Below are 228062 nucleotides of genomic sequence, written 5' to 3'. Positions count from 1 at the left end.
GCACCATGGACACGGGAGCCTTCACCTGTATGAACCCCGGTGTGGACCGTACGCCCGCGGTCTGGGCGCAACGGGTCCGCGACGCCTACCCCGGGTACACCGGGCCGTGGCCGCGGGTGGCCGTCTGGCACGGCGACAACGACCCGACGGTCGTCCCGAAGAACGCCGACGAGCTGCGGGACCAGTGGACCGCTGTGCACGGGGTGGACCAGAGCCCGGACCGTACGTCCACGATCGGGACCGGCCAGACGCGCCGCGAGCAGTATCTGGCGGGCGATGGCAGAGTCGTTGTCGAGGTCGACCGGGTGCCCGCGATCGGCCACGGAACTCCGGTCGACCCGGGCAGCGGGCCCCAGCAGTGCGGCCGGACGGGCACCGCGAACTTCATCGACTCCATCTGCTCCGGCTACTGGATCACCGAATTCTTCGGCCTGGACGGCTCCGCGCCCACTCCCGGCGGTCTGCCCGCCCCGGCCGGGCTCGCCGCCACGAGTGCCACGGACACCTCAATCACCTTGAACTGGAACGCAGTTGAGGGAGCGGCGAGCTACGCGGTGTACCGGGACGGGGCGCGTATCGCCACTCCGTCGGCCGCGCCCTTCACGGACACGGGGCTGAACCCGGGGACAGGGCACGACTACAGCGTCGCCGCACGCGACGCGGCCGGCGCCGAAGGCATCCGGTCCGGCCCGCTCACGGCCACGACCACCGGCGGCGCGGCGGCCTGCTGGACCACCGACAACTACCACCAGGTGCAGGCAGGCAGGGCCACCACCGACGGCAGCTACGCATACGCCAAGGGCTCCCAGCAGAACATGGGCCGCTACAACACCTTTGTCACCCACACCCTCAAGGAATCCCCTGCCGGCCACTACGTCGTCGCCGACGGCAACTGCCCCTGACGCGGCCCGACGGGTCGGTCGCGCTCGCCGCCCGCGCATGGACCGTCCAGGGCGGAAGGACGTCTCGGGCCGCTTCGGACTGACAGCGCACTTCTGCGTCGGCCACCCTCGCCGTGCCCGGAAGCGGGTGGACATGCGCCGTGCCGGACGGTGGGACGGGGCGTCGTCGTCCAGTCACCTCCCGCCCCCGATTCTCAGTCCGCCGGCGGACCGTCCGTCGTGTCCAGAGCCGGCCTGTGGCCGGGCCAGGCGTTGAGGGCGGTCGCCAGCTGGGCGCGCGAGCGGACGTCCAGCTTCTGGTAGATGCGGGTGAGCCGCGCCTCGACCGTCTTCACACTGAGGTACAGCTTCGCCGCCGCCTCCTGGTTGCTGGCCCCCTGGCGTACCAGCAGCGCTAGCCGCAGCTCCGCCTCCGTGAGGGAGGACAGGGCGCCGCCGCGGGCCGGGTCGGGTTCGGTCGTACGGGACGGGGGTTCCGTCACCAGCGCCAGCCAGGGGAGCGCCCCCGCCCGTTCGAAGTCCGTGGCCGCGGCCTGCAGCGCCTGCTGCGCGGCCGACCGTCTGCGGCGCCGTCGCTCGACCCGGGCGAGCGCGATCAGCGCCCGCCCGCGCTCCAGCGGCAGACCGGCCACCGCGAAGCGATCGGCGGTCCGCGTCAGCAGCTCCGCCGCCTCGTCGGACTTCCCGCCGGCCGCCAGATACAGCGCGTACGCCCGGTCGCAGCCGAGCAGGACCGTTGCCCGGCCCAGACGTTCCGCGACCGGACGCACGTCGGCGAGCAGGGCCGCGGCCTCCTCCGGTGCGTCGTTCGCCAGCAGCGCCTCCGCCAACTCCTCGTGCCAGCGCAGCATCGACGGGTCGACGGTCGACTGGGCGTGTTCGCCGGCCTGCACCCGGCGCAGGGTCTCCAGGGCGTTCGCGACATCCCCGGCGATGAGCTGGACCCGGCCCAGGGCGTACAGGCTGCGGGTGAGAAAGACATGATCGCCCTCCTCCTCGGAGGCCTGGGCGCTGCGCCGGGCGTAGCTCGCGGCGCGGGCGAAGCTGCCGCCCGCGGTCTCGGCGAGGGCCAGCGCGTACCAGGCGGGCCCGGGCGAGAGGCCGGCCTCCAGGGTGAGGGCGAGCGACCGCCCGGCGTGCGCGAGCGCGGCCGCGCTCTGACCCTGCCGGGCCTCGATCTCCGCGAGAGTCCGGAACAGCTCGATGGCATCCTCGACCGGACCACGGCGCTCGACCAGCGGCAGCAGCGCGTTCAGCTGGTCACGTGCGTCGGTGAGACGGTCGTCGAACAGGGCATGACGGATCGTCAGGATCTGGGCCGCGTTGCGGATACCGGGCGGGCGCTCGAACACCTCGAGGGCCCGCGCCTCCGCGAGCACCCGCTCCGCGTCCGGCGAGCCGAGTACCCGGTCCATGCGCGCCTGCACGGTCAGCGCCCGCGCCGCCGTCTTCCGGTCGCCCACCGAACCGGCGAGCGCGGCGGACTCGACGGCGGCGGCCCGGGACCGTACGGGATCGCCGTCGGCCAGCACGTACTTCACCGCCAGCCGGAGCTGGACGGCCGCCCGCAGTGCCGTATCGCCTTCGGAGTCCTCCATGGCGTGTACATAGATCTCGTCGAGGCCGCTCAGTCCCTGCCCGGCCGTGTCCAGTACCGCGAGCCGCGCTCGGACCCGGTCGGCGGGCGCGGCGTCGCGGGCGAGGAGGTCGGTCGCGGCCCGCATCGCAAGGTCCGCGCGGGCTGCGCGGGCCGCTTCCTCGGCGGCCTCGACGAGCCGGGCGAGTCGCTGCCCGCTCTGCTGGACGGGCGTGGACTCGGCGGCGAGCAGGGCGAGTTCGGCGGCCAGCGCGCTGTTCCCGCGGCGGCGTGCGGTGTCGGCCGCCGCCGCGACCTCCGCTGCCAGCTGCTCGTCGGGGACGTCCGTGGCCAGCGCCCGGTGCCGTACCGCCTCGACGGGGTCGTCGACGACCTGCGCGAGAGCCGCGTGACCGTCGCTGCGCTCGGTCCAGCAGGCGTCGTGCACCAGAGTCGAGGGCAGCACCCCGGCCGTGAAGGCGACCGTGCCGTCCTCCTTGAGGGAGATCAGATTCGCGCGCTCGGCGGCGGCGAGGTCGGCCTCGGCGGTGGGGCGGCCCGCGCGGCGGATCAGCGACGCTGTCGGGCGCAGTGCCAGCGCGGCCAGCAGGAGTGTGCCGCGGACGGTGGGGGAGGCGGCGCCGAGGAGTTGCCGGGCGAGATCGCGGGCGCGCCCGGACAGGGACAGCGCCTCGGCGTGGTGCACAGGCGTCCGCGCATCGGCCAGCGACCGGCCGACCGCGAGCGCGAGACGCGGATTGCCGCCGCTGGCCTTGTGGATGCGGCCGGCCATCCGGGACGGCAGGCGGTGGTGGATGAGGAGTTCGGCGATCTCGTCGGCGTGCAGCGGCGGTACGAACAGGACGTCGGCCTCGGACGGCACCCAGAGGGGCTCCGGGCCCGGTGGGCCCGTTCCTGGTCCCTCGGGGCCGTACGCCGCCGGGGTCTCGACTGCGATGACCCGCAGCGCCGAGGGAGCCAGATGCAGGGCGAAACGCAGCAGGTCCGCGCTGTCGGCGTCGATGCGCTGGACGCCGTCGACGACGAGCAGGACGGGGCCTTGCACGGCGAGGGTCCGCAGGGTCTGAGCGAGGGCCAGCCGCAGGGCGATGGGGTCCCAGCCCTCGTCGGGGACGGGTGCTTCGCGGCACAGCATGGCGACGGCGGTCCGCTGCGGACCGGGCAGGCCCTCGAGAATGTCGTACGCGCCGGGGCTTCGGGGCGGGCCGGTGTTGGCCCGGGCCGTGGGCCAGGACACGCTCGCCGAGATGGACGCGACGAGGGCGGCGGCGACCGCGCCGGGTATGTCCCGGTCGGCGGGCAGCGTGGGGACCCACAGCACGGCCTCGCCGCGGGACTCGGCGCGCGCGGCGGCGGCCAGGGCGACCTCTGTCTTGCCGACCCCGGCAGGGCCGGTGAGCAGGGCGCGGCCGCGGGTGTGCAGCACCCGTTCGAGCCGTGCGAGGAGCTCCTCCCGGCCGACGGGCGCAGGGCGGTACGCCGTCGTCGTCACGTATCCACCACCCCCGTTCTGACCTGCGCGGGTCTCTGCCCGTGAGAGCAGAGAATACGAAGCAGGCCGCAGCAGTCCAGGCCTTGCGTCCGGCATTCGGACATGCATGGACGGACAGGCGGCGGGGCGCGCCCGCGGCGAGATGCCGCGAACGCGCCCCTGACCAGCCATGTTGCAGTTGTGGCGGGTGGTTTTAGAAGGTGAGACTCCAGGAGTCGATGTAGCCGGTGTCACCCGCTGCCACGTCGCGCACCTGCAGCTTCCAGGTGCCGTTGGCGACCTCGCTCGACGCGTCGACGGTGTACGTCGCCAGGACGTTGTCGGCGCTGTCGGAGGACGAGGAGGCCTTCAGATTGCGCACCGTGCCGTCCGGGGCGATCAGGTCGATGACCAGGTCGCCGCGCCAGGTGTGCTTGATGTCCACGCCGACCTTGAGGGCGGCGGGGGCGTTGCCGGTACGGCCGGTGACGGCGATCGACGAGGTGACGGTCGCGAGGTCGCCGATCGTCACGTCCGCCGTGCTGCTGAACGTCGTGCCGCCGGGGGTGCCGGTGACGGCGTTCACGGTCTTCGTGGCGTCGGCGATGCCGGTGCCGCAGCCGCCGCTGCACGTTCCCGGAAGCGGCCTGGCGTTGCTCTTGATCGCGGCCTCGATCTCGGCCGGGGTCAGAGTGCTCTTGGCCGACTTCAGCAGGGCGGCGAGCCCGGCGATGTGCGGGGCGGCCATCGAAGTGCCCTGGTAGGGCTTGTAGTTCTCCGTCGACTGGGTGGTGGCGCCGGAGTTCAGCGTGGAGAGGATGCCGTTCTCGGGGGTGGTGACGGTGCCGGGGGTGTCGGTGGCGCGGCGGGTCTCGCCGCCGGGCGCGGAGACGTCGATGATGCTGCCGAAGTTGGAGTAGAACGAACGGTTGCCCTCACGGCTGGTGGACGCCACGTTGATGACGCCCGAGCAGTTGGCGGGGGTGAATCCGGAAGCGTTGGCGTTGCTGTTGCCGGCCGCGACGACGACGGTCGTGCCGCGCGACACCGCGCCGTTGATCGCGTTCTGGTAGACGCTGGGGCAGGTCGAGCTGGCGCCGCCGAGGCTCATGTTGATGACCTTGGCCGGGTTCGCGTTCGCCGGGATGCCCGGGACGGTGCCGCCGGACGCCCAGGTGATGGCGTCGGCGATGTCCGACGAGGAGCCGCCGCACTTGCCGAGCACGCGGACCGGCTGGATCTTCGCGTTGTACGCGATACCCGCAACGCCCTTGCTGTTGTTGGCCGTTGCCCCGATCGTGCCCGCGACATGCGTGCCGTGCCAGGAGGAGTTGCCCGCCGTGGAACCGGCGCCGCACTCGCCGGCGGTGGCGTTCCAGTCGCCCTCGTCCTTGGCGTCGCTGTCCCGGCCGTTGCCGTCACGGGCGTCCGCGGAGGCCGAGATGAAGTCGTAGCCGGATACGACATTGGCCGCCACGTCCGAGTGGGCCGCGTAGCCGGTGTCGATGACGGCGACCGTGACACCGCTGCCGGTGGTCTTGTCCCAGGCGCCGGGCACGTTCATGCCGCCGGTCGCCTCGAACAGGTCCCACTGCTTTGTGTACTCGGTGTCGTTCGGGGTGACCGCCATCGCGTAGGCACGGATGTCGGGCTCGACGGACGCGACCGACGCGTCGGCGCGGAAGGCGTCCATGACCTCGGTGAGGTCCTTCTTGGACGCCTCGCCGCCCAGGTCGACCAGAGCCGCGCCGCCGGCCAGGCGGCGCTCGAACGACAGGCTCTCGCCGGTCTCGGTGCCCTTGGCCGTTGCGTCGCCCGCGGCGGCCGCGTTGGACTTGGCCTCTGTCGCCTTGGACTTGTAGGTGACGATGACCTTCTCGACCGGTGCGGTGGGCAGCGCGGCCATGGACTGCGAAGCGGGAGCGGGCTTCGGCGAGGGTTGCTGCGGGGCTGCGGCGAGTGCCACGGAGGACGTAGCGGCGACGGCGGCGATGACGGCGCTCGCGGCCGCGACGGATATGAGTCTCCGTCTGGAACCGTTCAAGGTGTTCCCTTTCAATGACGGTGCGGAGCGCGGCGGGCGGCGCGGGAACCGCGGTTCGCTGTGGGGGTGCGATCCGGGGTCCCCTGGGCCGGGTCGCCCGCGCGCCGCCGCCGACGCGACGGCCCCTGGTCAAGGGCCGCCACCGACGGAGCCCATGATTTACATGCACCTGACATTGAAGAGTCAGAGGATGAGATCTGCCGGTCCGGCAGACAGTAGGGAACGCCGAGATGAACCCGATACGGGGAAAACCCTTGTCACCCCCGTGCGGGCTCCCTGGGGGCGTCGGGGGAGCGCGAGGAGCGGGTGGCGGTGCGGGGCGGGCGAGCTGACGGTCCGTCGGGCCATGTCGGGCGATACCGCCACACTTCGCGCTCCCGGTGCGCGGCGGCACCGCCCGGGCGCGGCCCGGGCGGGGTGTCGCGTCGCCCGGAACGGCGGATGTCAGTGGGCGCTGGCATGCTGAATTCGACCGACCCCATCCACCATCCACCGCGTACCTGCGGGAGGAGAACTGCGATGCTGACGACCACCTACGTCCAGGGCGCGCCGAACTGGCTCGACCTGGGAAGCCCCGACATCGAAGCGGCCGCCGCCTTCTACGGAGCCGTGTTCGGCTGGGAGCTCCAGAGCATGGGGCCCGAAGCCGGCGGGTACGGCTTCTTCCAACTGGACGGAAAGACCGTCGCCGCGGTCGGCCCGCTCACCGAGGAGGGCGCGACCTCCTCGTGGACGCCCTACTTCCAGACTGCCGACGCCGACGCCACGACCAAGGCCGTCGAGCAGGCGGGCGGCACCGTTCGCGTCCCGCCGGACGACGTTTTCACGGCAGGCCGGCTGGCGGCGTACACCGACCCGACCGGCGCCCAGTTCGCGGTCTGGCAGCCCGGCGACAACAAGGGCCTGGACGTGGTCACCGATGTGAACACGTTGAGCTGGACCGAGCTGTACACCACGGACGCGGCCGCAGCGAAGGACTTCTACCGCTCCGTGTTCTCCTGGGACTACGAGGACATGCCGTTCCCCGGCGTCACCTACAGCGTCGTCTCCCCGGCGGGCGGCGGCCAGGAGGCCACGCAGGGCGGCATCATGCAGCTTCAGAAGGAGAACCTGGACGCGGGCTCGGGCTCGGAGTGGCATCCGTACTTCGAAGTGGCCGACGTCGACGCCACCTTCGCCAAGGCCGCCGAGCGGGGCGCCACGACGCTCATCCCGCCGATGGACGCGGAGGGCGTGGGCCGCATTGCCATGTTCATGGACCCATCCGGTGCGCAGGTGGCCATCATTCGCGGCAGCGACCGCTGAGGCGTCCTGCTCGATTCGCTGGCTCACTCACGCCACGTCAGGGAGTCGTCGTGAAAGCCCTCGTCGCCACCGGCTACATGCCGCTCGACCAGATCGCCATTGCCGAGGTCCCCACACCCGCCCCGGGACCGGGTCAGGTGCTGATCAAGGTCGAGGCCGCGGCACTCAACCCGCTCGATCTGGCGCTGATCACCGGCGCGGTGAAGGACATGTACCCCGCCGACCACCCATTGGTGGTCGGTATGGACGCGGCAGGCACCGTGGCCGGGGTGGGGGAGGGTGTTTCGGCGCACGCTTCCCGTTCGAGACGCCGTGCAGGCAGTCGTCGACTTCGCGGGGAAGCACATCCGGGGCAAGGTCGTCATCACCACGTCATGAAGTGGCGCATCGATATGAAACACGAATCGATGCGCGCGGGCAGGGCAGGCAACTCTCCCTGGTTCGCTCCACCCCGACGTACGAAATTCGCGAAGAGCCCCTGCCTGATGTCCCGGCAGGGGCTCTTCGCGCGCCGCTGCGTGGCGTCAGGCGACGATTCCCTTGCCCTCGGCCAGCGGCCACTCGCGGTGCAGGGCACCCAAGGGAATGCGGTGCTCGAAGACGGGCGTGCCGAAGATGGACAGCTGCAACTGGAGCCACCCCGTCAGATCCACCCCGCCGTACACCTTCCAGGCCCCCACGAGGGAGCCGGGAGTGGCCGCGGCACTGGCTTCGCCTCGCAGGTACGGGGCGAGATCCGCTGTGACGCCGACCGCGCCGTACAGCCCGACCGTGGCCTCGGCACCGAGCGCGGCCTTCACCGAGCCGGCCGCAGTCACCTTCGCCCGTACCGGGGTGCTGGTGATGTCGGACGTGCTGACCGGCTTCCAGCCGCCCGCCTTCGAGTAGCTGCCGCCGATCCGGAAGCCGCCCTTGAGGTCCTGCTTGACGTCGACGCTGACAGAGCCGTCCGCGGCCACCTGGACATAGGCCGTGAGGTCGAGGTTCACCACGACCGGTACCGGCCCGACCTGGATCACGGGATCCGCGTGCAGCTTGGCGAAGGGAATCCGCACCGGCTTGCCACCGGCGACCGCCCTGCCCTTCAGTGCCCACTGCGACGTCCAGTCACCGGTGAGGCCGAGGAACGCGGAGTCCGGCGTCAGCGCGGAGGAACCGTCGTACGAGAACTCGACCTCGGGGGCCAGCTGCACAAAGCCCGCGACCGACACCGCCCCGGACACGGGAGCGCCCTCGGTGACAGGGAGCGGGACCGACGCCCCGACATCGATCCGCAGGCTCCCCAGGGGCACCTTCGCGCCCTGCGGGCCCACATGTACGTTCCCGGCCTTGGCCCAGGAGACCTTCACGCCCTGGACCAGCGGCTCGACGTCGACGGCCGCCGGATCGACCGGTACGGTCCCGTCGGCCTTGTCGTCACCGAGCAGCGCGCCGAGCGTCGTCGGCTCGGTCCTGACCTCGGTGCCCTTCTCGGTCTTCCCGGCCACGTCGGTGACCTCGGCGAGCAGGCCCTCGGGGGCCCCGGGCGCCGGCCCGCTGGCGATGACGTCGCCGACGGCGGGGGCGGGGGCGGGCGCCGAAGTCGCCTTCCCCGTACTGGATATGACGGCCCGTCGGGTACTGCGGTCGTAGGAGGCGACCTTGAGCGGCGACTTCGTCGCCTTCCCGTCGCTGCCCGCACGGGCGACGCCGGTGGGTTCCCCGTCGGGCACCCCGGTCACGGGTAGCTGCCGCGAGGGGCCGGGGTCGGGGGTCACGATGCTGCTGGGACGCTGCCCGTCGGCGCCGGCCGCAGCCGGGGACGTTGCCCCGGTCTCGGCCGAACAGCCGCTGGTGAACAGGGTAACGGTGGCCAGTGCCGCTAACAGGGCATGTCTGGCAGGGAGCTTACGCACGTGGGAATCCTCGGAGCGTGTGTTGGGGGATACGCGCAACAGGAAGGGACTCGCGAATACCAGCGAGTAACAACCGGCCTGACGATCCCACACACACCGCGGCCATCGCGGAGATTCACAGGAACCCTGCGAATGGCATACGTCACATCGCGCCCCGCCACGTATGCGCGGCCCCAGCCGCCCGCGCGAAGGACCGGGCTGCCGGTCCCCAGCCTGGGAGCGATCCCAACCGGCCCTCTGAGCCTCGACGTTCGTCCTCGATCACCTGCGGGGGCCGTTGGCGGGGCCATCGAGGAATAGCCCGGCAGCCCCTGGACGGCTCACCTCCCGGGCGGCACCGAGCTCTCGATGCGGGCGAGTTGAGCGGTGAGGCTGTTCAGCCAGTGTTCGAGGTCGATCAGCGCGGGCAGGGGAGAGTGGCCTCGTACCTCGGTGGGCGAACGATACGCGGGAACAGCCGGCGGCTGCGGTGGTGGTCCCTCCCCGGCGCAGATTGCGGCGACCCGGTCGGTGGCCAGGACGAGATGGCCTGCTGTTGTACGGGCCAAGGCGGTGGCTTCCGGGGTGACGGTTCTCTCGGGCAGGTCGAAGCGAGGCAGCCAGTGGGCGCCGAGCAGGATGTGATTCGCCGTGATGAGCACGGCGTGCCAGTCCATGGACACCTCCGGCCGGTCGCCCGGTTCGCTCCGGTACTGGAGATACGCAGCCTCGGCGAGGCGCAGTCGGTGCAGCACGGGGCGCGTGGGCGGCAGGGGCGCTGTTCCCGGCGGGGTGGCCAGGAGCACTTCGACGGTCCCGGTGATCAGGGGTCCGCAGGAGCGCAGCAGAGCGGCCATAGTTCTTCGTACCTCGCGCCGGGCACCGGCCGGCCAGGCGAGCAGTCCGCACAGCAGACCGATCGCGCTGCCCGTGGCGACGTCCACGATCCTGTCCTCGGCGAGTTGCCAGGAGGCGGGGGCGATCTGGGCGAACGCGGCCGACACCACCAGCGTGAACAGGGCCTGTGCCCAGGCGATCCCGAGCAGCGGTCCGAGTGCGAACGCGGCCAGCATGGCGGGCACGAGCACCGCCGCGTACGCGTCGGTGTGCCGCCCGACGACGAGCAGCAGGGTGCCGGTCGCGAGCGCGCCGGCGAGAGTGCCGGCCAGCGCCGAACGCACGGCTGTCCATGTCCCCCCGGCGGTGGTGCGGCCGAGGGTGAGCACGGCGAGAAGTACCCAGAAGCCGTGGGACAGATCGAGTGAACCGGCGACCAGACGGGCGGCACCGAGCCCGAGGGCGGTCCGGACGGCGTTCTGGAACAGGACCGAACGCAGCGTCATATGGCCGGTGAGGCGGCGCCACCACAGCAGGTAGGTGGGTGTGTCCGCGTACCAGAAGAGTTCTCGCGGCGGGATCGGCGGTCTGCGCCTGCCGTCCAGGCCGACTCGTACGGCGGTCTGAAGGATCCGGGCCGATTCGGTCAGTGCCAGGACCGAGGACTGGCGGCGCAGTACCGGTGCGGGCGGTACGGACTGCGGCGGTCCGGTCGCCTGCGTGATGCGCAGTCCCTGGAAGTCGCGCATCGCTGCGTCCAGGACAGGCGGACCGGAGCGCGGGGGCGGCCGGCCGGTGCGCAGGGCTGTCGCTGTGGCCTCGCAGAGTGCCGCGACGCGGCCGAGGAGATCGGCGGACGCGGCGTCCGCGTCCGTCTCCGCGCCGGCGTCGGCTTTCGTGCCTTGACCGGTCGCGCCGGCGTCGGCTTTCGTGCCTTGACCGGTCGCGTCGGCGTTCGCGCCCCGGCCGCTCGTGGCGGTGGCGACGACGGAGACGGTCGGTGGGGTGTGACGCAGGTGCGCCAGTTGGTCCAGCAGTCTGCGTGCGGCGGCGCCGGCTTGGGCCAGGGCGCGGTCGGCGCGACCGGCCCCGGCGGGTCGTTCGGCGGGCGGAAGACGGGAGAGGCGCAGCTGCCGGCCGGTCTCCCGCAGCCGGTCCGCCGAGTCGTCGGCGCCCTCGGCGGACAGGTCGCCGGACGCCGCCGCAGCGGCGGCCCGGCCCGCGATCGTCACGGCGTCCGCCAGGCTCTGCCGGTAGGTGGCCGTCGGGGGCGTGGGCAGCAGGTAGACCTCGCAGGCGGCGAGGAGGAGCACGCCCAGGGTGAGGCCGGCCAGCCGTGCCCCGAGGGTGTCCGGCGCGTAGGGCGGGAAGCAGGCCAGGATGTAGAAGAGCTGAAGCCCGGGTGCGGCTCCGGCGGGGCGGGGTCCCGCGACCGCCGCGAAGGTGAGGGCGAAACCGACGACCAGCATCCCGAGGACGGCCGCCCATGTGTGTACGGCCAGCACCGTCCCCAGAGTGATCAGCACCAGGCCCCCGGGCAGGGCGCGCAGGATCACTGCGGCCCGCTGCCGGCCGGATCCGGGGATCGGGGAAAGGATCCCGAGTGCCACTGGCCCGAACAGGGCGTACAGCGCCGTTTCCGGCCGGTCCACGCCGTACACGAACAGATAGAACCCGGCGCAGGAGGCGGTGGTGACCCGGATCGCGCGGTGCACGATCGCCGTGCGTTGAGGCGTGCGTTGAGGCGTGCGCTGACGCGCGCGCTGTGGCGTGCGTGAAGCGAGGTGGCGGCGCGGGCGGTGCGGTGTGGCGCGGTGGCGGGTCACGACCGGTCTCCGCGGGTCCTGGCGACGTTCTCCGCGAGCGGCCAGGGCGCATGCATGGACAGCGGCGGCACCTTGCCGTGGACGACGAGCCGGTGGCGCACGGCCATGACGACGACGGACGCCGGCAGGATCACCGCCGCCGTGCCGGCGAGGGCGATGCCCGTCCGCGCGGCCGCCGGCGACTCTGCGCGCATGGGCACGTTCCTCTCGGACCTCTCGGACGACCGCAGCCGTGAGTGGGTCGGGCGGGCACCCTTGTCCCATTGTCGGTGCGCCCTCGCCGGTGCGCAGCCCGGCCGGTCCGGCTCGCGCGGGAGGACGGGCCGGGGCCACCATGGCAGCAGGTGCACGTGCCCCCGACCGGTGCGGAACATGGGAGGTCACATGTCGGAAGGCTTCGCCGCCCGCGACGACAACGCCCAACCGCTGTTCGCACGGCCCGCCTCCCGACCGAACCTCGACGACCACTGAGTGCCGGAGGCCGACCACGGTGCACACCCTGCTGCCGGTCCTCTTCGCGCTCTGCGCGGCGCTGAGCAACGCCGTCGCCACGGTGCTGCAGCGGCAGGCGGCCCTGAGCGTGCCGCGCTCCGACGGCTTCCGCGCGGGGCTGATGCTCGATCTGCTGCGGCGCCCCGTCTGGCTGGCCGGAATCCTCGCCGTCATCGCCGCCGCCGTCTGCCAGGCGGTGGCCCTGGCGACCGGACCGCTGACGGTTGTTCAGCCCCTCTTCGTACTCGAACTGCCGCTCACCCTGATCGTCGCCTCACTGCTGCTGCACCGGCACCTGTCCCGCGGCGGCTGGGTGGCCGTAGCCGGTGTGGTGGCGGGTCTCGGCGTCGCCCTGGCCGCCGCGTCACCCACGGGCAACCGCACGCACGTATCGCTGGAGCGCTGGATCCCCGCGCTGGCGGTGTGCATGGGAGCGGTGGCCGTGCTCGCCCTGGCGGCACTCAGACGCCCCGAGGGCCGGGCGCGGGCGGCGTGTCTCGGCGCGGCCACCGCCATCAGTTACGCGGTGACCGCGGCGCTGATGAAGGCGGCGATGCACATCCTGGACGACCAGGGGGTCGTGGCGTTCTTCACCGCCTGGCAGACGTACGCCTTCGCGGCGGTCGGCGCGGGCGCGCTGTTCCTGCTGGAGAACGCGATGCAGGCCGGCCCCCTGGTCGCTTCCCAGCCGGCGATCACCCTCGGCGACGCGACGGTGAGCCTGGCCCTCGGTATCGCGGTCTACGAGGAACACGTCCGCTCCGGCTGGTGGCTGGTGCCGCAACTGCTCGGCGCCGCCATGATCGCCGCGGGTGTCCTCGCGCTGTCCCGGATCCCGCTCACGCGGTCACTGGTCGCGCCCGACGAGCCGCTGCGAAGTGCCGACACGCCCTGAAGGGGCGATGAGTCCACCAGCTGTTCGACGACTTCCCGTTCGATGACTTCACGGAGTACCGGGGGACGCGGGTGCGGTGAGCGCGGCGAAGTCCACGAGGTCGGCGATGACGCGCTCCGGCTGCTCCCAGTGAACGACGTGACCCGCGCCTTCGTACGTGACGAGGCGCGCACCGTGGATGGCGTCGAGGATGGCCTGCTGATCGCTGCGCGGCAGGAAGTCGTCCTGGTCGCCCCAGATGACGAGGGTCGGCACCAGGATGCCCGCGAGGGTGGCGGGCAGATCGGCTTCGAGCAGTCCGCGCAGGGTCTCCCTCCAGACGTGGGCGGGGACTTTGAGGCTTTCGTCGATCATCGTCTCGATGAGGCCTCGGGCGACCGGGCGGGCCACCATACCGGTCATGAGGTCCTCGACGAACTCGCGGGGGACGGGATCGGAGAGGCCCTGGACGGTCTCCCAGATCCTGGTCACCGCGGGCTTGTCCGCGAGCGTGGCGGGGACGCCGATCAGTACCAGCCCCGAGATGCGATCGGGGTGGCTGCCGGCGACGATCCGGGCGGGCACGCCGCCGCTGGAGGTTCCGACCAGCAGGGCGCGTTCGAGCCCGACGGTGTCGAGGAAGGCCACGAGATCGGCGGCGAAGTCCTCGGGCCGGTAACCGTCGGGAGGGCGGTCGGCGTCACCGTGGCCGCGTTGGGTGGGCGCGTAGCCGTGCAGGGACACCGGGAGACGCCTCAGCAGGTGTTCGAAGGTCCACCATGAGTCGGCGATCGCGTGTACGAAGACGACCGGCGTGCCACCGGGGTAGCCGGCCTCGGCGTACGGGAGGGTGAGCCCTTCCCGCAGAGGCGCGGTCTTGAGGGAGATCGTGGTCATCTCGGCCTGCCTCGCTCCGCCCGGCCGTCCACACCGACCCTATTCGGCAATCTCTGTCCGTTCCCACCATTCGTAGACGGGCAGCCGTCCCTCGGGGCTGTCCTGGTGCCGCGACGTGACCTTGAAGTGCTCGTACCCGCCGCGGTGCGGAATCTTCAGCTCTTGTCCGGGAGGGGTGATGGGGACGATCCGCTCGGGCAGATCATCCGGCCCACCCTCAAGGACTGCTTTGCTCGACATAGGGCCAGTCTTCCTACCCGCGCGGGCACTCGCACCTCGGCGCCGACGCGGCGACACGGCGACGTGGCGACCACCGGACCGTCGGAAGGGCGGGGCGGGTCCGTGCCGCCTGCGGTTATGTAACGGCTGCTACATTTATCATTGTGACAGAACGCGGAACGGATCGCAGGGTGCGATGGCTCCTGCTGCTGATCAGACTTCCCGCGGAGCCGTCCCGGCACCGCGTCGCCGTCTGGCGGGAGTTGCGCAAGGCCGGCGCGCTCTCGCTGGGCCAGGGCGTCTGGGCCGTACCGGATGTACCGGCCTTCGCCGACGGGGTGGACAGGGCGATCGCGCTGACTCGGCGAGCGGAGGGCGAGGCCATCGCGCTGGAGGCGGCCGGACGCGATGCCCAGGACGCGGCCCGCTTCCAGGCGTTGTTCACTGCCGCGCGCTCGGCGGACTGGGCGGAGTTCCTGGCCGACTGCGGCAAGTTCGAGCAGGAGATCGCCAAGGAGATCCGCATCGCCAAACTCACTCTGGCCGAACTGGAGGAAGAGGAGCAGAGCTTGGAGCGGCTGCGGCGCTGGCATCGCGATCTGACCGCACGTGATGTGTTCGGAGCCCCGGAAGCCGCGGAGTCCGGCGATCGCCTCAAGCAGTGCGCCGCGGTCTGTGAGGACTACGCCGAGCGCGTCTTCCGTGCGCTGCACGACGCGGGCGGGCCGGATACGCCATGAACGGGAACTCGATATCAAAGACGGCCCCCGCGCGGGTCATGTGGCCGCTGTACGCAGCCGGATTCACGACCGCCTTCGGCGCCCACGGCATCGCGGCCAGCCTCGGCGGATTCTCCGACGACGCGGTGACCTCACTTCTTGTACTCGGCGGCCTGCTCGCCCTGTACGACGGCGCCGAGGTGCTCCTCAAGCCCGTCTTCGGCTCGCTCGCCGACCGGATCGGCGGCAAGCCCGTTCTGCTCGGCGGGCTGATCGCCTTCGCCGCCGCCTCCACGCTCTACGCCATTGCCGACAGCCCCGGCCGGCTGTGGGCGGCCCGTCTCGGCCAGGGCGTCGCGGCCTCCGCCTTCTCCCCGTCGGCGTCCGCGCTCGTCGCTCGGCTCAACCCGGCCGCCAAGCACGGGCGGGCGTTCGGCAGTTACGGCTTCTACAAGTCCATCGGCTACACCCTCGGCCCGCTCCTCGGCGGTGTGCTGGTGTGGGCGGGCGGACTGCGGCTGCTGTTCGCCGTGATGGCCGTGCTCGGCGCGGCCGTCGCCCTGTGGGCCATGCTCGCCGTGCCGCACGTACCGCCGCTGCCCCGCAAGCGGCAGACCGTTGCCGACCTCGCGCGCCGGCTGACCGACCGCGCTTTCCTCGCCCCGACGGCCGCACTCGCCGGCGCGACCGCCGCGCTCTCCGTCGGCGTCGGCTTCCTGCCCGTCTCCGGCGCGGCGGCCGGGCTCGGCACCGTGGCCACGGGAGCCGCAGTCTCCGTGCTCGCCGCGAGCGCCGCCGTCGTGCAGCCCCGGGCAGGGCGGGCGCTGGACGAGGGGCGCCTGGCCACGCGGACGGGGCTCGGCGCCGGCCTGCTGATCACCGCGGCGGGACTTGCGGCCGCGATGCTGCCCGGCCTTGCCGGAGTGCTGATCGCGGCCGCGCTGATCGGCATCGGCACGGGCCTGATCACCCCGCTCGGCTTCGCCGCCCTGGCGGAGTCCACCCCCGAGGAACGGCTCGGCCAGACCATGGGCTCCGCCGAACTCGGCCGCGAACTCGGCGACGCCGGCGGTCCCTTGCTCGTGGCGGCTGTCGCCTCGGTCGCCAGTCTCACCTACGGTTACGCAGCCCTCGCAGCGTTGCTGTCCATCGCCCCGTTGCTCGTACTCACCGGGCAGCGCCGCACGGCGCCGGCTCGCGAATAGCCGCGGCTGTGCGGCAACTCTGTCCGCGCTTTGAGCCGTCACCTGTGACCGGTGTCCTGGGCACGGCGGAGTTCGCTCTGGCGCAAGCAGAGTGCGGGCGCGAAGGGGCAGATGTGGTTCCACCAGGCCACACCCATCCCGCCCCCGAGGGCGTGCGGGACGACCTCTAACGTGTGCCGCTCGATCGGCGCGGTTGGTTGCGTGTGCCGTGCAGGGCGAACGCCGTGTTCACCAGGGCCACATGGCTGAAGGCCTGCGGAGTATTGCCGAGCTGGCGGCGTGCGACCGGGTCCCACTCCTCCGCGAGCAGGCCGACGTCGTTGCGTACGGCCAGCACGCGTTCGAAGACCGCGCGGGCCTCGTCCTGACGGCCGGTCATGGCGAGCGCGTCGGCGTACCACAACGAGCAGGCGAGGAAGGTTCCTTCCCCGCAGCTCATGCCGTCCACCTGGTCCTGGCCGCCGTCGTCCACGGAGTAGCGCCGCAGGAATCCGTGGTGGTCGAGCCTGCGTACAGCCTCCACTGTGCCCAGCACCCGGCGGTCGTCCGGGGGGAGGAAGCCGAGCCTCGGGAGCAGCAGTGCCGAGGCGTCGATGCGGCGGGACCCGTAGGACTGGACGAAGTATCCCAGCTCGTCGTCCCAGCCTTGGCGGCACACCTCGTCGCGGATCTCCCGTCGCATCGCCCGCCAGCGCTCTGTGGAGTTCCGCTGTCCCGCCACCCGGGCCAGCCGCAGTGCGCGGTCGGCGGCGACCCAGGACATGATCTTGGAGTGGACGAAGTGCCGCCGGGGGCCTCTGACTTCCCAGAATCCCGCGTCCGGTTCCTCCCAGTGCTTTTCGAGGTACTGCATGAACGAGGCCATGAGACTCCACACATGGCGGTCGATCGGAACCCCGGCCCGCACGGCCGAGTACACGGTGTTCAGGACTTCGCCGTAGACGTCGAGTTGCAGCTGGTCGACGGCCGCGTTGCCGAAGCGGACCGGCTGGGAGCCCTCGTAGCCGGGCAGCCACCAGGCGGGTGTCTCGACCAGTCGGCGCTGTCCGGCCACGCCGTACAGCGGCTGGAGATCGGAGGGTTCACCTGCCACGGCTCGCACCAGCCAGTCCTTCCAGGCCACCGCCTCCTCGCGATATCCGCTGCGCAACAGGCAGGAGAGTGTGAACGTGGAATCGCGCAGCCAGCAGAACCGGTAGTCCCAATTGCGGTCTCCGCCAATGTATTCCGGCAGTGAGGTGGTGGCCGCGGCGACAATTCCGCCCGTCGGCGCGTAGGTCAGTGCCTTGAGGGTGATCAGGGAACGCATGACGACATCCCGCCAAGGCCCTTCGTACCGGCACTTCGCCGTCCATCTCCGCCAGAATTCCAGCGTTTTCTCCATTGCTGCTTCGGTGTCGACGTCCGGCATGGCAGCCACATGCGAGGGGCTCCAGCCGAGGACGAAGGCGATGCGCTGTCCCGCGGAGACCGAGAAGTCGAGGGTCGTGCAGGTCTTGCTGTCGGACATCCTCACGCCGCGGTCGCAGCGGAGGAAGGCGGAGTCGGGTCCCGCGACCGCCGACACCGTGCTGCTGTCCATGGCTCGGGTCCACGGCACGATACGGCCGTTGTCGAAGCGCAACTTCAACTCGCCCCGCATGTGGACCTGTCCGGACAGACCTTCCACGATCCGTACGATCTGCGGGACCTCCCCGCGGGGCGGCATGAAGTCGATGAGCTTCACAGCGCCGCCGACGGTCTCCCACACCGATTCCAGCACCAGCGTGTCACCGCGGTAGGAGCGCCGGTTGCAGGGACGCCGGTCGGCCGGCGAGATCCACCACTGACCGTTGTCCTCGCTGCCGAGGAGGGAAGCGAAACAGGCGGGGGAATCGAAGCGCGGCATGCACAACCAGTCGATGGCCCCGTCCCGGCCGACGAGAGCCGCCGCCTCAAGGTCTCCGATGATGGCATAGTCTTCGATTCGCCCCGCCATGAAGGGAATTGTATTCCTGTAGAGCGCGAAAGGCGCGCCCGGAGAATAGATTCCCGGAGTTCGCCATATGCTTCCAGCGGGCGGCAGGCCGGAAAATGCGGGGGAACGTGGAACGGGCTTGACCCTGTGCCGTTGAGCGCCGCATCATGAAGGTATATCTGGCATCGCCGGAGGCGACGACATTGATCGCTCACCCGCTGCGCCGGGCCACGGACCCCCGACCGGAACCTGCACCTGCGACGGCTCCGCGCCGACCCGCTGTGAGTCTGGTGATCCCCGTCCTGGACGGTACGTGCGACATCACGTGGCTTCTGGGGCAAGTGCCGGACTGTGTGGAGGAAGTGATCCTCGTCGGCGACGTGCGGGGGCACTCTCCGGACGGCCCGGTTTCTCGTGGCGGGCCCTGTCTGCGCACGGTCGAGCAGCGGACCGAGGGTGCGGGGAACGTGTTCCACGCGGGCCTGCTGGCCGCGTGCGGCGAACATGTCGTACTGATCGACTCCAACGGCAGCATGTCGCCGGGGGAGATCCCCCGCTACCTGCACTACCTCGAGAACGGATACGACTTCGTCAAGGGCTCGCGCTTCATCGCCGGCGGCGGCAGCGTCGGCTACCCCTTGCTGCGCCGGGTGGGGCAGCGCGTCCTGCTGCGCGTGGCCCGGCGGTTGTACGGGCAGCAGCTGACCGATGTCTGGTACGGCTTCTGCGCGTTCCGGCGGGAGTTCCTGAGGCTGCTGGATCTCCGGGGCGACGGGGTGGAGCTGGGTGCCGAGATCGTGGCCCATGCCCTGCACTACGGGCTCCGAATCGCCGAGGTTCCCAGTCTGGAGTTGCCGCGCCGGGACGGTGCGTCGAATCTGCGCACGGTTCACGACGGTGCGCGGATCCTGAGGACCCTGCTCGACGAGCGCCCGCGTACCGCGCTGGTGCGACTCGTCCCGGCACCTCGGTTCCGTCGCGTTTCTGCCCGGCACACTGCCCGGTCCACACCGGAATCGAAAGCGACGAACAGTTAGATCCCAGATTGACCATGTATAAATCATGTGCTAATGCTGTAAACTTAGGCATTCATGGCCATGCAGGTACCAGTCGTCCGGAAGAGGCCCTCGTGTCCTCCCTCCAGGTAAGCCGGTCTCCGGCGCCCACCGTTTCTCACCCGCTGCGGCGGGTGAGCGACTGGCCTGCGGCAGGTTCGCGGCACTGCTCCCTCGGAGCGCCCGACCGGCGAGGTGCCCATCCCTCCCGCCGCGCGTCCGACCGTCTCGCAATCTCCAGCGCCGTGCCCCGTGCCGTGGTGCGCAGGCCCTGTGCCGCCCCCCGGCGCAGGCGGGCCCGGGCGGCTTCCTCGCCCGGCACCGGCAGCCGGCGTACAAACGATTCGGACGGCAGTTCCGCCCATTCCCATAGCCCCGACGGGCCGCACCGGAGTCTGACTCCGGACGTCACAGCGGCCCGTCCGTGGTGTGCCCTGCCACGGTCGCGCGGGTGCATGATCCAAGGAGGCGACTCCTGATGGTGTCCGTGCTGCCTGCCCGCCCCCGCTGGGGCACTCCTCACGCGCCACACCTTCCAAGGATCGCCGGCGGTCCCGGCGAGGAGATCCCTGCCTCGCTCATCCGCCCGCCGGTGGACCTCGAGTTGATTGTTCCGGCATTCAACGAGGAGCGCCGCCTCCCGGGAACGATCGCATGCACCATCGACTACCTCTCGGGTCGGCCGTGGACGTCGGCCGTCGTCGTGGTCGACAACGACAGCGCGGACTGCACACTCGAAGCGCTGGGGGCCTTCGGCGACGCCCCGGTCTCGACTTACGTGATCGGCTGCAGCAGCCACGGAAGGGGGGCCGCGGTACGTCGCGGGATCGCGACCTCCGCCGCCCGCTTCGTCGGCTTCGCCGACGCCGACAACGCAACCCCCATCGGCACGCTCGACATGGTCATGGCGCTGCTGAGCGAGGCGTACGGCGCCGTCATCGCCTCCCGGCGTGCTCCCGGTGCGCATTACGAGATCGAGCAGTCGGCCCTGCGCAGGGGCGGCGGGTGGATGTTCCGGCGGCCGGCGCAACTGACCTTGCCGGACATCGCCGATACGCAATGCGGATTCAAGTTCTTCGACGGCCCGCTCGTCCGTGCGATCGTCAGCAGCTGCCGCATCGACGGTTTCGCCTTCGACGTCGAGCTCCTCGCCCGTCTCTCGCGGGAGGGGCGGGCCATCATCGAGGTACCGGTCGCCTGGTCCGACGTGCCGGGGTCGACCTTCTCGGCCCGCACGGACGGTCTGCGATCCATGGCCGACCTCCTCCGTATCGCCCTCTCGCGGTGACTGCCATGACCGCACTCGACCAACTCGCCGGAGCAGATGTCCTGTTCCCCAACTGGCGCGACCCCTCGCATCCGCAGGCCGGCGGTGCCGAAGCGTACTGCTACGAGATCGCCGGGCGGCCGGCCGCGGTCGTCGTCGAAGAGGTGCGGCGCATCCGCCGTCGTCGCCGTTCTCGCCGCCGCCCCAGCGATCTCACGGTCGACTCGTCCGCCTACCGGGGACGCCATCCGAGGGAGGAGGCATCCGCGTCATGTCCGCCGATCAACTGACCGCCGCGATCAGGGACGGAGTCCCTCTGCTCGTGCTGTCGCCGCATCTCGACGACGCCGTGCTGTCCTGCGGCGCCCTGCTGACACACGCACGCTCCCGGGTGTCCATGACCGTCGCGACCGTGTTCACCGAGGCGGGCCCCCGGCCGTACACCCTCTCGGCCCGCCGCTCACTGCGGCTGGCCGGGGTGAAGGACGCGGAGGAGCTGTACGCCTCCAGGCGGGCCGAGGACCGGGAGGTCCTCGAAGGGATGGGCATCGTCTGGCGCCATCTCGGACTGCCGGAGGGGCTGTTCCGCCGGAAGCCCGGGCGCATGCCGGACGGTTCCCGGCGGGCGCACAGCGTGCTGCCCGAGGCGGCGTACGTCTACCCGACGTACCGCCTCCACATCGCCTCGGGCCGGATCTCCCGTTACGACAGCGCCGCACTGGCGCACATCGCGGCCGCCCTGGACGACCTTGTGCCGCCAGGGCCGCGGCTGTTGCTCGCGCCGCTCGCCGTGGGCGGACACGTCGACCATCTGCTGGTCCGCACGGCCGCGGAGCTCAGCAACCGCGGCTTCGGTTACTACAGCGACTTCCCGTACAATCAGCGCCATTCCCTCGACGCCGGATTCTCGCGGCGCAATGCGCTGGTCACGGAGACATGGCACAGCGACATCGCCGACAAGGCTGCCCTGATCCACGGGTACCGCACGCAGGCCCCGCTGCTCTTCCCGGACGGCCGCATTCCCCTCGTGCCCGAGGTCTATCTCCTGCCCGGCCGGCCGGCGCTCGTGGCCCGTGCCGATGTCAGGCCACCGCGGGGAGGCCCGCCATGGCCGTGACGACAGCAACCCGGGTGGCGGCGGCCGCACGCAGCATCCGCCGGCCGCTGCCGAGCGCCGCGGCCCCCTCTGCGCAGACCGGACCCGGCCATGGCGACTAGTGGGCACCCGCCGCGCGTACTTCTCCTCACCAGCGGCCCCGTGGACGGGCAGCAAGGAGCGGACATTCAGCTGGCCGCGGCGGTCGCGTACGCGATTCCGGACGTGGAGTTCACCTGGTTCAGACGGTGGCCCAGCCGGGGTGGGCCACCCCCGGTCGCCAGGGGCCGTCCCGTTCCCGTCGTCTCCTTGGACGGTATCCCCCACGTCCAGCAGCGGCTCCAAGTGGCCACTGCCAGTGCGGTGCTGGCCCACCGGGTCGACCTCGTGCACGCCGTGATGACGATCGCCGACGGATATCCGGCCTTCTCCCGGCTCTGGCCAAGGCTGGTGGGCCGGCGGCCGGTCCTGCACACCGTCCCCGGTGTCAGGGATCCGAGCCTGTTGCGGCGGGCCCGCCCGCTGGGCCGCACGGTGGCGCTCTCGGCGTCGACCGCCAAGGAGCTGAGCGCCGCGGGGTTCGGCCAAGTCCTGGTCATCCCGCCTCTGGTCAGGCTCGACCAGTGGCCGATGCGGCCGCGCCCGGTCGGAGAGATACCGATGGTGCTGGTCACCGCCCACCACGACCCAGGGGGTGGCGCGTCCGAGGCCATCGCTGCCGCAGCGGTTGCCGCGCGTGCGGGGGCGCGCTTCCGCCTGGTGCTGGCCATGCGCGGCAGGCCCCGCCAGAACCTGCGCGCACTCGAGGACGGGCTGCGCGCGCACGCGGAGCGGGAGGGGCTGTGCGACGTGGACGTGCGAGGTTACGTCGAGGACATGAGCGCACTGCTGGCCGAATCCGATGTGCTGCTCTTCGTCCCACAACTGCTCGACGTCAGGGCAGACGTCCCGCTCACGGTTCTTCAATCGCTGGCCACCGGGCGCCCGGTCATTGTGAGCGACCAGGCCCAGTTCGCCGCACTCGGGGACACCGTGCTGCGAGCTCCCATCGGGGACTTCCGGCGCACCGGGCACCTGCTCCGGCAGCTTCTCGACCGGCCGCAGTGGTGGGAGATCCTCGCCAAACGGGGCAGGGCCACAGTGGAGGAGCGCTTCGGTCCCGAGCCGTTCAGGGCGCACTACACCAACCTGTACCGGGAGCTGTTGGCATGAGAAACGGCCGGCGTCTCTCGTTGCTCGGCGCGGCTCTCTCCGACACCGTCAACCGCTGGATCGACCGGTACAGATCACTCGGCTACGACGGCCGCCCGCCCAGTGCGGGCGGTGCCCCCGGCCCCTGCGCGTTCTGTTTCAGGGAGAATCGCTCGGCGAGGCCGGTGATGGTCGCGTTGAGCTGTTCGATCTCCTCGTCGGTGTTGCGGGCGGTGACCTGGATACGGAACCCGACCTGGTCGCGCGGCACCAGGGGGTAGGCGGCGAGCGTGACGTAGATGCCCTCGTTCCACAGGAATTCGCCGACCGCGTCGAGGTCCGAGCTCTCGGCGAGCGGAATCTCGATGATGGGCAGCCCATCGGTGTTCGGCGTGGCGATGCCCAGGCCGCGTACATGCTCCAGAACCTGGGCTGTCTTGCGGTGCAGGTCTGCGCGGATGGCGTCGCCGCGGCGGTCGTTGACGGCCAGACCCGCGAGTGCGGTCGCGAGCGATGCCGTGGGGGAGGGCCCGGAGTACAGATACGGGGCCGCCGCGATCTTGAGGTGTGCCTTGATGTCGGGCGGCGCGGTGAGGAAGGCCAGCAGCGACGAGTACGCCTGGGAGAATCCGGCGACCAGCACGATTCCCTCGTAGGACTCGTCGAGGTGGCGAACGATGCCATTGCCGCGCATCCCGTACGGGGAGGACTCGGCGGTGCTGCGTTCACCGATGACCCCGAACCCGTGCGCGTCGTCCACGTAGAGCAGTGCGTCCCTCGCCCGGCAGATGTGGGCCAGCTCCCGCAGGTCGGGGAGGTTTCCGGTCATGCTGTTCACACCGTCCAGGCACACCAGCCGGGAGGCGCCCGGCGGGGCGGAGTCGAGCAGGTGGGCGAGTTCCTCGGGCTGTTCGGCGTGGAAGCGCGAGACGCTCGCGCCCTGTCCGCGGGCCACGACGCATCCGTCGTACACCGTGCGGTGGGAGCGCGCCTCGACGAAGATCTGCCCGCCGCCGGCGAGCAACGGGATCACGGAGGAGTGGATCAAGGTGATGGTGGGCAGCAGAAGAGAGTCCGGAGCACCGAGCAGATCGGTGAGCCGCTCCTCGATCTCCGGGTAGAGGCGGGGATTGCCGATGAGCCGGGACCAGCTGGGGTGGGTGCCCCAGCGGCGGACCTGTGGTCCGATGGCGTCCATGATCTCCGGGTCGAGGTCGAGGCCCAGGTAGTTGCACGAGGCGAAATCGATGAGCCACTGGTCGCCGCTGCGGATGCGCCGGCCGTCCACTTCGTCGATGACGGCGTCGCACATCCGGCTCGTCTTCTGCAGTCGCTCCAGGTCGCTCCGGCGCTGCGCCTGGCGGAGGCCTCTTGAGAACGGGGGCCGACTGCTGTCGTGCCGCTTCGCCACGGGCGAGGACTGCCATTCGTGACAGGCGACGAGGAACCGCTGCGCCTCGGCGGCCGTCATCGGCCGCGCGAAGAGGAAGCCCTGCCCGAACCGGCAGCCCATGGCGGCGAGCAGATCGCGCTGCCCCTCGTTCTCGATGCCTTCGGCGATGACCTGCAGTCCGAGGACGTCTGCGATGCGTACGATCCCCTCGACAAGGGCCACCTGCTGACCGTCGGTGACGATGTCGTCGATGAACGACTTGTCGACCTTGAGCACGTCGATGGGGAACTCCCGCAGGTAGCTGAGCGAGGAGAACCCGGTGCCGAAGTCGTCGATGGCGATGGACACTCCGAGGTCCTTCAGCGTCCTCATGGCGGTACGGATCTGCTCGTCGCGGCGGATCAGAACCGATTCGGTGAGCTCCAGCACGAGTGAGCCGGGGGCGAGACCGGAGGTGTCGAGGACTTTGCGCACCTCGTCCACGAAGCCGGGGTCGACGAACTGACGGGCCGACACATTGACATTGAGGTACAGCGGATTCGTCCGGGGCCGGGCGCGCTGCCAGCCGGCGATCTCGGTCGCGGCGTGCTGGAGCACCCAGGCGCCGAGCGGCCCGATGTGCCCGGTCTCCTCGGCGAGGGAGATGAACTGGTCGGGCGGCACGAAGCCGCGCCGGCGGTGCGGCCAGCGGATCAGCGCCTCGAATCCGGCGACGGCACCACCGACTCCACCGTCGACGATCTCCACGATCGGCTGGTAGCGGAGGGCGAAGGCCTCCTCGTTGATGGCGCTCTCGAGGCTGGCCTGCAGCTCGTGGCGCGCGACCATTCCGGCGTGCAGGTCGGGCCGGAAGGGCCGCCACTGTCGTTTGCCCGCGATCTTCGCGGCGTACAGAGCCAGGTCGGCGTGGCCGAGCAGTTCCTCGGCCTCGTCGCTGTCCCGTGCGGTGGCGACCCCGACACAGGCGGAGATGCTTGTCGAACCACTGTCGAGCCGGTAGGGCCGGCCGAGAGCCTGGACGACCTGTGCCGCGAGTGTCTCCGCGTCTTCCGGCTCCTTTGCGCCCTCCATCAGGACTGCGAACTCGTCACCACCCAGGCGGGCCGCTGTGTCGCTCAGCCGCAGCGCACCGGTGAGCCGTCGTGCGACGGCGACGAGGAGTTCGTCACCGACCGAATGCCCCATCATGTCGTTGACGATCTTGAAGTCGTCGAGGTCGACGAAGAGCACACAGGTGAGGGTGGAGTCACGACGCCCGCGCAGCAGGGCGCGTTCGATGCGCTCCAGCAGAAGCACGCGGTTGGGCAGTCCGGTCAGCGAATCGTGGAAGGCCCGATGGGTGAGCTCGCGCTCCAGTTGGCGTTGCGCGGTCACATCACGGAGGGTCAGGACGAGCCCCTGCACCGTCTGTTCGTGGCGGAGATTTCTGCACCGGACCTCCACTTCGAGACTGCCTGCCCCCCGGCCGGCCACCCGCCAGTTGTCGTGGATGTCGGGGGTGTCCTCGGCCCGTGCCCGTGAGATGGTGCGCAGTGCTCGATCGCGGTCCTGTGCTCCGACGAGGCCGGTGACCGGTGTGCCGCTCAGCAGCGTTCCGCCGAACATGCCGTCCGCGGAAGGGCTCGCGTAGCGGACCGTATTGTCGTCGTCCAGGATGAGGATCACGTCCGACGTGTTGTGCACGAGCGTGCGGAAGTAGGCCTCGCTTCTTTGGCGGTTGATCTCCTCGCTGAGTCCGACGCGCTCCAGCGCGAGCGCGGTCTGGGAGGCGAGCGACTCGATGGAGCCCTTCAGGCCCGCCAGTTCCTTCTCGGGGCCCGCCAGCAGCAGTGCGCCGATGAGAGGTTTCAACGAGTGCGGCGCCTCGAGGACGAGGGGACACACCAGGGCGCTGGGCAGCGGGTACAGGGCGTCGGCGACCCCTGAGCCGAGGTCGTCGACGCTGACCAGCCGGGTACCGCTGGAGAGCAGTTCCGGCACGCCGCTCTCCGGTGTGCCTGCGCCGAGCTGCCAGTGCCAGTCCTGTCCGGGGGTGCTTACGGGGTGCAGGGACTGCCTCGCGTCGACGACCAGGAGCACGGCCTCGTGGTGTGCGGGCGGGTCGAAGAGGGTGGCTGTAGCCGCCCGTACGGAGCTGGCGACTTCCTCGTGGTTGACCGCGGCCACGAGCGACGCGGCGGCCACCCGCAGGCTTCTCTCGCGTGTCACGGCATTGCGGTGTTCGTCCACCAGACCCCACAGCCGGGCCAGCACCAGCAGGAACATGACCGCGGAGAACACCGCGGTGATCCCGATGTCCTGGGCGTTGCCGTTGAGGGACTGCGACAGCAGCATGGCCGGCGCGACGAGCGAGGCGCCGACGAGGACGATGAGTCTGCGTTGGGCAATGCCGGGAGGCTGCTGGCGTGTTCGCTCCGTGAGCCGCACCATCGACGGGTGCAGTGCGGCGAGGCCCCAGGCGGTGAAGAAGACCACCCAGCCCAGGTCCATGTACGTGCCGACCTGCCAGGTGCCGTTGAGGTGGAGGAGTCCGTAGAGCACGTCGGACACCAGGATGCCGATCGTGCCGAGTGTGAGCAGCCGGACGAGCATGGCCAGGATCAGGACGTCACCCAGCGGATAGGCCATGGAGATCGCCTTCTCCACCCAGGTCAGACCTTCGGACTGCGTCAGCGGGTTGATCAGGTGCACCCAGGAGAGCAGGGCGAGGCCGCAGGTGAGGAGCAGGGCGTCGAGGAGGCTCGCCAGGTCGCGGGCTTCGGAGCGGTAGCGGATGAAGCCGAGGATCCCGGCCGCGAAGAGGGGATAGGTGGCCAGGTGGAAGACGTCTGCCAGGGAGGGGAACGGGTTTTCCTGGCTGAAGGCCGATTCGAGGATGTTGTAGGTGGTGTCCCCGGCGGTGAAGGTGAGGATCGCGGCGGCGAGCAGCAGCCAGGGCCAGCGCCGGGCCGGGCGGTGTATGCGGACCCCGAGGAGAACCGCGGCGACTCCGCCGAGCCCGATCACGGCCCAGGAGACGGTGTGCCAGGACGGCACGGTGAGGTAGATGACGGCGGGGGGAATCACGCAGAGGACGTACACGGCCATCAGCCGGTGCACGGAGGTCAGGTACCCCGGCCCCCCGGAGGGCCCCGACGGTTTCAGCGGCAGGTGCAGGCTCGCGAACCGGGACAACGTTTCACGCTGCGGGATGCTGTCCACGGTGACCTGCCAGTGGTCGCTCGCAGCCGTGAGTTGCTGGCCCGTTCATACGCGCTTCCCGTAACTCCGGGGTGGTCCCCGGATATCCCCGGAGTGGTCCCCGGAGGCTCAAGCGATCGGCATATCCGGATAGTGCGTTTTTTGCACTGTGTTTACACTTTCCCCCTGGGTGTCCATGGGGTCAAGCGGGGAGCGGACCGGCCTCTCGTGGCCGGGTCACGTGTCCGACCACCCGTACGGTGGCGCCATGTGCCCGATCCCCGATCCGGCGCCCACAGCCTCCAGGTCATGGTCGGCCACCCTCATCAGCTGCCCGGCGATGTCTCTCATGGCCCGGCTCGCCGCGAGTTCGTCGCCGATTGCCGGGACGTCCACGTCCTCCGGGTTGCAGCGGGCCACCCCTTGGCCGGTGAGCGTCGCGGTGCCGGTGTCCAGCACCGCCTGGGCCCTCGTCGTGCCCTCCTCCTCGGACAGGAAGAGACGGACCTTCCACTCCAGTGTGCGAGTCATCGCGCACCTCCTCGCCCGCGGCCGTACTGCGCCGCCGCAGCACGCTCCTTCTCCCAGCATCCACCCACCCGGGCCCGGTCGCGTGCCGGCCGCACACCCAACCTGGAGGGTGGCCATCCGGGGGATCTCCCGGATCCGACACGACGCGTCGCGCCGGGAGCCGCGGCCAGGCGGTTACGTTCGCCGGAACGAAGGCGTTACGCGGGGTGACCAGGCGCCCGGTGACCGCCGGTCCGGGAGGTGAACGGTGGGGCGCACGAACGGACAGGCCCGCCCGGCACGGGCGCGCGGCAAGGCATCGCCGCGATCCGCCGGTCGTGGCGCCGCGCGGCGGCTGCGGCTCCTCACCGTGCTGCCGCTACTGGCCGGACTGCTCGCCTCCTGCGACTCAGGTGAATCCGGCCCCGTCCGCCTGAACTGGTACAACTTCCCCGACGACTCAGGGGCCCTGGCCGGCGCGGCGGACAACTGCAGCCGCGCCTCGGGCGGGCGGTACCGCATCGAGTACAACAAGCTCCCGCGCGGTGCGGACGGCCAGCGTCAGCAGCTCGTCCGCCGCCTCGCCGCGGAGGACAACACCATGGACATCCTGGGTCTCGATGTCACCTGGGCCCCGGAGTTCGCCGAGGCCAAGTGGATCCTGCCGTGGACGGGCAGCAATCGCCGCAACGCCACGGTGGGCACCCTCGAGGTGCCGCTGCAAACGGCGACGTGGAAGGGCCGGTTGTACGCCGTCCCGTACAACACCAACACCCAGTTGCTGTGGTACCGAAGCGACCTCGTGCCGAAGCCCCCCACGACCTGGGCCGAGATGCTGACCATGGCACGCGACCTCGCCGAGCAGGGCAAGCCGCACTACGTCGAGATCCAGGGCGCCCAGTACGAGGGGCTTACGGTCTGGTTCAACACGCTCGTCGCGAGCGCGGGCGGCTCCATCCTCAACGCCACGGCCACGGCACCCTCGCTGGGCCCACCCGCGGTCCGGGCGGCCACGATCATGCGCAACCTGGCCACCTCACCCGCCGCTGACCCCTCCCTGTCCAACCAGATGGAGGACCAGAACCGGCTGGCCATGGAGTCGGGAAACGCTGCCTTCGAGCTGAACTACCCGTTCGTCTATCCGTCGATGAAGGCGAACAAGCCCGATCTGTTCAAGAGCTTCAAGTGGGCGCCGTACCCCGGAGTTGACCCCGGCAGGCCCTCGAAGCCCACCATCGGCGGCATCGACCTGGCCATCGGCGCCTACTCGCGCCACCCGGACCTCGCATTCGAGGCCGCCCTGTGCCTGCGCAACCGCCAGAACCAGATGGCCGCCGCGCTCGAAGGCGGACTGCCGCCCACCCTGCGCGCGCTCTATTCCGACCAGGCACTGGTCAAGAGCTACCCGTTCGCCGCGGATGTCCTCTCGGCACTGGAGAACGCGAGCGTCCGCCCCCAGACCCCCGCCTACCAGAACGTGTCCATCGCGATCTCGCACACGCTCTCCCCGCCCTCGGCGATCCAGCCCCGGAGCGACATCGAGAACATCGGCAGCCAGATCGAGGACGCCCTCGAGTCCAAGGGGCTGATCCCGTGAACACCCCTACCCCCGCCACATCAACGGCCCCGGCCCCCGGCGGGACCGAGGCACTGTCCGAGGGCGCACGGCAGGAGCGACGGCTGGGCTGGCTGCTGTGTGCGCCCGCGGTGGTCGTCATGCTGGCCGTCACGGCCTATCCCATCGGCTACGCGATCTATCTGTCCCTGCAGCGCTACGACCTGCGTTTCCCGGGCCAGGCGAAGTTCGTGGGCTTCAGCAACTACGGGGCTGTACTCTCCTCCGATTTCTGGTGGGAGGCGTTCTGGGTCACGCTGTTCATCACCGCCGTCTCCGTGGCCGTCGAGCTCGTCCTCGGGTTCACGCTGGCGCTGGTCATGCACCGCGCCATCTTCGGCCGGGGGGTCGTGCGTACCGCCATCCTGATCCCCTACGGCATCGTCACTGTGGTCGCCGCCTACTCCTGGCAGTACGCCTGGACTCCGGACACCGGCTATCTCGCCGCACTGCTGCCGTCCGGTGATGCCCCGCTGACCGAGCAGTGGCCCGCCATCGGGCTGATCATCCTCGCCGAGGTGTGGAAGACCACCCCGTTCATGGCGCTCCTCCTGCTGGCCGGACTCGCCCTGGTGCCCGAGGAGACGTTGCGCGCCGCCATGGTCGACGGTGCGTCCGCCTGGCAGCGCTTCGCTCTGGTCACGGTGCCGCTGATGAAGCCGGCCATCCTGGTGGCCCTGCTGTTCCGCACGTTGGACGCCTTCCGGATCTTCGACAACATCTACATCCTGACCTCCGGCGCTCATGGCACGGGCTCGGTGTCGATCCTCGGTTACGACAACCTGTTCACCGCGCTCAACCTCGGCATCGGATCGGCAATCTCCGTGCTCATCTTCATCTGCGTGGGCGTGATCGCCTTCGCCTTCATCAAACTCTTCGGGGCTGCCGCTCCCGGCGCAGAGGAGACGGGACGCTGATGGCCAGCGCAGGCAAGAGGCACATCACCGGCTGGGCCATCGCCAACACCGTGGTGATCGCTTATGCCCTGTTCCCGGTCTGGTGGATCGCGGCCCTGTCGTTCAAAGAGCCGAGCACCCTCACCGACGGGAACTTCATCCCGGAGAAGTGGACGCTGGACAACTACCGCGGCATCTTCGACACCTCGGAGTTCACACGTGCCCTGATCAACTCGATCGGTATCGCTCTGATCGCCACAGTGATCGCCGTTGTGCTGGGCACCATGGCCGCCTATGCCGTGGCGAGGCTGCGCTTCCCCGGCAAGAAGCTGTTGATCGGCATGTCCCTGTTGATCGCGATGTTCCCGCCGATCTCCCTGGTGTCCCCGCTGTTCAACATCGAGCGCATCCTGGGGATCTTCGACACCTGGCCGGGGCTGATCATCCCGTACATGACCTTCTCCCTCCCGCTCGCGATCTACACCCTCTCGGCGTTCTTCAGGGAGATCCCGTGGGATCTGGAGAAGGCGGCCAAGGTCGACGGGGCCACGCCCGCCCAGGCCTTCCGGCTGGTGATCGCGCCGCTGGCAGCGCCGGGTGTGTTCACCACCGCGATTCTCGTCTTCATCTTCTGCTGGAACGACTTCCTGTTCGCGATCTCCCTCACCTCGACGACAGCGGCCCGCACCGTCCCGGCGGCGATCGCCTTCTTCACCGGGAGCAGCCAGTTCCAGCAGCCCACAGGTTCGATCGCCGCCGCCGCGGTGGTCATCACCATTCCGATCATCGTCTTCGTGCTGCTGTTCCAGCGGCGCATCGTCGCCGGACTGACGTCCGGGGCCGTCAAGGGCTGACCGGCAGCAGCCGACCGTCAGGACAAGGAGCACCGACCGTGGCCGAGATTGTTCTCGAGGGCATCACCAAGAGGTATCCCGACGGCGCCCTGGCCGTACGGGACGTCAACCTCACCGTGGGCGACGGGGAGTTCGTCATCCTGGTCGGGCCCTCCGGCTGCGGCAAGTCCACGACGCTCAACATGATCGCCGGGCTTGAGGACATCACCGACGGCACCCTTCGCATCGGCGACCAGGTCGTCAATGAGAAGGCGCCCAAGGACCGCGACATCGCGATGGTCTTCCAGAGTTACGCGCTCTATCCGCACATGACCGTGCGCGAGAACATGGGCTTCGCCCTTCGCCTGGCCAAGGTTGACAAGGCCACCGTCAAGAGCAAGGTGGAGGAGGCCGCCCGCATCCTCGCCCTGACGGATCATCTGGACCGTAAGCCGGCGAATCTCTCGGGTGGACAGCGTCAGCGCGTCGCCATGGGCCGCGCCATCGTCCGCAATCCCAAGGCCTTCCTGATGGACGAGCCGCTGTCCAACCTCGACGCCAAGCTCCGGGTGCAGATGCGGACGCAGATCTCCCGCTTGCAGCAGAGCCTGGGCACCACCACGGTTTACGTGACCCACGACCAGACCGAGGCGATGACGCTGGGGGACCGCGTGGTCGTCATGCGCAGCGGTGTCGTCCAGCAGGTCGGCACTCCGCAGCATCTCTACGACGCGCCACGCAACCTGTTCGTCGCCGGGTTCATCGGCTCGCCCGCCATGAACTTCCTCCATGCCACCTTGGAGGAGAACGCCCTGCGCACCATCGTCGGCGATATTCCCCTGGCCGCCGACGTACGTCGGACTCTGGAACGCCAGAACGCGCCCCGGGACGTCATCGTGGGTCTGCGGCCCGAAGCCTTCGAGGACGCCGCACTGGTCGATCCGGCCCGGGCGGGGACGGGGACCACCTTCACCGCCACCGTGGACGTGGTGGAGTCCCTGGGTTCGGACGTTTACGCCTACTTCGCCGAGGAGGACTGGCAGCCGACCTCCACCTCGGAACTGGAGGAGCTGGCCGCCGATTCCGGCATCGCTGAGACTGGGGGCAGTGGCCACCAGGTCGTCACGCGTCTCAGTACCGGGACGCAGGTCCGCGAAGGCAGCCGGGCCGAACTGTGGGTGGACACCTCGAGGATCCACGTCTTCGACCCGCGCAACGGTGCGAACCTCACCCACCAGGAGAACAACGGCGGGTGAGCCGCGGTTCCCGGTGCCGCTGCTCTCAGGCTGCCTTCGCGGGAAGGCGCAGAGTCGCCCAGACGGTCTTTCCCTGCGGCGGCGTGAGGGACCAGTGCAGGCTGTCGCTCAGGGCGCTGACGAGGTTGAGACCTCGTCCGCCGGAATCTGAGTCGTCGGGGTTGCGCTGACAGGGCGGGGTGGAGCTCGGGTCGGAGACAGCGCAGACCAGATCACCGGGGCGCAGGAAGATCCCGAGCCAGAGAGGGTATTCGGACGCGTCGGGGGCCGGTTCCAGCGCGTGCCGGACGGCGTTGGTGACGAGCTCGCTGACGACCAGGGTGGCGTCGGGGACGAGGAGTTGCAGCGCCCATCCGTTGAGGGTGACCTCGACGAAGCGTCGTGCCTGCGGAGCGTTCTGCAGCTGACCGTCCAGACCGCAGGCGGCGAATCCGGACGTGTTGATGCCCTGGTCCAGGCCCCGCTCTCGCTCCCGCTCACTCGAACGAGTTAATCGGAAGAGCGGTTCGGCGCCGGGTTCGCCGACATGGAGCCGGGATCCCTGCCTGGTGCTTGTGCTCAATGAGGCTGACAAGTGGGTGGTCACTGGTCGTGTCCCCCTGGGGGCTTCGGTCGTCAGTGATGCGGCAGCAGCCGTGGGACGAGTATGGTCACCCTCGGCCGAGAGTACAATTGCATCTGGGATTGCAGTCGTTGGAGTCGGACGTCAGTGAACGTACGTACGTCGAGGGGCTGTTGCAGTGGATCATTTCTTCAACGGTATGAAGGCCGGCGCATTGAGCCCGGTGACGTGGACCAAGAGCAGTCACAGCAACGCGACGGGGAACTGCGTGGAGGTGGCGGCGCTGCCGGGCGATCGGGTCGCGATTCGCAATTCCCGTGACCCGCACGGTCCGGCTCTCATCTATACGCGCGAGGAGGTTGCGGCGTTCGTCGCGGGCGCCCGGAGCGGTGACTTCGACTTCATGATTGGCTGAAAAGGGTCGCAGGAAGGACGCGTTCGGCATCGCCTGGTGGTGAGTGCTGGATACTGGCGTCTTCCCAGAGTCCGCAGGAGCGAGCGATGGCCGCAGCCGATCCGAACCCCTCGTTGTTCGTACGGCCGCTGGGTGCGGTGGAGAAGAATCCCACCGCACTGAAACTGATCCTGGGCGGCAAACTGCGCGAGCTCCGCTCCGTCGCTGGGCTCGACCCCGCGGACGTCGACGTCCGGCTGGGTTTCTCGCGGTCGAAAACAAGCCGAATCGAGCTGGGCAGGAACGGCTGCAAGGCGGCAGATGCTCTGGCTCTTCTCGCTCTGTACGAAGTGACCGGCGAGGAGCGCATTGCGGAGTTCCTGCGACTCGCCCAGCAGTCGCGGCAGGCGGACTGGTGGCGCTCCTACAGTGACGTCCTGTCCGACTTCTTCACCCCGCTCGTCGCTCTCGAAGGAGCCGCTGAGCGCATCCGCACCTACGAGCCGTTCTATGTGCCGGGCCTGCTGCAGACCTCCGCCTATACCCGTGCGGTGATCAAGGCCGGGCCCGGCCACCTCCTGACGCACGAGGCCGAGCGGCGGGTCCGACTGCGCCAGGAGCGACAGCGGCAGCTCGACCAGCCGGATGCCCCGCACCTGTGGGCGGTGCTCGACGAATCCGTCCTGATGCGCGCCGTCGGTGGCCCGGAGGTGATGCGCGCACAGCTCGAGCATCTCGTGGAAATGATGCGGCGCTCCCGAGTCACGGTGCAGATCGCCCCGCTGGACGTGACAGCCGCGATCGGAGTCGGCACCGGGGTGACCTATCTGCGTTTCGCCTTGAGCGACTTGAAGGACGCCGTGTACATCGAGCACCTCACGGACTCGACCTTCAACCAACGCCCCCAGGTCGTCGAGCAGTACCGGGACATGCTCGACCGCCTCGGCGCATGCGCCCTCACGCCCGCTCAGTCGCTCGAGGCGCTGCGCGAGCGGATCGACAAACTCTGAGACAGCGTCCGAATCAGTAACGGCCCAGACGGCGCGCCCAGTTGGGGCACTCCTCCTGGGCCGTCCAAGTCAGGACAGCTGGTCGGCTACCGGAGCCGGCCGACGCCGCCCCACTCGAGCCACTCGTCGGTTTCCTGCTCGGGAGCCAGATCAGTGTCGGGCCGCCAGGTGGAAACCTCGACCAGGCCCGGCTCGAGAATCTCCAGGCCATTGAAGTACTGCACGACTTCCTGTTCCTCGCGCACCCGTCCCCAGTTGCCGCCGGTCGCCTCAGCCATGAAGTCGGTGACGAACTTCCGGATCTCCGGACGGTCGCTGACGAGCTGGCACACGACCAGGAAGCTACCCGGTGCCAGACGCTCCGCGACGCTCCGTACGAGGCCGGCCGGATCGGACTCGTCCGGGATGCAGTGCATCACCGACACGAACAGTGCCGCGACCGGTTGACTGAAATCAATCAGTCGTGTTGTCTCCGCGTGACCAAAGATCTCGTCGGTGTCCCGCATATCGGCCTGGATGACCGCGGTACGGTCGTTCTCCTCCAGCATCGCCCGACCGTGCGCCAGCACGATGGGGTCGTTGTCGACGTAGACCACCCGTGAGGCGGGATCAACGGCCTGGGCGACCTGGTGGACATTGTCCCGGGTGGGAAGACCTGACCCGTGGTCGATGAACTGGCGCACTCCGTACTCGGCCGCCAGCATCCGCACCACGCGCTGAAGGAACCGGCGGTTGTTGACAGCCAGCGTCTTGGTGCTGGGAACCTGCTTCAGCAGTTCCTCGCAGGCCTCGCGATCCGACTGGTAGTTGTCGTCGCCCCCCAGAAAGTAGTCGTACATCCGCGCCACGCTCGGCACGGTCGTGTCGATGGCGCTCGGGCGCAACGACTCCCCTTGCATCCAGTCCTCACCCGCGTATGTCGAAATCAGGTCCTGTGAGACGACCATGCTAGGGATGGCCAGGACGGCGGCATAGGCCACGCATGGGAGGAACGGGGGCGCACGATGCATTTTCAGCCACGCTCGGCGTCCCGCTCACCCGCGTCGACCGGCCGCTCCGCGCCGAAACGGCAACGGAGTTGAGTCGCCGTCGGACCGTCAGTGCGTGGACGTGGGCTGGACCTGAGTCGCCCTGCCTCCGCCGGCAGCCACCTTCAGCTCCTCCTCGGTCAGGGGCGGTTTCGTCAGGGGCTTCCGGCCCGGACCGCGCAGGGCTGCCACGATGATGTCCGGCTGCAGCCACGAGGTGACGGGCTCGGACATGGTGATGACGCCGAGGAAGGCCCGGGTGGCCCGGGCGCGGCCGGTTGCCGTACGGACAAGGCGGTTGACATAGGCGTTCGCGAGGGCGGTGCCCGGTCTCGGCTGCCTGCCCACGGCGTCCGGGTAGAGGATGTCCTGGGAGGTCGCCAGTTCCCATGCGAGGCCGGCGGGACGGGCGATGGCCCGCTGGATACGACGCGAGAGCCCCCGTACACCGAGCGCGTTCCGGCGCAGGGCGTTCCGCAGTGCAACGAGGCCTTGCGCTGCCACGGTCATCCCCTGACCGTAGAGCGGGTTGTACGTGGCCACAGAGTCGCCGACCACGATGAAGCCGTCCGGCCATGCGGAGGCCTTCTCGAAGTAGTGGCGGCGGTTGACGGTGCTGCGGGACAGGGTGACCTCGTCCGAGAGGGGAGTGGTCATCGCGATCAGCTCGCCGACGACCGGGTGCCTGAGGGAGCGGGCGAAGGCCTCGAACTGGTCCGGATCACGGGAGGGCTCACCTCCTCGCGTACCCGAGAGCGTCACCAGCCAGCGTCCTGACTCGACGGGCACGATCGTCGCTGTCCGACCCGGCACCGGGTCGCCGGGGTTGGACTGAACGTTGACGATGGGAAACGTCTCGCTGCCCTCGGGCGCCTGGTAGACGCGGCTGGCATACACCAGGCCGGAGTCGACTTCCGCCTCCTCGATGTCGCCCACGCCCAGTTCCCGCAGCCATTGCGTGGCTCGGGAACCGCGGCCGCTCGCGTCGAGGACGAGGTCGGCGCCGACGGTGAGTTCGCCCCCGTCGGGAGTACGCACGCGCACGCCCGTCACCCGGCTCTCATCGCCCTCCAACGCGTGCATTTCGTAACCCTGGAGCAAGGAGACGCCCGGGAGTTCGAGGACGTGCTCGCGTACGACCCAGTCCAGCAGATCGCGCGTACAGGCGATCATGTACTGCATCTCCGGCCAACGCGGAAGCCAGCCCTGAGCCGTCATCGACACCAGGCCCGTCGGCAGCGGGATGCGCCGGGCTCCTGCCGCCAGCCAGCGGTCGGTGATGCCGGGTATCAGCTCCTCGAATGCGCGGGCGCCGCCGGACCACAGCACATGCACATGCCGCGCCTGGGGAAGCGACTTGCGTGGCTCGGGCCCCTCGGGCAGTGCATCGCGCTCAATGACCGTGACCTCGTCGGTGAAGTCGGCCAGGACCGCCGCCGCGAGCATGCCGGCCATACCGCCGCCGATGACCACGGCACGGCGAGGCTTGGAGGAGGGGGCGGTCTGGGTGGGGCGCGTCATCGAGTACTGCTCTCTGAGTAGGTGGCCGCTTCCTTGCGTGCAGCGGCGACGAAGGGGGAATGGAGGGCGCGTGAAAGCTGCACGAGCCGCCCGCGTCCTGGGCCGAGTGCCGCTGTCAGCGCGACTGCTCCGGCCGGGACGCGGCTTTCGGCCTGCGGGTCCGGCTCCGGCGTCCTGGTGCTCGCTTCCACGGCGGCAACCACCATGGCTGCCGCCCCCACGACTTCCGCGTCCTGGGGCGACGCGTGGCTGTCGATCGCTGCGTCGTGCGCGCGTTGCCGGACACAGTCGTCGAGGTGCGGCTGGAGTTTGAGCAGTTCATCGTGGATGACGGTCTCCCGCACAGTCAGACGCATGTCGGGAGCGGCCCACCAGGGGATCTGCGGCAGCGGGGCGTGGTCTCCCGGGGTGGCTCGCAGCTGCCGCCACAACGGGCCGAGACGCAGATAGGTGATCCAGGCGTGACAGACATCGCTGATCTGCGGGCCCAGGAGCGGCAGCAGGAAGCCGACGGTCACGATCAGGCCGCCGGCGGCGACGATGGGCGGTGCCAGTGTCGTGCTGAGGGCGTCCCAGTCTCTGCCCGTCCACCGGGCGACGACCGCGGTCAGTTTGGCGAGGCCGAAGAGCAGGTTGAGCACGAATCCGATCACGAGCACGACCAGGCCCACGCGAAGCCAGTCCCCGACGGCACGAGCCCAGCGCACGCACAGGGCCGTTGTGACGACGGCGGAGACCATGTGCGCCACGAGATAGGTGACGATCATCTCCCGGATGAACGGCGTGGTGGCGTAGTAGGTGTCCAGGTCACGGAGCCGCTCGACCGGTGCGTCCCCCAGTGCGAAGAAAACGGGCAAGGCGATGATGGCCGCGGTGTAGCCGGCGATCCACCTCCGCGAACTGCGCCGGACCGTTTCGTCGGGACCGCCCCGCCAGTTGACGATGAGCACAAGGCAGGCACAGCTGAAAGCGCACATGACGCAGTAGACCAGCGGACCTGAGAAGTTCGGGATTCCCGTGAGGTCGTTGACCGCCTCGATGGTGGGCGGAGCTGCGAAGAAGAAGCAGATAGCCGCGGCAAAGACCAGGAAACAGACCGAACGCACCAGGGGACTTCGCCAACCGCGCCTCAGCGCGGGCAGTTTGGCAACGAAAGCGATGCCGAGTGCGACGGCGGGAAAGTAGTAGTCAGAGTTTCGCACGGGTCAGCCCTGGCGATGCCCGAGCGAGGTCTGGATCCGCTTGGCCAGCCCACTGCGGGGTGCCGCGCTCTCCGTCCCCTCCACCCATGTGCGGAGATGAGCTCCCAGCTCCATGCCGAAGAACTCGGCGTCGGATTCCTCCGTCTGCCGGAAGTCCGTGCGTGCGGCCGCGTTCTGCAGGGCGGAGTTCATGTCAGCGCCATCCTCGAGGAGACTGGCGGCCACGGCTGAACCAGTCTCGTGCTGTCCGCAGTGACCGGCGATCATGTGCCACACCTCATGGCCGAAGATGACCAACTGGTGCCAGGGGCTCGTCCTTGCCTGGATGCAGATGATGTCCCGGTCGGTCATGTCCAGGTACAGGCCGCTGGCCGTCCCTGGCGGGAAGTCCACCAGGTGGTACGCCACCGGCCTGCCGCGACGCTTGCTCAGGTGCTCACAGAGAGCTTGGAACACCTCGTCGGGCCTGGACGGACCGGCCAGCTCGAGAGCACCCGCCAGTTCGTAACGGAGCTCGCGCATGGTGCCCCTTGTGCTCACTTCACTCCCCAGGCTGCCGGGCTGTCAGGACGGTACTGATGGTCTCATCGGACCATGTCCCACTCTAGGCACTGCGGTACGGATCGGCTCCGGAGTGTCAGAGCCTGATGGGGGGCGAATCGCGCACAACCGGCCAAGATCGGAACGCGCCTGACCCCGCGACACATATTCGGCCTCCGTCTGCCTTCGAACGGGCGGAGGCGGTGGGGGACGCTTCCGGCCGGCTGCTCCGCGGGCCGGAGGGCATCGATTCACAGCTCGTCTCGCGGGCTGGTTCCCCGTTGACACTCTCCGTGTTCGGACGCTAACTTCTCGCGTCGTCGCCACACCAGGAGCACGAGGCTCCTCGGGACTTGCGACGCCGAAGGACGCTCTCCAGTTGACGACAGCGACCGAAATCGAGATTCAGTCCTGCACACCGGTTGCGAAAGCGGCCGAAGTCTTCGAGATCCGGCCCTACACCCCCCATTGCCAGGTGATCTGTGCTGAGGGTGACCATGCCGTGATCGGTGTTTCGCCGGGCAACAGCTACTTTTCAGCCCGGCGCATCACCGATCTCGCCCAGTGGGGCATCGACCACTTCAACCAAGTCGACTTCGTCTATACCGACCTCCACGTAGCCGAAATGTACGAGACGCTCGGCTACACCCCCGATGACGCCCGCCGCAAGGCTGTCAAGAATCTGCGCGGTGTGCGGGCCAAGGTGACCAGCGCGGTCGAGACCGCCGGTCCCACGGGCGGGAGGCTCAGAGCCCATGCCATGTCGGATTTCGTGGGCAATCCGGCCTACCGGAAGATCCATGACCACATCTGGACCCTTCTGGACACGGATGCGGAGTTCCGCCAGACCTGCGACACGCTCGTGGACTCCTTCCTCTCCTCCAAGGTCCTGGACGGGAAGGCCGGCACCGACCGGCAGCGCGAGGTGTGCCTGAAGTACATCTGCGCGGAGGCCCCGTTGTTCCTGGACACCCCCGCCATCCTGGGAGTTCCTTCCTCCCTCAACTGCTACCACCAGCTCCTGCCGATGGCCGAGATGCTCTACGCGCGCGGGTCAGGACTGCGCGCCTCCCGCAACCAGGGCCATGCCATGGTCACCCCCGCAGAAGGAGACTCCGATGCCCGCTGAGACGCTGCCCGACCGGCCCGCAGGGGCGCTCCTCGACTTCCCGTTCTCCTGGCGGGGCGACGAACTGCCGCACGAGATAGAGGAGTTGCGCAACGAGCCCGTCAAGCGGGTCCGTACGATCGCCGGCGACGAGGCGTGGCTGGTGTCCTCCTATCCGCTGTGCAAACAGGTCCTTGAGGACAGGCGGTTCAGTCTGAAGGACACGTCGGCGCCGGGTGTGCCGAGGCAGTACGCGCTGACGATCCCGCCGGAGGTCGTCAACAACATGGGCAACATCACGGGGGCGGGGCTTCGCAAGGCGGTGCTCAGGGCGCTCAATCCGAAGGCTGACGGCCTGGTGGAGTGGATGCGGTCGTACGCGTCCGGTCTGGTCGACGCCCTGATGGACCAGGGGGCGCCGGCGGATCTGAGGGCGCACTTCTCCAACCCGTATGCGGAGGCACTGCACTGCCGGATGCTCGGCATCCCGCTGGAGGACGCTCCCCGCCTGGCCGCGAGTCTGGACATCGCGTTCATGAACTCCGCCTGCCCGGTCACCGGCGCGAAGCTGAACTGGGACCGCGACATGGCGTACATGGTGGAGCGACTGGACGACCCGTCCACCACCGGGCTGATGGCCGAAATCGCGGCGCTGCGTCAGGACGAGGAGTACGCCCATCTCACGGACGAGATGCTCGCCACGGTCGGCGTGACGATGTTCGGCGCGGGGGTGATCTCGACCTCGGCGTTCCTGACGATGGCCGTCTTCTCTCTCCTCCAGCACCCTGAGGTGGCGGCAGAACTGCGCGAGGACCCCGGCAAGATCCCCGCGGCGGTCGATGAGCTGCTGAGGATCAACCTGTCGATCGGTGACGGCCTGCCGCGACTTGCCCTCGAAGACGTCACGCTCGGGGACGTAGAGGTCAGGAAGGGCGAACTGGTCCTGGTCCTCGTCGAGGGCGCCAATTTCGACCCCGAGGTGTTCGCCGATCCGCACCGGATGGACGTCGGCCGTGAGAACAGCACGGCGCATCTGTCCTTCGGGGGCGGTCAGCACTACTGCCCCGCCACCATGCTGGGCAAGAAGCACACGGAGATCGCCCTGGAGACGCTGCTCGAGCGGATGCCGGACCTGCAACTCGCGGTCCCCGTCGAACAGCTGGTATGGCGGACCGGGTTCATGAAGCGGATGCCCGAGAGGCTCCCCGTCATGTGGTAGCCGCCTGATGCGAAGCGCCTCGCCCTTCCCCCGGAGGAAGGGAAGGGCGAGGCGATCTTCGTGCCTGCGGGCTAGGCCCATCGCATGCTGATGGCGGACAGCTGTTCCGCGCGTTCTGGTGGCAGTTTCGCGGCTCTGCTGCGGGCGTTGGCGACCCAGGCACCCAGCTTGTACTCAATACCGCCGACGGCCTCGATGTGTTTGCGCGGGACGTGCAGGTGGCCCTCCCGCTCGAAGTACTGTTTGGCTGCGGCAAGGTTCGCCGCCCACTTGTCGCCGTGGCTGCGCTTCGGTTTGGGTGTGTCGTCTTCGGTCGCGGGTTCGATGCCGAGGACCTGCTCGAGCATCCATTGCTGTGCGGCTGTGAGCTGATCCCATCCGACGCGTTGCGCCTGAACCCACTGCCCCAAGTCCTCGCCCTGGATGACGACGTCGCCCGGGGCCAGCGGCAGTGTTCCGCCGGCCTCGGTGTGTTGTCGGGTGAGGCGGAAGCGGCGTTGCCAGGCGACTGGCCAGGCCGGGCACCAGGACGGGTCGATGTCCTCCAGCGCCCGGTGCCGTTCTTGTGACAGTTCCCCGGCCGATGACGGGACGGGCAGTCCCTCGGCGCGCCGCTGCTCGTTCTCCCTCGCCCGGCGTGCGGCGGCTCGCTGGTTCTTGAGCCAGACGCCGACCGGCGCCCCGTTCCATGTGGCCTCGACGGGTGCCAGGAGGTGGCCGTGTTCGGCGGCCCAGCCGCGCGCTGCGGCGAGGCCTTCGTCGAACGCGACGTCGAAGTGCGACCAGATCATGCCGAGGGCGTCGAGCTGCCCGACGCGGTCCTCGTCCAGCCGCCCCTGTCCGTACATACGTCGGGCGTCGGCGATCCATTGCCCGAGCGGGAACCCGGCGAGCGGGGCCGGCCACCCGTGCGTGTCCTCGGGGGCTTTGAAACCGAACGGTACTTTCAGATGGCGGTGGTGGCGTACGTAGACGAGGGCGGTCTCCATCCCGCGCCGCCAGTGCTCCTTCTCCGGGTTGAGGACACGCAGTTCGATGAACGCCGCGAGGTGCGCCGGATCGCGGGGCGTGGAGAACTTCAGCAGGCTTCGGGCGGCCGCGCTGACACCCTCGGGCGCCTCGCCCTCCTTCTCGCCGGCGGTCTTGGCGACGGGCTGGTACCCGCTCGGGGCCTGCGGCTCTGCCAGCGTCTCCACGACCCGGGCATCGTGTGCGCGAAGGGCCTCCAGCAGTTTGGCCAGTGCCCCGTAGGACTTCGACGTGAGCATGGTGTCGGGCGTCTCGCCCGGTGCGAGCAGCACCGGCACCACGAGGGAGGCCACCTTCCCCTCGCCGGGCTTCATCCGCAGCGCCCGGCCCACGGCCTGGACCAGGTCGGGCATAGAGCCGCGCAGGTCCGCCCAGAACACAGAGTCGCAGTTGGCGGTGTCGACGCCTTCGCCCAGCACCTTCACGGAGCTGAGGAACGCCTTCTCCACCACGGTCCCGTCCGCGGCGATCCCTGAAGCGAACTCGGCCAGCACGTCCCGCCGGTGGAGCGGCCTGTGCTCGCCGTACAGCCAGTTGGCCCAGATCGTGCGCGGGTACAGCTCCGGATCGTCTGCCCACAGCTGCGCCGTGATGCCGGGGAGGCCTGCTGCGAAGGCCTCGGCTTCTTTGGTGAGGTGGTGGAAGACGAGGGTGCGTTTCAGGTTCTCCTCCGACGCTGCTTTCACCAGGGCGGTCTGGAGGGCGGCGAGCCGGGCGCCGCGTACGGCGTCGGAGCGCCCGTCCGTGCCCAGGAGCACCGCGGCCTGGAAGGCGGTGTCGGTGACGTCGACACAGACGACCTGGTACGGGGCGACGATGCCGCGGTCGATCGCGTCCGACAGACTCAGGCGGTAACAGACGCTCCCGAAAGCCCCGTTGGGGTCGTCCTCCATCGAGGCGACCAGTTCACCCGGCCCGCGGCTGCCGGCCTCGCCCTGCCCCTCGTTCTCCTCCCCGGCCTGCCACAGGCGCGGAGTCGCGGTCATGTAGAGGCGCCGAGCCGACGGGATCCGCTGGTTGTCATGGACGATCGCCCACGGCTTCCCGATCCGGCCCGAGGTGCGGTGTGCCTCGTCCACCACGATCAGGTCCCAGCCGCGCAGGCCGGCCTGGTGCGCACGCTCCAGCGTGCCGAGCCCGAGTGAGGCGTAGGTGGCGAACACCGTCACCCGCTCTAGGCCCCGGCACCACTCCACCAGCTCGTCCACGTCCGTGGTGCTGGCGAAACCCACCTCGTCCCCGCGCAGCGAGGACACCCCGAGCACCGGACCCGTACGGCCTCCCTCGCGCCACGCCTTGACGCTCTGGGCGAGCAGGTCCAGCGAGGGCACGAGGACCAGCACACGACCCGCGCGGAGCTTCTCCGAGCCCTGCGCGGCCACGAAGGTTTTCCCGGACCCGGTTGCCATGATGACTTGAGCGCGGAGCCCCTCTGCAGGCATCCGGGTGGATGCCGGCCTCTCGAGCGCCCGGACGACGGCGTCGACGGCTTCGATCTGGTGGGGGCGTAGTTTCACGCGCTTGGTTTCCTCGGTTGCTGGGTTCGGTTTCCGCCGGTCTGCCCCGTCATGTTGGGTCATAGGCGAGCTTCGCGAGCCGGCGAGCCTGCTTCAGGCTTGCTTCGTCGACGATGCTGATGTTGACGCGATACGCGTGGTGGCCCGACCGCAGGGGCGGGCGTGCGAGGCGCCCAGGTCGTTCAGCTCGGCCTCGGTGAGCTGAAGACGCAGATTGACCAGGCCGGTCTCGGCGTGCACGTAGGCGAAGCCGCCCATCTGGGAGCCCTGCCGGCGCAGACGCAGGTAGCTGCCGTAGTCCAGACCATCCCCCAGCTTCTGCCTACCAGGACCTGCTTGCAAGCTACTCGTGCTTCTTACGGCCGTCTATCGCGGTCCGAGGCTACCGGGCACGGGATGTCTTCCCAGGTGCGGCACCCAGGCCGGCGCAGCCTTCCCGAGGGCCCGCGCGTAGCCGAATCCGCTCAGGCGGTGCACGCGCCCCGCCCTCCGGCAGTACAACTGCGGAGCGTCGGAAGCCTGCGTACGGGCGGGGTTCAGCCTCCGGTGTCCGCGCATTCGCTGTTGTCGCCGCCACTGCGGCACCCCACTTCGCCGGTGAACACGGGTGCGGGTTGGTTGAGCTTGTCCTCATGCTGCTGGACCGCCATCCCGCCGAAAAGCCCCGCCGCCACGATGGCGGCTATGAAGCACTGGGTCCACACCGTCACCACAGCACCGGACCGGGACGCGATCGCGGACGCCACCACCGCCACGGCACCGACCCCACCGGCGGCGACCAGGTAGCCCGACAACGGGTCGGCTTTCACTGTCCTGCCCGGGTCGAGATTGAACCCCGACAACACCCAGAGGCCGAAGATCAGCAGCAAGGCAAGGGCTTCGAGGAACAGCAGCCCCAGGGCAGCCCCCACGTCGGCGCCCCGACCAGTGTGAGGCGTTACGGAGGCGTCGAACGCCACGGGCGCGGGGGGAAGGTCCATATCCACAAGCCTGGCTCCCGGATCAGGGCCGACACATGAGTACGGGTACTCAGTGGCCCGGCCCGCCTCGCGCGGGCAGCCGGTCGACACGGCGTCGGCTCGAACAGTCGGTCGTCCTCGCTCAGCGTCAAGGGACCGGGCTCGCGTTTCATAGCGAGGGATTCTCCCTCGACCGAGCAGTCTGTGGAACGCGGCTCGCGTCAAGCCGCGTCCCGGTGCCGGAGGTCCGGCGCCGGGACGCGATGGTGCTCAGCTCAACTGCTCAACAGGTACTGACCGGCGTCAGCCGCCCAGCCCGTCGGCGGCTTGCTTGATGTCCGCCGCGAAGGTGCTCACCTCGGTGTAGACACCGGGCTTGCCCGGGCGCGCGCATCCCTCGCCCCAGCTGACGATGCCGACCTGGATCCAGCCATCCGCGTCGTCCTTACGGAACATGGGTCCGCCGGAGTCGCCCTGACAGGTGTCGACGCCGCCGGTGTCCAGGATCCCTGCGCAGAGCTCTTCGCCGGCGGTCAGCTGGTCGCCGTACGCCGTCTGGCAGGTGGCGTCGTCGATGTACGGGACCTTGGCCTTGAGGAGATAGCGCTGCTGGTCGCCGCCTTCCTTGTCCGCGCCCCAGCCGGCGATGTCGAAGTCGCCGGTGTTGAACTTGTCGTCCGCGGCGATCGGCAGGGTCGGCAGATCGATCGGCTTCTCGAGCTTGATCAGCGCCCAGTCCTTGCCCTTGCCGTTGTAGCCGGGCGCCTGGAGGACCTCGGTGGACTTCACGCTGATCGCGTTGGGGTCCTCCAGGTCGACGACGCCGGCCGTCGCGGTGATGCCGGTGTTCGGGCCGCTGGCGTCGACGCAGTGAGCGGCGGTCAGAACGATGTCCTTGGCGTACAGTGCGCCGCCACAGCCCATGGACAGGCGGACCATGAACGGGAATTCACCCTGATCGGCCTTGGTCCCGCCGACAACCTTCGTGCCTACGTCACCGCGTGGGGTCGGTGCGGAGGCGGCGTTGGCCGCGCCGGGCTGGAGGCTGAAGGCAGCGAGGGCGACGGCACCGATCGCGGTGGTCGTCCTGAGGTGCTTCAGGTAGCTCTTCAACGGACTTCCTTTCGTGGGGGGTACGCCTCAATGACGGGCTCATACCAACCCCGGGAATCGGAAGCCACCACCGAATGAAGTGCGTTGGAAAACGGCAGCACGCCGCAAGGCGTCCGAACCCAGTGGGGGATGAGTCCGCAAAGCGCCCTGCGATTATGTGGAACGGGCGACCGGAGTGACAAGGGTGCCCAATCCTTCAACTCCCGCTCGGACTATGGCCTGTTGGGTCCATATCGGCCGATCTCAACCCCTAATGCCGTGGGCTGTTACACGAGTGATACGAAATCTCCGGAGAGCTGTGTGGTTGGCACAGTTCTGGCTGAAAGCAGGGGTGAGAGTGCGGTAATCCAGCCGGTTGGCGACAACGGACAGGTCTGGTGCCCGTCCCCGGCCTCCGGTCCGCTGGACTGAACCCTCCAGGCTGATCACCTGCACGATCTGTGACCGGTCCATGCGGCGTAGAGGCAGCAACTGAATCCCAAGGCGCGGGTTGTTCGGTGCCTTATGGGGCGTCCCCTTGTAGCGCGTAGCGCAGTTGAAGCAGTTTGCGGCGGCGGGCCTGTGCGCGTAGGAGGAGCAGCCCTGCGGTGGCAACGAGAAATGCGCCGGCCAAGCCTGTGCCGAGTGCCATTGCCGTACTGCTGCGCGCGACTGCCGGTGCAACCCCGGCAGCTAGGAAGCTAAGCACGACCGACTCGTCGATATCGTCCGGACCATGAGGAAGCTTCACCCTCAAGTAGCCGAAGAACTGCTTTCGGCTGAGGGCTGACGGAGCTGTCACGTAGTCCCCTTGGGTACGTCACCCGACAAGCGGCAGACCGGCCGGCTCGCCCACGGATCGCCCGCGCAAGGGACCTGCTGGAATATCAAGCGCCAAGAGCCGTCAGAGGTCACCGGTGACCGGGGCCAGCCATCGGCTGATCCGGTCGGGGTCGGTGCAGGCATTCCAGACGTCGTCGATCGAGGCGTCACAACTGCGGCGCAGCAGGAGCGACCGCCCCTCGCCCGTGGCGACGGGATGGTTGCCGACCTCCCGGTGGGCGGCGTTGATCTGGTCGACGAAGTCGATCACGCGTCCTCCTCGCACTTCGTGTGTGGCTTGCTGCCCCCCGGCGACCTCGGGTCGTCCTTTTCGCGGCGTTCGCGCCCGCCGCGCGCGAGTTCGGTATCCAGGGCGTCCAGGCGCTGGTTCCAGAACCGGCGGAAGTGCTCCAGCCAGACGTCGACCTCCTGCAGGGGCCCCGGATCGACTGCGTACAGGCGCCTGGTGCCCTCCGGTCGGACGGTCGCGAACCCGGACTCCCGCAGTACTCGGAGGTGCTGCGACACCGCCGGCTGCGAGATCCCGAACTCCTCGTGGATGACCCCACTGACCGCGCCGGCCGTCTGCTCGCCGTCGGCGAGCAGCTCCAGTATCCGGCGACGGACTGGATCACCAAGAACGTCGAATGCGTGCACAACCCGAGAATCTCATCCGTGGCTTATATAAGTCAAGCGTGAAGTTCTCGGCGTCAGGACCCGTCCCGCTCGCACCTCATACGCCGGGCGTTATGAACACATCTCAACAGGGTTCCGTCCACGTGAGCGCGGGGCCCCTGAGCTGCGGGAAGAGCGTGGCTCGAGACTTCAGAACGTGATAGCTGACCAAGCCCCTGCATGTTCCTGCTGCGGAACACCCACGCGGCCATACAGGGCGGCGTCGAGCACTCATGAAGCCCCGCCTACGCCTGTCTCCAGGCGTCGGTGGCACATCCGACCTCGAAGTGCCACCAGCCCTCCTCTTGGCCGTGGGCCAGAAGCTTCTTGATCTGGCCCAGGTCCGCCTCGGCAGGCACGTTGAAGGCGACCAACGGAAACTCGTCACTGAACACCTCGCCGCCCAAGCCGAACGGTGCCAGGTGCGCGTGCACAGCCTGAGCACTCCGTCCCAGGGGGCCGCTGGGCACCGGCAGGACTCGGACAGCGCAGTTCTCGGATGCCGAGACCCGTTCCTTGGCCCAGTGGAGGCCGTCATCATCGGTGGCAAAGCGCACGACGTCGCCTTCGGCGACCCCGTTCTGCAAGAAGGGGACGTTCTCCACGCGGGCGGTGTCGTCGCCGAGGCGTGTCGCCCACAGGCCCTCGGTGTCCTGCGGAAGCCAGCCTTCTCTCGGCATGAAACGGAACCAGATCTTGATGCGCTGATCCCCGGCTGTGCCTGGCTCTGGCGACACTGTCGACGTCATGTCGAACATGATCGCGCATCTGGTCCTGTGATCGGAACCGCCGGGCCGCAGGGCCCCTTGGTGGCGAGTTGTGAGTCCCATGTGCGGCCGGTTGGCGGGGGAGTCAGCCGGCCGCACAGGGTGCTGAGCGTTGATCGCCGTCGTGAGGCTCAGGTGCTCAGAAGCTGCGTGCGCAACTGTGAGATCAGGGTTTCGTCGACGCCGAGGTGCTCAACGGCGTAGTCGTGCACGGAGCCGTAAGTGGCAGTGAGGTCGGACATGAACAGTCGCATGACCTCTTCCGGCGCTCGTCCGTAGCCGGGCCACGTCATAGTCCGACCGGGGTTGGCCGCTGTCCAGTCGGCGATCAGACGCTCGGTGGCCAGTTCGGTGAGAGCGAAGTCCGCGACGATGTCGTCCTCGGCCACGCCCAGGAGCGCGAGGACCAGGCCGGCCAGCAGGCCGGTACGGTCCTTGCCCGATGCGCAGTGGAAGACCTGTGGGGCATTGCCGGATGCGATGACCTTAAGGGCCTGCAGGAGTTCCTCGGCTCCATCGAGGGCGACCTCCGCGTACCGGTCGGCGAGGAAGCGCCAGGGGTCCAGGTCAGGGTCGATCTCCGCCTGGTCGTAGGGCCGGTGTTCCACGCTGAGGTTGATGTACTCGAGTCCCTCGCTGTCGGGCACGCGGCCTTTCGCCTCTATCTCCCACGGATAGCGCAGGTCGATCACCGCGCCCACTTTGAGGGCGAGGAACTGGTCCCAGTCGGCTCCCTGGAGCTTGGAGAGCGAGTCGGATCGGTAGAGGCGGCCCCATTGCACGGTGCGGCCATCCTGGGTGCGGTAGCCGCCCAAGTCCCGGAAGTTGTGGAGGCGTTCGAACTCGATATGTCTTCTCACGCGCGACACTCTATGACCGCACCAGCCCCAGGAGTCACGGAGTATCCAGCCGCCGTGTTGACCGGCAGCCCGCCGACCTGCAGCTGGTCGGGGTCCCCACGCATCGGGGAAGGGTGACCCCCTGGGCGCCCCAGGGCCTCTCGTTCGGATCGTGCCGGGCTCGCGTGCCCTGGCACGCACGCTCGCCTCGTTGTCGTCGGTCGGCATGGCTCCGCCGCATTGCGATCGCACGCACCGCAGTGACATCAGCCGCTCCGCGGCGGGCCGCCCTGATCCAAACGAAAGGCCCTAGCGGGTCAGGCCGGCGACGATGGTGGTGAGAGTGCGCTCCACGACCGCGTCGCGCTGGTCGGCGGGGAGGTGGGCGAGCGGGCCGTCGAGGATGAGCAGGGAGAGGCCGTGGACGGCCGACCAGGCGGCGACCTCGGCCGCAGGCCGGTTCTCCGGCCTCATCCGGCCTGCGGCTACGAGCGTGTCGAGCGTGTCCGAGAGCTGCACGAACGCCGCGAACTCGGGCCTGTCCTCGGGGGCATCGAGGCCGGTAAAGCCGCTGCCCTCCGCCAAGGGCGTGCGGCAGAAGGCGGTGCGGTAGAGCCCCGGGTGCTCGATCGCGAACCGGACGTACCCACGCCCGATCGCCTCGGTCCTGCGAACGGCCTCCTCACCCGGGTCGTCGAGCCCGGGCAGTACGCGCACGGCCTCGGTCATCGAGTCGGCGAGCGCCTGCTGGCCGCGGATCTTCACGGCCTCGAGGAGATCTCCCTGGCCGGTGAAGTGGCGGTACGCGGCGGTGGGCGACACGCCGACGCTGCGGGCCGCCTCACGCAGGACGACACGCTCGGGGCCGCCTTCGACCGCGAGTCCGACGGCGGCCTCGATCAGCGCGTTGCGGAGGTCGCCGTGGTGGTAGCGGGACTTGCCGCCCGTGATCGATTCCATGACCCCATCCTGCCTCATGTTGACGTCGTTAACATTGTGTGTCACCGTCGATATTAACGGCGTAAACATCCGGAGGCGATGACCGTGTTCGATCGAATTGCCGAGCTGGCCCTCCACCGAGGCCGGCTCGTACTGACACTCACCGTGGTGGCCGTGGTTGCCATGGGAGCCATCGGCTTCGGAGCGTTCGGCAAGCTCCTGGGCGGCGGCTTCGAAGATCCGAGCGCGCCCTCGGCCCGCGCCCAGGAGCTCATCGACGAGAAGTTCGGCGGCGAGAGCAACCTGGTCCTGCTGGTCCGGGCCGACGACGGCGCCGGCATCGGCTCGCCCGCCGCCGAGCACGCAGGCCGCGCACTCACCTCGGAGCTCAAGGGCGAGCCCACCGTGGCGAACGTGATCTCGTACTGGGACAGCGGCACCTCCGCGCTGACCTCCCGGGACGGGAAAGAGGCGCTGGTGCTGGCTCACGTCAACGGCGACGACACCGAGCAGGGCGACAACGCCTCGGCGATCATTGATGAGTACACCGGCGACCGGAACGGGCTGACCGTGCAGGCCGGCGGAGCCGCCGCGGTCGGCGACGAAGTGCCCACCCAGGTCGCCAAGGACCTCGCGGTGGCCGAGATGATCGCCGTGCCACTGATCCTCATCCTGCTCGTGATCGCCTTCGGCAGCATCGTTGCGGCACTGCTGCCCCTGGTCATCGGGCTGATCGCGATCGTCGGCACCTTCGCCGAGCTCTATGTGCTCGGCAGCCTCACCAGCGTGTCGGTGTTCTCGATCAACCTCACCACCGCCCTCGGCCTGGGCCTCGGCATCGACTACGCACTGCTCATGATCAGCCGGTTCCGCGAGCACCTCGCGGAGGGCGCCGACGTCCCCGAAGCGCTCCGGCACACGGTACGGACTGCCGGGCGGACCATCACCTTCTCCGCGGCGACCGTCGCAGCCGCACTCGCCGCGCTGCTGGTCTTCCCGCAGTTCTTCCTGCGCTCCTTCGCCTACGCGGGCATCGGCGTGGTGGCCATCGCCGCCGTCAGCGCCCTGCTCGTCGTCCCGGCGCTGCTCGCCGTGCTGGGTCACCGGGTCAACAACGGCCGGCTGCCCTGGGCGAAGACCGTGCGGAGCGCCGACGCGCCCCTTTGGGGCCGGCTGGCCCGCACGGTCATGCGCAGGCCCGCCCTGACCGCACTGCCGGTCCTCGGGATACTGCTCCTCGCCGCGAGTCCGCTGCTCGGAGTCATCTTCGGCACGCCGGACGAGCGGGTGCTGCCAGAGAGCGCCCAGAGCCGGCAGGTCGCCACCGCGGTGCAGCGCGACTTCACCGGCAGCGACGAGTCGGCGGTGCAGATCGTCACGACCGGGCCCGTGGCCCCGGCCGAGCTGCGCTCGTACGCGACCGACATCTCGCGGCTCGACGGCGCGGTGCGGGTCGAGACCTCCGCCGGCACCTTCAGCGACGGCCGGTCCGCTCCGCCCGGGCCCGCGAACGCCGCGCTGGGCCGGCCCGACGCCCAGCGGATCACCGTCGTCACCGACCTCACCCCCAAGTCGGGCGAGGCGCAGGACCTGGTCAAGGACGTACGAGCGGTGGATCCGCCCGCCGGGACCCAGGCGCTGGTCGGCGGCACCGACGCGCGGCTCGTCGACTCCAAGGACTCGATCGCCGACCGGCTCCCGGCCGCCATCGGTCTCGTCGCGGGCAGTACGTTCGTGATCCTCTTCCTGTTCACCGGCAGCGTGGTCCAGCCACTGCGGGCGCTGGTCCTCAACGCCATCAGCCTCACCGCGGCAATCGGCGTCATGGTGTGGATCTTCCAGGACGGCCACTTGGCCTCCCTGCTCGGCTTCACACCACAGCCGATGGACACCTCGATGACGGTGCTCATGTTCTGCATCGCCTTCGGCCTGTCCATGGACTACGAGGTCTTCGTGACGAGCCGGATCAAGGAGCTGCACGACGCGGGCGCCGACACGGAGACCGCCGTCACCAGCGGGCTCTCGCACACCGGGCGGATCGTGACCATGGCAGCCGGGCTGCTCGCGGTGAGCTTCTTCGCCTTCGGCACGGCCCATGTCAGCTTCATCCAGATGTTCGGGCTCGGCAGCGGTCTGGCGATCCTGATCGACGCGGTGGCCGTACGCGGGGTGCTCGTGCCGGCGGCCATGCGGCTGCTGGGGCGTACGGCCTGGTACGCGCCGAGGCCGCTGCGCGCTGTGCACGGGCGGCTGGGCCTCACCGACGGCGCGCCCACTGAGGAGGAGCGGACGCCCGCGAAGGTCTGAACTGGGGCCTCTCGTTCGGATCGTGCCGGGCTCGAGGGATCTGGTACGCACGCTCGCCCCGTCATCGGAGGAGGGAGGCATGGTTCCGCCATGCCTCCCTCCTCCGATGACGGGGCAGGATCGAAGGCGTGTTCCTCGGTCAGCCGGCCACGGCCGTCCCCAACTGCTGCCGGTGCGCCCGGGCTGTGGCCATCAGCCCGTCGAGTGCGTCCCTGGTCCGCACGAGGTCGGCGATGTGCGTGGAGAGCCGGTCGCGCTCCTGCGCCATCCGCTCCAGCGCGGAGTCGGAGTTCTCCGCGCTCGGCGCGTCGACGCAGGGCAGCAGCTCGCTGATGGTGCGGCTGGACAGGCCTGCGGCGTACAGCCGCTGGATGAAGGCGACCCGCTCGACCTCGCCGTCCGTGTAGTGCCGCTGCCCGCTGGGGCTGCGGGTGCTGGTGAGGAGGCCCTGCTCCTCGTAGTAGCGCACGGACCGGACGCTGACTCCGGCCCGTGACGCGAGCTCCCCGATCCGCACGATGACCTCCCGGCTATGTCCCGCGTCACAACAGCTTGCCTCTGACGTCAGTGTGAGGTTTTAGCGTAGCTGACGTGCCCGAGGCGCGGGCATTGCGGATCGCGAAGGAGTCCTGACATGACGACCCTTTTCACCAGCTACCGGCTCGGCGGCCTGACGCTGCCCAACCGGGTGGTCATGGCCCCGATGACCCGAGTCCGGGCCGCCGCCGGCGGTCTGGCGACGCCGTCGATGGCGGCCTACTACGCTCAGCGGGCCACGGCCGGGCTGATCGTGAGCGAGGGGGTGCAGCCGAGCGCGATCGGGCAGTCCAACCCGGGTACGCCGGGACTGCACACCGACGAGCAGGTCGAGGCGTGGCGTCCTGTGACCGATGCCGTCCACGTCAACGGTGGACGGATCTTCGCCCAGATCATGCACGGCGGCCGGGTCTCGCATTCCGACACCACCGGCCTGCAACCGGTCGGGCCCTCGGCCGTCCCCGCCGTCGGCGACGTGTTCACCCCGACCGGGCTCCAGCCCGCTCCGACGCCGCGCGCGTTGGACACCGCCGAAGTGCCCGAGCACGCACTGTCCTACGCCCGGGCCGCCCGCCGCGCCGTCGACGCGGGGTTCGACGGCGTGGAACTGCACGGCGCCAACGGCTACCTGATCTCGCAGTTCCTCTCGTCCAACGCCAACCTGCGCACGGACCGCTACGGAGGCCCGATCGCCAACCGGATCAGGTTCGCCGTCGAAGCGGTCGCCGCCACCGTCGAGGCCGTCGGCGGGGCCAGGACCGGCATCCGCCTCTCACCGGGCGCAACGTTCTGGGGAGTCGAGGACTCCGACGTCCGCGAGCTCTACACCGCGCTGCTGACCGAACTGGCCCCACTCGGGCCGGCCTACGTGCACCTCGAAGCCACCGCCGACGAAGAGGTACTGGTCGCCCTGCGCCGGGCGTGGCCGGGCACCCTCGTCATGAACCCGACGCTTCCGATGGGCCCGAAGCAGACCGGCCGGGACGACGCCGACCACTGGCTCGGCCTGGGCGCCGACCTCATCAGCTTCGGCCGCGCCTTCATCGCCAACCCCGACCTGGTCGAACGGTTGCGGGGCGCGCTTCCGATCGCCCCCGCCGATGAGGCCACGCACTACCAGGGCGGTGACGCGGGCTACCTGACCTACTCGGCCCACCAGTACTCGGCCTGACTCCGATCCGCGGGGGCGGGCCGACGGGCGGTCGGAACCGGCTCGGGCAGTGGTGCTCAGCCGGAACCGCCCGCCCGGCGGGGTCCGGTTCGGGTGACGGCACACTCGCCGTGAAGGTCAGCCTCCGACCGAACGCGGCGTACGGTGATGCCGCTCGCGTGTCCGTCCGCGGCGTCGACAAAAGGAGTCCGCCGAGCATGTCGCAACCAACTCCGGCCGACGTGGGCAACGCCCCTGTCGTTGTGAGCAATACCGTCGGCTCCTTCGCCTGGGGCGTTCTCCATGACCGGCACCCTGCGCTGGTCGAACGCGTACGCCGGGCGACCCCCTATCCCGCGGAACAGCAGCACGCTCTGCACGCCCTGCTGCGCGAGACCGCCGAGGGAGGTGTCATCGAGGCGCTCGACGACACCGAACCGGATGCAGCTGAATGGCGGCGGTGGGCCGGGGGCCACATCGGGTGTCGCTGGGCAGACGTGCCGTTCCTCTGGGCGGAGAGCTACTTCTACCGGAAGCTGCTGGCCGCGCTGGGCTACTTCGCTCCAGGACCGTGGCGGGGCATCGACCCGTTCGCACCCTTCAAACGCGCCGAACTCATGGGCGCGACCGTCGATTCCGAGCTCGCCGCCCTCGACGGGATTCCCCGCCTGCCGGCAGCGCAGCAGGACACCACCCTGCTGCACGCGTCACTGTGGGGGAACAGAGCCGACCTTGGCTTCCGGCTGTCGGCCGGCGAGTCCGGTCTGGGCGAGCGTGTGACAGGGCTCGTCGTGGACGACACGACGGCGCTCTGGGACCTGCTGGCAGGCCAACGGCCCGGAAAGGTGTGCCTGGTCGCCGACAACGCCGGGCCGGAGTTGCTGCCCGATCTGGTTCTCGCCGACCATCTGCTCACCACGGATCGCGCCTCGTGCGTGAGCCTGCACATCAAGCCGTATCCGTACTACATCTCCGACGCCACCACGACTGACGTGCTCGACTGTCTGACACGCATGGCCGCGGCCTCCGGACGGGCATCGGAGATCGGTGGGCGGCTGCGGCAGGCGGTGACCGGCGGACGTCTCCTCCTGCGCGCCTATCCGTTCGCGTGCGCCCCACTGCCGTACCTGGACATGCCGGTCGGGCTCCGGGAGGACTTCGCCTCCGCCACCTTGACCGTCATGAAGGGCGACCTGAACTACCGCCGGCTCGTCGGTGACCGCCACTGGCCCGCCACCACCGCCTTCTCGAAGGTCACCGAGTACTTTCCCGGCCCGGTCGCCGCGCTGCGGACATTGAAGTCCGATGTCATCACCGGTCTCGCACCGCATACGCAGGCGGAGCTGGAAGCGACAGGCAGCGCCTGGCGGACCAGCGGTACGCACGCGCTGGTCCAGGTCAGGACGTGAGCCTGCGCCACGCATAGTGCGAACACGGTTCGTACGGGAGTCGATGACGCGCCTGGGAACGGCGCAGGCGCCCTGCAGCGCGGCTGGAAGCCGTCCTCCTGCGGTGTGCCCCGGCATGGCGGCGGTGAGCGCCGAGCCATGGTTCGGTGTATCCAGGACTAATGAGTCCTGGACGACTCCGTGGGAGTAATCGCTGGTCATGGGAGCCGGGTCACGCGCTCGTCGCCGTACCCCTCGCAATGATCGCGATCGTCACGGTGGTCGACATCCTGGCTCCTCCCGAGGTCCACCTCGGCCCCTTCCTGGTCGCCGCTCCGGCCGTCACAGCTTCGTTCGCCGGGCCTCGAACCACCGCATTCGTCGGAGCGGTCGCCGTCCTGGCCCAGATGGTGGTTGCGATGGCGCGCACCAGCCTCACCGACCTGAACCACACCTTCCAGATCATCGCGCTGATCCTGATCTCGGTATTCGTGACATTCTTCGCCCACCTGCGAGAAGAGCACGAAAAGCAACTCACCCAGCTCCGCTCGGTGGCCCAGGCCGCACAGCAGGTGGTGCTACGGCCACTGCCGCAGCGGGTCGGCCCGCTGCGTGTGGCGTCCGTCTATATTGCCGCCGAAGCCGAGGCACAGATCGGCGGCGACCTGTATGCCGCCGCCCGCACGGCCCATGGGACCCGGTTCATCGTCGGGGACGTTCGGGGCAAGGGGCTGGAGGCGATCGGGGACGCCGCTCTCCTCCTCGGCGCCTTCCGAGCCGCTGCCCACCGGCAGACCGACCTGCCGGCGCTGGTGGCCTATCTGGAGGGAACGGTCTCGTCGAACCTGGACGACCCTGGAGCTGATGCTGACGACACCGAGAATCACGGCGAGGCATTCATCACCGCGGCCGTCCTCGACGTTCCGGACGACGAGCCGGTCCTTCATGTGATCAACTGCGGGCATCCGCCGCCCCTGCTGCTACGCGGCGGCCAGGTCATCGCGCTGGAAGTGCGCCGCCCGGCTCCACCTCTGGGCCTCATCGAACTCGTGGACACCGACTTCGCCGCGGAGACGTTCGCCTTCGCGGCAGGCGACATCATCCTGCTCTACACGGACGGAGTCATCGAGGCCCGGGACCGGTCCGGCGCCTTCTACCCCCTTGTGGAACGGGTGGCTCCTTGGTCCGGTGAACATCCTCAAGCTTTTCTGAACCACCTGTGCAAAGACCTTCTGAGTCATGCCGGGGGGAGGCTGGGCGACGATGCTGCCATGGTGGCGATTGAGCGTCTGCCGCGCGTCAGGGATCGTGAGGTCGGCCGGGGAGACCGTTCGCCGAGCTGAGATTGCCGGCGTCGCGACCGGCCTCATGGCAGGGCTGCCGTGAGTTCCGGGAGGTAATCGGCCAGGAAGCCCAGGTCGGTGGCGCGCTTGAAGTTCGGGTGGCTGCGGTACTCGTGCAGACGGACCAGTGCCTTGCGGCCGAAGTAGCCACCGCCGTCGGCCACCGTTGCCCCCGTGGGCCGGGTGCGCTCGCCGGTCCAGTCGGGGTCGGCCACGGCGAGGGGCAGGCAGCGCTCGAAGAGATGGTGGCAGGTTTGCAGGCCGCGGCGCAGCACCACGTGGTAGGGATCGTTCGGGCCGATCGGATAGGACTCCACGGCCAGGGTCCGGCCCGTGTCGATGCCCTCGTCCACCTGGTGGAGTGTCGCGGCGAACTCCGGCTCGCCGCGCAGGATCGCGTACACCAGGGCCACCTCGGGCAGTCCCCGATAGGCAGGCAGAGGGCCATGGTGGACGTTCAGGATGCGCAGCCCGGTGGAGAGGACCGGAGCGCGAAAGATCATCCGGTTGTTGACCGACCAGACGAGGCCGTCCGTGCCGGCGCCGGCCAGTTCGGCAGCGACCGTGTTGACGTCCGCGACGGCCAGAAAGGGCACGTCGGGCCGAGCCGTCCGCGGGGCGGCAGGGCCGCAGACCAGGTCCACGGCCAGGCCGCTGTCCAGCGTGTGCTGTACGGCGCGCCAGAGCAGCGCGCCCTCACCGACGAAGATCACGACGTCCTCCGCAGCGCGTCGACGGTCTCGACGACCCGGCCGAGCGTCAGGTTGTCGCTCAGGGACCCGAGCCGGGCCAAGAACTGCCTCTCCATGGCCTGTCCCAGCAGTTCGTCTCCGAGCGCGGCCAGCATCTCCAGGACGGCGAGTGAGTCGCCGCCCAGTGCGTGGAAGTCGGAGGAGTCGTCGAGGCGAGTGGCGTCGCAGTGCAGGACGCGGGACCAGATCCCGGCGGTCACTGCGGCGGTGTCGGGGCCGAGCCTGGGCTGCGAATCAGTGGGCGCTCCCGGGACGGCTGGCTTCCCGTGCTCTTCGGCTGCCTCGTCGAAAGGGTTCGGCAGCGCGTTCCGGTCGGTCTTGCCGCTTGCCGTCTCGGGTAGCGCGGGCAATGCACACACCACTGAGGGCACCAGATGGGACGGCAGCGAACGTTCCAACTCCGCCCGTAAGGCTGTCTCGTCGAGGACCGCCGCACCCTCGGCAGGAACCACGTAGGCGCACAGCGCCTGCGGGCCGGCGTGATGCCGGCGGCGGGCGACCACGGCGGCCTGTGCGATGTCCGGCAGTGCGGTGAGCGCCGCCTCGATCTCGCCCGGCTCGACCCGGTGGCCGCGGATCTTGACCTGCGCGTCGATCCGGCCCGCGTATTCGAGCTGCCCGTCCGGCAGCCGTTGCACCAGGTCTCCGGTCCGGTAGGCGCGCCGCCCGTCAGGGAAGTGGACGAAGCGGTCGGCCGTCAGGTCGGGACGGCCGAGATAGCCGCGGGCCAGCTGAACACCGGTTACATACAGCTCGCCCAACTCGCCGTCACGGACTTCGTGCCGCTGCTCGTCCAGGACGGCCACAGAGGTGCGGTGCACCGGCACTCCGATCGGCATCGACGCGCGTGAGGCGTCGTCGCCGACGACTGCGACGGTACAGGCCACCGTCGCCTCGGTGGGGCCGTAGATATTGACGATCAGACAGTCGGGCCCGAACGACGCGCGGGCCCACTGGCTGCTGGCCGTGGTGAGGTTCTCGCCGCCGAGATGGAGCGCCCGGATACCTGCTGGGCGCAGGCCGAGCCGTGCGGCGAGCTCGAGGTGGGTCGGGGTCAGCGCCAGGGTGTTGGCTTGCCGCCCCGAGAACATCTCACGGAGTTTGATGTGGTCGAGTTCGCCGGGCACGGGTACGACGGCGCCACCGTGCAGTAGCGGCGGGAAGATCTGCATCATCGACAGGTCGAAGCCGGGCGAGAAGGAGTACGCGGCCCGGGTCTGCTCGTCGCACCGTAGGAACGGGGCTATCCAGCCCACCACGTTGACCAGGCTCCGGTGCTCGATCTGCACGCCCTTGGGCTTGCCGGTGGAACCCGAGGTGTAGATGACATACGCCAGATCGTCCGGCCCGGGGGCGGCAGCGGCGAGGGTCGCGTGGGCGTGCTCGTCGACGGTCCAGTCCCCCCTTGCGACGTCATCGAGGAGGATCGTCGTGCAGTCGGCCCCCTCCGCCTTGACACAAGAGGCCGTCTCCGTGAGACAGAAGCGGACTTGTGCGTCGTGCAGCAGCTCCTTGACCCGCTGCGCCGGATTCCGGTCGTCCATCGGCAAGAACGCGGCGCCCGCCTTGAGGACACCCAGGACCCCCGCCAGGCCGAGCGCGGAGCGGTCGGCAAGCACACCGACCACCTCGCCGCGCCTGACCCCTCGGGCCAGCAGCACGGCCGCGACGGAGTCCGAGCGGCGGTCCAGATCCCCGTACGACCACGGGGGACTGTCGCCGATCACGGCGGGTGCGTCCGGCCGCTCGGCGGCCTGCGCCCGGAACAACTGCACCACTGTGGTGTCGAGCGGCGGAAGTCCGTCAGGTCCGGGTGCGAGCAGCCGGTCGGCTGCGCCGGGCACCCGAGGCGGTGTCACCCGCGGCGCGCCCGGCACCGGTACGGCGGTGCCAAGCGCGGTCTCGATCCGGTCCAGCAGCAGCTCGCAGCGCTCGCCGACGTCCGCGGCGCCGCGGGCGGAGATCACCAGTTCGGTGTGCTCGGGCAGTTCCAGCAGGACGATGCTGACGGGAACCAGGGGTGCATGCACCGGCAGGGCGTACACGGTTGCCGCCGTGAACTCCCCGGTGCTGAAGTCCTCGAGCGCCAGTCGGCCGGCGTTGGACACGATTGCCGACGCCAGGTAGCGGTGCCGTGCGTACGTGGCGGCGCGCGAAGCGCCGACCAGCGCGGCCGTTGCGGGCAGCGGTAGCCGGGCCAGCGCCGCCTCCGCCCCGGCCGCCAATTCCTGCCGTACGGAAAGGGCGTTGAGCAGCCGCCGGTGCACCTCGTCCGTGCCCTGGCCGGCCGGCACGTCGAGGAACACCGGCAGCGCCAGGTTGGCCGTGGACGACACCGTGGGTGCGTGACGCCGCAGATCGACCGGGACCATGATCCGGGCCGGGGAAACACCCACGGCCCCGGCGACCGCCGCCGCCACCTTCGCGGCCAGCGCAGCGTGCCGGCCCGGAACCGTACGCCGCCGCCACAGCGAGCCGCTGCCCGCCCGGCCGGCCAACGGTGAGCGCTGGTCGAGCCCGAGGCGGGGCCGCTGCCCGGTTCGGCCGAGCCCGTCCAGCAACTGGTAGTCGGCCAGGGAATCGGCGGCGCCGTGCAGCGGTTCACCCCGCAGAGCGCGGAAGACCTCGGCCGCCCAGATCGCCGTGCCCTTGAGGTCCATCACTGCGTGGGAGGCGCGGAACACCACGGTGCTGGGTTCGCCGGTCAGGAGCAGCACCTCGGTGCCGGAGCGGCCTTCCGCCTCGGGCAGCGGGCCCGTGAGCTCCGGCAGGCCGGTGAGTGTACTGCGGTCGAAGGCCGCTCCATCGGCGACCACGACCCGGGCCGGACGTCCACTGTCGATCCACATCCGGCCGCGACGTACCAGCCGCGAGCCCGGGCAGGACGCCGAGGCCTGCGCCACGGCCCGGCTCAGGGCCAGGGCGTCGATCGGCCCGGTGCCCTCGACCACCAGGTGGAGCACCATCAGCTCACCCAGGCGGGCGGCGGCCAGATAAGACCACTCGGTGGGGGAGACGGGCCGGCGGAAAGCGGTACGCCCCACAGGACGGGGCCCAGGACCGAAGCCCGTGGCGGCACGCTGCGCAGTCATGGCTACCGCACCTTCCGGATGAACTCGTTGACGCCGCCGATGCTGTCGATCCAGGCCTCCAGCCGGCCCATCCCGGCTTCGTGGTCCACCCGCGGCGCTGTCAGATCCCGTCGCGCCGCCGAGGTGTCGTACGTCGCCGAACGGGTCAGCAGGGCCAGCGAGTACCGGGAGAGCGGGGGCGAGGAGTGTTTGGCCGGCCACGGCAGTTTCCAGACCATGTCCGCCGTGAAGGCGATTGCGCGCAGCACGCTGTGGGAGACGCGCTTGGTCGGAGGACTGCCGCCGAACCGTTCGGCGAGGCCGGCGAGCGTGCTCCAGATCTCCACCGGCTGCTGGTCGGCGATGAAGTACGCCCTGCCGCCGACACCGTCGGCACGCGCCGCCCGCACGCACGCATCGGCGGCGTTCTCGCAGTAGCACAGCGACGCGTACACGCGCCTGCCCCCGGAGAGGTCGGGCAGACTGCCCGTCATCATCTTCGCGAGCAGCCGCGGCATGAAACCGGAGTGGTCGCGCGGGCCCCAGACGGCGCGCGGGCGCAGCGCGACAGTGGTGAAGTCCGCACGGTCCGCGGCCAGCACCAGGCGCTCCGCGGCGGCCTTGGTCTCCGAGTAGAGATTGAGGTGGCGTGCGGGGAAGGGCTCGCTCTCGTCGATGTCGAGCCGGTCGCCGCCGCGGATGCCCATCAGCGCGCTGGGGCTGCTGATGAAGACGAAGCGTCGTGCGCCCGCTTCCTGGGCCGCCGACATGAGGCGCTCCGTGCCCGAGACGTTCTCGTCCTGGAACTGGGCGCGGGTACCCCTGTCGGTGACCCGGGCCGCGCTGTGGTGCACCGCGTCGATCCCGTCCATGGCCCGACGTAGTGAGGCGGCGTCGCGCAGGTCGCCGTACGCGAACTCGATGCCTGCAACGGTGCGCAGATGGCTCAGGTCGCTGTCTTTGCGTACCAGCACCCGCACTTCGTCACCGGCGCGCGCACAGGCGTCGACGATGTGGCTTCCGAGGAACCCGGAGGCGCCTGTCACCAGTACCTTCATGCCGCAGCGCCCTTCATCTTGCGGCTGCGGGGACGCCACCATGTGGCTCCGTACAGCATCGTGAGCGTGGCGCTCGCCCATGGCTTTCGCCCGGTGGCGAGTTCCTGCTCCGCGCGCAGCGCGGACGGTATCTGGACCGCGTGGACGACGACGCTCAGGAAGGCGTCGAGCCACCACAGAGCGGTCAGCGCCACATGATCCCAAGGCAGCAGCGGCCAGGCCGCCAGATAGGCCCACCCGAGCAGCGGGACGGTGCGCAGCGCGCGGTCGGCCGCCGTTGGGCGGCGGCTTCCGGTGAGCTGGTCTTCGGCCCATCCGGCCAGCAGCTCCCGGCGGATCTTGGCGTTGTGGCGGATGTCCACAGGGAACGCGGGATGCGGCAGGAAGTCCGCGATCGCCTTGGTCATCGGGTTGTTCGCGCCCAGTTCGCGCAACTCGCCCTCGATCCGGGGCCACTGCTTGCGTTCGGTGTCCGGTGCCAGCTCCACGCACAGCACCGGCTGCTGCTCGGCGTGCGGGCCGAAGCCCACCAGCGCCGTGCGCTGCACCTGCGGATGGGTGTTGAAGACGCTCTCGCAGCGCACCGTGTGCAGGTCGCCGCCGCTTGCGCGGACCCGGTGGCTCTTGCGCCCGCAGAACCAGATCCGTCCCTCACCATCGATCCATCCCACGTCACCGGTGCGGTGCCAACGACGCCCGCCGTCCTGGATCTTGTGCTCGGCGTCGGCCTGGAGCGTTTGGAAGTAGCGTGGGCTGACCGCCTCACCGCTGACCACAATCTCGCCCACCTCACCGGGAGCCACCGGCAGTTGGGGCGTCCACCGGGGGACCGGCCGGTCGCTGACTTCGATGGTGCGGACCGACATGCCGGGTGCGGGGCGGCCCACACAGACACCCAGGCCCTCAGCCGGGCCGGCAGCCGGGCCGGCCAGGGCTTCTCTGCTCTCCACCAGTGCCATCGGCAGCGCTTCGGTCGATCCGTAGGTGCTGAACACACGTGCCTCGTTGGGGAGTACGGCGCGCAGCGCGCCCATCAGCTCAGGGCTCACCGGTGCGCCACCGGAGACGATGAGACGCAGCGACGGTACCTGGGCATTCGTCTCTGCCAGATGAGCCGCGAGCGGACCCAGCAGCGCGGGGGAGGCGAACATGGCGTTCACGGAGAAGCGTTGGATCGCGTCGGTCAGTAGCGCCGGGTCGGCGGTGCCGACGCGGCCCATGTTCATCTTCGGCACCACCGCCGTGCGGCCCGCCGCGAGGTCGAACACGCCCATCAGGGGCAGAGTGACCAGGGTGCTTGCCATGTCGGCGGTGAAGTGGCCCTCCTCGACGCCGTACGCCATGCCCCGCAGCATGCCGACGGTGATCTCGACCGGCTTGGCCGGGCCGGTACTGCCGGTGGTGTAGCCGATCAGCGCGAGGTCGTCGGGCCCGGACTCCAGCGGGGGCAGCTGCGGCAGGCCCGCACCGAAGGAGGTCAGCTCCTCAAGTCCGGTGCCGCTTGGGCCGCCCACCCGGATCAGGCTCTGCACTCCGGCGAAGGCACGCGGGCGAAGCCGCCGCAGGATGTGTGCGGACGGTACGCCGATGAATGCCTGGACACCCACGCGATGGATGCAGTCCAGCATGCGGCTCAGCCCCATGCCGGGATCGACCACCACCGGAACCGCTCCGACGTGCATCAGGGCGAAGACCAGCGTCAGCAGGTCGACGCCCGGAGTCACCAGCAGCGCTGTACGGGTACCGCGGCGGATGCCGTGCTCTTCCAGCGCGGCGGCGCAGGCGGTGACCCGGGCGGCGAGCTCGGCATAGCCGACCGAGGCGTAGGCCGGTCGACCTGCCGCCATCCGGTCGCCGTCCGGGTGGATGACGGCCGCTTTGTCGGGTGTACGGACGGCGTGCCAGGCAAGTAGTTCGGCCAGGAACGCGTCCTGGCGCAGTGCGGTTGCGGTGCCGGGCATCAGCACGCGGCTCCTTCGCTGTCGTCGGCCAGGCGGTAGAGGGAGGCTGCCGAACTCAGCCCGGCGCCGACGGCGAGGAAGAGGATCCGGTCGAAGCCGGTGAGCCTGCCCGCGTCTTGTGCCTGTCGGAAGCCGTAGGCGAGTGCGGAGGTGTGCGGGTCGCCCTGGACCCCTTCGACGGTGACTGCGGCATCGGATGCCACGCCCAGGCGTTTGGCGAGCTGGGCGGGGAAGTCGGGTGCCGGCTGGGAGGTGATCAGCAGTGTGCGGTCGAGGAAGGCTGCCGCTCCTTCGGTGTCGGTGCCGTCCTCGGCCGCGAGGCAGCCGCGTACCGATTCGACGGCCAGATCGAGCATTCGCTCCAGGACGCCGCCGTCGCAGTCGACGACGACAGTGTTACGGCCCTCGGAGCCGGCCTCGTCCAGCGGCAGGTACCCGTTGACGCCGTGCGTCCCCGGCGCCGACCGGTGGTACACCCGGCCGAAGCCGCGGGCGTCGTCGGTGCGTTCCAGCAGCAGCGCCGCGCCGGTGCTCGCGTACGGGAACCCGGCAGTGCCCGCCTTCGACGGGTCCATCGAGGGGTGCGTGTCGGCGGAGACCACCAATACCCGGCGGGCACTGCCGGTTGCCAGCAGGGCACCGGCCGCCTGGACGGCGTTGAGCACGCCGCAGGCGCCGTTCATGAGGTCGAACGAGAACGCGGCCCGCCGGTCGGGGTCGTGCAGATACTCCAGGTTGATACCGATGCGCTTTTGGATGAGTGCGGCGACGGACGGCTCGGAGATGTTGGAGTCGCGGTAGACGCCGACGTTGATCAGGACGTCGACGTCAGCGGCGGTGAGCCCGGCTTGTGCCAGGCAGACGCTGCCGGCCGATGCCGCGTACCCGATCGCGCTGCCTGACTCGTCGGCGGGGCTGAGGGCGGTGGAGGTGATGACGGTGGCCATGGTCATACCTCCAGGGAGGAGACGGTCGCGGACAGGAAACCGGTCACCACACCCGATGCGGCGGGCACCAGGAGGATCTTGGACCCCTTGGGTATGCGGCGTTCCGCGAGTGCCTGATGCAGTACCAAGTAGTGAGAGGTGGTGGCGGTGTTGGCGAACTTCTCGACGATCGAGAGTGACTGAGGCATCGGTGTCTCGAAGATGTTCTCGCCCACGTGGTTCATGAAGTCGATGAACCGGCTGCCGACCTGGTGCTGGACGACGAAGTCGTACCCCTCGTCGGCGAATTGGCGACCGTCTTCGGCCAGCTTGTCGCGGTGGAAGGTCGGCCACAGCGAGAGCCTGTCCTGGGCGTGCATCTCTGTGTTGTTCGTGTACATGGCCAGATCGCCGGTGTCGTCGCTGGGCATGCCCAGGCACAGGTGCGAGTACTCCGAGCAGGTCATCAGCTCGATGTCGTGGATCGCGTCCGCTTCGTCGGTGGCGCGATCGACCATCACGGCGACGGCCGAGTCGCCCACGGAGAGGGACGCGAACTGCGGGTCCCGGCTGTTCTCCATCTCGCGTGCGGCGGTGAAGGCGATCGGGGTGATGTGCTCGCCACTGAGGACCAAGCCGTTGCGCACCTCACCGGAGCGGATCATCCGGTCCAGCAGATAGACGCCGGTCATCATGCCCGCGCAGGCGTTGGAGACATCGAAGTGAAGGGCGGAGAGCGCGCCGATCTCCTTGGCGATGCGGTGGGCGAACGACGGCTCGAACTGGTGGCGTCGCCCGTCCGTGGTGCGGCTGATGGAGCAGGAGATCACGACGTCGATCTCGTCCGGCGCGTAGCGCGAGCGATCCAGGCACTCGCGGGCCGCCGAGACTGCCATCGTGAGGCAGTCCTCGGGGATGTCGGCAGTGTCGTCCGCGACGCGGCGCTCGGCCATTCCGGTAATCTTGAAGAGGTCGAATTCCGGAGCTTTCTCCATGTGAGTGAGGAGTTCCGGAGTACTCATAACAGCCGAGGGGAGATACGCCCCTATGGACTCTAATCGACTCTTATTCATAAACCCCTCCTGGTGTTTCCTTGTCCACGCGACGCACTGACGGGGGAAACCTAAGTGGATTCTGGTTTCACCGCCGAGTCGAACTGGTTCGTGGTTCGTGAAATCCCGACTTCGGCGCGCCGCACGATGACGTTAGCGCACTGTTCCGGGGGGTCTGGCGCCACGAGCCTGTGATGATCACCACTCGGCGGTTATGGAGCATTGCCGAGCGTGATGGCCAAAAACCGGTGGCCGGTATTGCGACAGGGTGTCAGTGGGCTCTGCGAAAAGTAGTGGACTGCCGTGATCCCGTTCGCGAACTCGGTCTCATGCCAGGCGCCGAAAGGTCCCGGGGAGAACCGTGCACAGCTCCTCCCCGGGACCCGGTGACGCGTGTGCCCCTGGGCCGTGTCTGACAAATCCCGCCTGGCGCGCGACGCCCGGTGCGATTGCACGCACCGGACGCCGCGCACCTCGCCCTGCGGGCGGACGGCGCTATGTGTCAGACACGGCCTAGAAGGTCAGGTTCCAGGCGTCGATCTTGCCGATGTCCTGGGAGGCGACGTCACTGACGCGCAGCTTCCAGGTGCCTGCGGCCACTTCCGAGGAGGCGTTCACCGTGTAAGTCCTGGCGACGTTGTCGGTGCCGTCGTTGTTCGGGAAGTCCTCGAGCGTGTAGACCGTTCCGTCGGGGGCCACGAGCGAGACCACGAGGTCGCCGCGGTAGGTGTGTTTGATGTCCACGCCGACCTTGAGCGTGGCCGGGGCGTTGCCGCTGACGCCGGTCACGGTGAGCGGGGACTCCACCGTGCTGTTGTCGGCGATGGCGACGTCCGCAGCGTTCTCGAAGTACGCGCCGGGCGGCGGCGTGCCGCCGACGGCCTTCAGTGCATCGACCTGGCCCTCGCCGAAGAAGGCGTTGTTGGCGGTCGTGCCAGTGCAGCGGCTGTCGGAGGGGCAGGCCGTATCGGTGGCCTGGGTGGCCAGCTTGGCCCGGAGATCCGCAGGTGTGGAGCCGGGGTTGGTGCTCGCCAGCAGCGCCGCCACACCCGCGACGTGCGGGGAGGCCATCGACGTGCCGTTCATGGTGCCGTACTTGCCGCCCGGCAGCGTCGAGTAGACCCCGGACGCGCCGTCGCCGCCGGGGGCCGCGATGTCGATGATGCTCCGGCCGAAGTTGGAGTACGAGGCCTTGACGTTGCCGTTGCCCATGGCCGCTGTGGTCACCACGCCCGGCAGCTCGGTGGGTATGTCGATGCACGCGTTGGTGATGGTGCGGGTGACCGGGGTCGAGTCGTTCGGGCTCGATGTGTCGGTCCGCTTGTTCGCCAGGTCGTAGTTGGAGTTGCCCGCGGCCGCGACCTGCAGCGAGCCCTTGTTCTCCGCGTACTCCTGGGCGCGCCTGACGCCCTCGATGATGGCTGCCTGGTCCACGTTGTCGGGGCAGTTGAACATCCACGGGTCCGTGTAATAGCTGTTGTTGGTGACCTTGAAGCCGTGGTCACCGGCCCACATGAACCCGCAGACGGTGTTCTCGGCGAAGAACATGCTGGTGTTCGGCTCGGCGATCCTGACAGAGGAGATCTTCACGCTCGGGGCCACGCCGATGACGCCCTTGCCGTTCTTGGCCGCCGCGATCGTGCCTGCCACGTGTGTTCCGTGCTCGCCGACGTCGCGCCATGCGCCGGTGCGCGTGTCCGCCTTGCCGTAGGCGCAGGAAGCCGAGTCTGCGGCGTTGAAGTTGGGCGCGATGTCCTGGTGGAGGTCGTCGACGCCGGTGTCGAGAACGCCGACCTTGACGGTGGGGGAGCCGGTGGTGACGGCCCAGGCCTTGTCCGCCTTGATCTGGGTCATGTCCCAGCGGTTGGACTCGGTGAGGGTGGTCGTGGCTTGCGAGGGAGTGGCGGGAAGCACGGGGTTGTACGCGTCGGCCGGAACATCCGAGGTCCGCGTGGCGCCGACCTGCTGGACGCCACTGACGCCGCGCATGGTGCCCGCGAAGGCCGAGGACGTCGAGTGCGCCACGATCACGCCGATCGCGTCGTAGTGCGCGAACACCGTGCCGCCGTTGTTGGTGACCGCCGTCTGTACGGCCGAGGTGTCGCCCGGTGCGGTGATGACCAGGTAGGCCCGAGTGCCTGCGGCCCACGAAGCGGTGGACGACGCGGACGCCACAGAGGTCCCGGACGCGACCGGCGCGGCCTGGGCGGCCCCGACGGGACTCACGAACGCCACTGCCGCACCGAGGGCAGCAGTGGCCACGACCGAGCGTCTCAGGCGGCTGGATATGAAGGTAAGCAATGCGTCCTCCGAGAGTCCGGTGGCGCTGGTGGCACCAACCGGACCGATTGTGGGAAGTGGTGAACGCAAGCTCTCAGACAACGGCCCTGCAGGGGAAGGGTTTCGATCACACAAGTGCCCTTCTCGGAAAGGCGATTGGCAGTGAAGCCGCCGTGTGCGAAACAGTGGGCCCGAGGCTCGACGCATCGGCCGACGGCAAGAGCGGAGAGTGCCCGGACCCACAGGAGCCGATGCGGCGGGCGTAGAAGGCGGTGCGGGAGACGTTGAGCAGTTCACAGGCGCGTTTGACGTTGTGGTTGCTCTGCTTCTCCGCCTCGATGAACGGGTGCACCGTCACCGGATCTCCTCCACGAAGAGAGCCGTGGCCCGCTCGAGGATGTCGACGTCCTCCAGCAGCCGGCGGTTCTCCCGCCGCAGTGCGGCCAGTTCCGCGCGTTCACTGCTGGTCAGGCCGTCACACTTACCTGGGCCAGGTGGAGGTCGACGCGATCTCGATGATGGACATCCTTCCGGGGCAGAACGCCTGATCTCGGACGTCCGGCAAAGCGGATCAAGCCCAGAGCATCAACGGTCATGGTGCGGCGGTGGTCGTTGGATGAGGCACCCAGACCCTGGCCGCGGCCGGCATCGCCCACAAACGCATCCGGCCCTACCGCCCGCAAGCGAGCGGATCCCATGGCAGGCCACGGCTGGCGACCTGCTGCTTCGCCCGCCCTCCGGGGACATGTTCGCCGCCCGCTTCGGCCTCCTGATCGTCACCGCCCCCACCGCAGGCCAGGCCGGGGAACGGGGGATGAGGCGTGCGGGGCACAGCACCATTCGACGTCGAAACGTCGACGACCCGGACACGGCCTGCGGGGAGGCCAGTCGCTTGAGCGGAGCCGCCGACCGCTACCGGTGCTCGGAGATTGAGAAGCAAGGGGAGTGCCCGTCGGCGCCGACGACGAGCCGCGAAGACGGTGCGCTTCATGGCAGCGCGTTGTCGGCCGGCGCAGGCGCAGATGACCGGCCGGTGGCCTCGCGCGCGCCTCGAGGGTCGCGGGGGCAGCCACCGGCCGGCGTATGCGCAGGGCAGTTACACCATGGGGTCGAGGTCCCCACTGCCCGTGCTGCTCATCTGCTCGCTCTGCTCCGCGAGCCGGCGGGCCTTGTCCTTCAGACGCTGACGCTCCTGCGGGTCAGCGACACGCTCCGCGGCCTGTTCCATCTCCTGCGCCTTCCGGCGCAGCTGCTGAACGCGACCACTGGACTCGCCTGCAACGCTCATGACCACTCCTTGGTCTGATCGGGAATGAGCTGGCCACACCAGCGAAACAGCGACCCTTCGGCTGCGCATCTCGAATACTCACCCACCGTTATCTGTGCAGCCCCCAGCTGTGCACATCGGCTCGAACAACTCCCGGCGGCCTGCCGGAAAGCAGCCGCCGCAGCGGCGTGAGGAGTATGAAGCGCTACGCCCTCGCCGCCTACCGCCGGCTCTGCGGACGTACGAAGCATGAGACCGGAGCTGCTCTGAGCCATGGCGGCCATGGGTCCCGATCGGAGATTCCCTGCGCAAGGGCCGCCTCACCGCAGGCCAACTCTAGCCACGCCAACCCCAGTTACACCTTTGGCTGGGCAGACCCCGGATGGCGGCGATGACTGTGTGGGCCCACTCGGCCGGGGGCGGGGTGTTGAGCCGGCTCTCCAGGCGTGTGATGTGTGCGGCGCGTTCGTGCACCGTCATGGCCAGTGCGGCGCGCAGGGTGTCGACCAGATCCTGTGGCCGCAGTGGATCGGTCAGCAGGGCCGCGGTTCCCAGGTGCTGCGCGACTCCCGCGTGACGGGACAGGATCAGAACACCGGGACGGTTGATGGCGTGGCACGCGGTGATGTATTCCTGGGCTGTGAGGTTCATCCCGTCGGCGAGTGAGGTCACCCAGAACACGTCGGCTGCCAGGTAGTGGTCGACGACCTCGGGGAAGTCCAGATTGCGGGGGATGTAGTCGACGGGCTCCCACCCGTGCGTGCCCCAGCGGTGGTTGATTCGGTTGATCGCGCTCTCAAGTTCCGAGCGGGTGGAGTCGTAGGCGCGGATGCCGGCCTCCGGCGGTGGGCAGACCAGGCGGTAGCGCACGCGTCCCCGTAGCCGGGGCGAGCCGGCCAGGAGGGCGTCCAGTGCGCGGATCTTGTGGACGGGCGCCTTGGCGTAGTCGAGTCGTTCCACGGACAGCACCAACTGGCTGCCGTCCTTCCCCTGCCGCGGCTGGGGGCGCGTCCTGGCGAGGTCTGCGACGGCATGGCGGTCGATGCCGAGGGGGTGCACGCCGACGCGCGGCGTGGGCCCTGCGGTGCCGGCCAGGAGCCGACGGAAGTTGTCGGCGCAGTCGGCGGTGTGGAAGCCGGCCCAGTCCAGGCATGCAAGCGAGTCGAGCAGCTGCCCGGCTGCAGGAATGCGGCTGAAGACGTCCGGTTGGGGGAACGGCGTGTGGTGGAACAGCCCGATGGCCAGGTCGGGCCGCTGGGCCCTGAGGACGGCCGGTACCAGCCACAGATTGTAGTCGTGCAACCAGACCGTGCCTCCCTGCGCAGCGAGGGAGCCGATATGGCGGGCGAATGCGGCGTTGACCTCCTCATAGTCGGCCCAGTGGGCAGGCCGGTCCTGGATGAGGCCGGGCTGGGACATCAAGGCCGGCCAGAGCGTCTCCTTGCAGACGCGGTGAAAGTAACCCGCCCACCGTTCGGCATGCAGCGGCAGCAGGGACAGCGGCAAGCCGTCGACGGCCGTCATGGGCTCGGCGGGCGGCGGTGCCTCGCCGATGTAGGCGGCTGCCCACACAGCGTCCAGGCGCTCGTCGGTGAGAGCGGCCTGCAAAGTCGGCAGGATGCCGTTGGGACTGGACGGCGGCCGCCAGCCGCCGTCGAGCCAGCGCACGGGTGGGCGGTGATAGCCGACGACCACCGATCGGCGGACCAGCCAGCCGAGGCGTTCCATCCCCTCCAGGACGGCGGCAGCTCCGTCCAAGGCGGAGTGGTGGACCTGCTTGCTCGGTGGGACGCCGGCAGCCAGAGCGGGCTGCGCATTGGCGACCACGACCGCGTGCGTGCCCTGGGAGAACAGTGAGAGGTCGTTGAGGGAGTCCCCGGCCACGAGCATCGCCTGCCGGGGCCACCCCAGCCTGCGGCCGAGCAGCCGCAATGCACGTCCCTTGCTCGCCCTGGCCGGCAGGACGTCGAAGTACCGGCCCGAGGCGTACGACCAGGAGCATCCCAGCGCTCTCACCGTGGCCTTGAGGTCGTCCGAGAGACCTTCGGGGTTCAGATAGAAGGAGCAGCGCCCCTCCTGGGGTACGCCTTCCTGGTACACGAGCTGCGGGAACTGCTGCAGCGCCGCTCGAACCCGGTGGGCGCCCGGCCATCCGGCGCGCAGCTTCCCCTGTATGTCTTCGAGGTGGACCATCCGGATGGCGTCGATGACGCTGGCCCCGACGTCGGCGATGATCCAGCGCGGGGACGGGACCAGGGGATCGTCTCGCAGGAGGGCCTGTACGGAAGCAAGACTGCGTCCGGTCGCGAAGACCACTGTGATGTCCGGGTGCCGGTTCAGGACGTCGCGCAGACGCCGCCGATCGTGTCCATCGCCTCCCAGCAACGTGCCGTCCAGGTCGGTCACGAGCACCCTGGCCGAGCCGGTCTTCTCGCCCACAGGCGGTCCCTTCAGGTCCTGACCAACTACAGCAGCGCTAAAATCCGCCCTTGTGTGGGCGCTTCACCAACCGGGGTCGTGGGTCACCGGGTCGATGACAGTCCCCGCATCAGCCGCGTCCGGGTGCGATTGGGGTCTCTGAACGTCCCGGATTGCCTGCCCAAGTCGCGTCTCGCGAAAGTCGTCGCTTTCCACGAGCCGAGCAATCAGGCCGGCAGGCGCATGGCGCGCGGCCTCCACCAGTCGATCGATGGCAGGGTGGGCTGGCGACACGGGGACCTCCAAGATCACGGCATGGCGACATCGGCACGGCGTGGAGGCCACCGTCAGCGGCTGGTCCAATCCGATCGGGCTGTCGCGACAACACACGCAACGACCGTTGTCCAAGCTCTAGCCACGCGCGGCCCCACCTCAACACGGGCCTGGATTTTTCACTCCGCTGCCCTGGGCCAGTGACTACACGACGAGACACGACCGCCACGCGGCTCAGCGATGGGCTTCCGCAGCAGTGTGCGGGGGCGTGGCCCGTTCGGTGACCCGCCACCCTGGGCCATTCCCTCGCTGTGGTAGCGGTTGCCGAATCCCTCGCTGTCAGCTTTGGGTGATATGCCCCGCTTTGTCGGGTGTCGGGTTCGCCGAGCGGGGTGAAGGACTCGGGGCCGTCCGCGTACCGGATGTCGACGTCGCCGGTGAAATGCTCCAGGTCGAAGGCGCCGGCGGGCTGACCAGGTCGGCCGGAGACGGAGGCCGTGGAGGCAGGCGGGTGATCTCGTCGATGAGTTGAGGGAAGGACCATCCGATGGCGTTGGCCGCGGTTGCAAAACCACCGCCAGTTCGCAGAGCGGGGCAGGCGTTCACTTCAAGGCAGTGGGGCTCTCCGTGGTTGTTGCAGCGGAAGTCGACGCGTGAGTATTCAGCGGGGCCCAAACCTACTGAGCGATGGGCGCGTAGCGCTTGTTCCTGCAGGCAATCCCGGAGTTCGGCGGTGATTTCAGCGGGGCACAGACGCTGCGATGCTCCCGGCCGGTTCTTCGCTTCAAAGTCGTATAGTGGACCGCTGTATTCAAGCTCCACCACCGGAAGTATGTGATCGCCGAGGACGCTGACCGTGAATTCCCTCCCCGACAGAAACGGTGAAATAAGCCAGTCTTCGCCCGCTGGGGATTCCGCGAGAGTGGCAGCCAGTTCATCGGCATCTTCGGCCACAAATAGGGTTGAGAAGCTGGTACCGGTGAGGTACTTCACCACCACAGGGCCGGCATCGAGCATACTCAGCACGCCAGGCTGGTGCTCGTTTTCGCCCGTTCGATGCACCTCCCAAGGGCTCACAGTAACGCCTGCATCCCGCAGGACACGTAGTGTTCGCTGCTTGTCCCACGCCAAACTGCACGCCGCGCTCCCCGCACCCGTGAAAGGTACATCGGCCATTTCCAGTATTGCTTGGACATGCCCGTCGCCACCCCAACCCCCGTGCAGCGCCGGAAATACCATATCTGCCAGTTTCAGTGTGGCGACCATCGCTTCCGACGTAAGCGTAGCGAAGATGTTCTTCCGGCTCTTGGGCACATCAATGACCGGAAGTTCAGTGGTGACCGTAGTCTGTGGCAGATCGCCGGGGTCACAGCTCGATCGACACACGAATGGCTCATCTGCGGCCGGATCGACCACCGTAACCTCGTAACGCAGATCGATGAGCGCGCGAGCTACCGACATTCCCGAGTCGAGAGACACGTCTCGCTCGACACTTTCCCCGCCACACAGCACGACAGCCTTCATGCAGTAGGTTATATGCCTCCCAGGGCGTGAACGCCTTTCTTACTCAGCCTTCTGGGTAGCGCTGTCGGCACGGCTGAACCCGATCCCGGGGCCATCCTGTGCGCCTGGGGCAGCGCCGCTGTACAGGGTCACTTCGGGGGAAGCCGCCGAAGAGTCGAGCGGGAGCCCGCCGTCGCGGCAGGCGCGCCGGCGTCGCCGTGGCCGGCACCCTGACCGATCCCAAGGCGCCCGCGGGGCAGGTCAGTGCCGGAGTGGGACGCCGTCAGAGGCGCACGATGACCAATGCGATGTCGTCGCGGGCACCGCCGCTGACACCGAGTTGGGCCAGGACGGCGTCGGCCAGGCGCTCCGGGCCGAGCGTGCTGCGCTGGGCGAGGGCATCGGTCAGCCGGGCCAGACCGGTGTCGATGTCCTCGCCGCGGCGTTCGATCAGGCCGTCGGTGTAGAGCACGAGGGTGTCACCGGTGGTGTAGGGGACGCTGGCCTGGGGACGGGGGGTGTGCATGGGGCGGGCGCCCAGCGGCGGGTCGGTCGCCCGGTCCAGGAGGTCGTGGGTGCCGTCGGAGTGCAGCAGGACGGGCGGCGGGTGGCCGGCGCTGCTGTAAGCGATCTGACGCCTGCCGGTGTCGACCATTGCCTTGACCGCGGTGGTGGCCAGCGCCCCCTCTACCGAGCGGGCGTACACGCCCAGCACCTCCAGCGCCTTCGCGGGCCCGTCCACTGCGCGGGAGGCGGCGCTCAGGGCACTGCGAAGCATGCCCATGATGGCGGCGGCTGCCAGGCCGTGGCCCACGACGTCGCCGACCGCCACGGCGAAGCGCCCGGCGGGCAGGTCCACCACGTCGTACCAGTCGCCGCACACGTTCAGCGAGCCGATCGCGGGCAGGTAGCGCACCGCGATATCCCTGTGCCCGGCCAGGTCCGGGGAATGGAGCATGGCCTCCTGAAGCGTGATGGCCACCTGGCGTTCGCGGGCGTGGGCCTGGCGCAGTTCCTCATTCAGCAGCTGCAGTTCCCGCGCCCGCGCGTACAGCTCGCTCTCCATTGCCCCCTCCCGCTTGCGCAGGGCTCCGCCCTCCCCGCCCTGCCCTCCGTGGCGGTCTCGGTGGGACAGGACGAACGCGGTCACGTCCTCCACCCGATGGATGATCCACGCCACGCTCCCGTCCGGCCCGACGACGGGTGTGTTGACCGGCGACCACCACCGCTCTTCGAACACCCCGGGCTCACGCATCACGGGAATGTCGTACTTCTGCAGCGCCATCGTGTCCGGTTTCCGGGTGGCCAGGACCCTGTGCAGCGATGCGCTCAGATTCCGTACGCCGTCGGCATTGGGGTCGGCCGGGTTGTCGGGGAAGGCATCGAAGATGTACTGCCCGACCAGTTCGTCGCGGGTCCGGCCTGTCGCCCGAAGATATGCATCGTTGACGTCGACAACCACCAGGTCCGGCCCCAGCACCAGGTACGGGCTCGGTGTGGCTGCGAACAGCGCCACGTAGTCGATCTGCGGTGTCGTCATTCGGCTCCCTGCCGACCCCCGGCCTAGGGACCCCGTCTACCCAATCTATGGTGCATCCGGCGCCGCCGCCTGCCTGGACAACCGGCCCCCCGACCCGACGTGGCCGGGCCTACCGGAACTCCAAGGCCGCCGATTGCTCACGCTGAGCCGACAGGACGGGTGCGCACCGTTCAGAGCCTGATGTGAGCGGCTATTGGCAAGTGGTCGCTCCCTGTCGCAGGCAGTGACCAGAAATCGGTGACCGTCGCCGAGCGCGTCATGATCTGGTCAATCCGAGCTACGGGCAGAGCTGCAGGCCAGCTGAATGCGAACCCTGAGCCTGTTGCGTTCATCTGCGAGCTGACCGGCGCTAGACCGCGGTCGTCCAGCGTGCTGTTGAGGTCCCCAAGCAGAATCACCTTGTCCAGCCGCTCAGCGGCGATCGCTTCACCAAGGAGAACGGCACTCTCGTCCCGCCACGCGGAACTGAATCCGCTGCTCAGGCCGACGCGCACGGAGGGCAGGTGAGCTACATAAACACCGACATCACCCTGCGTCGTCCTGGCAGTCGCCCTCAGTCCGCGGTTCCAGTCTTCCCCGATTCCCTCCGGCCTGATGTCCACCGGCCGCACGTCGGAGAGCGGATACTTCGACCAGAGTCCGACCGTGCCCTTTGTCGCATGGTGGGGATAGTCCGGTGCCATGGCCGCTGCCAAGGCCGGCAAAGCAGAAGGCGTCAACTCCTCCAAGGCGATGAGGTCGGCTTGGGCCTTGATCAGAATCCTCGCGGTGCCTGCCGGGTCTGGATTTTCGTCGCTGACATTATGCTGAAGCGCAGTAATTTCGCCTGCCGATTCGTGACTGGGAAACAGCAGGTAGCCGAAGAGGCTGATCCAAGCGACAACAGGCAGCAGCAACGCGATCAACGCGACGAATGAGCGGCGCAGTAATGCCAAGGCCAGCAGTCCGGGGACGGCTGAGCCGAGCCAAGGCAGGAATGTCTCGAGAAGGCTGCCCAGACGGCCAATCGTATTGGGGACCGTGGCATGAAAGACCAAAAGGAAGGCGACTAGTATGGAAAGCAGCGCTGGAATGCTCCCTCGCCTCCAGCCTGACAGTCCTGATACCGCTTTCCTTGACGTCACCCAGCCAGACGGCAGCCGCAGAAGTTTCTCAGCTTGCTTCCCGAGTGCTGCACTGTCTGGCCTCTTCATCGTCCGCCCATGCACCAGTCGGCATCTCCTTACGATACGACGACGCGGAGCTCCTTGATCCGGTTCCCGCGCTCGCATCGCTATCGCGGACACTCCCCCGACGGAATCGTCGTGCCGACGCGGCACATCCACATCCGTAACGAGGACCGCACCCCCGACCTGTCGTGGATCTCGATCACCCTCGACCTCGGCGACATCACGTTCCACCGACGGCAGTCGGCGCTGCGCCGGGGTTGGAGAGCGTGCCGGGTGTCCGGCGCTCGGAAAATCACTTGATCCACTGGCTTAGGGTTCCCGCATGACGACTGCGCTTCGCCTGGAAAAGGTCACTGTCGCCAACTTCGACGCCGCGATCGGCCTGAAGGTCCGCCCCGACCAGGAGCACTTGGTCGCGCCGGTTGTGAAGTCCCTCGCCGAGGCGTACGTATACCCCCACATAGCGTGGCCCCGCCTCATCCTCGACGGAGACCGCCCCGTCGGCTTCCTCATGGCCTTCCTCGACATCGACTTCGCCGGCGACGGCAAGGGCACCGATATCCGCTCGGGCCTGTGGCGGCTCACTATCGCGGCCGGCGAACAGGGCCGCGGCTATGGCCGCTTCGCGGTCGAGTCCGTGGCCGCTGCTATCCGCCGCCGCGGCGGCACCCGGCTGACCACCACCTGGCACCCGGGGGAAGTCGGCCCCGAGGGTTTTTACCTGGGGCTCGGATTCCGGCCGACGGGGGAGATGAGCGGGGATCAGAAGGTGGGGGAGCTGGAGTTGGAGTAGGCGTCACGAACGCGGAGCTCCCGTACGGCGTCCTGGATCAGTACAGAGACAGGCCGAACGCTGCCAACGCCTCCGTCACCGGCTGGTAGAGGGCGGTGCCGCCCGAGGAGCAGTTGCCGGACCCGCCGACGATGATGCCGAGTGCTGTGCCGCCGGAGAACGCGGTATCGCCGGTATTGCCGGGCTCGGAGCAGATGCTGGACCGGAACAAGCCGTGCACGAGCACGCCCATGAAAGCGCGAGGTTAGTGGGATCCCGTTGTCGGACGTCCTGAGTCTGCTACCGATCCCGCACCGACGCATCCAGAAGTCGCCCCGCTCCAGAAGGCGGACTCCCGTTGGGTTTGCCGTTTCAGACGACGTCCTGCACGAAGCGATCGAGGAGCGCGCTGAGACCGGCTGCCAGCCCCTCCGGTCCGCCGTGCTCGGCGAGAGCCGGGGCAGTCCTGCGAAGTCTGGGAAGTTCCTGGACCGGCATGCGGTGCAGTCCGAGCCGGAACGCGGGGTCGGACTCTTCGGGGTTGTCCACCATGGCTCGTAGTTCCACGAAGATGTAGCCGAGCACCCAGCTGTTGAACGCCCGGAAGGCCAGAGATGCCTTGTTCTCGTCGAGGCCGGCCTCTTCGAACAGGGTCAGTACACGCTCATGGTCCAGGAGGACCGCCAGTGGGCGCTGGGCCAGCGGGACCGCTAGCATGCGGGTCGCCACAAGTGGCACCACCTGCGGGTGGGCCAGGGCGACCCGATATGTCGCCAGAGCGATCCGGTGCAGCTCGGTGCGCCATTCCGGCCCCTCCGGGGAGGAGCCCGCGGCCGTGGCCTCCGCTTCGACGGCGCCCGTACCGGCCGTGTGTGTGTCGGTGTCCGTGTCGGTGGCGTCCAGGTAGTCCTGCAACTCGATGAAGAGGGCCTCGACCAGGCCGTCCAGGAGCGCGTCCTTGCTGGGGGCGTACCGGTACAGGGCCATGGCCTCGACGCCGAGCTCGGCTCCCACCCTGCGCATGCTCAGCGCCGAGAGCCCTTCGCGGTCGACCAGCTCCAGAGCGGCGGCCAGTACGCGTTCCCGGCTCAGCCGGCCGTAGTGGCCGCGATCCCCGGACCGCCGTCCGCTCTCCTTCCGCCCCCTCTCGGCGTCCTTGCCCTTCTTCACCATGTCTGGCCTCCAGTCGCTGGAGCAAGCCGCCTTGGCCTCCGTCTTGACCGTAGATGCAAATGGGACGAAAGTGTACGTATACGCCGTAAATATATAACCTCTTGCGTGTCATGAGAATCTGGCGCCCATCCGGTCCCGGGCCCGCTCCTTGGACGGTCTGCGGAGACCTCCCTCTCGGCGCACCGCGCCCAAAGGAGAAGTCCATGCCCGATCCGTCAACCGTCCTGGTCGACGTGAATGTCGGCGTTACCACGTCCCTGCTGAGCGTCATGCAGGAGCATGGCGTGCACCAGCTGGTCTTCTCCTCGTCCTGCTCCTTCTACGGCGAGGCCGGCACGACGCCACTGGCCGAGAACGCCCCGGCCTGTCCGGTGAACCCCTCCGCGGCGTCGAAGTGGGTCTGCGAGCAGATCCTTGCCGAACTGTGCCTCCTGCGCCCGGAGTTCACCGTGCTGACACTGCGTTACTTCAACCCGGTGGGCGCGCATCCCAGCGGCCTGCTCGGCCATGCCCCTCGCAGCGGGCCCGCCAATCTGATGCCCCGAGTGGCCCGGGTCGCGGCCGGAAGACATGTGCGCCTCAGCGTCATCGGCGGCGATTACGACACCGCCGACGGCGCCGTGGTCCGCGACTGCATCCACGTCATGGACCTCGCGGAAGCCCACCGGAGCGCACTGGGCCATCTCGCCGACCGGACGGGGATGCGTGTGTTCAACCTCGGCGGCGGGTCGGGCACCTCGGTCCTCGAACTCCTGCAGTCGGCGAGGCGTGCGGCAAGTCCATCCCGTACGAGGTCGTGGACCGCCGCCCCGGTGATGCCGGCGAACTCGTCGCCGACGCGAGCACGGCAGCGCGGGAATGGGGCCGGCAGCCGACCAGGGGCCTTGCTGCGATGTGCCGCGACGCATGGCGCTTCCAGCAGTTCAACCCGTCCGGCTGCGGCTGACATCTCTTGACCAAATGCCTGAAAGGGTTAATATGTATATATACGATGTAAACGTACATAGCGGTCGGAGCCTGTAAGCAGGCACAGCCCCACCAGCGGATCCCTCGCTCACAAGCCGGGATCCCGGGCCATCCGAAGCACTCCCCCCACCGCACGACACCAGGCGGTGCACCCCCTTCCCGGAGACATCATGACCACGAACCAGACTCGGCCCGCGGCCACCGACCCGGCGCCGCCCGCCCCGCACCCCCACCCGCCGGGCCACCGACACTCCCGCCCACCCGATGCGCCGGGCCACCGACAAACCCACCCACCCGATGCGCCGCGCGGAGGACAAGCTCCCGCCCCCGGCGTCCGTGAGCCTGGTGGTTCCGGCCCTGAACGAGGCACGCAACATCCCCTGGGTCTTCGAGCAGATTCCGGACTGCGTCGACGAGGTCATCCTGGTCGACGGCAACTCCATCGACGCCACGGTGCCCATGGCGACCCACTGCCTCCCCACGGTCCGCAGCGTCCGGCAGAACGGCCCCGGCAAGGGAAACGCCCTGCGCACCGGGTTCCTCGCCGCGACCGGCGACTACGTGGTGATGATGGATGCCGACGGCAGCATGTCGCCCGCCGAGATCCCGCACTTCCTGCACTTCCTGGAGAACGGCTACGACTTCGTCAAGGGCTCGCGGTTCGTCGCGGGCGGCGGCTCCCTGGACATCACCCGCTTCCGGCAACTGGGCAACCACGTGCTGCTGGCCGCGGTCAATCGGCTCTACGACGCCTCGCTGACCGACCTGTGCTACGGGTTCTGCGCGTTCCGGCGCAGCTTCCTGGACCAACTGGACCTGCACGCCGCCGGCTTCGAGATCGAAGCCGAGATGATCGTGCACGCCCTGCGTTCCGGACTGCGGATCGCCGAGGTCCCGAGCCTCGAACTGCCCCGCCGCAGCGGCCGTTCCAATCTGCACGCCATCTCCGACGGCCGCCGGGTGCTGCGCACGCTCCTCTCCGAGCGACCCGGTGCACAGTCCGCGTCGGCCGGACGGAGCAGCAAGTGAGCGCCACCGGCCGACTCTTCCCCGCTCCCCGCTCGAACGCCTCCGTCCCCGTGGCCCCGCCCTATTCCCCGGTCAGGGTCGTCGACATCGATCTGGCCGAGCCGGGAGAGTTCCACCCGCCCGGCAGCCGCGAGCAGATCCGTCCCGAGGGCAGGGTTCTGGCCCTGGTGCGACTGCACGGCCACCCACTGGGGATGGTCTCCGGGACCGGCACCAGCCCCGCCGAGCTGTGGCGGTCCCTGGCCAATGCGCGGGAGCTCACCACCGCCGTCGCCGCGCACTTGGCAGCCGACCGGCCGAGCACTTCGTCCAGGGTTTCCTCCCGGCCGTGGCACGAAACGGCCGTCCTCCCCTGCCAGGCCGCCGGGCTGCGCGTCCTCGACGAGGCCCCCTACATCAGCGTCATCGTCGCCACCCACGACCGGCCCCAGCTGCTGCGACAGTGCCTGGACTCGCTCCTGCTGATGGAGTACCCGTGGTTCGAGGTGATCGTGGTGGACAACGCCCCGACGGACGCATCCGCCGAGCACCTGGTCCAGGAGGCCTACGGCCGACGGGTCCGCTACGTCCGGGAGCCCGTGGCCGGTCTGGCCCGCGCACACAACCGGGGACTGGCCCTGGCGCGCGGCAGGATCGCCGCGTTCACGGACGACGACACTCTCGTCGACGCCCGCTGGCTGACCGAGCTCGCCGCAGCCTTCTCCCTGGACCGCCGGATCGGCTGTGTCACCGGCCTCATCGTGCCCGCCGAACTCCGGACCGGAGCCCAGGCCGCGCTGGAGCGGCACGGTGGATTCGCCAAGGGGTACACCCCTCGCACCTGGTCACTGCAGGACCCGCCGGCCGACCCGCTGTTTCCGTTCACCGCCGGACGCTTCGGCTCCGGGACCAATATGGCCTTCCGTATGGACATGCTCCGCGCCCTCGGCGGCTTCGACCCGGCTACCGGCACCGGTACCCCGGCTCACGGCGGCGACGACCTGCTCACCTTCTTCCGGGTTCTGGTCGGCGGCCGCACCCTCGCCTATCAGCCGGGCGCGATCGTCTGGCATCGCCACCGCCGTACCGAGGACGCCCTGAAGGCACAGGCCTTCGGATACGGCGCCGGGCTCGGGGCCTATCTGACCGGAGCACTCGCCCGTGAGCCCCAGATGCTGCCCGCCCTGCTGCGCAGGCTCCCTGGAGGCATCCGGTATGCGGCGGCCAAGGCACGCGGCCGGACGGAACCGGGCGACGGATGGTCCAGGCAACTCGCCCTCCTGGAGATACGGGGCCTGCTGTATGGGCCGCTCGGCTATCTCCGCGGCCGCTGGCTCAGCCGCGCGGCCGCGACAGCGGCGACGGAAACTGAGAAGTAGCTGTGTACGCATCACGTGCCCTCAGGGCATCCGAGCCGGCGGGAACGGCGACCACGCCCCCCGCCACCGCCGGGAGGCCGTCATGAGCACCGCACCGAGCCTGTCTGTCATCATCTGCGCCTACACCCTCGACCGGTGGGAGGACATCCGGGCCGCGGTCGGCTCGGTATGTGCCCAGGAGCGCGCGGCGGACGAGATCGTGCTGGTGATCGACCACTGCCAGGAACTCTACGAGCAGGCCACCGCCTCGCTGCCCGGAGTCCGGGTGGTTCCCAACCGCGAGCGCAAGGGCCTCTCCGGCGCACGTAACACCGGGGTGGCCGCGGCCCGCGGCGACGTGGTGGCCTTCCTCGATGACGACGCTGCCGCCGATCCTGACTGGACCGACCGCATGCTGGAGCACTACACCGACCCCCGTGTCGTGGGTGTCGGGGGGCTCGTCCGGCCGTGGTGGGTCACGCACCGGCCGGTGTGGTTCCCGCCGGAATTCGACTGGGTGGTCGGCTGCTCGTACCGCGGACTGCCCGAAAGGCCCGCGCCGGTGCGGAACTTCATCGGTGCCAACATGTCCTTCCGCAGGTCCGAGGTGGTCCTGGCCGGCGGCTTCCGCACCGACCTCGGACGGGTCGGAACCCGCCCCCTGGGATGCGAGGAGACAGAGCTGTGTCTGCGGATCGCGGCCCGGCTGCCCGACGCCGTACTACTCTACGAACCTGCCGCAGCGGTACGTCACCGGGTCCCCGGGACACGTTCCAACTGGGCCTACTTCAGGTCGCGTTGCTACGCGGAAGGGCTGTCCAAGGCGCTGGTCGCCCGGCACAGCGGCAGCAGGGCCGCCCTGGCCAGCGAGCGCACCTATCTGAGATCGACCATCCCCCGGGCCTTCGCCCGGAATCTGCAGCCGGGCCGTCCAGGCGCCCTGCGCACCCTCGCGGCGCTGTCCACGGGTGTCTGCGCCACCGTCGCCGGTTACGCCGTCGGCCGGATCCACTCGCTCTCGTCCCCCTCCGCTCCGCACCGCCCGCCGCCGCCCGTGGGTGGTTCGAGCACCGACGAGGCGCCCGTGCCCGTCGGCAGGAGCCGTCCATGAACGCCGTGCCCGTCTTCCTCTACCACTCGGTCACCCTCGACCCGCCGTCGTGGATCGCGCCGCTCACCGTGAGCCCTCGCACCCTTGCCGATCATCTCGACCGCATCGTGGGCAGCGGCCTCGATGTGATCCCGCTGCGGCGACTCGTGGCGGCCCTGCACGGCGGCCCTCCGATTCCGGCCCGGTCCGCCGTGCTGACCTTCGACGACGGATACGCCGATTTCTACTCGACGGTGGCTCCGCTGCTCGCCGATCGGGGACTTCCCGCCACCCTGTACATCACCACGGGCGCGATGCACGCACCGGGCCGGCCGCCCGGCGGCAGTCTCTTCCCGCCCGCGCCAATGCTCAGCTGGGGCCAGGTCGAGGAGCTGGATGAGCTCGGCTTCGAGATAGGCGGTCACACCAGGACGCATCCGCAGCTCGACACGCTGTCCGGGCGCCCGCTGAGGGATGAGGTGGCCGGCTGCAAAGACCAACTCGAGGACGCCCTCGGTCACCCGGTCTCCGCGTTCGCCTATCCCCACGGTTACTCGAGCCTCGCCGTCTGCCGCATGGTGCGGGAGGCGGGCTGGACATCGGCCGCCGCCGTCAGCAATGCCTTCAGTTCGCCCGGGGACGACCCACTGAGGATCGCCCGGCTGATGGTGCACACCGACACCGGCCCGGAACTCTTCAGGCTGTGGACCGAAGGAGCCGGCGCCCCGGTGGCCCCGTTTCCCGAGCGAGTGCGGACCAGGGGATGGCGCTCGTACCGCCGGCTCCGGGCACGGCTGCACCGGCCGTACCAAGCTCTTCCGGCAGCCTGACAGAGGCTGACGCCCGCTCTCGCTCAGTGCTGCCAGACGCGTACCCAGTCCACCCGCATCCGCGCGGAGTCGACCGAGGGGGGCGGAGGATCGGGAACACCCACAGCCAGATTGATCAGCACTTCCATGGGGACGTTCGGGATCCGGGCCGGGTCGGTCACCCGGAACCGCTTGACGTCGTCCACGTACCAGGTCAGCCCGTCGGGCTCCCAGAGGAGCCCGAACACGTGGTACCCGGCGGGGAAATCGACCGGTCCGTACGCTCCTCCCTCCCGCTGTTCGGCACCCTCGCGGTCCCGCCAGTGCACAGACATCTCGGCTTGCTGCGTGGTTTCGAAGGACTCCATGATGTCCAGCTCGGGAGGTGTGTACCGGGACGCGGGCATCATCCAGAAGGCCGGGAACATGCCGGCCTCAGGGGGAATGCGGATCGCCGCCTCGAAGTAGCCATAAGTGAAGGTCCGCCGGGGACGGCCGTCCCAGTGGTCACGCCCGGTTGTGATCATGCCGGAGGTCCACGGGTAGGCCTTGCCGTCGCTCCCCTTGGTGGTACGGCGCTCGGCGCTGAGGGTGAGGTGGCCTCCGCCCACCGACACCTGGCCAGGGAGGTACCACTGCACCTCGTCGTTCCCGTTGTTGGTGCACCCGTCCTCGTTCCAGTCGTAGCAGGTGACCCAGCGATCGGTATCGAGTTTCGAGCCGTCGAAGTCGTCGTAGAAGACCAGCCGCCACGTGCCCGCAGCAGGCGGGCTCGGGGCCATGGTGCCGCTGCCGCAGGCCGTCGCCAGCATGAGCAGGCACGCAGCCACCGCCTGCCAGACCCGCGCGGCCGGCCCCGCTGTCACCGGTTCCTGGCCGCGACCGAGTCGGCGACCTGCCGGGCGGCGAAACCTGTACCGCAGACGAATCGCAGGACCGGCCCGAAGCTGGGTGCCGCGGCCAGCCCGGTGAAATAGAGGCCGGGCACCGAAGACTCGAAGCCGGCGGACAGCCGCGGTGCACCGCCGAAGGTCCGCACCGCCTGACGAAGTGTGGGCTCCAGGAGCCCGAGCCGGTCCACGTCCACCCGGTAGCCCGTGGCCGCCAGGAGATGGTCGGCGCGCAGCAGCTCGGTTCCGCCGCCGGTGTCCGCCAACTCGAGGCGCACCGTCCCCTCCTCCGGCACGGAGGAGCGCACCGAGCGCCCGCACAGCACCGGGAAGCGGCCGTCCACGCGCTCCCGCAGCCACCAGGCACCGGACGGGCCCAGCACGTCGTGCAGCAGGCGCATCCGCACGGATGTCGGCAAATGGCGGTAGGCGGCCGCGCCTCGGCTCACAGCCAGGAGCGACCAGCCGGGGCCCAGCACGGAGCCAGGCTTGTACAGCCGGGTGGAACGGGAACGGGCGCCGTACCGGTCCGCCTGCGGAGGATCACCGAAAACGACGGCAGGGGCACGGGCCACCACGGTGGGGCGGGCACCCGCCTCGTACAGCAGTGCTGCGCTCTCCAGCGCCGACTGTCCCGCACCCAGGACGGCCACTTGCTTCCCTGCGAAGCCGGTCATGTTCCGGTGCTCGCACGGGTGGGAGGTCAGCCCCGCGGCGGCGAGGCCGCGCAGCTCCGGTGGCTCATGGGCGAACGGGACCAGCCCCGTGGAGATCACCACAGCTCCGGCGGGGAACTCCTCGCCGGAGTCGAGAGTGATGCCGAACCCGCCGTCGACGGCCTGCACACCGCGCACCATCGACCGCTCCACTTCGGGCACGCGGCGTTCCTGGAACCATCGCCCGTAGCGGATGAATTCCTCGACCGGGATCGGGTAGAGATCGCCAACCGGCCCGTTGCCCTGAGCCGCGCGGAAATCCGCGAACCCGTACCCGGGCTCCGGGGCGGAAATCGACGACGCCGCCGGGACGGACTTCAGAAACATCCCTTCGGGCATATGGGTCTGCCAGCCCTGCATCGGCTCGCCGAAAATTCTGAAGGGAACACCCGCGGCGCTCAGCCGGGCAGCGATGGCGAGCCCGTACGGTCCAGCTCCGATGACGACGACCGGATCCCGGTCACGGCGGATCCCGGTCGCTTCCTTGGCCGCCCGGTACCGGGTGGTCGCGCTGAAATTCGGGGGCATTCCCGTACCTCCTCGCCGAGGAAAGGTTCTTCAACCAGGGTGCACCAGCCACCGGAAGGCAACCATTCGCGGGCCTTTCCGCGCAGCGCCATTCCCTGTCACGGCTACCCTTCCGGCTCAGTGGATTCCGCGGTGACCGGCCGCTCCTTGGACCGCTTGCTGCCAGGTCGCGGCACAAGCGCCAGGAGTGAGGTGAGAACGGCGAGCGCCAGCAGAGCCCGCCGGGCGGTGAACGTGCCGCTGAGGAAAAGCGCCTCCGCCACGAGCACCGACAGCGAGAGGCTGACCACCACGCTGAGCACGGCGGCTTCCAGGAGCTCGGCCGGATCTCGGCCTCGTCGCGCCGCCGGTCGCAGCGACTGTACGGCCGCAAGTCCAGGACAGACGAGCAGGAAGGCGGCAATGACCAGCACCCGCAAGGGGTGGGCGGCCGGCAGAGCGGTGACCGCTAGAGCAGCCCAGCCAGACAGGGCGAGCCCCCAGCGCAGCGAAGTCATCAGTGTGTCCCCTCCGCTGGAGCGTCGTACCGGTAGACCGCTGCGTCGCGGTTGCGGTAGACGAGCGTGAAGTTCGGTGCTTTGGCGAGCGCCGACTGCAGCCGCGACACGGTGTCGGCGGGAAGCGTTCCGTTGAGGTAGCTTTCGGCGGCCTGTGCACGGCTGAGGATGACGTAGGCCGGCTCACTGGCGGTGGCCACGTCGACGAGCGCCTGCACACCCGACAGCGGGTTCCTCACCAGTAGCCGCTTGTCAGCGAGGTCCTGGTCGTCCACGGGCGCACGTTCATGCAGGTCGTAGTCCTCGTCCACGCCGGGCATGGACGAGCTGAGGGAGACGATCCGTGAACCCGGTGGAGCGGTGTCGATCAGATAGCGGACGGCAGCGGCCTCCTGGGAAGTGAAGTGGTTCATCGCCTCCTTGCCGTAGTAGCCGAAGACCAGGCCGCCGAGCATGGCCAGCAGAACGGGGTAGACGGCGAGCATCCGCCGACGCGGCCGCGTGCCCTCCCGCAGGAGCAGGGCCGCGATCAGGAAGGCTGCGGCGGGCAGTGCGAACAGGTAGGCCCGGAAGATCATCTCTCCGCCGTAGGCGTTCGCGGCCAGGAGAAGCATGGGGGAGACCACGAGCAACGGGAGTCCGGTACGGCGTGTCCAGGGGCGGCGCGCGAAAGCGATCGCAGCCAGCAGGAAGGCGGCCCCGGACAGGCCCCGGTCGACCCAGGACACGATGACCTGTCCCGGAGCAGCAGGCCCCAGCCTGGCCAACCCGGAGACGACGTTCGCGTCAGGCTGGAGAAGATCATTCACGAGACTGCTGAGGTCGGCCGAGATATACGGCCGTGCCACGGTGGCGTCCCAGGCGGCGGTGAGCACGACCGCCCCGGCCAGCACCGGCAGCACCACCCGCCGGTTGCGTCGCGGCAGCGACAGCACCACCAGCGCACTGAGCAGCATCAGCGGGGTGAGTGGATGCGAGGACACGATCGCGGCCACGATCACCAACACCAGGAGCAGCAGTCCCGGCGGCCAGGATCCTCGTCGCTGACGGCCGGGCCGCGGGAGCGCGGAGGACGGCAGCTGCCGCAGGACCAAGGCGATCACGGTCACGAACAGCAGAAAGGCGAAGGCCTGCGGCGCGAAGTAGTCCTGCCCCACCCAGGAACAGGAGTAGTAGATCCAGACGGCCCCCCAGATCAGCCTCCGGTCACGTGCGACCGCGCGGTACATCAACAGCAGCGGGCCGAGCAGCAGAACGTTGACCAACGGCTGCGTCCACTCGGCGTAGCCGAGGGGGGACCCAAGACCGGTGGCCCGTAGGAACAGCGCGTTGAGCTGGAAGAAACCCGGCCACTGGTTGTAGATGGAGAATTCTTCGGCGTGCGGCACCTCGCCGCCGTGCCGCAGCATCGCGTCGATGACCGCCACATGCTTCCACGCCCATGAGTAGCGCAGTTCCGGGTACAGCAGCGAAGGGGTGGCGTGGATGACCGCGATCAGGGCCAGGACGTAGGCCGCGAACCAACCGTTGCCGGTGCGCCGGTTACTCAGGGCGACGCAGAAGCCCAAGGTGAGCAGGGCCATCGCGATCCAGAAGAGCACCGGCAGCACCTGGAGCAGACCGAGATCCCGCATCCGGTCGAGGTCGACATTGCGCAGAGACAGCAGCCACAGCGCGAGCGCGGTCAGCAGCACGGCCCTGATCACCCAGCGGCGGGTGGTGGCTCGCCATGGCCCGGATTCGCCCGTCGGGGACGTGCCTGGCGGCGCCTCGGTGCCTGCACGAGTCGGCATGGAGCCGCCTGTCAGTGTCCGACGCTTGCCCATCGGGAGGCCTCCTCGAGGACAGGTGCGACGGTGTCGGAAACCCACCAGTGACTTCGCCCGAACTGCGACGACTTCCGCACATTGCCGGACACGTGCCACAGCCAGGTCAGGAGCGGCAGTACCGCCGAGTCGCCGCCGACGTCCGGATCCACGGCGGCGGCCGAGAGCAGTTCACGATCCGCGGCCGGCAGCCCACCGGCACGGACGGCATCGGCAACCAGCCTCCCCAGCGGGCGGCCGCTGAGCGCCGCCCGGACGGCCAGTACGAACATGCAGGCGTCGATCTCCGACGGGCCGTCCATCCGCGCGTTGCCCCAGTCGTACACACCGGCGACCCGGGCGCGCTCCTCACTCAGCAGCACATTGCCCGGGTGGAAGTCCCCATGCGTCCAGGCCTCCGTCATGACGGCCTTGGCCAGGCCCTCGTACAGGCGCCGGCGCAGCGCCTGAAGTCCCGCCGCACCCGCACCCGCCCGGCACCATCCGATCTCCGTGGAAAGGATCTCCAGCTGCGGTTCGGCCCATTCACCGGACCGTTCGGCGCCCGGCTGCGCAACTCCGGTCGCACGCCGCAGTTCCGCCAGAAATGAGAGGGCAGCGGTGACCGTTCGGTGCAGATCCTGCGGTCGGCCCCGGACCAGGCGCTCCGCGGGTACGCCCACAAGCCGCCCCTGGGCGAGCATCCGGCCAGGCCCGCCGGGCAGATAGCTGACGGCCTGCGGCAGCAGCTGCCGCCAGGGGGCGAGCCGGTCGTCCGCGGCCAGCTCCCGCAGAACGTCCCATTCACGGGCGAGGGCGCCGGCCGCCCGTTCGTTCCTGGGGTGTTTGACCACGACGGTCAGGTTGCCCCGCCGCAACCCGAACACCAGCAGATTGGTCTGGGGCCAGGTGGGGCGCCGGACCACAGTGACCTCGCGGGGATGCATCCCGCGCACCAAGCGTTGCGCCCGCAGACCGTCGGTCAATGTGCCGAGAACACGCGGAGTGCGCAGCGGCAGCAGCCCGAGCAGGGGATCCCACAGCGCACGGGCGCTCCGGTGACGCGGAGTATTCGGAAAATTCACGGAGTCCGCGAACTGCTCGGCCGGAGGTCCCGGCGCCGTCCCGGGCGCTGTCGTGAAGGTCGGGACACGGTTCACGATCAAACCTCCGGGGATGGCTGCCCACGGGCGCGACCCGTGCCGCGCACAACCTGCCGATCCGATAGGGCCAGTTGGCGGTGCTCCTCTCCGCAGCCCGGTGCTTCACCGGCCGCTCGGCTGCCGACGGCCGGTCTTTGGACAGATCTCATTCACCATAAGGCCAGTCATCCACAACTTGCTACATATGGCACTAATTCTGACATCATCTCTCATAGTGGCCATAGCGGTCAGCGGTAACGGTCCGTCACAAAGACAGCGAAGTACAGATCCAGTCCCTGCGGAGTGAGAGGTCACGAGTGATGGACGCGAGGCCCTTCCCGGACGATCGGCCGGGGCGTGCGCGGTGCAGGGCCGTCGCAGCTGCGGCCGCCGCGACGGCGCTGCCGCCCTGCATCAGCGAACTCTCCGGTTCCGCGCAGGGCGTGAACGTCGGCTCGCACACCTTCATGTGCCGACGCCGACGCGGCACATGGGTGAACTCCCGTGTGGACGCCCACCGTCTGCCCACAGTCGGTCACCGCACAGCGGCCCGCCCCATCGACGTCCGGAGAGACGATGGCTGATCTCCATGGCGGAGGGGACGCCGGATGAACGCCGGACCACCCCTCGACCGTGCGATGCCCACTCTCCTCACCAAGATCGGCAGCTATCCCCTGCACCACGGCGGCCTCGGCGTGGTGCGCACGATCGGGCGGCTGGGTGTCCCGGTCCACGCCGTCGTCGAGGACAGGTTCACTCCGGTGGCGTTCTCACGCCATGTCACCCGCAGGTTCGTCTGGCCGACGACCGGCCTGGAGGAACCGCGGCTGCTGATCGATGCCCTGCTGTCGATCGGCCGGGCCATCGGCTCGCGCTGCATGCCCGTACCGACCGACGACGAAGCCGCCATCCTGCTGGCGGAGCACTCCGACCAACTGGCGGAGTGCTTTCTGCTCCCCGCGGTGCCCTCCGGTCTGCCGCGGCGGCTGGCCGACAAGGCGAGCCTGCACAGGATGTGCGAGGAACTCGGTGTGCCCTCCCCGCGCACCCGGGCGCCTGCAGATCGCGACGAACTGGTGGAGGCAGGGCGTGAGCTGGGCTTTCCGCTGGTGCTCAAGAACCTCGAGGCGTGGAGCAGGCTGCGCAACCCGGCCGTGAGCGGCACCACCGTGGTCCGCGACGAGCGGGAGCTGCTGGCCCGGTATCCGACAGGCGCGCTGCCCCCGGTCCTGATGCAGGAGTACATCCCGAGAGAACACGCGGAGGACTGGATCACCCACCTCTACTGCGGTGCGGGCGGCACACCGCGCGTCGTCTTCACCGGCCTGAAGCTGCGCTCGTGGCCGCCGTACGCGGGGGTGACCACCAGGGCGGTCGCCCTGCGCAATTCCTGCCTGGCGGAGCTGGCCGCGGGGCTGTGCCGCCGGATCGGCTACAGCGGGCCGGCCGACCTCGACTGGCGTTACGACCGTCGCGACGGGCGTTACAAGCTGGTGGATTTCAACCCGCGCGCAGGTGCGCAGTTCCGGCTGTTCCAGAACGCCGACGGAATCGACGTGGTACGGGCAATGCACCTGGACCTGACGGGCCGTGACGTACCGGACAGCCCGCAGGACGAAAACCGGGATTTCGTCGCCGGTCAACTCGATCTGCCGTCGGCGGCGGTCTGGCTGCGGGACGAGCACCGGCTGCCGCCCGGTCTGTTTTCCTGGCGGCGTACGGAACGGGCCTGGCTCTGCCGGGACGATCCGCTGCCCGCTGCGGCCGACGCGATCCGGTTCGCGGGCGTTGTGGCCCACCGCCTCGGCCGTTCCCTGCATGCCCGGGGCGATTGACACCCAGCGGCGCCCCCACGTGAAGCAGATGCCAGGCACCTAGCGGATGCCAGGCACGGCCCGGATACGGCGCGCCCTGGCGCGAGCGCGTGGTGGGTCACGGGAGTTGCTGGCGGCTCGACCGCAGCGAGCCGCCCGATCGCCGTCGACCATGCGACGACATATTGTGAAATATAGTCCGTTATGAGCCGATTGGACGGAGGGTCTGTGGAAGATGCCTTCCCTCGCGCTGATGTGTGGGGGTCCCGGCTGCGCGGCCTCCTTCCCCTTCGTCCCCGGGGTGTGCTCACCCGGCCCGCCGACCTGCTGACGGCCCGCCATCTGGCGAACCAGCTGCGCGCTGACCGCGCCGGCTTCCGCGACCTGCACCGGCTGCAGCGGACGGTTTCCGATCTTCTGGTCTTCGAGCTGGAGGACGAGAAGCGGCCGCTGGTGGTCAAGCATCCCCGCAGCAGTAGAGCTGCCGCGTCGCTCGCCCGGGGGTGCGAAGCCGTGCGGGACCTGACGTTCGACGACCGGCTGGACGAGTGGCGGCGGCTGCTGCCTCCGATGGAAGTGTGCCGGCTCGGCGGACGGCTTCCCCTGGTGGCGGAAGGCCGTCTGCCGGGTGTCGAAGGCGACGAGCTGCTGCGGCGCTCTCCACACCTCACTCGGCAAGTGACTGCCTCCGCGCTCGGAGCGGTCTGCGAGCTGCACCGGGCAACCGGGCGGCTGGAGTGCGTCACGTCACACATCGGGCACTGGGTCGACCCCCAGCTCGCCATCCTGGCCGAAGAGATCCCGTGGTGCCGCCGGGGCCGTGGCGCAGCCGCCACGGAGGCACTTAGAGAGCGCCTCCGCAGCGGTCTGACCGGGCACAACTTGACGGTTGCGTGGACCCATGGGGACTTCCATCCGGGAAACATCCTGTTGAACGGGGAGCACGGGACGCTCACCGGGGTGATCGACTGGGCGAACGCCCGCCGGGACGGCCCTTGCGCCATCGATGCCTACACCTTCGTCCTGACACTGCGGCACCAGCGCGGCGGGCGGGAGTTGGGGCAGATCGTGGCGGATGTCGTGCGGCGCGGCTCCCTGCTGCCCGAGGACCGCCGTCTCCTCGCCGAAGCAGATGTTCCACCCACGGACGAAGGCCCCGAGGAAGACGTGCTGCCGCTGCTGACCTGGCTGTGGCATGTGGCGGGAAACGCGGAGAAGTCGGCGCGCTACGGACGCAGCCATCATTGGGTCGCGGGCAATGTGGTGCCGGTGCTCAAGGAGGTGGCGCGACGGTAGTGGTCGACGCCCGGCGCCCCGAACGCGGCCTCCTTCAAGCGTCGCGTCAAAGAGGCCGTGCGCCTCGTGTCCGTCTAATCTCGGCCTTAGTCCCGTCCCTTCTCACGCCCGGCAGGAGGAGTCATGAACTCAGCCGTCGCGCACCCAGTGGCCGGACCGTCGTGCCCCGTGCGGGTGACCAGCCCCGCTCCGCGGGCGGTCTGGCGGCAACTGGCCTCTGTGGACGAGAACACCCTGGCCAGCCAGACTCCGACGTGGCTCGATTGCATCTGTGCGACGGGACCCTTCGAGGATGCCAGCCGACTGTACGAATTCGAGGGTGGGCGCCGGCTCGTCGTACCACTGGCCCGGCGGCGAGGGTGGCCGGCGTGGCTGGTCGGCGAGGACTCCTGGCCGTCCGACTGGGGAATCGGCGGGCCCTTGGTCTCCCCCGGAACGCCCGACGAGACGGAGGCTCGCGTCGTCTTCGACGACCTCGCGCGGCGCCCGGCGCTCCGGGTCGGCGTCCGGTTCGGGCCCGGCGCCGACCCGGTGTGGGCACGGGCGGCGCCGCAGAGCTTCGGGGCGGAGGAACACATGACGCAGGTGCTGGACCTGGACGGCGGCTTCGGCACCGTCTGGGACCGGCGCTTCCACGGGCGTGTCCGACGGGCTGTGCGCCGAGCCGAGCGGTCGGCGATCAAGGTGGAGGTCGACCGCACGGGCCGGCTGGTGCCGGCCTTCTACCACCTGTACGAACAGTCAATGGTGCGCTGGGCGCGGCAGCAGCACGAGCCGCTGGCACTCGCCCGATGGCGCCAGACCCGTAGCTTCCCGCGGCAGCGTCTGGAGGCTGTTGCCGATCGGTTCGGTGAATCGTGCGCGATCTACCTGGCATGGTGCGCCGGCGAGCCCGCCGCGGCGATTGTCGTCCTCCGTCACGGCGACCACGCGAAGTACTGGCGCGGTGCGATGAACCGGGATCTCGCCCACCCGGTCCGGGCGAACTTCCTGCTCCACCACCTCGCCGTCGAGGACGCGTGCGAGGCGGGCTGCAGGTACTACCACCTGGGGGACTCCCGACCGGGGTCCTCGCTGGCCCACTTCAAGGACGGCTTCGGGGCCGAAAGCCGCTCGACCCCCGCCTTCCTCCGCGAGCGGCTTCCGGTTTCGGCCGCCGATCGCCGACTACGGAGCGCCGTCAAGCGCCTGCTCCGCTTCGAGGACGCCTAGGCCCTGGGGAGCGAATGTCACGCAGCGTGCGGAGCTGGACTCCCTGTGTGGCAGAGTGCCCGTCCTCGATCTAGCCTGAGGGGAACGACGATTGTTGGAAAGCCACGCTATCCCTGGCCGCCACATGGAGTCTCCGGTAACGCAGGTGCCCTGTGCGGATCACCCGTCGCTTCCTCGTCCGGGCTGCGCACAGGCTGGAGTCACCATGCGCCGTAGGCCGGACCGGATGCCCGACAACTGGCGGGCACAGTGAGCCCGGTGCGGCAGTCCAAGGACCACCTGCTGCGCACCGGTCACGTGCTGACGTTCAACGCACTGCTGACAGCGGCTCTCGGGGCGGGGTATTGGGCGTTGGCAGCTCGCTGGTACGACACCGGTGCGGTGGGCCGCAACTACTCGGCAGTGTCCGCGATGATGCTGCTGGCCGGAGTGGGCCAGCTCAACCTGACCAATGTGCTGCTCCGGTTCGTTCCCACCGCGGGGGACCGCACCCAACTGCTGGTCTCCAGGGCCTATCTGGGCGCTTGTGTCTTCTCCGTGTTCCTTGCAGGGATGTTTCTCTTCCTCGTGCCCTGGATCTCTCCAGGGCTGCTGTTCCTGCGCGAGCCGCTGCTCGGGGGATGCTACGTCCTGGCCACTGCGGCATACGCGGTCTTCGTCATCCAGGACGGTGTGCTGACCGGCCTGCGACGCCCGGACTGGGTGGTGTGGGAGAACGCCGTGTTCGCGGTGGGGAAGATCGTGCTCGTCGGTGTGCTGGCCGTCGTCATGAAGTCGACCGGAATCCTGCTGTCCTGGGCCCTCGCCCTGGTCCTCGCCGTCATCCTCACCAACGGCTTCCTGTACGCAAGAGCGTTCCCCCGGCACGCCCGCACCCCGCCGGACGAGCGGGCCGACACGAGCAGACCGACGCCGAAATACATTGCGCTGGACTACGTGGCAGCACTCTTCTGGCTCGGCGCGACCGCCCTGCTCCCGATCATCGTTCTCAACCGGTGCGGACCCGACCAGGCCGCCTACTTCTCGCTGGCCTGGCTCGCCGGGTTCACGCTGTACCAACTGAACGCGAGCATGGGCGAGTCGCTCGTCGTCGAGGCGGCGAACGACCCGGCTCAGCTGCTCAGGCACTGTCGGCGGGTCCTGCGACACACCGGAATGCTGCAGGTTGTGGGAGCACTGGTGCTCTGTGCAGCTGCGCCACTCGTGCTGCGTGTGTTCGGCACCGACTACGCCCAGAACGGGGCGGGTCTGCTCCGTCTGGTGGCTCTGTCGGCGATTCCCAACCTGGTCGTCATTACGGCCATGAGCGCTTGCCGGGCCCAGCGCCGGATGCGCATGCTGATCGGAATCCTGGGAGTCGTCTGCACGCTGGCCACCGGGCTGAGCCTGGTGCTGCTGTCGCCCCTGGGCATTGCGGGGGTTGGGGCCGGGTGGCTCATCGCCCAAAGTGTTGTGGCCGCGTGGCTGTGGTGGCGGAAGCCGCTCTGGCTGCCGGTAGGGAGCCGGTCGGAATCGCCGACGGACGGGGGCATGGTCGGACCCAAGTAGAAATCAGCTCCGCCGGGTGGCGAGACGGGCGTCGACGGCGTTGCGGATCCGGCCCAGCCGATCCTGGAGCCCGGTGAGCGGCAAGCGCTCGATCCGGTACTCGGCGAGGGTTCGTACGCCTCCGCCGAGGTTGGCCTTGAACTGCTCCAGCGAAGTGACCCCGCCCGATTCCCCCATCTCGTAGTAGCGGCAGCCTGCATCACAGGCCTCCTTGATGGAGCGGAGCTGAAGGAACTGGTTCGCGCGCAGCGGAGCCGCCGTCCGCTTGTCGCTCACGCCGCGCCAGTAGATGCAGATCGATCCGTGCAGCAGCGAGATGGTGGCGGCCACCGGTTCCCCGTCAAGTCTGGCCACGTGAATTCGGCAGGTGCCTGGGAGGGAAGCTGCTACCGCCTGGAATTTGGCGAGCGGCTCCGCACGCTTTCCGCGGCTGCGGACGACAGCCGAGGGCAGTTGCCGTTCCCGCGCTCGCCGGTCGATCCATCGCAGGTAGAGGTCGTAGAAGGCGGACACCAGCTCTGGCGAGTGGCCGCTTTCGATGACCAGGCCGGCCTGCTCGGCCTTGCGTTCCGAGGAGCGCAGCCCCCTTCGTGACTTCCCGGACCATCGCTGCGACCACAGGGCGTCCATGCCGCCGTCGAGATCCAGTACATGGACCCTCCGGGGCACGGTGACGACCCCCGGCGCCCCACCCGGCCACGCGGGTGCAGCGGCGAAGTCAGGACGGACGCTGGTGCGCAGTGCTCGGTCGGAGGCGAGATCGGCGAGGACCATGTCGACTTCGTCGGGGCGGACTCCTCCGGACGCCAGAATGCCGCCCGTTCCCCATCCCGGGGGGAAGGAGGACTGCAACGAGAGAGCGCGGAACCATGCCGGTCGGCGAACCATCGGCAGGACGAGCTCCCGTCCTTCGGCCGTCCGGTAGAGCCGGCTCGCGTCCTGCCAGCCACGGACGCTGCAGATGCAGTCCAGCCACTGCGGCAAGAGGAATGCCGTGGCTCCGGGGTCGGCGGCGAGCACCTTCGCCCAGGTCTCACGGGGAACGGGGCTCACGGCCCGTGTCACGCCATCACCGGTGTGGACGTCCCACTCTCGGGGCTCAGATTCGGGTGCCTGGTGGTGGCTCACGGATGCCCTCCTCACGACCCCGCCCAGGCGGATGGACACCACGGCCCAGTGTTCCGGCGAGCGGAACAGGAGGAGTCGGAGTGTTGACCCAAGTCTCCTGCTTCCACGATCCATTGTCCGAACACCCGCAGAGCCACGCAACGTGACGCGTGCGTTGGGGCAGTAGCGGCACACAGGAAACGGGCACCCGGCGCAACCGTCTGCCGCCGACGGCGTCCCCGCTTCACGTCCCCTGCCCGTCCCCCGCAGACCAGTGGTTCACCTTGAAGGATCCGTTCAGGCCGGCGCTCGTCGAGCCTGGCCAGCCCGGCAGGCATGCCGACGCGGCCGGACTCCGGTACCGCAAGCAGGGCGGTCAGAGCCCTGTCGCCGGGAGACAGGCGGGGCGCCCTGAACGACGACCGGCAGCCCGGTCGAAAGCCATCCACCCCGGTCCTCCCGGACGAGCGTGGGCCTTCGGCATCCACTATTGTGAAATACCGAATGAAAAGGTACGAAAAATGCTGAATCGACCGTCATGCCGCCGGTCCGAGATGGGTATGCGCGGTCGGTTCGCGAGCCAATAGGGGTGACTCGTGGGCCAATTGGACGGAACTCAGGCTTCCATGCGCATGGTGCGCCTTCACCAGAGGATTCCGTCGCTTCGACTGCTGCGGCGCGGGCGTCGCATACTCGACGACACGATCGATCTGGTCCGCCTGAAGCTCGATGCCCTGCCCGACGGCGTCTACCAGCCGGTCCCGGGCCTACCAGTGCGGAAGGCGAAGCGAGCGGTCGGCAGCCGGTCGCGATGGGCGGCGATGGAGCCGGTTGTCGAGCGGCTGGGCGTGAAGAGCGCGATGGATGTCGGCGCAAATGTCGGCTATTTCCCAATAATGCTCGCCAGTCGTGGGGTACCCTCGGTCGCGCTCGAATCGGTCCCGAAATACGTTCGGACAACGACGACAGCCGTGCGACGAAACCAGCTGGACAACGTGGCGGTGATGGAGCTCGAGCTTCGAGCCGACACACTCGACCTTCTGCCGGCAACCGACTGCACCCTCGTGCTGTCCCTCTGGCATCACCTGGTGCGAAACCAGGGCCTCGACACCGCCACATACCTCCTTCGGGAGCTCTGGGCCCGGACCGGCAAGGTGATGTTCTTTGACAGCGGCGAGGACGAGATGCCCGAGTCGTTCGGTCTTCCTCGTATGCTGCCGACGCCGGACGTCTGGCTCAGGGAGTACCTGCAGGAGAACTGCGCCGGGGCACGAATCGAACACCTCGGCCGCCATCGCGCGTTCGACGCCGCCGGTCTCCCGACGGACCGGGCGCTCTTTGCCGTGATACGGGAACCTCAGTAGAGGTTGTTGGCCGGCGAGCCCTACGTCGTGGCTGGCTCCGTCGGCGCCCACCCCCGCGCCCGCATCGCAAGCATGATGCCCTGCGATGATCACCCAGACGGCGGACCGAGCTCTCCGAGCAGACCGCCCATGCCTCGGCGCAGTGCGGCCGCGGTAGATCCGCGTGCGTCCAACTCGCGTACCACTCGGCTGGGCAGCCAAGAACACGCCCTCTGAGCCCGCGCTCCGCCCGGCGCACGGCCGTGCCCGGCCGCGAGATACACGGCCGGGCACGTCGGTCTCCGGGTCAGTGCTGCCAGACCCTCACATAGTCGGTCATCATGTCGGCCGGGGTCACGGTCGTCGGACTGCTGTAGACGCCGTTGTTCAGGATCAGGAACATCGGCGACGAGGTGATGCCGGTCGTGATCTGGCCCACCTGCTTGCCGTCGTAGTAGTACGTGACGACTCCGGGCTTCCACTCAGCTCCGTAGGTGTGCCATCCCGTGAAGTCACCGGGGGCGCAGCCGCCCGGACCGCCCGCCGGGGAGTGGAAGTGGTAGCAGGCCTTGCCGCCGCCGAGGGCCTCCATGATGTCCATTTCGCCGTCCTCGGGCCAGTTCTGCCCGTCCGTCCAGAAGGCGGGCCAGTTGGCGATCGCCCCAGGGGACGCCGCGGGGGTGTAGATCCTGGCCTCGAAGGCTCCGTAGGTGAACTCGGCCTTGCCGTCACTCTCGACCAGGCCGGAGCGGTAGGCGTAGGTCTTGCCGTCATTTGCGGTGGTCTGCACCTTTTCGGCCTTGAGGTGCAGGGAGCCTCCGCTGACGCTCACCTGGGAGGGGGCATATGCACCCAGTTCGGCGGAATTGACGGGCTTCGTGGTGCAGGTGGGGCAGCCCAGCCAGTTCGGGTTCCACTTAGAACTGTCGAGAGTGGTGCCGTTGAACTCGTCCGCGAACGCCGGGCGCCAGGTGCCCGGGATACCCAACGGCGCGGCGCCGGTCGTCGACGTGGTCTGGCTGGGGGACGGAACCGGCGAAGCCGACGCACTCGGGCTAGTCACCGGGCTGGGGCTGGTTCCGGTCGGGGTAGGGGTCGGGCTGGGCGACGGGGAGGCCGAAGCCGTCGGGCCAGGCGCAGGCGTGGCCGTGCCGCCGGAAGTGAACGTCTTCACCGGGGAGAGGTTGCGCCAGGTGTCGCGGTATTTGTATGCGACGAAGGCGGTGTACGTGCCGGCCGGGAATGTGCGGCTGCCGGACGTGAATGTCGTCTGCGAGGGGCCCAGGCTTGGCGCGGTCGCCCCGGGGAAGTCGAAGTGGGAGCCGTTCGCCGACCGTACGGCGACGGTCAGTGCCTGTACCCGGATCGTACGAGCGGAATGGACCTTCGCTGTCGCCTTCAGCTGGCCACTCGGCGATGCCGAAAGGGACAGCGAGTCGACGACCACCCCGGTCGACGGCCCCGACTGGCCCGCCCAGGCGGCGCTGCCCACAGCAAGGGTGGCGAAGGACAGCACGAGGACGGAAAGCTTCTTGCGGGCGTTCAGCTTGCGGCGGTGTTTTGAATATCTGAGCATTAAATGGATGACCTTTCGCCCCCCCGGCGTCCGGCAATAGGCCTGCCATTGCACGGAGCAAGAGCGGGCTGAAGGACTTGGACTCTGCGCGAGCCGAATCCGGCACGCAAGCACCGCCCTTGCCCTGAAACCCGTATCGGCCGGTCCACTGACCCTCAGGACTTGTGGCACACAGTCGAGTTGGCGAAAGTCAGAACCATTTCTGTGATGTCCGCCACAGCGAATTACATATCCCCCAAATGGGGCGAACGGCCTGGGCGAAACAGCCTTTTGATGTCGAAGTCGATGGATTGCGGAGCCACCGTGAGCCAGTGGCGCATCCCCATGGGGCCGATTCGCGACAAAAGGGGCATGACTCCGGGCCTTCGGGCTGCCCGTGGGCCTCCGGTCGCCCCAGTCCACCCGCATGCCCCTGGGCCAGGTGGTCAGGTCTGGCATGTCGGTGATCTCTGCGACCCAGGCGCCGGGCCGTTCGGTGCCGTCGGTGGAGTCGGTGCCGATCAGTGTCTGGCGTCCCCGCCGCAGGTGTTTGGGCAGTTGGGCCAGGGCGAGTTGGGTGGTGGTGATGTGGTCGGCGGCGGTGTTGGAGCCGGCGTTGCCGGGCCGCAGCAGGGCGGCCACCGGTTCCCCGGACCCGGCCTGGCCGTGGTCGACGAACGCGACGAGCGGGTGGTGGCCGAAGGTCTTTTCCAGGTCGCGGTGGCGTCCTGCCGGCGCCAGCGCTGCCGATATCGCACCGTCCAGGCCGGACTTGCGGACCGTCTCGACCAGCAGCACCGACCCGGCCTGCGAGGCCACCCCATTGCCACCGCCCTCGAAGCGGACACGCGGGTACAACCGATGCGCTTGCTCACCTGGAGAGTGCTTCTTTCCGTGCAGCCAACAGGACCCTAGACAAGTCCCATCGTTGCAGGTCAGCAGCGTTCTCCGCTTATTTGATCAAGGCATGGACGAGCAGGCCCATGAAAGCGCGAGGCTAGTAACTGGTGATCCATCGCAGGACGGTGGTGAGGGTTCTGTCGTCCAGGGTGCACAGGGCCTTGATGGCGTCGAGGTCGCCGGGCAGTGGCGGGATGCCGGTGGTGGTCAGGGCCGCGTGCACGTCCAGGCGGCGCTTGTCGGCGGCGGGTAGTGCGAAGGGAAGCCGCTGATTGGGGTCGGGGGATGGGAGAAGGTAGTCGTCCGAGGTGTCGGCGGGCGGGCAGGGAGCGTGCTCATCGATGTCCCTGGCGCCCGGGAAGCGATAGGTGTCAATCTCTGACGGCTGCGGCGCTGACGGAAGAGCAGAGACTTGCCAAGTGTGCATGAGGGCCTCCTGGGTTGGGTCGCTTCTGACTGTCAGGAGCCTTGGTGCGCCGGTTCAGTTGCACCCCGGACCAGGTACCACCCGAATGCCCCCAAGAGCATCATTTCGTCACAACGCAGAACACACGCCTTGAAGCGCAGGGGGAGATTGACCATGACCACGGTCGGTGACGGGGGGCGGTAGGACGGTCAGTCGAGCCGCGCCTGGCCACCGTTGTCGGCGCGAGCCGCGGGTGCGTTCAAGCCGATGACGACCTGGAGGGGGAAGAGCATGTCGCCGAACACGTCGCGGTGCAGGGCGTTCCAGTCACCGGTGCCGTACCGCAGCAGGATCTGGGCGGACTTGGCCTGGCCGGCCTCGTGGCACATCGTCAGCCACTCCTGCAGGCTGTCGGGCCGGGGTGCGGGCTGGTCGAGCTTTGCGGCCCAGTCGCGGGCGATGGGAAGCAGGCGCGGGTAGAACGCCTGGCGCAGCTGGGCGACCTGCTCGGGCAGGTCGTGGGTGAAGTAACGGTACTGGCCTGAGCCGAAGCGGTGACGGGCCATGTCGACGGTCGAGCGGAACCGCTCACTCTTGTCGTACAGGTCGGCGATCGGGCGGCACTCGTCGGGGGTGAGGAGCTGTCCGGTGAGCGTGTTGCCGTATTCGTTGAGTTCCTCGGTGAGCGCGTCCCAGTCGCCCGCCGCGACGCGGTCGGCGGCGCGGCCCTCGAGATGGGTGGTGTCGATCACGGTGTGGTTCCTTCGGTGTGCGGCGCCGCCCGGACCGCGGTGCGCGGGGTGCCGATCTGCTCGGCGAGCTTGCCGTAGCTGGTCGTGGTGCCGTACGGGATGGTCTCGACGGCCTTCCAGGCCTGTTGCTGGAACTCGGAGCCGCTGGTGACGTACTCGATGTCGAAGCGGGTCAGCTTGCCGTCGAAGTACGAGCGCAGCTGCGCGGCGATCTCGGCGAACGCGTCCGCGTCCTGGGTCCAGTCGTCCTGGACGATGGCGCCGCTCTTCTGGCCGGACAGGGCCAGGGAGGCGAGTGCGGTGCCGCCCTTCGCGGTGGCCGACTCCTCGCCCACTGCGCTGAGTTCTCGATGCGGAGTTCAGCCGGCACCGCGCGCGGACGCCGAAGCTCAGGACCGGAATACGCATGCGAGGTGGGCGGCCAGTTCCTGCGTGGTCGGCGGGCAGAGGCGGGTTCCGAGGTAGCCGTCCGGGCGCACGACGAACCCCGTCGGATCCTGCGCCCCGTAGGCTCGCGCGAACTCGCCCCGGCCGTCGCGGTACACCGGCAGCCGTGTGCCGTTGGCGGGTGCGCCCTCGGCGAGTACCACGCAGGGTTCTGTCTGGCCGTGGGACAGCTCCCGTGCTGCGGCGGCGAGTTCGTCGAGTCCGTCGCCCGGCGGGCCGTTCCCGTACAGCAGCAGCACGTGCCCGCGGTCCCGCAGTAGGTCGTACAGCCGCAGCGGATAGGCGGCGATCTCCCCGGTGAGGCCGCCACAGTCCGGTGCCCGGTCTCCGGGCTGTGGGCCGGCCCCGTCGCCGTCCGGGTGCGGCCGGCCCACGATCGGGCTGCCTCGGTAGCCGACGAGCAGCTGCGCCTCGCGCAGCATCAGGGTCGCCGGGTCCGTCGGGTCGGCCTGGATGCCCTCGGTGGCGTGCCGGACGGTTCGGCCGACGACCTCCTCGCCAATCGGCCGACGCTCGGCGTCGTAACTCGCGAGCAGCTGCGGATGTGCGGAGCCCCCGGTCGCGAGGGCGAGCTTCCAGGCCAGGTTGTACGCGTCCTGGATCCCTGTGTTCATGCCCTGCGCGCCCGTCGGCGGATGGATGTGCGCGGCGTCCCCGGCGACGAAGACCCGGCCGTCGGCGTACCGGTCCACCAGCCGGTGGCTGATCCGGAACACCGAGGACCAGCGCATGGCGGACGCGGTGGTCGGCTGCGGCGACAGCCGGTCCAGGACCGCCTGGATGTGGGGGAGCGCAGGGGCCCGGCCGCCCTCCAGGCCGTGCGCCACCCCGTCCTGGTCAGCGCCCTCGGTCCGCCGGGCCGTGGAGAGCTCGGGAGGCACGAGCATCGACATCCGGTAGCGGCCGGGGCCGGGCAGCGGAATACACACCAGCACGTCGTCGACGGCGCCCTCGGCATCGTGGTGCATGGCGCGTACGCCGTACCCGGGCGGCAGGTCCCAGTCGACCTCCACATCGGCGAGCATGTACTCCTCGGGGAAGGCGCCCCCTTCGAAGGTGAGCCCGAGTGTCTTGCGGACGACGCTGTGCGCGCCGTCGCAGCCCACCAGGAACCGGGAACGGACCTCCTCCTCCGTCCCGGAGGAGCTGAGGAGCCGACTGGACACCCCGTCGGCGTCCTGGGTGAACGACAGCAGCTCGGTGCCGCGCTCGATCCGGGTCCCGAAGCGGGCCAGGAACTCCTCGAGGATGCGCTCGGTCTCGTACTGCGGCAGCGCGGCGAAGCCGTACGGCACCTCGGGCGGCAGCACGAGGTCGAGCCGGGCCTGCTCGGCACCGTTGACGTAGATCAGCTGCCCACGCATCGGGACGGCCGCGTCCAGCGCAGCCCGCACCAGGCCCATCCGGTCCCAGATCTCCAAGGTGCGTGGCTGGATGCCCACGGCCTTCGCGAACGGCAACCTGGCCGGAAGCCGGTCGACGATGCGGCAGGCGACCCCGCGCCGTCGCAACTCCGCGGCCGCGGTCAGCCCGACCGGGCCGGCGCCCGCTACCAGTACGTCCGATACCTCGGTGTGCACCACTGGCGTCTCCCGGCGAGAGGCCCCCGTACGAGCGGATCCACCTCAATGGTCGCCCGCCGGGCGGCTACCGGCCACCGAGAACCCGATCCGTCACAACCGCCGTGACTGGGCGAGCTGGGCGTCGCGCCAGGCGGGATTTGTCAGACACGGCCTAGGTGGCCGGACCCGCCTTCGAGCCGGTCATAGCTGCAAGCCGGGGACCTCGAACCTGGCCGGATGCCCCCGAACGCTTCGGCGCGCGAATCAATCCGACGCCCTCGTCGCTCCGCCCGGGTAGGCACAGTTCACCATCACCGGTTTCGGCTGGCAGACGACGTGATGCGCAGCCACTCGACTGCCGCCCTCATTCGCGGCCCTTCCAGGTGGCCACATCGGCCTCGTTGCCCTCGGCGTCGGCCAGCGTCCACCACGCCGGCGCGTGCTCGTCGGTAACCAGGTGCCCGCATCCCGTACCGACCGTGGTGCGGGGCGACAGCCCGGACAGCATCCACCGACCCCGCGAGGCCGCCCGCGCCTTCACCGACAGCCTCACCCCGGCGCCGGACTCGATCCGTCGCAGTGCGCGGCGTGGAAAGCCGGCCGCGCGTTCGTCCAGGACAGGTGTCGGTAGGATCGCCTGTCCATGGACGCGAGCGCGGTAAGCGAGATGATCGCTGTCCCTCCGGGGCAGGTGACGCTGTCGGACCGGCGGACGCAGCGCAGCTGGTCGGTCGAGCTTGCGCCGTACCAGCTCGCGGCGTTCACGGTCACCCAGGCGTTGTACGCACAGATCACCGGCCAGCGGCCAAGCACCACCCAAGGGGACCAGTTGCCCGTCGAGGGTGTTTCGTGGTGGGACGCGGTCCGGTTCTGCAACGCCCTGTCCCAACGCGACGGGTTCGCGCCCGCCTATCACCTCCATGCCGACGGCGAAGGCATCGAGTGGGACGCATCCGCCGGCGGGTACCGGCTGCCGACCGAAGCCGAGTGGGAGCACGCCTGCCGTGCCGGTACGACAGGACCGCGCTACGGGCCGCTCGACGAGATCGCTTGGTACCGCGGCAACTCGCACGAGCGAATCCACGACGTGGGCGGCAAGCGGCCCAACCCGTGGGGCCTTTACGACATGCTCGGCAACGTCTGGGACTGGTGCTGGGACATCTACGACGCCGAGGTCTACGGCACGTACCGGGTGCTACGGGGCGGTGGCTGGTTCGACGAGCACTGGAGCTGCCGGGCCTCCGCGCGGCGCCGCAGCCACCCGAGCTTCCAGGTCGACGACGTGGGATTCCGCATCGCGCGTTCCATCGTGCGCTGATCCGCGTTGTGCGCGATGACCGTTTCCCGCACGTCCTCGAACGCACAATTCAGGGCCGGCGGGCTACCCATGCTGTTCTGGTGCCGCGGACGATCAGGTCGTTTCGGTGTAGGAGGCTGTGGGGTCCGTCGTCGGCGAGGAGCGTGTCGAGCGTGGCCAGGTCGTCGGTGGCCATCCGGCCCTCGAGGACGGGTCGGATTCGCCGGAGGTATGCCCGGGAGTAGTGGCCGGTGGAGGCAGGGTGCGGGGGCGTCACGTCGATGGGGAAGGTCCGTTGGTCACAATCGTGAATCTGAACTCGCAACCTATGGGGAGGCGGCGAGGACGGATTCGGCGACGGAGGTGCGGGCGTACAGCACGGAACGGCCGGCTCGGTGGGCACTGACCAGGCCCGCGTCGCGCAGCGCGGTGAGGCACTGGGACACTCCGGCAGCCGATAGCCCTGTGCGGTGGGCCAGTTCGGTGGTGGAGACCGGAGTCTCCAGTTCGGTCAGCAGCAGGGTCCGGGAGCGGCCGAGTACGGCGGCGAGGGCATCGGTCCCGGTGATGGGCCGCGGTCCCCACAGCGAGCCCGTGCCGCGCGCCGGATAGGCCAGTTGCGGCGGTTCCGGCGGCGTCACGCGGGTGAACGGACCCGGTCCGGTGAAGGCCGAAGGAATCAGCAACAGCCCCGCGCCCGCAGTATTGCGGGACAGGGGCCGCGGCCGGCGGGCCAGCCGGAGCGCGTTGTCGTCCCAGCTCACCGAGGGGTGCAGATCGTTGAAGAGGTGGCTCGTGCCGTGCTCGGCGACTTGCCGGGCCCGGTAGAAGATGTCGGCGTCGAGCACCGCCCGGATCCGTGCCCAGTAGGGCGCCAGCGCCAGCTCCCAGTAGGTCTCGATCTCTTCCGCGACCCGGACCAGGCGGGCCTGCGGCTCGGCGTACAGGGTCCGCGCCCGGGGGCCGAGACGCCCCTGCTCGTGCCTCAGCCGGTCGAGGTCCTGGCGGATCCGGGTGGAGGGAGCAGCCCGGATCTTGGCCAGCTCCTCCGCCAGCGTGGGCGCCGGCCCGGCGGGTGCCGGGTTGAGGAAGTCGGGAACATACCCCGAGGGCGGGATCAGCTCGGCGAGCCAGCCCCGGTCCAGCCCGGCGGCTGCCAGCCGTGCCCGTACTTGCTCGGCCCAGGGCCGGTGCACGGGGTACGCGGAGCCGGAGTGCAGCAGCCGGAAGCTGGGCCCGACCTCCCACATCGGCGAGACGGCGAACCGCACCTGCGCCAGATCGCTCACCGAAAAAGCCAGCTCCGCCAGCACCGCCACCCCGAGGATTCGCACATGTCTTAACCAATGGCCTGGCAGCCTACATCGTGGAGATCATCCCGGACATGACCTCAGAGACGATCACCGCGGCGGTATCAGGTACTTGGACGCTCGGCGACTTGGAGATCAACCGGATCGGTTTCGGCGCGATGCGCCTGACGCAGAGCGGCGAGGCGTTCGCGGACGACGCCGTTCCGAGTGACCGCGGCCGCGCGATCAGCGTGCTGCGCCGGGCGGTTGAGCTCGGTGTGAACCACATCGACACCGCCGCGTTCTACTTCTCGGCGCTGCGCTCCGCCAACGAGCTGATCAACCGGGCACTGGCCCCCTACCCCGACGATCTCGTCATCACCACCAAGGTCGGGCCTGGCCGGGACCCGTCGGGTGCGTGGCAGCCCCATGCCACTCCCGAGCGGCTGCGCGGCCAGGTCGAGGAGAACCTGCGCCAGCTCGGCCGTGATCACCTCGACGTGGTGAACCTGCGCATCGTGGGAACCGATTCCATCGCCGAGCGTTTCGGCGCACTGGCCCAGCTGCGCGACGCCGGGTTGATCCGCCACCTGGGCATCTCCAACGTCACCCCCGAGCACCTCGCCGAGGCCCAGGCCATCGCGCCGGTGGTCTGCGTCCAAAACCAGTACGGCATCGGCGTGCGGCCCGAGCACGACGAGTTCGTGCGTGCCTGCGGTGAGCAGGGTGTCGCGTTCGTGCCGTTCTATGCGATCGCCGGCGCCGGGCGTGAGGTGGGCGCGAGTGGCTCCGACAGCGATGAGGTGCTTGCCGTCGCGCGGGCGCACGGGATGAGCGCGGCGCAGGTGCGGCTGGCATGGACGCTGCACCGGGGGCCGCATGTGCTGGCCATCCCCGGTACCGGCAACCCTGAACACCTGGTCGCGAACGTGGCCGCCGGCGCACTGCGCCTCTCCGAGGACGAACTGGCCGTCTTGGACTCCATCCACCAGAGCGGAGCGTGAGCGAAACTCGACCATGCCGCCAGATTCCGGACACCGAGGTCAGCGCCTGCTGTCACCCGGAGCGAGCAAACTGGCGGCCACTCCGCATGCTCGACGACTCCGTTCACTTCACCCAGACCGTTGACTCGTCCTCGCCCAGGGTGCCCTTGACCGGCGCGTACGTGGGCAATGCAGGCAAGGACGCGGCACTGGACCGGGGATGGCTCCTCGGGCACTTCAAAGGGGCTGAAGGTCCTCTCCACAGCGACGCTGTGGAGATCAAATGGGGCGTCCATCCGCGTGGCGACGAGCGAATGCAGTGGGTGAGAGGTGAGGAACGAACGGCTCTCCTGGTTCTCATCAGCGGCCGCTTCCGCGTCGAACTCCCGGGACGCAGTGTTCTCCTGGAACAGCAGGGCGACTACGTCGTGTGGGGGCGCGGAGTCGACCATTCGTGGGTCGCGGAAGAGGAGTCGGTGGTGTTGACGATTCGGTGGCCGTCCGTACCCGGCTTCGCGGTGGCGCAGGAGGATCGGACGCGGCTGCGTACCTGACCGTGAAAGCGGGGGTTGGGATTGGGGGGCTGACGTGATCGCGATACGCACAACTGTCGGTCACGCGCTCTGGGTCTGGCAGGCGGGGCAGAGCTCGTAGCGTCCATCGGTCACCACGCTTCCCCAGCCGCGGCACTCGTCGCAGTTGCGAGCTTGGGCGATGTTCGCGCGGGGGGCGGGAGCGTTGGGGTGGGCTCCAGTGGTCATCAAGTCATGTTCCTCGGGTAGAGGCCTATGCATGGCTAAACTATGACATTTCATGCATAAGTATGCAAGCTGCACTCAGGTGAAGGGCCAGCCATGTCCGACGTGGCCTCAGCGGTGCAGCCGCCCATTGGCCGTCCTGAAGCAGCCGGGGTGCCGGGGCCCGGCGGGTGCACCACTCCGAGCAGTAACCCGCGACCGGGCGGCAGAGCCGCGAGCGCCGGGGTCCCGCTGGACGAGCCCGCGATGTCCCGACGACCTCGGTGTACCGGTTGCCGCTGTTGCTCGCGGCGTCTTCGCTCCTGGGCGTTACGAATCAGCCGAGGGGGTCGCTGCCGGGCGTTGCCGTCGCGCGCGGTGCGTCCGGTCGGTCCGCCGCCGCTGTGGGGGCCGGTTCCTCAGGGGTGCACGTGACCTTGTCACGAGGGGTGTAGTGAGTCTTGAAGTCTTCGTGCTTGACGTTTCGGCCGTCCTGCACGAAGTCGCGGCCGACGGATATGTCGAACCCTTCGAGCGGGGTCTGGACCTCGCACTTGGGGTCGCTGCCTGTCCGCGTGCCCGGCTGCTTGATGTTGGTGCGCGGCCCCTTGGTCGCACGTATCTCGTCGTACTTCTTCGTGCCGAGGAAGGTAATGGTCACCGAGGTGCTGGTGGATTCGGCCTGGATGTAGAGGGCGTGGCCCGAGTCGTTGGTCCAGCGCAGGTCGAGAGTGCCCCACGCGACCGTGGCTTCGCGGCCTTCGGGGTAGCGCTCGATGTAGAAGGAGTGGGCGCCGTGCTCCACGGGCTTGACTCCCGCGAAGAACATGGCGTTGAACATCGTGGTGGCGACTGCGGAGACGCCGCCGCCGGGAGACTTCTCGTACTGGCCGTTGTTGATCATGAGGCCGTCGACGAAGCCGTTCTCCTTGGTGCGCTTGCCGACGGTTCGGTTGAAGCTCCACTCCTGTCCGGGGAGGACGACCGAGCCGTTGATGAGCTCCACGGCGCGGCCGATATTGGTGCTGCGGTAGGGGGCGGCCGGGAAGTTCACGGTGAAGGAGGAGACCTTCTCCAAGATGCCGAGTCGCTGCGCTGATGCGCTCGTGAGTTGCGGCTGGACCTCGGTGGTGGCGATCTCGCCGGTACGGGCGGCGCCGGAGCGGGTCAGCAGGGGTACGACGGCCTCGCCGAGTGCCTTCTCGGTGACCGGCCGCCCAACGCGGGCCTCCTGCGCCACTACGACTCGGTCGTTGCCGTCGAGCCGGAACACGGCGTCCCGGGGGCTCTGGGCGGCTTCCCGCACAGGGCGGGAGACGGCGGAGTCGGCGAGCAGGCCCTTGGAGTCAAGGGCCGGCACGAGGCGTTTTTGGGCGTCGGGCTTCATCGTCAGGTGACTGCCGAGAGCGGAGGGGCCGATGGATATGCGTTTCTCGGCGAGGGTGAGCGTGACCGGGCCGGACATCGCGGGCCGGGCGAACTCCCTCATGGCCCGCTCGGTCTCCTGCGGGCCGATCCGCGGCTGCGTCTGCTTGAGGGGCAGCACGACGGGGCCGGCAGCCGGCGTGCGGAGGTATGCGTCGCGAATGGTGTCCAGGGCCTGGTCCGTGGTCACGGTGATGCCGGTGACCGGGGCGACGGCCTTGGCTTTGCCCTTGTCGAACGATATTGCCCCGTCGCGGACCTGCTGCTTGGCGGCTGCACCGATGCGGTCGACTTCGGCCCGGCTCTTCTGCTCGTCCATGCGGATCACCGGCTCGACGTCCCGGTCGTCGGAGGCGAAGAGCCTGCCGATCACGGTGACCGGATCGGATCCTGCGCTTGCGGCACGGTCGGCGGACGCGGCGGCGTCCAGGGACAGCCCGAGCGCACCGGGATCGGCCTTCCCGATGCGGTCACCGATCTTCAAAGCGACCGGCGCCGCGAAGGCCGGCCCGAGCTTTTGGTCCAGGACCCGCTGGGCCTGTGCTCGGCTCATCCCGCCGATGTCGACCCCGCGCACGCGTGTGCCCTCGGCGATGTCGTCGCCGGCCGCCAGCCCGGTGGCGTAGAGGCCGCCCAGCCCGAGCACGGCAGCCCCGCCTGCGACGGACAGAACAATCCGCCAGTTGCCAATTCCGCTGGGCGCGCGTCCCATGTCTCTCCCTGTGGCGCAGACCAGCCGGAAAGCGCTTTGGGCCGCCGGAGCAGCTCGGTGTACGTGGATTCGCACCAAATGATTCACCAAAACGGGCGAAATGCGGCATAAATGTTATTGATGTCACGCTCGAGGAGCTCCCTGGATACCAGGTGCGACCGGGGGAGCCGCCGGTGCGTGCGGTGGTGCGGTCAGGCGGAGGATGTCGCGGCGGCGAGCATGTCGAGGGAGACCTGCCACAGGCGGGCTGCCTTCTCTGCGCGACGGCGTAGCAGGCCATGCCGCGTCGCGTTCCTGGCCGGTGGCGTCCTGTTCACCCTCGCGCTCGAGGCCACGGCAGCAGCCAGGCCGCTGTCACAGGGCCCGCAAAGAGGGACTCCGGCCGACGAGTCTTGAGACCATGCCATCGGCCGTTCTCGTGGACCGACCACGAAGATCCACCTGGTGCGGACAGCAGGTGTCGGCCGTTTGGATCCCGATCGCGCACCACATGGCGGGGAGCGGAATCCTGGCCGCGGGTCGCTCGTCCGTGCGGGAGGGCGGGCGTCAATGCACCCGGCGGTCTTCCAGCGGGGCCGCCTTCAGCACCTCGTCGGTCGTGCGGGGCAGATGTGGGGTGTGGTTGACGAGCCGGGCGGAGTTTCCGACGACCGCGATGCTGCTGGTGTTGTGGAGCAGAGCCGCCAGGACGGGGTTCATGGAGCCGCCGGCACCGGCGAGCAGGCCGACGAGGTTGACGCCGATGGCGAGGCCGTAGTTCTGGCGTACGACGCGCAGCGTGTGGCGGCTGAGTTCGACGACGGCTGCGACCTGCTGCAGGTCGTTGCCCGCGAGGGCGATGTCGGCGGTTTCCAGGGCCACGTGCGAGGAGTGTTCGCCCATGGTGATCCCGACGTCGGCGAGGGCGAGGGCGGGGGCGTCGTTGGTGCCGTCGCCGACCATCGCCACTGTGTGGCCCTCGGCCTGAAGGTCGCGGATCAGCTGGAGTTTGCCCTCGGGGAGGGCGTGTGCGTGGACTTCGGTGATGCCGAGCGTGTCGGCGACGACCTGTGCGGTCTCGGGTGCGTCGCCGGTGAGCAGCACCAGGCGGGACACGCCGAGGTCTCTCAGCTGCCGGACGACGGTCTCGGCTCCGGCGCGTACGGCGTCGGAGACCCCGAGCATGCCGATCAGGTCTTCGTCGTGGGCGAGACAGATGACAGTCTCGCCGCCGCCCCGCAGCCGTTCCGTCCAGCCCTGGGCCTCGTCGGTCAGATTGACGCCGTGCCGGCGCAGCAGGGCCGGACTGCCGACCAGCAGCCGGGTGCCGTCCAGTTCGGCGCGCATGCCCATGCCGAGGACGACCTCGCAGGCTTGGTGGATGGGCACGTGCAGGTGCTGTTCCTCGGTGCGGGCGACGATGGCCTGGGCAAGCGGGTGACGGGCGTGCAACTCGCCTGATGCGGCCAGGCTCAGAACCTCGTCGGCGGTGAAGCCCTCGTGGAAGGTGACCACGCTGGTGACCAGTGGGCGGCCGAAGGTGAGCGTGCCGGTCTTGTCGAAGACGACGGCGGTGACCCGGCCGATGCCCTCAAGGTGGGTGCCGCCCTTGATCAGGGTGCCGCGGCGTGCTCCGTTGCCGATGGCGGCGCTGATGGCGGTCGGTGTAGCCAGGCCGGCTGCGCACGGGCAAGCGATCAGCAGCATGGTCATCGCGCGGCGCGCATCGCGGGTGAACACGTAGGTCAGCGCGGCCAGGGCGAAGGAGACGGGGACGAAGCGCCGGGTGAAGCGAGCGGCCACGGTCTGGATCGGTGCCCGGTCGGACTGGGCCTCCTCGACCCGGCTGATGATCCGGCCCACCGTGGTGTCCCGGCCGACCGAGGTGGCCCGGACGGTGAGCGAGCCGGAGGTGACGATGGTCCCGGCGTAGACGTGTGTGCCGGCCCGGGCATAGACGGGCAGGGCTTCACCTGTGACCGCGGCCTGGTCCACCAGGGCCTCGCCGGAGACGACATGTCCGTCAACCGGGATGCGGTGGTGCTCGTACACGGCGACCATGTCTTCCCGCTCGACGTCCTCGAGCGCCGCCTCGACCTCGACACCCTCCCGCACGAGCCAGACGCGCTCCTCACCGATGGTGAGCAGCTCCTCGATGGCGCGACGGGTACGGCGCAGCGTCAGGTTCTGGAGGAACTCACCGATGTTCAGCAGCCACAGCACGGTGAGGGCCACGGCGTTCTCGCGCAGCACCAGCGAGATGACCGTCGCCGCTGTGACCAGGGTGTCCGTCCCGGGAGAACGGCGGCCGCGCAGCGAGCGCAGGGCACCCCGGAAGAAGGGCAGACCGGTGAAGACCGTGATCGCGCCCAGGAATCCGGAGGAGCCGAGGGTGATCCGCGGCCGGCGCAGCAGGCGGCGCAGTGCCACGAGCGCCAGGACCAGGCCTCCGACCACCAGCCGGGCGACCTCACCGGTGGAGGAGTCGGGCGTGGACCGGGTGGGCGCGGCGGGCGCGGACGCGGGCGGGGCTTCCTCCAGCGCGGCTACCAGCCCGTCGACGTCCAGTCGGTCCGGAGCCACCCAGATCACGACGCTTCCCGTGCGGGGGAAGATCCGCAGCGCACGGAAGCCGCTGATGCCGTTCAGGCGCTCGTCAACCAGTCCGGCGCTGCCTGGGCGGGCCCGTACCCACGGAACGGTCAGACGGGCCCGGCCTGCGGCCACGGAGCGTACGACGACGCCGGCCATGATCAGTGCTCGTGTCCGTGATCGTGGTCCTCGACGCTCACCGCTGAGGGGGGAGGTACCTCCTCGCCCAGTGTGGTCCGGGCTTCCGCAACCATGTCCCCCGCCTTCAGCCGGGCTTCCTCGGTGGCCGAGGCGAGCCAGCGGCCGGCGACGATTCCGTTCGCGATACCTCCGACGAGGGCTTTGCGGGCAGCTGGTTTGGCCTCGGGCAGGCGCTTGGCCGCCCCCCGGATGATCAGGCCGCCCACCACTCCGGAGATGGCGTAATGAGCGAGGCGGCCAGCGGCGGCACCAGCGAGAGCAACTGGATGCATAAAAGGCTCCTTCGTCTCTGCCCGAACGGGCTCGACGGACCTCTCTTCAAGTGTGCGCCCGTGCGGCGAGCCGGGGCGAACGGGGGCCAACGGTGAGCGGTCCGGTCAGGCCCGCACGGCGGGCTGTTCCGGCGCGGAAAGCACGGTCCGGGGCGCCCGGTTGGCCCGCCGGGTGCTCGCCAGACGACAGACGAGATAGATCGCGAACGAAATGGTGGTGACGTACGGGCTGATGGGGACAGTGCTCCCGAGGGCGAGCAGAATCCCTCCCTCCATCGAGACCATCGCGAAGGCGACGCTCAGTACGGGCAGCAGCACGGGGGAGGCGGTGATCCGCGCGGCCGCCGCCGCCGGAGTGACCAGCAGCGCGAGCACCAGCAACGCTCCGACGATCTGTACGCACAGGGCGACCGCGAGGCCCAGGACCAGCATGAACACCAGGGACAGTGCGCGTACGGGAACGCCCCGCGCCGCGGCCACCTCCGGATCGACGCTGGCGAAGGTCAGCGGCTTCCAGACGATCGCGAGCGCGATGAGCACCACCACGGAGGTGCCGACGAGCCACGCCATCTGCGGGGTGTCGACGGCGATGATCTGGCCGGTCAGAATGCCGAACTTGTTCGCCGCTCGCCCCTTGTAGAGCGACAGGAAGAGCACGCCCAGGCCGAGCCCGAACGGCATGATGATGCCGATGATCGAATTGCGGTCCCGGGCGCGGACGCCCAGGACACCGATCGCCCCTGCCGCCAGCAGGGAACCGGCGATGGACCCCGCCACGATGTTCAGCCCCAGCAGCAGAGCCGCCGAGGCGCCGGCGAACGACAGTTCGCTGATCCCGTGCACGGCGAAGGGCAGATCGCGCATGATCACGAATACTCCGACCAGGCCGCCGACCAGGCCCACGAGGGCCCCGGCCAGCAGTGAGTTCTGCACGAGGCCGAGCAGTTCGCCGTAGTTGTCAAAGTTGAAGATCTGATGCCAGACGCTGGTGTCCTCCCCGTCGGAGGCGAACAGCCCGACCCCTGTCACGGCCGACCGCCGCCATTCGCGCCGCCCGCGTGGACGTGCACGGTGGCGGCGTCGGGTGCCCCGACGACGACGATGCGGCCCCTGACGCGGACGACATCGACGTGTGTCCCGTACAGCTGCGACAGGGTGGATGAGGTCATCACCTCGTCCGTCGTTCCGATCCGGAATCCGCCCCGGGCCAGATACAGGACCCGGTCCACCAGCCCCAGGACAGGGTTGATCTCGTGCGTGACGAATACGACGGCGGTGTCGGCGGAGCGGCGCCGCCGGTCGACGAGAGTGGTGACGGTGCGCTGGTGCTGCAGGTCGAGGGAGACCAAGGGCTCGTCGCAGAGCAGGATCCGCGGGTCGGTGGCGAGCGCCTGCGCGATGCGGACGCGCTGCTGCTCGCCGCCGGAGAGTCTGCCGACGGGAACATCCGCATAGGGCGTCGCGCCGACCGACGCCAGGAGCTCGTCCACACGGTGGCGGATCGTGCCGGGGGCCAGCGAGAGTCCCCAGCGATGGCCTTCCATGCCGAGCTGTACCAGGTCACGGGCCCGCAGCATCGTGTGTGCGGGGAGGGACTTCTGCTGGGGGATGTAGCCGATGTGTCTGCTGCCGCGCCGGGGAGTCCGGCCGAGGACCGTCAGCGACCCTGCGGTGAGCGGCTGCCGGCCCAGGAGTACGCGCAGCAGGCTGGTCTTGCCCGATCCGTTCGGGCCCAGCACCGCGAGGAATTCCCCGGGCCGCACATCGAGGTCGAGGTCGCGCCAGAGCACCCGGTCGCCGTAAGCCAAAGCGGCGCCCCGCAGAGTGATCACCGGTGCGGCCGGGTCCGCGCTCCCGGGGGCGGCAGGGCCCGGGCGGGTAAGCGGTGCGACGGCCTCCGTGCGGTCCATCAGCTGTCCAATGCGCTCTTGAGTGCGTCGACGTTGGCCGTCATCCAGCTGATGTAGTCCTCGCCCTGCGGAAGGGTCTCGGTCATGGGAACCACCGGGATGCTGTTGTCCTCGGCGGCCTGCTTGACCTTCTCCGTCTGCGCGCCGGCGGTCTGCTCGTTGTACACCAGCGCCTCGACCTGCTTGTTGGTGAACAGCTCAAGCGTGTGCTGGAGAGTCCTCGGGGAGACCTCGTCACCCTCCTCGACGGCCTCGCTGAAATCTGAAGGCGTGCTGTTCCGCAGCCCGCTCGCCTCGACGAGATACAGCGGGACAGGCTCCGTGACCGCCACGGCGGCGCCCGCGTGGTCCGCCTCGATCCGCGCTTCCTTGTCCTGGAGGGACGTCAGCTCCTCCTTGAACGTTTTCGCGTTCTGCTGGAAGACGTCTGCGTCGGCGGGAGCGGCCTTGGCCAGGGAGTCCGCGATCCGGTCGGCCAGCTTTCCCACCGTGGGGAAGTCGTACCAGACGTGCTCGTTCAGTTCGCCGCCCGCCGACGGGGTCTTTCCCGAAACGTCCACGGCGTCGATGACATCGGCCGAGGAGTTCTTCGCGCTGCGCAGCATCCTGCCGACGAAGTCGTCGTACCCGCCGCCGTTCTCGACGACGACTTTCGCCTTGGACAACACCAGCTGGTTCTGCGCGCTGGCCTCGTACGAGTGGGGGTCCTGTGCCGGGTCGCTGATGATCGAGACGACGTCTACCTTGTCGGCACCGATCTGCACGACTATGTCTCCGTAGACGTTGGTGGAGGCGACCACCGGGATGACGGACGACGGCGTGGCGCTCGGCGAGCTGTCGACCGAGGCGGCGTTCACGGAGCTGCCGCAACCGGATATCAGTGCCACGGCGACACCGACAAGGAGAGCCGGGCTGCGGGCTGAGGACTGCATACGCGTCATCCCAACCGAAGTGAAACCGAAACGGTTATCACTTGAATTATCGCCCCGTCGCTTCCCGCCTTCCACTGGAGTGCAATGGGGCAGGGCCTGGTCAGCGATGAACCAGGGGCGTCGAGGCGGTCCTCACTTCGTACGCATTCGAGCATGGTCGCCGAAGGGCGGCATCCGAAGGGACGCAGCCGTGGATGATGACGAGACACAGATCCGGGCGCTGATCGAGCGCTGGGCGAAGGCTGTGCGCGCGGGAGATTTGGACGGTGTCCTCGTCGATCACGCCGACGACATCGTGATGTTCGATGTGCCGCCGCCCAAAGGCGGAGTACGGGGCATTGAGCTCTACGGTGAGACGTGGCCGCCGTTCTTCGAATGGCAGCGGCAGGGCGCTTCGTTCGAGATCATCGAGATCGACGTCACGGCGGGCGACGATGTCGCCTTCGCGCACGCACTGCTGCGTTGCGGAACCCAGAAGGAGCTGCAGGAAGACCCCGAGAACCGGCTGCGTCTGACGGTCGGGCTGCGCAAGGAAGGCGGACGCTGGGTCGTGGCGCACGAACACCATTCCTTCCCGAGCATGGACTGACGTGGCAGGCCTGTCCGCCCTGGAGCGCATCGCCGCCGGGCCTGTTTTGTGCGCCGGTTGTGGACAGCAGGTCGTCGTCGGTGACGCCCGCGCTCGAAGCGGGCAGTCGCGCGCGACGGCGCCGCCGTCCTGCGGGCCCCCGAACGGCTGATCGCGGTACCGGCCGTACTCAGGCTTGCGAAGCGGACCGGTAGTCCGTATGCTCAAACTCATACGGACTATCGGTCCGCTTTCATTCGGGTGCCCCGTCATGAGGAACCGCCACCACTGGATATCGCGCTTCTCGTGACGAGTGGCCGTACCCGTCGGGCCGGGATCGCTGTGACTTCGAGCAGAACGGAAGCCTTGATCATGACAGTGCCAATGACAGCCGCGGAGCTGTACCGCCACGGTCTGCAGCTGCTGCTGGAGAAGAACATCCCCGCCTGGGTGGACCTGTGGGACGAGGGCGGCGTCCTGGAGTTCCCCTTCGCGCCCCAGGGCTGGCCCGAGCGGCTGGAGGGCCGGCAGGCCGTCGCGGACTACATGCGCCACTACCCCGACCACGTCGACGTCCACGACTTCCCCGACGTGAAGATCCACCAGACCACCGCCCCCGAGACGATCGTGGTCGAGATGCGCGGGGTCGGCCGCCTGGTGGAGACCGACAGCCCCTTCGACATGACCTACATCGCAGTGGTCACGGTCAAGAACGGGCGCATCACCTCCTACCGCGACTACTGGAACCCCCTCGCCGTCCAGCAGCCCGGCGCCGACTTCGCAGGAGAGAACCGATGAACACCCCTGCCGCAACGCTGGTCATCGGGGCCACCGGAACCACCGGCAGCCGTGTCGCCGCCGGGCTGGTCGCCGAGCGCCACCGCGTCAAGGCCGCCGGCCGCAGCGCCACCCCGGTGGACGGCGCCCAGGCCGTCCGGTTCGACTGGAACGAGCCCGCGACCTGGGGCGACGCCCTCGATGGCGTCGAGGGCGTCTACCTCGTCCCGCCCATCGGCTCCTCGGACCCGGCCGCGGTCATGCTGCCCTTCCTCCGCCAGGCCCGCGCGGCCGGCGTGCGCCGCGCGGTGCTGCTCAGCTCTTCGGCGATCCCCGCGGGCGGTCCGGCGGTGGGGCAGGTCCACGAGGACCTGCCCGGCCTGTTCGCGCAGTGGGCGGTACTGCGGCCCTCCTGGTTCATGCAGAACTTCACCGGCTCCACCCCCCACGCCCGCAGCATCCGTGAGGAGGGCGCCATCCTGACGGCCACCGGAGAGGGCCGTGTCGGCTTCGTCGACGCACAGGACATCGCCGCCGTCGCCGTACGCGCCCTGACCGACGAACAGGCCCCCAACACCGACCTGATCCTCACCGGGCCGCAGACGCTGAGCTACGACGACGTCGCCGCGATCATCGCCGAGGTCACCGGCCGGCCCGTGGTGCACCGGCAGCTGACCTTTGAACAGCTGCGCGACCGCTGGGCGGCCGAGATACCGCTGGAGTTCGCCACCATGCTGGCCGACATGGACCGCGCCATCGCCGACGGGGCCGAAAACCGCACCTCGGACAGCGTCCAGCGCCTCACCGGCCGCCCCCCGGGCACCCTGCGGGCCTTCGCCGAGAGGGAGCTGACGTGAAGCACCTGATGTTCAAAGACGACCCGGCGTTCTGGTTCGAGACCCTGCGCAACCTGCTCCCCGACAACAGCATCCTGGCCGGTAGCCGGAACGTGCCGGCGACCGGCCGAGCCCCTGGCTCCGCTGGGGCTCGACGCTTGTCCAGGCAAGGCGTCAGCGCGCACGCCTGCGTCGGCGGCCGAGATCAGGCCACCCTCACCGCGCGGGTGCCCGAAATGCGCTCTTCGTACTCGTGTGCGAGCCTGGTATCGGCCCATCGTCCGAGGTCCGCTAGCAGGAGGCGCGATCGTGGGCAAGAAACAGAGTCGGCAGAACCGCGGCGCCCGCACCGGCGGCAATGAACGCAGCACCGCGGTGGAGGCGACGGAGCAGGCAAAGGCATCGGCCGCACATGAGACGGTGCATCCGATCTCGGAGCCGGTCTCCCACAAGAAGCAGCGGAAGTTCGGCCACAACTGATCCTCGGTGAGGATCGCAGCCGAGCCGCAGCGGTGACACCCGCAGCGCGGGTGCCACCGCAGGGGGTGTTCTGCGCTCGATCGATCGCTGGGGACTGCTTGGCCAGGGCCCGGGCATACCACCACGACTTCCGGCGGTCCCCGGGCCGGTTGGTCTGCGTCGTTCACCTCCCGCTCGACCCGACCGCCTGCCCCAGCAGGGGGATCGCCCTCACGCGGCTGTGGTTCAGGTGACGTACTGGTACGGGATGCCCGAGGACGTGCCTGCCGGGGTGCGCACGACCACCGTCACCGTGCCCGGCGCCCCTCCGGGGGCGACAGCGATGATCTGTGTGTCGGAGACGGCGGTGAACGGCACCGGAACACTCCCGAAGCGCACTTCGTCGGCGAAGGTCAGGCCGCTGCCGGTGAGGGTGACGGTGGTCCCGCCGAGGGCAGGGCCCGATGAGGGGTTGAGACTGCTGACGGCCGGAGCCACGAGGTATGTGTAGTACGCGGTGCCCGGCCCGGGCGTGCTGGTGCCGCCCGGTGTGGTGACGGTGACGGTCACCGAGCCCGATCCGCTGGGGGCGTTCGCGATGACCTGGCTGTCGGAGTCGACAGTGACGCCGGTGGCTGCAGTGGCCCCGAAGCGGACCGTGCTGGTCAGAGTCAGGTTGCTGCCGGTGATGGTGACGGTGTTTCCGGCGGAGAGCGGGCCCTTGTCGGGGCTGAGCAGGCTGATGGTCGGAGCCGGGATGTAGAAGTACGGCAGTGGATTGCTGGCGCCGCCCGCCGTGGTTACCGTGACCACGGCGGGGGCGGCCGGCGCCGCCGGCGCGGTGACGGTGACCTGGGTGGCGGAGTTGCCGGTGATGACGGCAGGACTCGTATTGAACTGCACCGAAGTGGCCGCTGACAGGTTGGTACCGGTGACGATGACCGTGTTTCCCCCCGAGGTCGGTCCCCGGCCAGGCGCCAGAGAGCTGAGCACCGGAATCGCGACATAGGCATAGGCGAAGCCGTTGCTCGTGCCCGATGTCGCAACAACAGTGACGTTCACCGTCCCGGAGCCCGCCGGCGAGGTGGCGATGATCTGACTGGTACTGATCACCGTGAACGAGGCCGAGACAGTTCCGAACTTGACGGCGGTGACACCGGTGAAGCCGCTGCCGTTGATCGTCACCGCCGTGCCTCCCGCGATCGGTCCCTTGTTGGGATCGAGACTGCTCACTACCGGGGCCATGGCCTGTTCCTTCCCGGACTCCTCAGGATGCTGCGCCCTGGCTGACGTGTGTCGGCCAGGGCGCAGCGGGTTCATGTTCGGCGCTCATCGGGTCGTCCCCGAATCGAACCGGCAGGTGCTGGCGACCCGTTGGCCCTGGGTGGGGCCGGGCAGGACCGGGGGCCTCTCGTTTGGATCGTGCCGGGTTCGCGTGCCCTGGCACGCGCGCTCGCCGCGTTGTCGTCGGTCGGCATGGCTCCGCCATGCCTCCCTCCTCCGCCTTGCGATCGCACGCACCGGACGCCGCGCACCCCGCCCTGCGGGCGGACGGCGCTATCTGTCAGACACGGCCTAATTGACGGTGTAGACGTCGCCGGCGACGATCGCGGTCTGGCCGCCGGGAGTGGTTGCCCGGACGTCGTACGTGCCTGCGGCGAGTCCCGCGGGGACGGTGGCAACGAGGGTGGTGTCGGAGAAGCTCGAGAAGTCGGCCTGGACCGCGGCACCGCCGGCCGTGGGGGTGAAGGTCACGATGCTGACGTCCACCAGATTTGCGCCGGTGACCGTGGTGTCCTCACCGACCAGTCCTGATGTGGGAGCCAGGCTGGTGACGGTCGGGACGTCGTAGTAGGAGTACTGGGTGGGGGCGCCGAGCGGGATGCTGGTACCGCCGGCGGTGGTGACGGTGCAGTCCACCGTGTCGAAGCTGGCACCGCCGAAGGCGCCGTGCGCGGGGCAGGTAACGGTCAACTGGCTGTCCGACACGACGGTCACCCCGGTGCCGGCACCCACGGCGCCGAACGTCACCCCGGTCGCGGTCAGCAGGCCACTGCCGAGGACGCTCAGGGATGTGGCAGTCGCAGGACCGGTGTTGGCACTGAGAGCATTGGGCGCCGGGGGGTCGATGTAGAAGAACGAGAGCGCATTGCTGGTCGAGGTGCCCGCAGTGACGCTGACGTTGACCTGGCCACCGCACAGCACCGGGATGGCGACGGTGACGGTGGTGGCGCTGACGGTGGCGGGGTTGATCTTCTTCGTTCCGAAGTTGACCTTGGTCGTGCCCGACAGGCTTGTGCCGGTCAGCGTGAGGGTGATCCCGTTGTGGCTCTGGGTGGGCGTCAGCGAGGTGAGAGTTGGCATGGCGGGTCTCCTTGCGCTCGTCGTACGGCCGTGGCAGGAGTGGTGCGGATGACCTTGAGTGGTACAAGTCCCCACTTCACGGAATGTCCCGGGCGTCTCCGGCGGGATGTGAGGCCGGGGATGGAACTGATGAGCCGCCACAGCGCGTCGACCGCGCGCAGCGGGACCGGTTGTGATAGGCGATTGAGGTCTCACGAAGCCGTGAGGCATCGCATGGCGGAACGGCCCGCGACTCACGGGGGATGGCCGGCCGGCCCTGACGCAAAGGGCCGGCCATCCCGTGGGAAGCGCTGACGGGTCGAATGACCCGGACGGTCCGTCTCGCCTGATTCGATTCAATCCGATGGATGCCGACACCAACAGAGCGCATTGAGGGTGTCGGTGGTTTATGCAATTGTCATATTGACTTTGCATTACTCTTTTTGTGCGCCGGAGTACGCTGCTCTTCACCGGCGGCGGGCGGTGGTGACGAGCTGGCGGCGGCGCTGAGGAGGCCAAGCCGCAGGCGGCGGGGGCTCCCAGAGCCGGGGCTTCCCGTCAGGGCGAACATCGGCATCCAGGCCGGCAGGTCGAGCGCAGGCCGGCCGTTGCCCGCCTGACGGTCCGGGCCGCGCTAAGAGCCGAACACCTGGGTCCAGGTCCAGTCGTCGGCGACCAGGCCGAGGCCCATAGTGGTCAGAGAGCAGTTGAGGATGTTGTCGCGGTGGCCCTGCGAGTTCATCCATGACTCCATCACCTGCTCGGGAGAGCTCTGGCCGCGGGCGATGTTCTCGGCGCCGGGGGCCTCGTGCCCCTGTGCCTGGGCCCTGTCGACGAAGGTGCGGCCGTCCTGGCTGGTGTGGTCGAAGTAGCCGTTGGCCGACATGTCCTCACTGTGCAGCTGGGCGGCGCGGGCCAGGCGGTCGTCGAGGGTCAGGGAGCGGCAGCCTGCTTTGGCGCGCTCAGAGTTGACGATCGCCAGGACCTTCTCGGCCTGGCTGTCCGCGGGATTGGTGGGTTTGGGCTGCTGCGCTGGATTTGTCGCCGCCGGTTTGGTCTTTGACGGGCGCGGGGTGGCGGCCGACGCGGTCGACGAGGGCTTCCGGGCTGTGGACTTGCTGGGCGAGGGAGACGGGGACGCCGAGGCGGTGGGCGACGGGGAGGTGGCGGGTGCCGAAGGCGTCGCGGACTGCGACTCGGTGGCGGACGCCGACTGCACCCGATCCCTCTCCTCGTCCGGCGACAGTAGGGCTGTCCCGGCGACCGTGCCTCCCGTGATCAGCAGGGCGGCAGCGGCGGCCACGGCGGTGGCACGCCGCCGCTTCTGTATTCGGCTTTGTATCCGGCGACTTCGGCGGTCGTGCGGTCGGCCACCGCCCACCGTCCTGAGGGCGGCGGTGTCGTCGCCCGGCGCTCCGGGCACTTTGCCCGAGACTGTGGAACCGTCCACGCCCAAGTGGCTGTCCATGGCTGTGTGGTCGTGGTCGCCCATGCCCGTGTGGCCGACCGCGCCGAAGGCCGCCGTGTCGCCGGGTGCACCGGCACCTCCGAAGGCAGCCAGCCCCGCGAGCCCGCCCAGCACCCCGGCCACCGGCACCAGGCCGAGGCCCACCAGAAGGCCCTCGGCAGGCACCAGTCCGGCTTCGAACCCCGAACAGAGGGCGCAGTCACGCGCGTGCCGCGCGATCCGCTTGCGCCACAGCGCCGACGGGATGCCGTCCCAGATCCCGATCGCCTGGTCCAGGAGCACGCAGCGGGGCACCGCGGACAGCGCCCGCACGACCACACGGGCCGTCTCCAACTGAGCCTTCATCCGCTGCACGCGCACAGCGGTGTGCTGCGGCGACAGCTCCAGCGCGGCGGCCACCTCGGCCCGCCCCAGCTCGCCCGCCGCCTCCAGCCACCACAGCGACAGCAACGCACGGTCGTCGGTGTCCAGCCAGCGGGTGGCGTCCGCCACCTCGCGCCGTTGACCCTCGAGACCGAGCCGCACGATCGTCAGATCCACGAAGTCCGCGCCCGGGTCGGCCACGTCGTACGCCTCCTGCAGATCCGAACTGGCCGGTTCGGCACGGTGCTTGTGCCAGTGGCGGCGTATCTGGTTCATCGTGATGGCCACCAGCCAGGACCGGACGCCGCCCGGGTCACGCAGCGATCCGAGACCGCGGAGCGCGCGGATCATGGTCTCCTGCACCACGTCGTCGGCATCGGCATGCCCGTTCAGCGCCCGGCCCACGATGTTGTACACAAGCGGCAGATACGCGGCGACAAGCTCGTCCTGTGCCCGCTGGTCGCCTCGCCGCGCCGCCTCGACCAACGCGCTGTCGTGTTCCCTGCTGGCTGCCACGCCTGTCCACTCCCTTTCTCGGTCCTTGCTTTTCTGTCCGACACAGGGGAGACCCCCGGCCGGGGAGCGCGATAACAGAAAGTGCGTCGCGAGCCGGGGCGCACGCTATGCGAATGAGTTTCGAACGGTGGCGAGTGGGTCAGGATGTGACGCGTCGTGCTGAAGCGGTGCCGTCGAACGGCCGTTGCTCGAACTGGGCGCCCTGGGCGTCTCCCGCGGTCAGGTGCAGGCCGGTTGTGCGGTTTTCTCTGCCCTGGGGCCGTCGATGGTGTGACACTGGTCGCCTGCGTCACTGGTTGTGACGCTGAGTCGATTCGGTTCAACGACGGGGGTGGGTATGACTGGGGTTGAGTTGGTGGCGGCCGCGCTGGCCGCGGGTGCTTCGGCAGGGCTCACGGACACCGCGAGCAGTGCGATCCGGGACACGTACGCAGCGTTGCGCGAGGCGGTTCGGCGGCGTCTTGCTGCTCGCGGCGAGGGCAGTGCGCGGATCCTGGAGGCGAGCGAGGTCGAGCCCGGGGTTTGGCAGGCCCAGTTGAGCGAGTTGCTGTCGGCATCCGGTGCCGACCGGGACGAGGAGATCCTGGCCACCGCACGGTCGTTGCTCCGGGATCTGGGCGTGGCCGGTTCGTACGCCGGGGCGAACGTCGTGGACGCCCGGGAGGCCAAGGGCGTGCAGGTGGGTGACCACAACACGCAGACCAACACATTCAACTGACAGGGCCGCGCTGGTGGGTGCGGACGAAGGCGGCCACGTAGTCGATGCCCGCGGGTCCAGGGGCCTGCAGATCGGCGACGGCAACCTTCAGCTCAACGCGTTCGCGCCCGTGCACCCGGCGGCGCGGTCGGCATATCTCTACCAGGTGCGGGCGATTGCCCCCGATGTCCTGACGGGCCGGGAGGACGAGCCGGCCGAACTCGCGGACTTCTGCACCCGGCCCGATGCAGGCGACTACCTGTGGTGGCGCGCCGATGTGTGGGCGGGAAAGTCCGCCCTGCTGTCCTGGTTCGTTCTGAACCCACCCTCCGCGGGCAACGTGCGGCCGCCGGGCCGCGTCCTTCTGGGCGTGAACGAACTCCTCGACCCCTCCAGCCCTGACCACTATGAAGAGACCGTGCTGCCTGGCCCGCTGTGGCGCCACGCCTTGTGGGCGGCGGGCATTACCGTCCTTGGGGTGGGCCTGGGTTGGGCCGGCGCCTTGTTCCGTACCGGCCCCGAGGAATACGGGCTGCCGCCTGCCGCTCCGGGGGCAGTCTGGCCGTATCTGGTCGCCTGGACCGCGATCGGCCTGGCGGCGGCAGCCGTACTGCGGGCTGCCGCCGCCAGGGTGCCGGTCTACGCCCCAGGGCCGATCGCAGTCGTGCTCACCCTCCTGGGCACCCGGCTCTCCCTGGGCTGGCGGCCGGAGGCTCCTGTGCTGGGTGCGATGGCCGCGGCCGCACTGACGGCGGCGGCCATATGGTGCGCCCTTGCGCTGCGCTCCGGCTCCCTCGACAACCGCGCCGGGGGAAGTACGTCCGGCGGGTGAGTGGGCGGAAGCCGACGTCACGAGGCTTCGTAGCCAGCATGCGCCCGGGAAACGATAAACGCCGGACTGAGCTCTGCGGCACGGCCGTGCACCAAGGTCATGTGGCTGCTGCCCGTCGGGTGGCGGTGGCCGGGGCCGCCGCGTCCCGCCGCTGCATTGCCCGCCGTAGGGCGCACGTCTGTCGAGGTCAAGGCAGTGTGGTGTGCGCGAGCGGCCGGTGGAGGGGGACGATAGTGAGGCCGGGGCTACGGACGTGGGCGCATGGTCCTGGCCTTCACCAGGCGTGATGTCGTGGCTGTGATCGGAAGGAGAGCCCGGAATATGGGTGCGACTGAGCCCTCGCGGGGCGATCTCGACGCGGCGGCCGCTCCGTCGGGGCCGGGCGGCCTGCTCGATGTGCTGAACGTGGCGGCCGTTCTCCTCGATGCCGAGGGCAGGATCGATCTCTGGAGTCCGCAGGCCGAGGACCTGTTCGGCTACAGCGCCGAGGAGGCCCTGGGCCAGTACGCCGCCCGCCTGCTGGTCAGCGAGGAGGCCCTGGAGCAGGTGCTGACGCTGTTCGCCCAGGTCATGGAAGGCGGCGGCAGCTGGGCCGGCGTCTTCCCCGTCCGGCACAAGGACGGCAGCACCCGGCTGGTGGAGTTCCGCAACATGCGGCTGCAGGACGACCAGCGGGACTATTACGCCCTGGGCCTGGCCGCCGATCGAACGACGCTACGGCAGGTCGAACGGGACCTGGCATTGTCCGCCCGACTGGTGTCCCAGTCGCCGATCGGACTGGGTGTGCTGGACACCGATCTTCGGTACGTCTCGGTCAACCCGGCGGAGGAGCGGATGAACGGCGTGCCTGCCGTCGAGCATATTGGTCGGCACGTCCATGAGGTGCTGCCCTTCTTGGACGAGTCCTTCGAAGGGGCGATGCGCGAGGTGTTGGCCACTGGCACCCCGGTCCTGGACCAGTACACCGTCGGCCGCACCCCGGCCGACCCGGACAACGACCACGCCTGGTCAATCTCGTTCTACCGGCTCGAGGCTCCCAACGGGAACGTCCTGGGGGTGGCAACCTCCAGCGTGGATGTCACCGAGCGGCACCGCGCCGTCGAAGAACAACGCCACACCGCCCTCACCCTCCAACGCAGCCTGCTGCCCCACCCGCCACCGCGGCGGCCGGGGCTGGAAGTCGCCACTCGCTACCGTCCCGCACAGGCCACCATCGAGATCGGCGGCGACTGGTTCGACGTCATTCCCCTGAGCGGCGACAAGACCGCCCTCGTCGTCGGCGACGTCATGGGCAGCGGGGTAGCAGCCGCAGCCACCATGGGCCAGCTCCGCACCGCTACCCGGACGCTGGCCGATCTCGATCTCGACCCCGCCCAGGTTCTGCACCACCTCGACCACATCACCGACGGACTCGACACCCTCGCGACCTGCGTCTATGCCGTCTACGACCCCCGCACCGCGCAGTGCCAGGTCTCCCTTGCCGGGCACCTGCCGCCCGTTCTCCACCATCCCGATGGCACGCGCGAGCTTCTCGACCTGCCCACCGGCGCACCGCTGGGCGGCTGCGGCGTCGCCTTCCACACCACCTGCCTCGACATCGAGCCACGCGCCCAGCTCGTCCTCTACACCGACGGCCTGGTCGAGACCCGCGACCAGCCGATCGACGCACGCCTCGAAGCTCTCCTCGACGTGCTCGATGACCCCAACCGCTCGCTGGACGACACCTGTGACCTGCTTCTGCACACCCTGCGCCACCCGGGAGACCACGACGATGTGGCCCTGCTCATCGCCCGGGCCGGCGAGCTCCTTGTCGTCGGGGATCAATGCGGTGCGTGACGCTCGTTACGGTCGTCAGGACGCCGGAGTAAGACCGAGCGAGAAGAAGTAGGTGCCGACGGCCGCCAGGTACGTGGGATCCGTCGTCTCGCTGTCCGTGACGAACTGGGGTGCGGCTTTGATCTCCTCCCAGGTCGACGCGACCGTCACCGTTTGGGCGCCGGTGTCGATGCGGGTGACCGCGCCGGCCGGGATGAGGACACTCCTGCCGAACAGCCATACGCCGTTGTCGACGACCAGGTGCTGGATCCCGGGTTGGTCCTGCTGCCGGTCCACCTGTCCGATGGCCCCGTCGGCGGCCTGGACGGCGAAACCCACCAGCGACTGCTCCGGGGTGTAGCCGCTTCCCTGCGCGTATGCCCAGATGCTGCTCACGGCTTCGTCTCTCCTCGCTGCACCGTCAGAGATAAGGAACCAAGGTGACGTCATCGGCATGGTCGCCGCATGGCACACCGCTTGGCGCCGTCCTCTGCGCATACCCCCTGCCACTGAAACCGCAACCGATGGTTCACCCGTCGGCTCTGGACCAACTCGATCCGGAAGACGCTCCCCGCGCCCGGTACGGCGGGCTTCGGCCGTGCCGTGAATGCCGCCTCGGCAGCTGCTGTCGGACGGGCACAGCGTGGCCGGTGGTCGGAGTGAGCGAAGCGGCTCCGGTCAGGTGCGCAGGATTCCGTTACGGCCGTCGTGTCCGTCGGCCTGGTCTTCGTCGAACCAGTAGTCGCCGGCCGCGAGGTAGCGGAACTCATATTGCTGCTCGCCGGGCAGTGTGACGGCGACGGCACGCGTGCCGTCCTTGCGGGCGGCAAAGGTATGGGTGCCGGGCTGCCAGTCGTTGAAGTCGCCGACGACGCTGACCTGACCGTCGGGTTGGTCCGCTGGGATGACGAAGGTGACCTCGGTGTGCTGCTTTCCACAGGAGCGCTCAAGCATGGGAATACCTTCTTCTGGGAGGGCTTGGGGTCAGGTTCCCGCCCCGAGCCGCTCCCGTCGCGCCCGGCTGCGCCGACGGTGCGGCCCTGTCGCCCGAACAGCCCCTTTCGGCCAGGGTGCCCAGGCGAGGTGCGGCCGGGCCGCCGGCCTGAGCGCAGCCGCAACGGGCAGCGGCACATCCATCGACCGGTCGGCATCGAGTATTGGATGACTTCGCGAGTCAATCGGAGATCAGCCGAGTGATCACCATCGATGAAGTTTGATCGCTGTGTGTGCGGAAGAGGTCCCCTCAAGGACGGGTGACGGTTCGGTTGCATGGTGGTGAGCCGCCGTTGCCTTGGTTGGATTGCGTCGTTTGGCCGGGCATGGATGCCTCCGGAAGTGACCCGATCCCGGTTCCCGATGCCCGGCTCATGGGCGCCTATTGGCTCGCCTCTCGGGTGCATGAAGAAGACGACTGCATGTGGTGTGTGCAGCTGCGGGAGGCTGACGTCCGGGCCCATCGGGCATCCCCGGGGGAACAACGTTCCCCCACGGCATGGGTGGTGCCCCCCGGTCTGCCTCCCCGTCCTTCACAGCCCGGGGGGTGATGGCGGTGCGGGTGGCGATGGTCGGCCTTGCCGTGGTCACCATTGTCGCCGGGGTTCTTGCAACGGCGATGGGTGGCTGAGGGGTCAGCCGCCAGTATCCGGCGAGGCCGCTGGTGGCGGTGGCGGTGGCGGTGGCGGTGACGGTGTCCAGGCTCATCGTGATGCGGGAGTTCCGGTCGTATCGATCCCAGTTCGGCATGGGGTGGGGGCTGGGACTGCCGGTGCGGATGAAGGAGATCCAGGACTGGTGCATGGTTGTGGCGAGGCGTCTCGGACCCTGGGGCTGAGGCCTGTCAGGAACGGTGCCTGCGACCACTTGTCGAACTTGTTGAACGTGAATCGCAGCTCCAGGCAGTGCGCGGCGGCCAGTTGACCGTTGTGCGCGGGCGTGCGGAGGTCGAACTGATAAGCCCGGACGGGATGCCCACGGGATGCCCACGGGTTGCTCGGCGCTCGGCGAGTGCCAGGCGGGTCGCAGGCGTCCTGAAGAACGCCGCCGAGAGCTGTTCGAACTCGTCCTCCGTCAGACGAATCTGGTCGCCAGACGGCGGCTACGCTCTGGGCGCCTGCGAGATCCGCACCATGTTGCCCGAGGGGTCCCGGAACAGGCAGTCGCGCGGGCCCCAGGGCTGGTCGATGGGCTCCTGAAGCACCTCGGCGCCGGATGCCAGCACCTTCTCGAAGGTCGCGTTGAGATCGTCGGCGCGGAAGACGATGTCCGGCAGGACGCCCTTGGTGAGCAGTTCCTGCAGGGCGTCGCCGTCGGCCTGGGATCGGCCGGCGTGCGGTTCCGAGAGCACGATCCCAAGGCCGGGCTGGGTCGCGCTGCCGAGGGCGACCCAGCGGAATCCGCCAGAGGCGACGTCGTTGCGCACCTCAAGGCCGAGCGCGTCGCGGTAGAAGGCGAGCGCCTCGTCCGGGTCGTTGACGGTGATACTGCAGTACTGGAGTGCGATGGTCATGCGGCCAACGCTAGAGCGCGGTTTCGCGGACCGCTTCTCGAATCCTGCTCGGTACGTCTCCGGTCGGCCGGGTGCGCACCTTCGCCACACACGCCGGCAACGCCATCGCCCGCTCGATGCGGCGGGTCATGAGGTAGCTGTACGGCGTCTCGCGCGAGAACACACTCGTCCCGGCTCCCGGCTGAGGGCACTGACGCCGGCCGCCGTGGGCCACGAGGGGGCTTATGACGGTCGGCGGCGGGACCACTCCCGGTAGGCGGCCACCGCAGTGGGCAGGGTCGGGAAGATCAGGTCGGGCCGACGGATTCGGTGAGTCCGTAGGCGTCAAGCTCTTCGCGCAGGTCCTGTTTGACCCGGGCCATCGCGAACACGATGCCGCGTGCGCCCAGTTCGCGGCGCAGGGAGTCGACGGAGTCCAGGGCGGTGATGTCCACTTCCACGTTGGCTTCGGTGTTGAGCACGAACCAGTTCACCCGGCTCGTCTGCTCTATGACGGCGGCGAGTGCGCGGCGGCGGAAGTCCTCGGCGTTGGCAAGGGCCCGGCAAGGCACCATCGCCCCCTCGCCACGTAGTGCACTTCTGTGCTCCCACCGGAAGCCCTGAAAGCGCGACAGGCCTCCCGGACAGGGGCCGGTCGGCCCCTGTCCGGGACCTGCGGCCCCTCCTGTATGCCCGCCGCGACCACGACGCTGGAAGCGGATCACCCGATGGATCCACCACGCTCCCCTGGAGGCGTGCACCATGACCCGCACTGTCACCGTGGGCCTTGACGGATCACCCGAGAGCCACGCCGCTGCGGAGTGGGCGGCCCGGGAAGCGAAGATGCGCGGCCTGCCGCTGAGGCTGGTCAACGTCTGGGAGCCGGTGCCGCCCCTGGCTCGGGCTCCTCTTCTCGGCGAAGAGACCCAGCAGCACTGGGCCGAGCGAAGCGAGATGGGGGCACCCACGGCCGGAGGCCGGGGGAGGATTCCACGCGAGGCGGCCGAGGCGCTCCGGCTCAGCCGCCAACTGGCCGCCGCCTTGCTGGTCGTCGTCGGGCGCCGCATCCGCCGCTCGCCGTTCGGAACCCACATCGGGCCCGTCACCCATGCCGTACTGCACCACGCCACCGCGCCCGTCGTGGTGATCCCCCACCCGTGACGGAGAACAGATCTCCGTGTCCCGGCAGGTGACCTCGGTCGGCGAGTGCTTCGATGACGTAAGGCGAGGCCCCGAAGGAAGGTGAGTTCGATGGAGCTGCCCCTGGTAGTGGGCGTGGACGGTTCCGAGTCGAGTCTGAGAGCCGTGGACTGGGCGGCCGACGAGGCCGCTCTGCACAGAGCGCCCCTGCGCCTGGTGAATGCCTCGCTGTGGGAGAGGTACGAAGGCGCCGCGCTCGCCGACGACCTGGGCAAGCCCTCGGAGCGAGTGCTCGCCGAGAACATCGTCGCCTCGGCCACGGACCGCGCCCGCCGCCGCAGCCCGGATCTGAAGATCTCCACTGACATCCTGCCCGAGGACGCGGTGACCGCCCTCCTGCACGAGGGCCGCAACGCCTCCGCGCTGGTGATCGGCTCGCACGGGCGCAGCGGCATCGCCGAGCTGCTGCTCGGCTCGGTCAGCCTGGCCGTCGCCGCCCGTGCCGACTGCCCGGTGATCGTGCTCCGCGGCGGCCACGACAGCCGGCCCGGCCGCGGAATTCATCAGCGCATCGTCCTCGGCGTCGACGAGCCGCCGGAAGGATCGGCCGCCGTGCGGTTCGCCTTCCTTGAGGCCGAGGTGCGGCATGCCGAGCTGCACGCCGTACGCGCCTGGCGGCGCCCGGCGCACGAGACCACCGAGCACCCTCTGCCGGCGGGGGAGCCTGCCCGCTATGACGAGAACCGGGCAGCGGAGACCGTGGAAGAGGCGCTGCGCGCGGCCGTGGCGGAGCATCCGTCCGTCGAGCTGCACCGCCGGACCGTCGAAGGCCCCGCCCGCACGGTGCTGATGGACGCCTCGGCCACCGCCGATCTGCTGGTCGTCGGCGCCGAGCGACGCCACGGGCACGTCGGGCTTCAGCTCGGCCGGGTCGCCCACGCGGTGCTGCACCGTGCCGTCTGTCCTGTGGCCGTCGTGCCCCAGTGGGTGTGACGGTGATGGCCGCCGTCTCAGTCCGTCAGATGGGCCGCATGGTCGGGGACGTACGTCTGCAGATCCCGCGGCGGGCGGACGTAGCCGGTGGACGGTGGCCTGGCCGGAAGTTCGAGCACCGGCGGCGGCACCTCGTGGTACGGAAGGGAGCCGAGCAGATGGGCCATCATGTTGAGCCGTGCCCGGCGCTTGTCGTCGCTCTCCACGACGTACCACGGTGCTTCCGGGATGTCCGTGTGCACCAGCATCTGGTCCTTGGCCCGCGAGTAGGCCTCCCACCGGGTGATCGACTCGAGGTCCATCGGCGACAGCTTCCAGCGTCGCGTCGGGTCCTGGAGCCGGCGCCTGAACCGCTGCTCCTGCACGGCGTCGCTCACCGAGAACCAGTACTTGCGCAGCAGGACCCCGTCCTCGACCAGCATCCGCTCGAAGATGGGGCACTGGTGGAGGAAACGCTGGTGCTCCTCCTTCGTGCAGAAACCCATCACATGCTCGACGCCGGCGCGGTTGTACCAGCTCCGGTCGAACAGGACGATCTCTCCGGCGGCCGGCAGGTGCTCGACGTACCGCTGGAAGTACCACTGGGTGCGCTGGCGCTCCGTGGGCTTGGGCAGGGCCACGGTCCGCGCGACCCGCGGGTTGAGGTGTTCCGCGACCCGTTTGATGGTGCCGCCCTTGCCCGCCGCGTCCCGCCCCTCGAACACCACCACCAGCCGGGCGTCCTCCGCCCGCACCCACTCCTGGACCTTCACCAGCTCCGTCTGCAACCTCAGCAGCTCCCGCTCGTACACCGATCGCGGCAGTGTCGCCACCGGCCGCTCCTTCTTGCCGGCCATGCCGCCTCCTCAGCTCGATGACATTACGGAGTCACTCATGCCCGAGGCCAAGCACCAGGACAGCACCGTACGGACGGAACCGACCGTACTGACCGACGAGGAACTGCGCACCCTTGACGCCCACTGGCGGGCGGCCAACTATCTGGCCGTCGGGCAGATCTATCTGATGGCCAACCCGCTGCTGCACGAACCTCTGCGCCCCGAGCACATCAAACCGAGGCTGCTCGGCCACTGGGGCACCTCGCCGGGGCTCAATCTCGTGCACACCCATCTCAACCGCGTCATCAAGGAACGCGGTCTCGACGCGCTGTGCGTGTGGGGCCCGGGGCACGGCGGGCCCGCAGTCCTCGCCAACTCCTGGCTGGAGGGCAGCTACAGCGAGACCTATCCGGACGTCAGCCGGGACGCGCAGGGCATGGAGCGCCTGTTCCGCCAGTTCTCCTTCCCCGGCGGCGTGCCCAGCCATGTCGCCCCGGAGACCCCGGGCTCCATCCACGAGGGCGGTGAACTGGGCTACTCACTCGCCCACGCCTACGGAGCCGCCCTCGACAACCCCGACCTGCTGGTCGCCTGCGTCATCGGCGACGGCGAGGCCGAAACCGGTCCGCTGGCCGCGTCCTGGCACTCCAACAAGTTCCTCGACCCCGTCCACGACGGCGCCGTCCTGCCCATCCTCCACCTCAACGGCTACAAGATCGCCAACCCGACGGTCCTGGCCCGCCTGCCGGAACCCGAACTCGACGACTTGCTTCGCGGCTACGGACACGAGCCGATCCATGTCACCGGCGACGACCCGCTCCAGGTACACCGCGACATGGCCGCCGCACTCGACCACGCACTGGACCGGATCGCGCTCATGCAGCGCACGGCCCGCGAGGAAGGCAGGACGGAACGGGCGCGCTGGCCGGTGATCGTGCTGCGCACGCCCAAGGGCTGGACCGGGCCCGCCGTGGTCGACGGAGAGCCCGTCGAGGGCACCTGGCGCTCGCACCAGGTGCCGCTGGCCGGCGTGCGCGAAATCCCCGACCATCTACGGCAGTTGGAGGCCTGGTTGCGCTCCTACCGGCCGGACGAACTCTTCGACACGCACGGCTCCCCGACCAGTGAGGTGCTCGCCTGCGTGCCCGGAGGCGCGCGCCGGTTGGGCGCCACGCCGCACGCCAACGGCGGCCTCCTCGTACGCGAACTGCCCCTCCCGCCGCTGGAGCGCTTCGCCGTCCCCGTCGACAAGCCCGGCGCGACGCTGCACGAACCCACCCGGGTCCTCGGTGATCTCCTCGAAATGGTCATGGAGGACTCCAGCGACCGTCGCGACTTCCGGCTGGTCGGGCCCGACGAGACCGCGTCGAACCGGCTCGGAGCGGTCTTCGCCGCCACCGACAAGGTCTGGCAGGCGAGGATCGAGCCGACCGACGAACACCTCGCCCGGCACGGCCGGGTCATGGAGATCCTCTCCGAACACCTCTGCCAGGGCTGGCTGGAGGGCTATCTGCTCACCGGCCGGCACGGGCTGTTCTCCTGCTACGAAGCCTTCGTCCACATCGTCGACTCCATGGTCAACCAGCACATCAAATGGCTGAGGACCTCCCGCCAACTGTCGTGGCGGGCCCCGATTCCCTCCCTCAACTATCTCCTCACCTCGCACGTGTGGCGGCAGGACCACAACGGCTTCTCGCACCAGGACCCGGGCTTCGTCGACCACGTGCTCAACAAGAGCCCCGAGGTCGTACGGGTCTACCTGCCGCCGGACGCCAACACACTGCTCTCCGTCGCCGACCACGCCCTGCGCAGCCGCGACTACGTGAATGTGATCGTCGCCGGAAAGCAGCCCTGCTTCGACTGGCTGTCCATGGATCAAGCCAAGGCCCACTGCGCACGTGGCGCCGGGATCTGGGAGTGGGCGGGCACGAACCACGAACGCGAGCCGGAGGTCGTCCTGGCTTGCGCCGGCGACGTACCCACCCAGGAGGTCCTCGCCGCGGCCGGCCTGCTCCGCCGTCATCTGCCCGAGCTCGCGGTGCGGGTCGTCAACGTGGTTGACATCGCCCGGCTGATGCCGCGCGAGGAACACCCGCACGGGATGAGCGACTTCGAGTACGACGGACTGTTCACCCGCGACAAGCCGGTGATCTTCGCGTACCACGGATATCCCTGGCTGATCCACCGGCTCGCCTACCGCCGCACCGGCCACCCCAACCTGCATGTCCGCGGCTACAAGGAGATGGGCACCACCACGACCCCGTTCGACATGATCGTCCGCAACGACCTGGACCGCTACCGGCTGGTCATGGACGTCATCGACCGCGTCCCCGGGCTCGCCGTGCGCGCCGCCGCCGTACGTCAGCGGATGGCCGACGCCCGAACCCGCCACCACTCCTGGATCCGCGAACACGGCACCGACCTGCCCGAGGTCGCGGACTGGACCTGGACCGGCTGAACCCCTCCTCAATCCACCGAGAGGAGCTCTCGCCATGACCGTACGCATCACCGTCACCACTCTGGTGGGGACGGCCGATGAGCCCCGGGGGAGCCTCAACCGGTGGCTGTGCCCCGCGCGGAATCCGGACCAGGCCGGCATGGGCCGAATGTCCCCGGCCGGGACCGGTTCGCCCCTCCCCGGCAACGCCCTGCGGTGGAATCGTCCGAAGTGACGCCCCAGAGTGGGTGTGTCGGGAAGGCGGTGACACCGTGGACAGGTCGCTGTATGCAGGAGTCGACGGCTCGGAGCCGAGCCTGCGCGCGCTCGACTGGGCGGTTGACGAGGCGGCGGCGCACGGCGCGCCGCTGACCGTCGTCCACTCCTGGCGCTGGGAGCAGTACGAGAGCCATGAGCCGTCCTTCGGAGTGAAGCGGGGTTCGTCCCAGGTTTTCGCTGAGAACATCACCGGCTCGGCGCTGGCGCGCGCGGAACGCCGCAGCGCCGCATTGAAGGTCACGAGCGATCTGACGGCCGACGACCCAGTGACCGCGCTGATTCAGGCGAGTCGGGAGGCGTCGGCAGTCGTGGTCGGTAGCCGCGGACGCGGAGAACTGGCCGGCCTGTTGCTCGGCTCCGTGGGCCTGGCGGTCGCCGCGCGTGCCGTCTCGCCGGTGATCGTCGTACGCGGCGAGGAGGCGAACCTGCGGCGCGGCTTCCACCGGATCGTCGTCGGCATCGACGAGCCCGAGAAGTCCCGTGCGGCCCTCGAGTTCGCGCTGCGGGAGGCGGAGGTGCACGGTGCCACGCTGTGCGTGGTGCATGCGTGGCGCTGCCCGGCCCGCGAGATTCCTGACCATCCGGACCACCGGGCCGACACGGAGCAGCACACGCGGCATACCGAAGAACTGCTGGACGCCGCTCTGCGGCTGGTCGGCGGCGCCGACCGTGTTGCCGACATCCAGCGTGCGGCCGTCGAGGGCCCGGCCCGACCAGCTCTGCTGGACGCGGTGCTCACCGCGGACCTGCTGGTTGTCGGGGCCCGTCGCCGTACCGGCCACCTCGGCATGCAACTCGGCCCGGTCAACCACGCCGTACTGCACCACGCGGCCTGCCCAGTGGCCGTCATCCCGCACGAATGACCGCAGCCACGGAGGAGCGGCTGACGCCGCACTCCGCCGTGCCAGGAGACTCACCATGGAACGCCACATCACCGCAGGCATCGACGGATCAAGCGAAAGCCTGGACGCCGCCGACTGGGCGGCCTGGGAAGCCTTGCGCCGCGGCCTGCCTCTCCATCTGGTCCACGCCGCCGACGAACCCGCGTCGCGGACCCGCCTCCCGGAGCTCGATGCTCCCGCAGAGCGTGAGCGCACGGCTCTGGACCACGCCGCGATGCGGCTGTCCTACGGCCACCCGACGCTGACGATCCGTCCCAGCCGCATCTCGGGCCCTCCGGTCCCCGCACTGCTGGCCGCCGCCGACTCCGCCGAGACGCTGGTCCTCGGCTCGCGGGGATACACCACCTTCGCGGCCTTCATGGTCGGCTCGGTCGCATTGGGGGTCACCGCCGGCGCTTCACGACCGGTCGTGCTCGTACGGGCGGGGGAGCGGCCCGAGGACGAACACGAGGACACGACGGCCGGCCCGTACCGCCCGGTCGTCCTCGGCCTCGACCTGGACCACCCGTGCGACGAGGTGCTGGAGTACGCCTTCTACGCAGCGACCATCCGCCGTGCCCCTCTCCATGTCCTGCACACATGGATGGTGCCCCTGGTGCCGTCGGCATCCGCCGACGACCCCGAGGAGGAGAAGGCTCGTGCTCTGACGGCGGCGCTGGCCCCCTGGCACCACACATTCCCCGAGATCCAGGTGCGCGAACAGTTGATCCACGGCCGAGCGGGCCACCATCTGCTGATGGCCTCCACCAACGCGAGTCTGATGGTCATCGGGCGCAGCATCGCACCGGGCGGCGAGCACCTGGGGATCACCACTCGCTCGGTGATCCACCATGTGCTCTGTCCGGTGGCGGTGGTGCCACACGCCTGACGGACGGCGTCCCTGGGGTCGTTTGGGACCGGCCTTTGGGCCGTGTCTGACACATCCCGCCTGGTGCGCGACGCCCGGCACGCACACTCGCTGCTTTGTCGGTCGCCGGCGCGTGTCACACGATGTCGAGTACGTCGCTCACCGGCCGGCGCGGAGTCGCCGGGCCGGCAGGACCGTATCCGAGGCGGATCACCATCTGTACGTGCGCTATGGCCGATTCCGGGTCCCGCACCGCCCACCGTAGCTCCGGCCATTCCAGCGCATGGGAGGTGAGGGATGTGACCAGTCCGTCCAACGTAGCCTGTAGCAGGACTCGTTCCATCGCCTGACCGGCTCGGAGCCAGTCCGCCGGACGGTCGGTGGCCGTGCCCAGCAGGGCGATTCGGGGCCGCGTCTCGAACGTTGCCGAGTCACGTCCGGGGATGAGGCGTCGGCCGGCGAAGTCCCTTACGGGAGCGGTGACATCTCGTTGACGAGGACCGAACGCATAGGCGGGAATTCCCTCCGTGCGCGCAGCGTCGTCCTCCGCGCCCGTGCCCGTCCAACGGGACGTCTCCTCAACCTTGCTGGGGTCCAGGGCCTCGCGGCCTTCGGCATCGTGAATCAGGTCCATCACCGACTGCACATGCCACTCATCGGGCACGTACAGCCGAACACCTTCGAGAATCGCGGCACTTCGCAGCTCGTCGAGGATCTCCGTCGGGATCTCCTCGTCGGTGAAGGGAAACCGGCTGGTGTGCCGACGGCGGATCGCCGGGTGAAGGACAGCCAGATCGTCGTCCGGACTCGTGAGCCGGCTGAGGCCGACCTCGGCGAGCAGCCATGGATCGGCGGGGTCGGGAAGCAATGTGGTGACCGGTTCCCTGCCCGCGTGGGCAGCTGCCACGCGGAGGTTGAACAGCGCGGCGCCGCAGCCGAGGTGCAGGGCGCGGTTGGCCGGGTCGGCCTTCGGTATCGCGTGCTCCACGTCGGCGCGGACCTGCAGTGATCCGCTGTCGCGCAGGTAGCGGAACTTCCATGGCTGGGCGTTGTGCATGGACGGAGCAGTCGCGGCGTCCTCGATGAGGGCTGCCACGGAGGTCGCGTCGAGTGGTGGTGAGGACACTGGAGCCTCCTCGCTGTGTGTGGTCGTGTGCGACGACCGCGCCCTTCCAGGGTCACCGCCCGGCAGACGCGGCAGGAGAGGCCAAGGGTCCCTGGCTGGGACCGAACGGCACGGTCCGTTGCATGCGGCTGTAACCGAAAGGATTCGCGCCGTCGCAAGCCGTAGTGCTCTCGGTCATGATGGCGAGCCGGGGCACTCGGCGGGCGATACCGTGAAGGTGCGTGTGGCGTGCCGTGTCCGCTCGACCTTGTCGGAGGGCTCATGGGTGGGGAAGACCGGGGCGACGGGGGCCGCGTCCCGCGCCTGCGGCTCGACGAACTGCTGGAGGAACTCCACGCCCGAATCGACGAGGTGCGCGGCACCAGGGACCGGCTGAACGGTCTGCTGGAGGCGGTGCTCTCCGTGGGCCAGGAGCTCGATCTGGCTCAGGTGCTGCGCGGGATCGTGGAGGCCGCCGTCGTCCTGGTGGACGCCGGCTACGGTGCGCTCGGTGTTGTTGAGGACGGAAGGAAGCTCGCCCAGTTCCTGCCGGTGGGCATCAGCGACGAGCTGCGCGCGCAGATCGGCGACCTGCCGTCCGGACACGGGCTGCTCGGCGAACTGATCCGGCATCCCGAGCCGTTGCGGCTGGGCGAGCTGTCCGAGCATCCGGCGTCGTCGGGCTTCCCGCCGCACCATCCGCCGATGCGCTCGTTCCTCGGAGTGCCCATCCGCATTCGCGACGAGGTGTTCGGCAATCTCTACATGACGGAGAAGCAGGGCGGGGCCGAGTTCGACGCCGAGGACGAGGCGGTGCTGTCGACACTGGCGGTCGCCGCCGGAATCGCCATCGCGAACGCCCGGCTCTACGAGGAGGGCCGGCTCAGAGAGCGCTGGCTGGCGGCGAGCGCGGAATTCACCAGCGCGCTGCTGTCCGGTTCCTCGGAGATCCAGGTGCTCGAGGTGATGACCGAGCGGGCCCGTCAGATCACCTCGACCGAGATGGGAGCGGTGTATCTGCTGGGCCGGGGCGGCGAGCTGCGCGGGGCGCTCGCGCTGGGCGAAGGCGCCGAGTCGCACCGCGGCGTCGTGTTGCCCCGGGAGGGAACGCTGGCCGCTGCGGCGCTCGCCGAGGGTGGTCTGATCACCGCTGTGGACGTGGCCAACGACGAGCGCGTGACCTTCGAGCCGGGCCGGTGGGACGGCTTCGGTCCTGCCGTGGCCGTCCCGGTCGGCACGAAGGGGAAGGTCCGGGGCGTGCTCATGCTGGCCCGCCGTGCGGGACGCCCCGCGTTCACCCAGGCGGAGACCGCGCCGGTGTCGGGCTTCGCGGGCCAGGCGGCGCTCGCGCTCGAACTGGCCGACCGGCGGCGGGACGCCGAACAGATGAGCCTCCTGGCGGATCGTGACCGGATCGCCCGTGACCTGCACGATCTCGCGATTCAGCGGCTGTTCGCGACCGGTATGACACTGCAGAGCGCGCAGCGTTTCGTCGACCACCCGGAGGCTTCCGAGCGACTGGTGCGCGCGATCGACGACCTCGACACCACCATCAAGATCATTCGGTCGACCATCTTCGGGCTCCGGGACCACGAGACGCGGAACGCGTCGCCGGGGCTCAGGATCCGCGCCGTCCGGACCCTTGAGGAGGCGGCCCTGGTGCTCGGTTTCGCGCCCGCACTGCGTATGGAAGGCCTGATCGACACCGACGTACCGCGCCCGGTCGCCGACGACGTTGTCGCGGTGCTCGGCGAAGCGCTCACCAATGTGGCCCGTCATGCGCGGGCCTCGAAGACGGAGGTCTCGCTGGTGGCGCAGTCCGGGACGCTCACCGTGACGGTTCTCGACGACGGTGCCGGCATCGCGGAGGACGGCCGGCGCAGCGGTCTGCGTAATCTGGCGGAGCGAGCGGAGAGACTCGGCGGTGAGCTGTCGGTGGTACACGCCGCCTCGGGCGGTACGCGACTGGAGTGGCGGGTGCCGTTGGCCGGACGGTCTTGAGGGCGGCGGGGGAGCCAAGAGCGGCACTCGGGGTAGTGAGGGGGCCGGTCAGCGGGGTGGATCCTCGTGTCCGCGGAATTGGGCGGCGATGACCGCGGCTTGGACGCGGCGTTCCACACCGAGCTTCGACAGCAGCCTGGAGATGTGATTCTTGACCGTCTTCTCCGACAGATAGAGCTTCTTGCCGATTTGACGGTTGGTCAGACCTTCTCCGATCAGCTCGAGAACGGCTCGTTCCCGATCCGAGAGCACGCCGAGCCGTTCGTCCTCGGCCGGCTGCGCGGCCTCGGGATGGCGCACCGACTGCAGCAGCCGTGCGGTCGTCGCCGGGTCCAGCATCGACTGGCCGGTCGCCACGGTGCGTACGGCGGAGACGAGGTCGGAGCCCTTGATCTGCTTGAGGACGTATCCGGCGGCGCCGGCCATGATCGCGTCGAGCAGGGCGTCCTCGTCGTCGAAGGACGTCAGCATCAGGCAGGCGAGTTCCGGCATGCGTGAGCGCAGCTCGCGGCAGACGGTGATGCCGTCGCTGTCCGGGAGGCGGATATCGAGAACCGCGACGTGGGGACGCAGCGCGGGCCCCCGCGTCAGAGCCTGCTCGGCGCTCGCCGCCTCGCCGACCACGTCGATGTCGGGCTCGCCGTCGAGCAGGTCGTGCAGTCCACGACGGACGACCTCGTGATCGTCGAGGAGGAAGACCCGGATCGGGGTCTCCGCCGAAAACGCCGGTACCTCGGACATGTCAGCCCCCTGCAGTTCTCTGATCCCACTCGATCATGTCCACTGCGGGACGGGCGCGACAGGGCCGAATGGTCCCTGTCGCACGCGTATCTGTCGCACGCGTCCGTGTCGTTTGTCCGGCTCGGCCGCAGCGATTCATGGCGCGGCCTGCGCCGGGTTGTTCGCGCTTCCTCTCATGGAAAGGGAGCCGCAGCCGACGGGAGCCGTTTCTTGCTGGGAGTCGCCACCGTGCCCGGGCCGTGAGTCAGCTCCTGAGGATGCGGTCCTTCTGAACGGCGAATTCCTCGTCTGTGAGCACCCCCTGCTCGTGGAGCGTGCCGAGGCGTTCAAGATTGCTGATCGCCTCATCGGTCAGGCCGGCCGAGGGTGCGCCCGGCGGAGCCTGCGCCGGCGCGGCGGGCTGTACATCCGGCTGGTCCACGGTCTGCTGCGCGGCCGCTTTCTCGGCCTGGTGTCTGGAGACACGGCCGGAGACGGCGGTCGCGGTGCCGGCGACCACGGCGGTCCGCGCGGCGACTCCGACGACGCCCGGTCGTCCGGCGCGCCTCATGGGGCGGCCCCTCATAGCCCTCACTTTTCCTTTCTCGGTCCGGGCCAACGCCGGATCAGGCGGCGGCCTCGAGCGCCTGCTCCACCACAGGAGCGGGAATGCGCTCGTGCGCCACCAGTTCGCCCCCGGCATTGCGGATGGCACGGGAGATGGGCGCGGCCCATGTGTCCTCCCAGACGAGAACCGCCGCCGAGGAGTTGGGTACGAGCCCCTCCGCGATCAGTTCGAGGTCCTCCTCGCTGAACAGGCCGCCGACCTCGCCGTCGATGTCGTCGAACACCGAGGCTTCCGTCGGGTCGAGAGCATCGAGTTCGACGTACGAGACCGATCCGTCCTCGTCCTTCTTGATGAAGGTCAGGTCGAGGATCCGTACGGTGCCGCTCGCCACGAGGTTCTGCAGCTCCGGGGCGATCTCGCCGCGGAAGCGGTTGCCCGGGAAGGCGATGACGACATACTCGACAGGTCCCACTTCCATGGCTCCTGCCCTTCCTTGCGTGTCCTTTGGCGGTCCTCAGGTGGCGAGGACCTTGGCCTTGGCCTGCTCGTACTCGGCGTCCGTGATGTCGCCGTGGTTCTTGAGCTCGGCGAGCCGCGCCAGGTCTTCGGCATGGCTGGTGGTCCCGGCACTCTCGCGTACGTAAGTGCGGAACTCCTGCTCTCTCTGCTCGGCCCGCCTCATCGAGCGCTCACCCATCCCGCGGCCCCGTGCGATCAGATACACGAAGACACCCAGGAAGGGCAGGATGACGACGAAGACACACCAGCCGGACTTGCCCCAGCCGCTGAGTGCGTCGTCGCGGAAGATGTCGCCGATGACGCGGAAGAGCAGCATGAACCAGAGGATCCAGAGGAATATGTAAACCGTGGTCCAGAACACGCTCAGCAGCGGGTAGTCCGCTGCCAGATTCAGCGTGACGTCGTTCATGGTCGGTCTCCTGTCGGTTGTGTCAGGTGCCCGGGGCCGCCAAGGTCACTGACGCGCCATGGCGATACGGATGCGTTCTTCGGGCGAGAACGATCGTGAACGCCCACGCCAGCCCTGTGTCCACCCTGCCGTGGCAGCTTGTCCTGCCGCCTCACCCTGCGCGGGTGAAGATCGGCTCATCCGGTGGCGGGGGCTCCTCGACGGATTCCCGCCACAACAGGGGGAGGCGGCCGGCTGGCTCCTCCTCTCCGCGCCCAGTCCGGAACCGACTCCCGGATGTCGAGGTTGACGGCCCCCGCCATGGCCCGGCCATGGCACTTCTCTCCAGCCGCCGACGCTGCCAGGCCGGGCACATCACCCTGGCCAGGTGACCACAACTGGTGATCACGGGGCCCCGGAGGTTCAGTGGAGGGTGTCGCCCGATCACAGATTCCACTCTCGTGAACCTCGGTGACCTCCATGAAGAACCCCGCAGAGCCCGCTTCAACCCGCCGCCCGGTCCACCGCACCGTGGCCCCTTCCGGTGACCCGATGCTCGCGGTCAGGTTCACGGTTCCATCGGTGCCGAAGCGTCTGGTCGACCGCCCGGCGCTGCTGGAGCGTATGACGGCCGGGGTGCGTGGGCCGCTCACCCTGGTCAACGGGCCGGCCGGTGCGGGCAAGACGGTACTCGCCGCACAGTGGGTCACTGAGGGCCTGGCGCCGCCCGCGACGGTGTGGCTGACCGTTGAGCCCGGCGACGCCCCCGGCGCCTTCTGGGCCTACGTCCTGGAGGCGTTCCACCGGCACGGAGTGCGGCTGCCGCCCGAGGTCGGCAGGCCCACGCGCGCCGAGGGGGTGAACCAGTCACTCCTGGTGCGTCTCGCCGACGCGCTGGCCGAGTCTCCGGAGCCGGTGGTGCTGGTGCTCGACCAGGTCGACGTGGCTCGAGCCCCTGAGATAGCAGAGGGTCTGCACTTCGTGCTCCGGCACGCCGGCGACGGCCTGCGTCTCGTGCTCACCGGCCGCACGGACTGGCTGTTGCCGCTGCACCGCTACCGGGCGGCCGACGAGATCACCGAGATCCGCAACGCGGACCTCAGGTTCACCGGCACGGACGCCGAGGCGCTGCTGAGCGAGCACCGGCTGGAGATTTCGGAGGCGGGGATCCGGCTGCTTGTCGAACGCACCAAGGGCTGGGCTGCCGGACTTCGCCTGTGCGCCCTGGCGATGCAGAGCAGCGCCGATCCCGAAGTGTTTGTCCGCGAGTTCGCCGCCGACCGCACCACCATCGCCGACTACCTGCTCACTGAGGTGCTCGATACGCAGCCGCCGCCCACGCAGGACCTGCTGCTGCGCGCCAGCATCACCGACCGCATCAACCCCGAGCTCGCGGACGTGCTGACCGGGCGCGACGACGCCGACCAGACGCTGACGGGGCTTGCGCGTGCCAATGCCTTCCTGGAACAGGTCGACGAACTGGCCTGGTACCGGCTGCATCCTCTGTTCGCCGAGGTGCTTCGCGCGCACCTGAGGCAACGAGCTCCCGGTCTTGAGCCACTGTTGCGCGGGCGGGCGGCGCGCTGGTTCGCCCGGACCGGGCGGCTCACCGATGCCGTGGCGCAGGCGGCCGCCGCGGGTGACTGGCAGTTCGCGGCGGGGCGGCTGGTCGACTGCATGGCGATCGGCAGGCTCTTCACCGGCCTGGAGACGGAGCAGCTGGGCCGTACGTTCGCCGCCATGCCGACCGACCTGACCGGTGCGGCTCCGGCTCTGGTCGAGGCGGCCTGCCGACTCGCCGACCAAGATCTCCCCGGGTGCGCAGCCGGGCTGGGGCGCGCGGACCAGTACCTGACCGACGCCGCAGGCCCGGCGGCGCGGCTCAGCCGCGCCTTTGTCGGGGTCCTGGCCGGGCGCCTCGCCCACGACCTTGCAGCCACCGAGCAGGCGGCCGCCGACGCCGAACGTCTACTGCACGAGATCCCACCGCCCCTGCTCGGGCAGCACCCCGAGATCCGTGCCATGGTGCTGGCCGGTCTCGGAGCGGTCGAGCTCGACGCCGGGCGTCTCGACCGTGCCGAGTCCGGCCTCACCGCCGCCGTCGAGGGGTGCGGACAGCCGGGGATGGAGGACCCGCTCTGTGACTCGCTGGGATCGCTGGCCATGGTCGAGCTGCTGCGGGGGCGGCTGCGGCAGGCGGAGGAGCACGCGCGCAGATCCCTCGCCGTCGCCGAGCGGTCCGCGCATCCGCCGGAACGCCGGGCCGGTCTCGACCACCTCGTCCTGGCGGGCGTCGCGGCCGAGCACGACGACCTCACAACGGCCCGGACCCACCTCGACCTGGCGACCATGGCCGCCGGACCTCACCCGGAACCTGCCGCCGCAGTCGAGGCCGCCGTCATCGGCTCCAGGCTGTCGACAGCCGAGGGCGACTGGGAGGGAGCGCTCGCCGCACTCCACGGGGTCGGCTCGCCCGCGGGCCCCTCGCAGCTCTCCGCGTGGACGGTGGACGAGCTGGCCATCGCCGAGTCCTGCGCGCATCTGGCACACGGGGACGCGGGCGCAGCCCTCGACGTACTGGACGCTGTGGTCTCCGAACGGCCGGAGCACGCCGTGGCCCGGGCCCGCGCACTGCTGGCAGCGGGACGCAGCGAGCACGCGATGAAGGTGCTGGCCGAGCTGCCGGCCGAAGGGCCCGTCACGACGACGAGCCGGGCGCAGGCGTGCCTGCTCCAGGCCCAGGCCGCCGCGGAGTCCGGTTCCACCGAGGAGGCACTCCTCTTCCTGCGCGAGGCGCTCGCCGTCGCCCGGTCCGAGGAGCTGCGGCGGGTGTTCGTCGAGAGCGGTCCTTGGGTGGGCCGCCTGCTCCGCCAGAACCCGCAACTGGCGCAGGCACACGGCTGGCTGCCCGCCCACGTCCTCGGATACTTGCGTGCGGGAGCCTTTGAGCAGCTGCCCTTGGTGGTGGAGCCGCTGAGCCGGCGGGAAACCGAAGTGCTGCGCAAGGCCGCGCAGCTGCTGTCGACCAAGGAGATCGCGGCCGAGCTGTACCTCTCCGCCAATACGGTCAAGACGCATCTGAAGAGCATCTACCGCAAACTCTCCGTCACCCGGCGCAGCGAGGCCGTCCACCGGGCCCGTGACCTCGGGGTGCTGTGACCCGGGCACCAGCGATCGGCGACAGGTTGGGCGAGTTTCGCCCGAATAGGGCGATGCCGTGCACGGGGGCGGGGGCCGACGATGGCAGGGGAAAGCAGCAGGACCCCATGCCTCGGCTCCGAGGGAAGTGCTCGCATGCGCTACGAATTCCGCATTGCAGGCGTCGTGTCGGACGCGCTCGCCGAAGCCTTTCCCGAGCTCGACCGCGTTCCGGCGCCCGAAGAGACCCTGTTCCTCGGCACCGTGATTGACGAGGCCCACATGTACGGCCTGCTGAACCGCTTCCAGTCTCTGGGCCTGCGTGTGCTCGAGATGCGGCGGATGCCTGGATGACCCGAGCAGCTCCTGCCGGCCGGCCACGACCGCTACGGCTCACCGGCACGCTCCTTCGGCTCGCCGTTCCGGCCTGTGGCCGCCAGCAGCGCGAGTACGGCGAGCACGGCGAGGAGGATGAGCACCAGCAGCAGGACCGTCAGCACCGTCGGGTGGTTCCACAGTGCGAACACCAGCGCAAGTACAAGCAGTACACCGATGGTGAGCCACCGCCGCTGGGCGTCCACCCAGGTGCCGACCTTGCCGGTGCGCACCCCGTGGGCACCTCCCCAGCGTGCGGCGGAGTCGGCCGTACGCTCGGACGTTCCTCGCACGGCACGCGGCAGGCGGCCGGCGCCGGACAAGTAGGCGCCGATGGCCACCACTACCCCGAGGACCAGGGTGGTACGGATGCTGGCGCGCAGGAAGCGCAGCAGCGTGTCGAAGACCGCCGCGGCCGCGGCCGGGGACTGCACCTGCGCGGGCAGGTGGTCGAGGTAGTAGCGGCGGGCGATCACCAGGCCGATCGCGAGGATCAGGCAGGCAAGGGCCGCGCAGAGGGTCGTGGTCACCAGGGCCCGGCGGCGGCGGCGGGCGAGCAGTACGCCGATCGCCCCCAGTACGACCGTGACCACGGGCAGCCAGTTGCCGAGGACGTCGAGCAGGTGGGCCGCGTCCTGGATCTTCTCCAGCTTGTCGGACTTGAAGAGCACCATCTGCTTGTTGACGTCGGGGATCTTCGCGGCCGGGGAGATTCCGGCGTTCACGAGGTCCTTCTTCACCGTCTCCACGGCGGTGCCGACATTGAGCGTGACGGTGCCCTCGCTGACCTCGACCGCGCCGCGGCCCTGACCGGTGAGCGCGTGATCGACGGCCGAGTGGGCGGCGCGGTTGGCCTCCGTCCAGACCGTCTCGAACCGGTCGCTCTCGACGAAGCGGGTCGCCACCTTGGTGACGGCCGAGTTGACGGCCGAGTCCAGCTGCGGGCCCAGCGCCTTGATCGCGGTACCGGCGCTGGGCGGCAGGCCCTGGGACTCCAGCCACGCCGCCACCTCCGCGGTGACCTTGGAGCCGTTGACCCGGACGCCGACGGCTTCGGTGATGCGGTGGACGGCGGCATCCTCGATCGCCTGGTTCGAGGCGAGCGGGGCGACGGTCGACACATACCGGTCCGTGTCCAGCACGATGCCGTGCACCCAGACGGTGATCAGGGAGACCGGTACGAGGATGCAGGTGATCGTGATCAGCACGGCCGAGACGGTGCTCATCACGATCCGCCCGGCACGCGAACCTTTCCGGCCCGGCGGCGTCGGGACGTGAGGTGCGCCCTCAGAAGGCTTGGGCGACTCCGGTGGCGCAGTCATGGCACTCCCTGGGACGGCTGGGGCGAAACTGGCGCTTGCCGTCCATTGGATACGCACCGTAGTGACATGCGCACCTTGGGTTGCGCTCTCCGGGCGACAGCCCGGGGGCCTCGGCCCGCTCGCTGATGCGCGGAGGAATGGTCAGCAGGCGGCGGGGGCCCGCTGCCTGCCTGCACCGCCGAGGCGGCCGGTGGAACGAAGATCACCCGCTTCGGGTGATCACGAGAACCCTCATCAATCGCGATCCTGAGACGTACCCCCCTCCGCCCGACATCACGGACGTGGGGGTGATGCACGCCGAAGGAGGCGAAACGCATGCGCGGTATCCGTCATCGCAGGGCGATGCCAGTGCAGACAGCCCCGGGCGAGTTCGGGAGGGGCGCCTGGATCGTGATCGGTGCCTCGACCATTGCGGTGGCGGCAGCGTTCCATGCCGTCGCCGGTGTCGCGGAGATACTCCGGGACATCATGCGGAACGAGCCGCGCAATACGTACGGGAAGGGCGAGTCACCTGCCGTGGTCCCCGAGAGGCTGGCGCACGAGGCGGCCGGCTGGGTCCTCATCGTCGGTGCCGTCATGGCGCTGGGGGCGCTTTCCCACGCCGTTGCGACTCTTGCGGAGCTCGTCAGGGACATCCTGCGAACGAAGGCGCAAGCCACGCCTCAGTAAAGACCGACCACCGACCACCGATCAGCCGGCCCGAGCGGGACGGTCAGCCCCTGAATCGATACCTTCGAGGTGATCTCCATGAGCCAGCAGACACCGACCGGAGGGGACTGGAACACCGGCCCTGCTCCGGGCAATGCGCCGCTGCGCGGCGACAGCGACAGCGGTAGCGGTAGCGGGGGCACGGTATTCGCCGCGGTCCTGCTCCTCGTCTCCGGCATCCTGGCCATCTGCCAGGGCATTGCGGCCATTGCCGAGGACGACGTGTACGCCCGGATCGGCAACTACGTCTTCGAGTTCGACCTGACGGCGTGGGGCTGGATCCACCTCATCCTCGGGGTCATCGTCGTCCTCATCGGATGGGGTCTGTTCCGCGACATGAACTCGGCCAGGGTGGCCGGAATCGCAGTCGCCGGCCTCAGCATGATCGCCAACTTCATCTGGCTGCCGTATCAGCCATGGTGGTCAATAACCATCATCGCGATCGACGTGTTCGTCATCTGGGCCCTGTGCATCAGCTGGTCGCGCGCGACCAGCTGATGGCGTAGCCGTCGCGGCATTCGGCGGGCTCGGTGCCGAGCAGTCGCACTCGCCCGGCACCCCGCCAGTCCCGCATGAACGCGCCGGTGGCCTCCTTGTCCAGGTCGGGGAAGGGCTGCCCGCCGACTTGCCGCGGACAACCCGGTCACGGCCGACGCAAAGGCCTTCACCGACCGCGGCGGGCATGCCCGGCCGGGCTGCGGGCACGCGCTTTCGCCGACCTGTCGGGAGGTGCGTTCTGCGGCCGCCAGGCATCACCGTGCGGAGCGGTGCGCCGCGTCGGTGAGGAGGGTGCTCCACGGTGCCACCGCGTGTGCGGCGCAGTCTTACGACTGCGCCGCACAGTTTTACGACGCCGACGTGGAGGACAGCAGCTGTTCGGTCCAGATGGTCTTGCCGTCGCGCGTGTGCCGGGTGCCCCACCGCTCGGTGAGCTGGGCCACCAGGAAGAGTCCGCGGCCGCCCTCGTCGGTGGTGCGGGCCCGGCGGAGGTGTGGTGAGGTGCTGCCGGTGTCGGAGACCTCGCAGATGAGGTGGCTGTCACGGATGAGCCGTAGGGCGATCGGCCCGCCACCGTACCGGTAGGCGTTGGTCACCAGCTCGCTGACGATCAGCTCGGTGGTGAAGTCCATCTCCTCCAGGCCCCACTCGGCCAGCTGGGACGCCGTCAGCGTCCGGGCCCGAGCTGCGGCGGTTGCCTCGACCGGCAGCTCCCACGTGGCCACCTTCTCCGCCGCCAGGACGCGGGTACGGGCGACGAGCAGGGCCACGTCATCGGCAACGGCGTCGGTGGACCGGTCGTGGAGCAACGCGCCCTCCACCGCCCCGCACGTCTCCTCCAACGAGCGGGCGGGCACGGCCAACGCCCCGCACAGATCGGCCAGACTCTCGTCGACGTCCCGCTTGCGCCCCTGGATGAGGCCGTCGGTGTAGAGGGCCAAGAGGCTGCCTTCGGCCAGTTGCAGCTCGGTGGCCTCGAACGGCAGCCCACCCAGGCCCAGCGGCGGTCCTGCGGGCACATCGAGGAGGTGTACCTGTCCGTCCGGCGTCACCACCGCGGGCGGTGGGTGGCCGGCGCGGGCCAGGGCGCAGTGCCGCGAGACCGGGTCGTAGACCGCGTACAGGCAGGTTGCGCCGACGACTTGAGGGGAACGTTCGTCCGTCGGCTCCTGCTCGGCGGCCAGACGGTCCACGAGATCATCGAGGTGGGAGAGGACCTCGTCCGGGGTGAGGTCGAGATTGGCCAGGGTGTGCACGGCGGTGCGCAACCGGCCCATGGTGGCCGCCGCGTGGATGCCATGGCCGACCACGTCGCCGACGACAAGGGCGACGCGAAGCCCCGAGAGCGGGATGACGTCGAACCAGTCACCGCCGACGCCGGTCGTGGCGTCGGCCGGCAGGTAGCGGTGGGCGACTTCGACCGCCGGGTGCCTCGGCACCTCGTGCGGGAGCAGGCTGTGCTGCAGGGTGAGCGCCGTCTCGTGCTGCTGGGTGTAGCGGCGTGCGTTGTCGATGCAGACGGCGGCACGGGAGGCGAACTCCTCGGCGAGTGTGAGGTCGTCCTCCTCGAACGGCTCGAGCCGTTGCGACCGCCACAGGCTAAGCACGCCGAGCACGAGCCCTCGCGCGATCAGCGGCACCACCATCAGCGAGTGGATGCCCAGGTTGAGGGCGCGCTCAGCCCGCTCCGGGTCCATGGAGAGCCACCCAGTGGGGCCTTCCATATGCGCGTCGAGGATCGGACGCCGCTCGGCCAGGCACCGCGCCTGCATGGTCTCCGGCGGGACGTGAATCGTGTGGCCCACCGGAAACATCACCTCCGCCGTGTCCGGCAGGATGCTGCGGACCGCCGCCCGGCGCAGGGGTCCGAACATTTCCTGGACGGGCTCCTCACCGCGGGTCACCGGCTCCAGCAAGTCCACGGAGACGCAGTCGGCAAGGCTCGGGACCGCCACGTCGGCCAGCTCACCCGCTGTCCTCGTCACGTCCAACGAGGTCCCGATGAGGGCACTGGCCTCGTTGAGCAGGGCGAGGCGACGTCGGGCCCGGTAGCGGTCGGTCACGTCCTCGACGGTCTGCGTCACCCCGAGGATCCGTCCGGAGGGGTCCTGCATCCTGAAAGCCGAGATCGACACGACCAGCTCGCGGCCGGGGTCCCGCCGCAGACCGCAGGGCTGCTCGGTGAAGATCGAGGACTGGCCCGTCTCCAGCACCTCCCGCAACTGCCTCATCACCGTGTCGGTGTCCTGCTGGACCAGGAAGTCGCTGGTGCGGAGCCCACGGTGCTGCTCGACCGGCAGTTGGCTGAATCGCGCGATCGCCCGGTTCACTCGCAGGATGCTCAGGTCCGGTGCGAAGACGGACAGACCGATCGGGGAGCGGCGGAACAATCCGTCCAGGACCGACCTGTCCGTCTCCCACTGGATCACCTCCTCGGCGGGCGCGGCGACGAGGAACCATTCGCCGGGGGAGTCGCGCCTCACGATCGCCCGGGCCCGGCACCCCAGCTCCACACGTTGCCCGTCGCGGTGCCGGACGGGCACGACCCCGAACCACCCCCGGTCGCGTACGCATGCCGCCACTGCGTCCATGACGACGTCCCGGTCGCGGGGGTCGACCAGAAACTCGGCCGTCGGCCGCCCGAGCACCTCCTCGGGCGGGTAGCCGAGCAGCGCCTCGGCCCGCTCGCTCCAGCCGACGACGATCCCGTGGTCGTCCAGCACCACCGAGGCCGCGCGCCGCACCGCGAACGGGTCTTGTGGGCCCTCGCTGAACGTTGTCACCGGAGTGTCCATCGCTACCACCCTCACACCTTCCCGGCGGGACCGCGCGTGTGGCGCCGCTCGGGGTGGCTCCTCGACGAGTTCCGGGGGTGCAGAGCTCTGGCGAGGAGCACCGCCACATCGTCCGGGGCCGTGGAGGGCAGCAATCGGTCGAGGATGTGGTCGCAGATCTCGTCCAACGGGCGGTCGAGGTGTCGCAGCGCCTGGGCGAGCTGTTGCATGCCCTGGTCGAGGTCTCTTTCGCGGGCCTCGATGAGGCCGTCGGTGTACAGCACCAGCAGACTGCCGGGGGGCAGTGGCACCTCCTCGGTCTGGAAGTCCTGTCCGCCCGCTCCCAGGGGCGTACCCGGGGGGCCGTCGAGGAACGTGATCGTCCCTCGGGCGTCGGCCACGGCCGGGGGTGGATGGCCGGCTCTGGCGATCAGGCAGCCGCCGGCAGCCGGGTCGTGGACTCCGTAGACGCACGTCGCCATTTCGTTCTCCCCCAGGTCGGCCACGGTGGCGTCCAGGGAGCAGAGGATCTGAGCCGGGAGGATGTCCTGGCGTGCCAGCGTTCGCACCGCTGTGCGCAGCTGGCCCATGACGGCCGCAGCATGGATTCCGTGTCCCATGACATCCCCGATGACCAGACCCGTCCTGCCCTCGGGCAGCGCGATGACGTCGAACCAGTCGCCGCCGACCTCGTGGTCGCTGGCGGGGAGGTAGCGCCCGGTGAGTTCCAGGCCGGTCACTTCCGGCAGCGAGGTGTTCGTCAGGCTGCGCTGCAGCGTGATGGCCGCCTCTCGCTGGCTTGTGTACATGCGCGCGTTGTCGATGTTCAGCGCCGCTCGGGCGACCAGCTCGTCGATGAGCATGCAGTCCTGCTCATCGAACGGCTCGCGGCTGCGGGTACGCGTCAGCACCACGGTGCCGAGCACCGTGCCGCGGGCGACCAGCGGGACCAGTCGCGCGCAGCCCATACGGGTACCGAGGTAGGCACGCAGTCGCTCGGCCTGCGGATCGGGGATCAGCGCGGGGATGTCGGCCTGGTAGAGGTTCATGGGGCGCCCCTCGGCAATGACCTGCTCGTACACCGAGCCGAGCGGGACCTGGAAGGTCATTCCCGCCGTCAGTTTCGCGGTGGGGGCGGACGGATCGGGGAAGGCGGCCGCCATACGACGCACCACACCGTGGGTGGATGCGGCGGCCTCATCGGGGTCGAGCACCGCTTCCAGCAGCTGTACGTCGGCCGAATCGGCCAGCCGGGGGACCAGCACCTGCACCACTTCCTCGGCGGTCTGGCGCAGGTCCAAGGTGGTCCCTATACGCGTGCCGGCCTCGGCCAGCAGGGCGAAGCGCTGCCGCGCCCGCCCGGCCTCGGCCTGCGCCTGCTGCCCGTCGGTGATGTCGATCAGGGAAGCGATCAGTCCCAGAGGCCGGCCGGCGCTGCCGAGCAGCGGAGCGTAGGAGCAGGACCAGGTCCGGTCGTGATCGGGATCGGCCGGAGTGCGACCGGTGCGGCGGACATCGACCACCGCCTTACCGCGATCCAGCACCTGCTGCATCACCGTCTCCAGCGCCGCGGCGCTGCCCCCTGGTGCGACCTCGGCCGGCCGCTTGCCGAGGTGCTCGGCCGCAGACACGCCGTGCATCCGCGCCAGCGCGTCGTTGACCCGCAGAAAGCGCAGATCGGGGCCGAACATGGCCAGACCGATGGGGGACTGGCGGAACAGACCTTCCAGGGCCGCCAACGAATCCCGCATGCGCAACACTGCGGAGGTCTCCACGGCGATGACCAGGACGCCGGTTCCGCCCTGCGGGTCCGCAGCCGGGCAGATCCACATCTCCATCGGCACCAGGTGCCCGTCGCGGTGGCGCACCGAAAGGGTTGCGACAACCGCCTCACCTGCCACGACCCTCTGCGTCAGCTGATCGGCCAGCTCCCGGTTGGGCCCGGGGACCAGTATCGGAATCCCGTACCGGCCCAGCAGCTGCTCCGGCCCGTAGCCGAGCAGGTTCCGGGCGGCGAGCGACCACTCCACGATGCGCCCTTTCGCATCCGACCTCCACAGCGCGATCGGGAGCAGGTCGCGGAGAACGCCCGCGTACCCGACTGCCGACAGGGGGTGATCGGGTACATCACTCGTCGACTGGTGTGTGTCCAACGCAATGACCTCACCCCGGGGTGTGTGGGCCTCGGCCTGCCGACCACTCCCTGGCGATCTCCCCGCCGAGCGCTGCTGACGCATGGGCGATGCAGCGTCCTCGGGTATGGCGACTCTGGGCGCAGCCTTTGTGGGTGCGATTGCTCATATATCAGCCTATCCGAGGCGCTGGCTGGGGCGAACGGAGCCCGGGGACCGCCGGCCGGGCCGTCGACGAACCGGTTGGGCCAGGGCCGTGCCGAACGACCCCTGCCCGTAGCCGCGCGGGACGCGCATCCTGAGAGGTACATGAAGCAGCCGCCGCGCGGCAGGCGCGCGGGCGGCGGAGCGCACTCGGGAGGACCGCCATGACCACCACGACACTGCTCAATGTGCTTCCGAAGGACGGGCGTGACCACCTGATGTCGTTCTCACACGACGTGACCTTCCCCGCAGGCACACGGATCTTTGAGGACGGCGGACGAGCCGATCAGTTCTGGATCATCCGTACAGGCTCGGTCAACCTCGACCTGCAGGCACACGGACAACGCGCAGCGACGGTCGAGACGCTCGGGCACGGCGACCTGCTGGGATGGTCGTGGCTGGTTCCGCCGTACATCTGGCGCCTGGGTGCCGAGGCCTTCACCTTTGTCCGGGCCCACGAGTTCGACGCCGCGGCGGTGCGGGCCCTGTGCAATGAGGATCCTGCGCTCGGACTGGCCCTGACGCGAAGAGTCCTTGAGGTGGTCGCCCACCGGCTGCAGATCACGCGGATCCGCCTCCTCGATCAGTACGCACCGCACGGCAGCGGAACCACGCTGACCGCGGAGTGAGCGAGGCCGGAAGGGGGTGGCAGGGGGAGCGGGCGGTTTGGCGGCTCGTTCGTTCAGTCGTGTGCGACCACGGCGACCGGTGCGGTGGAGTGGTGCAGCACCGCGTGGGTGACCGGGCCGATGTGGCCGGAGTGCGGCGCCTGCTGGATACGCCGGCCGACGACCACCAGTTCGGCATCGGCAGAGGCCCAGACCAACTGCTGTGCGGCCGCCCCGAACACGGCGTCTTCGACAATGTGCACCGAGGGAAACTTCTGCCGCCACGGGATCAGCATGTCGCTGAGCGCCTGCGCGTACTGCTCGCCGGACTCCACAGCTGCGAGGCGGGTGTAGACCAGTGGGGGTGTCCAGCCGTGCACCACCCGGAGGGTGCAGGCACGTCTGGCAGCAGCATCGAAGGCGAAGGAAATGACAGCGTCGCACGCCTGCTGGAGGTCGACCCCGACTACCACGTCGAGGTAGGGGCCCGGCGCGCCGGCTGCCGGGGAATCGGACGGGGGAACGTCCTCTCGCCCGCTCGGTGCCCGTACCACCACGACCGGGCGTTCGGTGGCGCGCAGCGTGGCCAGGCCGACGGAACCGAGGAGGAAGCCAGCGAACCTGCCCAGGCCACGGGAACCGAGTACCAGCAGGTCCGCCTCTTTCGCGGCGATCGACAGCGTGTCGGGTGGCAGTCCTGAAAGCTGCTGGGTGGTGATCTCCAGGTGTGGATGGCGTTGCCGCAGTCCGTCGGCGGCCTCATTCAGCATCCCTTCGGCCTGGCTGTGCTGCACGCCTTCGGGAGAGGAGGCCGGGTCCAGATCCTGTGGCCGTTCCTGCGCGTGTACGAGGCGCAGCGGTACCCCGCGCAGTAGGGCCTCGCGGGCAGCCCACTCGGCGGCGGCGAGGCTTTCCGGTGAGCCGTCGAGACCGACCGTGACGTTGCTGGTCATAAGGGCGACCTCTCGCGCTCGGTTCGTGCCCGAAGGGGACTCCCGAGAGTCCGCGTCAATGTCGGCCGTCGGGCTCCGAGCCGCCCATGTCCAGCCGGAACGGCGGGTATTCGTCCGTCATCAGGGCCGCGTACGCGACAACCCGCAGCACCCATCGGTTCAGCCCCATGATCAGGTCGAAGAGGTCGCTCGGGTACTTCTCCCGGAAGGCGACGACGACGGCCGCGACGATGGTGAACACGGCGATCAGCCCGCCGCCCCACCAGCCGCTGCGGAAGCCGCCCATGAAGAACGCGAGCACGATGTAGTGCGGGATGGCGAGCAGCCACCACTTCACCAGCACCAGGCCGCGGGAGAGCCGCTCCGGATAGGCGATGTCGAGCCGCGCCGGATAGCCGGGCTCCTCGCCGAGGCTGAACGGCGGATAGCGATCGGTGGCCAGCGCGCCATACGCGTAGTAGGAGACGCGCCAGGACCAGCGCAGGACCCCGGCGTTGAAGTCGAACAGCGGCCTCGGATAACGCTCGGTGAACAGGATCGCGAAGAACGCGATCACGCTGACCAGAACGAAGGCGATCCACAGGAAGAACAGCACGATGTAGTGCGGGATGACCAGGATCCACTTCACCAGCCAGAGCCAGCGCGACAACGGCGCATCGAGCACCGCCTCCACGCTGACCGGCCGGTATACCGCCGGAGTCGTCGTCATGACCTTTCACTCCTTCGTGCAATGGCAGTTGACGTCATGGACAGGCCGGGCGGCCCGTCCTACGGAGCTCCCGGGTGCGCGCGAGCTGTACACGGCGTGCTGCCACGCGCCTTCCGAAGCCGCCGCGACCGTGCTCCTGCACATGGCGGGGGGTGCCATGGACTTCGTCACCAGCCATGGTGACCACGTCCTTTCGCGATCGGTCTCTGCCCTGTCCAGCGTGGGGCGGGCGCAGGAGCGCCGCAAGGCCGGCCGGTCCAAAGGAGGGGGTGCTTCGGCCGGGACCACCTGATCGTCTCGGCGTCACTCCGCGTGGTCGGCGCTTGGACGTTCCTCCAGTTCGGGGTGAGCATGGCGACGCTCGACGACGCCAGTGCGATCGCAGCTTCGGAGGGCGAGGAGACGCCCCCATCGTCGCCCCGAGTCGGAAGGAGTTCCCGGACATCGCCTTCAGCGGCCTTCGGATCCCCTTTCCACCTGTAGTTCCTTGAGTTCCGAGGCGACACCCTGAGCCCAGGACCGGATTTGCCCGGTGTCCCGGAAATCGCCGCCGCGTCCCTGTTTGATGATCATCCGGGCGATCCTGCCCCGGGCGCCTTCGAGCAGACACCCGCCGAAGGTGATGTGTCCGCGTGCGTCGAGCAGTTCCGCCGTACGGGCCGCGCCCCGTACAGGTGGGATGTCCCGTTCGCCGGCCGATGCGTCCAGCGGGCCGCTGCTGAAGAGCCACACCGGGCGGTCGGCGAGGTCGCGCCGGTGGCGGCGGGCGAAGCGCACCGCGTCCCGGTGCCAGCGGCCGGCGTACAGTGCGCCGCCGAGCACCACCGCGTCGTACACCGCCGGTTCGATGACCTCTGCGGCCGGGCGCGCCTCGGCCTGGAGGCCCTGCTCGCTCAGAGCCTCGGCGATGGTCGAGGCTATGCCGGCGGTGGAGCCGCTCTTCGTGCCGTACGCGACGAGGACGCGCGTCGTCATGTCAGTCACCTCTCACAGCCTGCGGAGCCACGCCTGGGTGACACCGTGAAATGTCCGTTCCGACGGTTGCGGAAGAGAGTCCGGCGGTGCGTGAGGTTGTCGACGACGGCGACGACCCCGTCCACCTGACTGGTCATCCGCAGCGCCGGGCGGTCTCGGAGATCACTCCGAATGACCTTGTCATCGTCGATCACCGGCAGCCCGCCGATCCGGTGCTCGCCGAGCAGCTGGGCGACCTCCCATCTGCCGCTCGGCGCCGGTCGTCTCGTGCCCTCCTCTTGGCCCGTCGGATTCAGCGTCCGGCCTCCGACGGGCCGGCCCCAGGGGCTGTCCGGGTGCGTGAGGGGGCCGAAGGTCCCGTATCGGGGACCTGGCGGCCCCTGCGTCCGCCTGCGCCGCCCTCGCCGCACGGATGCTGCTCGGCCCCGTTGGGGCGGTTCGCCCTGCTGTTGCCGCCGTTCGTGTCGGCTGGGGTTGCGTGGCGGGTTGGTGTGGTCTGGTGGGGGTGAGGTCTGGGGGTTGTCCAGTTGATGAGTATGACTCCGGCGCTTGCGCCGCTGGCGAGGCCGAAGAGTGCCGCGTTGGTGCCGGGTCGGAGGCGGCCTTGTTCGGTGGCGAGGGCGAGTTGGAGGGGGAGGGTGGCGGCTCCCATGTTGCCGGTGCGGTGGAAGGTGGGGACGACGGTGTCGGATGGGACGCCGAGGCGTGCGCAGAATTCGTGGACGAACGGGACCGAGGGCTGGTGGACGCAGAGTAGTCCGAGTGTGTTCGGGTCGCTGTGCTGGGATTTCAGCCACTGTTTGGCCTGGGTGTCGAGGCCGAGGAACGAGGCCAGCAGCCGGTCGGAGTCGATGTGCAGTCCTTTCGGCAGGCCGGGGGCGTGGTAGGGGTTGAAGAGGGTGGCGGCGGGCCAGCCCGCGGAGTTCGCCATGCTGGTTGTGGCGATGATTCCGGGCTCGGGGGATGCTTCGATGAGCAGGGCCGCGCCCATGTCTCCGCCGGTCAGGGAGGCGAGGGCGGTGCGCAGTTCGTCCGGGCCGGTCAGTGTCCAGCGGCTGAGCCGGCTGAGGGTCTCTCCGCAGGCCACGAGTACGCGCCCGTAGGCGCCGCAGCGGATGAAGGCGTCGGCGACTTCGAGGGCGTTCAGGACGCTGTTGCAGGCGTTGGAGACGTCGAAGACAGGGCAGGTGAGGCCGGTCTTCGATGCGACGATGTGGGCGTTCGCGGGTTCTTGGACGTCGGCGCTTACCGCGGCGAACAGCAGCAGGTCGATGTCGCCCGGTTCCAGTTCGGCCTGCCGCAGTGCCTGGAGGACGGCGCGGGAGGCGAGGTCCGATGGCAGGTCGCCGTCGTCGGCGACGATGCGTTCCTGTAGTCCGTACAGCCGCGTAAGCAGCCGGGCCGGGACGCGTACACCGGGACTGTGCCGGCGCAGGCGGTCCTCGATGGCCTGCGCCGTCTGCCGGCCGGGGGGCAGGTGGACGGCTACCTGCGCGATACGGCTGTGGACACTCATGCCGTCTCCTGACCGGGCCCGGACCGGCCGGGGCCGGGCATGGTGCGGGGCAGACCGCTGACCCTGTGCTTGACCCTGTCGGTGAGCCACAGTGGTGACATTGCATGGAGCGGTACGAGGAGGCGGGCGTCGAGGCCGACGGTGTAACGCGCTCTGGGGCGGCGGGAGGACAGGGACCTGGTGATGGCCCGGGCGACCGGTTCCGGGCCTGGGACACGGCGGTTGACGGCGGTGAACAGGTCGCGCATGCGGTCGTATCCGGCCCCGCCGCTGGGATCGGTTCCGGCGAGGTCGACCACTGCCCGGTCCAGCATCGCGGTGGCGAACGCCCCCGGCTCCACCAGAGCGACCTTCACCCCGGCATGGGCCATTTCAACGCGCAGGCAGTGCGTCAGCGCACTCAGTGCGTGCTTGCTCGCGCTGTACCAGCCGCCCATCGGCCAGGGCACCCGCCCCAGACCGGATGACACGTTCACGATGCGGCCCTCGCCACGACGCCGCATCCCCGGCAGCGCGAGCCGGCAGATCCGCATGGCACCCAGCAGGTTCACCTCCAGCAGATGACGCGCCTGTTCATCGCTCACGTCCTGCAGGGCACCGGCCTGCGGCACGCCGGCGTTGTTCACCACGGCCCATGCACCGCCACCCGTCATCTCTTCCACCCGTGCCATCGCCTCCCGGCAGGAGGCCGGCTCGGCGACATCCAGCACAACCGTCCGCAACCGGCGCCCCTGCGCAGCCGCGACAACGGTCAGCGCGTCCGCCTTCTCCTGGCTGCGAGCCGTGCCGATCACATCCCAGCCGCAGGCGGCCAACATCAGCGCTGTGGCCGAACCGATGCCCCCGGAGGCGCCTGTGACCCCTACGCTGCGCACTGTCCGACGATCCGTTGAGGTACCGGTCGACGCCATCACGCCCCCTTCGATCGATCAGAACGACGCCCTGCACGCGACCCGCACCCGGTGATCAACGATCAGGTCGGTGCGTGGTTGTGGGCCTGTCGGCAGCCATCCGTCTGACCGACCACCAGTCACGCGGCCGTGGCCGATGGGATCGGGCGACGCCGGTAAGGGCCGCTGCGCTTGCACCGGCGGCCGCTGCTCGTGGCGGCCGTGTGAATGCATCGGATTTACCGCGTTGTGGTCCGGACGGAGTTGAGGGTCACGTCTTGCTTGGGTGCTCCGTCGCTCTGGCCGTCCTTGGTGCCGTGCTCTGCGATCGTGCCCAGTACGTCCATCCCCCGGGTGATGTCGCCGAACGGGGTGTAGTTCGCAGGCAGCTGGGTGTCCTTGTACACGAGGAAGAACTGGCTTCCGTTGGTGCCAGGCCCAGCGTTGGCCATGGCGACAGTGCCCGCCGGGTAGGTGGCGCCTGTCAGGTTCTCGTCCTTGAACTGGTAGCCCGGCCCGCCGGAGCCGGTGCCTGTTGGATCTCCGCATTGCAGGACGAAGATCCCATCGGTGGTGATCCGGTGACACTTGGTCCCGTCGAAGTACTTCCTGCCGGCCAGGTGCGCGAAGGAGTTCGTGGTGCACGGCGCCTTCTCGGTTGCGGCGTTGAAGGCGACGATGCCCTGGCTGGTGTTGAGCATGGCGGCGTACGGCTTGAGAGCTGAGACATCGGTGGGCGGCGTCCCCACGTCCCTGGCCGCCTGCCCGGCGGGCGTGTAGCCGCACGTGGGGACAGCCGAAGCCGGCCCGGTGGGCCCGGTGACGAGTCCAGCGACGAGTGCGGCGCCAGCAGCCACGCGCGGAGCGTTCGAAAGCATGGGGTTCCAATCCAAGAGCAGGGACTGGATCTTGATATCGGTGCCCTGCGCTGCTCCGGGGAGAAACGCCGTGCAGGTCCTCCGATCGAGGGAGCAGTCAAACCGGGCGGCGCAGGCGATCGCCCCCGCAGGCCGCGGCCTACAAGCAGATCGACGCACGGATCACTGCCGAGGTCATCACCTCGGCGCTGCGGACATCCACGGTGACACGTCACCTTGCGCGGCTCGTGGCCGCCCGAAGGCAATCGTGTGTTCGAGCTGGCGATGGCAGGATGCACGCATGGCAATGGAACGTGAAGCCCCTTCGGAGCTCGACGCCCGGGATCCTGGGTTTTGGCCTCGCGAGGGCGGGATCCCCAGTGACCTGTTGGTGGCGAAGTCGCTGGTGTACGACCTGAGTGGGTTCACGGCCTCACGTCCGGCGCCTGAAGCGGAGAGCGCCGAGTACGGGGCATACGCGTTCACGCTGGATGGCCTCTCGGTCAGGTTCCGCGTGGCCAGGACAACCCCCACGAAGGTTGGTCAGTTCGTCACGGTGTGGAAGAGATCTACGGCCGGGCCGATCGAGCCCTTCGACGCTGAAGATCCCGTTGATCTGTTCGTCATCAGCACGCGTGAGGGCCAACGGTTCGGTCAGTTCGTGTTTCCGCGGGACGTGCTCTGCGAACGGGGCATTGTGTCGACGAACGGTTCTGGCGGCAAACGGGGCTTCCGCGTCTATCCGCCATGGGTGACGACCACCAACCGGCAAGCCCGCACCACACAGACGTGGCAGTTGAACCACTTCCTGCAGCTGCCTGAAGACGGGCCCATCGACATTGCCCGCGCCCGCGCGCTCTATCACGCCTGCGGCCCGATATGTTCCGCGCGCCCCCCTCGGTCAGACATGTGATGCTCGCATCCGGTTGGCCCCATGCACGGCGCGCCTCGGCCGTGCGGGCGCCGCCCGGTGGAGGATCGGTGGCGCGACGGCCCGGGAAGCGAGCCGCTCGATGCTGCCCGCGGTCGGTGAAGAGGTCCCTGCCATGAAGCTGTTCGACGGCCCGGTGGTCCAGATGCCCTCTGAGCGGGCGATGATGCTCATCAACCGTCGCGACGCCGAGGACAGCGCCGCGCAAAGGCACCGGACAAGCGCCGCAGGGGGTTTCTGGCGAGCGTGGACCCACTGTCGCTTTTCGAGCCGGCCAATGGCACCGGCCGTCGAGGACGCCTGGATTTGTTCGCTGTCCGGCCACCAGCGGATTGGCGACGGGCTCAACGCCACCTTCGCTGCCGCCCCGGCAGGAACATGAGCAAGTCAAGGGGAGGCGAAGGCGGTTACACCCCTCGCGACGGCCACTACGGCGAGGCGGTGTTCAGGCCGGAGCAGGCAGGTGAGGACGACCGTATCGATCTCGGAGCTCTCACCTACGACGACGCCACCCTGACGCGGCTGACAAAGCTGGGCGCCGGCCCGGGATGGCACTGCCTGGACCTGGGCGCGGGAACGGGCACGGTCGCCCGCCGCCTCCTGAGCCAGGGGGGCGTCGCCGCCGTGCTCGCCGTCGACCGCGACGTACGCTACCTCACCGCCCGCCCCACGCCCGGGCTCACCGCTCTGGAGGCGGACATCACCGCCCCGGACTTCGGCCCCGGTCAGTTCCAGCTCGTCCACGCCCGGTTCGTCCTCATGCACCTGCGTTCCTGGCAGCGGATGGTCACCAAGCTGAGCACCCTCGTCGCCCCCGGCGGTGTGCTGGTCCTCGGTGACGCGATCGACCTGACCACCGCGACGGCCCCCACGACCCCGTACACGCAGGTGATGCGGGCCATGTGGCAGGGGCTGAAGGACACCATCGGGACCGACGTCTCATGGGTGCCGGATTACCCGCAGCTGCTGCGGGCTGCGGGTCTTGAGTCCGTGGCGGCGGAGATCCATGTGCCTCCCCTGCTGCCGGGCAGCCCCATCAGCCGCTTCTGGGCAGGGACATGGGACCGCGCGAGGGAGTCGATCGTGGCCACCCGTCTGGCGGACGAGGCGGCGGTCGACGCAGCGATCAGGTATCTGGACTCGCCCGACTGTGCCGCGCTCTCACCGGGGATGATCACTGCTTGGGGCTGGAAGCCGGAGGAGGCCTCACCATGAACACCCCCGCTGACCCTTCGGAGCTGGAGCGCGTCTGGGAACTCCACACCAGCAGCGAGTTCGCCACGCTCGATGTCGATACGACGATGGCCACGATGACCGACTCCCCTGTGGTGCTCCATGTGCCCACGGCGATGGGTGCCCGTGGCCGTACGGCAGTTCGCGACTTCTACCGGCGCTGGTTCGTGGGCCGCAACCCACAGGACTTCACGATCACGCCTCTGACCCGCACCATGGGACACGACCGCATCGTCGACGAAATGCTTGTCTCCTTCACCCACGACATCCACGTGCCCTGGATCCTTCCATCGGTAGCGCCAACCGGGCGTCCCGTCAGGATCGCAGTCATCGCCATTGTGTCTTTCGACGGAGCCCTGATCTCGAGCGAGCACATCTACTGGGACCAAGCCTCGGTCCTCGCCCAGACGGGGCTGCTAGAACCCGAGGCACGTCGGCGGCTTCCGGTCGTGACAGACCAACGGGCCACCTTGACCGACGGCCCCCTCAACCATCTGACGGACAAGGGCAACTGACCCGCAATCCGCACTCGGTCCGGTCCCGGTATGCGTCCAGCAGTTGCGCACGCGGCCGCTGAGGGTCAGGCCCGACGACGGGTACGGAGTGACCGGATCGCCTTCAGCGCGAGGACCAAGCCCGTAAGGGCCAGGCCGCAGAGGGCAGCATTCATGTTGCCGAGCCCGAAGCCGGCAAGGACCACCATGCCGCTGAGGGCGTCGAATAGGTCCAGCCGGGCTTCGGCGCGCGGTTCCGGTTCGGGCCGGCGCATCCGGCGCAGGGCGGAGATGACGGAGAAGAGCTGGAGCACGGCCAGGGCGAGGAGTGCCCAGCGGAGCGCGACGGGTATGTCCACGCCCCGAAATCTAAGGGTCGACCGATCGTCACGAGCGACCGGTCGGTGAACTGCGGACCAAATCCCGTCAGCGAGCCCCGGGTCCCGCCCCGGACGTCCATCCGCTGACTGGGCTTGATCCGCTTTGACGGACATCCGCGATCAGGGGTTCGTCCCCAGACGTGGCCGGTACGGTCGCATACTCCGCCCCCAACAACACGGACGACCGGGACGACAGCGCATACGACGCCCGCCTCGAGCAGATCGGTACCGCCGAGTGCCGCGCCGCAGTCAAGTCCCTTCAGCGTGAGGCACTGATTCGGCGCGAGGCGATGACGGAACGGTACGGCCGGTGGGCCGAGGGCGAGAGAAACACCTTCCGGACCATCGGCAGCGTGGACCGCGCCTTCGAGCTCGCCGTGCTGCGGCTGCCGATGATGTTCTGGATGCATCAGCCGACGGGCGGCTGCGCATCCATACCCACGGCCGCGGCGACTGACGACGTGCTCTACGCATGGGTCGCCAAGGTGACCCGGCTTCCCGTCTACACCGACCAGACCCTCGAAGCCTTCACGCCGTACTTCTACCAACTGGGAACCCAACTCGGGTACGCACAGTTCGTCACCCCGTACCTTGACGGATTGCTGCGCTATCCGGGCATTCAGGAGATCCGCTCCTACGTGCCGCGGGACATCCCTCTGCGTTTCCTGGCCGCTGCGATGGCGGACATCGACCGCTGGGTACGCCACCGCGGCAGCTCGCTGATGTTCGTCGACGGCGAGAACGACGTGGCGGTCGCACAACCCTTCCGCCTGGGCAACGGCACCCACGACTCCTGCGTCTTCAACGTGCCCGGTGCCAATCACCACGTCTCCATCACCGGCTTGCGTCCGGACGACGCCGAACGCCACCGTCGCACTGCGCCGCTGGGCCGGCACGTCCGCGGGTTCGGTGATCGGCGCACAGTCGGGGGTCGACCACCAACGCCGACCTGGCACGAGGGCGAGGGCGACGCGAGCTCGCCCCCGGGCCGCGTCGGGCGCTGGGCCATGGGCCGTAACCTGCTCGGCCCAGCACGCAGGGTCGACGCGGCCCGCGCGGGGGCGGGCGAGGGCGGCGCGTATGCGGAGGCGGTGGCCGCGGTGCGGACCGACTGAGCTGGTCCCGCCGACGTCAGTCCTTGCCGTTGGGCTTGTCTCCGCTGTCCGCCTTGCTGCCGATGACCTTGAAGTCCTTGTCGAGGTGTACGTCGGCCTGCTTGTGGTTGTCGAGGGTGACCTCAACCTCGTAGTAGCCGTCCTCGTCGCCGGCCTCGGTCTCGGTGACCTTGCCGCCGCCCGTGTGTGCGAGGGCGGCGGCGCTCGCCTTCTCGAGCGCGGGTCCCGTGATGGGCCTCTCGCTGTCGTCCCCGCCGCTCGTGGCTACGGCGATTCCGGTGCCACCACCGACAAGGGCGACCGAGAGCGCGGCCCCGACGATCCACTTGCCTCTGCGCTTCATGCCGAATCCTCTCGCCGAAGACCCCCGTGCGCCGTACGCTGCGCGCGGCCGGTCCTGCGGCTTCATCGTGCGACACGTCCGCTGAACAGAGGCTGAACGAACCTGAACGCATGGTCGGCTGGGTGGGGCTGTCGGCGAGCTGTAGGTGACCTGTCGATCGCCGGTGCGACCTTGGAGCAAGGGTCCGTGCGCCTCTGTGCGCGGACGTTCGCAGCCGTCCGGTCAACCTCAGCGCAACGAGCCCGCTGTCATGTCGCCCGTACGGCGGGGCGGCCGCTGACCCCGGTTCGCACCTTCGGGGCCGGAACCGCAGGCTGGATCAGCGGGCGTTCGGTGCGAAGCGGTCGAGGAGTGCGTCCAGGCCGGCCGCCAGCCCCTCCGGGCCGCCGTGTTCGGCGATGGCCGGGGCGGTCTTCCGCAGCCGGGGAAGTTCCTGGACGGGCATGCGGTGCAGGCCGAGCCGGAACGCGGGCTCGGTCTCCTCGGAGTTGTCGACCATGGCCTGCAACTCCACGAACGCGTAGCCGAGAATCCAGGCAGTGATCGCCCGGCAGACCATGGAAGCGGTGCTCTCGTCCAGTCCCGCCTGTTCGAGGAGGACAAGTACGCGCTCGTGGTCCTTGAGTACCGCGAGTGGCCGGCGGGCCAGAGGTACGGCCAGCATGCGGGTCGCCAGCAGGGGAACCACATGCGGGTGCGCCATGGCCACCTGGTGGGTCGCCCGGGCGACCCGGTGCAGTTCGGCCCGCCAGTCGGGTTCCGCGCCGAGCGGGTCGGCTGCCAGCGCTACGTCCAGTTCCAGATAGAGGGCTTCGACCAGGCCGTCCAGCATCGCGTCCTTGCTCGACGCGTACCGGTAGAGGGTCATCGCCTCGACGCCGAGCTCGGCCCCCACCCTGCGCATGCTCATCGCCGAGAGGCCCTCGCGGTCGACCAGTTCGAGGGCGGTGGCCAGCACGCGTTCCCGGCTGAGCCGACCGTTGCGGCCCTGGTGCCGGATGCGGCGCACGCTCGCGCTCCGTCCCTGCTCGGCGTCCTTGTGGTTCTTCGCCATGTCCGTTCTCCAGACTGGAGCGGGCCGCCCCCGTCTCCTCTTGACTGAAGGGAGGAATCGGATGAAGGTGTATGTATACATTGTAAACCGGATGCGTTGGAGAGCGCGAGCAATCTCCGGAAGAGGATGACGATGATCTCCGTTCAGGTGAGCCGGTCTCGGACACCTTCCGTCCCCCACCCGCTGCGGCGGGCAACCGACTGACCCCTTGCCGGTCCCGGGCGTCCCTGCCCTGTGCGGCAGGCCGCAGGCCGCGGAGCCGCGGGCCGCCGAGGTGCTCATCCCGCTCGGCGTGCCTCGGACGGGCTCGCGTTCTCCGCCGGCGTGCGCCGTGCAGCCGCGCGCCGGCCGGGTGGAGCCCCGAGGCGCCGGCGCGCTCGCGCGGCCTCCTCCCGCACCACCCGCGGTCGTCGCACAGGTGACGCCGACGGCGGGGGCGGCTGTCCAGCGAATCGGTACGTGTGGCCCCGACGTTCCAGGTGCGGGTCCGAGCACAGGCCTGACGGAGGCGAGTCCTGATGGCGTACCTGACGTCGGCCCGCTCCGGCAGGTCCGGCTTCCGTCTCCCGCACGGCGAGCCGGCCGGGATGCCGGCTGCGGCACGCCATCTGATGCGTCACCGGCACGCGTACGACGCGGTGATCGACTTCCAGAACGGCATCCCCTTCTTCTCGCCCCTGTTCACCCCGCGGTGGACAGCCGACATCTGCGTCATCCACCACATCCATCAGCAGCAGTTCGACGTGCGCTTCCGGTGGCCCCTCAACATGCTGGGCCGGGGCCTGGAGAAGCAGCTCAGCAGGCGGGTGTACCAAGGGCGCCCCGTGGTCGTGGTCTCCCCGTCCACGCGGTAGGGGACGCGGCGCGATCTCGGGTTCCACAATTCGAGCTACATCGTGCCCAACGGACGGCCGGAACCGCCCGTGTCCGTCGGAGCACCCGATGCCGATGCCACCCGCGGCTCCCATGGAGAACATGACCTTCCACCCGAGCGCCGCCGCCACTCAGCAGGCCGGATTCCGGGCCTGCAAGCGCTGCCGGCCCGACACCAGCCGACAAACGCTGCTGCTTCTTCTGACAAAGCCGGCGGTGCCCGAAACGAGCCAGAGCGGCACGGCTGCACCCTGGTTCCCGTCAGGACGCCAGCTGTCCGCATACCTCGGCGGCCAGCCCGTCGGCGGCATCAAGCGCAGCCGCGAGTGCGTCCGGGGCAGTGCCTGGCACGGAAAACAGCCCGTGGGCCCGCGCGGCGAAATCCAGGGGAGCGGCCGGAAGTTCTCCAGCGGCCTGGACTGCCCCTTTTTCGTTCAGCACCCAGCTCCCGGCGTGAGCGTGGAGGGCCTGCACGAGAAGCCCAACCGCACGGAAGAGGCTGCCGGCGATATAGAAGGCGTCACCGTCGGCCATGCCCTTGCGGGCAATGGACAAGGTGAACGGGACCTCCCATTGTGCATGGGCGATGAGCGCTTCGCGCAGCGGCTTCGGATAGCTGTGAGTTTCCTGCTGCAAGCCCCGCAGCTCACCGCTGGGGTCGGCGAGGATGCGCGCAAGGGCTACCTCGCCGACATAGGCGTGGGAGTACACCCCCAGTGGGTGGCCGGCCTGGGTTCCCACCTCGTAATGCCCCGCCTGGCACTCCTGCCAGATGCGGTGTACCCGGTCCAGGTCGCGGTAGATCCAGTCCACGCGGTGGCCGTCGACGGTCAGCCAGGCGCCGCCGTCCACCCACGTTCCCCACCCGCCCGGCTCAGTTACCTCAACTGATCCGCCGGTCAGCTCGGCCGCGAGCAGACGCAGGGTGGCGGTATCCAACGGCGGCCGGTAGTACAGGCCCAGGTCAAAGTCGGAGTCCGGACGGTGCGTTCCCCTCGCCCGGCTGCCTCCCAGGCACACCCCGACAACTCCGCTGACGTCGGTCAGTCGATTCGCGATCTCCACCAAGCGATCCACAACCCAGAGTCTGCAGAACCGGGCCGGCCTCTGCGACCGTTTTTCGCTCGCCCGCAGCCCTCGGGATGAAAGATCGGTGAGGTCTCTCGCACGGCGGGAGGCACCGGCTTTCGCGCTGTTCTCAGGCATCCGTGCGTCGTATGTGCAGATGGCCATCGAGAGGGAAGGAGGGCGGTGCTGCGGGCAGGACTCTGTCGAAGTCGTAGCCGCTCTTCTGCGCAACGCGGCACGATGCCAGGTTGTCCTCCTGATGAAGGAGTTCGAGACGTTCCAGCCCGTCGGCCGCGAAGGTGTCGAAGGCCCAGCCGGTGAGAACCTCCAGAGCGCGGGGGGCCACACCCCGCCCGCGAGCGTGCGCCGCGGTCCAGTAGCCCACCTCGGCTGACGGTTTGCCGGACGTGATTTCCTTGAGGACCACGTTGCCGACCAACTGCCCGTGAGTTGACTCGGGTTGTGCTTCAAGGACTGCGAAGCCGAACCTGTCTCCTGCCGCCCAACCCCGCTGCTGGGCCTGCACCCACCGCGCCCCGTCAGCATCGTTCTCCACGGGAGAGCTTGTCCATTGGCGCAAAGCGGGATCCGCGGACACCTCAACCAGTGCGGCAACGTCCACCACGCACCAGGGTCGAAGGACCAGAGCGGGAGCGGACGGCGTCGCGCCCGCCTGCAGTATGACGGCGGCGTTCACCAACCGATCATATCCGGCAACGTTCCCACCTGACGCTGACCAAGCCCGTCCCACGCCCCCTCGCGACCGGCCCACTGTCGCCGCACCCGGACACGCAGAGCCCGGACGGACCACTCGAGCACCGGTGGTCGGACAGTCCGACGGGCTGGCCGAGTAGGTGCGCCTCACAGGGGTGGCCGCGCGGGGTCCGTGCCGGTGTGGTGCGGCAGTCGATTCGCCAAGGGGCCCGGCAGGGTGGTCTGAGCGTTGCTCTGTGGGCGGCCTCGGTGGACCCGGCCGCTGCGAGCGGCCCGCCGCCGGTCCCGTACACAGCGAGGACCGCGGTTCAGGCGGGTCGGGTCTCCGTTCCAGTTACCCATCCGCGGACCGGTCCGGTGCCCTCTCTATCCGCGAGCGCAACGTGTTGGCGCCCCTGCTGCTGGACGGCAAGTTGGCCACGGCCGAGCTGAAGCTCCGCTACTGGCTGCTGCAGGGGCACACGTGCTTCCCCGTCGTCATACCGTGGCGGCCCCGGCCCCATGCGTCGGTGCGGTCATCGGCTCCGTGGCAGAGCGCTGGTGGGGGAGCGACGGTACCGAGAAGACCCGGCCCGTGATCAGCGGCGGCGTCCCCGGCCCGCGCGGCCAACAGGGCGAAGCTTGAGGTGACCACCGACTCGGTGGTCACCTCGTTCGCGCTCGTCCGGGCGGGCGCCACGACCCACTCCACCGACAATGACCAGCGCCGCGTGCCGCTCACGTTCCGCCTGACAGGCACGGAGACGTACGAGGTCACGGTGCCGGCCGACCGGGGCGCGGCACTGCCAGGCACGTACTTCCTCTTCGCGCTGAACGCCCAAGGGGTGCCCAGTAAGGCCAAGATGCTCAACCTGGGCTGAGGCCCGCTGCCCGAGTGGCTTCCCCCTGGGGGCAATGCCGGGGAGCGTCAGGCCCCGGCCTCAGTGATGTTGACCATCCAGCCGATCCCGAACTTGTCCGTACACATGCCGAATACGTCGCCCCACATCTGCTTCTCCAGCGGGACCGACACATTGCCCCCGGCGGACAGCTTCTCCCAGTAGCCGCGCAGCTCGTCGGCGTCGTCGCCGCTCAGGCTCACGGCGAAGTTGTTGCCGGGCTTGTGTTCCGTGCCGGGAGGGTTGTCGGCGCCCATGAGTGTGAAGCCGCTCGGGGTCTCCAACTGGCCGTGCATGATCTTGTCGGCGTATCCGGGCGGCGCCTCGGAGCCGAAGTCGCCGAAGGTGTTGACCGTCAGGGTGCCTCCGAAGACGCCCTCGTAGAACTCCATGGCTTGCTTGGCGTCACCGGCGAAACTGACGTACGGGTTGAGTCGAGAGGCCACAGCATGATCCTTTCGTGATGGTTTGTCAGGATCACACAGTAGTCCCGGGCGGCCCTCTGGGCAGGTTTCTGCGCCGCCATGCCGCGAGTGGTGTGCCGCTATGAGCCCTGTTTGCGATCTCATCGAGGCGCGGGAGCGGTTCGCGTGGGCGGCCGGGCGCGCCTCAAGGGCTCGGGACCTGGCGGGTGACCATGGAGTGTCGTGCGACGATTCGTCGGCCAGCAGGAAGCCACGAGCAGGAACGAAGGGTGATGGAGTACATCAATCTCGATGCGCAGGTCGGCGGCCTGTCAGGCGTCTTGGACCCCACTCGTTACCTCGAGCGTCTGCCCTCGTTGGCTGACGGTCTGCCGGCCGGAGCCCGGGACTTCGCCACTGACCCGGACCACTACGGCTTCTCCGGCAAGCGGTGTGTGAAGGACCTGGAACTCCAGCACATCCGGGGTGTCGGCGCTGATAATCCGCAGATCGAGATCCAGTTCCGGCACAACTGCTGGAAGCACGACGAAGACCTGGTCATCCGCTACACAGGCGTATCCAGCTTCATTGCCGGAAGCCCCGAGGACGACGACTGGGAGAACCTCGGGACCGTGATCCTCGACGAGGTCCTGCCCCACCAGGACGGATGCAGCCACGAGATCGCGTTCAGGAAGGGCACTCTCACCGTCATCTGCCGTGACCTCGTGGCGACCTGGACCGAGGCCGACTGCCCCGGCAAGCCGTAAAGTCACGTCCCCTGCGGTGCCCGTTGCTTGCAGAGAGCGTTCCGCGGTCGAGGACGTGGACGGCTGGGCACGTCCTCACCTTTGCGGGGCCGCGATTGCATCGTGGGCTGCCTCATGCCTGCATTTGAGTACGTGAAGACGTAGGGACTGAGTACGTCGTCCGATTTCCTGCGCCGCGGGCGGTGCTCGAATGGAGCCATGAATCCGCACGCACCCCGCCGCCCCCGTATGCACCGTGTCACCACCACGGGCACCGCCCTTGCCGTGACCCTGCTCCCGCTGATGGTCGGCGTCCTGGTGGCGAAGTCGATGGGTGCGGATCCGATGTCCCCGGTGAATGCCCTCATCACCAGTGGTGGTCAGCGTGCCCGGGTTTGCCCGTCGCAGCTGCGCAGCTGTGGCCGTACCGCCCTCCGCCGTTGGAAGCCCATGGCCGCGCGTGTCCAGGTGGCTCGGCTGGGTGCAGGGGCATTCGCCGGCGGACGTGCCGCTCGCTCGGTCTCTGTCAACGGCGGCTGAACCAGAGCGCTCAGCGACCCCGTCGCGGGTAGGGGGCTGCGACTGACCCACGACCGACCCGCGCGTCCGTGGACCGTGACAGCTCTCGCCGAGGAGACCGGCGTATCGCGAGCGACGTTCGCCCTATCGGCGGTTGGGAAACCGCACACGGCGTCGAGCTGCCCGAGCCCTACCGCACTTTCGTCGCCGAGGTTTCCAACGGCGCGTTGGAAGGCCCATCCACAGCACATGGGCTGCTTCCACTGGGCGAGCGCGGCCCGCTCGTCAAGCGCGACATCGACAACCTCGCCGGCACCGACCTCATCATGGACGGCCAACCGACATCACACTTTCCACTTCAGTAGCCTTGTACCATGACGATGCACAAGACCGTCGATGTGAATGTTGACGCGATGATTGAAGACCTCAGGACACTCGTCGAAATCGAGTCTCCATCGCGCGATCTCGACGCCTTGATGGCATCGGCCAAAGCTGTCGCCGCTGTCATCGAGAGCCGCCTTGGCGGGCAGGCCATCCTCGTTGAGAGCGAAGCCGGGCCGCACGTCCACTGGTCAGCTGGTGGCGATCCCCATGTACTGATCCTCGGTCACCATGACACGGTGTTTCCGCTCGGCACCCTTGAACGCCGCCCGTTCACGGTCGAAGACGGGCATGCAACCGGCCCCGGGGTCTTTGACATGCTTGGCGGTTTGGTACAGGCCGTTCATGGCCTGGCGACGCTCGATGACCGGTCAGGCGTCGAGATCCTGGTGACCGCCGACGAGGAGGTTGGCTCCCGCTCCTCTCGATCTCTCATCGAAGAACGAGCCCTGGCCTGCGGCGCTGTACTTGTGCTCGAGGGCGCCGCTGATGGCGGAGCCCTGAAGACCGGCCGTAAAGGCTGCGGCACGTTCCAAGTCTCTGTCGCGGGCCGGGCGTCGCACGCAGGCCTTGAGCCCGCAGCCGGGGTCAACGCCCTGATCGAAGCATCACACCAGGTACTGGATATCGCAGCGCTTGGACGACCCGACATTGGCACGACTGTTACCCCGACCGTCGCGTCCGCAGGAACCCTGGACAATGTCGTTCCCGCAGAGGCGACCGTCATCGTCGACGTCCGGGTCGAGTCGGCCGGCGAGAAAGAACGAATTGAATCTGCGTTCGCAGCACTGGCTCCGCATCTCGATGAGGCGAAGATCGCGGTTCAAGGAGCTATCAGCCGACCCCCGATGCCCGAGTCGGCGTCGGCCGAGCTCTTTGCGGTGGCAAAGCAGCTGCTTCCTGACCTCGAAGGCAAGGCGGTCGGCGGCGGAAGCGACGGCAACTTCACGGCCGCACTGGGGGTGCCAACACTTGATGGCCTTGGAGCAGTCGGGGGAGGTGCCCACGCCGACCACGAGTACCTGGTGATCGAAGTCATGGCCGAGCGGGCGAACCTTGTTGCTGGACTGGTGAACGCGATTCGAAACACATAGGAGAAGTCAAGAAGCCCAGGCCGAACGCGCCGAGGCGAGCTGACCTGCCGCCACACGGAAGGGGCCGCCCGACAGCCCGCCCAATCCAGAGCAGGAGTGGCCAGTCAGGGGTGACCGAAGCCATCGCCTCGCGACACCGAAAGGGGTCCAGCCAAGGTGTCTGTAGACGCTTCCGTTGGGCGGCGGGTCGCGCTGGGCGACGTGCGCGGCGACCGCGTCACCGACTACCAGTAACAAGAACGAGATTCTCCCTGTGGTGGGGAAACCACCGGAACGTACCGGATTCGATGCCGGAAGCCATTTGTGTGAACTTGCTCACAGAGTGGAGTGGTTGTGCCCCATAGTGGTGAGGCAGCGGTCGCCGCAGGGGGAGGGATGATGACGTTTTTCCTGGTGCTCGTTCTCATAGGGGTGGCCTGGTTCGTCGTGGGCTCTGTTCGCAGGACGAGGCAGAGCGCGTTGCCCGAGCAGGCCCCGGATGGGAGGCCTGGGGTTCGCTCAGCCGCGCCGTCGCACATGCGCGAGCCGCGGGACATCGCCCCGCTGTTCCCCGACTTCTACCACGGTGTCCTGTTCGCCGTGGGCAAGGAGCCCTCTCCCCAGAATCTGCTCGCGCTCATCGAGTACATCGGGCAGATGCTCACCTTGAACGCCGTGGTCTGGTTCCAGCAGACCGGAGAAACACAGGCCCACGAGCGCTTCATGGAACGCTTCGGTGGGGGTGGAGGGGACGAGCAGAAGTTGGAGATGATCCCGGACGACATGATCGACTTCTTGTGGTCGTGGCGCCCTTCGACACATCAGGCGCTGCGCGACTGGATACCTGAACTGGAGCAGATGCTGACCGGACCTGACAGCATGTTGTGGAACTTCGGCGATGAACTGCCCTTCGGTATCTGGCACATGGAGGATTGAAGGCTGTGCCGGACTCGCATGCCGAGCCAGGGGAAGTCGATCCCGCGGCAGCGCTCCGCCATGTACGGGAGCTACTGGACCGGTTCCGCGCTGGTGATACAGCCGTAGTGTTGGCGGACGAGGCATCTCAGGAAGCCGCGAGTGCTGTTTCCGTGCAGCCCACACCCGAGGCCGTCGCAGCTGTGGCCTGGCTCTATCAGTACCGGGCACTTGCCGTCGGTGAGATCGCGGGCGAGGACGCGCAGCTGGCCTTCGCTCTGTTCGGCAAGGTTGCTGGGGTACTTCCGAGGGAACTGCCCCCGCATGTGGCTCAGTTGATCGCCCTCGGACAGGCCGGCCCTGGCCACCCCATCCACCGCCTGTCGCAGACGGTGGTCGAGGCCGAGCACCTGCTGGAGGGCAGCGAGACGTCTGGGGACCCCCTCATGCTCGACCGGGCGATCGGCATGCTCACCGATGCAGCCGAGACATGGCCGGAAGGCAGCGCCAGGAGACACGAGGTCCTCGGGCTGCTGGGCCGTGCGCTGCGCCGCCGGTACGCCTTCGAGCCGACGCAGATGTGGCGGCTGGAACGTGCGGTCGCGGTTCTCAAGGATGCGGTCGAGGCGACGCCCGCAGGGGACTTGACCGGCCACATGCATGCCCACAATCTCTGCTCCGCCTGCCTCGACCGATACGAGGCGACTGGGGACCTGCGGGATCTGGATGCCGCTGAACAGGCCAGCTCAGAGGCGTTGCGTCTGATCGTGGGAGGCGACTCCCAGCGCCCTCGGCTATTGACCCAGCGCGCCGATGTGCTGCGCTCCCGCACATCGGCGGGAGGCGAGTTCGGACTGCTGGGGGAGGCAGCTGACTTGTGCAGGGAGGCCGTTCGCACGGTGTTACCGGACAACCCGGCCGCACTGCCTGTCCATGCGATGGCCGCCAGCGTGCTGAGCGACTGGTACGTGTACACCCACGACCCGGTCGTACTGGACGAGGCGATCCGCTCCGCGTCCAACGCCGTGACCGGGATCCCGGAGGAAGACGACCGGCACTCGGCGCTCGCGTGTCACGGTCGGCTGCTCATGCTCCGTGCCCAGCGCACGGGCGACCTGGCCGACCACGACGCCGCGGAGCGTGCCCTGGCTGCGGCCGTCGGCGTGCTGCCGCCGGGGCACTCTGCCCGCACCGCGTACTTGGGCGACCTGGCCGATGCCCTGTACGAACGCCACCGAACCTTCGGTGACGAAAGCTGCCTGCGCGCTGCCCTTGACCACGCCCGGTGTGCCGTCGACTCCTCCGCCGAAGGCGGCACGGCCAACCCCGCCTTGCTGGACACCCTGGGGCGCATCCTGGTCAGGTGCTATGACACGACCGGTGACCCAAGAGACCTGGACTCCGGCGTTGAGCGGCTGCGGCAGGCGGAGGAGCAGTCCCCGCCTGGAAGCCGGATGCGGGCCTTGGCACTGCTGCATCTCGGCAACGGTCTGATGCAGCAGGCCGCACTCGTCGTCGCAGCAGCGCGGCGGAACCAGATGCACGCCGAGGCCATGACCGCAATGAAAGAAGCCTTGCAGACTCTGCCGCCCGGTCCTGACAGCCTTCTCGCGCTCAACAACCTCGGCACGCTGGCGCGCCGGCAGCGCGAAGAGGACCGGAAGGACGGGCAGTACACCGCACAGCGGATCTTCAGGGACATCCTCAGTTCCACGGCGAAGGATGACCAGGCCCACCAACTGGCGGCGCTCAACCTGGCGTTGAGTCTGCTGGACGAACATGAGGCCGTGCCGGATGGGGACCGGTCGCTGCAGGAGGCCGAGGAACTGCTGCGCACCGCACAGCGAGATCGCATGCCTGGCCAGCACTCCTACCCCACCGTGGTCTGTGCCCTGGCTCGCTGCCTCTCTCTGCGCTCCGCGCCCAGCGGCCGGCGAGGCCCGGACGCCGAAGCCGTCGCGCTGCTGCGCTCAGTCATGGACGCCCGCGGTGGTTGCCCGGTCTACAGCCGTGTCTCCGCCGCCGTCCAGCTTGGCGGCCTGTTCGCCGACGTCGACGAATGGGCGCAGGCTCAGCGGGCGTATGCCGAAGGGCTCGACCTGCTCACCGATGCCGTCACGGCCTCCCAGGGCCGATCCGCCCAGGAACATGGTCTTGGTACCTTCTTCGGCCTCGCCTCCCATGCCGCCGCCTGCGCCATCGGTGCGGGAGACCCGGTGCGCGCGGTCGAACTGCTGGAGCGGGGCCGGGGGTTGCTGCTGCCTGCTGATGCCCGGCCTGCGTCGGCCGGCACGGGCGGACTTCTCGCCACGGGCGGGCGCACCATTGCCATCGTCAATGTGAGTAGACACCGCTGCGATGCGCTGCTCGTGTCTGGCGGAGCTGTGACCGTTGTCCCCCTGCCGAGGCTCAGCCACGCAACTCTGATCCGCCAGGCTGCCACGTTCCTATGGGCCGTGCAGCGGGCACAGGATCCCGGATGCCGGCCGGAGGAACGGTACAAGGCACATCGAGTGGCGGTACCTGGCGTTCTGCGCTGGCTGTGGCACTCCACCGTGCGGCCGGTGCTCGATTCCTTGGGGCTGACCGGGCCCCCTGCCAACGGCATGCCATGGCCGAGGGTCTGGTGGTGCCCGACCGGGATGATGTCCTTCCTACCCCTGCACGCGGCGGGAGAGCACCGTTCGCTGTACGACGGGTCAGCCGGGGACGGCGCGCTGGACCGTGTCGTGTCCTCGTACACCCCCACCCTGCGCACCTTGGGAGTCGCTGCCGGTCGCGCGGCGGTCGTCAGAGCCCCCGAGGACGGCGACCTTCTCGTCGCGGCACCGCAGACCCCGGGCACGCCCGAACTTCCGCAGGTGCCACACGAGATGAGTAAGATCCGCGGACATCACCCAGGCAGTACCTTTCTCCTCGGTGCGGAGGCGACGAAGGAGCGGATCCTCGTCGCGATTCAGCAGCACTCCTGGTTCCACTTCGCCGGTCACGGAGTGCAGAACGTCGAGGTCGCCGACAGCGCACACCTGCTGCCTCATGACTACTGCGGCGGCGGCCGGCGGATCGACCTGTCGGACCTCGGTCAACTGCGCCTGGACAAGGCGCAGCTCGCCTTCCTCTCGGCCTGCCGGACAGCGGTGGGTCAGCTCACGCTGGCGGACGAGCACGCGCATGTCGCCGGACTGCTGCAGTCCGTGGGTTTCCCGCACGTCATCGCAACACAGTGGACGGTGCGGGACGGCGTCGCCGCGGCCGTGTCCGCCGAGTTCTATCAGGCGGCGGCCCGGCGCGGCAGAGCGTTCGATCCCGCGTCCGCTCTTCACGAGGCGATGCGCGAGGTCCGCAGGTCGCATCCAGAGCCGTACCTGTGGGCACCCTTTGTGCACTTCGGACCGTAGCCCACCCCTGCTGCCATCGAACCGGGATACGGTTGCAAGCTCAGGTGCCGGATTCGAACACCATGGTGGGTTCGTCGGACCCGCGGTACACGTAGGCCGTCAAGCGAAGGCCAGCCTCCCGTTCTACCGCGGCGTTGACCGGCAGCGGCTGGCGCAGCGCGCGGTAGAGCTGCTGACGGTGCAGATCGAAGGCCGCCTGCAACAAGATCGCGTAGTCCAGGCAAGCACGTGGCAGCGACCAGCGCCAGGCGTAGTTCACGGCCAAGAGGGCCAGCAGGGCCCAGGGGGTCCAGTACACGGCGGGCAGCACCAGCAATGACCACAGCCCCGCGGCTACGGCGTTGTCCAACCGCTGCCGGGCAGCGGCGAGATTCTGCTGGAAGGACTCGGGCAGCAGCGTCCACAGATGGGGCCAGAGCAGCACGGCGTCCAGACCGTACTTGTGCAGCGGCTCGGCCTCCGCGGCACGCAGGATGTTCCCGGCACGCGTCGGCATCATCAGCTCCGGCTCGCGAGGACTCCAGCGCAGTCCCGCTTCCAGCCGCGCGTAGCGCCGGCGCTCCTCCGCGCTGAGAGGCGGCTGCCCCGCTGCAGACGGGTCCCCGGTCAAGCGAGCGTGCAGTGGATTCCACGCGGCGGAGGCCGCCGCACGGCGCCTCACGTGTCGTAAGCGAAGCCGGCCGCTCAGAGGTGACAGGAACCCAGGCCAATAGCCCTCCAGCAAACGCAGCGCCGGAAGCGTCAACTGCCGCATAAGCAGACCGGATCCGGAGAGAACGACCAGAACCACCAGCAGTAGCGCGATCTGTTCGCCGATACGCATCGCTCCCACCGAGTCCAGCCGTCCGGCCAGCGCCTGCCTGGGGCGGGGCCGCCCGGCGGCCCAGGCCATTACAAGGATGAGCCAGAACACCGCTGCGGCGAGACCCGTGGCGACCCACCGCTCAACCAGCTTCCCGGCGGCCGCACTCCAGAAGGCCGGCACGTATGCTCACCCCGTTTCGCGGCTGAGGAGGCGTGTGCACCCGGAGCATCGCGGCACCGGTTCCCCGACGAAGCTACGCAACCAGGTGTCGGGTTGGGAGCAACTCTGGGTCCGGCAAACGAACTTGGTGGCGCGCGTACCACTGGTCGAGTCTCCGAGGAGTGCCTGGTATCCGCTGCCACCTGGCGAGATGTTTCGGTCGCTGCCCTGATCGAGTCGCTGCTCGACCCAGGCCCAGACGCGGGCGTCGGCGCGCAGCGTCTGATTCAGGGCGCCGCTGTTCGCGTGATAGCTCGATGCGGAGAGTGCGCGATTGATTTCCGAGGCGATCCGAGGAGCGTCCGCGCCGACGAGTCCGGGGAGCAGTGGAAGGACTTCCTTGGCGGCTTCCTCGGTTGCTCGGTCAAACCTCACGTTCCCCCCACTACCCGCACGGCGGTCATGGCGCCGCACTTCCCCATGTTCGCCGAGATGTCAGTCTCGCACCTGCCTCCCTGTCTCGGAGCGGGATTGCTGAGGTTCGGCTTCGGGCTCGGCCGCTTGGTGTGACGATTTAGAAGTTACGTGGAATCACTTGCGAGGCTGGCGGCCTCGTACGGGGACCCACGGACTGAAGGGATCAGCGGTACCAGATGGTCGAGCTGAGGGAGAGGTGGCCGATACTCGGTCGACACGAGCAGGCGGCGGCCTGGCTGCAGGTGTGGCAGGACTTGGGACGGGCGTCGAGGACGATCGATGCCTACGCCCGGGGGCTGGCGGAGTACCTCGAGTTGTGCGAGCGGGAGAGCGTGGACCCGGTGCGGGGCCACGCGAACTCATGTCGCCTTGTATATATGGGAGTTGGGCTCGCGGCCGAGCCGTCGGGGCGCAAACGTCGTGGCTCTGGACTCGGGTGCCGGGTTGTCGAACGCGACGCTCCAGCAGCGTCTGGTGTCGGTGCGGTTGTTCTACGACTTCCTGGTCGAGGAGGGGCTGCGCCAGGACAATCCCGTCGGCCGGGGACGCTACACGCCTGGGGCCCGTGGCGGCGGGCGGCAGCGTGGGCTGGTGCGGAGGCTGGTGAAGCTTCCCTGGATCCCCAACGACGAGGAGTGGCGGGCCGTGCTGGCGATAGCCGCCGCTGAGCCGGTGCGCACCCGGCTGATGCCGGCCTTGGCCTACGATGCGGCCCTGCGCCGGGAGGATTTGTGCTCGCTGCGTACCGACGACCTGGACCCGGGGCGGCGGCTGGTGCGGGTGCGGGCGGAGACCACCAAGAGCCGCCGGGAACGAGTCGTACTCTACTCGGCGGCGACCAGGTTCCTGCTGTCGCAGTACCTGGTGCACCGGGCCACAGTCAGCCGGGCGCGTGGTGGGCTCTTCCTGGCCGAGTCGCGGCACAACTTCGCCCAGCCGCTGGGCCTGTGGACGTGGTCGAAGGTGGTGAGGCGGAGCCCGGCTTACCGACATCCCCACGCCCGCAGGCCCCACGCCGCGGGAGCTCAGCCTGCCCGCCACTGTCACCATGCTGCCCATCGTCGAGGTGCGCCAAGGCAGGTGAGCACGGCTAAACGATCTTAGTGGATGCCCTCTCACTGGGGGCGCAAGGGGGCGTCCAGCAAGGCGTAGACCCGCGCTCGATCTTTGCGCGGCGCGCTTCGATTTCACCTCTTGGTGGGTATGGGCCGCTCCTTCCGTGTCCGTTGCTCGTTGCGATCGGTGATCACGTTGCGGAGTGTGGCCCACCATCCTGCTGTTCTCGTGAGCCTCGCCGCACTGTGTCGATGCGACGAGCAGGAAAGGGGACGGCATGCACCTGACTCCGCACGAGCAGGAACGGCTGCTGATCCATGTGGCGGCAGACGTCGCCCGACGGCGCCGTGATCGCGGGCTGTTGCTCAACTATCCCGAGGTCATTGCGCTGTTGACGGCGCACGTGTATGAGGAGGCTCGAGCCGGAGCCACAGTCGACTCCGTCATGGAATCGGGCCGGCATGTCCTCAAGCGCAGCGAGGTCATGCACGGCGTCCCGGAGATGATCAACAATGTCCAGGTCGAGGCGACGTTCCCAGACGGCACGAAGCTGGTGACGATCCACGATCCCTTCGACGAGCCGGACGAGGAAGTGGCCGTGCACCCCGGCAAGTTCGAGTTCGTAGCCGAGCCCGAGCCGCACCCTGAGGAGAAGTGCCCGGAGCATCGTGAGGCGCCGGTGAGTGCCCTGCCGGTGGTCGAGCAGCCGCACCTGGTGAGCTTCAACGACGGCGAGCCGGTCACTCGGCTGTGGGTGCGCAATCTGTCGGACCGGCCGATTCAGGTCGGCTCTCACTTCCACTTCGCCGAGGCGAACGCGGGGCACGGGTCCGGTGACGAGGCCAAGCCGGGGCTGGTCTTCGACCGTGAACAGGCCCGCGGGATGCGGCTGAACATTCCCTCCGGCACGTCGGAGCGATTCGAGCCCGGTGACGAGCGGTGTGTGGAGCTCGTGCGGATCAAGGGGCAGCGGAAAGTGAAGGGACTGCAGATCAAGGCCGGGAACGGAGAACTCGATGGCTGAGGCACTGACGCGTGAGAAGTACGCCGACCTGTACGGCCCGACGGCGGACGACAGGGTGCGGCTCGCCGACACCGGCCTCGTCATCAGGATCGAGGCGGACTGGGCCGGCGGGCCCGGCCGCAGCGGCAACGAAATGATCTTCGGTGGCGGCAAGGTGATCCGCGAGTCGATGGGGCAGTCGCACTACGCACGCGACAGCCGGCACAAGCCGGTCGACACCGTGATCACCGGCGCACTCATCGTCGACCACTGGGGCATCGTGAAGGCCGACGTCGGGCTGCGCGACGGCGAGATCGCCGCGATCGGCAAGGCGTACAACCCCGAGACCATGGACGAGCAGACGTTCGACGACAGCCGTGCATCGAACTTCGTCGTCGGACCCGAGACGGAGGTCATTTCCGGCAACGGTCGGATCCTCACCGCGGGCGGCGTCGACACACACGTGCACTTTCTGTGCCCGGGCCAGATTCACGAGGCGCTCGCGGCCGGCGTGACCACGCTGATCGGCGGCGGCACGGGGCCTGCCGAGGGCAGCACGGCCACCACGGTGACGCCGGGAAAGTGGCACATCCACCGCATGTTCGAGGCGCTCGACCAGTACCCGGTCAACATCGGGCTGCTCGGCAAGGGCAGCACGGTCAACAAGGACGCACTGACCGACCAGGTCAGGGCTGGCGTCCTGGGCTTCAAGATTCACGAGGACTGGGGCGCGACACCCGCCGTGATCGACGCGGCCCTGGCGGTGTGCGACAGCACCGGTGTCCAGGTCGCCCTGCATGCCGACTCGCTGAACGAGGCCGGCTTTGTACAGAACACCCTCGCGGCGACCATGGACCCGAAGTCGGCGCGGCGGCGCGAGAAGAAGTACCGCAGCCTCCATGTCTTCCACGTCGAGGGCGCCGGTGGCGGCCACGCACCCGACATGATCAGCCTGGTCGGCCTGCCGAATGTGCTGCCCGCCTCGACCAACCCGACCCGCCCCCTGACGGTCAACACCGTCAAGGAACACGTCGACATGATGATCGTCTGCCACCATCTCAACCCAGAGATCGAGGCGGACATGGCGTTCGCCGACTCCCGGATCCGCCCCTCCACGATGGCCGCCGAGGACCTCCTGCACGACATGGGTGCCATCTCGATGATGTCCTCCGACGCCCAGGCCATGGGCCGCATCGGCGAAATGATCATGCGGACGTGGCAGACCGCGCACGTGATGAAGGACCGCTACGGACACCTCGACGAGGACACCCAGGAGGCGGACAACTTCCGTGTCCGGCGGTACATCGCGAAGTACACCATCAACCCGGCCATCACACACGGCATCGCCGGCAAGGTCGGGTCCGTCGAGCAGGGCAAACTCGCCGACCTGGTGCTGTGGGAGCCCAAGTTCTTCGGGGTGAAGCCGCACATGGTCATCAAGGGCGGCCAGATCGCGTACGCGCAGGTTGGTGACGCCAACGCGTCGATCCCGACACCGCAGCCGTTCCTGCCGCGCCCGGTGTGGGGCTCCTGCGGCCGCTCCACGCAAGCCAACTCCTTCAACTTCGTGCCGGAGCTGGCCCTGAACGGCGACCTGGGCGACCTGGGACTCGTCAAACCCCTGGCGCAAATCAAGAACACCCGGCAGGTGACGAAAGCCGACATGAAGCTCAACAGCGGCCTGCCGGAGATCGCAGTCGATCCCGACACCTTCGACGTCAACATCGGCGGCGCCGTCACCTCCGACGTGCGAACGAAGATCGACGGGCACGCGGTGGGCCGCACCTACGCGACCGAACTGCCCATGGCCCAGCGGTACTTCCTGTTCTGACCGAACTGTGGATCGCCTCCCCGGCCGCCCCGTGACGCGTGGCCGGGGAGGCTCCCGGAATCCGGGCAGTGGCACTGTCCCGGACGCCCGGCGCTTCCCGTACCCGTTCCTCGCTCTGCTCCCAGAAAGGCGGGCCGCTCCCACCATGACCCGTGCAGCCCTGATCGTGCTGGCCGACGGTCGTTTCCCCGCCGGCGGGCACGCCCATTCCGGTGGCGTGGAGGCGGCGGTGGCCTCCGGCGCCGTGCACGACACCGTAAGCCTGGGGGCGTTCTGCCGTGGGCGGCTGCACACAGCTGGACTCACCGCCGCCGGCCTCGCCGCCGCCGCGGCCGACGGCCACGACGCCCTCGTCCTGGACGAGGCCGCCGACGCCCGTACCCCCATGCCCGCACTGCGGAAGGTCGCACGTCGGCTCGGCCGGCAAATGCTGCGCGCGGCCCGCGTTACCTGGCCCTCGGCCGACCTGGACCGGCTCGCCCGCGACCGGCCGCAGGGCGTGCACCAGCCCGTCGTCCTGGGAGTCGCCGCCCGCGCGGCGGGCCTGACCCCGCTGGACGCCGCACAGGCCGCCGCGTACGAAAGCATCAGCTGCCCGGCGACCGCCGCAGTACGGCTGCTCAGTCTCGACCCGTTCGACGCGACCGCGCTGCTGGCGCGACTGGCCCCCGAAATGGACGACGTGGCCGACGCCGCTGTCACCGCCGCGGGCCGTCTCACCGGCCTCGGCATCGATGCCCTCCCGGCCGCCTCAGCGCCGCTACTCGACCTCACCGGCGAACAGCACGCCGCCTGGACGGTCCGCCTCTTCGCTTCCTGAAACCGGTCATGCCGGCCCTGAACCACCTGATGCCGAACTGGAGTTGACGTGCACCTCGACCACCCCGTGATCACGCCCCACCGCCACACCTACAGCGCCGAGCCTCTGCGGGGCGACAGCAGCCGCCGCGCTCTGCGCATCGGACTCGGCGGGCCGGTCGGCTCCGGCAAGACCGCCACCGTGGCCGCGCTGTGCCGCGCGCTGCGCGACGAGCTGTCCATTGCCGTGGTCACCAACGACATCTACACCCGTGAGGACGCCGAGTTCCTGCTGCGCGAGGCCGTGCTGCCGCCCGAACGGATCACCGCCGTGGAGACCGGGGCCTGCCCGCACACCGCGATCCGCGACGACATCTCCGCCAACCTCGAAGCGGTGGAACAACTGGAGGAGACACTGCGGGCTGTGGACCTGGTGCTCATCGAGTCCGGCGGCGACAACCTCACCGCCACGTTCTCGCGCGGTCTCGTCGACGCCCAGGTGTTCGTGATCGACGTGGCCAGCGGTGACGACATCCCCCGCAAGGGCGGGCCAGGCATCACCACCGCCGACCTCCTTGTCGTCAACAAGACCGACCTGGCACCGTACGTCGGCGCCGACCTGGACACCATGGCATCCGACGCACGACGCCAGCGCGGAGACCTGCCCGTCGCCTTCACCAGCCTCACTCAGCCCGACGGGATCCGCCCAGTCGCCGACTGGGTCAGCAGGCGCCTGGCAGCCTGGCGGACCGGAGCAGCCGCATGACCCGCACCACCGACTCCGCACCCCTGCCAGGACCAGGACGGGAAGCGACCGGTCCCGTCCAGAGGGCCGCACCCGGAAGAGTGCGCCCCACCGGCACCGAGCACCACGACGCCGGGCACGACAGTCCGCGATCCGCCGGGGCGGGGGCGAGCGAGGAATCCGTTCCCCACCCCAGCGGCGTACACGCGACGGCCCGGATCCGCGCGGAGCACAACGGCCGTACGACCACACTCCCGTTGCTCCACAGCGACGGTCCCTTTCACTTGAGGCGCCTGCGGTGCCACGACGAACGGGCACGCGTCAACGTGCTCGGCGCGATGAGCGCGCCACTGGGCGGGGACCGCCTCGCACTCGACATCACGGCCGACACGCGGGCCCGCCTGGACGTCACCACGTCCGCCGCCACCATCGCCCTGCGCGGCTCCACGACCGACCCCGCCACCTACGACGTACGGCTCACGGCAGGCAAGGACGCGTCCTTGATCTGGCTGCCCCAGCCACTGATCAGCACCCGCGGCAGCACCCTGCACCAGACGTACACCGTCGAACTCGCCTCCACCGCCCGACTGGTGCTGCGAGAGGAACAACTACTCGGCCGCACGGCGGAGCCCCCCGGGCACCTCACCACCCGCCTGACCGTCCGCCGCGCCGGCCGGCTCCTGCTCGACCAGCACACCGCCTACGGCGGCCCCGCCCCCGCCTGGGACGGCCCCGCCGTCCTGGGGAATCACCGCGCCTGCGGCCAACTCCTCGTCGTCCGACCGGACATGACAGTCCTTCGCGAACCGGTTTACCTCGGCGACGACCCTGAGGCGGGCTCTGCCGTGCTGGCCCCGCTCGCCGACAGCAGCGCCCTCCTTGTTACGGCCGTCGCTTCGACCCCCGCCCGCCTGCGCGACCTCCTCGACACTGCCCTCGCACACGCCGAAGGGAACGCCTCTCCAGCCGCGCCGCGGATATGGTCACCGAGGTGATCGCCATCAGCAGTGAAGGCTACGAGTGCGGCTCCATCTCGTCCTCCAGCCCGGGGATGCTGTTATGGATGTCAAGCAGGCGGCCGTGCAGCCTTCGGGGACGGCCGGTCGGCTGCTGAGGGCGGTCGAAACGCGGTGGATCTCACGGGCCACGTAGCGCTTTAGGCAGCCCGTTATCTCCTTCTTCGACATGCCTTCGGCGGTACGGCGGGCCATGTAGTCACGGGTGCGCGGGTTCCAGCGCAGACGGCAGATCACGATCCGGTGCAGGGTGGAGTTGGCCTGCCGGTCTCCGCCCCGGTTGAGCCGGTGACGGTGGATGCGGTCGGAGTGGAAGCCCAGCATGTCCGGCACGGCCTTCACCGCAGTCGGCCGCCCGGATCTCACCCCGGCGCACCGCGAAACGCATCGATCGGCGAGGGCTGGGCCTGGCAGGTACCGGAGTTACTCGCCCTGGCAGCGGACGCTGTCATCCCGGGAGACAACGGTGATGGCAACGGAGACTGCGGCGATGGCGGTGATCGTGGTGCTGGGGGTGAGCTGCTGGGCGACGCCACCGGCGATCGCGGCACCGATGCTCTGCCACGTCATCCGGCCGGCGGACTCAACACCCTGGACCTGGCCGCGGACTGGATCAGGGGTCAGCGCGAGAAGCTGTTCCTGCAGGGGCAGTGTGGCCACGAACCCGACACTGGCAACGAACACTGCCGCTGCGACGACCAGGACGGGCGGGCCGCTCGCGAACAGCAGGTAAGGGGCAGCGAGCAGCAACCGCAGGGCCACGTGCCGTCCGGCACAGCACCCGGACGGCACGTCATCACAACAGGGCGAACGTTGCCGGATGCGGCACGGCACCAGCAGTCGGCACACCGGTCCGCCGCTCGCCGGCGTCACCAACCTCCCGGCCCACCACATTCAGTTGGGCACGCTCACCGGTTCGCCCGCTCCATCGATGGCGACCTCTCGACGTCGCGCTGGAGGCGGACGATGTCGAGATCTTCGGGCTGAAGACGTCCAGGTCGGCCGACGCGGGCCGACCTGGACGTCATGATCAGACGAGGTCGAACCGGTCGAGGTTCATGACCTTGTCCCACGCTGCGACGAAGTCGTTCACGAACTTCTCCTTCGCGTCATCGCTCGCGTAGACCTCCGCGAGCGCGCGCAGCTCGGAGTTCGACCCGAAGACGAGGTCGGCACGGCTGCCGGTCCACTTGACCTCGCCCGTGGCGGCGTCGCGCCCCTCGAACGTGTTCGCGTCCTCGGACGTCGCCTTCCACGTCGTGCCCAGGTCGAGCAGGTTGGCGAAGAAATCGTTGGTCAGAGACCCGGGGGTCGTGGTGAGGACGCCGAGCGGCGACTGCTGGGAGTTCGCGCCCAGGACGCGGAGGCCGCCGACGAGGACCGTCATCTCGGGGGCGCTCAGGTTCAGCAGGTTCGCCCGGTCGGTCAGCAGGTACTCGGCCGGCAGCCGGTTGCCTTTCCCGAGGTAGTTGCGGAACCCGTCGGCGGTCGGCTCGAGCGCGGCGAACGACTCCACGTCCGTCTGCTCCTGCGACGCGTCCACGCGGCCCGGCGTGAAGGGGACCTGGATGTGGAAGTCGGCGTCCTTGGCGGCCTGCTCGACGGCGGCAGCGCCGGCGAGCACGATCAGGTCGGCGAGCGAGATCTGCTTCCCGCCGCTCTGGGCGGAGTTGAAGGACTCCTTGATGCCCTCCAGGGTGCCAAGGACAGAAACCAGCTCGTCGGGCTCGTTGACCTCCCACCCGCTCTGCGGCTGCAGGCGGATGCGCGCACCGTTGGCGCCGCCGCGCTTGTCGCTGCCGCGGAAGGACGAGGCCGACGCCCACGCCGTGGACACGAGCTGGGACACCGTCAGGTCCGACGCGAGGATCTGGCTCTTGAGCGAGGCGATGTCCGCGGCGTCGACGAGCTCGTGGGTCACCGCGGGCAGCGGGTCCTGCCACAGCAGCGTCTCCGAGGGGACCTCCGGGCCGAGGTAGCGCACGATCGGGCCCATGTCGCGGTGGGTCAGCTTGAACCAGGCGCGGGCGAACGCGTCCGCGAACTCGGCGGGGTTGTCCTTGAAGCGACGCGAGATCTGCTCGTACGCCGGGTCGAACCGGAGCGACAGGTCGGTCGTCAGCATCGTCGGGGCGTGAGTCCTCGACGCATCGTGGGCGTCGGGGACGGTGCCCGCACCGGCGCCGTCCTTCGGCCGCCACTGGTGCGCGCCCGCGGGGCTCTTGAACTGCTCCCACTCGTAGCCGAACAGGATCTCGAAGAAGCTGTTGTCCCAGGTGATCGGGGTGTTCGTCCAGATGCCCTCGAGGCCGCTGGTGATGGCGTCGCCGCCCTTGCCGGTGCCGAAGGAGTTCGCCCAGCCGAGGCCCTGCGCCTCGATCGGGGCGGCCTCGGGGTCGTCGCCGACGCTCTCCGCCGGGCCCGCGCCGTGGGTCTTGCCGAAGGTGTGGCCGCCCGCGATCAGGGCGACCGTCTCCTCGTCGTTCATCGCCATGCGGCGGAACGTCTCGCGGATGTCGCGGGCCGCGGCGATCGGGTCCGGATTGCCGTTGGGACCCTCGGGGTTGACGTAGATGAGACCCATCTGGACCGCGCCGAGGGGGTTCTCCAGCTCCCGGTCACCGGTGTAGCGCTCGTCGTCGAGCCAGGTGGTCTCGGGACCCCAGTAGACATCCTCGTCGGGCTCCCAGACGTCCGCACGACCGCCGCCGAAGCCGAAGGTCTCGAAGCCCATCTGCTCCAGGGCGACGTTGCCGGTGAGGATCATGAGGTCGGCCCACGAGAGGCTCTGGCCATACTTCTTCTTGACCGGCCACAGCAGGCGGCGGGCCTTGTCCAGGTTCCCGTTGTCCGGCCAGCTGTTGAGGGGGGCGAAGCGCTGCTGGCCGGCCCCGGCGCCGCCGCGGCCGTCGCTGATCCGGTAGGTGCCCGCGCTGTGCCAGGCCATCCGGATCATGAACGGGCCGTAGTGGCCGAAGTCGGCGGGCCACCAGTCCTGCGAGGTCGTCAGAACCTCCGCGATGTCCTGCTTCACTGCCGGGAGGTCGAGGGTCTTGAACGCCTCGGCGTAGTCGAACTCCTCGCCGAGGGGGTTGGCCACGGCGGGGTTCTTGGCGAGGATCTTCAGGTTGAGCCGCTCCGGCCACCACTGGCGGTTTCCGCCGCCCTGGGTCGGGTGCGCGGCGCGTCCGTGCGCGACCGGGCAGCCACCTCCGCCCTCCGTCTTCGCGTCTACGACGATTGCATCATGGTTCTCAGACATGGGAATCCTTCCGGACCAGGCGGATCACGTGCTCAGGAACTGCGGGCGGTGGAACAGTCGGGGCACAGGCCCCGGTTGATGACGGTAGGCCTCGTCGATCGAGAAGCCTTGGCCGTCGGACGCGGTCAGGCAGGGGGCTCGCCGACCGCGCAGTCGACGTCAGTGACGACACGACGCGTCCCTCGAACCGGGCCGGGCTGCCGGCCGGTTCGATGCGGCGTACGAGTCCCGCCGCGGTGAGCGCGTGGAGGGCTTCACACACGACCTGAAGGGAGATATGGCCAACGCGATCGCGCACCCGGGAGGCGATCGCCTCGATGTCGAGGTGGTCACCGTCCCGGACGGTCTCGAGCAGCGCGACGCGTGCAGCCGTCACCCGCAGGCCGGCAGCGCGCAGCGCCTCGGCGGTGGTCCCGTCACGTCACTGTCTCCTGCCGTACTGGAGTCTTCCTGTCCCTTGGCTATCGCCGGAACCGATCCTACAATGGACAGAGTCCAAGTCAATAAGCCCGCCAAGCCCATATCCAATCGGAACCCGGACGTCCACGGGTAAACTCCGGGCATCCCACCGAACCTGAATAGGTGAACCGATATGAGTGACCTGCTGGAGCGACTGCGAGGGCGTGGCTGGCGGATGACCTCCCAGCGGCGTGTCGTTGCGGAGGTCCTCGACGGCGACCACGTGCATCTCACGGCCGACGAGGTGCACGCCCGCGCGGCACAGCGGCTGCCCGAGATCTCCCGGGCGACCGTCTACAACACCCTGGGCGAGCTGGTCACCCTCGGTGAGGTCATAGAGGTCCCCACCCACGGCCGCGCCAAGCGCTACGACCCCAACGCACACCACCCGCACCAGCACCTGGTGTGCTCCAACTGCGGCACCATCCGCGATGTCCACCCGACCGGCAATCCGCTGACCGACCTCCCGGCGGAGGAGCGGTTCGGATTCACGGTGTCCGAGGTCGAGGTCACCTACCGCGGGCTGTGCCCGTCCTGCGCCTAAGCGGTCAACTCCGAAAGTCCTTCGGAGCTTGACGCGATTGGTGTGGCTGTGTGGGGCACGGCAGGCTGGGCAGCGGCCAAGGCCGCTGCCCAGCGCTGATGAGGGGTCATACGGGGTCGCTCCCGCGTCCGAGGTGATCCCTTCCCGTCCTGGCGGGGTTCATCGCGGGAGTCGTCTCGTGGTCGGCGTTTTCTGCGTGTTGTCAGGCGACGCGAAGGATGCTTTTGCCATGGGTTGTGCCCTCGGCGAGGCGCTGCACGGCCATGGCCAGGTCTTCGAGGGCGTACTCGGTGGTGATGTCCATGCGGACCTTGCCGTCGGCGACGAGGCCGAGTGCGCGGCGGGCACTGTCGGTGAGCCGCTCGGGGTGGGTCTGGCTGAGCAGGTTGCTGTTGTAGGTCAGGAGTGACTTGCCGAACATGAGGAGGTCGTTGGCGTTGGCGAGGACGGGTTCGTATGTGGCGAGGTTGCCGTATGCCACCAGTCGGCCGTGTGCTGCGAGCTGTTCGAGGCCGGCGGTGCGGGTCGAGCCGCCGACCGGGTCGAGGATGACGTCGGGCTTCTCGCCGTCGAGCTTGGCCGGGAACTCCTCGCGGAGCAGGAGCTGGTCGTATCCGAACTGCGCGGCGTAGTCGGCCCTGTCGGTAGTGCTGACCACACCGACGATCCGGCCTGCTCCGGCCAGTCGGGCGAACTGGGCGGCGAGCGTGCCGACGGAGCCGGCGGCGGCGTGGATCAGCACGCTTTCGCCGGGCCGCACGTGCGCGGCGGTGTTGATCAGGTCGTAGGCGGTCGGTGCGCCCCACCCGAGACCTGCGGCTGTCCTCAGCGGCATGCTGCCGATGCTCAACGTGAGCGTGGCGGGTGCCAGGACCACCTCGGCGTAGGCGCCTGAGGTGGTCAGCGCGGTGACGGCCTCACTGACACGGCGTGCGTCGATACCCGCGCCGACCGCGACGATGTGCCCGGATGCCTCGAACCCCGGGACGAAGGGACGCGGTACAGCGAAGTGGCCGTCCCTGACCAGGGTGTCGCCCCACTGGATCCCGGCGTAGGCCACACGGATCGCCACTTGGCCGGGGCCGGGGGTGGGCTCATCGAGTTCGGTGATCCGGTAGTGGTCGTCGGTGTCGAGAACGACAGCCTTCATGATTACAGCCCCCTGCGTTGACTCAGTATCCTTACAGTCGAGAACGGTAGGCAATGTAAGGTTCCTGAGTCAACCCATGAACCTGTCAGTGGAGTGGGAGCGCGCGGTGGAAGCCCCGATCGAGAACGACCTCTGCACCCGGATCAGGCGGTCGGAGCAGGCGTTGATGGCGCACCACGAGGCAGTACTGCGTACCTATGGGCTGACCATGACGCAGTACACCGTGCTGTTGGCCCTCTCCCGCGAAGGCGGCATGTCCGGCGCCCAACTGGCCCGCTCCTGCGGGGTGACGCAGCAGAGCATGAGCAGCGTGCTGACCAACATGGAGACCAAGGACCTCATCCGCCGCGAGACGTCCCCGGTGCATGCCAAGGTGCAGATCGCCACCCTCACGGATGAGGGGCAGGTGCTGCTGGACCGCGCCTACCAGGAGGTGATCATCCTTGAGCGCGCGCTCACCGACGCGTTCACGCCCTCCGAACACGCCGCACTCTGCGAACTTCTGGAGCGCGCCACCACCGTCCTGATCCAGCAGACGCGCCACGCGACAGCCCCGCCGGCTACCTGAGCCCGCGGCCGCCGCGCGCGCGGGAGCCCCATAAGTGCGTACCCGCTCTGGAAGATTCAGTCATCCGCCTGCGATGCCTGCCTGTTCTGCCGTACCCGTGATGCTGACCGTCGCCGAGCGCCACCGCCTGAACAAGATGGCCTACGGCCACAAGACCCCAACGACGAGTACGTCATCTCCAGCGGCGAGAAGACCTCCATCCGGGCCCGCTGCCGCTGCCATCCGACCCTGGCGCCAGGACAGGCCCGGGCAATGCGCGTCAACCACGAGTACCCGTGTCTACTGGGTCGTCGACAACGGCTCCTCCCACCGAGGGAGGAGGGCCATCGACCGCCTGGCCACGGCGTTTCCGAACGCGGTCATGGTCCACACCTTTGTCCACGCCTCCTGGCTGAACCAGGTGGAGATCTTCTTCTCGATCGTCCAGTGCAAGGTCGTCTCACCCAACGACTTCACCCACCTGACCCAGGTCCGGAACCGGCTCCGAGCATTCGAAGACCGCTACAACGCCACGGCACAGCCGTTCCAGTGGAAGTTCACCACCTCCGACCTGGACGATCTGCTGGCCCGCCTCGACCGAAACACACTCGCCGAACGACAAGAAGAATCCTCCGTCGCGCTGGCTGCTTGATCAACCGCCGGAGGACTTCCGGTGGTTGACACCGGAGCCGGTCGTGGGCGCCGCCGCTCAGGTGTCGAGGTGATGAGGATCGGTGATTTGGGTTTCCGGTTCGTTTCGAGTGATGCTCGCGATCAAGTGGTGAGAGGCGGTCGTGCTCGCGGGCGGCGTGGAAGCACCAAGACCTGCCCCGGACCTGCGGATCCTGTTGTTCCGTCAGCTCCTGTGCGGAGCCAGTCGATCATGATTGAATGCTGCGCGTCGCGGTGCTCGGGGTGCTGAATGCCGCGCGCGCCCGCTCTCTCTTCGCGATGTGACGCGGGTCATATCGGACCCATGTCACGAACGGAAGGGCAGCTTGCGTCTGGTGGTCGTCCGCACAGCGGGAACGACCGACACGAAAGAGACAACAGAGCGATGAACACGACAGCAGCGCAGCAGCACGAGGTCCTGGTCCTGGGAGCCGGCTACGCCGGGCTCTCCGCCGCGATCCAGCTCGCGGCCCGCACCAGGAAGCGTGGGAACCTGCGAGTGACGCTGGTCAACCCCTACGTCAACTTCACCGAGCGGCTCCGACTGCACATGACCGCCACCGGCCAGGAGACGGCCGAGATGAACATCCCGGAGCTGCTGGACGGCACCGGCGCCGCCTTCGTCCGCGGCTGGGTCACAGCCGTGGACGCCGAGGCGAAGACCGTCCGGATCGACGACGACCGGGTCCTGCGCTACGACACCCTGGTCTACGGCCTGGGCAGCATCGCGGACACCGTCGCCGTCCCCGGCGTGGACGACCACGCCTACACCCTCAACAGCCCGGAGGACGCCGCCCTTTTCGCCGACCGGCTGACCCGGCTCGACGGCGGGACCGTCGTGGTCGGCGGCGGCGGCCTCACCGGCGTCGAGGCCGCCGCGGAGATCGCCGAGCGGCACCCGGAGCTCCAGGTGGTGCTGCTGGGCCGGCAGGAGCCGGGCGCGAGCATGCACCCGAAGGCCAAAGCCTACCTGGACGCGGCGCTCGCCCGGCTCGGCGTGCGGGTGCGCAGCGGCGTCGAGGTGGCCAAGGTGTTGCCGGACAGCGTCGAGTTCGCGGACGGCTCCGGCGTCCCGGCGGCCGCGGTGCTGTGGACCAGCGGCACCCGCGTCTCGCCGCTGGCTGCCACCGCGGGCCTGACCGTCGACGAGCGCGGCCGTGTGGTCACCGACAGTGCGCTGCGCTCGGTCTCCCACCCGGATGTCTACGCCGTGGGCGACGCGGCGGCGATCCGTCAGGGCTACGGCGTGATGCACGGGACCTGCCAGGGCGGCATGCCCACCGGAGTGCACGCGGCCCTCTCGATCCTGCGGGTGCTGGCCGGCAAGGAGCCCAAGCCCTTCCGCTTCGGCTACTACCACACACCCGTCAGCCTGGGCCGGAACGACGCCGTCGTGCAGTTCACCCACCCCGACGACAGCCCGCGCCGGCTCATGCTGACCGGCAAGCGGGCCGCGAAGTACAAGGAGACGGTCACCGCCGCGCCGTGGCCGACCTTCGCCCGCATGAAGAAGATGCCCGCCTCGGGCGCGTTCTGGCCGCACGGCGGCCGCTACACCCGGATCCGGAGCGCCAAGTGACCCAGCCACAGCAGGCCGGCCCCGACCAGCTCGCCTTCCAGCAGTACCGCACCCTGCTCTTCTCCGTCGCCTACCGCCTCCTCGGCACCGCCGCCGACGCCGAGGACGTGGTCCAGGACGCCTGGCTCAAGTGGTCGGCGGCCGACCGTTCCCAGGTCGCCGACCCCAAGGCCTATCTGACCCGGATCGTCTCCAACCTGGCGATGGAACGGCTTCGTTCGACCCGCCACCAGCGCGAGACCTACGTCGGACCGTGGCTCCCCGAGCCGATCCTCACCAGCCCGGACACCGCCGACGGCGTCGCCACGGCGGACTCGGTCTCCATGGCCCTGCTGGTCGTCCTGGAGACGCTGAGCCCCCTGGAGCGCGCGGTCTTCGTGCTGAAGGAGGTCTTCGCCTTCAGCTACGCGGAGATCGCGGAGGCGGTGGAACGCTCGGAGACAGCGGTCCGGCAGGCCGCGCACCGCGCCCGGGAGCACGTCCAGGCCCGCCGGCCCCGTTTCACCGCGGACCGCGCCCGCCAACGCGACGTCACCGAGCGCTTTTTCGCGGCGGCGACGGGCGGCGACATCAACACCCTCATGGAGCTGCTCTCCCCGGACGTGACGCTGTGGACCGATGGCGGCGGCAAGGTCCGCCAGGCCCTCAAGCCGGTCGTCGGCCTGGAGACCGTGGCCCGTTGGTTCGCCGCGCTCGGCACCGTGACCTACCAGGGCATCGAGCCCGGGCAGATGCGGGCAGAACTCACCTGGATCAACGCCGGCCCGGGCGTGGTCTTCCGCGGCCCGGGCCGCGTGGTCGCCACGCTGACCTTCGACTTCGACCCGGAAGGCCGCATCTCGACCATCCACAACGTGGCCAACCCGGACAAGCTCCACGCCGTCGCCGACGGCACTCGGTACGAACTCTCCTGAGTTGCCCGATCATTGTCGAAGCCCTCCGGAATCCCCGTGAGCGCCCGGGTGTGGCATCCCCAGCACGGCCCAGGTGGAGCTTGGCCGGCGCAGTCGAGGGCGTCCTCGGGTGGGCCGGTGAAACCACCGGTGGGCAGGATGGGGTCTGTGTAGGGTTCGTAGCTAGTGCCGGATCAGGCAACGTTTGCCTGTTGTGATGTGACGCGCCGTCCGGATGCTGTGGCTTCACGGCCACATCAAGCCGGTCAAGAGACGGACGCAGTTCCCGGAGTTCTGCCGCTACCTGCGCACCCTCTACCCGCCCAACACCCGCATCGCGATCGTCTGCGACAACTTCTCCCCGCACCTGACCACGAAACGCTGCCAGCGGGTCGGCTCCTGGGCCGCGGCGAACAACGTCGAGATCGCCTACACCCCGACGAACTCCTCCTGGCTGAACCCCCGACGTACGATCCGCTGTAACTGCTGGCCCTGCTGGCCGGTCAGTCTCCTGACCTTGTCCGGCTCCGCCACCTCCCCGTACTGGATTGGATGGCGCCAACATCCAACCGGCACCTGCCTCGTCAGCGTCAACCCGGTGAACCTATGCGGTCAGAGCGCTGGCGTGGGGGGCTTGGTGACATCGGCGGGGGGCCGGGCAGGATGCGCTCCGGCCCGGCCCCTCACCTCCCCGACGCGGCGGCTCAGCCCCAGACGCTGGTGTAGTTGTACTGACGGTCGTAGCGGGGCGTCCACAGGCTCGGGTACGGCTCGGTGATGTTGCCGCACGGGCGGAGTTCGACCGGGTTGCGCCGGCCGGTGTCGTGGAGGCACTTGCCGCTCGCTGCCTCGACGATCTCCCAGTGATCGTTGCCGCGGTCGACCCAGCGGAAGTGCTGGCCCGGTCCCTGGCAGTGGCCCAGCACGATCGGGGTGTTGTCGGCGGTCGACGCGTTCTGGGCGCCGATGCAGTACGTGCCGTAGACGCCGATGAGGAAGAGACCCGGAGTGCCCGAGGGCATGAAATAGAACCGCTGGTGCAGTCGGCCCTTGCAGTCGAACCGCTGGATGATCGCACCCGGGTTCTGGGATTCACCGCGTACATCCATGCACTGCCACGAGTACGAGGCGCGCATCTCGTAGATCGCGGCGTTGTTGATCCACGACGTGTAACGGATCGGCGGGTCGGCCGCGTTGGCCGTGCCGGGGATCAGCAGAACGAGCAGCGATGCCAGGACCGCGAGGATCCCGACGCGGTTCACACTTCGAGCCATTTTGCCTCCTTCTTTGCCTGGATTCCGGCGGGCACCGTGACCTGACGCGGTGGTTTGATTGCTCGTCGTGTCCGGTGCCGGACTGCCCCGAAAGCTAGTGGTCTCTGGCGTGCGGCTGTACCGCCGGTTCAGGGGGGTTGTGTGAGCGGGGAAGGCGTGTCGTGAGTGTGGGATCGGGGCTCCAACGGGCCCAGGCGTTCATGATTCTGGCGACGGGCCTGTACCGGGCCAGCCATCTGGTGGCCGGGATTGTCGCGGTCGCGCAGCACCAGCGTGGGCGGCCGGTCGCGTGGGCGGCACTGGGGGTGGTTCTTGTGACCAGCCTGCTGGTCTTCGGCACAGCCCGGTCGCGGGGGTGGTTCGGCACATGGCCGCCGGTGGCCGACACGGTGGCCGTGGGGTGCGTGATGCCGTTCGTCGTCTTCGCGGGCGGTGCGCGGCACCCGGCGGACATGGCGTGGGTGATGCTGCTGGGCGGGTCAGCGAGCTCGGTGGCGGCGGTGGCGTTCACCAGGCGGGCGGCGGTGTATGGCGTGGTAGCGGCGCTGGCGTTGACGCATGCGGCCGGGTACCGGCTGACTGGTGCGGACATGGCTGTGATCGCGGGGAACCTCAATTCGGTCGTCGCGTCGGCCGTGCTGGCCGGCGTCTTCTGGTGGTATCTGCGCCGCCAGGGCAGCCTGCTCGACGCCGCGACTGCGCAGGCGCTGGCGGCCGAGTCCCAACGGGCCCGATACGTGGAGCGGATCGCTCATCACCGGGCGTTGCACGACACGGTGCTGGCGACGCTGACCACGATCGCGAGCGGCCGGGTCGACGCCAACGCGCCGCTGGTGCGGGAACGTTGCGCCAGTGAGGCCGCGTATCTGCGGCGGCTGGTCCAGCAGCATGCCGACGGGGAGCCCGCGCCGGGGACCGCGGCGGCGCTGGAGGGCGCGGTGCGGTCGGCTGAGAGCCTCGGGCTGCGGGTGAGCGCCCAGTACCACGGTCTGCCGGAGATACCGGCGCATGCCGCCGCGGCCCTTGCGGACGCGGTGACGGAGGCGTTGAACAACGTCCTGCGCCACGCGGGTACGGGCCACGCCTACGTGACGGCTGCACGGGAGGACGGGCGCGACCGGGTCGTGGTGACCGTCGTCGACCAGGGTGTCGGCTTCTACCTCGAGGATGTCGCCAAGGGGCTCGGCCTGCGCTGCTCGGTGCGTGCGCGGATGCGCGAGGCCGGCGGCGCGGCCGAGGTCGACAGCGCGTGCGGCGAGGGGACCCGGATCGAACTGAGCTGGCCCGCGTGATCACCGTCGCGGTGGTCGACGACGACCGGATGCTGCTCGACGGACTTCGGGCGTGGCTGGACAACGCGACGGGCATCCGTCTGACGGCTACGGCCGACACGGTGGACGGACTCATCGCCGCCGGCCCGCTCTGCGACGTAGTCCTGCTGGACCTGGTGCTGCGGGACGCGTCCCTGCCCGCCGAGAACATCCGGCGGCTGCGGGAAGCGGGCAGCAGAGTGCTGGTCATCAGCGCGGTGGCCGACCGTCGGCGGATCATCGCGGCCGTCGCGGCGGGAGCGGACGGCTATCTGACCAAGGACCACGATCTGCCGACATTGGTGAATGCCGTCGAGGAAGTGGCCGGGGGCGGCACGGCGCACTCGGCGGAGCTGGCGTTCGCCTGGGCGTACGACGACGCTCCCGCGCGCCCTAGCCTGTCGCCGAAGGAGCTGGAGGTGCTGCTCGGTTACGCCTCCGGCCTGACGCTCAAGGCCACGGCACGGCGCGCCGGGGTCAGCCCGCACACGGCCAAGTACTACCTGGACCGGGTCAAGGACAAGTACCAGCAGGCGGGCCGCCCGACCTACACGAAGATCGACCTGGCGCTGCGGGTACGCGAGGACGGGTGGGCGCCGGACGGCTGAGCCCGGTGCCCTGGGGAGGCGACCGCTGCCCAGGCCCGTGGGGGGCAACTGCTTCCGTGGTCGTTAGTGTGGGGCTGATCTTGGACCAGGTCCGGGTGGACATTTACGGTCGACAAGCCGGCCAACCGTGAATCGTCGCCTCCGGTCTGCCTGCAGGTTCGGTGACGTGACCGGCCACATACCGCTCGAAGGCACAGGGGCCTGCGACGTCGAACACTCATTCCTGTCAGGGGCTGCGTCAGTGCCGACGGCGATTGGATTCGACCCGAGTCGACTTGGCGCGGACGCTTCCCTCGACGCGAATCGCACCAGGAGACGAGTTGATCACGGAGTACCAGCAGAAGCTGCGCGAGCGCTACATAGCCGCGCCCGTCATGCCGGCCCCGGAGCCGTGGCAGCCGGTGCTCGACCGCAGGACACCTATCGGCGGCCTGCTCGGCATCGGCTTCGCCGTCCACCCCGACAGCGCGCACGATCTCGTCATGGTCGTGTCCGGTGACGGCCAGGCTCTTCGACGCGGTAACCGGCAAGGACGGCAGCGCCCCCGGCCGTCAGCGTCGTCCTCGCCTGCACGGGAGTCCGCCGAGTGGACTGACGCCCGCGTCGAAGCAACGGGAGCCCTTAACGCGACTGCGAGCGGTGTTCTTGACCTCAGCCTCTGGTCAGGCAGAAGGGATGCCCGGCCGGGTCGGGTCATGAGGCGCATTCGAGGGGTCGGCGCCTGGGTCGGGTCGCTGGTCGGCCGCGGGCCAGGTGCCGTGTCAGGGGCTGGATCTCGACGCCCTCGAGCTGACGGTTCCGGATAGGTCGCCGCAGGTCTTCACACCGAAACAGCACATTGGACGTTGGTAGCTGGACCGGCACATCCGCCGGTGTGGGTTTCGCTGCCGCGCACATCCACCGCTCGGAATCTGCCTATCGGCTCGGGAGCGATCGCGGTAGCCCGAACCATGGGAGCACGCTGTTGTCGAAGCGGGTCATGGCGCAGATCCGGTCGCCGGTGAGGGTGATGACGATGAGGCCGATCCCTTGGTGGATGCCGGTAGGGGCGCGCAGGTAGGCACCGAACGCCGGCTGACCGTTGGCTCGCGTCGGCACGAGGTCGAACCTCCGGCCCGAGTCGAAGATGCTGGCGCAGAAGCGGGCCACGACATCCCGGCCCTGGTATTCGAACGGGAACGGCGGCATGGAGATGGAGACGTCGGCGGTGAGCAGGGCGACCAGACCGTCGACGTCCCCGGTCTCGTACGCGCTCACGAACTTCGCCACGATCGCATCCTCAGAGGGTGAGTCGCAGGCGGGAGGCCGTTCGCGGTCGGCGGCCGGCGGCCGGCCGCGCTGCAGGCTGGCGCGCGCCCGTTTGAGGGCGCTGTTGACCGATTCGACGGTCGAGTCCAGCATCTCGGCCACCTCGTTCGCGTGGAATCCGAGGACGGCGCGCAAGATGAGGACGGCGAGCTGGCGAGGCGGCAGGACCTGAAGAGCGGTCACGAAGGCAAGGGAGATGGCTTCGGTCTGCTCGTAGCGGGCCTCGGGGCCGAGCGGCACGTCGATCGCACCCTCGAGGAGGGCGTCGGGATATGGCTCGAGCCATACGACTTCGCCGAGCCGGGTCGGCTCGGGCGGTTCAACCCCGGGGATGTCCCACTCCTTGGCGGGTCGTCGGCCGGCCGAGCGAAGCGCGTTGAGGCACCGGTTGGTGGCGATCCGGTAGAGCCAGGTGCGGACCGAGGCACGTCCCTCGAACCCCTCGAGACCCTGCCAGGCGGCCAGCATCGTGTCCTGGAGGGCGTCCTCGGCGTCCTGGAAGGATCCGAGCATCCGGTAGCAGTGCACCTGTAGCTCCCGGCGGTGCGGCTCGGTCAGCGCTCGGAACGCGTCGCCGTCCCCGGCCCGCGCCCTTGAGATCAGGTCGGCTGTCACGACCCTCACCATCACGTCACCTTCTTCCCGCAGCTTGTCGCACTTCCATCCTGATATGGACACCGGCCGAGGGGCGAACTGGGCGGTTGGCGGGCGCCCACTTTCCCGACGTCGCGGTGTCTGAATCATCGACGGCTCTGACGATCCGGTCGCCGGCGGATGGCGAAAACGGCGGCGATGCGCAGATGAGTCCCAGCCGTCGGTCTTCACTCATGAGGTGGGCAGGTGTGACCACCAGGGCACAGAAAGGAACCAGAGATGATAGTGCAAGACAAGGTTGCGGTGGTCTACGGAGCCGGAGGCGCGATCGGCGGCGCTGTCGCACGCGCCTTTGCGCGCGAGGGGGCCAAGCTCTTTCTCACCGGGCGCCACCTGGCACGGGTCGAGGCGGTCGCCAAGGACATCGTTTCAACCGGCGGATCCGCCGAGGCGGCCGAGGTCGACGCACTCGACGAGCAGGCTGTGGACAGGCATCTGCAGTCCGTGATGGATCAGGCGGGCCGCGTCGATATCTCGTTCAACGCGGTCGGCGTCCCGAATGCGAGGATTCTGGGTGTCCCTCTGGCCGAGCTGGATGCCGAGCAGTTCTCCCTGCCGATCACGTCCTACGCTACGTCGTACTTCCTGACCGCACGCTTGGCCGCAAGGCGCATGATCCCGAGCAAATCGGGGGTGATCATGACCGTCACCGCACTCCCCTCGCGGACGGGCACCCGCTTGAACGGAGGGTACGGTCCGGCGCAGGCCGCCAAGGAGGCACTCACTCGAGACCTATCCGCCGAGCTCGCACCTCAGGGCATCCGTGTGGTCGGTCTGCGACCACACGGCATGCCGGAGACAAGCACGATGAGGGAAGTCTTCGACGCCAAGGCGTCGGGCATGACCTGGGAACAGTTCCAGGAGTACCTCGCGAGCACGACCCACCCGCGACGGGTCATGGCGCTCGATGAGGTGGCAAACATGGCGGTCTTCATGGCGTCCGACAAGGCGAGCGGGATGACGGGAACTACCGTCAACCTGACCATGGGCAGCCTCGATGACTAGGGCCTCTCGTGTGGATCGTGCCGGGTTCGCGTGCCCTGGCACGCACGCTCGCCGCGTTGTCGTCAGTCGGCATGGCTCCGCCATGCCTCCATCCTCCGCCGCGATCGCACGCACCGCGGTGACATCAGCCGCTCCGCGCCGGGCCGCTCACTCATCGGCCTGATCCAAACGGAAGACCCTAGGTCAGAGAGCCTGCGTCCGTTGCTCGCTCCTCCGGCCGGAGCCGTCCCAGCGAGACCGGCTGATCGGGATCCGAGACAACCTGATCGATCGGATCGCCGAAGTTCAACGCGAGGGCCGGCTCGGCGAAGTCGAAGGCCTCGAGATCAGTCTCGCCGGCGCCGAGGACAAGGTCGCTCAACTTGATGCAGCCCTCAAGCCCACGGTCACCCACCTGGGCCTGCCCACCCTCGTTCAGATCGCCGGACGCTCCAACGGCCCTGACGTCCCCTCCTGAACACGGCCCAGACCGGTTCGCCCTCCGGGCCCAACGATGCAGGGCGAACCGGTAGTTCGGAGAAGGGCTGCTGTGCGCTGGCTGCAACGGCATGGTGGAAAAGTGCAGCCACATCTATGGGTGTCCCATGGCGGAGTACCTCAACGACCCCCCGGCCACGCTGCTTCAGCTGGTCTACCGAAGTGGCTGGAGTGGATCCCAAAAGGACCGGCAGACGAATCGACGGCCTCGAATTCGACCCCTTTGAACAACGACGGCCATATGGGCCCGTAGCGCCCTACGGCTGGAGCTCGATCGGCGACTATGACGATGGGGCGGGTTGGAACCCAGACGAGGTCGCCCACGACTCGCTGGTCTCCGTCGAGGTGGAGACCACGGGACTGAAGAACGCCTACGCGGCGCAGATCGCCGTCGTACGCCGCGGCGGGGGGTCAGCACCAGCCTCCGCCGAGGTGGGAGAACGCCTTCCAGGCGGCCCTGGTCTTGGTTCCGGCGATGCCGTCGATGCCGCCGGTGTCGTAGCCGATGTAGGTGAGGAAGCGCTGGAGGCCGCGGATGGTGTTGGGGCCGACGCTGCCGTCGACGGTTCCGGCGTTGAATCCGCGGTCGTTGAGGAAACGCTGCCAGGCTTTCCAGCTGTTGGAGCCGAGCTGGCCGTCGATCGCACCGGGGCTGAATCCGGCGTCGCGGACGTAGCACTGTACGCTCTTGGCTTCGGTGGTGGTGAGGCCGAGGTTGTTGACGGCCTGGATGGTGACGGTCTGGGTGGGGACCTGCTGGGCGGGTGCGGCGGTGGCTGTGGTTGCGCCGGCGAGGGTGCCGATGCTGAGGGCGGCGGCTGTGAGGGTTCCTAAGAGGGCTTTCGTGAGCGTGTTCGATGTCATGTGTGTTTTCCCCAATACGGGAATGACTGGGACGGCGACGACGCTACCGTCGGCCGTCTGTGAACGGGTGGTGCCGGTTGTGAGGGTTTTGATGGCTCTGGTCAACATTCCGGGATGGCTGAGCGTGACTGACCGTCAGTTCGATCTTTGAACTGGCGGGTGATCAGATACTCGACGTGCTGCTCCGCACCTGGCGGCCGCGGCTATCAAGGACATCCAGGTCATCGGGGCGGGAGTGTGGATCACCGCCATGGCCGGTGCTGAGGCCGCGCCGTGTCCTGACTGCGGGACGGTCTCCCGCCGGGTCCATGACCGCTACTGCCGGAGGCTTGCCGATGTCGCGACGGGCGGACAGCCGGTGCCGATACGCCTGACGGTCCGCCGGTTCCGGTGTGAGGCACCTTCTTGCCCATGAAGCGGACCGCTTCCATCTCTGGCTCAACCTGTGCAAGACGGTCGCTGCGAAAGAAGGCATAGATGCGGTCTCAGGCAGGGAAGTCGACCGGCATCGCGCGCCACTTGATGCCGTTATCGGTGACGTAGCGGACCGCGTCGAGCATCTGCCGGTGACAGTAGCCCTCCGTCATGTCCGACGGATACCGCCGCACCCTGTCCGGGCGGTCGGCCGCGTTCCCGAACCGATGCGCGAGACAATCGCACGCCGACGGCGCCGAGTTGAGCCGACCAGGCATCCCGTTCGATCACATACCGTCCTCATGATCGATAGAGATACGGCTTCTGAGGTGTTCTCCAAACGACATGGCACCCCAGCAGGCCAGCTGATCACTACCTGCCAGATGCAGTGCGACAGGACACCAGGTCAGAGGCTCGATGGCTCTCGCTGATCGGCGAGAACCGTCCAGGAAGCGGCATGGATCTGAGACTGCGGCGGATGACATGCTTGAGACGCCGTGAGACCTCCAGGTCACAGGCACAGCAGATGACACGAACTGCGAGAAACCGCTGCTAGATTCGTCCGCCATGCGATCACGTGAGTACGACCTCGACTTCCGCGACCGGGCCGGCCGGATACGCGCCTGGGGTATCGGTCTGTTGTCCTTGGCGGCGCTCCTGTGGACATGGTGTGTCCTGTTGCTCCTCACGCCGTACGAAGTCGATGAGGAGCCCGGCGACCGTTACCCCCAGCAGTGCGAATCACGGTTGTTGACGGAGCGTGGTACGGCCAACGAGGGCCTGCAAAGGGGTGATTGGTGTCAGAACGAACGCGACTGGCCCGAGGCCGTGGCCGTGCTCGGGCTGTCCGTGCCGGTGTCAGTCGCTGGTGTGGCGCTCTTCACGAGCGGCAGCGTGAGCAGCCGGATGAGCGCCCACGCCGAGGCGATGCGCGAACTGGACAAGCTCGCCGACGCACGGAAGACGTAGCCTGCCCGGTCGGCCATCAGCAGGCTCATGAGGGGGGCAGAACTCCCTTCTTGTCTGCGTGAGATGCCAGAACGGAGGGGCTGAAGGGACTCAAGGGACCGGAGAACTGATACAACGGCACGCGGTGGGGTTGTTCGGACTTTCCGTGCGTCAGAGTTCTACACTCTTCCCGAATCACAGTCCCTTTGGTCCCTGACGATTGCCTGCTGGTCCTTGTGACCAGCAACTTTGCTGCAGGGACCTCGCCCTCGGCGAGTGCCGCGCCCAGTCGCTGGACCATGGCGGCGGGGTCCGCGGACCCAGGAACCGTCACAGACACCGGCCGGGTCTGACTACCTGTGCAGAAGCTGACCTCGGGCCGTCGCACAGATCTGCCTCGTCCGGATCATCCGGGTCACGGGAACCGGTGCGGCTGGGCTGGTAGTCGGGGCGCAGGACTGTTCCCGACTCTGGCCCGACTGCGGTTGCGCGTCATCCCTGTCCTCGTGCCGTCAGAGCGCCTGAATGTCCGTCACCATGGAATCGACCGAACGACGTTGAAGGGGGCATTGTGGGCAGACACGAGAAGCCGCCAGCTGAGCTGTCTCAGGGTAAGCCGCCGCCCGGGAACTCCGACGGACAGGTACCGCCCCCGACCCCATCAGATGGCAAGCACAAGAAGTAGGCACTGTGTCCGAGTTCGGTGAACAGCGTCGGCGCCTGGCGGGCGTCATGGAGCGGCGGGGCGCCTGGCCTGCCCGGTCCGCATGGATCCGTGAGGCCGTTGATGCCCTGCCCCGGGACCTGTTCGCCCCGGACCGTCTGTGGCGCTGGAACGGGAAGACCTACGCGCCGGTGGACCGAGAAACGGATGCCGGACAGTGGGCGGCCGAGGTGTACGGCGATCCTGACGCGGCAGCTGTAACCCAGGTCACCGACGGCCGCGCTTCCTCCAGTCTGTCCTGCCAGGCCGTGGTAGTGGACATGCTCGAATCCCTCCACCTGGAAACGGGGCAGCGTGTGCTCGAGCTGGGCACCGGCACCGGATGGAACGCAGCCCTCCTCGCCCGCCGGGCCGGCCCCGGTCAGGTGACCAGCGTGGAAGTGGACCCGGAACTGGCCGCCGGCGCCCGCCAAAGCCTGCAGAGTGCAGGTGCCCATGTGGCGGTGACAGTCGGCGACGGCACCGCAGGATGGCCGCCCAGCGCGCCGTACGACCGGGTGATCTCTACCTATGCCGTCGACCGGATCCCATGGGCTTGGGTCGCCCAGATGCGCCCCGGCGGCCGGATCGTCACCCCCTGGGGCCGGCTCGGGCATGTCGCGCTCACCGTCGCCGACGACGGCCAATCAGCGACCGGCTGGGTACAGGGCCTGGCACAGTTCATGCCGACCCGCGGCACCGACACTGGCCTGGACGACTTCAGCCAGGTCTGCGGCGACGGCCCCGCCGCCGACGAGCATCCCTGGGAACGGGAACTCGCACCGCTGCGCGACGACTGGCACCTGAGATTCGCCCTACGCGTCGCGCTGCCCGATGTACGGATCACGGTCGCTGCCGACGAGGACGGACTCAACGCCCGGCTCCACGACGGCACCGCCTCGTGGGCCGCACTCTCCGCCCTGCCGGACGGCAAGACCCTTGCCCATCAGGGCGGCCCGCGCCGCCTGGCCGACGAGCTCGAGGAGGCGTGGGATACCTGGCTGGAGGGCGGCAGGCCGGAGCTGTACGACTACGGCCTGACGGTCGAGCCGGAACGCCAGTACGCCTGGGCGCAGGACGCCGCAACCGGCCCGCGATGGCCTCTCTGACCAGAGCTGATGATCCCTTGCCTACTGGTCCGCCCGGTCACCACGCCCAACAGGACCACCTTCGTCCAGGGCGCCACGGCCGAGAGCTTGCTGGCCGTCCTGCGGGGGGACCTCAGTGCCCAGTCCTGTTAAAGGGGGGAGCCGACGAGCCGGGTAGGCAGGGCCCTCCGGAAGGTAGCGGCTGCCGGGCCTCTCGTAGGACTGCCACTCGGGCACGAGACGTCGGACGTCCGCCGGCGCTTGGCGCCGGGGGGGGCGAGCAAGCCCCGCATTTCGTCGTAGCGGGCGTCGACGCCACCTCCACCCGGATGACTTTCGTGGCCAGCCTCGCCTGCTTCGAATGGACCTCAAGCCCGGGAACGTCGGTTCCGCCCCCACCCGGTCAGGGCATCTTGAGGCATGCATGAAGATCCGCAGGGGTGAGCGCCGGGTGCTGCGCCGCGGGGGCAGCCACGGCGCAGCACAGGAGACCACCCGCGCGGAAGGCGGTCAGCTCTGGTTCAGAGGCAGCGCGACGTCGAACACCTGCCGGTTCGCGGGGAAGGCGCCCAGGCTGGTGGCGGTCCCGTTGAGGATGTTGACCCTGTAGAAGCGGTAGGAGCCGCCGGACTGCAGGGCAGCGAAGCCGTGGTTGGTGCCGGCCTTCGGGGAGTAGTAGATGTCGAAGCCCGCGCTCGGACCTGCATTGACACCGAGGTTGCCGGTGGGGGCGAGGGTGCCGGCGTTGGCCGGGGACTGCACGGACACCCGGTCATTGACCGTGTCGATGTCGAACAGGGTCGTGGCGGTAGCGGCGTTGAGGTCGTTGTTGGTGTAGGCGGCGCCGGTCACCCCGAGTGCGGTGGACGGCGGCACCGTCGGGTTGGTCAGGGTGCCGTCGACGGTGGTGACCAGCGGGGCGGCCGGGTCGTCGATGTTGTGGCGCAGGTTCTGGCCGGTGTCGCTGATGACCCGCAGCCGGTTCGCCGCCGGGTTGAAGTCCACCCCGAACTCGGTTCCGGCCAGTGCGACGGTGAGCTGAGAGACCTTCGTCGCCTGCGCGTTGGAGGTGTTCAGGGTATAGATGCCGCCCTGGTCGCCGACCCCGTACAGCCTCGAGTTCTGGACCCGGAAGTCGATGCCCACCAGCGTGGTGTCCCCGGTGAGCCCGTTCACCGTCCCCAGCAGCCACACCTTCGACGGGTCCTTCACATCGAACCTGACCAGCCGCTGATCGGCCGTCAGCCCGATCACCGACAGGCCGCCGCCTTGCTGCCCACCGGTACGGTGCGATGCCCCGGCATCGTCCGCCCAGGCACCCGAAGCGGCAGGAATCACCGACGACACTGCAGCGGCCAGGGCCACCGCGAGAACTGCTCTGCGCATTACGTCTCCCACGTGAGTCGAGCGCCCGCACTGCCGAGCGCCACCCACCGAACATAAGCGCCAAATGCCTACCCAAGCGATATATACACGGCCAGACGGCACAGCCGTAACCGATCGGCGTGTCGTCCAGGGGGCTGACGAGATCGCACCCTGCCCCCGTAGTGGCCACGCAATCCATGACCTGAGACAGGCGCGACGCCCCGTAAACCCTCACTTCGAGACCCGAGGGCCCGCCGCTGAGCGGCACGGCCGCTTGAGCAGCGTCGCCGACGAGGTCGCCCCCTCGCGTACGGAGACGGCCACGCGCATCAGGTGGCGGAACTGGGACTCGATCAGGTCGAAGTCCATGACGTGCTTGCCCGGCTCGCCGAACAGGGCGTCGATGTGCACGTACTCAAGAAGGGTTTCGGCGGTAACGTCGGCCGGACGTCCTCGGGTTATGACGGCCGCCCGCCGAACTGCCAGTTGTGCACCTCAATGTCGGCGTACCGGTCCTGGGTCAGGATGGCGCGTGCCGTGTCCGGGTCCGGCGCCCGGAGCAACGCCGCCGTGCCCAGCCAGGTGGCGCGGTTGTCGGACAGCAGCGGCCCGTAGGCGATCAGCTCGTCCCGGTCGGGCGGCACCGCGAGGTCGGCGGCATGCCCCGTGCCGAGGCCGAGCACCAGGTACTGGTTGCCGCCGGTCCGGCCGCCGGGGAAGTTCCACATGGTGCGCCCCAGCGTGTTGCGCCACCGTCGCAGCAGCACGTCCCGGTACACGCCGGCCTGGTAGTTCGGCTCGTCGAAGGCGAACGCGCGGGCGGCGACGGGATCGGGCAGGTCGACGATGTGCACGCTTCCGGTGGGTGTGTTGCCGTCGCTGGCGAGGGTCGGGCCCCGGGCGATCATCTCCTTCGCGTACCGGTCCATATAGGACCAATGCTCTTCCAGCAGCTTGTCGCGCAGCGCTAGGGAGCCGGGCCGGTCGCGGTGGTAGCAGAAGAACTCCATACCCATAGGGTCTCTTCACGGAGGTAACCAGGTCGAGCGGGTTTCACTGCGATGACCGCTCGGCAGCCTCACCCAGAAGCACGCGTGCCGACTCCGCGTAGCGGATGGCCGTCGTGCACGATGCCTTGGGACTTCAGCGAGCCCGGGTAACGGCTCTTTCCCTGAGAGTCGAGGATCTGGCGAAAGCTCGGCTCTCCAGTCAGCAGCTCACCTTCGATCGGCAGACGGAAAGCGCCCGCCGACTTGAACCGGTCCTCGATCGTACTGCCGCAAGATGGCCCGGCTCGGTGGGGCCGGCGACCCTCGTCCGATCGTGACAGCGCCACACCTGTCTCAGGGGCGGCAGCTGACGCGGATGCTGAACTGTTTCCTCGGGCGAGTTCAGGCGGCCGACTCCTTCAGCGCGGCTTCAAGGGGTGCCTGCCGAGCGTGCCGGCGGCGTTGTGCCCAGCGGACGGCGAGCGGTGCTGCCAGGCCCGTCAGAGCGAACAGGGCTCCTACGACGTACCACCCGGGGCGACCCCAGGTGATGCAGAGCGCGATGAGCAGACCTGGTCCGAGAGCGAAGGACACCTCGAAGCCTGCGGCGGAGTGCCACAGCTCGCCGACCGTATGGATCACCACCGCGGTCATGAGCAGCGTTGCAGTCACCCAGGCGGGTGTCCCTGCGGACAGCGAGATCAGCGAGCAGGAGACAAGGAACGCCACGCCTGACCGTCGGTAGGCACTTCTTGTCGCCGTTGGGCGGCTGCGTCGCTTTCGGGGTGGTGAACGCCTTCTTGATGTGGGCAGCCGCTGGTCGCCGTTGCGAACCGGTAGCGGCAGCGTGCTGGTCTTTCGCATCGTCCACGAGTTGCTCCGTTCCACTACCCACCTCTTGGGCAGCAGAACGAAGCCCTTGGTGTCCTTGGGCCGGGGAACGACCTTGATCGTGATGCCCAGGGTGTCCTGGGCCCAGGTGCTGAACTCCTCGCCTCCGTGGTCGTTGTCCGCAAAGACCAGGACGATTTCGGGGTGTTCGGTGTGGAGGCGGGTGAGACGGATGCGGGCCGCGTCGCGGTGCTGGACGTCGGCGGGGGGGACGCGCAGGCCGACGAGCAGGCCGTCCTGGTCAACGCCGCCAGTGCCGGGCGCGGCAGACGGCCGAACAGAACACCGCGATCGCCTTCACCGCCGGCATCAGGGGCTCTCCGCTCCCGCGACACAGCCGCGGCCCCGAGTCGTCGTCCGCGAGGCCGACCAGCCGCAGCCGAGGAACACCGTCCCTGCCCATGCGGGAACCGTACGGCCGCCGGCCATATCCGCCCAGCTTTCGTATCGGGCGCAGAGGAGATGTCAGTGCGGCGCAGGGTTGTGTCGGTGAGCAAGCCACGGTGGGCGCACTCAGATGTGGAACTCGGGCGGGAAGCCGGTCCAGCGCAGCTCTGCGGGCAGATGCAGCATGTCGTTGGAGAAGAGGACGGAGGCTGGTCGGCCGGGCGCGTATCGGATGACCGTCAGGGCTGCGTTGCCGTGGTTGAGGCCGAGCCATCGCCACTTCGGCGCATGCATGGCGTCCCGGACGAGCCAGGCGACCAGGAAGTTGTGGGTGACGATCAGTTCGTGCCGGTCCTCTTCGCCGTCCACCGGCCCGGTGAACAGGTCCAGCGCCTGGCGGGCCAGCGCGGGTCCGTGCTCCCGCTCTTCGGCCGTGGCACCGTCGAGGAAACGGAGGAAGAAGTCTGCGGATTCTGTCGGGAGTTCGTCTCTTTCTGGCATGTAGGGGACGTAGTCACCCGCAGCTTCCGAGAGGTGCAGAGGAACGTTCTTCAGCTGGTCCCCGATCAGGCGCGCGGTCTGCTCTGCCCGGGGCAGCGGGCCGTGGTGAACGGCCGCGAAGGGGATGCTTTGGAGGCGTTGGCCGAGCAGTATGGCCTGCTGGCGGCCGCCCTCCGTCAGCCCGCTCTCATCCGGTGATGCCTCGCCGTGCCGGACGAGATGAAGGTATCGGGTGGCTGTGCCGGTCATTCCAAACCCCTTCGAGCGCACTATCGATCTTGTGTATCGGTGGACGCTGCCCCCTCCAATGCCGGTTCCCTCTGCCGTGTGGTCAACGGCATGGCAGCGAACTTCCCGAGCCGCCATCAGCAACGGACACGGACACGGACACTGCGCGGCTACTGACATAACCCTGCGCATCCCACTGACATCAACCCTGCGCCCGACATCTCGGGTGTGGCCGATCAGCCATACCCGATAAGTCCTTGACCTGCACCAAGGACCTACTTAACTTGTCATGCAAGGACCCGACACAGCTTCGCAGCTTGTTCTTTGAGGTCTGGCCGGGTCGCGTTCGGTGATCATTTCGAGGCGTTTCACGGTTTTGCCCACGTCGTAACGGGTGGCGGGCCGTTGGTTCTTGGAGCCGAGTGGCCTGCCGGGGCCTGGCCGGGTGGGTTTCGGCGCATGGGCGGGGCAGCTCAGAGGCTGTCGCACGGCTCCTGCCCGGTGAAAGTCAAGAGTGCTTCTTGGGCGTGTGGTTGATGAGCTTGTTGAGGTTGTGCACCGTGCCGAGGAGCTTGATCTCGGCGTCCACCGCCTGGCGGCCGCGGTAGTTGAGGTGTCGTCCGAAGCGTTGGAAGATCTGGGCGAATCCCGGCTCGACCAGGGCACTGCGTTGACGGTACTGGGCCCGTCCTGTTGAGGTGGCGAGGCGGGCCGCCATGTCCTGCTGGCCGGCAGGGGCCTGCTGACGTTTCGCGGGAAAGCCTGCCTGGTCGGCATCGCTGGTGACCGAGACCAGTAGCGGGAGGTCGGCGAGGGCCTCGAAGGACGCGGCGGAAGCGTACCCGCTGTCGGCGAGCCAGAGTTGGATGTCGCCGGGGAGCCGTGCGGCCTGGTGATTGTGCTGGGTCTTCTTCACCATCGGAGTGAGGGCCGTCCTGTCCGAGGGATTGTCGTGCGCTTCGATCGCCAGCAAGAATTGACGGCGGGCGCACACGATCTGGATGTTGTATCCCTGCAGGTAGCCGCCGCGTTTGCCGGGAATCAGCCGGGAGTCGGGATCGCTCAGGCAGGCACGGGACTCCGGAGAGGGGGCTGGTCGGGGTGTGCGGGCCCGCTCCAGCCAGGCCCGCATCTTCACCAGTCGCGTTCGCTGGCGAACGAGGACGGTCTTGTGCTCCATCGGGACCGGCGGCCGTCCGTTCGCTCCACGACGTCCTGCCGCCCGGTCCTCTCGGACGCGGAGCTCGTACTTCTTCAGCTTCTCCTGGTGAGCCTCGGTCTCGGCGGCCAGGCGCTTCTCCGCGCGGGCCACCATCCGCTCGGCGGCTTCGACCTTGATCCGGATCTCGGTGGGTGAAGGCATAGCCCGTTCATGCAGTCTGTCCCTGGCCACGTGGGCCCGGGTGAGCCGGTCGCACAGCCGGGACAGGCGAGGCCAGTTGTCGCACGTGTCCTCGCCATCGCCCTGTGCTGCCGAGCCATCGGCCTCGACGCTCAGCGCGTGGTCGACGACATCCTCCATCAGCGCGTGGATCTCTTTCCCGCACTGGGAGATGGTCTCCTCCAGGCGCTGGAGCCGCTGGTTGGCGTCGCGTGAGGCGTTCGCCTCCATCGGTGAGCCGTCCACGGCCACCGCCGAAAGATCGACCAGGCCACGTCGGCCGCACAGCGACAACACCTGCACGAACAGCGAGTTCAAGGCGGCACGGTGGCGTCGTACGAACCGCGCGACGGTGGAGTGGTCCACTCGGCGGTTCGCGGTGATGATTCGGCAGCCCACGTCGTCCCAGCAAGCCTGCTCGATACGACGGGAGGAACGCACTCCCTTGCTGTAGCAGTAAAGGAGCAACGCAATCAGGCTCGCGGGAGGGTAGGCCACCCCACCCCGCCCGTCGTCACGGTAGCTGTTCTCGAACGCCGATAGGTCAAGTAGCTCGACGACGTCGAGCACCTTCCAGCACAGATGCTCGGGCGGCAGCCACTCCCGCACATCCCGCGGCATCTCAAGATCACATTCACGGTCGCACGACAAGAAGTTCCACCCCACCGGCCAAGATTCCGACGCCTCCCTGATCCTCGGAACCGAACAACGAATCGCTCTTGACCTTCACCGGGCAGGAGCCGTGCGACAGCCTCCTCAAGGCGGTGCGGACGTTCCGAAACCATCGGCGGACCCCGGGCCGGGGCGAGCCGACCGGGCTCCGCGGGCTTCTCCCAGGGGCGGCGTAGGTCTTCGGCGAGCGGGCGGGCGAGTCGGAGTTGGGTGTGGGCGGTGATGATCAACCACGTCCAGCGGTCCGCTGCCTCGGGGGTACGGACCTTCGGGCGGGTCCAGTCGAGCGTCTGTTTGATCATTCTGAAGGGGTGCTCAAGATCGAATCATCGCAGGAACGCCTGCCCGCGCAGATCGACGTCCGTGCCGGTCATCCCGGTCTTCGAGGACCACAGCCAGACCGGCAGCGGGTCTCCGCCGCCAGGCAGGTGGTCTACCTGGAGGCGGATCAACGTGCCCTCGATATGAGGGAGTTCGCCGTCGTGGACGATCCAGGCCGAGCGGGAGGTGAGCCGGGGATGGATCCGGTCCCAGGCCATCGTCTGCGCGGTGCCGTAGCGGTCGGTGACCTGCCGACAACTTCAAGTGAGACGACCGCGCGGAAGTGCTGCTGACCGACCATGCCAAGGCCGCCGCAGTGAGATAGGCGAGCCCGGTGACGGCTGCCAGCGCCTGCAATGCGGTGGTGCCGCCCGCCAGGCATGTGGTGGCGAGGAGCGCGCCCGCGCCCATGCCGGCGTTGCGCAGGGCTCGGCCTCCCGCGAGAGCGGCGTCGCGTTCCCGGCCGTGGGCGACGTTTCCCGCACACCGTGAACTATCACCTGTGGGTGATATTCCGGAGGCTCGATATCAATTCGCGGGTGTAAGTGGCCTGTTACCTTGCATACGGCGCTTGAAGGGTGCCCTGTTGAAGGGATTGATAATGGCAGACCTGTTTACCGTGAGGGTTACCGTCCGTGGTTATGAGACCGATGCGCAGGGCCACCTCAATGGAAACGTGTATCTGCAGCATGCGGAGCACGCGCGCTGGGAGTTGCTGCGGGCAGCGGGGATCGAGCAGAAAGCGCTGCTGGCGAAGGGCGTCGGCCCGGTCAATCTGGAGAGCACGATCCGGTACCACCGCGAGGTGGTCGTGGGTGATGACGTCGACATCACCTGTGCCTTCATCTTCGGGGAGGGCAAGTCGTTCCGGGTGGAGCAGACCTTCCATCGTCCAGACGACAACACCCTCGTGGCCGAGGTCTTCAACGTCGGAGGTCTGCTCGACCTGAAGGTACGCAAGCTGGTCGCCGACCCGCGCGAGTACTTCCGCGCCGTGGCCTCCGACCCTGGCGTGTTCGGCCTCTGACACGGATCCACCGGGCTGCTGTCGCGGCCCGGTGGAGGTCCGGGGGCGAAGCAGGCGGTCAGGCCCGCGCCCGTTCTCGCCACTCCGGCATGATCAGCTCACTGGACGGGCACGCCCGGAGACGGTGGAGAAGGAGCGTTCGATCATCACCGGGTCGTCCGCGATGGCGCGCATCAGCGTCAGACGGCGATTCGGCCGGAGCCCGGCCACCGCCAGGGTGTCCCGGTAGCCGTCCATGACCAACTCGTCGCGGTCGATGGCGTATTGGCGCGCGGCGTCCAGCCGGGGCCGGTCCTGCAGACCGTCCGCGACACCGTCCGTCAGGACCGTCGCCTGCCGGAAGGCGCCGGTGAGGCCCTTGCCCGTGATCGAGTCCTTGTGGACACAGGTGTGTTGTTCAGCGCTGGGTCAGTGAACGTCGCCAGGAAGTCCCCGGCACTCCTTGCGGCTCGTGTCGGCGTACACGTGAACGTGCCCAGTCCCGTGAGGGCCCGGAGTTCAGCGGAACTGAAGTCTTTTCACGGTTAACTTCGGATAGTGGTGGGGTCTGGAGAGGGATGGGTGTGGAAGTTCGTCGGTTATTCCTGCGCAGGGTGGTGGGTGATGGCGGGCTGGGCGGCGTACCTATTCGGGCCGGAGGGGTGGGTATGCCGGGCAGCGGTCTTGTGACCGAGAGAGGGCTCTGGTCCACTTCGTGTGGTTCGGTGACGCTCGGTCACGCCAATAGAACCCGCTTGCGTAGGAGTTCGAATCCTGCGCGGCCGAACATCTGGCGCTTGAGCATCTTGATCCTGTTGACATGGCCCTCCACGACACCGGAGTTCCAGGGGAGGGTGAGGCCGGCGGTGACGGCGTCGAGGTCACGCAGGAGGTGCTGAGCGAAGTGGCAGAGGCTGGGCAGTTCGGCGGTGGCGCTGGCTGCTTCGATCCATTCGGGGAGTCGGTCGCCTTGCAGGTCAGTGACCATGTGGGCGAAGGAGCGCACGTGCTCGGCGAGTGCTGTCAGTTCGGGGCAGTTGGCCAAGGCGGCTTTGAGGTGGAGCCGGTCGCCTTCGGGCAGGGCGTCGGGGTGCGTGAGGATCCAGCGCGTGACGGCGCGGGCTGATGGCGGTCGGGGGCCGACCGGTTGGGGCTTGCCTCGAAGAGTCCTGCTGACGTAGTCGCGGACGCTGGCGTATCCGCGTGGATAGCCCTGTTCCTTGATCTCCTCCCACAGTTTCCAGGCGTTGGTGCAGCCTTCCTGCCAGCGCTGATCGAGGTAGGGCTTGTAGTCGTCGAGCCTGGTCGCACGGCTTTGCCACTGGCCGGTGAACATCTCCTCCGGGGTGGTGGCGCGGGAGAAGCGCAGGATGGTGTTGAGGGTCATGCCGAGTTGCCGGGCGACGGATCGCTTGCTGTGCCCGGCGGCGAGGAGAGCGTGGATGGTGGCGTGTTTGGCGCGGGTGCGTTCGGCGAACCGGTGCCCTGTGGGCCAGGGCGACGACGCGGTCGGCTCCGGCTCTTCCTGAGGTTCTTCAGGCTGCGCCGGCGTGGGGCGCAAGCAGCCTCGGTGCCGGTAGACGCATTTCTCGGCGGCTTCGCCCAGGTTGTGCCAGAGGTGCCATCGGTCGGCGACCTGGAGGGCCTGCGGGGCGCCACGGGTGGCGCCTTCGGCGAAGAACGGGGCCCGGTCGCGGCAGACGATCTCGATGCCGGGCCGCTCGGCGAGCCAGGCCGCGAGCGTGTCTGCCTCCCGGTCGGGAAGCAAGTCGATCGGACGTCGTGTTTCGACGTCGACGAGCACAGTTCCGTAGATCCGGCCCTTGCGCTGGGCGTATTCGTCCACGCCGACCACGCGGGGTGTGGTGGTGGCGGGGTCCGGGAGCGAGGCGATCAGCCTCAATAGGGTGTTCCTGCTGACCGGGATCTTGAAAGCATCCGTCATGAGGGCGCCTGCCCGGCCTGCCAGCGCGAGACCGACCGACACCAGCGTCGATCGCAATCGCTCGGTCCGTCGTCCGAACCGGCGCGTGAGCCCAGGGACTTGCTCAGCGAAGGTCTTGCGCGTGCAGGAGTCCTCCGCGCAGACGAACCGCCGCACTCGTAACGACACCACGACCAGCTTGCCCGCTGTCGGCAGATCACGAGGAAAACGCAGGTAGGAGCCATGTATTCGCCCAGACCAGTATCCGCACTCCGGACAGGCCGCCCGTCCTGCGGTCGTACGAGCCTCGACCCGGACGACCGTGTCGGTCACCTCGACCGACTCGATCAACACGCCCTCGACCGAGGAGAACAGCAGCTCATCCAGCTGCGGCAGCACTTCGTTCACGGCGAAGGACTGTCGACCACACCACCGTCCAGCCGGGCGATTTTCGGGCGACCTCAACTGCCATCGCCCGAAGATCAACAGTCACCCTGCGTGCACACCCACACGAAGTGGACCAGAGCCACTACTGCTCGATAAAGCCAGTCACCACAATGACCAACAGCTACACCCAGAGCCCAGACATTGCCGTTCGCCCCCAAGTCATTAGCGGGAACGTCGAGCTGCACCGGTGTCACCGAGGGCCGTTTCGTGGGTCAGGGTGGGCGGGCGTCGGCGGCGCGTCCTGTGAGGCCGGAAGCGCCCGTCCCAAGCGTGCCAGCGGGGACAAAGCCATCAGCACTGGGGACAGCATCATGCCTGCGGCCGTCACCAGAAGGCTCGCGCGCAACCCCCACTCCTCCGCGAGAAATCCGCCGAGCAGAGAGCCAAGCGGGGTCAGTCCCATGCCGACAAACGTGATCGTCGCGGCCGCGCGGCCTTGCATCCCGTCCGGGGTGACAGCCTGCCGGACGGCCATGACCGTGACGTTCACCAACTGGCCGCCGGTCCCTAACACGAAGTTGACCGCAAGGAGCGTGGGGATCGTCACCGCAGAGGGGCCGTGCAGCGCGGGCACGCATAGGAACGCGCCGTCGCCGAGTGCCGCCGCGGACACGAGCACCGAACCATAGCCGAACCGGCTCGGCAGGCGGGCGGCCAGCATCGAGCCCAGGAGCGCGCCCGGCCCCGTCGCCGCGAGCGCCAGCCCGACGGTGGTGCCCGACAGGTGCAGTTCCCGCGGCAGGAAGAGCAGATAGACGGTCATCATGGCCGCGAAGGAGAACTGGAAGGCGGCCGAGGCGAGGCACACGGTCCGCAGTGAGCTATCGCTGATGACAAACCGGAGGCCCTCATGGATCCGCCGCCATATGCGAGGGGGACGTTCCGAGCTCTTCGGGATCGATTCACGGCGACGGATCCGTCGGATCGACAGGAACGACAGCGCGAAGAACAGCGCGCTGGAGGCGGCAGCGATCGGCGCCGACAGCAGGGACACCAACGCGCCGCCGAGGGCGGGACCGCCGATCTGGGCGGCGGACCGGCTGCCCTCGAGTGCGCTGTTGCCCCGCACCAGCTGATTGTGTTTCACCAGCCGTACGAGAGACGCCTGGTATGCCACATCGAAGAACACGGACAGGGCCCCGACGGCGAAGGCGACCACGAGCAGCGCGGGCAGGCCGAGCCAGCCAAGGAGGCCGGCCACGGCGGCGGCGCCCAGTGCCAGGGTCCGGCCGACGTCCGTCAGCACCATCACCGTGCGGGTCCGCCACCTGTCCACCCACGCGCCGACGAAGAGCGAGAGCAGCAGGATCGGCGCCTGCCCCACCGCGCGGAGGACGCCCAGCTGGCCGGCACTGGCGTTGAGCGTCAGGACGGCGAAGAGCGGAAGTACCACCAGACTTGCATGTTCGCCGAGTTGAGAGGCCGTCTGGCCCACCCAGAGTCTGCGGAAGTCGCCGTCCCGCCACAGGCTTGACGGAACAGGTCGACTGGAATCGGATACAGCGGACGGCACGGGGATCCCTTGGATTTGCCGACGACGAGGCCCGCCACCCGGCGCACAACAGGTGCACCGACGGTTCAGGCAGGGGAAGGCTCGCTGTGCCGCAACATCAAGGGCAGCACGCGATGACAGGCCGATCACGGCCTACAACGTCAACGCGCGCTCGGACAACCGAGCATGTCTCAACTCCTCGTGGGTCACTCTTTGCCCGAACACTAGGCCCTCGATGGCCCGGCGCGAAAGTCGATTGAGGCCCGTGACAGACGGCCAGAACCAGGTCCGGCATGCCGCCACACCTCCGGCCCGGTGGGACTCTACACAGCCCCAGATCAAGACATCCCCTCACGGTGATCCCGGCGGATCGTGGCGCACGGATCCACCTTCGACTGCGAAGTCCCCATGAGGCCCCCAGCGGGATACACACACCTCACCGTCCCACCGCAAGCCCTCAACCAGCGCCAGAACCAACTCTGAGGGGCCACGAAGTTTCCGGACAGGGACCCAATAGGGTTGTCCTGAACAGGAAACGAGGAAGAAGTGGCGCCACCCAGCAAGTACTCGCCGGAGTTCCGCGAGGAAGCCGTCCAGATCGCGTTGAGGTCAAGCAAGACGATCTCCGAAGTCGCCCGGGAGCTTGAGCTGAACCCGGAGACGCTACGCGGCTGGGTCAAGAAGCACCAGAAGCAGCAGGAACCGGCTCCCGACGCGGAACTGACGGTGAACGAGCGGGCGCGTCTGAAGGAACTCGAACGACGCAACCGCGAGCTGGAGATGGAAGTTACCTTCCTGAAAAAAGCCGCAGCGTACTTCGCGAAGGATCCCCGGTAGCAAGCAAGTACGAGTTCATCGACGAGATGCGGCTCGACACCGAGGAGTACGCATACAGCGTCGAGTTCATGTGCGGCCGACTCGGCGTATCCAGATCCGGCTACTACGACTGGCGATCCGCCGGAATCCGCGACGGCCCAACGGCGCGACGAACTGAAACTGCTCATCGAGAAAGCCTTCGACATGTCCGACGGCACCTACGGCCACCGGCGCATCCAGGCACAGCTGGACCGCTGGGACATCACCACCGGCCTGGAACTGGTCCGCCGGCTCATGCGCGAGCTGGGCCTTGAGCCCTGCCAGCCGCGGCCGAAGAGGTTCAGCCTCACCCAGGCCACAGTCGGCCAGGTGCCGGACCTCGTCGGCCGCAACTTCACCGCTGACACACCCGGCGAAAAACTCGTCGGCGACATTACCTACATCGCGACCGGGGAAGGCTGGCTGTACCTCGCAACGGTCATCGACTGCTGCACGAAGGAAGTCATCGGTTACGCGATGGACGACCACTACCAAACCCCACTGATATCCAGGGCGATCCGCAACGCCGCACGGAACAGGAACCTCTCGGCCGGCGCGATATTTCACTCCGACCGCGGAAGCAACTACATGTCAGCCGAATTTGGGAAGACGCTCGACCGGTTCGGGCTCCGCAGATCCTCCGGCCGCACCGGGATCTGTTTCGACAACGCCATGGCCGAATCATTCTTCGGCTCCCTGAAGAACGAGCGTGTATCAAGGGTGACTTACCTGACCCGCGAGGCCGCTCGGCAGGACATCACTCGCTACATCGAATTCTGGTACAATCGCAAACGCCTCCACTCGGCGGTGGGTTACCGCCCTCCACGCGAAGTCCACGCCGAATACGAGAAGTTGCGAATCGCCGCGTGAAATAGACGGTCAGACACCTGTCCGGAAAACGCGAGGCCCCTCACTCACAGCACAAACTCAGCTAGAAGGTGACCCCCACAACCATCGCGAAACGACTCCCTCTCTCGGGTTCTGGTCCAACTTCTGTGGAGCGGTGACGCTCAGTGTTGTTGAACGGCTCTGCGCATGGTGACGTGCCACCACGACCGACGGTGGTGTCGGTGGGACGGTTGATAATGCCGGTCATGGCAGATCGCAGTCCGGCCCTCCGGATCATCACCTCCGCGGCGCGGGAATCCCTGAAGCCGCTCGGCCTGGCCCAGCGTGGGCGGTCGCGGGTGTGGATTGATGATCACGGGTGGTGGCTCGGGGTTGTGGAGTTCGCTCCGCCGCGCACTGCCGGCAGCGGTCTGCACGTCGGTGCGATGTGGCTGTGGCACGACGTGGACCACCTGGCCTTCCATGCGGAGACAGCCCGAACCGGACCCGAGCTGTTCCGCGCCGAGGACCAGTTCACGCCGCTGGCACTCGAACTCGGCCGACGGGCCGCGGCGGAGGTGACTGTGCTGAGGGAGAAGTTCCCGGCTCTGGCGGACGTCGCCCGGTACCTGACGGCCAGGCCGCTGCGGCGGGGATTCCTCTGGGAGAGCTTCGACGCCGGGATCGCAGCCGCCCTGGTCGGGGACACGGACACGGCCCGCGATCTCTTTGAGCGAGTCCTACGAGAGGACGCGCTGGCGCCCTGGATGGTCGAAGCCCAGGAGAAGGCACGTGAGCTTCACGTGATCGCAGCAGATCACGATGCAGTGACCGCCTGGGTCGCACGGGCCGTCGACTCATGCCGGAGCAAGCTGGGCCTGGATCCCGTGCTGCTTGCGATCAGCTGAACGGCTCCGCTCGTTGAGTGACGGAGCTGCGGTCAGGCCAGCAGGACTCGCTTCCGCAACAGGTCGAAGCCGGCCCGGCCATACATCTGACGCTTGATCATTTTGATCCGGTTGACGTGGCCTTCTACGACGCCGGAGCTCCAGGGCAGTGTGAGCCCGGCGGTGACGGCGGCGAGATCCCGTTCGAGGCCGTTGACGAAGGTGTGGAGACGGGGGAGGTCTTCGGCGCGGACCGCCTTGATCCATTGCGGGAGCTGGTCCCCCTGGAGCTGGGTGAGCATCTGCCCGAACGCGCGGACGTGCCCGGTGAGGGCATCCAGTTCAGGGCAGCAGGCGAGGACGGATTTGAGCTTCAGCCGCTCGCTCTCCGGCAGGGTGTCGGGGTGAGTCAGGATCCAGCCGGCGACCGTCCGTGGGGACGGCGGACGGGCTTCCGGTGCGGTCGGGGTTGTGCGAAACGGCTGGAGGTAGGCGCGGACGGCTCCGTATCCGCCGGTGTAGCCGTGCGTCTTGATCTCTTCCCACAGAGTCCAGGCGTTCGTGCAGCCCTCGGCCCATCGCTCGTGCAGGTACGGCTTGAAGTCGTCGAGCTTGGTCCTGCGGTTCTGCCACTGTCCCTGGAACAGGTCTTCCGGGGCCGCGGCGTCCGCAAGCCGCTGAACAGTCCGGTAGGTCATGCCGAGCTGGCGCTGGATCGAGCGTCGGCTGTGGCCAGCGGCCAGCAACGCGTGGACGGTAGCGTGCTTAGCGCGGGTGCGATCAGCGAACCGGTGCCCGGTTGGCCAGGGCGAATCGATGTCGGCCGATTCTGGTGCCAGCGTCTTGTCCACGGGCGGCTCTGCGGCGGTCACACGGAGGCAAGCGCGGTGGCGGGAGACGCACCGCTCGACCGCTTCGCCGAGGTTGCGCCACAGGTGGAACCGGTCGGCGACCTGGACAGCGGTAGGCGCCCCGATTCTGGCACCCTCGGCAAAGAACGGGGCGCGGTCGCGACAGACGACCTCGATCCCCGGGCGCTGGGTCAGCCAGGCCGCGACAGTGCCCGCCTCGCGATCCGGCAACAGGTCCACCGGTCTGCGGGTCTCGACGTCGACCAGCACGGTCCCGTAAACGCGCCCCTTGCGCATCGCGTACTCATCGACGCCGACTACCCGTGGGATCCGCGGTTGAGGCTCCGGGAGAGCGTCGACCAGCCGCAGAACCGTGTTCCGGCTGACCCTCGCCCCGAAGACGTCGGCCAGCCGGGCGCCGGCGCGGCCGGCCAGGGCGAGGCCTACCTCGGCCAGCACCGACCGCATTCGTTCGGTCCGTTGGCCGTATCGGCGAGTCAGGCCCCCGACCTGCTCGACGAACGTTCGCCGCCCGCAGGAAACGTCTTCGCAGGTGAAGCGCCGGACACGAAGCCGCAGTACCACCCGCCGCCCCACAACGGGAAGGTCAGCGGGAAACCGCAGGTAGGAGCCATGAACCCGTCCCGACCAGCTCCCGCAGCCCGGGCACCGAGCACCGGCCGTCACACATCTGACCCCGACTCGGATCGCCTCACCGTCGTCCTGCACCGACACCACCCTGATCTCCGGAGCCGCCAGGAAGAGCAGCTCTTCCAGGCGGAGCAGTTCCTCGCGCACAGCCCAGAACCATCAGCCCGAACGGGGCCGTCCCTGGCAGTTTCCGGACGATCTCGCGGGACGTATCAGCAAGATCAACGATCACAGGGAGTAGGCACACCACAGAAGCTGGACCAGAACCTGAGTTTGGGAGGCACCAGGTCTCTTGCCAGGGCAGCATCGGGATGCTCTTGGCGAAAGGTGCTGGTCATGCCGCAGATGTCGAAGGTCGAGCTGTACGCGGCGATCCGGCGTGACCATCGCGGCGGCATGTCGATGAGGGAGCTTGAACGCAAGCACGGCGTGACGTGGCGGACCGTGCGCAAGGCGCTGGATTCTTCCTGGCCGGAGCCGCGCAAGAAGCTGCCTCCCCGAGCCACCACGCTGGATCCGTACAAGCCGGTGATCGACGAGATCCTGCGAACAGATCTGGACGCACCGCGCAAGCAGCGGCACACGGTCACCCGGATCTTCCACCGGCTGGTCGAGGAGCACGGGGCGGACGTCTCCTACGGGGTGGTGCGCTACTACGTCGCCGGCCGGAAGCCCGAGATCCTGGTCGAGTCGGGCAAAGCGCCACTCGAGGCATTCGTTCCGCAGACTCACTTGCCCGGCCATGAGGCGGAGGTCGACTTCGGTGACGTGACCGTGCGACTGGCCGGCGAGCTGGTGACCTGCTATCTGTTCTCCTTCCGGCTGTCGTACTCGGGCAAGGCCGTCCACCGCGTGTTCGCCTCCTGCGGCCAGGAAGCCTTCTTCGAAGGCCACGTCCACGCACTGCGGACTCTGGGCGGAGTGCCGAGGACCAAGGTCCGCTACGACAACCTGAAGGCCGCCGTCGCCAGGGTGCTGGGGCAGAGCCGGGGAAGAGTTGAGGCCGACCGGTGGATCGCCTTCCGCTCGCACTTCGGCATCGAGAGCTTCTACTGCCGGCCCGGCATCGAAGGCGCCCACGAGAAGGGCGGAGTCGAAGGGATGATCGGCTACTTCCGCCGCAACCACTTCGTTCCCGTCCCCGAAGTCTCCTCGCTCGCCGAGCTGAACGAGATGGTCGAACAGTGGGACCGGCAGGACGACGCCGGCCGCATCGGGTCCAGGCCCAAGACGGTCGCGGAGTACTTTGCACTCGAACAGCCACTGCTGATGCCGCTGCCCGAGGAACCGTTCGAGACGGGCCGGGTGTTCACCCCGCGGGTCGACCGCTACGGCCAGATTCCGGTCCGCACCAACCGCTACTCGGTCCCGATCCGGCTGATCGGCAAACGCGTGCGGGTTGTACTGCACGCCTCTCATCTGGTGGTTTACGACCAGAACGTGGAAGTGGCCCGTCACGAGCGGCTGATCGCGAAGGGCGCCGTCCGGCTGGACCTGGACCACTACTTGGAAGTCCTGGTTCGCAAGCCCGGTGCCTTCCCGGGCTCCACTGCCCTCGAACAGGCCCGTTCAGCAGGCAGGTTCACCCCGGTCCACGACGCTTGGTGGGACCAGGCCCGCAGGATCCATGGCGAGCGGGACGGCACCCGGGCCCTGATCGAGGTTCTCCTGCTGGGGCGTCATCTGCCCCACGAGCATGTCGTCGCCGGCCTGGCCGCGGCTCTGCGAGCCGGGGCCATGACCGCGGACGCGGTCGCTCTGGAGGCCCGCAAGGCCGCCCAGGCCGAGACCGAACCCACCCCCTCGGCAGGCCAGCTGGTTTCCGGGAAACCGTCGGCGACAGTGACGTCCCTGCACGAATGGCGGCTCGCGCATCTTCCGCCGGACACCAGGCCGCTGCCCTCGGTGACCCCCTATGACCAATTGCTCCGACGCCGCCGCACCAGTGGTGGCGACCACCGTGAGGGAGAAGCACAGTGACTCTGCCCCGCCAGCGAGGCTTGACCGAGCAGGCCGCCGACGCCGCCATCGACAGCGCCTGTCGGCTGCTGCGGCTGCCCTCGATCCGCAACGAGTTCTCCGATATCGCCGAGCGGGCGCTCAAGGACCAGATGAGCTACCGCGGGTTTCTCGCAGAGCTGTTGATGGCCGAGTGCGACGACCGGGCCCGCCGTCGCTCGGAGCGGCGGATCAAGGCGGCTGGCTTCCCGCGGGAGAAGTCGCTGCGGGCGTTCGACTTCGACGCCAACCCGAACATCGACGCGGCGACCATCCACACACTCGCCAGCTGCGAGTGGATCAAGAAGAGCCAGCCGCTCTGCCTGATCGGGGACTCCGGCACCGGCAAGTCCCACATGCTCATCGCCCTGGGCACCGAGGCCGCGATGAGGGCTACCGCGTCCGCTACACGCTCGCCACGAAGCTGGTGAACGAGCTGGTCGAGGCCGCCGACGAGAAGCAGCTGAACAAGACCATCGCCCGTTACGGACGCGTCGATCTTTTGTGCATTGACGAGCTCGGCTACATGGAACTGGACCGCCACGGAGCCGAACTACTCTTCCAGGTTTTGACCGAGCGCGAGGAGAAGAACAGCGTCACCATCGCCTCCAACGAGTCCTTCGGCAAAGCGCACATGTTCCGGCGAACCTGTGCCAGGCCGCACCGAACCATCCAGGTTCGGTCAGGCTCAGGTGTTCTCCAGGCGGCGGCTCTTGTGCCATGCCTCTGTGAGGGGTCTGACCGAGATACGGGTCGGAGGGGCGCTGAGTTGATCTTGAAGCTCTGAGAGCCCCCGTCCCGTCACCCGTTCGGCTCAGTGTCGTTGGTCGTGATGTTGTTGTCGTCTGGGCACTGGGCGGGATTGTGACCTCGATCGAGCGGGCATCACGCATTCAAGTTCAGCAGGGACTTAATTCTCCGTTTCGTATTATTGATCAGAAACTCATTGGGTTCACTCGTCGAGGACGTAGCGGACATGTCGACCGCCGAAGTATCCGCTCTCCGGCGCCTCCCGCCTCAGCGGCAAGGAACTCCCCGAGGTCGGCAGCTGGACGTTCTTCGCCCTGGGCCTTGGAGGCCGTCGTCGTCCACGAGTGAGACGGCCCCCCTCCCCGAGTCTGGGCGAGAGGCTCGCTCAGCGCGTGAGTGCGCCCCACGTCTGAGGGCCGACGATGCCGTCGACGGTGATGGCGAGGCGGGTTTGGAACTTGCGGACGTGCTGCTCCGTGACGGGGCCGAACCTCCCGTCGACCGCGAGGGCCTGGAGGTCCGGCACGTGGGCGTTCAGGAGGCGTTGGAGCTTGCGGACCGCGGGGCCGCGCGAGCCGTTGCTCAGGGTCGGTGTCCCGGACGCGTCCTCCTCCGCTCGCTCACCGCCCGTCAGCATGCCCCAGGTCTCAGGACCCACGACACCGTCGATCTCGATGTCGACACGACGCTGGTACTCGCGGACGCGTTCGTCCGTGACGGGGCCGAAGTCGCCGTCGACGTCCAGGGGTCCGAGGTCCGGCACGTGGGCGTTCAGGAGGCGCTGGAGCTTCTCCACCGCCACTCCCTGCGAGCCCGTGCTCAGTGTGGGCGTGCCGATGCCGTCGCCCGCGGGCGTGACGCCGCCTCCGCCCGGGGCGCCAGACGGCTGTACGTCCAGGTACAGCGCGTACACCCCCAGGTCTCCGTCACCGTCCGTACCGCTGCAGATGACCATGTCCGTGAACTGCAGTGTGTGCGGATCGTTGGGGCGCTGCCGTATCTGGCGCCGGCTGTTCGCATCCAGCAGCTTGTCCTTCGGGATGAAGACAGCCGCCGGGTTGAACGGGTCGTCGGCGAGGCCGAGGAGGTCGCTCGCGATATCGACCAGGCCTACGACCAGGAAGTCGATGAAGGGTTTGGCGAGGGCGGCGCCCGCCGGACTCGTGGCGGCGGCGACGGCCGCCGTCGCCGCGGTGGAGATGGCCTGGGCGACGGCCTGCTTCCCCTGCTCGATGTCACCGGAGTCGTGCTGCACGAGCGCGAGGGACACGCTGAGGTCCTGTGCCGGTCCGGAGTACAGCAGGCGCTGGGCGCTGAAGATCCTCAGCTCTGGAGGCCCGAACGTCAGCGTGCCAGCGTCGGGGAACTTCACCGCCGGCTGCGGCGTCATTCCGGCGATCAGCTGAACGCTGCCGAAGATGTCGTCTTTCTTCTCTTGCCTGACACGGCATTCAAGCCCTGTCCACACGACCTTCACGTCAGCCATGGCTCATCAGGTCCCTGAACTCGGGGCCGGACGGCGAGGCTGTCCCCGTGGGCCGCGGCCGGCCGGCCGGGCGAAGTCCCGCACCCCGCGCCCTGCCCCGGGTCCGATGACGGAGTGGGGTGGAACGCCTCTTACTCACGACTGTAAGCCTGCGCACGCGAGGTGTCCTGCGTTGGCGGGGCTGTCCGGACGTGGGGCCGTTCGGATCAGCCCGGGGCCGCGGGGTGTGGCACGAAGCCTCGTTGACCAAGGTCTCGAAGTCCGAGTGGCCGCAGTAGGTGGCTGCCCGGTGATCCGCGTGGGGGTCGCTGCCGACCGCCGTCACAGTGACGTCGCCTATTGATCCAAAACGCTTTGGGTTCGTGCTCGTTGACGGTGTGTGAGTGATCTGGTGGGGAATGCGAGGACCTGGTCGCCGGCCGCGCAGGAGGCTGTGCGGTTGCTGGCGGTGTCCGCGCTGGTGGAGGGGCGGGACCGGGCTGAGGTCGCGGCTCTGTTCAAGGTGTCGGTCAGGGCCGTAGACAACTGGTGGACGAGGTGGCAGACCGGTGGCCGGGACGCGCTGCTGTCGCGTGCGCGGGGCCGCCGGGTGGGCGAGCATCAGGTTCTGTCCGAGGCCGAGCAGGCCGCCATCCGACAGGCCGTCCTCGATCACACCCCCTCCGTCCTGGGGCTTTCCGGTCAGCTGTGGACACGGGCCCCGATAGGCGAGCTGATCTTCAAGCTCTACCGGGTCCGCTTCACCGAGCCCGGTGTGGGCAAGTACCTCAAACGCTGGGGACTGACGTTCCAGCGTCCGGACAAGCGGGCCGTCGAGCAGGACGCGGAAGCGGTCCGCGTCTGGCACGAGGAGACCTGGCCGGCGATCCGGGCTCGGGCGAAGGCGGAGAGGAGTGAAGTCCTCTTCGCCGACCAGGTCGGGATCCGCTCGGACCAGGGCACCGGCCGCACCTGGGGCGCCAGAGGAAGCACTCCGATCGTCCGTCGCACCGGGAACCGGTTCTCCGTGAACGCGATGTCCGCGATCAGCACGAAGGGCCGGATACACTTCATGGTCTTCACCGAGTCGTTCGACGCGAAGGTCATGTGCCGCTTCCTGGACCGGCTCGTCGGTCACTTCGACCGCAAGGTCCATCTGATCGTCGACCGGCACTCGGCCCACCGCTCGAAGACCGTCCGGACCTGGCTCGCCGACCACGAGGCCCAGATCGAGCTGCACTTCCTGCCGTCGTACTCACCGGAGCTGAACCCCGACGAGCTCGTCAACGCCGACCTCAAACGCAGCCTGCCCCACACCCACCGGCCAGGAACCAGGCCGACCTCGCCACCGAAACCCGCAGGTTCTTCCACCGCCGACAACGCCAGCCCCACATCTTGCGCGGATACTTCGGCGGTCGACATGTCCGCTACGTCCTCGACGAGTGAACCCAATGAGTTTCTGATCAATACAGTGCGCGATACCGTCCGGCGGATACCGTGTGCCGATACGCAGGTGGTGATACCACAAGTGGCGATCTTCCTTCACCCGGATCTACCCTTGATTCATCGCCTCTCGTGAAGTGAAAGCCGAGAGCGGGGCACCCATCCAGAGCCTTCCAGGAGGCTGTCGTGCCAAGAATCAGTCAGCCTCCACCTGATGATTTCGCGCAATCCGGCGAGAACGTGGAGATCAGACAACCCGAGGTGACGTCCGATCACATCGGATTCGACCCCGACCAGTTCCCCACGGAGCTGGTCGACGCGCGAGCCGCGATCGAAGGGATCCTCAGCGGTCAGGGGGAGCAGCGCAGCGGACTCCGATCCGTGGACGATCTGACCGAACTGACCAACGTGCAGGGCGTCGGCATCGGCAGGGCCACACCATCCGAATATGGGCCCCGCAGCAGCGCCATCGAGCCGGGGCAACCCACCTTGAACGTCTATCTGGCCCAGCCGAGAAACGCCGACGACGTGGAGGCGTTGATCGTCGAGCAGATGGACGTGCGCGTCGCCGCATCGTCAAGGGTTCCGATCATTCCGGTGGTCACCGGCGAGATAGAGGCGCAGGGGTTCACCTTCCACAGCAGGCCGGCACCGGGTGGCATATCGATCAGCAGCCCCGTCAGCCCGGCGAGCAGCGGCACGCTGGGATGCCTATCCACGGGCCGATCGTTCCCGCGCGACCAGAGAACGCTCCTCATCAGCTGTAACCACGTCATCGCGGACGCCAATGCCGGACAGCTGGGGAATTGCATCGCCCAGCCCGGCCGCGCCGACGCGGGGGTCTGTCCGCAACATCTCATCGCGGTGCTCGAGCGTTTCACCAAAATAGAGTTCGGCGGCGTCATCAACAGCGTCGACTGCGCGACAGCATGGGCGGATCCGGCGCAAGTCAACCCCAACATCCTGATCAACGGAGTCCTGGGGCCGGTAGAGGTGCCCATCAGCACCACGACAGGGGCGGCCACCATAGGGATGCTCGTCTTCAAGAGTGGCCGGACGACCGAGGTGACAGCGGGAACCGTCAAGGAGGTCGGTGCCTCTCACTGGGTCGGCTACGGAGGACAGAACGCCTATTTCTCAGGCTCCCTTGCGATCGAGGGGACCGGAACCTTCGGTCCTCTTCCCTTCAGCAAGCCGGGAGACTCCGGCGCGATCGTGACGACTTTCGATCTCGTCCAGACTCCGGTCGGCATGGTCTATTCCTCGTCCAGCACGGTGAGCACCAGGTCGTTCGCGAACCTGATCGACATCGTCACGCAGTCTCTCGACGTCTTCATCGTCGACACGATCTGACATCGCCACGACCCGACCGCCGGGTCGTCGACGAGCGGAGTGGGTGGACGAGCTCGGCGATACCGCGGTGGTCAGTAGGTCCTCGGGGGCTGTGGAGATGTATGAGGCTGTGACCTCGGCTTCCGCCTGATGATCGGCGATGGTGCAGTCGGCCCATCCCCGCCCGCTGAGAGTCCAAACGAGCTGCATGTCACCCACGATGACCGGCCTCCTGGCCGAGGAAGTGCCGGACATCGGCTGCGAGAGTGGACATCTGCTCGCCGGATTCCAGCCAGGTGGTGACGGATACCTACCAGCTGCCAACGAATATTTGCCACGGACGGAGGGTCCAGGTCAGCCCAACATGGCCGCCCGAGCGGAAGACCGCTCTGACAGTGAGATCACGGTCGTTGGTCTGCCAGACACGCTCTCCCTCCCAGCCCTGGAAGCCCTCAGAGAGGTCCTCCAGGAAAGGAGCCAGGTCTGCGCCCCAGTTCCAGGCTGCCACGCCGTCCAGCCGAGCGTTCAGACTGGCCGCCCAAGCCTCGATGGCGTAGTGCACGCATTCTTCGTCCTCATCGAAGAGGTCACAGAACTTCACAGAGACGGCCGGTCGTCCTGGCAGCGGACGGTCAATTCTGCTGGTTCGTCGGGGACAGCGTCTCGAGAGCTCATCCCAGGAACACCAGGTCAAGGAGGTGCCTGTCGTCACCGTGATTGCAGGTCAGGCAGGCGGCCGGGGTCGATGTGGTCAGCGAGATAGATCATGGTGGCCTCGGGGTCCATGCCGAACGTGGCGGCAACGAGCTTGGGGTCCATGGTGTTGACCAGGTCGAGCAGTCGAGTGCAGCGGATCATACGGGGTGGGAACCCGCAGGCGTCGAGGACGTGACTGACATAGGCGGTGGACGCCGGTCCCCGGCCCGACTTCGTCTGGCGGGTGACCATCACATGCGGGTTGTCAGTCTTCTGGTCTTCGCGGTGGCCCAGGCAGCCTTCCACTGCCGCCCAAGACGGCGGATCCAAAGGAACCGGATGCGGGCGGTCTCCGAGCCGGGCGGTCCGGGCACGAAAGTCGAGGTCAACGGCCTGCAGCATCTTGACCTCGCGGCTTGAGGCACCGTGCAACAAGGCGAGCATGCCCAGCAGGGCTTCGTGCGGGTGGACGGCCGGATCCGTTGTCCAGCGGCGGAACAGCACACGTTGCTGGTCAGGTGTCAGCGTCGCACCCGTGAAGCCGCTCGGTCCTCGGGCAGTCAGACCGCGGGCAGGATCGACGAGGACGATCTTCCGGGACCGCGCGAAGCGGAAGAACTGTCCGAGCACCACCAGCCGACGCTTTCGGGCCTTGGGCGACCTGGCCAGGAAAGCTTCGAGATCGTGCACGTCGGTCAGTGCCCAGTCCTGCTTTCCGCGCTCGCCGGCGAGGAACAGGGCGAGGTCACGCACGATGGCGAGTGCGGCTTCGATGGTGGCATCGGTGCGGGGCAGCGTTCCGGCACGCCGGGATCGCTCGCGTGAGCGGATCATGAAGTCGGAGAAGGCCTCCACCGAAGGTCGCAGGAGGCCTGGGACCGCGAGGACGCGGCGTTGTCGGCGGCCGGCCGCGAGCCGTTCGGCCTGGTCGGTGGCCATGGCCAGACCGTGACTGGTGAAGAAGGTCTCCAAGGCACGGGCGAGGGAACCCATCGAACGGCCCGGGCGGCGGGATCGTTCGAGTACAGACTGGGGGAGGTTGGGCTGGTCATCCCGAAGGAGCCACCCGAGCGAAGTGATCATCGTGCAGGCCCGGCCGACGGAATACTTGGCAGCGAGATCTGTGGTGAAGTCCTGCAGCCAGGCGGGGGGATTGTCGAGTTCGGCGATGAGGTGCTCGGCCCGGACGAAGGGGCGGTCGGGGTGACGCTGCCAGCAGGCCGAGCACAGTCCCAGCCCTGCATGCTTCCGTACTCTGCCGCATTGCTCGCAGGCCCGGGGCGGCTGTTTGGCCTGCCGGGGACGCGAGCAGTGCCCGCACCAGCCGGTGTCCTCGCGCAGATATCCGGGCCGGCTGCAGCGAGGGCATGGATCCTTGGCGGCGTCGCGTTCGGACTCCCGCATGCAAGTGCGGCAGAGAGCCGAGGATTTACTCCGCACCGGGTTGCCGCATCCGGTGCATACGCGAGAGCAGGTGATGCACCGGCCGGTGTCCGCCCGGAGGACACGCTGCTGGCTGCACCGGGGACAAGCGGCCCGGGTCGCGGCCTCTTTCTGTTGGGCAGTGCAGCGGCAGCAGTAGTGCCGGTCGATGAAGCCGACCGGGGCTCCGCAACCGGTGCAGTCGCTCTGTTTGACGCCCACGATGCCGCCCTCTCCAGGTCACAGCGGAGGCATCGAACGGCCCCGCGCGGAGACTGCCTTCGGCAGGTCGGCGACCGGCCGAAGCGGGGCTGCGGGACGTTCGACGGGGGTGGTGTCGACCTCGAACAGGTCATTGGGGGTGCAGTCCAGCGCGGTGCACAACGCGATCAGAGTGGACATCTTCACCTGAGAAGGTTCCTTGCTGAACAGCGCAGACACCGAGGCGGACGACATCTGCAGCCCGGCGCGTTCGGCCAGCAGCCGCTGCAGCTGGGTGCCGGTCCAGACCTCGCGCTGGGCGGCGGCCATCCGCAAACGCCATCGGATCTTCATGCGGAGCTGTCCCCCTCGGCGGTGAGTTCGCCGAGCGTGGCGGTCACCGCGCGGCGATAGGCATCCTCGATGAATGTCGCGGAGGGACGGACGTATCTCATGGTCGAGCTGACCGTCCAGTGACCAAGAAGCTGCTGGATGGCCACCAAGTCCACACCGCGCTCGTAGTTGTGGGTGGCGCAGGCCCTCCGCAGGGCATGCGGACTGAACCGGTCGGTCGCCGGCCTGCCTTCGAGTTCCATCAGATAGCGCAAACGGTTGCGGATCGTCC

At 68.9% G+C, this 228062-nt stretch carries 201 protein-coding genes and 15 pseudogenes (2 of these 216 only partly in view); 98 read left to right on the top strand and 118 right to left on the bottom strand.

Annotated features, from left to right (window positions below; genetic code table 11):
- A protein-coding gene (locus SLUN_RS02845; protein WP_108147011.1) for an extracellular catalytic domain type 1 short-chain-length polyhydroxyalkanoate depolymerase crosses the window boundary here: on the top strand, positions 1-902 show its 3' portion. The gene continues 574 nt to the left of window position 1, outside the view; only the last 902 of its 1476 coding nucleotides appear in the window; the start codon falls outside the window, past its left edge; it ends in the stop codon at positions 900-902.
- A gap of 194 nt (positions 903-1096) precedes the next feature.
- Here SLUN_RS02845 and SLUN_RS02840 read toward each other — a convergent pair whose 3' ends face one another.
- Together SLUN_RS02840 and SLUN_RS02835 are read right to left on the bottom strand one after the other, a co-directional pair.
- A complete protein-coding gene (locus SLUN_RS02840) occupies positions 1097-3991 on the bottom strand; it encodes a helix-turn-helix transcriptional regulator (RefSeq protein ID WP_257153641.1) in 2895 nt (964 codons plus the stop codon).
- A gap of 193 nt (positions 3992-4184) precedes the next feature.
- Positions 4185-6014 carry a S8 family serine peptidase gene (locus SLUN_RS02835; RefSeq protein WP_503461798.1) on the bottom strand — a complete coding sequence of 610 codons (1830 nt, stop codon included), beginning with the start codon at positions 6012-6014 and terminating at the stop codon, positions 4185-4187.
- Positions 6015-6533: 519 nt separating this feature from the next.
- Between SLUN_RS02835 and SLUN_RS02825 the strand changes: the two genes are divergently transcribed.
- Together SLUN_RS02825 and SLUN_RS42270 are read left to right on the top strand one after the other, a co-directional pair.
- Positions 6534-7319, top strand: coding sequence for a VOC family protein (locus tag SLUN_RS02825; RefSeq protein WP_108147008.1), 786 nt, complete (start codon positions 6534-6536; stop codon positions 7317-7319).
- Between the two features lie 77 nt (positions 7320-7396).
- Positions 7397-7597, top strand: a pseudogene (locus SLUN_RS42270) (alcohol dehydrogenase catalytic domain-containing protein); the annotation flags it as partial.
- 246 nt (positions 7598-7843) lie between these two features.
- Here the strand turns inward: SLUN_RS42270 and SLUN_RS02815 are convergent.
- From SLUN_RS02815 to SLUN_RS40810, 3 genes are all read right to left on the bottom strand, one after another.
- Positions 7844-9214, bottom strand: coding sequence for a hypothetical protein (locus SLUN_RS02815; RefSeq protein WP_108147007.1), 1371 nt, complete (start codon positions 9212-9214; stop codon positions 7844-7846).
- Between the two features lie 320 nt (positions 9215-9534).
- Positions 9535-11745 (bottom strand): FUSC family protein, encoded by a 2211-nt coding sequence (locus SLUN_RS02810; protein ID WP_257153896.1) that lies wholly within the window; start codon positions 11743-11745, stop codon positions 9535-9537.
- A 107-nt stretch (positions 11746-11852) separates the two neighbouring features.
- A complete protein-coding gene (locus SLUN_RS40810; RefSeq protein ID WP_254710183.1) occupies positions 11853-12050 on the bottom strand; it encodes a hypothetical protein in 198 nt (65 codons plus the stop codon).
- A gap of 296 nt (positions 12051-12346) precedes the next feature.
- Here SLUN_RS40810 and SLUN_RS02805 point away from each other — a divergent pair, with 296 nt between their 5' ends.
- Positions 12347-13243: a DMT family transporter gene (locus SLUN_RS02805; protein ID WP_108147005.1), complete on the top strand. Its 897-nt coding sequence runs from the start codon at positions 12347-12349 to the stop codon at positions 13241-13243.
- Positions 13244-13291: 48 nt separating this feature from the next.
- Here the strand turns inward: SLUN_RS02805 and SLUN_RS02800 are convergent, their stop codons facing one another.
- The gene (locus tag SLUN_RS02800) at positions 13292-14119 is read right to left on the bottom strand and encodes an alpha/beta fold hydrolase (RefSeq protein ID WP_108147004.1); all 828 of its coding nucleotides are present in this window, start codon (positions 14117-14119) and stop codon (positions 13292-13294) included.
- A gap of 39 nt (positions 14120-14158) precedes the next feature.
- On the bottom strand, positions 14159-14359 hold the full coding sequence (locus tag SLUN_RS02795; RefSeq protein ID WP_108147003.1) for a DUF5988 family protein: 201 nt from the start codon (positions 14357-14359) through the stop codon (positions 14159-14161).
- A 143-nt stretch (positions 14360-14502) separates the two neighbouring features.
- Between SLUN_RS02795 and SLUN_RS02790 the strand changes: the two genes are divergently transcribed.
- Both SLUN_RS02790 and SLUN_RS02785 read left to right on the top strand, forming a co-directional pair.
- Positions 14503-15078 carry a Chromate resistance protein ChrB gene (locus SLUN_RS02790; protein WP_108147002.1) on the top strand — a complete coding sequence of 192 codons (576 nt, stop codon included), beginning with the start codon at positions 14503-14505 and terminating at the stop codon, positions 15076-15078.
- Positions 15079-15116: 38 nt separating this feature from the next.
- Positions 15117-16262 carry an MFS transporter gene (locus tag SLUN_RS02785; RefSeq protein WP_108147001.1) on the top strand — a complete coding sequence of 382 codons (1146 nt, stop codon included), beginning with the start codon at positions 15117-15119 and terminating at the stop codon, positions 16260-16262.
- 166 nt (positions 16263-16428) lie between these two features.
- Here the strand turns inward: SLUN_RS02785 and SLUN_RS02775 are convergent, their stop codons facing one another.
- Positions 16429-18240, bottom strand: a complete 1812-nt coding sequence (locus tag SLUN_RS02775; protein WP_108146999.1) for a glycoside hydrolase family 15 protein — start codon at positions 18238-18240, stop codon at positions 16429-16431.
- A 260-nt stretch (positions 18241-18500) separates the two neighbouring features.
- On the opposite strand from SLUN_RS02775, the gene SLUN_RS02770 reads away from it, so the two are divergent.
- The 5 genes from SLUN_RS02770 to SLUN_RS02750 all read left to right on the top strand — a co-directional run bounded on the left by SLUN_RS02770 (position 18501) and on the right by SLUN_RS02750 (position 22849).
- On the top strand, positions 18501-19256 hold the full coding sequence (locus tag SLUN_RS02770) for a glycosyltransferase family 2 protein (RefSeq protein ID WP_257153640.1): 756 nt from the start codon (positions 18501-18503) through the stop codon (positions 19254-19256).
- A 496-nt stretch (positions 19257-19752) separates the two neighbouring features.
- Entirely contained in the window at positions 19753-20562 is an 810-nt protein-coding gene (locus SLUN_RS02765; protein WP_108146997.1) for a glycosyltransferase, read from the top strand.
- 5 nt (positions 20563-20567) lie between these two features.
- Complete coding sequence (locus tag SLUN_RS02760; RefSeq protein ID WP_108146996.1) at positions 20568-20831, top strand: hypothetical protein; 264 nt, start codon at positions 20568-20570, stop codon at positions 20829-20831.
- Positions 20813-21658 carry a PIG-L deacetylase family protein gene (locus SLUN_RS02755; protein ID WP_108146995.1) on the top strand — a complete coding sequence of 282 codons (846 nt, stop codon included), beginning with the start codon at positions 20813-20815 and terminating at the stop codon, positions 21656-21658. Before SLUN_RS02760 ends, SLUN_RS02755 begins: the two co-directional genes overlap by 19 nt.
- 90 nt (positions 21659-21748) lie before the next feature.
- Positions 21749-22849, top strand: coding sequence for a glycosyltransferase (locus SLUN_RS02750; RefSeq protein WP_108146994.1), 1101 nt, complete (start codon positions 21749-21751; stop codon positions 22847-22849).
- 82 nt (positions 22850-22931) lie between these two features.
- Here SLUN_RS02750 and SLUN_RS02745 read toward each other — a convergent pair whose 3' ends face one another.
- Together SLUN_RS02745 and SLUN_RS02740 are read right to left on the bottom strand one after the other, a co-directional pair.
- Entirely contained in the window at positions 22932-27395 is a 4464-nt protein-coding gene (locus SLUN_RS02745; RefSeq protein WP_306610663.1) for an aminotransferase class I/II-fold pyridoxal phosphate-dependent enzyme, read from the bottom strand.
- A 243-nt stretch (positions 27396-27638) separates the two neighbouring features.
- A complete protein-coding gene (locus SLUN_RS02740; RefSeq protein WP_108146993.1) occupies positions 27639-27932 on the bottom strand; it encodes a DUF1876 domain-containing protein in 294 nt (97 codons plus the stop codon).
- A 247-nt stretch (positions 27933-28179) separates the two neighbouring features.
- Here SLUN_RS02740 and SLUN_RS02735 point away from each other — a divergent pair, with 247 nt between their 5' ends.
- Genes SLUN_RS02735 through SLUN_RS02720 form a run of 4 tightly spaced genes read left to right on the top strand, consistent with a single transcriptional unit; the run spans position 28180 to position 32511 of the window.
- On the top strand, positions 28180-29508 hold the full coding sequence (locus tag SLUN_RS02735; RefSeq protein ID WP_257153639.1) for an ABC transporter substrate-binding protein: 1329 nt from the start codon (positions 28180-28182) through the stop codon (positions 29506-29508).
- Complete coding sequence (locus tag SLUN_RS02730; protein WP_108146992.1) at positions 29505-30443, top strand: carbohydrate ABC transporter permease; 939 nt, start codon at positions 29505-29507, stop codon at positions 30441-30443. Before SLUN_RS02735 ends, SLUN_RS02730 begins: the two co-directional genes overlap by 4 nt.
- Positions 30443-31276 carry a carbohydrate ABC transporter permease gene (locus SLUN_RS02725; protein ID WP_108146991.1) on the top strand — a complete coding sequence of 278 codons (834 nt, stop codon included), beginning with the start codon at positions 30443-30445 and terminating at the stop codon, positions 31274-31276. Before SLUN_RS02730 ends, SLUN_RS02725 begins: the two co-directional genes overlap by 1 nt.
- A 38-nt stretch (positions 31277-31314) precedes the next feature.
- On the top strand, positions 31315-32511 hold the full coding sequence (locus SLUN_RS02720; protein WP_108146990.1) for an ABC transporter ATP-binding protein: 1197 nt from the start codon (positions 31315-31317) through the stop codon (positions 32509-32511).
- Between the two features lie 25 nt (positions 32512-32536).
- Here the strand turns inward: SLUN_RS02720 and SLUN_RS02715 are convergent, their stop codons facing one another.
- A complete protein-coding gene (locus SLUN_RS02715) occupies positions 32537-33073 on the bottom strand; it encodes an ATP-binding protein (protein WP_254710353.1) in 537 nt (178 codons plus the stop codon).
- Positions 33074-33272: 199 nt separating this feature from the next.
- On the opposite strand from SLUN_RS02715, the gene SLUN_RS02710 reads away from it, so the two are divergent.
- Positions 33273-33488 carry a DUF397 domain-containing protein gene (locus tag SLUN_RS02710; protein ID WP_108154472.1) on the top strand — a complete coding sequence of 72 codons (216 nt, stop codon included), beginning with the start codon at positions 33273-33275 and terminating at the stop codon, positions 33486-33488.
- Positions 33489-33574: 86 nt separating this feature from the next.
- Positions 33575-34477, top strand: coding sequence for a helix-turn-helix domain-containing protein (locus SLUN_RS02705; RefSeq protein ID WP_108146989.1), 903 nt, complete (start codon positions 33575-33577; stop codon positions 34475-34477).
- Between the two features lie 86 nt (positions 34478-34563).
- Here SLUN_RS02705 and SLUN_RS02700 read toward each other — a convergent pair whose 3' ends face one another.
- The 4 genes from SLUN_RS02700 to SLUN_RS02685 all read right to left on the bottom strand — a co-directional run bounded on the left by SLUN_RS02700 (position 34564) and on the right by SLUN_RS02685 (position 38750).
- Positions 34564-35376: an SAM-dependent methyltransferase gene (locus SLUN_RS02700; RefSeq protein ID WP_108154471.1), complete on the bottom strand. Its 813-nt coding sequence runs from the start codon at positions 35374-35376 to the stop codon at positions 34564-34566.
- A gap of 198 nt (positions 35377-35574) precedes the next feature.
- A complete protein-coding gene (locus tag SLUN_RS02695; RefSeq protein WP_108146988.1) occupies positions 35575-37026 on the bottom strand; it encodes an FAD-dependent oxidoreductase in 1452 nt (483 codons plus the stop codon).
- Positions 37023-38228 (bottom strand): MAB_1171c family putative transporter, encoded by a 1206-nt coding sequence (locus tag SLUN_RS02690; protein ID WP_108146987.1) that lies wholly within the window; start codon positions 38226-38228, stop codon positions 37023-37025. Before SLUN_RS02690 ends, SLUN_RS02695 begins: the two co-directional genes overlap by 4 nt.
- Positions 38229-38231: 3 nt before the next feature.
- Complete coding sequence (locus tag SLUN_RS02685) at positions 38232-38750, bottom strand: toxin-antitoxin system, toxin component (protein ID WP_108154470.1); 519 nt, start codon at positions 38748-38750, stop codon at positions 38232-38234.
- A gap of 397 nt (positions 38751-39147) precedes the next feature.
- Between SLUN_RS02685 and SLUN_RS02680 the strand changes: the two genes are divergently transcribed.
- Together SLUN_RS02680 and SLUN_RS02675 are read left to right on the top strand one after the other, a co-directional pair.
- Entirely contained in the window at positions 39148-39897 is a 750-nt protein-coding gene (locus tag SLUN_RS02680; RefSeq protein ID WP_108146986.1) for a cyclodityrosine synthase, read from the top strand.
- Positions 39887-41095 (top strand): cytochrome P450, encoded by a 1209-nt coding sequence (locus SLUN_RS02675; RefSeq protein ID WP_108146985.1) that lies wholly within the window; start codon positions 39887-39889, stop codon positions 41093-41095. Before SLUN_RS02680 ends, SLUN_RS02675 begins: the two co-directional genes overlap by 11 nt.
- 71 nt (positions 41096-41166) lie before the next feature.
- Here SLUN_RS02675 and SLUN_RS02670 read toward each other — a convergent pair whose 3' ends face one another.
- The 9 genes from SLUN_RS02670 to SLUN_RS02630 form a co-directional block, all read right to left on the bottom strand.
- Complete coding sequence (locus tag SLUN_RS02670; protein ID WP_442759031.1) at positions 41167-43641, bottom strand: helicase associated domain-containing protein; 2475 nt, start codon at positions 43639-43641, stop codon at positions 41167-41169.
- A gap of 93 nt (positions 43642-43734) precedes the next feature.
- Positions 43735-43983 carry a hypothetical protein gene (locus SLUN_RS39275; RefSeq protein ID WP_159100166.1) on the bottom strand — a complete coding sequence of 83 codons (249 nt, stop codon included), beginning with the start codon at positions 43981-43983 and terminating at the stop codon, positions 43735-43737.
- Between the two features lie 194 nt (positions 43984-44177).
- Positions 44178-44600, bottom strand: a complete 423-nt coding sequence (locus SLUN_RS02665; protein WP_175313522.1) for a DUF6234 family protein — start codon at positions 44598-44600, stop codon at positions 44178-44180.
- 303 nt (positions 44601-44903) lie between these two features.
- On the bottom strand, positions 44904-45713 hold the full coding sequence (locus SLUN_RS02660; protein WP_108146983.1) for a S1 family peptidase: 810 nt from the start codon (positions 45711-45713) through the stop codon (positions 44904-44906).
- Positions 45714-46596: 883 nt separating this feature from the next.
- Complete coding sequence (locus SLUN_RS02655) at positions 46597-46785, bottom strand: SRPBCC family protein (RefSeq protein WP_217505350.1); 189 nt, start codon at positions 46783-46785, stop codon at positions 46597-46599.
- Positions 46782-47171 (bottom strand): ArsR/SmtB family transcription factor, encoded by a 390-nt coding sequence (locus SLUN_RS02650; protein ID WP_108146982.1) that lies wholly within the window; start codon positions 47169-47171, stop codon positions 46782-46784. Before SLUN_RS02650 ends, SLUN_RS02655 begins: the two co-directional genes overlap by 4 nt.
- Before the next feature lie 263 nt (positions 47172-47434).
- Entirely contained in the window at positions 47435-47938 is a 504-nt protein-coding gene (locus SLUN_RS02645) for a DUF4265 domain-containing protein (protein ID WP_175313525.1), read from the bottom strand.
- A 149-nt stretch (positions 47939-48087) separates the two neighbouring features.
- A complete protein-coding gene (locus tag SLUN_RS02640) occupies positions 48088-48816 on the bottom strand; it encodes a tyrosine-protein phosphatase (RefSeq protein WP_108154468.1) in 729 nt (242 codons plus the stop codon).
- A 288-nt stretch (positions 48817-49104) separates the two neighbouring features.
- Positions 49105-49755: a TetR/AcrR family transcriptional regulator gene (locus tag SLUN_RS02630; RefSeq protein WP_108146981.1), complete on the bottom strand. Its 651-nt coding sequence runs from the start codon at positions 49753-49755 to the stop codon at positions 49105-49107.
- An 84-nt stretch (positions 49756-49839) separates the two neighbouring features.
- Between SLUN_RS02630 and SLUN_RS02625 the strand changes: the two genes are divergently transcribed.
- The gene (locus SLUN_RS02625; RefSeq protein ID WP_108154467.1) at positions 49840-52041 is read left to right on the top strand and encodes an MMPL family transporter; all 2202 of its coding nucleotides are present in this window, start codon (positions 49840-49842) and stop codon (positions 52039-52041) included.
- 139 nt (positions 52042-52180) lie between these two features.
- Here SLUN_RS02625 and SLUN_RS02620 read toward each other — a convergent pair whose 3' ends face one another.
- Positions 52181-52558 (bottom strand): MerR family transcriptional regulator, encoded by a 378-nt coding sequence (locus SLUN_RS02620; protein WP_170146544.1) that lies wholly within the window; start codon positions 52556-52558, stop codon positions 52181-52183.
- Positions 52559-52675: 117 nt separating this feature from the next.
- Here SLUN_RS02620 and SLUN_RS02615 point away from each other — a divergent pair, with 117 nt between their 5' ends.
- The 3 genes from SLUN_RS02615 to SLUN_RS02605 all read left to right on the top strand — a co-directional run bounded on the left by SLUN_RS02615 (position 52676) and on the right by SLUN_RS02605 (position 56459).
- Complete coding sequence (locus SLUN_RS02615) at positions 52676-53749, top strand: alkene reductase (protein ID WP_108146979.1); 1074 nt, start codon at positions 52676-52678, stop codon at positions 53747-53749.
- A gap of 197 nt (positions 53750-53946) precedes the next feature.
- Complete coding sequence (locus SLUN_RS02610) at positions 53947-55137, top strand: damage-control phosphatase ARMT1 family protein (RefSeq protein ID WP_108146978.1); 1191 nt, start codon at positions 53947-53949, stop codon at positions 55135-55137.
- A gap of 239 nt (positions 55138-55376) precedes the next feature.
- Positions 55377-56459: a PP2C family protein-serine/threonine phosphatase gene (locus SLUN_RS02605; RefSeq protein WP_371413804.1), complete on the top strand. Its 1083-nt coding sequence runs from the start codon at positions 55377-55379 to the stop codon at positions 56457-56459.
- Positions 56460-56482: 23 nt separating this feature from the next.
- Here the strand turns inward: SLUN_RS02605 and SLUN_RS02600 are convergent, their stop codons facing one another.
- The 13 genes from SLUN_RS02600 to SLUN_RS02540 all read right to left on the bottom strand — a co-directional run bounded on the left by SLUN_RS02600 (position 56483) and on the right by SLUN_RS02540 (position 75597).
- Complete coding sequence (locus SLUN_RS02600; RefSeq protein ID WP_108146976.1) at positions 56483-57172, bottom strand: formyltransferase family protein; 690 nt, start codon at positions 57170-57172, stop codon at positions 56483-56485.
- Complete coding sequence (locus SLUN_RS02595) at positions 57169-60303, bottom strand: non-ribosomal peptide synthetase (RefSeq protein ID WP_108146975.1); 3135 nt, start codon at positions 60301-60303, stop codon at positions 57169-57171. The genes SLUN_RS02600 and SLUN_RS02595 overlap by 4 nt, the downstream gene beginning before the upstream one ends.
- A 2-nt stretch (positions 60304-60305) precedes the next feature.
- Positions 60306-61340 (bottom strand): NAD-dependent epimerase/dehydratase family protein, encoded by a 1035-nt coding sequence (locus tag SLUN_RS02590; protein ID WP_108146974.1) that lies wholly within the window; start codon positions 61338-61340, stop codon positions 60306-60308.
- The gene (locus SLUN_RS02585) at positions 61337-63301 is read right to left on the bottom strand and encodes a fatty acid CoA ligase family protein (RefSeq protein WP_108154466.1); all 1965 of its coding nucleotides are present in this window, start codon (positions 63299-63301) and stop codon (positions 61337-61339) included. The genes SLUN_RS02590 and SLUN_RS02585 overlap by 4 nt, the downstream gene beginning before the upstream one ends.
- Positions 63301-64248, bottom strand: coding sequence for a beta-ketoacyl-[acyl-carrier-protein] synthase family protein (locus tag SLUN_RS02580; protein WP_254710016.1), 948 nt, complete (start codon positions 64246-64248; stop codon positions 63301-63303). The genes SLUN_RS02585 and SLUN_RS02580 overlap by 1 nt, the downstream gene beginning before the upstream one ends.
- A 2-nt stretch (positions 64249-64250) precedes the next feature.
- Positions 64251-65249, bottom strand: coding sequence for a 3-oxoacyl-ACP synthase III family protein (locus SLUN_RS02575; protein ID WP_254710017.1), 999 nt, complete (start codon positions 65247-65249; stop codon positions 64251-64253).
- A gap of 543 nt (positions 65250-65792) precedes the next feature.
- Positions 65793-67541 (bottom strand): S8 family peptidase, encoded by a 1749-nt coding sequence (locus SLUN_RS02570; RefSeq protein WP_371413803.1) that lies wholly within the window; start codon positions 67539-67541, stop codon positions 65793-65795.
- 145 nt (positions 67542-67686) lie between these two features.
- Positions 67687-67917 carry a hypothetical protein gene (locus SLUN_RS02565; protein ID WP_108146971.1) on the bottom strand — a complete coding sequence of 77 codons (231 nt, stop codon included), beginning with the start codon at positions 67915-67917 and terminating at the stop codon, positions 67687-67689.
- A 738-nt stretch (positions 67918-68655) separates the two neighbouring features.
- Positions 68656-68847: a DUF6381 family protein gene (locus SLUN_RS02560; protein ID WP_108146970.1), complete on the bottom strand. Its 192-nt coding sequence runs from the start codon at positions 68845-68847 to the stop codon at positions 68656-68658.
- 315 nt (positions 68848-69162) lie between these two features.
- Positions 69163-71265, bottom strand: a complete 2103-nt coding sequence (locus tag SLUN_RS02555) for a trehalose-6-phosphate synthase (protein ID WP_257153637.1) — start codon at positions 71263-71265, stop codon at positions 69163-69165.
- Positions 71266-71856: 591 nt separating this feature from the next.
- Complete coding sequence (locus SLUN_RS02550) at positions 71857-73041, bottom strand: D-alanine--D-alanine ligase family protein (protein ID WP_108146968.1); 1185 nt, start codon at positions 73039-73041, stop codon at positions 71857-71859.
- Between the two features lie 262 nt (positions 73042-73303).
- Positions 73304-74560, bottom strand: coding sequence for a PP2C family protein-serine/threonine phosphatase (locus SLUN_RS02545; RefSeq protein ID WP_108146967.1), 1257 nt, complete (start codon positions 74558-74560; stop codon positions 73304-73306).
- A gap of 170 nt (positions 74561-74730) precedes the next feature.
- A complete protein-coding gene (locus SLUN_RS02540) occupies positions 74731-75597 on the bottom strand; it encodes an endonuclease/exonuclease/phosphatase family protein (RefSeq protein ID WP_254710383.1) in 867 nt (288 codons plus the stop codon).
- Positions 75598-75864: 267 nt separating this feature from the next.
- Here SLUN_RS02540 and SLUN_RS39270 point away from each other — a divergent pair, with 267 nt between their 5' ends.
- Together SLUN_RS39270 and SLUN_RS02535 are read left to right on the top strand one after the other, a co-directional pair.
- Positions 75865-76029, top strand: coding sequence for a hypothetical protein (locus SLUN_RS39270; RefSeq protein WP_159100165.1), 165 nt, complete (start codon positions 75865-75867; stop codon positions 76027-76029).
- Between the two features lie 22 nt (positions 76030-76051).
- A complete protein-coding gene (locus SLUN_RS02535) occupies positions 76052-76522 on the top strand; it encodes a GNAT family N-acetyltransferase (protein WP_108146966.1) in 471 nt (156 codons plus the stop codon).
- 37 nt (positions 76523-76559) lie between these two features.
- Here the strand turns inward: SLUN_RS02535 and SLUN_RS02530 are convergent, their stop codons facing one another.
- Positions 76560-76754: a chymotrypsin family serine protease gene (locus SLUN_RS02530; protein ID WP_175314387.1), complete on the bottom strand. Its 195-nt coding sequence runs from the start codon at positions 76752-76754 to the stop codon at positions 76560-76562.
- Between the two features lie 119 nt (positions 76755-76873).
- Positions 76874-77674, bottom strand: coding sequence for a TetR/AcrR family transcriptional regulator (locus SLUN_RS02525; RefSeq protein ID WP_108146965.1), 801 nt, complete (start codon positions 77672-77674; stop codon positions 76874-76876).
- A 203-nt stretch (positions 77675-77877) separates the two neighbouring features.
- Between SLUN_RS02525 and SLUN_RS02520 the strand changes: the two genes are divergently transcribed.
- From SLUN_RS02520 to SLUN_RS02500, 5 genes are all read left to right on the top strand, one after another.
- Positions 77878-78630, top strand: a complete 753-nt coding sequence (locus SLUN_RS02520; RefSeq protein ID WP_306610662.1) for an NAD-dependent epimerase/dehydratase family protein — start codon at positions 77878-77880, stop codon at positions 78628-78630.
- Positions 78631-78904: 274 nt separating this feature from the next.
- The gene (locus SLUN_RS02515; protein WP_108146964.1) at positions 78905-79669 is read left to right on the top strand and encodes a glycosyltransferase family 2 protein; all 765 of its coding nucleotides are present in this window, start codon (positions 78905-78907) and stop codon (positions 79667-79669) included.
- A complete protein-coding gene (locus tag SLUN_RS02510) occupies positions 79666-81027 on the top strand; it encodes a glycosyltransferase family 2 protein (protein WP_257153636.1) in 1362 nt (453 codons plus the stop codon). Before SLUN_RS02515 ends, SLUN_RS02510 begins: the two co-directional genes overlap by 4 nt.
- Positions 81028-81109: 82 nt before the next feature.
- A complete protein-coding gene (locus SLUN_RS02505) occupies positions 81110-82117 on the top strand; it encodes a glycosyltransferase family 2 protein (protein ID WP_108146963.1) in 1008 nt (335 codons plus the stop codon).
- The gene (locus SLUN_RS02500) at positions 82114-82926 is read left to right on the top strand and encodes a polysaccharide deacetylase family protein (RefSeq protein ID WP_108146962.1); all 813 of its coding nucleotides are present in this window, start codon (positions 82114-82116) and stop codon (positions 82924-82926) included. The genes SLUN_RS02505 and SLUN_RS02500 overlap by 4 nt, the downstream gene beginning before the upstream one ends.
- 23 nt (positions 82927-82949) lie before the next feature.
- Here the strand turns inward: SLUN_RS02500 and SLUN_RS02495 are convergent, their stop codons facing one another.
- The 5 genes from SLUN_RS02495 to SLUN_RS02475 all read right to left on the bottom strand — a co-directional run bounded on the left by SLUN_RS02495 (position 82950) and on the right by SLUN_RS02475 (position 88501).
- Positions 82950-83771 (bottom strand): glycoside hydrolase family 16 protein, encoded by an 822-nt coding sequence (locus SLUN_RS02495; RefSeq protein WP_108146961.1) that lies wholly within the window; start codon positions 83769-83771, stop codon positions 82950-82952.
- The gene (locus SLUN_RS02490) at positions 83768-85039 is read right to left on the bottom strand and encodes an NAD(P)-binding domain-containing protein (RefSeq protein WP_108146960.1); all 1272 of its coding nucleotides are present in this window, start codon (positions 85037-85039) and stop codon (positions 83768-83770) included. Before SLUN_RS02490 ends, SLUN_RS02495 begins: the two co-directional genes overlap by 4 nt.
- A 104-nt stretch (positions 85040-85143) precedes the next feature.
- On the bottom strand, positions 85144-85536 hold the full coding sequence (locus SLUN_RS02485) for a hypothetical protein (protein ID WP_108146959.1): 393 nt from the start codon (positions 85534-85536) through the stop codon (positions 85144-85146).
- On the bottom strand, positions 85536-87329 hold the full coding sequence (locus tag SLUN_RS02480) for a glycosyltransferase (RefSeq protein ID WP_159100164.1): 1794 nt from the start codon (positions 87327-87329) through the stop codon (positions 85536-85538). Before SLUN_RS02480 ends, SLUN_RS02485 begins: the two co-directional genes overlap by 1 nt.
- Before the next feature lie 11 nt (positions 87330-87340).
- Positions 87341-88501: a phosphotransferase family protein gene (locus tag SLUN_RS02475; RefSeq protein ID WP_159100163.1), complete on the bottom strand. Its 1161-nt coding sequence runs from the start codon at positions 88499-88501 to the stop codon at positions 87341-87343.
- A 590-nt stretch (positions 88502-89091) separates the two neighbouring features.
- Here SLUN_RS02475 and SLUN_RS02470 point away from each other — a divergent pair.
- The 4 genes from SLUN_RS02470 to SLUN_RS02455 all read left to right on the top strand — a co-directional run bounded on the left by SLUN_RS02470 (position 89092) and on the right by SLUN_RS02455 (position 94353).
- Positions 89092-90318, top strand: a complete 1227-nt coding sequence (locus tag SLUN_RS02470; RefSeq protein WP_108146956.1) for a carboxylate--amine ligase — start codon at positions 89092-89094, stop codon at positions 90316-90318.
- 282 nt (positions 90319-90600) lie between these two features.
- The gene (locus tag SLUN_RS02465; protein WP_159100162.1) at positions 90601-91593 is read left to right on the top strand and encodes a phosphotransferase family protein; all 993 of its coding nucleotides are present in this window, start codon (positions 90601-90603) and stop codon (positions 91591-91593) included.
- 123 nt (positions 91594-91716) lie between these two features.
- A complete protein-coding gene (locus SLUN_RS02460) occupies positions 91717-92805 on the top strand; it encodes a GNAT family N-acetyltransferase (protein WP_108146954.1) in 1089 nt (362 codons plus the stop codon).
- A 258-nt stretch (positions 92806-93063) separates the two neighbouring features.
- Positions 93064-94353, top strand: a complete 1290-nt coding sequence (locus SLUN_RS02455) for a lipopolysaccharide biosynthesis protein (protein ID WP_108146953.1) — start codon at positions 93064-93066, stop codon at positions 94351-94353.
- A 3-nt stretch (positions 94354-94356) separates the two neighbouring features.
- Here SLUN_RS02455 and SLUN_RS02450 read toward each other — a convergent pair whose 3' ends face one another.
- Positions 94357-95481 (bottom strand): GNAT family N-acetyltransferase, encoded by a 1125-nt coding sequence (locus SLUN_RS02450; RefSeq protein WP_159100161.1) that lies wholly within the window; start codon positions 95479-95481, stop codon positions 94357-94359.
- 605 nt (positions 95482-96086) lie between these two features.
- Between SLUN_RS02450 and SLUN_RS02445 the strand changes: the two genes are divergently transcribed.
- Complete coding sequence (locus SLUN_RS02445; protein ID WP_108146951.1) at positions 96087-96824, top strand: hypothetical protein; 738 nt, start codon at positions 96087-96089, stop codon at positions 96822-96824.
- A gap of 286 nt (positions 96825-97110) precedes the next feature.
- Here the strand turns inward: SLUN_RS02445 and SLUN_RS40800 are convergent, their stop codons facing one another.
- Positions 97111-97635 (bottom strand): glycoside hydrolase family 16 protein, encoded by a 525-nt coding sequence (locus tag SLUN_RS40800; protein ID WP_257153895.1) that lies wholly within the window; start codon positions 97633-97635, stop codon positions 97111-97113.
- A gap of 34 nt (positions 97636-97669) precedes the next feature.
- Here SLUN_RS40800 and SLUN_RS40795 point away from each other — a divergent pair, with 34 nt between their 5' ends.
- Positions 97670-98419 (top strand): hypothetical protein, encoded by a 750-nt coding sequence (locus SLUN_RS40795; RefSeq protein ID WP_254710117.1) that lies wholly within the window; start codon positions 97670-97672, stop codon positions 98417-98419.
- Positions 98420-98757: 338 nt separating this feature from the next.
- Here SLUN_RS40795 and SLUN_RS40790 read toward each other — a convergent pair.
- The 6 genes and pseudogenes from SLUN_RS40790 to SLUN_RS39260 all read right to left on the bottom strand — a co-directional run.
- A pseudogene (locus tag SLUN_RS40790) lies at positions 98758-99092 on the bottom strand (IS1380 family transposase); the annotation flags it as partial.
- Positions 99093-99355: 263 nt separating this feature from the next.
- Positions 99356-99685: a hypothetical protein gene (locus SLUN_RS02435; protein WP_108146950.1), complete on the bottom strand. Its 330-nt coding sequence runs from the start codon at positions 99683-99685 to the stop codon at positions 99356-99358.
- Positions 99686-99915: 230 nt separating this feature from the next.
- Positions 99916-100416 (bottom strand): annotated as a pseudogene (locus SLUN_RS02430) (2OG-Fe(II) oxygenase); the annotation flags it as partial.
- Entirely contained in the window at positions 100413-100751 is a 339-nt protein-coding gene (locus SLUN_RS02425) for a methylated-DNA--[protein]-cysteine S-methyltransferase (RefSeq protein ID WP_108146948.1), read from the bottom strand. The pseudogene SLUN_RS02430 and the gene SLUN_RS02425, both read right to left, overlap by 4 nt.
- Before the next feature lie 54 nt (positions 100752-100805).
- Positions 100806-102446: an FAD-dependent monooxygenase gene (locus SLUN_RS02420; RefSeq protein WP_108146947.1), complete on the bottom strand. Its 1641-nt coding sequence runs from the start codon at positions 102444-102446 to the stop codon at positions 100806-100808.
- Between the two features lie 343 nt (positions 102447-102789).
- A complete protein-coding gene (locus SLUN_RS39260) occupies positions 102790-102933 on the bottom strand; it encodes a hypothetical protein (RefSeq protein WP_159100159.1) in 144 nt (47 codons plus the stop codon).
- Positions 102934-103068: 135 nt separating this feature from the next.
- On the opposite strand from SLUN_RS39260, the gene SLUN_RS02410 reads away from it, so the two are divergent.
- The gene (locus SLUN_RS02410) at positions 103069-103743 is read left to right on the top strand and encodes a formylglycine-generating enzyme family protein (protein WP_254710110.1); all 675 of its coding nucleotides are present in this window, start codon (positions 103069-103071) and stop codon (positions 103741-103743) included.
- A gap of 305 nt (positions 103744-104048) precedes the next feature.
- Here SLUN_RS02410 and SLUN_RS02405 read toward each other — a convergent pair whose 3' ends face one another.
- Positions 104049-105035 carry an ArsR/SmtB family transcription factor gene (locus tag SLUN_RS02405; protein WP_257153894.1) on the bottom strand — a complete coding sequence of 329 codons (987 nt, stop codon included), beginning with the start codon at positions 105033-105035 and terminating at the stop codon, positions 104049-104051.
- 71 nt (positions 105036-105106) lie between these two features.
- Between SLUN_RS02405 and SLUN_RS02400 the strand changes: the two genes are divergently transcribed.
- Entirely contained in the window at positions 105107-106015 is a 909-nt protein-coding gene (locus tag SLUN_RS02400) for an oxidoreductase (protein ID WP_108154460.1), read from the top strand.
- 86 nt (positions 106016-106101) lie between these two features.
- Positions 106102-106548, top strand: coding sequence for a cupin domain-containing protein (locus tag SLUN_RS02395; protein ID WP_254710111.1), 447 nt, complete (start codon positions 106102-106104; stop codon positions 106546-106548).
- A 60-nt stretch (positions 106549-106608) separates the two neighbouring features.
- On the opposite strand, the gene SLUN_RS39865 is transcribed toward SLUN_RS02395, so the two are convergent.
- The 7 genes from SLUN_RS39865 to SLUN_RS02365 all read right to left on the bottom strand — a co-directional run bounded on the left by SLUN_RS39865 (position 106609) and on the right by SLUN_RS02365 (position 114754).
- Positions 106609-106755 (bottom strand): hypothetical protein, encoded by a 147-nt coding sequence (locus SLUN_RS39865; protein WP_170146542.1) that lies wholly within the window; start codon positions 106753-106755, stop codon positions 106609-106611.
- A gap of 313 nt (positions 106756-107068) precedes the next feature.
- The gene (locus tag SLUN_RS02390; protein WP_108146946.1) at positions 107069-108868 is read right to left on the bottom strand and encodes a VanW family protein; all 1800 of its coding nucleotides are present in this window, start codon (positions 108866-108868) and stop codon (positions 107069-107071) included.
- Between the two features lie 546 nt (positions 108869-109414).
- Complete coding sequence (locus tag SLUN_RS02385; protein ID WP_108146945.1) at positions 109415-111598, bottom strand: heavy metal translocating P-type ATPase; 2184 nt, start codon at positions 111596-111598, stop codon at positions 109415-109417.
- A gap of 2 nt (positions 111599-111600) precedes the next feature.
- Complete coding sequence (locus tag SLUN_RS02380; RefSeq protein WP_108146944.1) at positions 111601-111912, bottom strand: DUF1490 family protein; 312 nt, start codon at positions 111910-111912, stop codon at positions 111601-111603.
- A 105-nt stretch (positions 111913-112017) separates the two neighbouring features.
- Entirely contained in the window at positions 112018-112941 is a 924-nt protein-coding gene (locus tag SLUN_RS02375) for a metal ABC transporter permease (RefSeq protein ID WP_108146943.1), read from the bottom strand.
- A complete protein-coding gene (locus SLUN_RS02370; protein WP_108146942.1) occupies positions 112938-113822 on the bottom strand; it encodes a metal ABC transporter ATP-binding protein in 885 nt (294 codons plus the stop codon). Before SLUN_RS02370 ends, SLUN_RS02375 begins: the two co-directional genes overlap by 4 nt.
- Positions 113822-114754 carry a metal ABC transporter solute-binding protein, Zn/Mn family gene (locus SLUN_RS02365; protein ID WP_254710233.1) on the bottom strand — a complete coding sequence of 311 codons (933 nt, stop codon included), beginning with the start codon at positions 114752-114754 and terminating at the stop codon, positions 113822-113824. Before SLUN_RS02365 ends, SLUN_RS02370 begins: the two co-directional genes overlap by 1 nt.
- 190 nt (positions 114755-114944) lie before the next feature.
- Here SLUN_RS02365 and SLUN_RS02360 point away from each other — a divergent pair, with 190 nt between their 5' ends.
- The 4 genes from SLUN_RS02360 to SLUN_RS39860 all read left to right on the top strand — a co-directional run bounded on the left by SLUN_RS02360 (position 114945) and on the right by SLUN_RS39860 (position 117415).
- Entirely contained in the window at positions 114945-115343 is a 399-nt protein-coding gene (locus SLUN_RS02360; RefSeq protein ID WP_175314025.1) for a YybH family protein, read from the top strand.
- 351 nt (positions 115344-115694) lie between these two features.
- A complete protein-coding gene (locus tag SLUN_RS02355) occupies positions 115695-116120 on the top strand; it encodes a nuclear transport factor 2 family protein (RefSeq protein ID WP_108146939.1) in 426 nt (141 codons plus the stop codon).
- Positions 116117-116956, top strand: coding sequence for an NmrA family NAD(P)-binding protein (locus SLUN_RS02350; RefSeq protein WP_108146938.1), 840 nt, complete (start codon positions 116117-116119; stop codon positions 116954-116956). The genes SLUN_RS02355 and SLUN_RS02350 overlap by 4 nt, the downstream gene beginning before the upstream one ends.
- Before the next feature lie 288 nt (positions 116957-117244).
- Positions 117245-117415 carry a hypothetical protein gene (locus SLUN_RS39860; protein ID WP_170146541.1) on the top strand — a complete coding sequence of 57 codons (171 nt, stop codon included), beginning with the start codon at positions 117245-117247 and terminating at the stop codon, positions 117413-117415.
- Positions 117416-117640: 225 nt separating this feature from the next.
- On the opposite strand, the gene SLUN_RS02345 is transcribed toward SLUN_RS39860, so the two are convergent.
- The 3 genes from SLUN_RS02345 to SLUN_RS02330 form a co-directional block, all read right to left on the bottom strand.
- Positions 117641-118639, bottom strand: a complete 999-nt coding sequence (locus tag SLUN_RS02345; RefSeq protein WP_108146937.1) for an IPT/TIG domain-containing protein — start codon at positions 118637-118639, stop codon at positions 117641-117643.
- Between the two features lie 330 nt (positions 118640-118969).
- Entirely contained in the window at positions 118970-119758 is a 789-nt protein-coding gene (locus SLUN_RS02335) for an IPT/TIG domain-containing protein (protein ID WP_159100158.1), read from the bottom strand.
- Between the two features lie 613 nt (positions 119759-120371).
- Complete coding sequence (locus SLUN_RS02330; protein WP_108146935.1) at positions 120372-122084, bottom strand: sigma-70 family RNA polymerase sigma factor; 1713 nt, start codon at positions 122082-122084, stop codon at positions 120372-120374.
- 337 nt (positions 122085-122421) lie between these two features.
- Here SLUN_RS02330 and SLUN_RS02325 point away from each other — a divergent pair, with 337 nt between their 5' ends.
- The 3 genes from SLUN_RS02325 (at position 122422) to SLUN_RS02315 (ending at position 125449) form a co-directional block, all read left to right on the top strand.
- A complete protein-coding gene (locus tag SLUN_RS02325; RefSeq protein WP_108146934.1) occupies positions 122422-122802 on the top strand; it encodes a Het-E N-terminal domain-containing protein in 381 nt (126 codons plus the stop codon).
- Positions 122803-122815: 13 nt separating this feature from the next.
- Positions 122816-123613 (top strand): hypothetical protein, encoded by a 798-nt coding sequence (locus SLUN_RS41985; RefSeq protein ID WP_306610661.1) that lies wholly within the window; start codon positions 122816-122818, stop codon positions 123611-123613.
- Between the two features lie 321 nt (positions 123614-123934).
- Positions 123935-125449, top strand: coding sequence for a SpoIIE family protein phosphatase (locus tag SLUN_RS02315; protein ID WP_108146933.1), 1515 nt, complete (start codon positions 123935-123937; stop codon positions 125447-125449).
- 15 nt (positions 125450-125464) lie between these two features.
- Here SLUN_RS02315 and SLUN_RS02310 read toward each other — a convergent pair whose 3' ends face one another.
- The 5 genes and pseudogenes from SLUN_RS02310 to SLUN_RS02290 all read right to left on the bottom strand — a co-directional run.
- Positions 125465-125824 (bottom strand): PRC-barrel domain-containing protein, encoded by a 360-nt coding sequence (locus tag SLUN_RS02310; protein WP_108146932.1) that lies wholly within the window; start codon positions 125822-125824, stop codon positions 125465-125467.
- A gap of 282 nt (positions 125825-126106) precedes the next feature.
- Entirely contained in the window at positions 126107-126382 is a 276-nt protein-coding gene (locus tag SLUN_RS02305) for an isoamylase early set domain-containing protein (RefSeq protein ID WP_108146931.1), read from the bottom strand.
- 1141 nt (positions 126383-127523) lie between these two features.
- Complete coding sequence (locus tag SLUN_RS02300) at positions 127524-127934, bottom strand: VOC family protein (protein ID WP_108146930.1); 411 nt, start codon at positions 127932-127934, stop codon at positions 127524-127526.
- Positions 127935-127944: 10 nt separating this feature from the next.
- A complete protein-coding gene (locus SLUN_RS02295) occupies positions 127945-128097 on the bottom strand; it encodes a hypothetical protein (protein WP_175314131.1) in 153 nt (50 codons plus the stop codon).
- Positions 128098-128156: 59 nt separating this feature from the next.
- A pseudogene (locus tag SLUN_RS02290) lies at positions 128157-128467 on the bottom strand (STAS domain-containing protein); the annotation flags it as partial.
- A 208-nt stretch (positions 128468-128675) separates the two neighbouring features.
- Here SLUN_RS02290 and SLUN_RS40785 point away from each other — a divergent pair.
- Together SLUN_RS40785 and SLUN_RS02280 are read left to right on the top strand one after the other, a co-directional pair.
- Positions 128676-129062 (top strand): annotated as a pseudogene (locus SLUN_RS40785) (universal stress protein); the annotation flags it as partial.
- 102 nt (positions 129063-129164) lie between these two features.
- Positions 129165-130046, top strand: coding sequence for a universal stress protein (locus tag SLUN_RS02280; RefSeq protein WP_108146929.1), 882 nt, complete (start codon positions 129165-129167; stop codon positions 130044-130046).
- Positions 130047-130063: 17 nt separating this feature from the next.
- On the opposite strand, the gene ppk2 is transcribed toward SLUN_RS02280, so the two are convergent.
- Positions 130064-130882: a polyphosphate kinase 2 gene (gene ppk2 / locus SLUN_RS02275; protein ID WP_108146928.1), complete on the bottom strand. Its 819-nt coding sequence runs from the start codon at positions 130880-130882 to the stop codon at positions 130064-130066.
- Between the two features lie 37 nt (positions 130883-130919).
- On the opposite strand from ppk2, the gene SLUN_RS02270 reads away from it, so the two are divergent.
- Genes SLUN_RS02270 through SLUN_RS02260 form a run of 4 tightly spaced genes read left to right on the top strand, consistent with a single transcriptional unit; the run spans position 130920 to position 135347 of the window.
- Complete coding sequence (locus SLUN_RS02270; RefSeq protein ID WP_108146927.1) at positions 130920-133319, top strand: phosphoketolase family protein; 2400 nt, start codon at positions 130920-130922, stop codon at positions 133317-133319.
- Positions 133320-133353: 34 nt separating this feature from the next.
- A complete protein-coding gene (locus tag SLUN_RS40780; RefSeq protein ID WP_254710267.1) occupies positions 133354-133533 on the top strand; it encodes a hypothetical protein in 180 nt (59 codons plus the stop codon).
- Between the two features lie 37 nt (positions 133534-133570).
- On the top strand, positions 133571-134440 hold the full coding sequence (locus SLUN_RS02265) for a universal stress protein (RefSeq protein ID WP_257153635.1): 870 nt from the start codon (positions 133571-133573) through the stop codon (positions 134438-134440).
- A 55-nt stretch (positions 134441-134495) separates the two neighbouring features.
- The gene (locus tag SLUN_RS02260) at positions 134496-135347 is read left to right on the top strand and encodes a universal stress protein (RefSeq protein WP_108146925.1); all 852 of its coding nucleotides are present in this window, start codon (positions 134496-134498) and stop codon (positions 135345-135347) included.
- A gap of 115 nt (positions 135348-135462) precedes the next feature.
- On the opposite strand, the gene SLUN_RS02255 is transcribed toward SLUN_RS02260, so the two are convergent.
- Complete coding sequence (locus SLUN_RS02255; RefSeq protein ID WP_108146924.1) at positions 135463-136452, bottom strand: Acg family FMN-binding oxidoreductase; 990 nt, start codon at positions 136450-136452, stop codon at positions 135463-135465.
- A gap of 261 nt (positions 136453-136713) precedes the next feature.
- On the opposite strand from SLUN_RS02255, the gene SLUN_RS02250 reads away from it, so the two are divergent.
- Positions 136714-138432, top strand: coding sequence for a sensor histidine kinase (locus SLUN_RS02250; protein ID WP_108146923.1), 1719 nt, complete (start codon positions 136714-136716; stop codon positions 138430-138432).
- Positions 138433-138480: 48 nt separating this feature from the next.
- On the opposite strand, the gene SLUN_RS02245 is transcribed toward SLUN_RS02250, so the two are convergent.
- The 4 genes from SLUN_RS02245 to SLUN_RS02230 form a co-directional block, all read right to left on the bottom strand.
- Positions 138481-139173, bottom strand: a complete 693-nt coding sequence (locus SLUN_RS02245) for a response regulator (RefSeq protein WP_108146922.1) — start codon at positions 139171-139173, stop codon at positions 138481-138483.
- Between the two features lie 244 nt (positions 139174-139417).
- Complete coding sequence (locus tag SLUN_RS02240) at positions 139418-139723, bottom strand: SHOCT domain-containing protein (protein WP_108146921.1); 306 nt, start codon at positions 139721-139723, stop codon at positions 139418-139420.
- Between the two features lie 55 nt (positions 139724-139778).
- Positions 139779-140198 (bottom strand): DUF6325 family protein, encoded by a 420-nt coding sequence (locus tag SLUN_RS02235; RefSeq protein WP_108146920.1) that lies wholly within the window; start codon positions 140196-140198, stop codon positions 139779-139781.
- Between the two features lie 36 nt (positions 140199-140234).
- The gene (locus SLUN_RS02230) at positions 140235-140648 is read right to left on the bottom strand and encodes an SHOCT domain-containing protein (protein WP_108146919.1); all 414 of its coding nucleotides are present in this window, start codon (positions 140646-140648) and stop codon (positions 140235-140237) included.
- A 561-nt stretch (positions 140649-141209) separates the two neighbouring features.
- On the opposite strand from SLUN_RS02230, the gene SLUN_RS02225 reads away from it, so the two are divergent.
- Both SLUN_RS02225 and SLUN_RS02220 read left to right on the top strand, forming a co-directional pair.
- Positions 141210-143786 carry a winged helix-turn-helix domain-containing protein gene (locus tag SLUN_RS02225; protein WP_257153634.1) on the top strand — a complete coding sequence of 859 codons (2577 nt, stop codon included), beginning with the start codon at positions 141210-141212 and terminating at the stop codon, positions 143784-143786.
- A gap of 135 nt (positions 143787-143921) precedes the next feature.
- Positions 143922-144119 carry a DUF8691 family protein gene (locus tag SLUN_RS02220; protein WP_108146918.1) on the top strand — a complete coding sequence of 66 codons (198 nt, stop codon included), beginning with the start codon at positions 143922-143924 and terminating at the stop codon, positions 144117-144119.
- A gap of 32 nt (positions 144120-144151) precedes the next feature.
- Here SLUN_RS02220 and SLUN_RS02215 read toward each other — a convergent pair whose 3' ends face one another.
- Positions 144152-145366, bottom strand: a complete 1215-nt coding sequence (locus SLUN_RS02215; protein ID WP_108146917.1) for a hypothetical protein — start codon at positions 145364-145366, stop codon at positions 144152-144154.
- 411 nt (positions 145367-145777) lie between these two features.
- On the opposite strand from SLUN_RS02215, the gene SLUN_RS02210 reads away from it, so the two are divergent.
- On the top strand, positions 145778-146131 hold the full coding sequence (locus tag SLUN_RS02210; protein WP_108146916.1) for a hypothetical protein: 354 nt from the start codon (positions 145778-145780) through the stop codon (positions 146129-146131).
- Positions 146132-146209: 78 nt separating this feature from the next.
- The gene (locus SLUN_RS02205; protein ID WP_254710217.1) at positions 146210-146668 is read left to right on the top strand and encodes a DUF7144 family membrane protein; all 459 of its coding nucleotides are present in this window, start codon (positions 146210-146212) and stop codon (positions 146666-146668) included.
- Between the two features lie 347 nt (positions 146669-147015).
- Here SLUN_RS02205 and SLUN_RS02200 read toward each other — a convergent pair whose 3' ends face one another.
- Positions 147016-149463, bottom strand: coding sequence for a SpoIIE family protein phosphatase (locus SLUN_RS02200; RefSeq protein WP_108154455.1), 2448 nt, complete (start codon positions 149461-149463; stop codon positions 147016-147018).
- Between the two features lie 11 nt (positions 149464-149474).
- The gene (locus SLUN_RS02195) at positions 149475-151595 is read right to left on the bottom strand and encodes a SpoIIE family protein phosphatase (protein WP_108146915.1); all 2121 of its coding nucleotides are present in this window, start codon (positions 151593-151595) and stop codon (positions 149475-149477) included.
- A 347-nt stretch (positions 151596-151942) separates the two neighbouring features.
- On the opposite strand from SLUN_RS02195, the gene SLUN_RS02190 reads away from it, so the two are divergent.
- Positions 151943-152407, top strand: coding sequence for a cyclic nucleotide-binding domain-containing protein (locus tag SLUN_RS02190; protein WP_108146914.1), 465 nt, complete (start codon positions 151943-151945; stop codon positions 152405-152407).
- Positions 152408-152460: 53 nt separating this feature from the next.
- Here SLUN_RS02190 and SLUN_RS02185 read toward each other — a convergent pair whose 3' ends face one another.
- From SLUN_RS02185 to SLUN_RS02155, 6 genes are all read right to left on the bottom strand, one after another.
- Positions 152461-153339, bottom strand: a complete 879-nt coding sequence (locus SLUN_RS02185; RefSeq protein WP_108146913.1) for a universal stress protein — start codon at positions 153337-153339, stop codon at positions 152461-152463.
- 55 nt (positions 153340-153394) lie between these two features.
- Entirely contained in the window at positions 153395-154048 is a 654-nt protein-coding gene (locus SLUN_RS02180) for a DUF4389 domain-containing protein (protein ID WP_108146912.1), read from the bottom strand.
- Between the two features lie 450 nt (positions 154049-154498).
- Entirely contained in the window at positions 154499-155023 is a 525-nt protein-coding gene (locus SLUN_RS02170; RefSeq protein ID WP_108146910.1) for a flavodoxin domain-containing protein, read from the bottom strand.
- A 292-nt stretch (positions 155024-155315) separates the two neighbouring features.
- Positions 155316-156539 (bottom strand): 3-oxoacyl-ACP synthase III family protein, encoded by a 1224-nt coding sequence (locus SLUN_RS02165; RefSeq protein WP_108146909.1) that lies wholly within the window; start codon positions 156537-156539, stop codon positions 155316-155318.
- Positions 156536-157414, bottom strand: coding sequence for an SDR family oxidoreductase (locus tag SLUN_RS02160; RefSeq protein WP_159100157.1), 879 nt, complete (start codon positions 157412-157414; stop codon positions 156536-156538). Before SLUN_RS02160 ends, SLUN_RS02165 begins: the two co-directional genes overlap by 4 nt.
- 254 nt (positions 157415-157668) lie before the next feature.
- On the bottom strand, positions 157669-158286 hold the full coding sequence (locus SLUN_RS02155; RefSeq protein ID WP_257153633.1) for a peptidylprolyl isomerase: 618 nt from the start codon (positions 158284-158286) through the stop codon (positions 157669-157671).
- A gap of 301 nt (positions 158287-158587) precedes the next feature.
- Here SLUN_RS02155 and SLUN_RS02150 point away from each other — a divergent pair, with 301 nt between their 5' ends.
- The 4 genes from SLUN_RS02150 to SLUN_RS02135 all read left to right on the top strand — a co-directional run bounded on the left by SLUN_RS02150 (position 158588) and on the right by SLUN_RS02135 (position 160965).
- Positions 158588-159199, top strand: a complete 612-nt coding sequence (locus SLUN_RS02150; protein ID WP_254710047.1) for a MepB family protein — start codon at positions 158588-158590, stop codon at positions 159197-159199.
- A gap of 133 nt (positions 159200-159332) precedes the next feature.
- Positions 159333-159599, top strand: a complete 267-nt coding sequence (locus tag SLUN_RS02145) for a hypothetical protein (RefSeq protein ID WP_159100156.1) — start codon at positions 159333-159335, stop codon at positions 159597-159599.
- The gene (locus SLUN_RS02140; RefSeq protein ID WP_108146905.1) at positions 159596-160432 is read left to right on the top strand and encodes a class I SAM-dependent methyltransferase; all 837 of its coding nucleotides are present in this window, start codon (positions 159596-159598) and stop codon (positions 160430-160432) included. Before SLUN_RS02145 ends, SLUN_RS02140 begins: the two co-directional genes overlap by 4 nt.
- Positions 160429-160965 carry a nuclear transport factor 2 family protein gene (locus tag SLUN_RS02135; RefSeq protein WP_108146904.1) on the top strand — a complete coding sequence of 179 codons (537 nt, stop codon included), beginning with the start codon at positions 160429-160431 and terminating at the stop codon, positions 160963-160965. The genes SLUN_RS02140 and SLUN_RS02135 overlap by 4 nt, the downstream gene beginning before the upstream one ends.
- Before the next feature lie 65 nt (positions 160966-161030).
- Here SLUN_RS02135 and SLUN_RS02130 read toward each other — a convergent pair whose 3' ends face one another.
- Positions 161031-161303 (bottom strand): hypothetical protein, encoded by a 273-nt coding sequence (locus tag SLUN_RS02130; RefSeq protein WP_108146903.1) that lies wholly within the window; start codon positions 161301-161303, stop codon positions 161031-161033.
- 161 nt (positions 161304-161464) lie between these two features.
- Here SLUN_RS02130 and SLUN_RS02125 point away from each other — a divergent pair, with 161 nt between their 5' ends.
- A complete protein-coding gene (locus SLUN_RS02125) occupies positions 161465-162439 on the top strand; it encodes a serine protease (protein WP_257153632.1) in 975 nt (324 codons plus the stop codon).
- A gap of 16 nt (positions 162440-162455) precedes the next feature.
- On the opposite strand, the gene SLUN_RS02120 is transcribed toward SLUN_RS02125, so the two are convergent.
- Positions 162456-162782 (bottom strand): PepSY domain-containing protein, encoded by a 327-nt coding sequence (locus SLUN_RS02120; protein ID WP_108146901.1) that lies wholly within the window; start codon positions 162780-162782, stop codon positions 162456-162458.
- Between the two features lie 319 nt (positions 162783-163101).
- The gene (locus SLUN_RS02115; protein ID WP_108146900.1) at positions 163102-163836 is read right to left on the bottom strand and encodes a TetR/AcrR family transcriptional regulator; all 735 of its coding nucleotides are present in this window, start codon (positions 163834-163836) and stop codon (positions 163102-163104) included.
- Positions 163837-164354: 518 nt separating this feature from the next.
- Between SLUN_RS02115 and SLUN_RS02110 the strand changes: the two genes are divergently transcribed.
- Positions 164355-164690: a hypothetical protein gene (locus tag SLUN_RS02110; protein WP_108146899.1), complete on the top strand. Its 336-nt coding sequence runs from the start codon at positions 164355-164357 to the stop codon at positions 164688-164690.
- 70 nt (positions 164691-164760) lie between these two features.
- Positions 164761-164889: pseudogene (locus tag SLUN_RS40775) on the top strand (Ada metal-binding domain-containing protein); the annotation flags it as partial.
- Between the two features lie 81 nt (positions 164890-164970).
- Here SLUN_RS40775 and SLUN_RS02100 read toward each other — a convergent pair.
- Together SLUN_RS02100 and SLUN_RS02095 are read right to left on the bottom strand one after the other, a co-directional pair.
- Positions 164971-165786 carry a nucleotidyltransferase domain-containing protein gene (locus SLUN_RS02100; protein WP_108146898.1) on the bottom strand — a complete coding sequence of 272 codons (816 nt, stop codon included), beginning with the start codon at positions 165784-165786 and terminating at the stop codon, positions 164971-164973.
- Between the two features lie 121 nt (positions 165787-165907).
- Positions 165908-166402, bottom strand: coding sequence for a GNAT family N-acetyltransferase (locus SLUN_RS02095; RefSeq protein WP_371413897.1), 495 nt, complete (start codon positions 166400-166402; stop codon positions 165908-165910).
- Between the two features lie 715 nt (positions 166403-167117).
- On the opposite strand from SLUN_RS02095, the gene SLUN_RS40770 reads away from it, so the two are divergent.
- The gene (locus SLUN_RS40770) at positions 167118-167351 is read left to right on the top strand and encodes a galactose oxidase early set domain-containing protein (protein WP_257153631.1); all 234 of its coding nucleotides are present in this window, start codon (positions 167118-167120) and stop codon (positions 167349-167351) included.
- Between the two features lie 47 nt (positions 167352-167398).
- On the opposite strand, the gene SLUN_RS02085 is transcribed toward SLUN_RS40770, so the two are convergent.
- Positions 167399-167815 (bottom strand): VOC family protein, encoded by a 417-nt coding sequence (locus tag SLUN_RS02085; RefSeq protein WP_108146896.1) that lies wholly within the window; start codon positions 167813-167815, stop codon positions 167399-167401.
- Between the two features lie 251 nt (positions 167816-168066).
- On the opposite strand from SLUN_RS02085, the gene SLUN_RS02080 reads away from it, so the two are divergent.
- The 6 genes from SLUN_RS02080 (at position 168067) to SLUN_RS02055 (ending at position 174805) form a co-directional block, all read left to right on the top strand.
- Positions 168067-168540, top strand: a complete 474-nt coding sequence (locus SLUN_RS02080) for a hypothetical protein (protein ID WP_108146895.1) — start codon at positions 168067-168069, stop codon at positions 168538-168540.
- A gap of 198 nt (positions 168541-168738) precedes the next feature.
- Positions 168739-169059 carry a hypothetical protein gene (locus SLUN_RS02075; RefSeq protein ID WP_108146894.1) on the top strand — a complete coding sequence of 107 codons (321 nt, stop codon included), beginning with the start codon at positions 168739-168741 and terminating at the stop codon, positions 169057-169059.
- A gap of 68 nt (positions 169060-169127) precedes the next feature.
- On the top strand, positions 169128-169403 hold the full coding sequence (locus SLUN_RS42265) for a hypothetical protein (protein ID WP_159100155.1): 276 nt from the start codon (positions 169128-169130) through the stop codon (positions 169401-169403).
- A gap of 9 nt (positions 169404-169412) precedes the next feature.
- Entirely contained in the window at positions 169413-170513 is a 1101-nt protein-coding gene (locus SLUN_RS02065; protein ID WP_108146893.1) for a M20 family metallopeptidase, read from the top strand.
- 516 nt (positions 170514-171029) lie between these two features.
- Positions 171030-171428, top strand: a complete 399-nt coding sequence (locus SLUN_RS02060; protein ID WP_159100154.1) for a hypothetical protein — start codon at positions 171030-171032, stop codon at positions 171426-171428.
- A gap of 152 nt (positions 171429-171580) precedes the next feature.
- Positions 171581-174805 carry a CHAT domain-containing tetratricopeptide repeat protein gene (locus SLUN_RS02055; protein ID WP_108146891.1) on the top strand — a complete coding sequence of 1075 codons (3225 nt, stop codon included), beginning with the start codon at positions 171581-171583 and terminating at the stop codon, positions 174803-174805.
- 40 nt (positions 174806-174845) lie between these two features.
- On the opposite strand, the gene SLUN_RS02050 is transcribed toward SLUN_RS02055, so the two are convergent.
- Complete coding sequence (locus SLUN_RS02050) at positions 174846-175790, bottom strand: hypothetical protein (protein ID WP_108146890.1); 945 nt, start codon at positions 175788-175790, stop codon at positions 174846-174848.
- Between the two features lie 876 nt (positions 175791-176666).
- Between SLUN_RS02050 and SLUN_RS02045 the strand changes: the two genes are divergently transcribed.
- The 7 genes and pseudogenes from SLUN_RS02045 to SLUN_RS02020 all read left to right on the top strand — a co-directional run bounded on the left by SLUN_RS02045 (position 176667) and on the right by SLUN_RS02020 (position 182674).
- Complete coding sequence (locus SLUN_RS02045) at positions 176667-177350, top strand: tyrosine-type recombinase/integrase (RefSeq protein WP_257153630.1); 684 nt, start codon at positions 176667-176669, stop codon at positions 177348-177350.
- 229 nt (positions 177351-177579) lie between these two features.
- Positions 177580-177873, top strand: a pseudogene (locus SLUN_RS40755) (urease subunit gamma); the annotation flags it as partial.
- Positions 177856-178326, top strand: coding sequence for an urease subunit beta (gene ureB, locus SLUN_RS40750; RefSeq protein ID WP_257153892.1), 471 nt, complete (start codon positions 177856-177858; stop codon positions 178324-178326). The pseudogene SLUN_RS40755 and the gene ureB, both read left to right, overlap by 18 nt.
- A complete protein-coding gene (locus tag SLUN_RS02035; RefSeq protein WP_108146888.1) occupies positions 178319-180136 on the top strand; it encodes an urease subunit alpha in 1818 nt (605 codons plus the stop codon). The genes ureB and SLUN_RS02035 overlap by 8 nt, the downstream gene beginning before the upstream one ends.
- Positions 180137-180281: 145 nt before the next feature.
- Entirely contained in the window at positions 180282-180956 is a 675-nt protein-coding gene (locus SLUN_RS02030; protein ID WP_108146887.1) for an urease accessory protein UreF, read from the top strand.
- Between the two features lie 48 nt (positions 180957-181004).
- Entirely contained in the window at positions 181005-181700 is a 696-nt protein-coding gene (gene ureG, locus SLUN_RS02025) for an urease accessory protein UreG (protein ID WP_108146886.1), read from the top strand.
- Positions 181697-182674 (top strand): urease accessory protein UreD, encoded by a 978-nt coding sequence (locus SLUN_RS02020; protein ID WP_108146885.1) that lies wholly within the window; start codon positions 181697-181699, stop codon positions 182672-182674. The genes ureG and SLUN_RS02020 overlap by 4 nt, the downstream gene beginning before the upstream one ends.
- Positions 182675-182680: 6 nt before the next feature.
- On the opposite strand, the pseudogene SLUN_RS40745 reads toward SLUN_RS02020, so the two are convergent.
- The 4 genes and pseudogenes from SLUN_RS40745 to SLUN_RS02000 form a co-directional block, all read right to left on the bottom strand.
- Positions 182681-183004 (bottom strand): annotated as a pseudogene (locus tag SLUN_RS40745) (hypothetical protein); the annotation flags it as partial.
- A 114-nt stretch (positions 183005-183118) separates the two neighbouring features.
- Positions 183119-183457 carry a hypothetical protein gene (locus tag SLUN_RS02010; protein ID WP_254708220.1) on the bottom strand — a complete coding sequence of 113 codons (339 nt, stop codon included), beginning with the start codon at positions 183455-183457 and terminating at the stop codon, positions 183119-183121.
- A gap of 268 nt (positions 183458-183725) precedes the next feature.
- Positions 183726-185957: a catalase/peroxidase HPI gene (katG, locus tag SLUN_RS02005; protein WP_108146884.1), complete on the bottom strand. Its 2232-nt coding sequence runs from the start codon at positions 185955-185957 to the stop codon at positions 183726-183728.
- A gap of 32 nt (positions 185958-185989) precedes the next feature.
- Positions 185990-186354, bottom strand: a pseudogene (locus SLUN_RS02000) (Fur family transcriptional regulator).
- A 195-nt stretch (positions 186355-186549) separates the two neighbouring features.
- Here SLUN_RS02000 and SLUN_RS01995 point away from each other — a divergent pair.
- Positions 186550-186960, top strand: coding sequence for a Fur family transcriptional regulator (locus SLUN_RS01995; RefSeq protein WP_108146883.1), 411 nt, complete (start codon positions 186550-186552; stop codon positions 186958-186960).
- Positions 186961-187162: 202 nt separating this feature from the next.
- On the opposite strand, the gene SLUN_RS01990 is transcribed toward SLUN_RS01995, so the two are convergent.
- Positions 187163-188110, bottom strand: a complete 948-nt coding sequence (locus SLUN_RS01990) for a quinone oxidoreductase family protein (protein ID WP_108146882.1) — start codon at positions 188108-188110, stop codon at positions 187163-187165.
- A 76-nt stretch (positions 188111-188186) separates the two neighbouring features.
- Here SLUN_RS01990 and SLUN_RS01985 point away from each other — a divergent pair, with 76 nt between their 5' ends.
- From SLUN_RS01985 to SLUN_RS41980, 5 genes and pseudogenes are all read left to right on the top strand, one after another.
- Positions 188187-188678 carry a MarR family winged helix-turn-helix transcriptional regulator gene (locus SLUN_RS01985; RefSeq protein WP_108146881.1) on the top strand — a complete coding sequence of 164 codons (492 nt, stop codon included), beginning with the start codon at positions 188187-188189 and terminating at the stop codon, positions 188676-188678.
- 361 nt (positions 188679-189039) lie between these two features.
- Positions 189040-189309 carry a hypothetical protein gene (locus SLUN_RS40445; RefSeq protein WP_159100153.1) on the top strand — a complete coding sequence of 90 codons (270 nt, stop codon included), beginning with the start codon at positions 189040-189042 and terminating at the stop codon, positions 189307-189309.
- A gap of 405 nt (positions 189310-189714) precedes the next feature.
- Complete coding sequence (locus SLUN_RS01975) at positions 189715-190908, top strand: NAD(P)/FAD-dependent oxidoreductase (RefSeq protein ID WP_108146879.1); 1194 nt, start codon at positions 189715-189717, stop codon at positions 190906-190908.
- Positions 190905-191822, top strand: coding sequence for an RNA polymerase sigma-70 factor (locus tag SLUN_RS01970; RefSeq protein WP_108146878.1), 918 nt, complete (start codon positions 190905-190907; stop codon positions 191820-191822). Before SLUN_RS01975 ends, SLUN_RS01970 begins: the two co-directional genes overlap by 4 nt.
- Positions 191823-192045: 223 nt before the next feature.
- Positions 192046-192261, top strand: a pseudogene (locus tag SLUN_RS41980) (IS630 family transposase); the annotation flags it as partial.
- 244 nt (positions 192262-192505) lie between these two features.
- On the opposite strand, the gene SLUN_RS01960 reads toward SLUN_RS41980, so the two are convergent.
- Positions 192506-193075, bottom strand: a complete 570-nt coding sequence (locus SLUN_RS01960) for an RICIN domain-containing protein (RefSeq protein WP_108146877.1) — start codon at positions 193073-193075, stop codon at positions 192506-192508.
- Positions 193076-193236: 161 nt separating this feature from the next.
- Between SLUN_RS01960 and SLUN_RS01955 the strand changes: the two genes are divergently transcribed.
- Both SLUN_RS01955 and SLUN_RS01950 read left to right on the top strand, forming a co-directional pair.
- A complete protein-coding gene (locus SLUN_RS01955; protein WP_159100152.1) occupies positions 193237-194367 on the top strand; it encodes a sensor histidine kinase in 1131 nt (376 codons plus the stop codon).
- Positions 194364-194993, top strand: coding sequence for a response regulator transcription factor (locus SLUN_RS01950; RefSeq protein ID WP_257153629.1), 630 nt, complete (start codon positions 194364-194366; stop codon positions 194991-194993). Before SLUN_RS01955 ends, SLUN_RS01950 begins: the two co-directional genes overlap by 4 nt.
- Before the next feature lie 915 nt (positions 194994-195908).
- On the opposite strand, the gene SLUN_RS01940 is transcribed toward SLUN_RS01950, so the two are convergent.
- Positions 195909-196916 carry a sigma-70 family RNA polymerase sigma factor gene (locus SLUN_RS01940; protein WP_257153628.1) on the bottom strand — a complete coding sequence of 336 codons (1008 nt, stop codon included), beginning with the start codon at positions 196914-196916 and terminating at the stop codon, positions 195909-195911.
- A 282-nt stretch (positions 196917-197198) separates the two neighbouring features.
- Between SLUN_RS01940 and SLUN_RS01935 the strand changes: the two genes are divergently transcribed.
- The gene (locus SLUN_RS01935; RefSeq protein WP_217505920.1) at positions 197199-197960 is read left to right on the top strand and encodes an SDR family NAD(P)-dependent oxidoreductase; all 762 of its coding nucleotides are present in this window, start codon (positions 197199-197201) and stop codon (positions 197958-197960) included.
- A gap of 178 nt (positions 197961-198138) precedes the next feature.
- Here the strand turns inward: SLUN_RS01935 and SLUN_RS40260 are convergent, their stop codons facing one another.
- Both SLUN_RS40260 and SLUN_RS01925 read right to left on the bottom strand, forming a co-directional pair.
- Complete coding sequence (locus SLUN_RS40260) at positions 198139-198321, bottom strand: hypothetical protein (RefSeq protein ID WP_175302628.1); 183 nt, start codon at positions 198319-198321, stop codon at positions 198139-198141.
- 527 nt (positions 198322-198848) lie between these two features.
- Positions 198849-199301 (bottom strand): peptidoglycan-binding domain-containing protein, encoded by a 453-nt coding sequence (locus SLUN_RS01925; protein ID WP_108146872.1) that lies wholly within the window; start codon positions 199299-199301, stop codon positions 198849-198851.
- A gap of 250 nt (positions 199302-199551) precedes the next feature.
- Here SLUN_RS01925 and SLUN_RS01920 point away from each other — a divergent pair, with 250 nt between their 5' ends.
- From SLUN_RS01920 to SLUN_RS01905, 3 genes are all read left to right on the top strand, one after another.
- Entirely contained in the window at positions 199552-199716 is a 165-nt protein-coding gene (locus SLUN_RS01920; RefSeq protein ID WP_159100151.1) for a transposase family protein, read from the top strand.
- Between the two features lie 566 nt (positions 199717-200282).
- A complete protein-coding gene (locus SLUN_RS01910) occupies positions 200283-200684 on the top strand; it encodes a hypothetical protein (protein ID WP_108146870.1) in 402 nt (133 codons plus the stop codon).
- 669 nt (positions 200685-201353) lie between these two features.
- Complete coding sequence (locus tag SLUN_RS01905; protein ID WP_257153627.1) at positions 201354-202475, top strand: methyltransferase domain-containing protein; 1122 nt, start codon at positions 201354-201356, stop codon at positions 202473-202475.
- Positions 202476-202964: 489 nt separating this feature from the next.
- Here the strand turns inward: SLUN_RS01905 and SLUN_RS01900 are convergent, their stop codons facing one another.
- The 9 genes and pseudogenes from SLUN_RS01900 to SLUN_RS01865 form a co-directional block, all read right to left on the bottom strand.
- Positions 202965-203840 carry a DUF4394 domain-containing protein gene (locus tag SLUN_RS01900; protein ID WP_108146869.1) on the bottom strand — a complete coding sequence of 292 codons (876 nt, stop codon included), beginning with the start codon at positions 203838-203840 and terminating at the stop codon, positions 202965-202967.
- A 210-nt stretch (positions 203841-204050) separates the two neighbouring features.
- A complete protein-coding gene (locus tag SLUN_RS01895) occupies positions 204051-204230 on the bottom strand; it encodes a Tn3 family transposase (RefSeq protein WP_159100150.1) in 180 nt (59 codons plus the stop codon).
- 47 nt (positions 204231-204277) lie between these two features.
- A complete protein-coding gene (locus SLUN_RS01890) occupies positions 204278-204829 on the bottom strand; it encodes a YciI family protein (protein ID WP_108154450.1) in 552 nt (183 codons plus the stop codon).
- Positions 204830-205210: 381 nt separating this feature from the next.
- On the bottom strand, positions 205211-205918 hold the full coding sequence (locus SLUN_RS42675; RefSeq protein WP_503461806.1) for a hypothetical protein: 708 nt from the start codon (positions 205916-205918) through the stop codon (positions 205211-205213).
- Positions 205919-205940: 22 nt separating this feature from the next.
- Positions 205941-206102 carry a hypothetical protein gene (locus tag SLUN_RS39250; RefSeq protein WP_159100149.1) on the bottom strand — a complete coding sequence of 54 codons (162 nt, stop codon included), beginning with the start codon at positions 206100-206102 and terminating at the stop codon, positions 205941-205943.
- 110 nt (positions 206103-206212) lie between these two features.
- Positions 206213-206836, bottom strand: coding sequence for a histidine phosphatase family protein (locus SLUN_RS01880; RefSeq protein ID WP_108146867.1), 624 nt, complete (start codon positions 206834-206836; stop codon positions 206213-206215).
- A gap of 258 nt (positions 206837-207094) precedes the next feature.
- Positions 207095-207304 (bottom strand): annotated as a pseudogene (locus tag SLUN_RS40725) (hypothetical protein); the annotation flags it as partial.
- Between the two features lie 19 nt (positions 207305-207323).
- Entirely contained in the window at positions 207324-208817 is a 1494-nt protein-coding gene (locus tag SLUN_RS01870; RefSeq protein WP_108146866.1) for a transposase, read from the bottom strand.
- A gap of 13 nt (positions 208818-208830) precedes the next feature.
- Positions 208831-209434, bottom strand: a pseudogene (locus SLUN_RS01865) (hypothetical protein); the annotation flags it as partial.
- Between the two features lie 356 nt (positions 209435-209790).
- On the opposite strand from SLUN_RS01865, the gene SLUN_RS01855 reads away from it, so the two are divergent.
- On the top strand, positions 209791-210216 hold the full coding sequence (locus tag SLUN_RS01855) for an acyl-CoA thioesterase (RefSeq protein ID WP_108146865.1): 426 nt from the start codon (positions 209791-209793) through the stop codon (positions 210214-210216).
- A gap of 93 nt (positions 210217-210309) precedes the next feature.
- On the opposite strand, the gene SLUN_RS39245 is transcribed toward SLUN_RS01855, so the two are convergent.
- From SLUN_RS39245 to SLUN_RS01845, 3 genes are all read right to left on the bottom strand, one after another.
- Entirely contained in the window at positions 210310-210453 is a 144-nt protein-coding gene (locus SLUN_RS39245; protein WP_159100148.1) for a hypothetical protein, read from the bottom strand.
- A gap of 478 nt (positions 210454-210931) precedes the next feature.
- Positions 210932-212527 (bottom strand): ISL3 family transposase, encoded by a 1596-nt coding sequence (locus SLUN_RS01850; protein WP_108146864.1) that lies wholly within the window; start codon positions 212525-212527, stop codon positions 210932-210934.
- 229 nt (positions 212528-212756) lie between these two features.
- Positions 212757-214034 carry an MFS transporter gene (locus SLUN_RS01845; protein WP_217506100.1) on the bottom strand — a complete coding sequence of 426 codons (1278 nt, stop codon included), beginning with the start codon at positions 214032-214034 and terminating at the stop codon, positions 212757-212759.
- 570 nt (positions 214035-214604) lie between these two features.
- On the opposite strand from SLUN_RS01845, the pseudogene SLUN_RS01840 reads away from it, so the two are divergent.
- Both SLUN_RS01840 and SLUN_RS01835 read left to right on the top strand, forming a co-directional pair.
- A pseudogene (locus tag SLUN_RS01840) lies at positions 214605-215783 on the top strand (IS3 family transposase).
- Between the two features lie 224 nt (positions 215784-216007).
- A complete protein-coding gene (locus tag SLUN_RS01835; protein WP_159100147.1) occupies positions 216008-216649 on the top strand; it encodes a hypothetical protein in 642 nt (213 codons plus the stop codon).
- A gap of 32 nt (positions 216650-216681) precedes the next feature.
- Here the strand turns inward: SLUN_RS01835 and SLUN_RS01830 are convergent, their stop codons facing one another.
- Entirely contained in the window at positions 216682-218277 is a 1596-nt protein-coding gene (locus SLUN_RS01830) for an ISL3 family transposase (protein ID WP_218929492.1), read from the bottom strand.
- Between the two features lie 198 nt (positions 218278-218475).
- On the opposite strand from SLUN_RS01830, the gene istA reads away from it, so the two are divergent.
- Together istA and istB are read left to right on the top strand one after the other, a co-directional pair.
- Positions 218476-220110, top strand: a complete 1635-nt coding sequence (gene istA / locus SLUN_RS01825; protein WP_170146645.1) for an IS21 family transposase — start codon at positions 218476-218478, stop codon at positions 220108-220110.
- Positions 220107-220783: pseudogene (istB, locus tag SLUN_RS01820) on the top strand (IS21-like element helper ATPase IstB); the annotation flags it as partial. The gene istA and the pseudogene istB, both read left to right, overlap by 4 nt.
- 480 nt (positions 220784-221263) lie before the next feature.
- On the opposite strand, the gene SLUN_RS01815 reads toward istB, so the two are convergent.
- The gene (locus SLUN_RS01815; RefSeq protein ID WP_108146861.1) at positions 221264-222364 is read right to left on the bottom strand and encodes a peptidoglycan-binding domain-containing protein; all 1101 of its coding nucleotides are present in this window, start codon (positions 222362-222364) and stop codon (positions 221264-221266) included.
- A 379-nt stretch (positions 222365-222743) separates the two neighbouring features.
- Here SLUN_RS01815 and SLUN_RS01805 point away from each other — a divergent pair, with 379 nt between their 5' ends.
- Both SLUN_RS01805 and SLUN_RS01800 read left to right on the top strand, forming a co-directional pair.
- Positions 222744-223922 (top strand): IS630 family transposase, encoded by a 1179-nt coding sequence (locus SLUN_RS01805; RefSeq protein ID WP_257153626.1) that lies wholly within the window; start codon positions 222744-222746, stop codon positions 223920-223922.
- A gap of 50 nt (positions 223923-223972) precedes the next feature.
- Positions 223973-225139 (top strand): chymotrypsin family serine protease, encoded by a 1167-nt coding sequence (locus tag SLUN_RS01800; RefSeq protein ID WP_159100146.1) that lies wholly within the window; start codon positions 223973-223975, stop codon positions 225137-225139.
- Between the two features lie 190 nt (positions 225140-225329).
- On the opposite strand, the pseudogene SLUN_RS40715 reads toward SLUN_RS01800, so the two are convergent.
- The 4 genes and pseudogenes from SLUN_RS40715 to SLUN_RS01780 form a co-directional block, all read right to left on the bottom strand.
- Positions 225330-225680 (bottom strand): annotated as a pseudogene (locus tag SLUN_RS40715) (DUF6228 family protein).
- Positions 225681-225826: 146 nt separating this feature from the next.
- Positions 225827-227218, bottom strand: coding sequence for a tyrosine-type recombinase/integrase (locus tag SLUN_RS40710; protein WP_257153625.1), 1392 nt, complete (start codon positions 227216-227218; stop codon positions 225827-225829).
- Between the two features lie 258 nt (positions 227219-227476).
- Positions 227477-227791 carry a helix-turn-helix domain-containing protein gene (locus SLUN_RS01785; RefSeq protein WP_108146858.1) on the bottom strand — a complete coding sequence of 105 codons (315 nt, stop codon included), beginning with the start codon at positions 227789-227791 and terminating at the stop codon, positions 227477-227479.
- A protein-coding gene (locus tag SLUN_RS01780) for a tyrosine-type recombinase/integrase (protein WP_108146857.1) crosses the window boundary here: on the bottom strand, positions 227788-228062 show its 3' end. The gene runs 790 nt beyond the window's last position; the window shows 275 of its 1065 coding nt (coding positions 791-1065); its start codon lies beyond the right edge, outside the window; its stop codon occupies positions 227788-227790. Before SLUN_RS01780 ends, SLUN_RS01785 begins: the two co-directional genes overlap by 4 nt.

It is taken from the genome of Streptomyces lunaelactis (assembly GCF_003054555.1).
Taxonomy (GTDB): Bacteria; Actinomycetota; Actinomycetes; order Streptomycetales; family Streptomycetaceae; genus Streptomyces; species Streptomyces lunaelactis.
This window is presented reverse-complemented; position numbering and strand designations above follow the sequence as displayed.

What these genes read in the sequence shown, in the direction of transcription:
- SLUN_RS02825 (WP_108147008.1), top strand. Translation starts at nt 6,534, where the DNA reads ATGCTGACGACCACCTACGTCCAGGGCGCGCCGAACTGGCTCGACCTG.
- SLUN_RS40810 (WP_254710183.1), bottom strand. Translation starts at nt 12,050, where the DNA reads ATGCGCGCAGAGTCGCCGGCGGCCGCGCGGACGGGCATCGCCCTCGCC.
- SLUN_RS02800 (WP_108147004.1), bottom strand. Translation starts at nt 14,119, where the DNA reads ATGACCACGATCTCCCTCAAGACCGCGCCTCTGCGGGAAGGGCTCACC.
- SLUN_RS02795 (WP_108147003.1), bottom strand. Translation starts at nt 14,359, where the DNA reads ATGTCGAGCAAAGCAGTCCTTGAGGGTGGGCCGGATGATCTGCCCGAG.
- SLUN_RS02785 (WP_108147001.1), top strand. Translation starts at nt 15,117, where the DNA reads ATGTGGCCGCTGTACGCAGCCGGATTCACGACCGCCTTCGGCGCCCAC.
- SLUN_RS02775 (WP_108146999.1), bottom strand. Translation starts at nt 18,240, where the DNA reads ATGGCGGGGCGAATCGAAGACTATGCCATCATCGGAGACCTTGAGGCG.
- SLUN_RS02765 (WP_108146997.1), top strand. Translation starts at nt 19,753, where the DNA reads ATGGTGTCCGTGCTGCCTGCCCGCCCCCGCTGGGGCACTCCTCACGCG.
- SLUN_RS02760 (WP_108146996.1), top strand. Translation starts at nt 20,568, where the DNA reads ATGACCGCACTCGACCAACTCGCCGGAGCAGATGTCCTGTTCCCCAAC.
- SLUN_RS02755 (WP_108146995.1), top strand. Translation starts at nt 20,813, where the DNA reads ATGTCCGCCGATCAACTGACCGCCGCGATCAGGGACGGAGTCCCTCTG.
- SLUN_RS02750 (WP_108146994.1), top strand. Translation starts at nt 21,749, where the DNA reads ATGGCGACTAGTGGGCACCCGCCGCGCGTACTTCTCCTCACCAGCGGC.
- SLUN_RS02740 (WP_108146993.1), bottom strand. Translation starts at nt 27,932, where the DNA reads ATGACTCGCACACTGGAGTGGAAGGTCCGTCTCTTCCTGTCCGAGGAG.
- SLUN_RS02725 (WP_108146991.1), top strand. Translation starts at nt 30,443, where the DNA reads ATGGCCAGCGCAGGCAAGAGGCACATCACCGGCTGGGCCATCGCCAAC.
- SLUN_RS02710 (WP_108154472.1), top strand. Translation starts at nt 33,273, where the DNA reads ATGAAGGCCGGCGCATTGAGCCCGGTGACGTGGACCAAGAGCAGTCAC.
- SLUN_RS02705 (WP_108146989.1), top strand. Translation starts at nt 33,575, where the DNA reads ATGGCCGCAGCCGATCCGAACCCCTCGTTGTTCGTACGGCCGCTGGGT.
- SLUN_RS02700 (WP_108154471.1), bottom strand. Translation starts at nt 35,376, where the DNA reads ATGCAAGGGGAGTCGTTGCGCCCGAGCGCCATCGACACGACCGTGCCG.
- SLUN_RS02695 (WP_108146988.1), bottom strand. Translation starts at nt 37,026, where the DNA reads ATGACGCGCCCCACCCAGACCGCCCCCTCCTCCAAGCCTCGCCGTGCC.
- SLUN_RS02685 (WP_108154470.1), bottom strand. Translation starts at nt 38,750, where the DNA reads ATGCGCGAGCTCCGTTACGAACTGGCGGGTGCTCTCGAGCTGGCCGGT.
- SLUN_RS02675 (WP_108146985.1), top strand. Translation starts at nt 39,887, where the DNA reads ATGCCCGCTGAGACGCTGCCCGACCGGCCCGCAGGGGCGCTCCTCGAC.
- SLUN_RS02645 (WP_175313525.1), bottom strand. Translation starts at nt 47,938, where the DNA reads ATGACGTCGACAGTGTCGCCAGAGCCAGGCACAGCCGGGGATCAGCGC.
- SLUN_RS02630 (WP_108146981.1), bottom strand. Translation starts at nt 49,755, where the DNA reads ATGGAATCGATCACGGGCGGCAAGTCCCGCTACCACCACGGCGACCTC.
- SLUN_RS02615 (WP_108146979.1), top strand. Translation starts at nt 52,676, where the DNA reads ATGACGACCCTTTTCACCAGCTACCGGCTCGGCGGCCTGACGCTGCCC.
- SLUN_RS02610 (WP_108146978.1), top strand. Translation starts at nt 53,947, where the DNA reads ATGTCGCAACCAACTCCGGCCGACGTGGGCAACGCCCCTGTCGTTGTG.
- SLUN_RS02605 (WP_371413804.1), top strand. Translation starts at nt 55,377, where the DNA reads ATGATCGCGATCGTCACGGTGGTCGACATCCTGGCTCCTCCCGAGGTC.
- SLUN_RS02595 (WP_108146975.1), bottom strand. Translation starts at nt 60,303, where the DNA reads ATGACTGCGCAGCGTGCCGCCACGGGCTTCGGTCCTGGGCCCCGTCCT.
- SLUN_RS02590 (WP_108146974.1), bottom strand. Translation starts at nt 61,340, where the DNA reads ATGAAGGTACTGGTGACAGGCGCCTCCGGGTTCCTCGGAAGCCACATC.
- SLUN_RS02585 (WP_108154466.1), bottom strand. Translation starts at nt 63,301, where the DNA reads ATGCCCGGCACCGCAACCGCACTGCGCCAGGACGCGTTCCTGGCCGAA.
- SLUN_RS02580 (WP_254710016.1), bottom strand. Translation starts at nt 64,248, where the DNA reads ATGGCCACCGTCATCACCTCCACCGCCCTCAGCCCCGCCGACGAGTCA.
- SLUN_RS02575 (WP_254710017.1), bottom strand. Translation starts at nt 65,249, where the DNA reads ATGAGTACTCCGGAACTCCTCACTCACATGGAGAAAGCTCCGGAATTC.
- SLUN_RS02560 (WP_108146970.1), bottom strand. Translation starts at nt 68,847, where the DNA reads ATGAGCGTTGCAGGCGAGTCCAGTGGTCGCGTTCAGCAGCTGCGCCGG.
- SLUN_RS02550 (WP_108146968.1), bottom strand. Translation starts at nt 73,041, where the DNA reads ATGAAGGCTGTCGTGCTGTGTGGCGGGGAAAGTGTCGAGCGAGACGTG.
- SLUN_RS02545 (WP_108146967.1), bottom strand. Translation starts at nt 74,560, where the DNA reads ATGACGACACCGCAGATCGACTACGTGGCGCTGTTCGCAGCCACACCG.
- SLUN_RS02535 (WP_108146966.1), top strand. Translation starts at nt 76,052, where the DNA reads ATGACGACTGCGCTTCGCCTGGAAAAGGTCACTGTCGCCAACTTCGAC.
- SLUN_RS02530 (WP_175314387.1), bottom strand. Translation starts at nt 76,754, where the DNA reads ATGGGCGTGCTCGTGCACGGCTTGTTCCGGTCCAGCATCTGCTCCGAG.
- SLUN_RS02525 (WP_108146965.1), bottom strand. Translation starts at nt 77,674, where the DNA reads ATGGTGAAGAAGGGCAAGGACGCCGAGAGGGGGCGGAAGGAGAGCGGA.
- SLUN_RS02520 (WP_306610662.1), top strand. Translation starts at nt 77,878, where the DNA reads ATGCCCGATCCGTCAACCGTCCTGGTCGACGTGAATGTCGGCGTTACC.
- SLUN_RS02515 (WP_108146964.1), top strand. Translation starts at nt 78,905, where the DNA reads ATGCGCCGGGCCACCGACAAACCCACCCACCCGATGCGCCGCGCGGAG.
- SLUN_RS02505 (WP_108146963.1), top strand. Translation starts at nt 81,110, where the DNA reads ATGAGCACCGCACCGAGCCTGTCTGTCATCATCTGCGCCTACACCCTC.
- SLUN_RS02500 (WP_108146962.1), top strand. Translation starts at nt 82,114, where the DNA reads ATGAACGCCGTGCCCGTCTTCCTCTACCACTCGGTCACCCTCGACCCG.
- SLUN_RS02490 (WP_108146960.1), bottom strand. Translation starts at nt 85,039, where the DNA reads ATGCCCCCGAATTTCAGCGCGACCACCCGGTACCGGGCGGCCAAGGAA.
- SLUN_RS02485 (WP_108146959.1), bottom strand. Translation starts at nt 85,536, where the DNA reads ATGACTTCGCTGCGCTGGGGGCTCGCCCTGTCTGGCTGGGCTGCTCTA.
- SLUN_RS02480 (WP_159100164.1), bottom strand. Translation starts at nt 87,329, where the DNA reads ATGCCGACTCGTGCAGGCACCGAGGCGCCGCCAGGCACGTCCCCGACG.
- SLUN_RS02470 (WP_108146956.1), top strand. Translation starts at nt 89,092, where the DNA reads ATGAACGCCGGACCACCCCTCGACCGTGCGATGCCCACTCTCCTCACC.
- SLUN_RS02460 (WP_108146954.1), top strand. Translation starts at nt 91,717, where the DNA reads ATGAACTCAGCCGTCGCGCACCCAGTGGCCGGACCGTCGTGCCCCGTG.
- SLUN_RS02445 (WP_108146951.1), top strand. Translation starts at nt 96,087, where the DNA reads ATGCGCATGGTGCGCCTTCACCAGAGGATTCCGTCGCTTCGACTGCTG.
- SLUN_RS02435 (WP_108146950.1), bottom strand. Translation starts at nt 99,685, where the DNA reads ATGCACACTTGGCAAGTCTCTGCTCTTCCGTCAGCGCCGCAGCCGTCA.
- SLUN_RS39260 (WP_159100159.1), bottom strand. Translation starts at nt 102,933, where the DNA reads ATGCTGTCCGGGCTGTCGCCCCGCACCACGGTCGGTACGGGATGCGGG.
- SLUN_RS02410 (WP_254710110.1), top strand. Translation starts at nt 103,069, where the DNA reads ATGGACGCGAGCGCGGTAAGCGAGATGATCGCTGTCCCTCCGGGGCAG.
- SLUN_RS02400 (WP_108154460.1), top strand. Translation starts at nt 105,107, where the DNA reads ATGACCTCAGAGACGATCACCGCGGCGGTATCAGGTACTTGGACGCTC.
- SLUN_RS02395 (WP_254710111.1), top strand. Translation starts at nt 106,102, where the DNA reads ATGCTCGACGACTCCGTTCACTTCACCCAGACCGTTGACTCGTCCTCG.
- SLUN_RS39865 (WP_170146542.1), bottom strand. Translation starts at nt 106,755, where the DNA reads ATGACCACTGGAGCCCACCCCAACGCTCCCGCCCCCCGCGCGAACATC.
- SLUN_RS02390 (WP_108146946.1), bottom strand. Translation starts at nt 108,868, where the DNA reads ATGGGACGCGCGCCCAGCGGAATTGGCAACTGGCGGATTGTTCTGTCC.
- SLUN_RS02385 (WP_108146945.1), bottom strand. Translation starts at nt 111,598, where the DNA reads ATGGCCGGCGTCGTCGTACGCTCCGTGGCCGCAGGCCGGGCCCGTCTG.
- SLUN_RS02380 (WP_108146944.1), bottom strand. Translation starts at nt 111,912, where the DNA reads ATGCATCCAGTTGCTCTCGCTGGTGCCGCCGCTGGCCGCCTCGCTCAT.
- SLUN_RS02370 (WP_108146942.1), bottom strand. Translation starts at nt 113,822, where the DNA reads ATGGACCGCACGGAGGCCGTCGCACCGCTTACCCGCCCGGGCCCTGCC.
- SLUN_RS02365 (WP_254710233.1), bottom strand. Translation starts at nt 114,754, where the DNA reads ATGCAGTCCTCAGCCCGCAGCCCGGCTCTCCTTGTCGGTGTCGCCGTG.
- SLUN_RS02355 (WP_108146939.1), top strand. Translation starts at nt 115,695, where the DNA reads ATGACAGTGCCAATGACAGCCGCGGAGCTGTACCGCCACGGTCTGCAG.
- SLUN_RS02350 (WP_108146938.1), top strand. Translation starts at nt 116,117, where the DNA reads ATGAACACCCCTGCCGCAACGCTGGTCATCGGGGCCACCGGAACCACC.
- SLUN_RS02345 (WP_108146937.1), bottom strand. Translation starts at nt 118,639, where the DNA reads ATGGCCCCGGTAGTGAGCAGTCTCGATCCCAACAAGGGACCGATCGCG.
- SLUN_RS02335 (WP_159100158.1), bottom strand. Translation starts at nt 119,758, where the DNA reads ATGCCAACTCTCACCTCGCTGACGCCCACCCAGAGCCACAACGGGATC.
- SLUN_RS02325 (WP_108146934.1), top strand. Translation starts at nt 122,422, where the DNA reads ATGACTGGGGTTGAGTTGGTGGCGGCCGCGCTGGCCGCGGGTGCTTCG.
- SLUN_RS02315 (WP_108146933.1), top strand. Translation starts at nt 123,935, where the DNA reads ATGGGTGCGACTGAGCCCTCGCGGGGCGATCTCGACGCGGCGGCCGCT.
- SLUN_RS02305 (WP_108146931.1), bottom strand. Translation starts at nt 126,382, where the DNA reads ATGCTTGAGCGCTCCTGTGGAAAGCAGCACACCGAGGTCACCTTCGTC.
- SLUN_RS02300 (WP_108146930.1), bottom strand. Translation starts at nt 127,934, where the DNA reads ATGACCATCGCACTCCAGTACTGCAGTATCACCGTCAACGACCCGGAC.
- SLUN_RS02280 (WP_108146929.1), top strand. Translation starts at nt 129,165, where the DNA reads ATGGAGCTGCCCCTGGTAGTGGGCGTGGACGGTTCCGAGTCGAGTCTG.
- ppk2 (WP_108146928.1), bottom strand. Translation starts at nt 130,882, where the DNA reads ATGGCCGGCAAGAAGGAGCGGCCGGTGGCGACACTGCCGCGATCGGTG.
- SLUN_RS02270 (WP_108146927.1), top strand. Translation starts at nt 130,920, where the DNA reads ATGCCCGAGGCCAAGCACCAGGACAGCACCGTACGGACGGAACCGACC.
- SLUN_RS40780 (WP_254710267.1), top strand. Translation starts at nt 133,354, where the DNA reads ATGACCGTACGCATCACCGTCACCACTCTGGTGGGGACGGCCGATGAG.
- SLUN_RS02260 (WP_108146925.1), top strand. Translation starts at nt 134,496, where the DNA reads ATGGAACGCCACATCACCGCAGGCATCGACGGATCAAGCGAAAGCCTG.
- SLUN_RS02250 (WP_108146923.1), top strand. Translation starts at nt 136,714, where the DNA reads ATGGGTGGGGAAGACCGGGGCGACGGGGGCCGCGTCCCGCGCCTGCGG.
- SLUN_RS02245 (WP_108146922.1), bottom strand. Translation starts at nt 139,173, where the DNA reads ATGTCCGAGGTACCGGCGTTTTCGGCGGAGACCCCGATCCGGGTCTTC.
- SLUN_RS02240 (WP_108146921.1), bottom strand. Translation starts at nt 139,723, where the DNA reads ATGAGGCGCGCCGGACGACCGGGCGTCGTCGGAGTCGCCGCGCGGACC.
- SLUN_RS02235 (WP_108146920.1), bottom strand. Translation starts at nt 140,198, where the DNA reads ATGGAAGTGGGACCTGTCGAGTATGTCGTCATCGCCTTCCCGGGCAAC.
- SLUN_RS02230 (WP_108146919.1), bottom strand. Translation starts at nt 140,648, where the DNA reads ATGAACGACGTCACGCTGAATCTGGCAGCGGACTACCCGCTGCTGAGC.
- SLUN_RS02220 (WP_108146918.1), top strand. Translation starts at nt 143,922, where the DNA reads ATGCGCTACGAATTCCGCATTGCAGGCGTCGTGTCGGACGCGCTCGCC.
- SLUN_RS02215 (WP_108146917.1), bottom strand. Translation starts at nt 145,366, where the DNA reads ATGAGCACCGTCTCGGCCGTGCTGATCACGATCACCTGCATCCTCGTA.
- SLUN_RS02210 (WP_108146916.1), top strand. Translation starts at nt 145,778, where the DNA reads ATGCGCGGTATCCGTCATCGCAGGGCGATGCCAGTGCAGACAGCCCCG.
- SLUN_RS02205 (WP_254710217.1), top strand. Translation starts at nt 146,210, where the DNA reads ATGAGCCAGCAGACACCGACCGGAGGGGACTGGAACACCGGCCCTGCT.
- SLUN_RS02200 (WP_108154455.1), bottom strand. Translation starts at nt 149,463, where the DNA reads ATGGACACTCCGGTGACAACGTTCAGCGAGGGCCCACAAGACCCGTTC.
- SLUN_RS02190 (WP_108146914.1), top strand. Translation starts at nt 151,943, where the DNA reads ATGACCACCACGACACTGCTCAATGTGCTTCCGAAGGACGGGCGTGAC.
- SLUN_RS02185 (WP_108146913.1), bottom strand. Translation starts at nt 153,339, where the DNA reads ATGACCAGCAACGTCACGGTCGGTCTCGACGGCTCACCGGAAAGCCTC.
- SLUN_RS02180 (WP_108146912.1), bottom strand. Translation starts at nt 154,048, where the DNA reads ATGACGACGACTCCGGCGGTATACCGGCCGGTCAGCGTGGAGGCGGTG.
- SLUN_RS02170 (WP_108146910.1), bottom strand. Translation starts at nt 155,023, where the DNA reads ATGACGACGCGCGTCCTCGTCGCGTACGGCACGAAGAGCGGCTCCACC.
- SLUN_RS02165 (WP_108146909.1), bottom strand. Translation starts at nt 156,539, where the DNA reads ATGAGTGTCCACAGCCGTATCGCGCAGGTAGCCGTCCACCTGCCCCCC.
- SLUN_RS02150 (WP_254710047.1), top strand. Translation starts at nt 158,588, where the DNA reads ATGGCAATGGAACGTGAAGCCCCTTCGGAGCTCGACGCCCGGGATCCT.
- SLUN_RS02145 (WP_159100156.1), top strand. Translation starts at nt 159,333, where the DNA reads ATGAAGCTGTTCGACGGCCCGGTGGTCCAGATGCCCTCTGAGCGGGCG.
- SLUN_RS02140 (WP_108146905.1), top strand. Translation starts at nt 159,596, where the DNA reads ATGAGCAAGTCAAGGGGAGGCGAAGGCGGTTACACCCCTCGCGACGGC.
- SLUN_RS02135 (WP_108146904.1), top strand. Translation starts at nt 160,429, where the DNA reads ATGAACACCCCCGCTGACCCTTCGGAGCTGGAGCGCGTCTGGGAACTC.
- SLUN_RS02120 (WP_108146901.1), bottom strand. Translation starts at nt 162,782, where the DNA reads ATGAAGCGCAGAGGCAAGTGGATCGTCGGGGCCGCGCTCTCGGTCGCC.
- SLUN_RS02115 (WP_108146900.1), bottom strand. Translation starts at nt 163,836, where the DNA reads ATGGCGAAGAACCACAAGGACGCCGAGCAGGGACGGAGCGCGAGCGTG.
- SLUN_RS02110 (WP_108146899.1), top strand. Translation starts at nt 164,355, where the DNA reads ATGGCGTACCTGACGTCGGCCCGCTCCGGCAGGTCCGGCTTCCGTCTC.
- SLUN_RS02080 (WP_108146895.1), top strand. Translation starts at nt 168,067, where the DNA reads ATGGAGTACATCAATCTCGATGCGCAGGTCGGCGGCCTGTCAGGCGTC.
- SLUN_RS02075 (WP_108146894.1), top strand. Translation starts at nt 168,739, where the DNA reads ATGAATCCGCACGCACCCCGCCGCCCCCGTATGCACCGTGTCACCACC.
- SLUN_RS02065 (WP_108146893.1), top strand. Translation starts at nt 169,413, where the DNA reads ATGACGATGCACAAGACCGTCGATGTGAATGTTGACGCGATGATTGAA.
- SLUN_RS02060 (WP_159100154.1), top strand. Translation starts at nt 171,030, where the DNA reads ATGCGCGAGCCGCGGGACATCGCCCCGCTGTTCCCCGACTTCTACCAC.
- SLUN_RS02035 (WP_108146888.1), top strand. Translation starts at nt 178,319, where the DNA reads ATGGCTGAGGCACTGACGCGTGAGAAGTACGCCGACCTGTACGGCCCG.
- SLUN_RS02030 (WP_108146887.1), top strand. Translation starts at nt 180,282, where the DNA reads ATGACCCGTGCAGCCCTGATCGTGCTGGCCGACGGTCGTTTCCCCGCC.
- SLUN_RS02020 (WP_108146885.1), top strand. Translation starts at nt 181,697, where the DNA reads ATGACCCGCACCACCGACTCCGCACCCCTGCCAGGACCAGGACGGGAA.
- katG (WP_108146884.1), bottom strand. Translation starts at nt 185,957, where the DNA reads ATGTCTGAGAACCATGATGCAATCGTCGTAGACGCGAAGACGGAGGGC.
- SLUN_RS01995 (WP_108146883.1), top strand. Translation starts at nt 186,550, where the DNA reads ATGAGTGACCTGCTGGAGCGACTGCGAGGGCGTGGCTGGCGGATGACC.
- SLUN_RS01990 (WP_108146882.1), bottom strand. Translation starts at nt 188,110, where the DNA reads ATGAAGGCTGTCGTTCTCGACACCGACGACCACTACCGGATCACCGAA.
- SLUN_RS01985 (WP_108146881.1), top strand. Translation starts at nt 188,187, where the DNA reads ATGAACCTGTCAGTGGAGTGGGAGCGCGCGGTGGAAGCCCCGATCGAG.
- SLUN_RS40445 (WP_159100153.1), top strand. Translation starts at nt 189,040, where the DNA reads ATGGTCCACACCTTTGTCCACGCCTCCTGGCTGAACCAGGTGGAGATC.
- SLUN_RS01975 (WP_108146879.1), top strand. Translation starts at nt 189,715, where the DNA reads ATGAACACGACAGCAGCGCAGCAGCACGAGGTCCTGGTCCTGGGAGCC.
- SLUN_RS01960 (WP_108146877.1), bottom strand. Translation starts at nt 193,075, where the DNA reads ATGGCTCGAAGTGTGAACCGCGTCGGGATCCTCGCGGTCCTGGCATCG.
- SLUN_RS01925 (WP_108146872.1), bottom strand. Translation starts at nt 199,301, where the DNA reads ATGACATCGAACACGCTCACGAAAGCCCTCTTAGGAACCCTCACAGCC.
- SLUN_RS01920 (WP_159100151.1), top strand. Translation starts at nt 199,552, where the DNA reads ATGGCCGGTGCTGAGGCCGCGCCGTGTCCTGACTGCGGGACGGTCTCC.
- SLUN_RS01910 (WP_108146870.1), top strand. Translation starts at nt 200,283, where the DNA reads ATGCGATCACGTGAGTACGACCTCGACTTCCGCGACCGGGCCGGCCGG.
- SLUN_RS01900 (WP_108146869.1), bottom strand. Translation starts at nt 203,840, where the DNA reads ATGCGCAGAGCAGTTCTCGCGGTGGCCCTGGCCGCTGCAGTGTCGTCG.
- SLUN_RS01890 (WP_108154450.1), bottom strand. Translation starts at nt 204,829, where the DNA reads ATGGAGTTCTTCTGCTACCACCGCGACCGGCCCGGCTCCCTAGCGCTG.
- SLUN_RS39250 (WP_159100149.1), bottom strand. Translation starts at nt 206,102, where the DNA reads ATGGGCAGGGACGGTGTTCCTCGGCTGCGGCTGGTCGGCCTCGCGGAC.
- SLUN_RS01880 (WP_108146867.1), bottom strand. Translation starts at nt 206,836, where the DNA reads ATGACCGGCACAGCCACCCGATACCTTCATCTCGTCCGGCACGGCGAG.
- SLUN_RS01870 (WP_108146866.1), bottom strand. Translation starts at nt 208,817, where the DNA reads ATGCCGCGGGATGTGCGGGAGTGGCTGCCGCCCGAGCATCTGTGCTGG.
- SLUN_RS01855 (WP_108146865.1), top strand. Translation starts at nt 209,791, where the DNA reads ATGGCAGACCTGTTTACCGTGAGGGTTACCGTCCGTGGTTATGAGACC.
- SLUN_RS39245 (WP_159100148.1), bottom strand. Translation starts at nt 210,453, where the DNA reads ATGGACGGCTACCGGGACACCCTGGCGGTGGCCGGGCTCCGGCCGAAT.
- SLUN_RS01835 (WP_159100147.1), top strand. Translation starts at nt 216,008, where the DNA reads ATGGCAGATCGCAGTCCGGCCCTCCGGATCATCACCTCCGCGGCGCGG.
- istA (WP_170146645.1), top strand. Translation starts at nt 218,476, where the DNA reads ATGTCGAAGGTCGAGCTGTACGCGGCGATCCGGCGTGACCATCGCGGC.
- SLUN_RS01815 (WP_108146861.1), bottom strand. Translation starts at nt 222,364, where the DNA reads ATGGCTGACGTGAAGGTCGTGTGGACAGGGCTTGAATGCCGTGTCAGG.
- SLUN_RS40710 (WP_257153625.1), bottom strand. Translation starts at nt 227,218, where the DNA reads ATGCGGGAGTCCGAACGCGACGCCGCCAAGGATCCATGCCCTCGCTGC.
- SLUN_RS01785 (WP_108146858.1), bottom strand. Translation starts at nt 227,791, where the DNA reads ATGAAGATCCGATGGCGTTTGCGGATGGCCGCCGCCCAGCGCGAGGTC.